160 protein-coding genes (1 of these 160 cut by a window edge) are annotated in these 197,317 nt (G+C 48.2%); 77 read left to right on the top strand and 83 right to left on the bottom strand.

Going from position 1 to position 197,317, the window contains the following annotated elements; genetic code table 11:
• Together KS4_RS16615 and queC are read right to left on the bottom strand one after the other, a co-directional pair.
• Positions 1-2,459: the 5' portion of an autotransporter outer membrane beta-barrel domain-containing protein gene (locus KS4_RS16615; protein WP_145080846.1), read on the bottom strand. 1,186 nt of this gene lie to the left of the window's left edge; 2,459 of the gene's 3,645 nt are visible here — the first part of the coding sequence; it begins with the start codon at positions 2,457-2,459; its stop codon lies off the left edge, out of view.
• A gap of 236 nt (positions 2,460-2,695) precedes the next feature.
• A complete protein-coding gene (queC, locus tag KS4_RS16620) occupies positions 2,696-3,445 on the bottom strand; it encodes a 7-cyano-7-deazaguanine synthase QueC (RefSeq protein ID WP_145081791.1) in 750 nt (249 codons plus the stop codon).
• A gap of 322 nt (positions 3,446-3,767) precedes the next feature.
• Here queC and egtB point away from each other — a divergent pair, with 322 nt between their 5' ends.
• The 3 genes from egtB (at position 3,768) to KS4_RS16635 (ending at position 6,894) form a co-directional block, all read left to right on the top strand.
• Complete coding sequence (egtB, locus tag KS4_RS16625) at positions 3,768-5,153, top strand: ergothioneine biosynthesis protein EgtB (protein WP_200761381.1); 1,386 nt, start codon at positions 3,768-3,770, stop codon at positions 5,151-5,153.
• Positions 5,154-5,174: 21 nt separating this feature from the next.
• Entirely contained in the window at positions 5,175-6,173 is a 999-nt protein-coding gene (gene egtD / locus KS4_RS16630) for an L-histidine N(alpha)-methyltransferase (protein ID WP_145080848.1), read from the top strand.
• A gap of 262 nt (positions 6,174-6,435) precedes the next feature.
• On the top strand, positions 6,436-6,894 hold the full coding sequence (locus KS4_RS16635; RefSeq protein WP_145080851.1) for an FHA domain-containing protein: 459 nt from the start codon (positions 6,436-6,438) through the stop codon (positions 6,892-6,894).
• A gap of 4 nt (positions 6,895-6,898) precedes the next feature.
• Here the strand turns inward: KS4_RS16635 and KS4_RS16640 are convergent, their stop codons facing one another.
• A complete protein-coding gene (locus tag KS4_RS16640) occupies positions 6,899-8,272 on the bottom strand; it encodes an FKBP-type peptidyl-prolyl cis-trans isomerase (RefSeq protein ID WP_145080854.1) in 1,374 nt (457 codons plus the stop codon).
• 214 nt (positions 8,273-8,486) lie between these two features.
• On the opposite strand from KS4_RS16640, the gene KS4_RS16645 reads away from it, so the two are divergent.
• Positions 8,487-8,978 carry a cytochrome c oxidase assembly factor Coa1 family protein gene (locus KS4_RS16645; RefSeq protein WP_145080859.1) on the top strand — a complete coding sequence of 164 codons (492 nt, stop codon included), beginning with the start codon at positions 8,487-8,489 and terminating at the stop codon, positions 8,976-8,978.
• A 53-nt stretch (positions 8,979-9,031) separates the two neighbouring features.
• Here the strand turns inward: KS4_RS16645 and KS4_RS16650 are convergent, their stop codons facing one another.
• Positions 9,032-10,954: a transketolase C-terminal domain-containing protein gene (locus tag KS4_RS16650; protein WP_145080862.1), complete on the bottom strand. Its 1,923-nt coding sequence runs from the start codon at positions 10,952-10,954 to the stop codon at positions 9,032-9,034.
• Positions 10,955-11,006: 52 nt separating this feature from the next.
• Between KS4_RS16650 and KS4_RS17780 the strand changes: the two genes are divergently transcribed.
• The gene (locus tag KS4_RS17780) at positions 11,007-11,180 is read left to right on the top strand and encodes a hypothetical protein (protein WP_200761382.1); all 174 of its coding nucleotides are present in this window, start codon (positions 11,007-11,009) and stop codon (positions 11,178-11,180) included.
• Positions 11,181-11,567: 387 nt separating this feature from the next.
• A complete protein-coding gene (locus tag KS4_RS16655; protein ID WP_145080865.1) occupies positions 11,568-11,765 on the top strand; it encodes a hypothetical protein in 198 nt (65 codons plus the stop codon).
• Between the two features lie 222 nt (positions 11,766-11,987).
• Here the strand turns inward: KS4_RS16655 and KS4_RS16660 are convergent, their stop codons facing one another.
• The 4 genes from KS4_RS16660 to ribD all read right to left on the bottom strand — a co-directional run bounded on the left by KS4_RS16660 (position 11,988) and on the right by ribD (position 17,813).
• Positions 11,988-13,949 carry a methyl-accepting chemotaxis protein gene (locus KS4_RS16660; RefSeq protein WP_145080868.1) on the bottom strand — a complete coding sequence of 654 codons (1,962 nt, stop codon included), beginning with the start codon at positions 13,947-13,949 and terminating at the stop codon, positions 11,988-11,990.
• 680 nt (positions 13,950-14,629) lie between these two features.
• Positions 14,630-15,868 carry an anhydro-N-acetylmuramic acid kinase gene (locus KS4_RS16665; protein WP_145080871.1) on the bottom strand — a complete coding sequence of 413 codons (1,239 nt, stop codon included), beginning with the start codon at positions 15,866-15,868 and terminating at the stop codon, positions 14,630-14,632.
• A gap of 71 nt (positions 15,869-15,939) precedes the next feature.
• Positions 15,940-16,611, bottom strand: a complete 672-nt coding sequence (locus tag KS4_RS16670; RefSeq protein ID WP_145080874.1) for a CatB-related O-acetyltransferase — start codon at positions 16,609-16,611, stop codon at positions 15,940-15,942.
• A gap of 44 nt (positions 16,612-16,655) precedes the next feature.
• Complete coding sequence (gene ribD, locus KS4_RS16675; protein ID WP_145080877.1) at positions 16,656-17,813, bottom strand: bifunctional diaminohydroxyphosphoribosylaminopyrimidine deaminase/5-amino-6-(5-phosphoribosylamino)uracil reductase RibD; 1,158 nt, start codon at positions 17,811-17,813, stop codon at positions 16,656-16,658.
• A 214-nt stretch (positions 17,814-18,027) separates the two neighbouring features.
• Here ribD and KS4_RS16680 point away from each other — a divergent pair, with 214 nt between their 5' ends.
• The 3 genes from KS4_RS16680 to KS4_RS16690 all read left to right on the top strand — a co-directional run bounded on the left by KS4_RS16680 (position 18,028) and on the right by KS4_RS16690 (position 20,851).
• Entirely contained in the window at positions 18,028-18,879 is an 852-nt protein-coding gene (locus KS4_RS16680; protein ID WP_145080880.1) for an AsmA family protein, read from the top strand.
• Between the two features lie 170 nt (positions 18,880-19,049).
• Positions 19,050-19,793 carry an SDR family oxidoreductase gene (locus KS4_RS16685; protein ID WP_145080883.1) on the top strand — a complete coding sequence of 248 codons (744 nt, stop codon included), beginning with the start codon at positions 19,050-19,052 and terminating at the stop codon, positions 19,791-19,793.
• Positions 19,794-19,801: 8 nt separating this feature from the next.
• A complete protein-coding gene (locus KS4_RS16690) occupies positions 19,802-20,851 on the top strand; it encodes a bifunctional transcriptional activator/DNA repair enzyme AdaA (RefSeq protein WP_145080886.1) in 1,050 nt (349 codons plus the stop codon).
• Positions 20,852-21,197: 346 nt separating this feature from the next.
• On the opposite strand, the gene KS4_RS16695 is transcribed toward KS4_RS16690, so the two are convergent.
• Both KS4_RS16695 and KS4_RS16700 read right to left on the bottom strand, forming a co-directional pair.
• The gene (locus KS4_RS16695) at positions 21,198-22,703 is read right to left on the bottom strand and encodes a hypothetical protein (protein WP_145080890.1); all 1,506 of its coding nucleotides are present in this window, start codon (positions 22,701-22,703) and stop codon (positions 21,198-21,200) included.
• A gap of 381 nt (positions 22,704-23,084) precedes the next feature.
• Positions 23,085-25,052 (bottom strand): NfeD family protein, encoded by a 1,968-nt coding sequence (locus KS4_RS16700; RefSeq protein WP_145080893.1) that lies wholly within the window; start codon positions 25,050-25,052, stop codon positions 23,085-23,087.
• 1,055 nt (positions 25,053-26,107) lie between these two features.
• Between KS4_RS16700 and KS4_RS16705 the strand changes: the two genes are divergently transcribed.
• Positions 26,108-26,896 (top strand): ThuA domain-containing protein, encoded by a 789-nt coding sequence (locus tag KS4_RS16705; RefSeq protein WP_145080896.1) that lies wholly within the window; start codon positions 26,108-26,110, stop codon positions 26,894-26,896.
• 206 nt (positions 26,897-27,102) lie between these two features.
• Positions 27,103-27,510, top strand: coding sequence for a VOC family protein (locus KS4_RS16710; RefSeq protein ID WP_145080899.1), 408 nt, complete (start codon positions 27,103-27,105; stop codon positions 27,508-27,510).
• A gap of 97 nt (positions 27,511-27,607) precedes the next feature.
• Here the strand turns inward: KS4_RS16710 and KS4_RS16715 are convergent, their stop codons facing one another.
• The 7 genes from KS4_RS16715 to KS4_RS16745 all read right to left on the bottom strand — a co-directional run bounded on the left by KS4_RS16715 (position 27,608) and on the right by KS4_RS16745 (position 34,244).
• A complete protein-coding gene (locus tag KS4_RS16715; protein ID WP_145080902.1) occupies positions 27,608-28,645 on the bottom strand; it encodes a MerR family transcriptional regulator in 1,038 nt (345 codons plus the stop codon).
• An 804-nt stretch (positions 28,646-29,449) separates the two neighbouring features.
• Positions 29,450-29,701 carry a hypothetical protein gene (locus KS4_RS16720; RefSeq protein WP_145080905.1) on the bottom strand — a complete coding sequence of 84 codons (252 nt, stop codon included), beginning with the start codon at positions 29,699-29,701 and terminating at the stop codon, positions 29,450-29,452.
• A 581-nt stretch (positions 29,702-30,282) separates the two neighbouring features.
• Positions 30,283-30,969 carry a choice-of-anchor K domain-containing protein gene (locus KS4_RS16725; RefSeq protein WP_145080907.1) on the bottom strand — a complete coding sequence of 229 codons (687 nt, stop codon included), beginning with the start codon at positions 30,967-30,969 and terminating at the stop codon, positions 30,283-30,285.
• Between the two features lie 349 nt (positions 30,970-31,318).
• Positions 31,319-32,062 carry a choice-of-anchor K domain-containing protein gene (locus KS4_RS16730; RefSeq protein WP_145080910.1) on the bottom strand — a complete coding sequence of 248 codons (744 nt, stop codon included), beginning with the start codon at positions 32,060-32,062 and terminating at the stop codon, positions 31,319-31,321.
• A 73-nt stretch (positions 32,063-32,135) separates the two neighbouring features.
• Complete coding sequence (locus tag KS4_RS16735) at positions 32,136-32,609, bottom strand: choice-of-anchor K domain-containing protein (protein WP_145080913.1); 474 nt, start codon at positions 32,607-32,609, stop codon at positions 32,136-32,138.
• Between the two features lie 274 nt (positions 32,610-32,883).
• Positions 32,884-33,438 carry a hypothetical protein gene (locus tag KS4_RS16740; protein ID WP_145080916.1) on the bottom strand — a complete coding sequence of 185 codons (555 nt, stop codon included), beginning with the start codon at positions 33,436-33,438 and terminating at the stop codon, positions 32,884-32,886.
• A 158-nt stretch (positions 33,439-33,596) separates the two neighbouring features.
• Entirely contained in the window at positions 33,597-34,244 is a 648-nt protein-coding gene (locus tag KS4_RS16745; protein WP_145080919.1) for a choice-of-anchor K domain-containing protein, read from the bottom strand.
• A gap of 147 nt (positions 34,245-34,391) precedes the next feature.
• On the opposite strand from KS4_RS16745, the gene KS4_RS18050 reads away from it, so the two are divergent.
• Positions 34,392-34,514, top strand: a complete 123-nt coding sequence (locus KS4_RS18050) for a hypothetical protein (RefSeq protein WP_261341878.1) — start codon at positions 34,392-34,394, stop codon at positions 34,512-34,514.
• A gap of 420 nt (positions 34,515-34,934) precedes the next feature.
• On the opposite strand, the gene KS4_RS16750 is transcribed toward KS4_RS18050, so the two are convergent.
• Positions 34,935-35,618 (bottom strand): hypothetical protein, encoded by a 684-nt coding sequence (locus KS4_RS16750; protein WP_145080922.1) that lies wholly within the window; start codon positions 35,616-35,618, stop codon positions 34,935-34,937.
• 533 nt (positions 35,619-36,151) lie between these two features.
• Here KS4_RS16750 and typA point away from each other — a divergent pair.
• Both typA and KS4_RS16760 read left to right on the top strand, forming a co-directional pair.
• Entirely contained in the window at positions 36,152-38,047 is a 1,896-nt protein-coding gene (gene typA, locus KS4_RS16755) for a translational GTPase TypA (RefSeq protein ID WP_145080925.1), read from the top strand.
• Between the two features lie 644 nt (positions 38,048-38,691).
• The gene (locus KS4_RS16760; RefSeq protein ID WP_145080928.1) at positions 38,692-39,066 is read left to right on the top strand and encodes an STAS domain-containing protein; all 375 of its coding nucleotides are present in this window, start codon (positions 38,692-38,694) and stop codon (positions 39,064-39,066) included.
• A gap of 199 nt (positions 39,067-39,265) precedes the next feature.
• On the opposite strand, the gene KS4_RS16765 is transcribed toward KS4_RS16760, so the two are convergent.
• The 12 genes from KS4_RS16765 to KS4_RS16820 form a co-directional block, all read right to left on the bottom strand.
• On the bottom strand, positions 39,266-40,192 hold the full coding sequence (locus KS4_RS16765) for a hypothetical protein (RefSeq protein ID WP_145080931.1): 927 nt from the start codon (positions 40,190-40,192) through the stop codon (positions 39,266-39,268).
• Between the two features lie 285 nt (positions 40,193-40,477).
• A complete protein-coding gene (locus KS4_RS16770; protein WP_145080937.1) occupies positions 40,478-41,839 on the bottom strand; it encodes an MFS transporter in 1,362 nt (453 codons plus the stop codon).
• Complete coding sequence (locus KS4_RS16775) at positions 41,836-42,498, bottom strand: cysteine hydrolase family protein (protein ID WP_145080940.1); 663 nt, start codon at positions 42,496-42,498, stop codon at positions 41,836-41,838. Before KS4_RS16775 ends, KS4_RS16770 begins: the two co-directional genes overlap by 4 nt.
• Positions 42,495-43,307, bottom strand: coding sequence for a prepilin-type N-terminal cleavage/methylation domain-containing protein (locus tag KS4_RS16780; protein ID WP_145080942.1), 813 nt, complete (start codon positions 43,305-43,307; stop codon positions 42,495-42,497). The genes KS4_RS16775 and KS4_RS16780 overlap by 4 nt, the downstream gene beginning before the upstream one ends.
• 455 nt (positions 43,308-43,762) lie before the next feature.
• Positions 43,763-44,563 (bottom strand): GIY-YIG nuclease family protein, encoded by an 801-nt coding sequence (locus tag KS4_RS16785; RefSeq protein WP_145080945.1) that lies wholly within the window; start codon positions 44,561-44,563, stop codon positions 43,763-43,765.
• Positions 44,564-44,923: 360 nt separating this feature from the next.
• Entirely contained in the window at positions 44,924-46,828 is a 1,905-nt protein-coding gene (locus tag KS4_RS16790) for a UDP-N-acetylmuramoyl-tripeptide--D-alanyl-D-alanine ligase (RefSeq protein ID WP_145080948.1), read from the bottom strand.
• A gap of 530 nt (positions 46,829-47,358) precedes the next feature.
• Positions 47,359-47,679: a hypothetical protein gene (locus KS4_RS16795; RefSeq protein ID WP_145080951.1), complete on the bottom strand. Its 321-nt coding sequence runs from the start codon at positions 47,677-47,679 to the stop codon at positions 47,359-47,361.
• A 347-nt stretch (positions 47,680-48,026) separates the two neighbouring features.
• Positions 48,027-48,575: a carboxymuconolactone decarboxylase family protein gene (locus KS4_RS16800; RefSeq protein ID WP_200761383.1), complete on the bottom strand. Its 549-nt coding sequence runs from the start codon at positions 48,573-48,575 to the stop codon at positions 48,027-48,029.
• 356 nt (positions 48,576-48,931) lie between these two features.
• Positions 48,932-49,789 carry a PEP-CTERM sorting domain-containing protein gene (locus tag KS4_RS16805; RefSeq protein ID WP_145080954.1) on the bottom strand — a complete coding sequence of 286 codons (858 nt, stop codon included), beginning with the start codon at positions 49,787-49,789 and terminating at the stop codon, positions 48,932-48,934.
• Positions 49,790-49,999: 210 nt separating this feature from the next.
• Complete coding sequence (locus KS4_RS17785; protein WP_200761384.1) at positions 50,000-51,847, bottom strand: Mur ligase family protein; 1,848 nt, start codon at positions 51,845-51,847, stop codon at positions 50,000-50,002.
• A 211-nt stretch (positions 51,848-52,058) separates the two neighbouring features.
• Positions 52,059-54,191, bottom strand: a complete 2,133-nt coding sequence (locus KS4_RS16815; RefSeq protein ID WP_145080957.1) for a glycoside hydrolase family 2 protein — start codon at positions 54,189-54,191, stop codon at positions 52,059-52,061.
• A 484-nt stretch (positions 54,192-54,675) separates the two neighbouring features.
• Positions 54,676-55,605, bottom strand: a complete 930-nt coding sequence (locus tag KS4_RS16820; protein ID WP_145080960.1) for a menaquinone biosynthesis family protein — start codon at positions 55,603-55,605, stop codon at positions 54,676-54,678.
• Positions 55,606-55,748: 143 nt separating this feature from the next.
• Here KS4_RS16820 and miaE point away from each other — a divergent pair, with 143 nt between their 5' ends.
• Complete coding sequence (gene miaE, locus KS4_RS16825; RefSeq protein WP_200761385.1) at positions 55,749-56,390, top strand: tRNA isopentenyl-2-thiomethyl-A-37 hydroxylase MiaE; 642 nt, start codon at positions 55,749-55,751, stop codon at positions 56,388-56,390.
• A gap of 153 nt (positions 56,391-56,543) precedes the next feature.
• Here miaE and KS4_RS16830 read toward each other — a convergent pair whose 3' ends face one another.
• Together KS4_RS16830 and KS4_RS16835 are read right to left on the bottom strand one after the other, a co-directional pair.
• The gene (locus KS4_RS16830; protein WP_145080966.1) at positions 56,544-57,122 is read right to left on the bottom strand and encodes a response regulator; all 579 of its coding nucleotides are present in this window, start codon (positions 57,120-57,122) and stop codon (positions 56,544-56,546) included.
• 471 nt (positions 57,123-57,593) lie between these two features.
• The gene (locus KS4_RS16835; RefSeq protein WP_145080969.1) at positions 57,594-58,835 is read right to left on the bottom strand and encodes a molybdopterin molybdotransferase MoeA; all 1,242 of its coding nucleotides are present in this window, start codon (positions 58,833-58,835) and stop codon (positions 57,594-57,596) included.
• Between the two features lie 128 nt (positions 58,836-58,963).
• On the opposite strand from KS4_RS16835, the gene KS4_RS16840 reads away from it, so the two are divergent.
• Positions 58,964-59,653 carry an HAD family hydrolase gene (locus KS4_RS16840; RefSeq protein ID WP_145080972.1) on the top strand — a complete coding sequence of 230 codons (690 nt, stop codon included), beginning with the start codon at positions 58,964-58,966 and terminating at the stop codon, positions 59,651-59,653.
• A gap of 42 nt (positions 59,654-59,695) precedes the next feature.
• Entirely contained in the window at positions 59,696-61,084 is a 1,389-nt protein-coding gene (gene glmM / locus KS4_RS16845; RefSeq protein WP_145080975.1) for a phosphoglucosamine mutase, read from the top strand.
• Between the two features lie 51 nt (positions 61,085-61,135).
• Here the strand turns inward: glmM and KS4_RS16850 are convergent, their stop codons facing one another.
• The 6 genes from KS4_RS16850 to KS4_RS16875 form a co-directional block, all read right to left on the bottom strand.
• Positions 61,136-61,645 carry a hypothetical protein gene (locus tag KS4_RS16850; RefSeq protein ID WP_145080977.1) on the bottom strand — a complete coding sequence of 170 codons (510 nt, stop codon included), beginning with the start codon at positions 61,643-61,645 and terminating at the stop codon, positions 61,136-61,138.
• 136 nt (positions 61,646-61,781) lie between these two features.
• Complete coding sequence (locus tag KS4_RS16855; protein WP_145080980.1) at positions 61,782-62,051, bottom strand: hypothetical protein; 270 nt, start codon at positions 62,049-62,051, stop codon at positions 61,782-61,784.
• Positions 62,052-62,061: 10 nt separating this feature from the next.
• On the bottom strand, positions 62,062-62,688 hold the full coding sequence (locus KS4_RS16860; RefSeq protein ID WP_145080983.1) for a hypothetical protein: 627 nt from the start codon (positions 62,686-62,688) through the stop codon (positions 62,062-62,064).
• A gap of 52 nt (positions 62,689-62,740) precedes the next feature.
• The gene (locus KS4_RS16865) at positions 62,741-63,868 is read right to left on the bottom strand and encodes an SU10 major capsid protein (protein WP_145080986.1); all 1,128 of its coding nucleotides are present in this window, start codon (positions 63,866-63,868) and stop codon (positions 62,741-62,743) included.
• Positions 63,869-63,879: 11 nt separating this feature from the next.
• Positions 63,880-64,383 carry a hypothetical protein gene (locus KS4_RS16870; RefSeq protein WP_145080988.1) on the bottom strand — a complete coding sequence of 168 codons (504 nt, stop codon included), beginning with the start codon at positions 64,381-64,383 and terminating at the stop codon, positions 63,880-63,882.
• A gap of 12 nt (positions 64,384-64,395) precedes the next feature.
• Positions 64,396-65,790, bottom strand: coding sequence for a phage portal protein (locus KS4_RS16875; protein WP_145080990.1), 1,395 nt, complete (start codon positions 65,788-65,790; stop codon positions 64,396-64,398).
• A gap of 265 nt (positions 65,791-66,055) precedes the next feature.
• Between KS4_RS16875 and KS4_RS16880 the strand changes: the two genes are divergently transcribed.
• Positions 66,056-67,651 (top strand): sigma-54-dependent Fis family transcriptional regulator, encoded by a 1,596-nt coding sequence (locus KS4_RS16880; RefSeq protein ID WP_145080993.1) that lies wholly within the window; start codon positions 66,056-66,058, stop codon positions 67,649-67,651.
• 31 nt (positions 67,652-67,682) lie between these two features.
• Here KS4_RS16880 and KS4_RS16885 read toward each other — a convergent pair whose 3' ends face one another.
• A complete protein-coding gene (locus KS4_RS16885) occupies positions 67,683-69,200 on the bottom strand; it encodes a leucyl aminopeptidase family protein (protein ID WP_200761386.1) in 1,518 nt (505 codons plus the stop codon).
• A 430-nt stretch (positions 69,201-69,630) separates the two neighbouring features.
• Here KS4_RS16885 and KS4_RS16890 point away from each other — a divergent pair, with 430 nt between their 5' ends.
• The 10 genes from KS4_RS16890 (at position 69,631) to KS4_RS16935 (ending at position 79,764) form a co-directional block, all read left to right on the top strand.
• On the top strand, positions 69,631-70,749 hold the full coding sequence (locus KS4_RS16890; RefSeq protein ID WP_145080999.1) for a hypothetical protein: 1,119 nt from the start codon (positions 69,631-69,633) through the stop codon (positions 70,747-70,749).
• A 269-nt stretch (positions 70,750-71,018) separates the two neighbouring features.
• Positions 71,019-71,522: a hypothetical protein gene (locus KS4_RS16895; RefSeq protein ID WP_145081002.1), complete on the top strand. Its 504-nt coding sequence runs from the start codon at positions 71,019-71,021 to the stop codon at positions 71,520-71,522.
• A 55-nt stretch (positions 71,523-71,577) separates the two neighbouring features.
• A complete protein-coding gene (locus KS4_RS16900) occupies positions 71,578-72,009 on the top strand; it encodes an RrF2 family transcriptional regulator (RefSeq protein ID WP_200761387.1) in 432 nt (143 codons plus the stop codon).
• A 301-nt stretch (positions 72,010-72,310) separates the two neighbouring features.
• The gene (locus tag KS4_RS16905; RefSeq protein WP_145081008.1) at positions 72,311-72,844 is read left to right on the top strand and encodes a chemotaxis protein CheW; all 534 of its coding nucleotides are present in this window, start codon (positions 72,311-72,313) and stop codon (positions 72,842-72,844) included.
• 114 nt (positions 72,845-72,958) lie between these two features.
• Entirely contained in the window at positions 72,959-73,780 is an 822-nt protein-coding gene (locus tag KS4_RS16910) for a CheR family methyltransferase (RefSeq protein WP_200761388.1), read from the top strand.
• Positions 73,781-73,799: 19 nt separating this feature from the next.
• Positions 73,800-76,067, top strand: a complete 2,268-nt coding sequence (locus tag KS4_RS16915) for a chemotaxis protein CheA (protein WP_145081014.1) — start codon at positions 73,800-73,802, stop codon at positions 76,065-76,067.
• Between the two features lie 16 nt (positions 76,068-76,083).
• Complete coding sequence (locus KS4_RS16920; protein ID WP_200761389.1) at positions 76,084-76,563, top strand: chemotaxis protein CheX; 480 nt, start codon at positions 76,084-76,086, stop codon at positions 76,561-76,563.
• Between the two features lie 61 nt (positions 76,564-76,624).
• Positions 76,625-76,993: a response regulator gene (locus KS4_RS16925; protein WP_145081020.1), complete on the top strand. Its 369-nt coding sequence runs from the start codon at positions 76,625-76,627 to the stop codon at positions 76,991-76,993.
• Between the two features lie 147 nt (positions 76,994-77,140).
• On the top strand, positions 77,141-78,583 hold the full coding sequence (locus KS4_RS16930; RefSeq protein WP_145081023.1) for a DUF342 domain-containing protein: 1,443 nt from the start codon (positions 77,141-77,143) through the stop codon (positions 78,581-78,583).
• Between the two features lie 50 nt (positions 78,584-78,633).
• Positions 78,634-79,764, top strand: coding sequence for a protein-glutamate methylesterase/protein-glutamine glutaminase (locus KS4_RS16935; RefSeq protein ID WP_145081026.1), 1,131 nt, complete (start codon positions 78,634-78,636; stop codon positions 79,762-79,764).
• Between the two features lie 63 nt (positions 79,765-79,827).
• On the opposite strand, the gene KS4_RS16940 is transcribed toward KS4_RS16935, so the two are convergent.
• The gene (locus tag KS4_RS16940; RefSeq protein ID WP_200761390.1) at positions 79,828-80,649 is read right to left on the bottom strand and encodes a sugar phosphate isomerase/epimerase family protein; all 822 of its coding nucleotides are present in this window, start codon (positions 80,647-80,649) and stop codon (positions 79,828-79,830) included.
• 202 nt (positions 80,650-80,851) lie between these two features.
• On the opposite strand from KS4_RS16940, the gene KS4_RS16945 reads away from it, so the two are divergent.
• The 4 genes from KS4_RS16945 to KS4_RS16960 all read left to right on the top strand — a co-directional run bounded on the left by KS4_RS16945 (position 80,852) and on the right by KS4_RS16960 (position 85,903).
• Positions 80,852-82,435 carry a DUF1800 domain-containing protein gene (locus KS4_RS16945; RefSeq protein ID WP_145081032.1) on the top strand — a complete coding sequence of 528 codons (1,584 nt, stop codon included), beginning with the start codon at positions 80,852-80,854 and terminating at the stop codon, positions 82,433-82,435.
• A gap of 71 nt (positions 82,436-82,506) precedes the next feature.
• Positions 82,507-83,805, top strand: coding sequence for a DUF1501 domain-containing protein (locus KS4_RS16950; protein WP_200761391.1), 1,299 nt, complete (start codon positions 82,507-82,509; stop codon positions 83,803-83,805).
• 139 nt (positions 83,806-83,944) lie between these two features.
• A complete protein-coding gene (locus tag KS4_RS16955) occupies positions 83,945-84,826 on the top strand; it encodes an acetolactate decarboxylase (protein ID WP_145081035.1) in 882 nt (293 codons plus the stop codon).
• Positions 84,827-84,874: 48 nt separating this feature from the next.
• On the top strand, positions 84,875-85,903 hold the full coding sequence (locus KS4_RS16960) for a paraquat-inducible protein A (RefSeq protein WP_145081038.1): 1,029 nt from the start codon (positions 84,875-84,877) through the stop codon (positions 85,901-85,903).
• A gap of 153 nt (positions 85,904-86,056) precedes the next feature.
• Here KS4_RS16960 and KS4_RS16965 read toward each other — a convergent pair whose 3' ends face one another.
• Both KS4_RS16965 and KS4_RS17790 read right to left on the bottom strand, forming a co-directional pair.
• A complete protein-coding gene (locus KS4_RS16965) occupies positions 86,057-86,806 on the bottom strand; it encodes an acetolactate decarboxylase (RefSeq protein ID WP_145081041.1) in 750 nt (249 codons plus the stop codon).
• A 284-nt stretch (positions 86,807-87,090) separates the two neighbouring features.
• Positions 87,091-87,252, bottom strand: coding sequence for a hypothetical protein (locus tag KS4_RS17790; RefSeq protein WP_200761392.1), 162 nt, complete (start codon positions 87,250-87,252; stop codon positions 87,091-87,093).
• A gap of 383 nt (positions 87,253-87,635) precedes the next feature.
• On the opposite strand from KS4_RS17790, the gene KS4_RS16970 reads away from it, so the two are divergent.
• Positions 87,636-88,508 (top strand): hypothetical protein, encoded by an 873-nt coding sequence (locus KS4_RS16970; protein ID WP_145081044.1) that lies wholly within the window; start codon positions 87,636-87,638, stop codon positions 88,506-88,508.
• On the opposite strand, the gene KS4_RS16975 is transcribed toward KS4_RS16970, so the two are convergent.
• Together KS4_RS16975 and KS4_RS16980 are read right to left on the bottom strand one after the other, a co-directional pair.
• Positions 88,505-90,505, bottom strand: a complete 2,001-nt coding sequence (locus KS4_RS16975) for an ATP-dependent nuclease (RefSeq protein WP_145081047.1) — start codon at positions 90,503-90,505, stop codon at positions 88,505-88,507. The genes KS4_RS16970 and KS4_RS16975 overlap by 4 nt on opposite strands.
• A 93-nt stretch (positions 90,506-90,598) precedes the next feature.
• Positions 90,599-91,939 carry a ParB/RepB/Spo0J family partition protein gene (locus KS4_RS16980; protein ID WP_145081050.1) on the bottom strand — a complete coding sequence of 447 codons (1,341 nt, stop codon included), beginning with the start codon at positions 91,937-91,939 and terminating at the stop codon, positions 90,599-90,601.
• Between the two features lie 1,271 nt (positions 91,940-93,210).
• On the opposite strand from KS4_RS16980, the gene KS4_RS18075 reads away from it, so the two are divergent.
• Positions 93,211-94,272 carry a sensor histidine kinase gene (locus KS4_RS18075; protein WP_145081052.1) on the top strand — a complete coding sequence of 354 codons (1,062 nt, stop codon included), beginning with the start codon at positions 93,211-93,213 and terminating at the stop codon, positions 94,270-94,272.
• 1,089 nt (positions 94,273-95,361) lie between these two features.
• Positions 95,362-97,245, top strand: a complete 1,884-nt coding sequence (locus KS4_RS16990; protein WP_145081055.1) for an alkyl/aryl-sulfatase — start codon at positions 95,362-95,364, stop codon at positions 97,243-97,245.
• Between the two features lie 119 nt (positions 97,246-97,364).
• Here the strand turns inward: KS4_RS16990 and KS4_RS16995 are convergent, their stop codons facing one another.
• Entirely contained in the window at positions 97,365-97,904 is a 540-nt protein-coding gene (locus tag KS4_RS16995; protein WP_145081058.1) for a hypothetical protein, read from the bottom strand.
• 432 nt (positions 97,905-98,336) lie between these two features.
• On the opposite strand from KS4_RS16995, the gene KS4_RS17000 reads away from it, so the two are divergent.
• Together KS4_RS17000 and KS4_RS17005 are read left to right on the top strand one after the other, a co-directional pair.
• Entirely contained in the window at positions 98,337-98,759 is a 423-nt protein-coding gene (locus tag KS4_RS17000) for a MarR family winged helix-turn-helix transcriptional regulator (protein WP_200761393.1), read from the top strand.
• Between the two features lie 84 nt (positions 98,760-98,843).
• Complete coding sequence (locus tag KS4_RS17005) at positions 98,844-99,263, top strand: DUF1330 domain-containing protein (RefSeq protein ID WP_145081064.1); 420 nt, start codon at positions 98,844-98,846, stop codon at positions 99,261-99,263.
• Positions 99,264-99,349: 86 nt separating this feature from the next.
• Here KS4_RS17005 and KS4_RS17010 read toward each other — a convergent pair whose 3' ends face one another.
• The 3 genes from KS4_RS17010 to KS4_RS17020 form a co-directional block, all read right to left on the bottom strand.
• Entirely contained in the window at positions 99,350-99,775 is a 426-nt protein-coding gene (locus tag KS4_RS17010) for a LamG-like jellyroll fold domain-containing protein (RefSeq protein WP_145081067.1), read from the bottom strand.
• Positions 99,776-99,874: 99 nt separating this feature from the next.
• On the bottom strand, positions 99,875-100,294 hold the full coding sequence (locus tag KS4_RS17015) for a hypothetical protein (RefSeq protein WP_145081070.1): 420 nt from the start codon (positions 100,292-100,294) through the stop codon (positions 99,875-99,877).
• Between the two features lie 551 nt (positions 100,295-100,845).
• On the bottom strand, positions 100,846-101,919 hold the full coding sequence (locus KS4_RS17020) for a threonine aldolase family protein (RefSeq protein WP_145081073.1): 1,074 nt from the start codon (positions 101,917-101,919) through the stop codon (positions 100,846-100,848).
• Positions 101,920-102,393: 474 nt separating this feature from the next.
• Here KS4_RS17020 and KS4_RS17025 point away from each other — a divergent pair, with 474 nt between their 5' ends.
• Together KS4_RS17025 and KS4_RS17030 are read left to right on the top strand one after the other, a co-directional pair.
• A complete protein-coding gene (locus tag KS4_RS17025; RefSeq protein WP_145081076.1) occupies positions 102,394-105,072 on the top strand; it encodes an alpha-amylase family protein in 2,679 nt (892 codons plus the stop codon).
• A 285-nt stretch (positions 105,073-105,357) separates the two neighbouring features.
• A complete protein-coding gene (locus KS4_RS17030) occupies positions 105,358-107,121 on the top strand; it encodes a peptide ABC transporter substrate-binding protein (RefSeq protein WP_200761394.1) in 1,764 nt (587 codons plus the stop codon).
• Between the two features lie 97 nt (positions 107,122-107,218).
• On the opposite strand, the gene KS4_RS17035 is transcribed toward KS4_RS17030, so the two are convergent.
• Positions 107,219-108,541 carry a nucleotide sugar dehydrogenase gene (locus tag KS4_RS17035; RefSeq protein WP_145081082.1) on the bottom strand — a complete coding sequence of 441 codons (1,323 nt, stop codon included), beginning with the start codon at positions 108,539-108,541 and terminating at the stop codon, positions 107,219-107,221.
• 305 nt (positions 108,542-108,846) lie between these two features.
• On the opposite strand from KS4_RS17035, the gene KS4_RS17040 reads away from it, so the two are divergent.
• The 3 genes from KS4_RS17040 (at position 108,847) to KS4_RS17050 (ending at position 112,631) form a co-directional block, all read left to right on the top strand.
• Positions 108,847-109,989: a glycosyltransferase family 4 protein gene (locus KS4_RS17040; protein WP_200761395.1), complete on the top strand. Its 1,143-nt coding sequence runs from the start codon at positions 108,847-108,849 to the stop codon at positions 109,987-109,989.
• A gap of 153 nt (positions 109,990-110,142) precedes the next feature.
• The gene (locus tag KS4_RS17045; RefSeq protein WP_145081088.1) at positions 110,143-111,909 is read left to right on the top strand and encodes a peptide ABC transporter substrate-binding protein; all 1,767 of its coding nucleotides are present in this window, start codon (positions 110,143-110,145) and stop codon (positions 111,907-111,909) included.
• A 140-nt stretch (positions 111,910-112,049) separates the two neighbouring features.
• Positions 112,050-112,631 carry a DJ-1/PfpI family protein gene (locus tag KS4_RS17050; RefSeq protein WP_145081091.1) on the top strand — a complete coding sequence of 194 codons (582 nt, stop codon included), beginning with the start codon at positions 112,050-112,052 and terminating at the stop codon, positions 112,629-112,631.
• 79 nt (positions 112,632-112,710) lie between these two features.
• Here the strand turns inward: KS4_RS17050 and KS4_RS17055 are convergent, their stop codons facing one another.
• The 4 genes from KS4_RS17055 to KS4_RS17070 form a co-directional block, all read right to left on the bottom strand.
• The gene (locus KS4_RS17055) at positions 112,711-113,364 is read right to left on the bottom strand and encodes an HAD family hydrolase (protein WP_145081094.1); all 654 of its coding nucleotides are present in this window, start codon (positions 113,362-113,364) and stop codon (positions 112,711-112,713) included.
• 43 nt (positions 113,365-113,407) lie between these two features.
• Complete coding sequence (locus tag KS4_RS17060; RefSeq protein ID WP_145081097.1) at positions 113,408-115,657, bottom strand: amylo-alpha-1,6-glucosidase; 2,250 nt, start codon at positions 115,655-115,657, stop codon at positions 113,408-113,410.
• 252 nt (positions 115,658-115,909) lie between these two features.
• Complete coding sequence (locus KS4_RS17065; RefSeq protein WP_145081101.1) at positions 115,910-116,836, bottom strand: ABC transporter permease; 927 nt, start codon at positions 116,834-116,836, stop codon at positions 115,910-115,912.
• Between the two features lie 93 nt (positions 116,837-116,929).
• Positions 116,930-117,589 carry a hypothetical protein gene (locus KS4_RS17070; RefSeq protein WP_145081104.1) on the bottom strand — a complete coding sequence of 220 codons (660 nt, stop codon included), beginning with the start codon at positions 117,587-117,589 and terminating at the stop codon, positions 116,930-116,932.
• 148 nt (positions 117,590-117,737) lie between these two features.
• On the opposite strand from KS4_RS17070, the gene KS4_RS17075 reads away from it, so the two are divergent.
• The 11 genes from KS4_RS17075 to KS4_RS17125 all read left to right on the top strand — a co-directional run bounded on the left by KS4_RS17075 (position 117,738) and on the right by KS4_RS17125 (position 129,919).
• Positions 117,738-118,163: a hypothetical protein gene (locus KS4_RS17075; protein ID WP_145081107.1), complete on the top strand. Its 426-nt coding sequence runs from the start codon at positions 117,738-117,740 to the stop codon at positions 118,161-118,163.
• Between the two features lie 262 nt (positions 118,164-118,425).
• Positions 118,426-120,327, top strand: a complete 1,902-nt coding sequence (locus KS4_RS17080) for a hypothetical protein (RefSeq protein ID WP_145081110.1) — start codon at positions 118,426-118,428, stop codon at positions 120,325-120,327.
• A gap of 240 nt (positions 120,328-120,567) precedes the next feature.
• Positions 120,568-121,197: a hypothetical protein gene (locus KS4_RS17085; protein ID WP_145081113.1), complete on the top strand. Its 630-nt coding sequence runs from the start codon at positions 120,568-120,570 to the stop codon at positions 121,195-121,197.
• A 445-nt stretch (positions 121,198-121,642) separates the two neighbouring features.
• Positions 121,643-122,809 carry a GNAT family N-acetyltransferase gene (locus tag KS4_RS17090; protein WP_145081116.1) on the top strand — a complete coding sequence of 389 codons (1,167 nt, stop codon included), beginning with the start codon at positions 121,643-121,645 and terminating at the stop codon, positions 122,807-122,809.
• A 250-nt stretch (positions 122,810-123,059) separates the two neighbouring features.
• A complete protein-coding gene (locus KS4_RS17095; RefSeq protein WP_145081119.1) occupies positions 123,060-123,545 on the top strand; it encodes a hypothetical protein in 486 nt (161 codons plus the stop codon).
• Between the two features lie 398 nt (positions 123,546-123,943).
• A complete protein-coding gene (locus KS4_RS17100) occupies positions 123,944-124,663 on the top strand; it encodes an adenylyl-sulfate kinase (protein ID WP_200761396.1) in 720 nt (239 codons plus the stop codon).
• Between the two features lie 119 nt (positions 124,664-124,782).
• Positions 124,783-125,526, top strand: coding sequence for a ParB N-terminal domain-containing protein (locus tag KS4_RS17105; RefSeq protein ID WP_200761397.1), 744 nt, complete (start codon positions 124,783-124,785; stop codon positions 125,524-125,526).
• Positions 125,527-125,617: 91 nt separating this feature from the next.
• A complete protein-coding gene (locus KS4_RS17110; protein WP_145081127.1) occupies positions 125,618-126,505 on the top strand; it encodes a hypothetical protein in 888 nt (295 codons plus the stop codon).
• A gap of 57 nt (positions 126,506-126,562) precedes the next feature.
• Positions 126,563-127,015 carry a hypothetical protein gene (locus KS4_RS17115; protein ID WP_145081130.1) on the top strand — a complete coding sequence of 151 codons (453 nt, stop codon included), beginning with the start codon at positions 126,563-126,565 and terminating at the stop codon, positions 127,013-127,015.
• A 61-nt stretch (positions 127,016-127,076) separates the two neighbouring features.
• Positions 127,077-128,774 (top strand): hypothetical protein, encoded by a 1,698-nt coding sequence (locus tag KS4_RS17120; RefSeq protein ID WP_145081133.1) that lies wholly within the window; start codon positions 127,077-127,079, stop codon positions 128,772-128,774.
• Between the two features lie 197 nt (positions 128,775-128,971).
• On the top strand, positions 128,972-129,919 hold the full coding sequence (locus KS4_RS17125; protein WP_261341895.1) for a DMT family transporter: 948 nt from the start codon (positions 128,972-128,974) through the stop codon (positions 129,917-129,919).
• 22 nt (positions 129,920-129,941) lie between these two features.
• Here KS4_RS17125 and KS4_RS17130 read toward each other — a convergent pair whose 3' ends face one another.
• The 4 genes from KS4_RS17130 to KS4_RS17145 form a co-directional block, all read right to left on the bottom strand.
• Complete coding sequence (locus KS4_RS17130) at positions 129,942-130,247, bottom strand: MTH1187 family thiamine-binding protein (RefSeq protein ID WP_145081139.1); 306 nt, start codon at positions 130,245-130,247, stop codon at positions 129,942-129,944.
• Between the two features lie 109 nt (positions 130,248-130,356).
• Positions 130,357-131,316, bottom strand: coding sequence for a hypothetical protein (locus tag KS4_RS17135; RefSeq protein WP_145081142.1), 960 nt, complete (start codon positions 131,314-131,316; stop codon positions 130,357-130,359).
• A gap of 302 nt (positions 131,317-131,618) precedes the next feature.
• On the bottom strand, positions 131,619-132,824 hold the full coding sequence (locus KS4_RS17140) for an HD-GYP domain-containing protein (protein WP_200761398.1): 1,206 nt from the start codon (positions 132,822-132,824) through the stop codon (positions 131,619-131,621).
• A 398-nt stretch (positions 132,825-133,222) separates the two neighbouring features.
• Positions 133,223-133,756 (bottom strand): peptide chain release factor family protein, encoded by a 534-nt coding sequence (locus KS4_RS17145; RefSeq protein WP_145081148.1) that lies wholly within the window; start codon positions 133,754-133,756, stop codon positions 133,223-133,225.
• 305 nt (positions 133,757-134,061) lie between these two features.
• Here KS4_RS17145 and KS4_RS17150 point away from each other — a divergent pair, with 305 nt between their 5' ends.
• From KS4_RS17150 to KS4_RS17185, 8 genes are all read left to right on the top strand, one after another.
• Complete coding sequence (locus KS4_RS17150) at positions 134,062-134,925, top strand: CPBP family glutamic-type intramembrane protease (RefSeq protein ID WP_200761399.1); 864 nt, start codon at positions 134,062-134,064, stop codon at positions 134,923-134,925.
• Between the two features lie 232 nt (positions 134,926-135,157).
• Positions 135,158-137,965: a hypothetical protein gene (locus KS4_RS17155; RefSeq protein WP_145081153.1), complete on the top strand. Its 2,808-nt coding sequence runs from the start codon at positions 135,158-135,160 to the stop codon at positions 137,963-137,965.
• A 235-nt stretch (positions 137,966-138,200) separates the two neighbouring features.
• Positions 138,201-138,434 carry a hypothetical protein gene (locus KS4_RS17160; RefSeq protein WP_145081156.1) on the top strand — a complete coding sequence of 78 codons (234 nt, stop codon included), beginning with the start codon at positions 138,201-138,203 and terminating at the stop codon, positions 138,432-138,434.
• 204 nt (positions 138,435-138,638) lie between these two features.
• Positions 138,639-139,631 carry a DnaJ C-terminal domain-containing protein gene (locus tag KS4_RS17165; protein WP_145081158.1) on the top strand — a complete coding sequence of 331 codons (993 nt, stop codon included), beginning with the start codon at positions 138,639-138,641 and terminating at the stop codon, positions 139,629-139,631.
• 110 nt (positions 139,632-139,741) lie between these two features.
• Positions 139,742-142,351: an ATP-dependent chaperone ClpB gene (gene clpB / locus KS4_RS17170; RefSeq protein WP_145081160.1), complete on the top strand. Its 2,610-nt coding sequence runs from the start codon at positions 139,742-139,744 to the stop codon at positions 142,349-142,351.
• 178 nt (positions 142,352-142,529) lie between these two features.
• Positions 142,530-143,285 carry a hypothetical protein gene (locus tag KS4_RS17175; protein WP_145081163.1) on the top strand — a complete coding sequence of 252 codons (756 nt, stop codon included), beginning with the start codon at positions 142,530-142,532 and terminating at the stop codon, positions 143,283-143,285.
• Between the two features lie 390 nt (positions 143,286-143,675).
• A complete protein-coding gene (locus KS4_RS17180; protein WP_234698827.1) occupies positions 143,676-144,653 on the top strand; it encodes a prepilin-type N-terminal cleavage/methylation domain-containing protein in 978 nt (325 codons plus the stop codon).
• Between the two features lie 216 nt (positions 144,654-144,869).
• Entirely contained in the window at positions 144,870-145,838 is a 969-nt protein-coding gene (locus KS4_RS17185) for a type II secretion system protein (RefSeq protein ID WP_200761400.1), read from the top strand.
• A 69-nt stretch (positions 145,839-145,907) separates the two neighbouring features.
• On the opposite strand, the gene KS4_RS17190 is transcribed toward KS4_RS17185, so the two are convergent.
• A complete protein-coding gene (locus KS4_RS17190) occupies positions 145,908-147,260 on the bottom strand; it encodes an AAA family ATPase (RefSeq protein ID WP_145081171.1) in 1,353 nt (450 codons plus the stop codon).
• 367 nt (positions 147,261-147,627) lie between these two features.
• Between KS4_RS17190 and KS4_RS17195 the strand changes: the two genes are divergently transcribed.
• On the top strand, positions 147,628-148,281 hold the full coding sequence (locus KS4_RS17195) for a Maf family protein (protein WP_145081174.1): 654 nt from the start codon (positions 147,628-147,630) through the stop codon (positions 148,279-148,281).
• Positions 148,282-148,321: 40 nt separating this feature from the next.
• Positions 148,322-149,383 (top strand): tetraacyldisaccharide 4'-kinase, encoded by a 1,062-nt coding sequence (lpxK, locus tag KS4_RS17200; RefSeq protein ID WP_145081176.1) that lies wholly within the window; start codon positions 148,322-148,324, stop codon positions 149,381-149,383.
• A gap of 75 nt (positions 149,384-149,458) precedes the next feature.
• Here lpxK and KS4_RS17205 read toward each other — a convergent pair whose 3' ends face one another.
• Both KS4_RS17205 and KS4_RS17210 read right to left on the bottom strand, forming a co-directional pair.
• A complete protein-coding gene (locus KS4_RS17205) occupies positions 149,459-151,363 on the bottom strand; it encodes a transporter substrate-binding domain-containing protein (RefSeq protein WP_200761401.1) in 1,905 nt (634 codons plus the stop codon).
• Between the two features lie 218 nt (positions 151,364-151,581).
• Positions 151,582-153,555, bottom strand: coding sequence for a PAS domain S-box protein (locus KS4_RS17210; RefSeq protein WP_145081182.1), 1,974 nt, complete (start codon positions 153,553-153,555; stop codon positions 151,582-151,584).
• 468 nt (positions 153,556-154,023) lie between these two features.
• Between KS4_RS17210 and KS4_RS17215 the strand changes: the two genes are divergently transcribed.
• Positions 154,024-155,118, top strand: a complete 1,095-nt coding sequence (locus tag KS4_RS17215; RefSeq protein WP_145081185.1) for a 3-isopropylmalate dehydrogenase — start codon at positions 154,024-154,026, stop codon at positions 155,116-155,118.
• Positions 155,119-155,198: 80 nt separating this feature from the next.
• Here the strand turns inward: KS4_RS17215 and KS4_RS17220 are convergent, their stop codons facing one another.
• Positions 155,199-156,431 (bottom strand): carbohydrate porin, encoded by a 1,233-nt coding sequence (locus KS4_RS17220; protein WP_145081188.1) that lies wholly within the window; start codon positions 156,429-156,431, stop codon positions 155,199-155,201.
• Positions 156,432-156,808: 377 nt separating this feature from the next.
• On the opposite strand from KS4_RS17220, the gene KS4_RS17225 reads away from it, so the two are divergent.
• Positions 156,809-157,423 (top strand): TetR/AcrR family transcriptional regulator, encoded by a 615-nt coding sequence (locus KS4_RS17225; protein ID WP_145081191.1) that lies wholly within the window; start codon positions 156,809-156,811, stop codon positions 157,421-157,423.
• On the opposite strand, the gene KS4_RS17230 is transcribed toward KS4_RS17225, so the two are convergent.
• From KS4_RS17230 to nrdR, 9 genes are all read right to left on the bottom strand, one after another.
• The gene (locus KS4_RS17230; protein ID WP_200761402.1) at positions 157,424-158,161 is read right to left on the bottom strand and encodes an adenine nucleotide alpha hydrolase; all 738 of its coding nucleotides are present in this window, start codon (positions 158,159-158,161) and stop codon (positions 157,424-157,426) included.
• Between the two features lie 80 nt (positions 158,162-158,241).
• Positions 158,242-159,861, bottom strand: a complete 1,620-nt coding sequence (locus KS4_RS17235; protein ID WP_200761403.1) for a flotillin family protein — start codon at positions 159,859-159,861, stop codon at positions 158,242-158,244.
• 108 nt (positions 159,862-159,969) lie between these two features.
• The gene (locus KS4_RS17240) at positions 159,970-160,608 is read right to left on the bottom strand and encodes a hypothetical protein (protein WP_145081197.1); all 639 of its coding nucleotides are present in this window, start codon (positions 160,606-160,608) and stop codon (positions 159,970-159,972) included.
• Between the two features lie 287 nt (positions 160,609-160,895).
• The gene (locus KS4_RS17960; RefSeq protein ID WP_234698828.1) at positions 160,896-161,711 is read right to left on the bottom strand and encodes a type II secretion system protein; all 816 of its coding nucleotides are present in this window, start codon (positions 161,709-161,711) and stop codon (positions 160,896-160,898) included.
• Positions 161,712-162,170: 459 nt separating this feature from the next.
• The gene (locus tag KS4_RS17250) at positions 162,171-163,040 is read right to left on the bottom strand and encodes a type II secretion system protein (protein WP_234698829.1); all 870 of its coding nucleotides are present in this window, start codon (positions 163,038-163,040) and stop codon (positions 162,171-162,173) included.
• Positions 163,041-163,603: 563 nt separating this feature from the next.
• The gene (locus KS4_RS17255; protein WP_234698830.1) at positions 163,604-164,500 is read right to left on the bottom strand and encodes a type II secretion system protein; all 897 of its coding nucleotides are present in this window, start codon (positions 164,498-164,500) and stop codon (positions 163,604-163,606) included.
• A 619-nt stretch (positions 164,501-165,119) separates the two neighbouring features.
• Positions 165,120-166,067, bottom strand: coding sequence for a prepilin-type N-terminal cleavage/methylation domain-containing protein (locus KS4_RS17965; RefSeq protein ID WP_234698831.1), 948 nt, complete (start codon positions 166,065-166,067; stop codon positions 165,120-165,122).
• A gap of 786 nt (positions 166,068-166,853) precedes the next feature.
• Positions 166,854-167,288: a CBS domain-containing protein gene (locus KS4_RS17265; protein WP_145081210.1), complete on the bottom strand. Its 435-nt coding sequence runs from the start codon at positions 167,286-167,288 to the stop codon at positions 166,854-166,856.
• Between the two features lie 356 nt (positions 167,289-167,644).
• Complete coding sequence (gene nrdR / locus KS4_RS17270; protein WP_145081816.1) at positions 167,645-168,142, bottom strand: transcriptional regulator NrdR; 498 nt, start codon at positions 168,140-168,142, stop codon at positions 167,645-167,647.
• A gap of 209 nt (positions 168,143-168,351) precedes the next feature.
• On the opposite strand from nrdR, the gene KS4_RS17275 reads away from it, so the two are divergent.
• From KS4_RS17275 to KS4_RS17305, 7 genes are all read left to right on the top strand, one after another.
• A complete protein-coding gene (locus KS4_RS17275; protein WP_145081214.1) occupies positions 168,352-169,227 on the top strand; it encodes a TIGR00282 family metallophosphoesterase in 876 nt (291 codons plus the stop codon).
• Positions 169,228-169,348: 121 nt separating this feature from the next.
• Positions 169,349-169,630, top strand: a complete 282-nt coding sequence (locus KS4_RS17280) for a hypothetical protein (RefSeq protein ID WP_145081217.1) — start codon at positions 169,349-169,351, stop codon at positions 169,628-169,630.
• A gap of 663 nt (positions 169,631-170,293) precedes the next feature.
• The gene (locus KS4_RS17285; RefSeq protein ID WP_145081220.1) at positions 170,294-171,418 is read left to right on the top strand and encodes a GGDEF domain-containing protein; all 1,125 of its coding nucleotides are present in this window, start codon (positions 170,294-170,296) and stop codon (positions 171,416-171,418) included.
• Positions 171,419-171,945: 527 nt separating this feature from the next.
• Positions 171,946-173,244, top strand: a complete 1,299-nt coding sequence (locus KS4_RS17290; protein ID WP_145081223.1) for a matrixin family metalloprotease — start codon at positions 171,946-171,948, stop codon at positions 173,242-173,244.
• A gap of 294 nt (positions 173,245-173,538) precedes the next feature.
• Entirely contained in the window at positions 173,539-177,132 is a 3,594-nt protein-coding gene (locus tag KS4_RS17295) for a redoxin domain-containing protein (RefSeq protein WP_145081226.1), read from the top strand.
• Positions 177,133-177,658: 526 nt separating this feature from the next.
• The gene (lpdA, locus tag KS4_RS17300; RefSeq protein WP_145081229.1) at positions 177,659-179,167 is read left to right on the top strand and encodes a dihydrolipoyl dehydrogenase; all 1,509 of its coding nucleotides are present in this window, start codon (positions 177,659-177,661) and stop codon (positions 179,165-179,167) included.
• Positions 179,168-179,374: 207 nt separating this feature from the next.
• A complete protein-coding gene (locus tag KS4_RS17305; protein ID WP_145081232.1) occupies positions 179,375-179,896 on the top strand; it encodes a peroxiredoxin family protein in 522 nt (173 codons plus the stop codon).
• A 54-nt stretch (positions 179,897-179,950) separates the two neighbouring features.
• Here the strand turns inward: KS4_RS17305 and KS4_RS17310 are convergent, their stop codons facing one another.
• Both KS4_RS17310 and KS4_RS17315 read right to left on the bottom strand, forming a co-directional pair.
• On the bottom strand, positions 179,951-180,412 hold the full coding sequence (locus tag KS4_RS17310) for an SRPBCC family protein (protein ID WP_145081235.1): 462 nt from the start codon (positions 180,410-180,412) through the stop codon (positions 179,951-179,953).
• 122 nt (positions 180,413-180,534) lie between these two features.
• Positions 180,535-180,900 (bottom strand): ArsR/SmtB family transcription factor, encoded by a 366-nt coding sequence (locus tag KS4_RS17315; RefSeq protein ID WP_145081238.1) that lies wholly within the window; start codon positions 180,898-180,900, stop codon positions 180,535-180,537.
• 385 nt (positions 180,901-181,285) lie between these two features.
• Here KS4_RS17315 and KS4_RS17320 point away from each other — a divergent pair, with 385 nt between their 5' ends.
• A complete protein-coding gene (locus KS4_RS17320) occupies positions 181,286-181,633 on the top strand; it encodes a hypothetical protein (RefSeq protein WP_145081241.1) in 348 nt (115 codons plus the stop codon).
• Positions 181,634-181,935: 302 nt separating this feature from the next.
• On the opposite strand, the gene KS4_RS17325 is transcribed toward KS4_RS17320, so the two are convergent.
• Positions 181,936-183,732 carry a cation:proton antiporter gene (locus KS4_RS17325; RefSeq protein ID WP_145081244.1) on the bottom strand — a complete coding sequence of 599 codons (1,797 nt, stop codon included), beginning with the start codon at positions 183,730-183,732 and terminating at the stop codon, positions 181,936-181,938.
• A 237-nt stretch (positions 183,733-183,969) separates the two neighbouring features.
• On the opposite strand from KS4_RS17325, the gene KS4_RS17330 reads away from it, so the two are divergent.
• A complete protein-coding gene (locus KS4_RS17330; protein WP_145081247.1) occupies positions 183,970-184,575 on the top strand; it encodes a thioredoxin family protein in 606 nt (201 codons plus the stop codon).
• Positions 184,576-184,695: 120 nt separating this feature from the next.
• On the opposite strand, the gene KS4_RS17335 is transcribed toward KS4_RS17330, so the two are convergent.
• Together KS4_RS17335 and KS4_RS17340 are read right to left on the bottom strand one after the other, a co-directional pair.
• Positions 184,696-185,094 (bottom strand): antibiotic biosynthesis monooxygenase family protein, encoded by a 399-nt coding sequence (locus tag KS4_RS17335; RefSeq protein ID WP_145081249.1) that lies wholly within the window; start codon positions 185,092-185,094, stop codon positions 184,696-184,698.
• A 653-nt stretch (positions 185,095-185,747) separates the two neighbouring features.
• Positions 185,748-187,097: an ATP-dependent 6-phosphofructokinase gene (locus KS4_RS17340; RefSeq protein WP_145081252.1), complete on the bottom strand. Its 1,350-nt coding sequence runs from the start codon at positions 187,095-187,097 to the stop codon at positions 185,748-185,750.
• Positions 187,098-187,270: 173 nt separating this feature from the next.
• Between KS4_RS17340 and KS4_RS17345 the strand changes: the two genes are divergently transcribed.
• Positions 187,271-188,035 (top strand): sulfite exporter TauE/SafE family protein, encoded by a 765-nt coding sequence (locus KS4_RS17345; protein ID WP_200761404.1) that lies wholly within the window; start codon positions 187,271-187,273, stop codon positions 188,033-188,035.
• A gap of 15 nt (positions 188,036-188,050) precedes the next feature.
• Positions 188,051-189,301 (top strand): tRNA-queuosine alpha-mannosyltransferase domain-containing protein, encoded by a 1,251-nt coding sequence (locus KS4_RS17350; RefSeq protein ID WP_145081258.1) that lies wholly within the window; start codon positions 188,051-188,053, stop codon positions 189,299-189,301.
• Between the two features lie 3 nt (positions 189,302-189,304).
• Here KS4_RS17350 and KS4_RS17355 read toward each other — a convergent pair whose 3' ends face one another.
• Both KS4_RS17355 and KS4_RS17360 read right to left on the bottom strand, forming a co-directional pair.
• A complete protein-coding gene (locus tag KS4_RS17355) occupies positions 189,305-189,889 on the bottom strand; it encodes a hypothetical protein (RefSeq protein WP_145081261.1) in 585 nt (194 codons plus the stop codon).
• Between the two features lie 29 nt (positions 189,890-189,918).
• Positions 189,919-190,365, bottom strand: a complete 447-nt coding sequence (locus KS4_RS17360; protein ID WP_200761405.1) for an ankyrin repeat domain-containing protein — start codon at positions 190,363-190,365, stop codon at positions 189,919-189,921.
• A gap of 401 nt (positions 190,366-190,766) precedes the next feature.
• On the opposite strand from KS4_RS17360, the gene KS4_RS17365 reads away from it, so the two are divergent.
• Positions 190,767-192,626: a glycosyltransferase gene (locus KS4_RS17365; protein WP_145081267.1), complete on the top strand. Its 1,860-nt coding sequence runs from the start codon at positions 190,767-190,769 to the stop codon at positions 192,624-192,626.
• A 9-nt stretch (positions 192,627-192,635) separates the two neighbouring features.
• Here KS4_RS17365 and KS4_RS17370 read toward each other — a convergent pair whose 3' ends face one another.
• From KS4_RS17370 to KS4_RS17395, 6 genes are all read right to left on the bottom strand, one after another.
• Positions 192,636-193,004 (bottom strand): hypothetical protein, encoded by a 369-nt coding sequence (locus KS4_RS17370; protein ID WP_145081270.1) that lies wholly within the window; start codon positions 193,002-193,004, stop codon positions 192,636-192,638.
• Positions 193,005-193,027: 23 nt separating this feature from the next.
• On the bottom strand, positions 193,028-194,137 hold the full coding sequence (gene fic / locus KS4_RS17375) for a protein adenylyltransferase Fic (protein ID WP_145081819.1): 1,110 nt from the start codon (positions 194,135-194,137) through the stop codon (positions 193,028-193,030).
• 309 nt (positions 194,138-194,446) lie between these two features.
• Positions 194,447-194,809, bottom strand: coding sequence for a nucleotide pyrophosphohydrolase (locus tag KS4_RS17380; protein WP_145081273.1), 363 nt, complete (start codon positions 194,807-194,809; stop codon positions 194,447-194,449).
• A gap of 49 nt (positions 194,810-194,858) precedes the next feature.
• Positions 194,859-195,230: a hypothetical protein gene (locus tag KS4_RS17385; protein ID WP_145081276.1), complete on the bottom strand. Its 372-nt coding sequence runs from the start codon at positions 195,228-195,230 to the stop codon at positions 194,859-194,861.
• Between the two features lie 6 nt (positions 195,231-195,236).
• Positions 195,237-195,542 (bottom strand): hypothetical protein, encoded by a 306-nt coding sequence (locus tag KS4_RS17390; protein ID WP_145081279.1) that lies wholly within the window; start codon positions 195,540-195,542, stop codon positions 195,237-195,239.
• 58 nt (positions 195,543-195,600) lie between these two features.
• A complete protein-coding gene (locus tag KS4_RS17395) occupies positions 195,601-196,917 on the bottom strand; it encodes a putative sugar nucleotidyl transferase (RefSeq protein WP_145081282.1) in 1,317 nt (438 codons plus the stop codon).
• Positions 196,918-197,317 lie beyond the last annotated feature (400 nt).

Below are 197,317 nucleotides of genomic sequence, written 5' to 3' on the forward strand. Positions count from 1 at the left end.
GGTGATGCGTCATAGATTTCGTAGTCAATTAAAGCACTGTCTTTAATTGCGATGATTGCACCGTTGTCAGTGATCACATTTTCGGCATCAAGAATGGTGTATATTTTTTGTTCGAGGATTGCTTCGCCTTGCTGGGTGATAAGGCGTGAGCCGTCGGCAAGATTGATCGATTGTGCGGTGACGGTTGCATCATCGGTTAATTCAAAAATCATGCCTGCATTTGATGCTAGGTTCAAGGCTCCTGAGATCTCAACACCGCCATCAACCTTCAAGTAGCCGGTGTACACGTCAAGCTGGTCGACGGCTGCTTTTTTAGATAATTTCCAAGTGTTGGTTTCATGAATTGAGCTGATGATTGCAGCTTGTTTCTGTACAGCGTCCAAATCATCAAAGCCAACAATGAGTGAGACTGCGCTATTGACCTTGATATGCTCAATATTGTGCAGCGTATCGTTGTATGTCCCGTAGCCTTCGAGTGTCAGAATATCTGCCTCACCAACATCCTGACTGCCTAGATCAATATCACCAATGACGACTGCGCCATCCTTCAGTGTTAGTCGATCGTTGCCTGTGTGCGAGTTGATGGCATAATTGAAATTACCGTCGGTTGTTGTAGCTGCGATTGTTCCTGAGACAACGGTATCCAGAGTGCCATAAGAAGCAATGCCAATTGCTGCATCTTTTCCATGAACACGTATCGCACCACTGATTTCACCGATTGAGAAATCACCGCTACTGACAATACCTGCAGCAGCACCGAAAACATTTTCAGTGGCACCGGGTAATTCCAAACTATTTCCGCTATTGCTGTAACCATTTGCCTGCACACTGATCACACCTGAAACATTACCAATTATGAGGTGATCTTCTGATAGAATGCCGTATGCTTTTCGGTTAGCACCGACAACGATTTGACCATCAATATTGCCGACCGTTACAGACCCGCTGTCATCGTTATCATTTTCGCTTTGTAACAGGATGCCATAAGCTTCACTATTCAAGCCTTCAGCGATAGCGATTAGTGTTGCGTCCTCTGTGATATTATTGAGGTTGATCGTTCCATCATCTTTACTTGAGTATATTGCAGCGGATATCGCAACTGGTTCAGCAGTCGTGAGTGTTGCTGTTACTTGTGTAACTGGAGGAGTTTCCTCTGCTGCGCTAAATGTCAGCGTGTATTCAGATAATCCGATGGATGCATTGCCGTCGATTGTCATGATGCTTCCGTCAACCCCTATCGATCCAATTGAAATACTGTTCCCTGTACCGTTATAGACCACGGTACCGCCGCCACCGATGATGATGACGCCGCCACCTGTCCACGGAGGCAAAACGATGCCGGAATCTTCTTTGGGCTGGCCTGCGGCGTATGCAGAGATTGTGCCTGTAATATCGCCGTCAACAGTCAGGTTACCGTTGCTATGTAACCCATAAGCCCGGCTTGGATTGTCTCCGATCGGTGTGCCTAAATCGCCGCTGATTGCTTTGATCGTACCCCTGATACCAACTGTGTCATCGGAACCATTATCTTTGCCAATTTGCAAATCAGAATTAGAAGTATAGATTCCTCGCGCAGCGTAACCTGCACCGCTGACTGATTCGATAATACCTGAGATATCGCCGATTGATTGCGCCTTGTAGGAACTCAGCCCGTGTGCAGAGCCGGAACTTCGTGTAGCGATGGTGCCTGTGATATTGCCAACCGTCAGAACTTCGCCTGAACTCACTCCTGTTGCACCAATACCGCTGTCATCAACAATGATGGATCCTGAGATATCGCCAAGAATGAGATTATCGCTTGCGGATAAGCCACGACCATGGTGGCCGGTCTTCACATAAATTTGCCCAGCTACATCACCGATTATCATGGTGTCTTTAGCATAGATGCCGTTGCCAACCCCATATTCTACATCAGCAGATACGACAATAGTCGCATCTTGTGTGATATCACCCATCACGATATCGCCGTTTGAGAAGATGCCGGCTGCGCGGATCTTATTATTTTGGTGGCTATTAACGCCTTTGATGATGGCTGTTATCTTCGCTGAAACATCACCTGCAATACTGACGTCTTTGCTGCAATAAATACCCATCGAATCGTAGTAAGAGTAGGATCCATAAGATGGTGGATATTGCGTTTCACTGGTTCCTGATTCAGTATAGATTTCGCCGAGAATAGCGTTGGCATTGACAATGCCGAGGCTTTGAATGCCATATGCATCACCGCGGCCGGTGTTTTTCGCATACATGAAGGATTCGTTCGTGAATGTCGCGTTGACACCATCGGAATCGAATGAGCCACATGCTAATGCATTTGTCGTTGAATCCTCGATGATGTGCTGTTTGATCTCTGCGTTGTATGGTGCGGCATTAATGGATTGGCATAATCCCAGACCAGTCGACATCACAGTAAACGCACTCAAAAGAGTAGCTGTGCTATAGCGGCAGATATTATTCATGTATTGCTCCACGGATCGTTATGAATGGCAGGGATAAAGACCTGCGCATACAAGTCGGTTCATACTTAAAGCATGTTGTGACGGAAATAAATTTGAGCCCCGAATTGCATTGCGTGGCAATTGGATCACAGGCTAAAGAATGTTGAATATGCTACTTGATGTGCATGTCTATTGCGACTCTGACCGCTAATAGCCTGAGGTTTAAATACAGCACTTAAATTCGTATATAAACCAAACTACTGCCAATGGATCTCTGCGTTGCCGGCATCATCGAGCGTCATTCTTGGGGCGGCATCTGCGTAAACTGTTGGGTCTGGAACACCTGCCTGCATGAATGCTTCGCGGCGTTCGATACAGGTGCCGCAAGCGCCGCAGTGAATGCTACCGCCTTGATAACACGACCAGGTGAGTTCGTAGGGGACACCAAGTTCTTGGCCGATCTTCACAATTTCACCTTTTGTTTTATCAACGAAAGGGCGTATTAGTTTCACGATGTGCCAATCCGCAAGTTCAATCGCTTTTGCACATGCATCTGCAAACTCCGGACGGCAATCAGGATATATGGCATGATCGCCTGCGTGAGCGGCATAGGCGATATAAGTTGCTTGATTAGAAATCGCCCAACCGGCAGCAAGTGAGAGAATGATCATGTTACGGTTTGGAACAACCGTTTGCTTCATTGATTCTTCTTCGTAATGGCCAAGCGGCACATCAATATCGGGCTGTGTTAAAGAAGAACCCTGCATGAGATCATTCATGCAATGAAGGTCGATGGTTTTATGATGCTGGATACCCAAGTGTTGTAAGATTCTTTCTGCATAATCAAGTTCAACTTTATGTCGTTGCCCATAATCGATGGATAGTGTGAGCGTATCATGCCCCTCTGCTTGCAAGTAATACAGGAGAGTGGTTGAATCGAGACCGCCCGAAAAAGTCAGGACTGTTTTCGGACGTGCTGTTATTTGAGTTTGGTTTGGCGTGGACATCATACTTACCTCAATACATCATCAAATTTGCACGAACAAGCCATTTTAGAGTCTCGCGAGTCCAGCCACAAATATGCCATACAAAACACATAGGCTGGTAAACCTGTAGTGATGTCACAAAAGACAAGGTTTAATCCGATTAGATTAACCATGCAAACACAAAAACCGATTGTGATCTTAGCCATACATAGCAAACAGCCAATACTGCTGCATAAGATCGGTAGCATGGATTCAGATAATATCCTGAAACACCTCAACCAATGACGATGTTCTAGTCACGGTGTCAATGGATCTATATGGCCAGTCGATCAGGGGATACTTCGTGCCAAAAGAAAAAGGGCTTCATACACAAACTGCTAAAAATTACCTCGCGGGTAACATACATGATCAACTCGTGCAGGCATATGAATCCGTACGTGAGCAGACGAATAGGCTATACCTTTGTTTGGAACCGGAAGATTGCGTGGTGCAAACTATGCAATGCGTCAGTCCGATTAAATGGCACGCTGCACATACCAGTTGGTTTTTCGAACAGTTTTTACTTTTGCCTTATCTAAAAAACTATATTGCTTATAACGAGCAATACTTGTTTCTATTCAACTCATATTACAACGCTATCGGTCCTCAGCACTGCCAAGCCAGCCGGGGCTACCTATCACGCCCAACAGTCAATGAGGTAACTGCTTATCGTGGTCATGTTGATAACTATATAAAAAAATTAATTAAGACTGCATCAAAGAATAATATTGCTGAAATTCTCAGTCTGCTCATTGTCGGAATTAATCACGAACAACAACATCAAGAGCTTATCTTGACCGACATTAAGCACATTTTTTCAAGTAACCCACTCTTACCTGCATTTCCTGATATCAAAGGCACAGATACCAAAACTTTAGAATCACAACAGGACACACAGTGGATCAGAATTACGGACGGCGTATATAAAATTGGGCACAGCCATCCGAGCGCATTACGACAAGATGCAATCACCAAAACATCAGATCAAACGAATAAACTTAATAATCAAAGCATTAGGGCAATGCTAAATCGTGGATTTTGTTTTGATAATGAAAAACCTCGTCACAAGGTATACCTTCACGACGCGAGCATAGCCAGCCGATTAGTTACGAACGGAGAATACCTCGCATTCGTAGAGGCGGACGGATATGAGAACCCTGAATATTGGTTATCTTTAGGCTGGCAGTGGGTTCAAGCTGAAAAATATGAAAAGCCTTTATATTGGTTCAAAGAGAATGATCGATGGTATCAGTACACACTCATGGGTAAGCGTGAGTTAGACATCAACGAACCTGTTTGCCACGTAAACTATTTTGAGGCTGATGCATTTGCACGTTGGGCTGGCTATCGACTGCCAAGAGAAGAAGAATGGGAACTAGTCTGTGATAACATGCCTATAGAAGGCAACTTTCTCGAAAACCGCACTTATCACCCAAGCAAAAATATGGCCAACCATATGTACGGCAACTTGTGGGAATGGACATCTAGCCCATACGCACCCTATCCCGGTTATCAACCTGCAGATGGCGCATTGGGTGAGTACAACGGTAAATTCATGTGCAATCAAATGGTCTTACGTGGCGGATCATGCGCAACACCACGTGATCATATCCGTAAGACATACCGAAATTTCTGGGCATTAGAAACGCGCTGGCAATTCACTGGAATTCGTCTAGCCAAAGATCATTAATTGTAACTGGAATCGATTTGTATGCTACGAGTAATTAACTACGATCATCAATCAAGCGATCCTCTTGAAACATTAAAACATGGGCTAAACGCTGAGCAGAAATACTTGCCATGCGAATACCTTTATGATCATACTGGCTCGAAATTATTCGATGAGATTTGCCATTTACCTGAGTATTATCCAACAAGAACCGAAATCGGCATACTTCAGGATAACCTACCCTCAATCGCTGACGAACTTGGTCCAGATACAATGATCGCAGAACTCGGCAGTGGTAGCAGCAATAAGACTGAATTTCTACTCATGGGTTTGATCAACCCAAGTATGTACATCCCAATCGACATCTCAAGAAACCACCTAATCGAGTCATCATTGCGCATTAAGCGTGACTTTCCTAATATTGAGGTCGTGCCAATTTGTGCAGATTTTCATAGAAACATTAAGTTACCAATCCCTACCCGACATGTTGGAAAAACAGTCTTCTTTTTCCCGGGATCAACGATCGGAAATCTTCAGCCTCATGAGGCTACAAGTTTTCTTAACAGAATTTCAAGTATTGGTGGCAAAGATTGTGGTCTACTCATTGGCGTCGACCTTCACAAAGACAAACAAACACTTATCAATGCCTACAATGATAAGCAAGGAATCACAGCTCAATTCAATCTAAATATTCTCTCGCACATCAACAGCATGACAGGCAGCAACTTCAAACCAAATCAGTTCAAGCATAAAGCAATTTGGAATGAGCAATTGGGTCGCATCGAAATGCACTTGATCAGTCAATGTAAACAGATAATTAATTTTCCAGGTAGCAATATCACGCTAGAAAAACACGAAACAATCCGAACAGAATATTCCTACAAGTATTCACTCGATCAGTTTGCAGATACTGCAAGCGCATTCAACGTTCAGCACGTCTGGACGGATCGCAACAATCTATTCAGTATTCAATATCTCACGAGTAAAAATCTACACTTACAAATGCAATACTCCCCGCAACAAATGCGTAAAGTATCTTAACTTCGAGATTCCAATCTCATTTACAGATAATTCATTGACGAAGTAGGTAGACATACTAATCGACTACGAACAACTAGGGCTTGCATGCTTTTCATTCTAAATACAAAATAAGCATCTCGGCTTAGCTAATAAATGAATGATCTCACTATCTTTCACATAATTTCGATCGTATCTCTAATCTATCAATAGAGTAACATCTGATACGTTTTCATATAAACAAAACTATACGTCAGCGCGATCGACACCATTTAAGGAGTTTGCAATGCCGAAGATCGTTATATTGTCCGGAATGAATATGGGGGACTGGTATAGTCTGACCGAAAGTTCATTAATCTTTGGTCGAGATGAAAGCCTTCTTGCCGAAATCAATGACTGCTTCGTGTCATTCAGGCACCTTAAGATCTCATTTGATCCACGTGATTCCGAATACTATATCTCAGATATGGGTAGCCGCAATGGTTTGATTATTAATGGACACCAGATCAAACATACTAAAAAACTGATCAAAAACGATCTGGTACAGATCGGTTACACCCTGATGATCTATACACATGAAAATCTCGATGAATACCGTGCTGTTGAGCGATTTACTGCACAAATGCGGGCACGATATCTCTCTCTCATCGATCAGCTTACGAGTAAGCGAGATCGTCTGTTAGAACAGCTCAACAATGGCACACACTCACAAAATGCCATTACGATTGCTGATAACCAATACTAATAAATCATGACCCATCTTCTGGCTTCTTCGATAAATCCCTCAATGTGATCACATATTCTAAATTCGCATTCTCTGGAATCAGCGGCTTGAATCCTTTTTCACCATACCCCAAATACGAGGGTATCCACACACGCCGCGTCTCATCTTTGGCCATGCCTGTCACCGCTAAATCTAAACCACGAATCACTGATCGATCCCCAATCACGAATACTAAAGGCTGATAGCCTCCCCCACGATCACTACTCATAAACGGCTCGTCTTCTCCGACAACTCGCGCAATAAACGCTAATTCCACTTTATCTCCCGGCTTCGTCACCCGGCCAACCCCCTGCCTTAACACATCAATATCAATACCCGGCTTAGCACTGATTAAGTGCACCTCACACATTAGAGTATTATCAATCGGTTCGTCATCCTCACGCTCAATTAACGTATCTCCCCTCATCACCTCGGGCGGCAGCACTAGCGTACGACGTTCTCCTGGATACATGCCATTGATCGCCTCATCAAAACCACGCGATGCGTCCCCCGACCACAACACAAATCCCACCGGCTTCTCTGCCTCAGAAGCTCCTACCGGCACGCCACCTGGAAGCCATGCGCGATACGCGATCTCCACCCAATCCCCTGCCTTTGCAGGTTCCCTATCCTCATCTCCTTTCACATCTATCCAGTATTTCACACCCGATGGTAAAACAACAAAGGCTGCATCATCTGCAGCCTCCTCACCTTCATCTATCTTTTGATTAGCCTGATCACTTCCCGGATCATCATCCGGTCCATCCCGATCAGTCGCCGCCATATAACCAATGAGCCGACCCGGCGAAGCTAACGCTACAGACTCAACACTCCGCTTACCCCATGACACATTCCCCTCCGTTCTTTCTTCAAGATCATTTGAATTCGGCGTCTCTGCATCAGGCCTTGAAGGCGCTTGTTCTGCTGGAACGACGATCTCCTCTTCAATGATTATTTCCTCGTACGTGTCGTTCGGTTCATTTAAATATTGATTAATTATCTGCTGACCATCAAACATCGAATACCAAACAATAAAACCAATAACTGCAAGCAACAATAAAAACGCAATCACACGTGCTGGCGAGAGCTTTCGTTTCTTTCCACGCGCATCATGTATCGCCGTCTGCAATTGCTGTTTGGCAAAACTCTCACCCTGATCAACCTTATTCATCAGGTTATCGTATCGTTGCTCGTCCTTCTCTGAACCCTTTCGCGTTGGCGCACCATAAAATCCTTCACCTGATGCTCGCTGCACCACATAAAAGATACGCTTCTCTTCATCACGGATCGCGCGGCCAACATCCTCGTCCCTCACCTTCACCGGCTTACCTGAAAACGGACTATTCACAACGATCGGCATATCGCACCCTCGTTTATCTACTTACAAACGCTCTCGCGTTATTAATCTTGATCTAAATGCATAATCGACTATACAGACAGTCTAGTATGCTTTTTTACGCCAATCCTACCCCTCATCAACCAATATTGTACCAACCAAATCGTGTCAGTGACCACAATCATCGTTATCATATCGCTATCGATTCGCCCGTATCTTGATTCAAACGAGAAACCGCATGTTCGCCCGTCATAAACAAAAACCTCAGCAGCACCCCGATCCCAAATTACGCACCATGCAGGCCGACGCCACCCTTGATTGGTGGCGGCGAAACTTCAAGTGGGTTCTCATCATGGGGCCCGGCTTCTTCACTCTCGCACTCATCATCGGCGGAATCATAGGTATCTATGCCACCAATCACTCGCCACTCTACACCTCCGCATGGCAGCAAGTTCAAACCAATCCACAAGTCATCGCCGCTCTTGGTCAACCCCTTGACGCCGGCTTCCTCGCCCAAAGCCAGGAGAACCCAACCACCGGCCAAATGATCTTCAACATCTCCGGCCCAAATGGTGACGCAACCGTTCAACACAATGCAAAACGCGATAACCCGCAATCCGACAACTGGACCACCACGTCGCTACTCGTCTATACCCGAACAAATCTTGGCGATCAAACCATTGCGATTATTCAGCCCACCGAACCAACTGACTCACCTACCGAACAATAAAAAAAGCTCTCTGCATTCACAGAGAGCTTGTCAATTCCACATCTAACAATCTATTAGCCGAGTAGTTTCTTCACACTCGCTTTAATACCTTCCGGACACAGCCCTTGATGCTGCATCTGTTCCCACAAACCGCCACAGCCTTCTTTGGTTGAACCGAGATGTGCATACTTCGGGGTCAAGCCGCGTTCAAGCAACCACGACCCCATTTTTGAACCAAGACCTGTATCTTTATTAAACGATTCAGCAACCAGCACAAATCCGCTCTTGCCGATTTTTTCAAGCATTTCGTCATCAACCACATTCAACGTTGGCTTATTGATCAAACCTACATCAATACCCTCAGCCTTGAGCTGCTCAACAGCATCCAACGCCCGGTACAACGTCTCACCAAACGAAACGATATACCCAGCCGTCCCTTCACGGATCACTTCATCCTTGCCCGGCTGGAACTTGTAACCATTCTCCGGTGCAAAGTAATCCTTCCCGTCTTCGGTCAAGATGTCCGGACATGCCGACCGTGTCGAGAACACAAATCGCAGCCCCGCATCATCAAACACCGTCTCAAGCAGTGAACGCATCTGATGCTGATCAGCCGGGAAGTAAAGCCGCGTATTGTCGCCTTCTTCTAGGCCATTCGCCGCAAACATGTTGTTGATGCCAAAGTGACACGTATTGTCCGCCATGTCATCAACACCCGCATGTGAGAAGTGGGCCAACACGTTTGACTTATTCAAGCGCGCCATCGTGATCTCACTGATCACCATCTCCAAAAACGCTGAGAACGTCCCGAAGATTCCCTGCTTACCTTCTTCCATCCCGAACCCAGCACAAGCTGAGTAATTACCACGCTCCATAATGCCCGAAGCTTCAAACACCTCTGGATGACGCTCTCGGATATGGTTCAGCCCACATGACCCCTCAAGGTCTGAGTCAATGCAGCGAACTTTCGCCACACGATCCTCACGCGTCATCTTGTCTAAGATATCCGAGACAACTTTGCCAAAAACATTACGGTTCGAACCCTTTGAATCACCATTCGAACCGCGGTACGTCGTTCCATCCTTCAGCTTATCAATACCTTTAAGATACTCAGCCGCCTCACCATGACCACGTTCCTCAAGATACGCGATCGCAAGATCAACCTTGATCACATCGTGACCATGCGGCGAATTCTCCAGCCCCTTAATCTTCGGCGCCATCGGCCGCTTATTAATCAGCGCCACAGGCCCCGGCGTATTCACCGCATCACACATCCGTCCATACAGATCATCCAGATCCTCACCATGCCCCTCAAGCACCTTCACACCATGCCCTTCAAGCGTTTTCTTCACGCAATATCCCGGCAAGTACTTCGACGGATGACCCGCAATCGTCACGTCATTGTCATCCACAATCACCTTGACATTCAAACCCTTCGCCACCGCAAAACGTGCAGCCTCCGCATCGTTCCCCTCTTGTTGCGAACCGTCCGACCCAAAGCAGAAAACCGCCTTCTCCGGATTCGCCATCGCCACACCATTCACATACGGCCACATATGCCCCAACCTGCCCGAACTAAACCCAACACCCGGCGTATACCCCAGCTCCGGATGCCCCGGCAAGTGTGAATTCGCTTCACGATACTCCGCCAACTTCTCCGCCGGCATAAACCCGTTCAGCACGCTCATCAAGTATTGAATCGCAACACGGTGACCCGCCTCGTCGAAATACTTGTCCACCACCCGATTCGTCCCACGCATAAACCCATCAGCAATCAATACCTCAGGCACGATATCGTATGGCCCGCCCGTATGTCCGCCTAGACCTTTCGCAGCACCTGTTGCCGTAAAAAAGATAATCGCGTCACGACATAACGCAATATTGTTTTCCAACTGTGTTTTCTGCTCGGCCGTCAACCTCGGTTGCCCCGGATCTAGCTCCATCGGCACAAACGCATTCAAATCAATCGGAAACGGCTTCGTTGCTGCTGAACTCATCATTAAGTCCTTTGATTTCGATCTTTCAGGATCTGCTAAAACATCTTGCTTCATGATTTTGAACCGTCTCAATTGGATCATTCAGCCGCAGAAACCTGCCATCGCTCATATCCAACGTACTGACCCACAAGCCAACGGTTCAAATTCTTCCGCAAAACGCACTAAAAACTCACCCACACATCTTGGCGACGTCACACGCTTCAAGGTCTGCCCCCGCGAACCTTGAAGCGTACGCCTGCACATTATTCACACTTTACCCGCCAAGCCAAACCACATCCCCCCTTCCCCAGCCTTCTCCCAACAATATCCCCCTCAATCAACCACATCACCCATTAAATCGTCAAAATCGCTCAATTCTCCCCTTTTTCCCCATCCCCCCACCACTTCAACGATCACATCACCCCCACCAGCCTCGACCGATAACTTTTTCACGTCCGAGAACATCACCCTCGACCATCCCCTAAGTCCACTCCAGTTACATCCTCAAGTTTTCCCATTTTTATGTCCGATTCGTACTTAGCTGGAAGCGCCATATTTATCTCACGCTCAAGGACGAGCATCAACCAGATTCGCCAATCTGAATCGATGTGTAACGCGCAAGGAGCGACCGACCATGAGCAAAGAACAAATGATCCAGGCTATCCGCAACCGCAACCGCACCGCAAAGCCTGAATACCTCGGCCACTTCGACGAGCAAGACCTCCAGCAATACCTCGCACGACTCACCTCCATACACGGCCGACGTGGCCGCGAATCTCGCTGGGTACGCAACACCACCTCCCCAGCCGTCATCACCCGCATCGCTCAATAACCCACCTCCCCTGTTTGGATTCACTTCCAGACAACATCAAACATAACCAACAAAAAACTGCGACCCATCGGCCGCAGTTTTTCTATATCAATAATAAGAAAACTTAAACCCATCCTCCACCACCTCAATCTACTGCCTGATTATGCCAGTCGAATAACTGCAACCTGATAAATCACCGGGGGTTCAGGGGAAGGAAGCGGAGCAAAGGGAGGGGGGGGGAAATCACCCCGCAATTCTGAAGCCTGAAATCACTTCCATCATTCCTTCCGCCCGCTTCGCCAGGTTATGGCCCGCCGTCGCAGCCTGCTCCGTCGCGTCTTGCGACTGCTTCGTCACACTACTAATCGATTCCACCGCCTGCGCAATCTGCTCACTCGCAAGCGCTTGCTGCTGACTCGCCGTTGCGATCCCCTCAACCTTCTTCGCAACCATATCTGCCGACGCAACAATCTCTTCCAGATAATCGCCAGCTTCGCTCACATGCTCCACACCCACCTGCACATGCTCACAACTACGATTCATCAACTCAACAGCATCCGCCGTCTCACTCTGCATCGTCTTGATCGATAGCGCGATCTCATTGGTTGCCTTCGTCGTCCGGTCCGCCAAACTCCTCACCTCATCCGCAACCACCGCAAACCCCCTCCCGTACTCACCCGCCCTCGCCGCTTCAATCGCAGCATTCAGCGCCAATAAATTCGTCTGATCCGCGATCTCATTAATAAACGTCAGAATCTCACTGATCTGTTGGCCGCGCTCACCCAACTGGTTCACGCTTTCCGCCCCATGCTTCACCCGTTCTGATACCTCATTAATATCATCAATTGTCTGCTTCACAGCCGCACCACCCTGATTCGCAACCTCGCCCGAGCGGATCGCCTCCTGTGTCGCATCATGGCTTTGCGTCGCCACCTCATCCACCGAGACCGACAATTCCTCAACCGCACTTGCCGTCTGTTCGATCTGCGACGCCTGCTCGCGCATCCCATCCGCAATATGATCACTTGTCTCCGCAACCTCCTCAGCAGCAAGCGCAACTTCCTGCGCACTCTCACCCACCTTTGAAATCACATCACTCACACGATCCGCAAACGTGTTATAACTCCTCTGCAGATGACCGATCTCATCCTTCTTACTCACCTCAAACCTGAACCGCATATCGCCATCCGCCATCCGCTCCATCGCCCCCGCCACCTCATCAATCGGCCGCTTCACCATCACACGCAAAAACCATCCCGTCGCCGCAATACTCACCAACAACGTCAGCGCACAAATCAACATCGTCGCATACTGAATCTGCTTACGAATCGCCATGTACTCACTACGATCCTTCACCACCTCCAACACACCTACAATCTCACCCTGATAATCACGGATCACTGTCGTGAACACCGCCGTTGGGTTCCCCTCATACTCAATATGATAAATATGCTCTTCACCATCCAGCGCCACCGCCAGATTTTCTCCGTCAAGCAAATCCACTTCGCCCATTGTCGATGCAAACACCTCAAGCACCCCGCCCGCCTTCCCCGCTTCGCCTTGCCGCATATACATCACATAATCAACCCCGCCTTCTTCTTTTAGCTCGTCAAAAAACTGCTGATCAATCGACATCCCAAACTCAACCGTCCCAACATGACCTCCCGCCACATCAAACATCGGCACAACACCACGTATCCCTAACCCCGCAACACCTTTCTCCAACCCGCTCACCGGCCGCTTTGTCTCATTCGCCATCACCACCGTCTTGCGGAAACCCGACAGATCATCCCCATATTTTTTCTGCTTATGCACCCGCAAAAAACTTTCCGCCGGCGGCAAGTGAAACTGAAACTGCCTCACCCCATATACTTCCTTCATCTTCCCAAACCCCTCACCATACATTCCCCATAACCCCGCGCGATCTTTCGCCGCAAACATCCGCCTCGCCTCAGCGTTCCCAGCCACAACCTCCGCCAACGACACTGCCATACGCTCTTCAGCACCAATCGCGCCCAGCACCTTCAACCCGTTCTCATGCAATTCGTTCTGCTCAGCCACCGTAATAAAGTGATCCAACCGATCCAACGTGAACCACGTCAACACCACACCGCTCAATAGCAAAATCCCCCCAATACCCAACAACAATTTCATCCGCACCGACATACAATTAAACCGCATACAACGCTTCTTGGGTTTGCCCACGTTTCGACTCCTCCGTCTGATCTACAAATTAAGTTTCATGCATCAACACGATGACATACATTCATAACAACCGCAGCATAAGCCCCGCTTACATGCAGCTTCTCATTTCTTCTTTTCAGTGATTACAATTCAGCCGCTGCCCTGGCAACCAAATCTATTAAGACCTGCCCCGCCCCCTACAGCCACTTTTCTATATAAGACATGCCGCCTCATACAAATCAGCTTACCCTATACAGATCTATGTCAACGTCAAACATTCGTTCAAACTGTCAACTTGCCTTTTTTCGGGTCTTCCCCACCATCACTTAAACTTGGAATCACTTTAAACAAAAAACACTTCATATTGACCAACAAAGCAACATATTCCCTCGGAAAACCTTTAATCATATAGCTTTACAGCTCTCATTCATGCCGCACTGTTTTCATCCTAGTTTTATCAATTACCATCTAATCGGCGCATACACATCCCCAGCATTTCCTCTTAAAAACAAGCGAAATACAATCAAACAATGATCACCCTACCTATCACTTTTTTGTCAGAATGATTCTTCTCAAGCCTGCCATCGCCGGTGACAGCGTATTTGAAACACACTCTCTCAGAATCTCCCCACTGGCAGAGCGTATACCAATCTCATATCAAAAAATGTCCGTCATTAGGCCTTAATCAAATCTACTCAAAACTATCTATTCGACGGATAGGCCCAAGCCCCCGCCAGCTCCGGCCGATCTGCCCCTGTCACCTTCTCTAACGTCGCCGCTATCCCATCCTCACTCATCGCGCCCAGCACCGCAAACCCCATCGCCTCACGCGCATCTGCCGGGATCCCCACCTCATCACTCGTTTTAACACAATACCGCCCCTCACCACGCGTCTCCGCAATCGCTTTGATCCGCTCCACCAAATAACAGTTCTTCGCCCCGCCCCCACCTAAAATCACTTCAACCTTCTCATCTCCCTGACCTCCCGCTTCGTAACTTCCAGAAGCATCCGAATCTAACAGACTCTGCACCACCACATGCGCCACCGCCTCTGTCGCCGTCGCCACCTTATCCGCATCACTCATCTCTGCCGGCCACATCCCCATCAGCTTCTCAAAGAAAGCTTCATCAAAATCTTCACGCCCAAGTGTCGTCTTTCCCTCAACCTTCAGCCCAAACGCATCCTCCTGTAATTTCTCCCATAACCAGTCACTCGCCTGACCCGACCGCGCCACCTCACCATCCTTGTCATACCCCTTCCCCATCAGCCGACTAATCACCCCGTCTATCAACAGATTAGATGGGCCACGATCCCCGCCGCTAATCCCCTTCATCACCTCTTCTGCATGATCCCCCTTTGGGATCGTCGTAAAGTTACAAATCCCGCCCTGATTAATCACATGCTTCCTCATTCCCAATTCACCGAACAAGAACCAGTCTGCCGCAGGCGTAATCGGCGCACCTTCACCACCCGCTATCAAATCCCCCTGCCGCAGGTCATAACACACCTTCACCCCACACAACCTCACCACCGGCCACGGATCAAATAACTGCCAACTCAATTTCCCAACCTCATCCTCCGGTGCATGCCAGATCGTCTGACCATGACACACCGCAAAATCCAACTTCTCACCCTTCGGTAAATACTGCTCACACACCTCACTCACCGCGCCCGCATACAACTCCCCTAACCGCCTCGCCGCACGCATATACTCAATCGCATCATGCGCCCGCCCCGTCGCCAACTCAGCCAGCACATCCGCCAGCTCTCCCAAATCTCGGCTCATCATCCCCATATACTCCGCCCGCATCCACATCCCTTCTCCTACCACGCGCACCAACGCCGCATCCAACCCGTCTAAACTCGTCCCTGTCATACAACCAACGATATATCTGACTTTATCACTCATCCCCGCAGGATACATCCCCCCCGCGCTCATGTCACCCCCCTTTTCGCATCGCTCCTCAAAACCGTATTTCCCACCCAACAACCGTACGAATTTCGCACCCCCTACATGCCACTCAGCTTTTTCAATGCTTCAACATCACCCCCACGAATCACCTCGACATTCGCTTCAATCTTCTCAATCGGCCAATCCCACCACTTCACCTCCCCCAACACCTCAATCACCTCATCCGAAAATCGTTTACGAATCACCTTCGCCGGATTCCCCCCCACAATCGTATACGGCTCGATATCCTTCACCACCAACGATCGCGTTCCAATGATCGCACCATCACCAATCTTAACACCAGGCATCACCACCGCATCCATCCCCAGCCAAACATCATGACCAATCACAGTATCACCCCGATCCACACCACGCGCAAACATCGCATCAATATCCTCCGCCGTCGTCTCCTCCGTCATCATAAAATTCATAAATGGATACGTCGAAATCCCATCCATCTTGTGATTCGCCGATTGCGTCACAATCTTCACTCCATGCGCGATCTGCACAAACTTCCCAATCACCACCTTCTCACAGCTCATCGGAAACAAATACGGCAACAACAGCCGGCAATAATCCGTCACATCCCTCTCAAACGTATGCATATAACTAAACTCGCCCACCTCCAACCGTGGATGATCAATCACCTGCTTCAGATAAACAATATCCTCAACCACCATACCATCAGGCATCACCATCGGATGCTTCTTCGTCGAATCCAGTAACGTCATCTCATCACCTCCTACTTCTTTTCACCACCCCAACCATAACGCGCTCACAACACACGATGCTCCGGCCCATTCGGATGGATCACCCGATAATCAATCAAAACGTCATCCATAATCTGCTTCACATTATCCAGCTGCAATTGATGCGTATCACAAATATGATGCAAATTATGCCCATGCACCGCGCTCATCGCATCCTGATCCCCCGCAATCCGCGGCGACACAAACACCAACACCTGATCCACCAACTCATCCGCAAACAGCGACCCCGTCAGATTCGCACCACCCTCACACAGAATATTCGTCATCCCATAATCCTTCACAAGCAGCCGCATAAACGCGCACATATCCAGCCGACCATCCTCCCGTCTTGTCACCGGCACAACCTTCGCACCAAACGACTCAATATCCTTCACCCGCTCTCGCTCCTCCCCCGCAACCTTCCCGCACGCCGCAATCAAAACCTCAGGCCCATCCTCCTTCAACAACTTACAATTCAGCGGCAACCGCAAATTCGGATCAATCACAATCCGTCTCGCAACACGTTTCACAACCACACCCCGCGCCGTCAGCACCGGATCATCCATCTCCACCGTCCGCACACCCACCATCACCCCATCAAACCGCCCCCTGATCCGATGCACAATCTCCCGCGACCGATCGCAACTAATCCACTTACTGTCTCCCGTCGTCGTTGCCGTCTTCCCATCCACCGTCTGCGCCCACTTACACATCACCCAAGGCAAACCGCTTTCCACCCGCTTCACAAACGCCTCATTCAACTTCAGCGCCTGCTCCTCGCACACACCTACCGTCACCTCAATTCCTGCCTTCACCAGCTTCTCAATCCCCGCACCGCTCACCTCCTCATACGGATCCTCCATCGCCACCACAACTCTCCCAAGCCCCGCCTCGATCACCGCATCCGCGCACGGCCCCTGTTTCCCATGATGACAGCATGGCTCCAAATTCACGTACATCGTCAACCCCTTCACATCCACACCCTTCTCATGCGCATCCTTAATCGCCTCAACCTCCGCATGCGCATCCCCATATTTTTGGTGATACCCCGACCCTACAACACTGTTATCCCGCACAATCACAGCCCCCACCATCGGATTCGGCTCAACATATCCCCGCCCCTGCATCGCCAAATCCAACGCATGCCGCATAAACGTCACATCTCTCGGCTGCAATCTGCTCATAACCCTGTTTTCCCTTATCCATCTCGATTCAAAAAATATACATCCCCATTACAAAATCGTATAGCATACGCTCGCCGATGCAATTTTAGGCCGCCAATCATTTTTCAACCGACAATATATTTGGTTTACTTCATGATTGACCGCACAACGCACACCCTCATCAATAACCATATAACCAATCGCACCATACAAATCCATTATCCGGAGCCTGAATATGAAATGGATCATCCGTAGCGTCATCGCACTGCTTATCGTCGTCCTCATCATCGTCTCTATCCTCTACATCTACATCGATACCATCGCACGTCGCGGCATCGAGTACGCCGCAAACTATGCCACCGGCACAAAATCCACTCTCGCCGCCGCAAACGTCGGTATCCTCAAAGGCTCACTCACACTCACCGAACTCAAAATCTACAACCCCCCATCCTTCGGCGACACAACCTTCTTCGACCTCAAAAACGGCAAGACCGCCGTCGAACTCTCAACCCTCCGCCAAGACACCGTCGTCATCCCTCTCCTCGAACTCAACGACCTCAATCTCAACATCATCTCAAACAAAGGTAGCACCAACTACCAACCCATCTTTGACCACATGTCTAAACTCCAGGAAGACGCCAAAAAATCCGAGCAGGGCGACACAGGCTCACAAAAAGGCTTCGTTATCAACGAAATCCTCATCACCGACATCAAAGTCAACGTCGACTACGAGGGACAAAACTACCCCGTTAAAATCCCCAAAATACAACTCAAAGACATCGGCTCCGGCACAGATTCCGGCGTCGTCCTCTCACAAGTCACCGGCATCATCATCGAAGCCATCATGAAGTCCGTCATTGAAAACGCACCCGAGGTTCTACCCAAGCTCATGCTCAACGGCTTACAAAACGGCGTCAACGGCATCGGCGACATCGGCTCATACTCCTCCGAAACACTTGGCAACATCATCGGCAATATCCCCGGCGGACAAGAACTCAACGAAGCCATCAAAGGCAGCGGTAAATCCCTCGAAGAAGGCTTCGGCAACCTCTTCGGCGGCTCAAAAGAAGAAGCCGGCTCAAAGTAACCCTCGCCTATTCTTCTGTTAGACAACTCAACAAACCCGCGTACACCTACGCGGGTTTTTTCATACCAACACCCGCTTCAAAAACCTCAATTCCATGCCCGTTTTTCGGCGACCCATCCCGACCACCCCCCATAACATATCCACAGAAACGCAACCCAAGGAGATACAACATGCAATTTACGAACAAAACCATCCTCATCACCGGCTCAAACCGCGGGCTCGGCCGCGCCCTCCTCAATCAGCTTCTAAAACGCAACGTCAACAAAATCTACGCCTGCGCCCGCAACCTCAACACCCTCGACAACATCACCCATCCCAAAGTTCACAAACTCCAGCTCGACATCACCAATCCAGACCACATCCAAGCCGCCGCACAAACCGCACCCGACACCAACATCCTCATCAACAACGCAGGCATCGCCGCCTATGAAAACCCGCTCACCACCAATAACCTCGACCTCATCCATCGCGATTTCAATACCAACCTCTTCAGCACCCTCAACATGATGCGTGCCTTCACCCCCATCCTCCAACAAAACACGCCCGCCGCCATCATCAACATCGTCTCCATCGCCGCCTTCGTCAACTTCCCATTTCTCGGCGGATACGCCGCCTCAAAAGCCGCACTCTTCTCACTCACCCAAGGCATCCGCATCCAGCTCGCCAACACCGACATCGCCGTCCACACCGTCAATCCCGGCCCAATCGATACCGATATGACCCAAAACATCGATATGCAAAAAACCAGTCCCACCGATGCCGCCAATGCTATACTGAGCGCATTGATCGCTGACCAACCCGACATCTTCCCAGACCCCACCAGTCAGCACATGTTCAATCAATGGCAACAAAACTACCTTGATCTCGAACAAGCCGTCCTCGACATGACCACCTCGCCTGCGAACCATCAGTAATCAACGCCATGTTCCCAAAATCCAAACAATCCGAACTCTATACCGCCCTCGTCAACAAAGACCCCAACTACGAAGGCATCTTCTTCGCAGGCATCAAGACCACCAACATCTTCTGCCGCCCCACCTGCCCCGCGCGCAAACCCAATCCCGAAAACTGTGAGTACTTCAAAACGCCGCAAGACGCGCTCCTCGCAGGCTACCGCCCCTGCAAACGCTGCCACCCTCTCTCACTCCCCTCACAAACCTCCTCGCTCATCAAAAAACTCATCGACGCCGTCGAAGCCGAACCCGAAAAACGCTGGAAAGATCGTGATTTCCACGCACTCGGCGCCGACCCCTCAACTGTCCGCCGCCACTTTAAAAAACGTTTTGGCATGACCTTTGTCGCATACGCACGCGCCCGCCGTATGGGCCTCGCACTCTCAAACATCCGCACCGGTAAACCCATTATCCAGTCCCAGCTCGCCGCCGGCTACGAATCCGCCTCAGGTTTCCGCGACGCCTTCTCACGCATCATGGGCACGCCACCCTCAAAAAACAAACAGCAAACTCATCTAAGCGCTGATTGGATTGATACGCCGCTAGGCCCAATGATTGCCATTGCTGACGACTCCCACCTCCACCTCCTCGAATTCGTCGACCGTCGCGGCCTCGAACGTGAAGTCGAACGCCTCCGCCTTAAACGCAACGCCGTCATCATCCCCAACCAAACCGCCATCACTAAATCTATCGCAAAAGAACTCACCCAGTACTTCCAAGGCAAACTCAAAACCTTCAAAACCCCCACCATCTACCTCGGCTCCCCCTTCCAGCAACAAGTCTGGGACACACTCCGCACCATCCCCTACGGCTCAACCTGGTCTTACTCACAACTTGCCTATCAACTGAATAGACCTACCGCAGCCCGCGCCGTCGCCCGCGCCAACGGCACCAACCAACTCGCCATCATCATTCCTTGCCACCGCATCATCAACAAAGACGGCAACCTCGGCGGCTACGCCGGCGGCATCCCCCGCAAACAGCAACTCCTCAACCTCGAATCAAAATCCGTTGAATAAGAACTAAATCACGCGCAGACAAACAGCATGTCAACACAAGCACTCAGCTATCCCTGCGCCCATTCTAAAAATGAATTGAATTTAGCTATGCAGAACAATGACCCCAAATACAATTCGCCACACATGCATTACATACCCCCATTCAATCTAGTAAATATCACATCGCTTTTGCGCGCTAAACGAAACAAGACCAATAATTTGAAAAGCCAGTCCCCAAATAATGCTTATCCAGCAGAAACACAAAAAGACACAACAAAATAATCTTCTCACCGCAACCAGGCCAACCACTCACCCCGCTTCATACGTGCATGCAACTCATACGCATCACTCCAGATCCTCTCCTCAATCAATCCGCCTCGCTCACTTTCTCGGGCAGGATCATTTCCTGCTCTTCTTCCTTATCCTCTTTAACTTTCTTTTCCTCACCATTATCCTTTTTCCCTTGCCCCTCAATCTTTTCCACCTCATCTTCCATTCGCTCCACCCTGCCCACATACCCCGGCAACATCACCCGTGAATCACCCACCGCATAATAAATCGCCCCAAGCCGTAACGACAACAACGCTTCACCTATCTCATAGATAGACACGCCATCATCTCCTCCCTCAATCGCGCGCACACCCCGCACTTCCAATTTTCGAACAATCCCCCGTACCTCCCAAAGCAGTCGCGGCAAGATCCGTTTATACGCGCCCCGTTCATCCAGCCGCATTGCTAATCTTAGCAGCGGCGCATACGTTCCTATTCCCGGACGTCCCACGCCACGCTTACCAACCCGCTTACCCGTCTTCGCATCATAATACTTCCGTAAGCTCTTCAGATCCCCCATGCAAAAATCCAGCACCCCCTTCGCCACTTCCCGAACCGTCAACCCGCACCGCTCCGCAACACTCACCACATTATTAATCTGCTCAACACCCCCCGGTGAAAAAATCGGCCCCGGCAGCGGGTCCATCAACGTCACAATCTCCGGCTGCACCAGCGAGTGAATCAGCCCCCCCTCACTTCGTGCATCCAACATCAATCCTCGCGACCGCCTCGCCACATCCAACAACATCTCATCACTCACCGCATTCGCCACCGTCCAAACAAAATCCGGATCGTAATCAATCGTGTAAGAGTTCGTCGCCCCAGCCCCTGTCTGCAAATTAATATAGTTCCGAATCATCCACACACCCTGATCCACATATGCATGTGCCGCATATCCCCGCAGCACACGTACCGCCAAATTTTTATCCTCCTGCCGTTTAAACACAAACCCGCCCATCCAAAGCCCCTCCGCCACCCGTAACGCCTCTGTCGTCCCCGTCGCATCAATCGGCTCAACCGACGCATTCAACCTTCCCCATCGTTCCCACCGCTTTTCGTTAATTTCTATTGTGCGCTTAGTCGGGTACCGCCACGCTACAAAATCCATCTCTCTACCCTCACCAAAACCCTCCACCGCATCACCACTCACAATCAGATGCTCAACCACCATCTTTCGAAGCGCCAAATACATTGCCTCATTCTCCGCCACCGCCGCATACTGCAACAGCATCCCAACATCCACCCCATACACCCATCCCCCATCTCCCCCCATCCCGTTCCCACTACCACCCTCATTCCCCTCAGCACCGACATCGACCCGTGCGATAAACGCGCCATCCTTATCCTTCTCCAACAGTTCCATCACCCGTCCTGCCATCGCCTGTTCATACCCAGTCGCCATCCGCAATTCCGGCTCGCCCGGCCGCATCATCGCACTCACCCATAACGCCCCCATCACCAACAACACACACACCACCACAACCTTCGCCCTCATCGAAAGCTCATTGATCTTCCAAACCCATTTGCGCAGTTTCTCGTTCATGCCCATCATTCTACCAATCACAAGACCAAAATAATCATCTCAAACACATAACAAAATGCTCACACGACAACACCTCTCACACGCTTTCATCTTGTGCGCGCATCCTGCACACACTTCATTTTTTCCGTTCTTTTCTCTCCAAAACCGTCTCGAAACGCGCCGAATTTTTGATTCTTGAACCGTTTCTAACCAAACACTTTTTTCGATCGCTTTCCCTGACTCATCGCGCGAGATCAGCAGTACCAGTAACTTATCAATTATTTTCGTCGACTGACCAAACAGAACGCGCGCACAAATTCAAACACACGTGCGCACAAAACCCATCAATTTACTACTCATAACCACCTAATCACGTCAACTATTTCCCAGTTCATCGCCAACTCAGCTGCGCACTTCTTCAACCACAATAATGTTCCCGCTCACCTCGACAACGCGCACCTCAATCCCGATTTCGATCCATTCACCGCGCGTTACCACATCCACTTTCGCCCCATCAAAGTCCGCCGTACCCGCAGGCCGCAAATCCGTATCTGCTGTGCCCACAGCACCTTCTGATATCTCTCCCTCGCCCAATACTTCCGCGCCAGAAACATCCGACCATCTTTTCGCTTCCTCATCTCGGCCCAAACCCATCCCAACCTCACTCCCGTCAACCAACAACATATCATCCTCCAACACCAAACGATTCAAAAATGGAATCTTCCCGAAATATCTGGTAATAAAGTACATACAAACAACGCTCACAAACGTCCCACCCAAAATACTCAACGTCGAACCCATCACACGCCCCCACTGATATGACGGCGGAAGCGGCACAGGCCCAAACGACGGCCCACCACCACTCGGTACAACCGACAAAACCAAACCCGCGAACATCATCAGAATTCCAAGAATTCCGAGCAGGCCAAAGGTTGGCGTAAATGCAATCTCGATAACGAGTAATACAAATCCAATGAAGAACATGACGATGTGCCACACGTCGGCAAAACCTGCGATGAGCGGAGCGCCGAGCAGAATGATCAGCGCCAGTACTGCGACCGCACCGGCAATACCGATGCCGGGGGTTTGAAATTCCATGTATGCGCCAACAAGCAGCGCGATGACAAGAAAACCACGGATGAGCGGGTTGGTCAAAAATGCGGCAGCGCCTTCACTCCATGTCTGCGGAATAACAATGAGACTATGCGCTGAATAGTACTGTTCTAGCTCTTGATTCGTTGCAATGGTTGCTTTTGATATGCCAATGTCTTGCGCGCGGGTTTGATTGAGTGTGAAGAGTGTGTTGCCGGGATGGACGAGGCCGTTGGGGAGCATGGCGCCACTGGGGAGAACGGAAACCGGCTCCCATGTGCCTTTGAGTTGCGGTTGATTGATGGGTGCGATTTCGTAAGTCACAGCGCCGACGGCGTACGGATCGTCTTTATATAAGGTGGTATCGAAGTCATCGCCATTCACCATCCATGCGTAGTCAGCTTGATTGACGAGATGCCGCTCGCCGGTTTTGGGGTTTTGGATGTAAAAGACCTCAACGCCAAGAACGCACATGGCGTGGAATGGGGCATAGTCCAGACCTGCTTCGCGGGCATTGTCGCGGAACTCTTCGAGGAGGGGCGAAAGCGCTTTTGCGCGTTCGGTGGGCGAGAGTTCGGCGCCGGGTTGGATTGGCGCGCTGTCGCCGATGGTTGAGGCGGGTGACATGACGATTTCATCGCAGGCCGAGGCAAGGAGGATGCCTGCGGAGTAGGCTTTGTTGTTGACCCATGCGATGGTTTCTACGGGGACTTTGACGGGGTCTTTGATGAATTTGGCGATTTCGAGTGCGGCGGGGAGTTCGCCACCAAAGGTGTTGAATTCGAAGACGATGAGCGAGGCGCCTGAGTCAACGGCTCTTTGGACACGTCGTTCCATCGAGGTTTTGACGAAGCTGTAGATTTCGGTTTCAACGGGGATAACGGCGATGGTTGAGCCGGAGGGTTTGGTGGCGGCGAGTGATGGATTATTCGGTGTGAAGTTGGTTGGCGAGCTGCTGATGGCGGACCCGAAGTTGGGGTTGTTGCTGCCATCGATTTCTGGATCGGCATCGGTGCTAGGTTTGTCTGAAAGATCAGCTGACGCGTTCGTTTCTGAGGAGGAGGCAGGGGAGGATGGTCCGTTGGTCCAGTCGAAGATGAGCGGCTGATTTTTATCGGTTTGCTTAGCGTTATCGGCAGACTCGTTGGATGTTTGGGGTGGTGATTGCGGAGGGGTACTAGAGGATTGCTGCGCTTGAATAGAAGGGAAAAGAAGAAGCGTGATCAAGAGCAAGGTGATGATGTAGAACAATCCGCTGTAGCATGCTTGCTTTTTCATAGACCCATTATAGATCGGGATAAACGGGCTGCATCATCATATTTAAGGATCTGGTCGTTTATGTGTGCGAATTTGGGCTTTGGATCGGATGCTTTACGCTGTGAGAGGTAAACGGCGTATATGATGCATCGGCTTCTGACCCCATGACCGACGGTCATGGGCTTGGAGGAAGCGTATTCGAGAAATTACTAAGCTGAGTGAATGGGCGCAATAGAAAAGACAGCAAACGAAAAAGAAACACGTTTGCTGTCTTATCTATCATCTGACCCGAAAGACGCGGCTGAATTTAGAGCGGTATGAAAATTGCGTGTTGAGCATGCCCACCGCCCTGTAACTTAATCCACCCAACCCCCGGAACCCCGGAGGCCCCGGACACCCCGGAAAGGCTTGCCCACTGCTAAGTCTCTGCCTCAAAATCCCGCGGAAGGGATCTTGTACCAAATCCCGGAGATTTGGTACAAAGCGAGGCGGAAAGGGTTGGTGGTGGTTGGGGTGAAGTTCATTAAGGAGGTGGGCAGGGATGACCGGAGCCATCCCTTGCTCACACAACAAACGCAACGCTCTAAATTGTCAGGCATTGGTGCGAGGCACCGATGCGTTTGAAAGCATGAGAGGGGGTAAGGTTTGCGTCTCATGTTTGCCCAGAAGCCCGTGGTGATCTGATGTGCGGCAGGGGGACACTTACTGTTGCGGGTTGGCAGGATTTGGAGTGGTCACTCGTGGCCTGCGGCTCTCGCGGCAAGGAAAGTATCACGCAAGTCGCACTGTAGAAACGCATTAGGTGATGCAGTGGATTGTGTGCTTTCATGAAATAGGACGGAACAAAGGTCGTTCTATTTCACGTGTGCTATAAAAAAAGTAAAAAATATGGAAAAAGGTGAGAAAGTAGGGTTGAAGCGTGATTGAATGTCATTAAGATGCCGTGTTTTACGTCATGTTTAAGTGTTTTGTTCAAGTACAGTTAAAAACTGAGCTGATATGAAATGCGGCAGCGGACAAGTGGTTTGAATATTAATATGTAACAATCAACAAGATTGGGATTTGGAGTAAATACGATGAGCAAGAAGCCGATTCGTGTGACGGTGTGGCATGAGCATGTGCATGAAAAAACGAACAAGACCGTGGCTGAGATTTATCCGGATGGGATGCATGCGGAGATGAAGGCTGCGATTGAAGAATATTTGGGTGAAGATGTTGTTGTGAGAACAGCTTTACTAGAAGAGGCGGAGCATGGCCTGACAGACGAGGTGCTGGCTGAGACGGATGTGATGACGTGGTGGGGACATTGTGCTCACGACCAAGTGGATGACGCGATTGTCGAGAAGGTGCATAAGCGTGTGTTAGAGGGTATGGGCTTAGTGGTGCTGCACTCGGGGCATTATGCGAAGATCTTCAAGAAATTGATGGGTACGAGTTGCTCACTTCGTTGGCGTGAAGCGGCGGAGAAAGAGCGATTGTGGTGCGTGGATGGCGGTCATCCGATTGCGGATGGTTTGGAGGGTGAATTCTTCGAATTGCCTGAAACTGAGATGTATGGTGAGTATTTTGATATTCCGACGCCTGAAGAGACGGTGTTTATCTCTTGGTTTGAGGGTGGCGAAATCTTCAGGTCATGCTGCACATGGACGCGTGGTAAGGGTAAGGTCGTTTACTTCCGGCCGGGACATGAGACGTTCCCGATTTACTACAACAAGGATGTACGCCGCGTGTTGGCAAACAGCGTAAAGTATGTCGCGCCTCGATCGAGTGCTCCTGTGCGTGTGTTTGATGCACCGTGCATTGCAGAGCCTTTGGAAGAGATCAAGGGCGATCACGAAGTGGATCAGTCGTTGCACGAACACTAAAGAAAATGCTTAGTTAAACGATGAAACAGCTGCGGATCTGATTGATTCGCAGCTGTTTTTCTTTATAAATATGAAGAATGCGGTTAGTTTGAGAGCGCTTTGCGTAAATACCCACTTGTTGACCATAAGGTCGTTTACGATTAATTGAGGTATTGTGAGCAATTGTGTGTTTGAGCATATTCATTTTGACGCGTGTGAGGTAATCGATGATTAGACAGTTAGCACATTTGTGTATTCACTCAAAAGATTTGGCGAAGACGGAATGGTTTTACTGCGGGGTGCTTGGGCTGAAGAAGAAATTTACGTTTGAAAAAGATGGGGAAGAATTTGGGTTTTATATTGAATTGGGGGAACGCACATTTATTGAGGTGTTTCAAGGGGAAGTGGCTGGGGAGGGAAATATTAGACATATGGCGATTGAAGTGGATGATATGGAAGCGGTGCGGACGAGTTTAGCTGAAGCAGGCATTGAGGTGGGCGAGAAATCGTTTGGGGCGGATCACGCGTGGCAGATGTGGGTGAAAGATCCGGATGGCAATGCGATAGAGTTTCATGAATATACGGCGAAGGCGATGCAGTTAACAGGCGGCGTATGCAGCGTCGATTGGACGTAGTGATATCGAAAACAAAAACAAACCGCGTCCATTTTCATGGGCGCGGCAGTTCTTCCACTTCCTACAATTCTATTTTGTGTCGTTGTGCTATTGCTGATTAGTGCAGCATCGCTTCTTCATTGAGCGCGTCTTGAAGAGCGCGGCGAGCACGATCACTTTTTTGTTCCATTTTCTGAAGCTGTGACTTCATGGATTTAAGCTGCTTGCGGAGCGAATCATTTTCGTTCTGGAGCTTATTGGGTTGCTGACTTTTCTGCTCGATTTGCGTGAGTTCTTCAAGGGTGGTTTGTGCGGTAATTTCCTGTATCGGCATGCCGGCGAACTCGTGATTTTGATTATCGAGAAAACTGGTGTCTTCCATCGCGGCTTCGGCGAATTCAGAGTAGTCTGTCTGCATTTCTGTTGGCACAGCGGTTGTGGAAGCTGGGGCCGCGACGGCAGCGGCCGGTGCGGATGAGCTGGTGAATGCTACGGTGCCAATGGAGGCGAGTGCAATCACGGCTGCGGCAGACCACGCGAGGTAGCACATCTGACGCATGCGGTAGGTGTGATTGTGAAGGATGGCGATCTTTTCGTTCGCTTCGTCGGCTTGTCTTTGAGCTAGAAGCACGCTGGCGCCGGCAAGTTTCTGGAAGCGGCGGGCTTGGGCTTCGGGTGAGAGATCATCCTTTTCTTCCTGATCATTGAGCAGGTGAGAAGGTTTGAGGAAGCCGGGCTTACCCATAGGCCAACGCTCGGCTTCGGTTTGATTTTCTGATATCTCGTTCCAATCTTCATCCTCATCGGGCGTGCCAACTTCGTCGGATGGGAGTGGAGAGTAATTTTGGCCGCCTAGCACTTGCGCGTTTGGGCGAGCGGGTTCTAATTCGATGGGCTCTTGTAAATCTTGTGGTTGTTTATGAGCAGCTTTCATGCGCGGCGTGTCGTGCTGCTCGATTGGTGCGCCATTGCGTTCGAGGACGAGTCCCATGCCGGGCTGATCTTCGGTGCCTTGTTCGAAGTAGACTTTAACTTCGCGGCGTCCTTCGTTTTGTTGCCATTCGACGGCATTCGCAGAGATACGTCTGCGTACGGTAGTGGCGCTGACGCCGAGTGCGGTTGCTGCTTCTTCGACTGATAACCATTTGCTGAGCATCGGACCCCTCATCTTCCAAGAATAACTGGGTGAGCTGAAACAAGGCCAAACGTGTCAGAGAGAAACGAAAGCGAGGCACGTTGGGCGAACTTAGTGTCATGCAGGCGAGGTGCGTGGATAAGAACGATGAGAAGTAACAGGTAGCCGCGCATGACTGTTTACGTTGTCAGGAGTTTTTTCGTCTGGATGAGGGGATCGCTGAAAGGTGGAGAGGGTAAACCAAATAAAGTTTCTGTGATAGATAAGGAAATGATCGTGTTGTGCGGTTTAGGTAAGAGGAGAGGGGGAGAGGGAATAAAAAAAACGAGCCCTCAGCCGAAGCCGAGGACTCGAGGGGGGGGATCAAATTTGGTGGCGACTGCTGAGGTTACTTAATTGGTAACGGAGTCGCATATAACGCCTTAGGGGTTATCCCTCAAGACAGGTAACATGATAGTGTATCTGAAAATAAAATCAACTCCATGAGTCGGAAAAAGGAAATATTTTCTTTTGATTCAACATACAGGCAAGTCGTGGAACTGTGGGAAATTGAACATGGGAGCTGGGATGCAGATTGTTTTCTTGAGATAGCCAATATTTGCTTGTGTCTTAAATACTTGCGTTTGGGGGTGATATAAGCATAAACCGGTTAACCAGTTTGTCATCGTATGGTATGTCTAATGTTCAACTAGACGAAAGAACCTCAGATTGTAATTTTTACGTTAAAACGAGTTATCCCCAATGTAAATTGTGAGAACGATGTCATGAGAAGAATCGAGACAAGAATTTAACTGAGAATCGTTTCTCGCATTTTAATATATCCAACTAAACCACAAGTTTATTGTTGATAGGCTTGCTGGAATGCTGGGAAACTCGTCTTACTTCGAGAAGGATGTCTTCAAGGTGATGGATTTCCTGAGCGAGTTTTTCCTGCTCTTGGGCGTAGGTTTGTGTTTGGATTTGTTTATTTTCGGGGTGAAGCGCGTGATCAAGCCAAATGTTGTTGCGCGGTGTGATGGGTGTGGTCGTATCGAACGTGTCACCCGAATCATCATGCTCACGGTTTGAAAAAGTCATGGCAATGCCCCTTCTGACTTTTTTGAATGCGATACATCTGAACAAGAAGCAAAGCTGACGGAGGGTGGTGAGATGCGTCCTGTTGGTAACGAAAAACCAGCATCGCCAAGAAAGCAATGCTGGTTAGGAGGGATTTGGTGCTAGTCTGTTCTACTGCCTGTGACACCAACACCAAACAAACAAGGAGACGCCAAAATTCGAGGCCATGACTTCGTGGATTTTGTGACTGCGTTGTCGCTATTCGTCACAAGGTTCAACCACTTGCGAGCTAGGGCAATCTCAACCTGTTGAGTTCGGGAGGAGCGTGTGCTTTGTGGGTTCTGTGTATCTGTTTTCAGTGTTGTGATGGTTACGCTTACGTTGCGTTTCCCTTTGATTCACATGGAATATTAGGTGTGCGACCCTACGATTTCTAGCAATATCACGTAATTTTATTTGTATTTACAGTTTAATTTACGGTACTTTTGTGCCTTTCGTCTATTTTATATTCGCTTACCAAACGCAATAAAACAGACGCGTCGCAAAGTGAATTACGACGCGTCTACTACATTATTTATTCATTTCGGCACGGCTTATAGAAACTATGACTTCTTGGGTTTACGATCTCGCCTGGAGACAACTATCGCGATAAGACCTGTTGCAGCCAGCACAATTGTGCCCGGCTCGGGGATCACAATGAAGCGGCCTAGCAGTGAGAAGTTGGTATTGGATGAGGTCGTGCCAGTGACGATTGTCTTTGTGATCGGTTTGTTTGCCTCTTTCAAACCCAAAAGTTCGACTGTGTAGGTTTGATCATTGATGGTGAACGTTTCGTTTGCGAATGATTTTTCGGGAAGTGAAAACGTGTCGCTTGTTTTGCCAGACCCATTCTGGAAATTGAGATCGAAAGTGAGTTCTTTCGATTCTTTCTCAGGTGAAAGAAAATCGAAAAACAGGCTCATTTGTATAACGGACGGGGTGGTGCCATCGGTATTGGTACCGTTCCAATGATTAAAGGATGCCAGTTCAAATGCTTCGCCGGGATCAACATTGAAAGGGTCGTAGCCGTATTGCGCCTGGAACGTATCCTCGATTCTATAAAGCGGATATGAGTTCACACCAAGACGTAAGCCGTGGTTGCTACCGAAGCGTGAGTAATAGGCATTGGGGTTATCATCGGCTTTGATGTCGATCGTGGTTTCTTTGACTGTGCCTGTAATCGTTGAGGCAGCTAGTGGGAAGGCTGCGCATAGTGCTGTCGTGCAGGCCAATATGACTGTTGGTTTCATGATATATTCCTGGATTCAAATTCGATCATGTCATTCATTTGAACGCTAAGAAATGTCGAGGGGATATCGAAATAGAATTGGGGTTATACCTGTAAGAAGCCTATGGCTGTATGGGATATATCGATTCTGCGGGCAATATTTGTGATGGGCTAACTATCTATTAGGCTTTGCCAATAACATTCGTTGGTACTGATTCGAAAAGAAGGTGCATACCAACAGAAACAGCCACTGAAAGGTCAGTGGCCGTAGAACGCGGAGTCATTGTCTGATTGATCATTGCATCCAGATGAATGAATGCGTGATTAAGAATTCAGCTGCCGATTGCGCGGCTGATTGTAGATTTTGCATTCTAAGTTGTGCGTTTTGTGCGTGTGTTTCTATTTCGCTTCAGTGCAAGTGCGGCTAAGGAAGCAAGGGCAAGTGTGCCGGCGGCTGGTGTTGGAACCGTTGCGGGGATCTCGACGAATTGAGCCAAGATATTTGAGTTACTATTTGAGTAGAGACCGCCGGTGATAAAGTCGGCGTTGATCGCGTTTGGATTGTTACCAAAGCCAAGGAGTTGAAGCGCGTAGGTTACGCCATTGTATGTGAAAGTTTGATCAGAGATCGCGGTGTCTGGGATGCTATAAACATCGGACTCACCTTCAGCGCCAGCATTGAAGTCGAGGTTGAATGTGAAGGTTTGCGGGCCAAGAGAAGCATTATCGCCAGAGAAATTGAGATTCACATTGTACGCGATGGAATCTGGCGCGGTATCAGCAACGGTTTTTCCGTTCCAGTGCGTGATGCCACCCACACTAAACGCTTCTGATGCATCAGTTTCGATTGGGTTATAACCAGCAAGTGTTTGGAGCGTATCTTCGATGGTGTATCCGGGCGACGGATTTTGGCCGAGGCGTATGAGACGATTGTTGTATTCTTCTTTATAGGTTGCATCGGGATTCAGATCGTCATTGATGCTGATTGTGTTGGTGGACACTCGTCCGGTGAACATTGCTGCGGATGCGTTTGATGTTATAAATATTGGCACACCGATAATGAGTGTGGCAATAAAAGCAAAAAATCTTTTTTTATGAATGCGTGCGAATGCCATTGTTTGTACTCCTGAATGACAATGTGTGACAGACGAGTTGTTATGTGAGATGTCGCGGTTTGAGCGTTTGGGATTAATGTGGGCGTTGAACTGCGATGAGGCCGAGAATCGTGAAAGGTTCGGCGAGGGGAGCTGAGGTCACGTCTTTGGGGTTGGTAATGTCGATGAACTCGGCAAAGAGTTTTTCAGTGTTGTGTGTGGCTTTATGCATTTGCGTTGAACGTGTGAGGTTGAGTGGGTCATTGCCGAAGCCGAGAAGGCGAACGGCATAGGTGTGAGTTTCGAGTTGAAAGGAACACCGAGACACATCGTTGTGTGTGATGTAAATGGTATCTCTACCGTGATGGTTATTCTTTGACTCGAGCGCAAAAGTAAAGACGCGCCTGTCTAGATTGGGGTGGTCGAACTGGAGCGTCACGGTCAGGTCGATGGCTTCACGATCAGCGGGGTTGTGGTAATGGCTGATACGACCGATCTCGAATACTGACGCTTTGGTATTTAAAGAACTCATGTCTGCAGTCAGTGTGGTCATGGTTGGAAATTTCATGTTGCAGTGGTCATGAGAGGCGGTTATGGGTGTTGATGGTTTTAGTCGCCAGTTTAAAGAGTGTCTGACCGCATCACGTGCTTGGTTTGTGATGGGTTGCGCCTCTGACACTGCACGGGTTTTTACTGGTTTTTCTTGGGGGAATACTAGGGTGAATGCGGAGGCATTTCCATCGTCCAAACGATTAAATCTGTTGAAATTTGAAGAAATATGATTCAATTTAGCCCCAGGATCATTGTTTACGAATCGGTCTTGACTGTTTGTCACAAACGGGTCAAACAGGTTTAAAGGCGATATTGAGCGGAAGATCAAACCATGCCTGTGATTGTGGGAATTGATGTTTCATTAATGAGATAGCATTGCGAGAAGTGATCGCATGGCTGGGCAATATAAAAACTTGATAAGTCACGTTATTAACCGTCATGGTCTGGGTGAACTGATGAGGGCGATTGGAAGCAAGTGAATTGAGAAGATCTTTAAGTGGAATTGATTCGTTGAGGTAAATTTTATCAGGACGATCAAAGTAAAGGTTTATTTTTACGCTTAGCTGACTGAATTGGTCATCTCGCGATGATTGGTTACAGCGGATGGATAGAGATCCGAGTTGAACTGCAGTTTTTGGAGTCAGTTTTACAGATTGAAGCGATGATGACGTTTGCACAATAGTTGCATGACTTGTAATGCGCTTATGAGAATCGATAAAAAATTGATTACTGTTGTTTGTTTGCCAATTGACCTGCTCAAATCGGTTTGACGGTGATGTGATGATGTTGATTTCCGCAAGCCCGCGACATGTTGTATTGCTTGTAAATCCAAGCACTGTAAGCATAAAGAGGCTCATCAAAAAAGCTACGGGAATGAAGAACACAAATTGTTTAGTGAATAGCTTTTTCATGGTAAAAAAAGACGTCGTTGAAAAGGATCAATGACGTCTTGTCTCGTGTTAGCGTTCGTTGACTACACAGGAAAACAAAGATAACGCGTTGATCAGGATCTTCGCCGCTTAAGAAAGAGTAGAGCTAATGCTGAGATAGCCATGCTTCCAGTTGCGGGGAGTGGTACTGTTGCGGGGATGAGTTGAAAATGAAGGTTGCTTGTCATCACACGGTTGTTGTTTGTGATGAGCGAAAGTGAGTAGATGTCGGGGCCATTGGTTTTAAACCCAAGCATTTGCAGCTGATATTCGATACCATCAATACTGACGATTTGCTCTGCGATATCATCAGCGATAAGCACTGCTTGTGTACCATCACTGTTATCCTGCAATTGAAAATCAAAAGTAAATGTTTCTGCAATGCCAGGAATTGTGATAGCGGTTTCGAATGATTCGATCATGGAACCATCTTCAATATTACCTGCGTAAAAGTAGAATTTAGCGGCTTTGAATGGATCGGTAAGCTCGGTTCCTGGTCGGATGTATGAGCCATTAATACGGACGACTGTAGGAGGGCTGTACCAGTTGTTAGGCCTACCTGTATAGAGTATTTCACCGACACCTGTATGGGGCGCTTCGCTCCATATTGCGTTTTCAGGTTGTTCATCGGGCACATTAAAATAAGAGTTTGTGTAGCCAGAACGTGTCACGGGCACGGTTGCAGCAATCAGCTTTGAGCATGGCATTGCGCTGATGAACACAAAAGTGATCAGTGGAACCAGCGAAAGAAGAATCCAGTCGCAGCGTGATTGATTTATAGCAACAGGTGCGTTTTGCATCTTTGGGCTAACCCTTGATTTGTTTAGTTACCGATACTTGCGCTCAGCACGCTCACCGAATGGATTCACGTGCGAGCAATTCAAGATCTGACGGTTAAGCCAGATCTTGAAAATCAACCTCGACAGGAGATTGATGCGGGGGTGTTGTTATCCGACCCCCACCTTCAAGGTGGGGTTAAACTCAATCCGTAGCCAGAAGTGCCTGAGTGGGGTTTCGTTATTATGAGCCGCAGATGAAGATGGCATCTCGCCGGCTCTTGGCTGTAATCACTGTTTAATCAATCATTACAAGCTTTTTATTTGTTATTATTTTGATTCTCTCACTGTTTAACTGATACTCGGGATCAGGAAGTGGGAATGCTGTCGATCACTTATGTGGTACGCCAATATTAGGGGATATGCCCTACTCATTTCAACATTACACTTAAAAAATATTGCTTGATCCCAATTTTGTATTGCGGCATTTGTGACAATTATTCTCGATTTTGTAATTAATAAGACTTTGTCTATTAAAACAATCATTAAAAAAACCACAGCAATGCTGTGGCTTCAACGATTCTATATGTGACTTTCATGTAATAACAATCTGTAGCACATTGACACAAACAATGATCATCGGCGACGCTTGAGAGCAGCCAATCCCATAAGGCCGAGCGTAATCGAAGCAGTCGCTGGGGTTGGAATGGGGGGTGTTGGCACCACCTTTTTCATTTGAAAGTAAATATCCCCAGAGTTTGTACGGTTGTTCGATGTACAGGTTGATGAACTGATTGTGTTGCCATTATCTTTAGAGAAGCCAAGCATCTGCATTTGATATTCGTTGTTACCGATTTTGATCACGGGATCCGCAATGCTATCAATGACACTCAGCTTGATTGAGTTGTTGTAATCATTGAGTTTGAGGCCAAAACTAAATTTTTGACTTGAGCCAGGCATTTGAAGTGTAAAGTCGATGTACTTATGCGCGGTACCGTTATAGACGGTTGGCCCTGCGAAAGTGTAATATTCCATACCCTTAAAGGGGCTGCTGGTTAATCGACTTATTTCTGAGTAAGAGAAGTATTCCGCATTGTTGCGAATAACATGGGGTGCTGTTGATGACCAGCTATCACCGGTATAGAGAATCTTCCCCACACTGGTGTGGTTTGTGACATACCCCTCTGCATTCCAAGGCTGACCGCTTGATGGCAGTTCAATACCTGCTTTAGCCCAGCCAGAGTAAAAGGCTGCATTGGCTTGTGTTATGCAGATCAAACACGACGCAGTCAATAAAGTGAATGTACGCCTTACGCTCATATATCTATCTCTCCCTATTGAACAGTTAGACCGGTATCCCAGCAGCTTGCACGATCCATTGATCGTCATCACGGCAAGCAGATAGCGTTCGCAAACCTCTCCAAGATTTACGCAGCAGCACAACGCCGCCAATTTATGATGTCGTCTCTGTTTCCCTGAATTAGACTATTGCTACATCTCCCGCCATATCCGCCCCCAGTTTGGCAATAGATCCAATCTAAGAATGGCATATACGTACCCAATTGACCACAAGATGGCTGCGACAATTTGCAATCTATACGCTGCGATTTCTAATCGCACCGGTCAGGCAGGCTAGCTGATAACGAATATAGCGACTAGGGTATTCGAGCTGTAGGCATTTTGGCAACCCCGTCCAATAACCTCTTGCATCCTCACCAAAGTCTAATCTTCACCCTGATTTCTGCATTGATCACCAAACAGCTATAATCCCTCTTCCTCACTCACATGTGGGCCATTATGCCTGTGGCACGACCTGCCCCACAGCCCACTAAACCCTACAGACAAGATCATCCATGAAACAGCTTTATCTCAGAAATATCGCGGTCATCGCTCACGTCGACCACGGAAAAACCACCCTCACAGACCAGATGCTCTACCAATCGGGCATGTTCCGTACCGAAGATCTGGACAAACTGGCAGGCGGTCAGCACAACCTCATCATGGATACAGGCGATCTTGAGCGAGAACGTGGCATCACCATTACCTCCAAAAACTGCTCGGTTCGATATGACGGATCTGATGGGAATGAGTACAAAATCAACCTGATCGACACGCCGGGCCACGCCGACTTTGGCGGCGAGGTCGAACGTGTCCTAAAAATGGCAGATGGCTGTCTGCTCGTCGTCGATTCCTTCGAGGGCCCGATGCCTCAGACGCGTTTTGTGCTCGAAAAGGCCTTAAGCCACGGCCTCAAGCCGGTTGTCGTCATTAATAAAATCGACAAACCCAACGCTCGCCCCGATGACGTGATCAACGAAGTCTTTGACCTGCTCAGCGATCTTGAAGCTCCGGATGATTGTCTCGACTTCCCGGTCGTGTTTGCCTCGGCAAAGGATGGCTGGGCGACGACCAATGGCGATCGTCTCGGCGAAGATCATCCACGTGATGTCCGCGAACTGTTCGAAACGATCATCCATGAGGTTCGTCCACCTGCTGTGAGCGCCATGGAGGGAATCGAAGACGAGCCATTACAGATGATGGTGACCACGATCATCTATTCAGAATACGTTGGCCGTATCGCGGTTGGGCGTGTTGAAGCGGGCACGATCAAGTCAGGCACACCTGTTACCGTGGTGAAACGTGTTGACAGCGAACATAAAAACCAACGTGTTTTACAGGTTCAGCAGTTCGAAGGCCTCACACGAACTGACGTTGAAAACGCAATTGCTGGCGATATCTGTGCGGTTACCGGCCTCGATGGCATCGACATCGGCGACACCATTGCCTGTGCAGAAAACCCACTCGCCCTTGATGCGGTCATGATCGATGAGCCGACGCTCACGATGACCTTCCGTGTGAACGATTCGCCGTTCGCGGGGCAGGACGGCAAGTTTGTAACCTCGCGTCAGGTCTGGGATCGCTTGCAGCGTGAATTGCAATCAAATGTTGCCTTGCGTGTTGAGCCGGGCGATTCACCAGAGCAGTTCCAAGTATCGGGCCGCGGCCTCATGCACTTGGGTGTCCTCGTTGAAACGATGCGCCGTGAAGGTTATGAGCTTTCAGTTGGTAAGCCCCGCGTGATCTATAAGAAGATCAATGACAAAGTGCACGAGCCGATCGAGCAGCTCGTCGTCGATTGCCCCAGCGAGTGCCAATCAGACGTGATGAGTCTGGTCGCCAATCGCCGAGCTGAAATCATTAAGATGGACCCGAAACCGGGTGCGGGCGATTACATTCATATCGAATTTACCATCCCTGCTCGCGGCTTGATTGGCTTACGAACCCGTATGCTAACCGCCACGCAAGGCCGTGCAATCATGCACCACACACTGCTCAAGTACGAGCCTCTCCGCGGCGAAGTCCCCAAACGCCCGCTTGGCGTCATGGTCGCTACCGACACCGGCCAGGTCACACCCTATTCGCTCGACCGCCTCTTTGATCGTGGCAACTTCTTCGTTCAGCCCGGCGATAAAATCTACGAAGGCCAAATCGTCGGCGAGCACTGCAAGGACAACGACATCACCGTTAACCTTGTCATCAATAAGAAGCATTCAAACGTCCGCGCCGCAGGCTCTGACGATGAAACAAAGGTGAAACCCGCCCGTATTCTCAGCCTTGAAGCCTCGATGGAATACATCGAGGAAGATGAGCTTGTCGAGGTCACACCAGAGCACGTACGCATGCGTAAGTACCTGTTGAGCGAATCAATTAGGCGCCGTGAAGCTCGCAAAGGCAAAGCCTCCAAATAACCGGCTTCACACACCCTTATTCCGCTTTTCACATCGCTGTGACAGGCCTGCGAAATAAGGTTGTCATCGCAATTCGGTTTATGTTATAATCGAGCTTGTAACGATGGTTACCCCTAGCTGATGGGTCACTCAGCCTAAAACAGATCAACCACCCCCACCCGACTCCTTGGCCATTGGCCAAGGGGTTTTTTTGTGGCCTCAAAGCCATAGCTCATACTCACTCAAACGCACGCTAGTACGCTCATCCAACCTCATTCTGCCGAGAATGCGCCGCCGTATCTGCTCACATGTCGCGTCCGCTTTCCAACCTCACACACCAATCGCTTATCACCCCCCCTATTCACCCTAACGTCTCAGATCGTGTTCAGTGTGTATGACATGAAGGGAATGTACAGATTGCACCCCCCAATTAGACCTTGTTTTCGTACTGATTTGCCATCGTGATAGTGGTACTCAGGCATTTAGATGGAAATAATAGTTTGTAGCTGGGAGTATTAAGCACAACTCGCCCACAGGCCAAATCACTCAAATAGGCTCCTCACCACACAATCACGCTTTCCGCTACAATCGGCCGCCCCAACCTCGGCCACTCTGCACACGCACGTTACGCTTACTCTGCACAGTATCTTTCACGGAGCATTCGCATGGGAGACAAACTTGTACTACCACAATTATCGCGGCTGGACGTCACGGACGAATCTCGCTTCTACCGAATCGCTTTCCGAGAAGGCAAGGTCGATGGCACAGCCGTGCGCGAACTCTATGAAGTGACCATGCAACTCGTCGATCACGATAATTCCATCCGTATGCTCGTTGATCTCACCGGCGTCCACTTCCTTCCATCGGGCGGACTTGGCATGCTCGTCACCATCCGCAAACGCTTTCTCTCAATCGGCGGCCAGCTCCACATACTCGTCCCCGACGAGCAAGTAAAAGAAGTCTTCGCCGTCACCAACCTCGACAAACTCCTCCACCTATATGGCAACGACCACGAAGCAGTCAACGCATTCAAACATTAAGGCAAAATCACAGACATTGAGAGCCACTTGCATCATGACATGCCACTTACTCGATCAGAGTAATCGGCAGCAAGACGATGTTATTCACGATTATTACGAAATGACTCACCGATCACCGCACAGATAATCACGCAAAACCCTCTAAACGAAAAAGACCCACATCATGCGGGTCTTTTTTGATATCAAGTTGTCCAACAATTTATTGCTCAAACGAAGCTTCGATAATTTGCCGTAGCAGTTTCTGCTCAAGAAATTCATCTTGGCCAAATGTCTCCCAGTAATTCGCCGGAATTCCGCGGCGTCTCAACTCTATCGGCACCTCATTCAACATCGCGAACACATCATCCACTAACCGACCATTCAAGTACCGCAATGTGTTGACCTGCCGTTGCAAATCAACTTTCACATACAAATAATAAACGTCATCTTTTAAATCCAAAATAGACTGCGGTACAGACAACTTCGGATTCGCAATCTGCCTGATCGTTTTTGGCGAAGCAAACCGCTCAGGAGCCATCAAACTCCCGTTTGGCCCACGTCGCACACCACCCTGCCCCTTTTCAACCTGCAAGCCAAGAGCATAAACACCACCCTTAGATGCATCCGAGTTCATCTGCCCATCAACCTCATCCGGAGTGATATCTTCGGGCAGCTTAAACTCCTCAACCGGCACAGGCCCCGGCTGGAAATCCAATTCATACACCGCATCATTCGCTTCCGGGAAAAGATCTTCTCGTCGGTTCGGCTGATACCGTGGCTGCTTCGCCAATTCAAACCTCAACAACTTGCCCGTCGTCACCCGCACCGTCACCACACGCTGTACCGCATCCAATGACGAAGCCCCAACCTGCTCCCATGTCGAGTTCACCCCTGTATACCACGGCTCAAGCAACGTCGGCGAAGCTTGCGGCTTCGTCGAGATAATCCCATAACGATAATTCTGTTCATCCAACTGGAACAGATCTTCTTCCAGCACCAACCGCGCCGCTTCATAAACCCGTTTATATTCCTTCGCATCAATCTCAAAAGGATTCGCCGACTTCTGTTCAAGCACCTGCGCACCGCTACACCCAAACATCCCCGCCACCACACCTACAATCATCATCAATGCAAAGCATCTTCTCATCTGGATCCATCCATTCAGTCACACTTCATCTAAGATCTCAAACATACACAGCACACTTCCAGAACGTATTCACTTGAAGTCACACGCCAATCACCTGCTGACCCGAGCTGAAAATCATCGCTCACATATAATCTGCATGTAACGACCTTTCGGCCAGCGCGATACACCTCATCTGATTACACACTAAAATCGTCAAAATCCGTGCTCTGCATCCATTCAAGTGTAACAGATCCCCCCCATCCTCGCCCCATATTTCACCACCCCCTGTTTCCCCTTAGCACTCGCTTACCCCGCCGTCCGAACGGCTTCCGCCTTCTCCTCGAACGATTTCTCATAACTTGCGGTATTCGCCAACTCCGGCCGAATCCCCTCTCTTCTCGCCTCATACATCGCATGCACCACCGACAACATAATCACCCCCGCACCACCCGCCAATGCCCATCGCAGCGACCCATGCGCAACCATCAGCATCCCCACCAGCGGCGCGACCAGCCGCAACACACCATTCATCGCCGTCTGCAACGACATATATCGGCTCGTATCCGCCCCAGGCGACGCAAACTGATGAATCCCCGTCTGCCACCACAGCACATACGACCCGCCCATCGCACTCCCACGCAGCATCCGCGCCATCACCACCAACCCCAATGCAACGCCACCATCACCCGGCAACAATATCGCCACTCCCAGCAACACCGCATCCATTCCCCACAACAACCGAATACACGACCAACCCTTCCATACATTCACCTTATCTAACCACGCGCCCATCGGCGCCACCACTACACACTGCACACACGCCGGCAACACATGCAAAAACATCGCCGCCATCAAATACCCCATCCCCAAATGCCCCGTCAGCACCTTCGGCACCCACGACACATACAACAAACCGCCAAATCCAAACATCATGCATCCCAGCAAATAGCGGTGCAACCGTTTATCTCGACCAATCGTCCGCCACGGCGTCACCCCCTCACCTTCATCGCGCACCACTTCACGCTCACCTCGCCCATCCCGCGGCACACCAATCTTCCAAAACATCAACAAACTCAACACCACCATCCCAACACCCACCCACAACAACACATCAATCGCACCCAACACATCACCCCCATTTTTCGTCACCACATCCAAAACCCACGCACTGCCAAACACACTCCCTACAAACACCACCGACGTCACCGCCCTGATCCGCCCCATCAACGTACTACGCACTTCCGCCGGATAGCACTCACGTACAATCGCCGTCACCGCCGGCCGCGTCATCAATTCAAACACCATCGCCACACCCAATAGCGACAAAAACACCAACGACTGATCCGTCAACGTCATCATCCCCACACACACTGCATAGATCAGCCCCGGCACCACAACAAACGGCTTCTTTCGCCGCCTCGCCATCAACCAACCAATCCACAAGCTCGCAAACATCCCCACACTCGACAGCGCCAAATTCACTCCCAATTTCCAAGGCTCAGCCGCCATCGACTTCAGCGCCATCACCGGCGCATTCGCCATAATCCCATCCGTCACCGCCATCGCGACCGCCCATCCCATTTGCCATCGATACCGCCCCACCACTTCCCTACTAAGCCCCAGCCCCTTCAATCGGAAATCAAACGCACGCGTAACCGATCCAATCACTTCACCGCTCCCATCTGCATTTCCTCAAAAAACGCATCCACTCCCATCCACCTCACACCCATCTCACGCAACTTCTCTTTCGTCTCCCGCATCGATTCCTCCGTACTCCGCGGCGACGGCAACGTCACATCCTCCAACACCACAACCTCCTGCCCCAATCTCACCAAACCCTCAGCCGTCACCCGCAAACAAATATCAAACGACGCACCCATCACCACCCAACACTTCGCATCAATCCGCTCGATCAATCGAGCCAAACCCTGATGGTGTGCAAACGCATCAAAATACCGCTTCGAAATCTTCTCATCCCGGCAACCCTCGCACGGCCTACCCACCACAAATCGCCTCCCACCAACCCATTCATCAACCCGTTCCGCGCTTACCCCCATCGGCATGTGACATAAATCCCCACCTTCTTGTATAACCTCCCCATCCTCACACGCTTGCATCGTCGTCAAACACGTCGTCACCAACTCCGCAGCACCCACCTTCTCCGCCCAATCCAATACCCGCCCCAACCCTCTCTCAATCACCTTCGCTTTACCCATCAGTTCCAAAGCCAACTCGCCCCCCTCACGCTCAACCAGCCGCCGCGTATCAACATCAAACACCGCATACCCACTCCCCCCCAACCGTTCACTCAACCCGTCAATACTCATGGCAAATCCTCGTCATACGGATGGAACTGCTCATTGGTCGTCTGATCCTCATCAAGATCAATATCACCAATCGAATGCTCTTTTAACATCTCATATTGAATACTGTGGTTATATGACCATACCTCATCAATATAAGGCGTCTGCTTCGCAACATGCCCATCGGCAAACGCGATATTCCCAGCCCCTTGATGCCGACCATGAAATGACGGATACCCTTCCGATGGACTATTCACCCATGCCGTTGCCTCAATCTCATCCTCGGTTGTATTCTTGACAAACCGACCCGCATCACCAAACAGCACCAACTCCGTAGGCCTTTTAATCATCACCACTCTCGACCGCTCAGGAACACGCAACATATCCTCAGGCTCACCCGCTACAAGGTTGTACCCAATCCCAAGTGCCCCAAATTTCTCCTCCCAGTTATCCTCCCATGCAGGACACGCCCGAATATCACTGTTCGGCATCGTCCCATACAAAAAACCCTCCTCAGGCTTGAAATCATCTGTATTCCGATACCACGTCCCACACCACATCTTATAAGCACTCGTCGTACTCGCCGCACTGTAATCACGCCCCGGCAAAACCTGCCCATCGTGATCTACCGCATACACATTCCACACCACCAGATACTGTCGTAAGTTCGACGCACATTGTATCCCCTTCGCCGTCTGCCTCGCCGCACTCAGCGCCGGCAACAAAATCCCAATCAGCAGCGCAATAATCGAGATCACAACTAAAAGTTCTATTAACGTAAAACCTAATCGGCAAATACCATGCTCTGCCTGATCCTCTGCCTTCATTGTCATAACCTGACTCCCAGAAAATATCCTCAACGATCACCGAATATACACGTGCATATTCATTCCCGAACTCAACATCACCAAACCAACAACCTACCTCTCCCATTAACAACAGGCAGGCTCGATATCAATACTTGTCATATTGAACAGCAGTACTTGAAACTCACTCTCAATATAATAATCCCATGTTTATATTGCGAGTGATTTCTATTTATGCACACCCTGATCCTTATCCCCCTCACCCCACTGCGCGCATAAACTCCCCTCTCACCTAATAGACAGACGGAGCCATTGGCCAATCGTTTCATAATGACTCGCCTAATTATCAGTTAGACTCAACAAACACTTTCAAACCCAGTACCTCTCCATCGCCGTACTCGCCACAGCATACGGTGCACCTAAAAAGCGTTTTTCACATAACGACCTACTGGTCAACGCTGAAGGTATTAACGCAAAACGCTCTAATTGAAATTCAAACCAAATGCGCGGCTACCCAGCTTCTTCTTTATCAATCCTTCATGCCGCAACACCTCATCCTTTGTCGCACTCGGCTCAAGCACACGTAAAATCGTAAACTGAAAATGATTACACGCCTCTTTATCTTCTTTCAATAACGCTTTCAATCCCTTATTTCCTCTACTTCCATTCTTCGCATACGACCGCCATCTTCCCCAAATCCCTCCTACCCCGTACGCACACCCAACATACTGCTCACCCGTCCGTTTATCTAAAATCAAATACACCCCAGCTATCGACGACAACATCCGATGCCATTCACGATTCGCGTTCGGATGCTTTACCAAATCCACCAACTCATCGTACTGCAACACAAAATCATAATGCCCAGGAAAATCCATCACATATCCCCGCGGCAAAATCTCACTCACCTCCTTGTTCCCTGCCCGATCTAGCCGCTGCGCCCAGCTACGCGTCCCTTCCCAACACACCACCAATCGCTCCTTCAGTTGTTCAAACCCACCCACTTCACGCGTCTTATATCGATACCCACCATCCGATTTATCCCTGCCACCCAAAACCTCCCAGACACCAACAAACCGAGCATATTTCCCCCGTTCAGCAATAAAACCAACAAAATGCTTCACACCCTTAAAAATATCCCCTCTCTGCACATCCTGATATTCATGGAACTGTCCCTCTCGATACAACTGCCACAAATCCTCACCATTTGTTCGATGTCGCAGCACCCGCACCGCTTTCAAATCATCAAACATCTCAAACTGCTTCAAAGCCAAAAGCTTCACAATTGACCTCCCAGCATCATAAAATGTCTTTATTGTAGGGCGTTTTGCGGGGTTATTCATGTGCAGACCAATGAGTCGGCTACATGAAACCAAGGTATTTAATCGATCCTTCCCTGCTATTATGCATTGGCAAGATCAATACGTATTCACACAAACAACTCGATCCCCTCACTGCTGTTATGCGTTAACAAGTCTACGCGTATTTATGCAAACGACTCTAGACCCAAAAGTACAAATCAAATACACGAACGCGCACCATACCGCCTACCCATTTTAGCTAGACAGATATCATCATACTTTTTCTAATCAATCTAACGATTAGTTAGTTGTACAGACTGGAATGGCCACACAACATCTGTATTATTCAAAATTTCTTTCAAACTCCACCATCAAATTACCTAACCGCATCGCATTCGATCCCTTGAGCAAAATCGTCTGCCCCGCCGCAATCCCCCTCGCAACAACCGCAACCCCCGGATTCTTCGGCCACTCAGGATACAAATGCACTTTGTGACGCAGCCCCGCCTCCTCTTTCAATCCAGCCGCCGCCTCACACATCCGCGGCCCGACAAAAACCGCAACCGTCAACACTCCGCGCTGCAGCATATCACCCACCCGCGCCGCCGCCGCATCATGCTCCGCCGCCTCATGCTCACCTAATTCCAGCATGTCGCCCAGCACCACCGTGCACGGCTGCTTCACAGATGTCTTCACCCCACTCGCATAACTCCCTGCCCCGCTCAGCAACGTATTCCCATCATCCAAATCATCGGATGAATGGATCGCACCCACGACCTCATACCCTTCATCACCCCCGGTCGCCAAACCTTCCAGCACATCCAACGCCGCCCGCAATGAATCCGGGTTCGCGTTGTAAGCATCGTGAATCACAGTCGTTAAAGTCTCTTCAAAAACGCGTGGCTCAAGCCGACCCGGAGTCGGCGTAATGGCCAAAAACCCAAGATTCAGCTGAATGTCATCCACACCCATCCATTTCGCAACCGCGATCGCGGCCAACAGATTCACCGCATTGTGATACCCAATCAGCGGCACATTAATCGGGCCAAGCAATTTTTGACCTGGGAGCATCACATCAAAACTCATGCCGTCTGCGTATTGAACAAAACGCTCAATGTGCAGGGATGCGTCGGATGTCTGATCGCCGACACTGCCGCCACCATAGGTGATGCGGTGATGATTGCGGGGCGGGCTCGCGTACGGCGCAATGCGTTTCGCGGCTTCACGTTCTAACACAATGACACCACCCGGTTTAAGATGCGCAAGCAGTGATGCTTCTTCTTTGGCAACCCCATTAAGGTTGCCGAAAAATTCTAAATGCTCACGGCCGATGCTTGTTAAAACGATTGCGTCCGGCTCGATCAAGCGGCCGAGCACATCAACTTCCCCCGGATGATTCGTCCCGACTTCAACAACCGTGAAATCGTGTTCGGGCAATGCTGCGAGCAACGTCAGCGGTACGCCGATGTGGTTGTTAAATGACTTAGGTGATTGTGTACCAACGAGTTGGTGCAATCGCCAAAGGTCGGGGCGTTCTTCATCTACTGCAGGTGTGTTGTGTTTCGGTGGTGTCACCTCACCTGTGTTGGCGGGTGAGCGGTCGAGCGAGACCATGCGGCCGTGCATGAGCGTGTGGATGAGATGACGGGTCGACGTTTTACCATTCGAACCCGCGACTGCGATAATTTTATTGTTACAGTCGCAGAGTACATCCCGCCAGGCACGGGCCAATTCTTGCAGCGCAAGTAATGTATTTTCAACGATTAAGATGCCGATGTGATGGCCGTGATTTTTGGGAGAATCCGATTCTTCGACAGCGAAACTTGGAAATTGATAGAGTACAGAACTGTCTGATTCAGGCTGCTTAATCTGGGGCTGATCGCTATCAGCGCCAACTGAAAAAGAATGAGGCTGCGGTGTAAATGGCTCAGATGGTGCGATCTCGTCTGCGGGGGATGCGATCGCATCGCTGCTGACAAAATCTTCTAAATGGCTAACATCACTTGTGTTATCGACAATTAGAAGTGACGCACCGGCATCGATAGCTTGCTGGAGGAAGGCGTGGCCGTCATGGTTTTCGCCTTTGAGCGCGAGATAAGCCTGTCCAGGTTGAAGAGTGCGCGTGTCGATAGAAAGCCCGCGGATCTGTGTGGTGGGGTTTGAGGGACGGCGCAACCATTTGCCTTGAGTAACCATGGCAAGGTTGGGGAGCGACCAGAAAACTTCGCCTGCGCGCTGAGGGTTCATGTATCCAACTTCCTCTATCTCTATAACTGTCGACAGCTAAATATTTTAACACAAGTCCCCACCCATGTAATTGGCAGCGATTGTCGGGTTGAGTCGGTGCTCATGTGCCGATGCTGTACCCTCTAATAGAGGTTTCGCAGAACCTTGTTCATTGTAAGTGAAGGTAAATGCGATAGGGCGGCCGCAACTTGTTTTTTATCGGCTTATAGGGGACTGATTCTAGAGTCTGCACGGCATGTGTTTAGGGCGAAAGTGCATTCATATGACGGGTTACTGCGACTGTGTTGCTGCGGCGCGTCGGGTTTAGGCGCACAAAAACGTAAAACTACAGACTTTCCTGTAGGTGTTTTGGGTCGGTTTTGGCTCAAAACAGATGCGCTTTTGTGAGTTTGGGTCAGTAATAGGCGAGAAATGATAAGAAACGCGCGAGCGAGAATTGGCTATTTTCGCGTTTGTGCGCGCCCCCTAAATTATTTTGTGTTTGGTATGGAATTTGCAATGCGGAGCTTGAGAAGCATGAGAAGCATGAGTCAATCGCGATGCGATCCAATCAAATTTCCATTCAACATACGAACGAGAACACTGACGGCAAGATTGAAAAGTATGCCTAATAGAACCCAGAAGAAAATAAGTAAGGGCAACAGTGAGATGATTGCAGCATAGTTATTAGTCATGTCAACGAGCCACTTGGCAATCGATTCGCACAGATTATTAATAGGCGTTTTGATTAGCAAACGGGCACTACTTGATGGTGCTGAGAGATACGCCAGCATCTGAAAAAGAGAGAAGAGTAATCCAGTCAAAAATCCGGGCCAATAAAAGCGTTTATATCGAATCAATTGGCCTAGCATATTCATATCCACAAAAATCTGTTTTAATCAGATATATGGTTGCGGCATCGATTGTATTTGTTTTTGAAGTAAACACAAAGCAGCCCGCGGGGTTGACTGTCGCGGGCTGCTGCTCTAGGGATTCTCAGTTTTAGTATTAATATTTATTAATGACTAACTAATGGTTCGTTAGTGACTGTGACATTGTGTTTATTTTTTTGGCACATCGTATTTAATTCGCGTTTACGTTGAGAAAGCAACATGCATGTCAATGCTTATTGAATGATTGTGTCACACCCCGTCACCGCCGGTGGCGGGCTTGAAAGGATTGTTGCCAACGACGTGCGCACACATCCTTTGAATCGAAGTTAGACATTAACAGGTTTTGACCAGTCCCAATCTTTTTTGGGTAACTCATCAAGGGTAGTATGAGTGATGGCGTTGGTGTAGTTACTCATGAGTTTGACAGCTAAAGCGAGGACCACGTCGAGTAGGTTTTGGTTGGTGAAGCCTGCGTCGAGAAAGTTTTGGGTGGCTTTATCGCCGGCGTGGCCGCGATTGTCGAGGAGTGCGCGAGTCAGGGTGCGAAGGGCTTCGATTTGTTTGTCGTCAGTGGGTGTGTTATCGCGTAATGCGTTAATGATATTTTCTGGCATCTTTTCCTGAGCCATGAGGTAAGAATGCCAGGGGACGCAGTAATGACAGTTGTTTTCGAAGTTTGCGGTCATCATGACGACTTGTTGATGAAGCGGCGAGAGTGAGGATTTGGAGAGTAATTCCCAGATGGATTTGTAGCCTGCGAGGAGTTGAGGGGATTCGGCCATGACGGCGTGAAGGTTGGGGATGAAGCCATCGGGGAGCCAATCTTGGGAGTCGGCTGGGGCGGATTGTTTGGTGTGATATGTAAATTCAGGCATGATAAAAACTCCGTAAGCTGCCAGGAGGTTGGTAAGGTTACGATTGATCATGTTATGCATGTTCGCTACTGGATATGACAACCGGGTGAGTGGGGTGAAGTATTCCGTGGTTTATGTTGTATTTTTCGAGATTCATTTTGAGTGTTATGTAGGCGGGTCAAGATTTGGGTGTGATTAACGTTTAGGTTCCAAACACCCAGCCACCGGCGGTGGCTGGCTTGTGAGTGATTGGTGGCATTGGGGTTGTGTTTATGTTTTTGTGATGTGACTATCGCGGCAGGTCTGAGGATGTGCGCAAGAAAAAGCCGCGTGAAAAAGATCGACGCGGCTACTTGTGTTATTGGGGAATGGGATGACTATTTATTTTTGCGCGAGAGGAAGAGGAGCGATCCGAGGGAAAGGAGCGCGAATGAGGCGGGTTCGGGGATGAGGGTAATGGTGCCAGTGCTGGTGGTGCCGTCAAAGGTCACTTCGATGCGTTTGAAGTCGATCTCGAACGCTGAGCCGTCGGCGAGGTTGCCGGAGAGGATGCCGGTGGTTGGGGCAATGTCGCCGAGTGATATTGCGACGCCGTCTATCTTAAAGTTAGACCCATCGAGTGTGATGGATGAGATGAAGTCGGTTGAGAGGAACGCGTCGTTGCTGATGCCGATGGTTCCGCCTGAGATGGTGATTGATGCACCTTGGAAAGCAACGATTTCTCTGGAAATTGATCCGCCGTAGATGAATGCGGTAGAGTCTTGGCCGGCTTCGAAATCTTCGCCGACGGTGCCACCGAACATGCTGAAGAGGCTGTCGCCGCGGACGTTAACATCGTCGGCAACGACGCCGCCGGTGAGGTTGAAGGTTGCGAAATCATGGCTGTAGAGGTCGTCTTCGACGATGCCGCCATTCATGGTGATGGTACTGTCATCCCAGGCATCGACGTCTTGCTCGATGGTTCCGCCGTTGATGATGATGGTGGAGTTGCCAACGGCGAGTACACTGGTGTCAACGCCTTGAGGGCTGTCATCGCCGATGACGGCACCGGCATCGATAGTGAGGTGTGTGGGGCCGTTCGGGGCATTGGTATCGTTATCGACGACGATGGATTCGGTGGTGGTGGTGTTGAAGGTATGGATTCCGCCGTCTTCGTAGACGATGGTCGCAAAGGTTGATGTGGTACAGGTTAAGGCAGCGCATAGCGATGCCACGGAAATGGTTGAACGTTTCATCTTTTCTCCTCGTACGTGAAACCGGCTTGATCGCAATTGATCATGAAAGGGCTGGTCTCGTGAATCTGTGCACAGTTTAACGGATGATTTGGGATATCATTGCAAGAAAGGTAAAAAAAATAATGCGTATGAGGGATGTAAAAATGGGCAAAATCAAATGAAATTGCCTGAAAGTATGCTGGCGCAAAAGGTTATCGCAGGTGAATGGGATCATTCGGGTGCTGAATCGTAGAAACGTGTGGCCCAATTTTTCAGTGCATTTTTCGCGTATTCACGGTCATCGAAGTGGATTTTGACGGTGCCTTTGGGTGCAGGTGTGGCGGTTTTGAGGAGATCGGGATCGGTGACGTCTTGAGTGCGAAGGATCTGATAAGTCTCGTGACCCTTACCGGCGATGAGGACGACGTCTTCGGGATTGGCGAGGAGGATGGCTTTGTGGATGGCTTTGGCGCGATCGGGTTCGATGATGCCTCCGCCCTCTCCTATTGCAGTTTCTGATGTGAAGGCTTGAATACGGTCTTCGATGGGGGCTTTGGGGCTTAGTTGTGGGATTGGTATGCCGGGGATGACGTCTTCGATGATGGCGATAGGGTCTTCGGTGCGCGGGTTGTCGGATGTGATGACGACGATGTCTGAGTATTCGGAGGCAACTGAGGCCATGCGTGGACGTTTGGTTTTGTCACGGTCGCCGCCGCAGCCGAAGACGGTGATGACGCGGCCGAGGGCGAGTGGGCGAACGGCGAGAAGTGCGTTTTCGAGTGAGTCGTCAGTATGAGAGTAGTCGACGAGAACTGTGGGGTATGGGAGCTCGGTGGGGAGTTCGGTGGGGTCTTCGGGCTGAGCAGTGAAGGGGTCTAGTGCGAGGTGAGCGGGGTTGAATTCGAGTGCGGCGAGGTCGTATTGGGAGGGATTGATGAAGACTTGTTCGAGTCGCCCGGGGATGCCGGGGGTTGATTCGAGAGCGCGACGGATTTGTCTGGGTTTGGTTTTGCCGGGCAGGTTGAGGACGTGAAGGGCGGCGAGGGCTTGGATGGCGTTGAGCGCGTTGTGGCGACCAATGAGCGGGAGTCGGGCTGAGGTTGAACCCCATGGGCCGGTGTAACGGGCGGATGATCCGTCGATGGAGAGTGAGGTGATGTTGACGTGGCAGACCTGGTGGTGGGTGTGGGGCGCGGTTTGAAAATCGGGGTTTGTCGTGGTTAGAAGCTGTTTGGCTGTGCAGGACTGGGCCATGCGGCGGGCGAAAGTGTCGTCGGCGTTGATGATGGCCCATGCGTTATCGGAAAGTGATTCGAAGAGAATGGCTTTTGCGGCGGCGTATGAGTTCATATCGGGGTGGAAGTCGAGATGATCGCCGGAAAGGTTGGTGAAGATGGCGGCATCAAACTGGAGGTTGTGGGTACGGCGTTGATGGAGAGCGTGTGAGGAGACTTCCATGATGGCATGTGTGCAGTTGTTGTCGACCATCTGAGCAAGGATTCGGTGAAGCTCGATTGAGCCGGGGGTGGTGAGTTCGGTGGGCTGGATACCGGAGCCGGTGTCGATGTGAACGGTGCCAATGAGGCCTGTTTTGTGGTTGAAGGATTGGAGGAGGTGTTGGGTGATGAAGGCGGTTGTGGTTTTGCCGTTGGTGCCGGTGATGCCGAGGAGTTTGAGTTTTGAAGCGGGGTGATCGAAGAAGTTGTCGGCGAGCTGGCCGACGAAAGCTTGGTCGATTTTGGTGTTGGGTGGTGTGGTGAGGAGGGTGATGGATGATGGGATGGCGGGGCGGCCGATGGGCTCGGTGAGATGGGAGTCGTAGGTTGGGATGTCTTGATCGTGGACGTCGATGATGGCGATGGCGCCGAGAAGGACGGCGTCTTGGATGAAAGATCGGGCGTAGCCGGAGGGGTTGCCGATAATGGAGGCGCCATCGTGTACCCATGAGCGGACGATGAAGAGTGAGCCGGGGGTGACTTGGCGGGAATCGTCTGTGATGTTTGTAATAGGAAGATCGAGTGAACCTTGGATGAGAGTCAGGTCGATGTCGGCAATGATGTCACGGAGTTGTTTGGTCATGGTGGGCATCTGTGGTGTGATAATAGGCGTCCGAGGCGGGCTCGCGATGTTACGGGCTTATAGAGTTATCGTGCAGATGCGTGTTTGACGGCCAATTGGGGGGGTAAGGTCTGGATATAAAGTGAGCGACGATCTGGAGGTCGATCGTCGCCCGTACTCGTACTGATTGAATCATGTAGGGGGGAGGTTTGTCCGGCGTCTTGGCTGTGAGTTATTCAGGGAAAGAATGGAAATCGGTCATTGAGGGGTCGTAGACGATTTCGGCGGTCCTGATTTCGAGAGAGCCGAGGTCGTTTTGCCCTTCGAGTTTGATGACGTTGGTGCCTTCCTGGAGGGTGATCGAATCCCAGATGAAGCGGAAGTCTTTAGAGGTTTTTGTGCCAAGGGATTTGCCGTTAACGATGAGGTTGACGGAGTTGCAGTTGGAGTAGACCTTGATGGGGATCTGCTTGGCGGGTGCTGGGGTGTATTCTTTTTGAGTGAGGTGCAAGACTGGCTCATCGCTCCAGTTGGCTTTGTACCAGAAGTATGCGTCTTTTTTGGTGGAGCGATCGTGGGTGACGAGTCCCTTGTCGTTGATGCCGGGCTGCTCGCCCTCTTTGCGGCCATCGACGGCGAAGTCGAACATGTTCCAGACGAATGTACCCCAGATTTTTTCGCGTTTCTGGAAGTCAAGCCAGTAGTACTCGTGCATGAGGCTTTGATATTCCATGGGGTGGATGGGGCCGCCGGCGGATCGCATGGCGGGGTCGTATTCGAAGTGTTGTGTGTTAGCTCCTCCGCCGTATTCGCTGACGGAGTAGTAGCGATCGTAACTTTTCTCGAAATTACGCATGTGGCTGGTGATGCCTTTGTAAACACCTTTTTTACCGTGCTGTTTGCTTGAGCCATACCAACCGTCATAAACGTTGACGCCGATAGTGTCGGTGTTGTTATGGAAGGCTGATTTCATCATTTCGCCGGCGAAGAGTGCTTGTGCGGAGAAGCGTGTTTCGTCGAGTTTTTCGATTTCTCTGCCGAGCGCTTCGAGGGTTGGCATGGTGTTTTTGTTCTTGCCGCGAAGTGTGAGTTCGTTGGCGATGCTCCAGCAGACGATGGATGGGTGGTTGTAGTTTTGGTAGACCATTTCGCGGAGCTGCTGAACGGCGTTGTCGGTGTACTCTTGGGTTGTGCCGACTTTGTTGACTTGTGGGAGTTCGGCCCAGACGAGGAAACCGCGTTCATCCATGAGACGGTATGTGTTTCGAGCGTGTGGGTAGTGAGCGGCGCGGATGCCGTTGGCGCCCATTTCCTGAATGATGTCGAGGTCGAGGTTCCGCATTTCATCGGTGACGGCGGGGCCGACATCTTTACGGTGCTGGTGGTAGCAGATGCCGTTGATGCGTGTTTTTTTGTTATTGATGAAGAGACCACGTTTTGGGTCGAATTTAACGGAGCGGATGCCGAAGGATTCGGTTTGCGTATCGAGAACCTGCTTGGTTTTCGCATCAAGGATTTCGACCTTGGCGGTGTAGAGGTATGGGTTTTGAAAGCCATCCCAGATTTCAGGTGTCTTAACGCTGAGCGTGCGGTTGGACGGTTTAACGGTTTTCGGATTGAGTTGGATTGATGATTGCGATTGAGCGACTTGGTTGTTGTCGGCGTCAAAGACTGTGGCTTGGAGGATGACATTTTGTGATTTGGAGGTTGTGTTGTTGAGGCGGGCCTGCACGCGAACGGCGGCTTTGGATTTTGTGATTGATGGGGTGGTGATGAAAACGCCGGTGGAGCCGAAGAATGTCTGCTCGATGTGGATGGGGTTACGGACGAGCAGTTCGACTTCGCGGTAGATGCCGCCGTACATGGTGAAGTCGGCGGAGATGGGGCCGATGAGTTCGGAGTATGAGTTGTCTACTTTGACAGCAAGTAGGTTCTGGCCGTTGAAGTTGATTGAGTCAGTGATGTCGTAGGAGAAGGCTGAGTAGCCGCCACGGTGTTCACCGATGTGCTTGCCGTTGATGTAGACGTTGGCCACTTGATTGGCGGCGTTGAACTTGAGGATGAGGCGTTGGCCGACCATGTCTTTGGTGATGGGCAGATCGTAGCGATACCAGCTGACGCCACGGAAGTAATCGTCGCCGCCGTCTTGGCCGTCGAGGCCGTTCCATGTGTGGGGGATTGAGACGGTTTGCCATTTTGAGTCGTCGAATTTGGGATTCGAGGCATTGTCCTCTGCATGGTTTTTGAGGAAACGCCAACCTTCGGAAAGTGTCATGGCGTGTTGCTGTGGTGCTGCGGCGGTCACAGATGCGATGCAACACAGAGCGGAGAAGAGAAACAGGCCAAGTAAGTTAATTGATTTCATATTTGAATGATCTCGTTATTTCACAGTAAAAATCATGTCTTTCATGTTCATCATTAATGAGGTGATGAGGTGATGTAAAGGAAATTCCGACTTTTTGGGAAACTAGACATTACAACCAGTTTTTGCGCTATTACAAATTAATGATTGATAGCGCACAAAGAAGATTGTTTCGTTTATAAGTCTTTACTGTAAAGATATTAAAAAATATGAAAACCAATCGGCTGATCATTTCAATTTGAGATCATTTTTAGTGGTATTTCGGACATACTCGCGTTGAGTTCTGCATGCTATTTCTGCGTGTGTGAGTTGATAGATGGATCAATGAAGAGCGTGTACGTATCGAAATACCGAGGGGCAGAAAATGCTTTGCCTGATCGTGATATTGGCTCGATATCAATGCCATCGCGCCCACGAGATCTGTGTTATAGATGCATGGCGGCAGCGTATGAGATGGTGTGAGATCCCGATCGTTGGGATGCTGTTATTAGATTTGATCGGCGGGTTCTGCGAAGTCGACTGGGCCGCAATCTGGGATGAGACCGGCGTCGATACCTTCTTGGATGAATTGGGAGACGGCTTTGCGGCCGCGCTCGCCATAGTCGATGGTCCAGTCGTTGACGTACATGCCGACGAACTCGTCTGCGAGGTCGGCGCCCATGTCACGAGCGTAGTTGAGTGCGAAATCGACAGATTGCTGACGGTTATCCAGGGCATACTGAATGCTGTTCAGCAGAATGCGTGTGATGACGGGGGCTTCTTCGATGAGGTCTCTGCGAATGGCGTTCGCGCCGAGAGGGAGTGGGAGGTTGCGTGAGTCGGTCCACCACTTGCCAAGATCGACGATGAGCTTGAGTTGTTGGTTTTGGTAGGTGATTTGACCTTCATGGATGATGAGGCCTGCGTCGAACTTGCCTTCGGCGACGGCGGGGATGATTTCGTCGAACATGACGTTTTCAAATTTGATGTCGTCTTTGGTGAGGCCGTGCTCGGCGAGGAGGAGCTGGAGGGCGAGCCAAGCGGAGGTGCGCTCGCCGGGGATGGCGAGTGTTTTGCCTTTGAGGTCTTGGATATCGAATGAATCGCGAGCGACGACCATTGGGCCGTAGCCATCTCCCATGGAGGATCCGCAGGAGGTCATGATGTATTTATCAGCGACGTATGGGTATTGGTGTATCGAGAAGGCGGTGATTTCGAGTTCGCCTTTTTCGGAGCGAACGTTGAGGGATTGGATGTCCTCGAGGACGTGTATGAAATCGTAGTTGGCGGTGTCGATTTTTGGGGTGTAGGGCTGGCCGTCGGGGCCGATGAAGTTGGCGAGTGGATACCACATGAAGGCGTCATCGGGATCGGGGGAGTGGCCGATGTGGAGTGTTTTTCGATCGAGTGCGTTTGCTGTTTTAGTGTTCTCGCTCATAGGGGTGATTGTAACAAGGGGAGGGATATTTGGGGAGCGAGCGGCGATATGGCTGAACATCTTAAAGAGATGAAGTGGTGCGATTTGATTGCGATACAATGAAGATGAGGATGATTTTACGGATAGTCATGAGGAGATGCGTGATGAGTTTGGTGAGTCAGATGGGTGAGGAAGAGATGCCGTTGCGGAGCGAGACGCCGATAGATTGGGCGGAGCGGATGATGAGCGGGGATAAGTTGGCGTTATTGAATGATCATGCGCACCTGGAAAAGAAGGCGGGGTTAAATGCGATGGAGATGTTGAACAGGTGGCCGGAGCCTGAGCCGCCGGAGGCGTGGGTGCAATTGATGTGCGGTGTGGCGAAGGATGAAGTAGAGCATTTAGCGATTGTTTGCAGGATTCTGCATAAGCGCGGCGGGGCTTTGAGCAAGAGTCATCGCAATCCGTATGCGAAGGGATTAAGGGAATTGATTCGTAAGGGGGCAGAAACAAGTCAAACAGGGTTGGTGGATCGATTGATGGTGAGTGCGCTGATAGAGCTAAGGAGTTGTGAGCGGTTTGCGGTGCTGGGCGAGCATGCGGGTGATGACAAGGAATTGGGTAAGCTTTATCGGGGGCTATGGGCGAGTGAGCATGGGCATTACAAGACGTTTTTGAATATGTGTTATAAGGTGCCGGGGATATCTAAGCGCGAAGTAGATGAGCGGTGGGACTGGTTTTTAGATCAAGAGGCAGCCTTACTTGGTAAACAAGGACGATATGCGGGGATGCATTCAGGTCTATAAGACACGTATGAAAAAACCGAGTGGTGCTGTTTGGGAAGCACCACTCGGCTGGTTGATGTCTTTTAATTCGTGATTGGTTAATCGAACGTGCATCACGTTTTCAATGTCACGTCACTTTATGTCTATCTAATCATTTGAAAGACTAAGTGTTGATTAGTAGACGAGTGAGACAGCATCTTCGATAGCTTCAACAACCTGACGAACATGGAATGGCTTCTTGAGGTAGCCATCAAAACCATTCTGCAGGAGATGTTGGGCTTGTCCGTCGGTTAATTTGCCAGACATTGCGACCACTTTGGTGAGTTGCAGATCTGGGTTTGATTTGACGAACTTAAGGATTTCTTCGCCTTTCAGATCGCTGAGGTGCATATTGAGGAGCATGACGTGTGGTCGTGCTTTTTCACATGCGATGCCTGCGGCGAATCCTGAATGTGCGGTGTGAACTTCATAATTGGCTTGTTCAGCGAGTACTTTTTCAAGTACCTCGACGATTTCTGAATCGTCATCGACGATGAGCACACGGGTCTGGCCGGACTGGAGTCCGTCGAGAGGGATATTGTGTGCTTTCATGAATTTGATCAACGAACTAAGTGGGATTCGACGGTCTTTCGAGCCGGGGATGCGATATCCCTGGAGCTGTCCTGAGTCGAACCATTTGCTGACTGTGCGTGGTGCTACGTTGCAAATTTTTGCCACTTCGCCGGTCGTTAATATGTCTTTCTGTCTGGGCATACCTTGTCAACCTTTCTCCGGTAGGTCCTCCATCAGACGTGTTTCGTACTCCTAGAAACTTTCACGAACGCCTGACAGAAAAATCATCGGCAGGTTGAGGGGACGGATTAACCGTTATGTTAGGAAATTGCGCACATAATCGTCAGGAGCGATATGTTTGCTCGCTATTGACGTAGACGGCATGGGACGCACAGATGGGTGGTCCGAGAAAATCGCGCCTGCTGCTACAGGGCTAACTGATTGTTAGGTGACGCACAATCCTCACAATTGCTTCGCCGTTGGCCTTGCGTAGAGCAAGAATAGAGATGCTGGCGAAAGGTCACTGCCGGGGAGGTTTGTGCCTGACAAGGTATGGAGAAAGAAGCAGGCAAGAACGCTCTAATGGCTACTTGATAAGTCGGATATTGTGGTTCCATGACAACAATGTCACGACAGCGGATGTTTATCGGACAAGTGTGGTGCGAGGCGTGTTCATGCGATTGGCAGGAATGGGAGGGGCGAGCCGGGAGGGATGGATTGTTGTTGTAGCGGGACGCGTATGATGCCATCAGCGAGTGCGGTGTGTACGATGTCGCCCGATGTGTGCCAAGGTATGAGTTGGATTTGGTCTCGGGTGTCGCCAATGAATTTGACTGCTCTGAACATTTCACGCTTGGGATTCGGCGTGATGGATTCTGTAGACCAAACACGCTGCCACGGGAGAGGTGATGGATTGCTTTGCAGATGGTTCAGGATTGGGATTGCGATTAGATGGAATGCGGCGAGTGCTGAAACGGGGTTACCTGGAAGACAAAGAACGGGAGGATGAGCGTGAGGATCGGTGTTATGAAAGAGGGCTGTTGGCTTACCTGGCTGAACGGCGAGTCCTTGAAAAACTGGATTATAGCCCAGCTTTTCAAGGATTTGAGCGATGTGGTCATGCTTGCCAACAGAAATACTGCCTGCAGTGATGATGAGGTCAGAAGTATGAGAAGCCTTTAGTATTGCTTCAGTCATCACCTCTGTATGATCGGGCAGATGCTCTTGATGTGAGAGATGGCAAGCTTGCGTGCTGATTAACGACGCGAGCATGGGAAGATTTGCGTTACGAATATGCATAGGTTGCAGGACGGCCGTTTCGGTGTCAGGCGACTGAACTTCGTTGCCTGTGGTAAATATGGAGATACGAGGCTGCTTTGCTGTGCGTAGCGAAGCATGACCCACGGAAGCCGCGATTGCGAGATGATGCGGCGATAGCTGGATATTGGGAGGAATGATTTGCTGGCCACTTGTTGCGTCGGCTGCTCTTTGATGAATATTCTGAAAAGGCGTGATGGACTCAGTGTGAAACTGAACCGAATCGTGGTGTACTGTCGCGGATTCAATTGGTATGACCGCATCATATGTGGCAGGGACAGCGGCACCAGTTGCAATTGAAATGACTCCGCTGGAGAGGTTGATGTGCTTTGAAGGCATTTCGCCGGCAGGTAAATCGGTCAGAACGGTGTATGGGTGATTGGGCTTATAGTCGGCTGAATGGATGGCAAAGCCGTCCATAGTCGCACGGTTAAATGGCGGCAGATCACGATCAGCGTGAATAGGCTCCCGTAAAATACGGTGCAAAGAGGTACACAGCGATGTTGTTTGAGTAGGCCGCGCAGAAAGTGTCTGCTGAATGAGAGAGATGACCCAATCGTAGCTCAGCAATGATTTGCCAGATGGTGTTGTGTTCATGCCTGCATGATAGTTTCGCTGACTTGTGAGGTGAAGGCGTATATTCCTTACATTGGCTGCACAATTTTTCTGCCTGGCCGGGTTTCTTGTTTTGCTGAGTGCGAACGAAGCGTCTAAACTTATGGGCTATGAAAGCGATTGTATTTGATTTTGATGGCGTTGTGTTTGATTCCGAACCGGTGCATTTCCAGGCTTTTTTGATGGTTAGCAAAGGGTTAGGGATCGAATTTGATTACCAGAAATACCTACAAGATTTCATCGGTTTCGATGACCGCGATGCGTTTCGAGTCATGCTGGACATGATCGGATACCAAGGTGATCGAGCTGAGAAGGTAGCGGAGCTATGCGAACAGAAGCAAGTTGCTTTTGAAACATTGGTTAAGGCTGGCGTCGCTAAACCCATTGACGGTGTGATGAATTTTGTTGAACAATTACAAAAAGCGGACGTTCCATTCGCGGTTGCGAGCGGAGCTACACGTTTGGATATTGAATTGATGCTCGACAGCATTGGAATGCGTGATGCGTTTGATGTAATTGTTACTGCAGATGATGTAGCAGCGTCAAAACCACATCCAGAGACTTATGAAAAAGCTGTCGTCAAACTTGCAGAAATGTACCCTACTAAATTATTGGCTACTGACAATTGTATCGCAATTGAAGATACCGCAACAGGTATCAAATCAGCAAGATCAGCGGGATTGCAAGTTCTGGGCATCACGACTAGTAATGAACCTGATCTACTACGTGAAGCGCATCGGGTGATTGATTGTTTTGATGAAATCAATCCAGAGATTTTAAAATCTTGGTTTGTCGACTAATCTTTAGTTAGTCATTTTTAATTTATAGAAGGGATATTCAAAATGGGCGCGAGTGAAGCACCATTGATGCTTAGTGTGAGTGGGATGCGAGGCTGGGTTGGTCAGTCACTGACACCTGAAGTTGTAGCGAGATACGGTGCAGCGTTCGGGAGTTGGTTAAAAGAATCGTTGAAGAGTGAAACCAAACACCCGCACGTTGTGATTGGCCGTGATTCAAGACCATCAGGTGAAATGTTTGAAAATGCAGCAACTGCCGGTCTGACGAGCGTTGGATGCAAAGTCACTAAAATAGGAATTGCGTCAACGCCAGGTGTTGCAATTATGGGCAAACATCTGCAAGCAGATGGTGGTGTTGTCGTGACCGCTAGCCACAATCCAATTATTTGGAACGGTTTCAAAGCGCTTAGACACGATGGTGTTGCACCACCAGCGGATCAGGCAGCAATCATCATTCAGCGTTTTCAAGAGAATGACGTTCAGTATGTTGGCGTGGATGAATTACAGCCCGTGAGCATTAACCACAGTGCTGCGGAAGTACACGTTGAAAAAGTACTTGAGCATGTTGATATTGATGCTATCAAAAAAGCGGGGCTTCATGCTGTCGTAGACTCAGTACACGGCGCGGGTGGCCTTGAAGCCAAACTGCTACTAGATAAATTGAATGTCAAAATCACACATTTGTACGCTGAACCAACAGGTATTTTCCCACATATACCGGAACCAACCAAAGAAAATCTGTCTGAACTCGCCAGCGTGGTCAAAGAAGTGAATGCAGACATTGGCTTCGCACAAGATCCTGATGCAGATCGTTTAGCAGTGATTGACAATAACGGTAAATATATTGGGGAAGAGTACACGCTTGCGCTATGTGCTAAACATGTATTAAGTAATGGTGACGCAACAGCAGCAAACCTATCAACGAGCCGCATGCTTGATGATATCGCTGCAGCAGCAGGAGCCAAGGTATATCGTTCCGCTGTAGGTGAGGCAAACGTTGCTTCTGTAATGAAAGATCAAGATGCGATTGTTGGCGGAGAAGGCAATGGTGGCATTATCTGGTCAAAAGTGATTCATGTTCGCGATTCTCTGGTTGGCATGGCTTTACTATGTGAAATGCTTGCCCACCAAAATACGACACTAGATAAGATTGCTGAATCAATACCGGCATACTCTATTGTCAAAGATAAAATTAATCTTGAGCTTGGCATGGCAGATAAGATCAAGCCGACAATGCTTGAAGTCTTTCATGACCAGAGGATTGACACGCAAGATGGCGTTAGAGTCGATTGGCCTGATAAGTGGGTACACGCACGTACAAGTAATACTGAGCCAATCATGCGTATCATTGCTGAAGCCAAGAACGAGAAGGAAGCCATTGACTTAATCAATCAGGTAAGAGATGCGCTTGGCTTCAATCGTTATCCCGAATAATTATCTCATAATTTTGATTAAAAAAAGGAGCTTATCAATAAGCTCCTTTTTTTAGTGCGGTAGTATTTGCATTTCAGAACTAAAACGCTTGCCTGTATGAGGTGAATATACAACACGCAAAACAGCCCCCTGCTGAGCGATTTGCTGATCATGCATTTTTAATTGAAAAAGATAGCCTCGAGATATCGGATCGTAATGCTGCCTTTGTGATTCTAGTGTCAGCAATTCTGCATTCCATGTATACAACTGCGTGCCTGCTCCGCCGCTTGTTGAACTAACTGCCTCAAGTAACTCAAAAGCAAACATCCCAGCACCTTTTACAGAATCGCCCATCTCGTCAAATAGCTCAACGCGCGTTTCCAAAACAATCTGATTCTCTGATTTCCGAAAACGGGTCGATGGATATATGCGAATGGCAACTGGCTTAGATTGCCAAACAAAACTTTCATCTGAACGATTATCTAATGCTGTATTAGTATTGTCTGTACCTTTATTCACACAACCTAAAGACATCAATATCAATATAGCAAGGCACGAGTATTTAGCTGAAGCGATGTTCATGATCACAAAATAATCCTATTATGAATTCAGATCAAGCGTGGTGCAATATTCAGTCGAAATAAAACAATTTTCGTGCAATACGTCGTATATTCCAATCAACACATGACGCGTTATCCAACAATGACTATCAACTGAGCTAATTGCCTTTATCTGACAATAATTCTGAAACGCTGCTTAGTGAACGACATAATTGCTGTTGTGTATGATCAAATTTAACGAGAGCTTCAGTATTTTTTTCCAATAAATCCACCAGAATGTTGATCTCTGTTTTTTGATCCACAATTTGCCGGTGTGTTTGCGACAACATTTTCGCATAATCTCGCGAAAGATATCTTTCCCAAATCCAAAGCACTCCCATTAATCCAGCCACACCAAATTGTACGAGATACTTTACGATCTCAGACATGTTAGTATCCCTATGTGCGCGTTAGTTGAGCTGTACTTCCAGACATAACAGGTAAACCATCCGAACGATTCGTCGTATGGATGATATCCAACGCCTTTAACACCTGTTGCTGATAATACAAACATTTTTCATACAGCGTTTTATATCTCTCTGTTTGAGACAGCAATAGATTCTGAAATATCTTTTCCAATGCGATGTAAGCAATTATTCTTTTGAATTTAATAATATTCTCTGTATCCGTTGATATCATGAGATTATCAAAATCCTCAGACTTTATTTGCAGTAGACATCGTAATTCTTCGTGAGCTAAAGCTATCTGTGGTTCATATGTTATCACACTAAATTTTGTATCCAAATCATAACGAACCTCTATTGGATCATCTTCAATACGACTTCGTAAGAATGACAATCTTATCCGGTGATCATCAACAACTTCAATAATCTCGAGAGGAACAAGTCCTAATGTTACAACACTACCGATACCAATGTTCCTTGCTGAGAAATCAACTGCCTGCGTATAAATATTATTATTTGAAAAAGAGCAAGGCGTATCTTTGACCAGTATTTGTGGTGTGATCATCGTATCAATAAATAAACTTGGCTCATATACAAGTAAATCTCTATCTTTTAAGTACATTGTCGTATCCTAAAAAGGGTGAGGCATAAAAGCCTCACCCTATAAGTATCGTTTAATCAATCGCCAAATTTGTCAATAATCCATGTGCATTTTCGTTGCGTAACTCAAGTGTATACTCCCCAATCAATTGGCCACTTTCATAATCGCCTTGTGATGCCAATGGTTTATAGTGAAAGCTTCGGCCACTCATTGGTACCACAGCAACTCTTGATGAATCCAACATCAAAGCTGAATTCCGTGGCACCCATCTTGACATGATGACACGGCAAATACCAAAATCGGATTCATAAACACCGACATAATCTGAAAACTTCGTTTCATTCGCGCCATAACCACGACCTTCGCTAACAAAGCGATTGATCATCCGCTTCTGAAAACCGTTTACAACAATGGTATCCACATTACCCGCAGATTGTTCCCAGATTACCCTTAACGCTTCATTCAGGCGGCTTTCTGTCAATTGGCTATCTTCGACATCAAACACATTTGTTTTCAATGCTGGAATAATACCCTGCATGGTACGCCTAATCGTACTACTACCTTGTGGCGATGCTTGAGCTGCGATCCCATTAATCACACTATTTTCCAAGTCACGCATCATTTCACGCAAACGCTCTTGTTTTTGATAATCAAGTTCATCCGTAATGCCAACGGTATTACATGCAAGATGCGATCCTGAAACTTCTACGGCAGCAGTAAAAATTTGCGTAAAGTTTGTTTTTCTTATACGGTTAACATTCAATGAACTTGGAGCATCTTCACCTTCAAGAGCGGCGCTACCAATTTTCAGAAGCTTTGTATTCTGGACGTATGGGGCAGATAAAGAGCCGCCATATCCACGCGCAACAGTGATTGTTGATGATGATTTATTCTGTACCATCATCACTTCTTGACTGTCTTGCGCTCGCAGCAAATCACCTATTCGAAATACCTGAACATCCTCGACATCAATTTGGGTCGCACTATCATTTACCGCTGTTGATATCTTCGTCGAGTATGACCGTAGTTCATCTTCCAGCCATTCATGAATGGTACTCGTTGCGACTTGTTTCGAATCGCCTAAATAATTTAGTAGTGCGGTTTCGTAAGGACTAACGATCGAAACAACATCCGAAATATCTTCTGCAATTTCCGGGAGCTGAGCCCCTGCAGAAAAAGTTGCTTTACCTGTAAATGCCATGATTATCTCCATTAAATTTTTGTTCGTTTAATACGCAAATAGCGTAAAAGATCACTCCGACGGCCTGTCTGTATCGCTTCTGTCGCAGCATTTGATACATCTCTATCTGTGTCTATTTGATCGCTAGGAGCCATCATCCTTGCCACTGAACCCTGACTGCTTTTAAATAGATATGGCTTTGATTCTTTTAAATCATTAACCACCATTTCAATATCTGGATCGTCCATAGATTCAACAGAAACTTCAGTGAGTAATCTTGCTGCCTCAATATCAACTGCACGTTCATCCATCAGTAATGCATCAATTCGTTGCCGACGTTCCAGATGAGATACCGTCTTCCGCGTATCCTCTAATTCTCCATTTAACTGCTCCACCTTCTGAGCCATATCTTCCAATGATTTCTCGGCTGCCTGAGCCCGCTTGCGATATCTAATCGCCTCTGTTACTGCTATTTTTTTTTCTTCTGTCTTAGTTTCTTGGTCTTGTGTTTCAGTCTTTATATCCATATCTTTCATCTTTCTTATTTATTACTTAGCTGCAATCTGATCAATCTCGCTGTAGCCTAATTCTGCCAATACCTGCTTCTGAGCCACACCTATTTTCAACTTTCGCTCCGCATTAATCAGACTTTGTGTTTCACCTGTTGGCATAGGTTCTGGCCAATCAATTCGCACTAACCTCTCTGCCGAATTTGTTTTGAATACACCCAAAACATGTGCTGTTTCTAAGATCAAACGACACATCCGAATCAACCCATCGCCGTAGTTCACGCGCTTTTTTTCAGTTTTAGCTAACAAGCCCATCATCACAATACGCAATGCATTTTCACTGGTTAGATTACCGATTCGATCACGTACCAAACCTGTCACCAAGGGACTAATCCCGCTGGCCTTATCCATAGCTTCTCGAATCTCTGCAATATGAGCGTCTTCAGATGGTGAATGACTATCACCACCGAATTCTTCGATCGATGCACCTTCGTTATTTGTTGACCACATCTGGCCTGGACCGACTGGGCGATCAATAAACCCATCGATTCCCTTACCCAAATACATCTTGAAAGCTTGAAATGTTACGCGATTGGCTCGATCAGACAATCTTGTATTCAGTTCATCCTGCAAGTTTATTAACGGCTCAACCTCGCTCAACCCCTCGTAGTAGTATGGCTGAGTTAAATTTTGTATATGAACAATTGGGATCTCACCAATAATGTTTATCTGAGATTCAATTACATTGCTATGCTTTTGATTTTTAGAATTTTTTGCATAAACACATTTTTCTGGTGTCCAAACATATGTATGCGTAACATCACTACGATCTTTATTTGCGAGCGGAATCATTCGCCACAAACGCTTCTTACATTGTCCCGCGTTTGAGGTACCTTGCTTCCAATGAATGATGTACCCATTGAGCTTTCGATAATCATGGGCATTTAACACTGGCACAGCTCTGGAGGCTTCAACAACCTCAAGCAAAATGCGCTTACCTGAATCAGCGTGCACTAAAACATCAACGTATCCATAAATCGCACCCAGTAATGCCAAATTCTGATAAAATCCCATACCACCATTTGCTTTAATAACATCTCGTAGAAATGCTTCTATCTCATTCGCCCTCTGTGGATCGGAGGCGAGGCTTTGTATCGTGACAGGTTTTGAGAACATGAAATCAACCATGGCATGCACACGCCACGCAATATCGTTCTCAATGACAATCTCTTTACACTCCCCGGAATCATTTCGCCTTAGCAGACGATCCGGCAGTCCAGACTTCTGATTTCCATCACCATATCTATTTCGATAGTAGCCCCATAACTTCCTATAGAATGGCAACTTCTCAACTTGATATTCATCAATATAAGACTGAAGATCAACGATTCCTAAACCTGCAGCTACACTTTGATTTTCGCTGTCTTTTGCCATCACATTCCTCTCGCCTGACTTTGGATCCTCAATTCACACTTCAGAAAGCGTTTTATTAACTTGCGAGAAGCGCTTTTGTGCGCATTTTTCTAGCAACATCCCCTGTACCTTCTTTTATATCTGTCAAACAGACCTTGATTTATGTGATTTGTCTCTTTTAGCATCTAATGTTTGGTTTTAGTTAGTGTTTTGCGCACGGATTTTCTATAGATAACGACCTGCATTCGCTTGATTTATCTCCAATTGATGTTTTAATAGTCAATCTATGAGTAGCAATGACCAAGAATTAGTCACATTGACTGAAATCACTCAAATTTTAAGTGATGGACTAGAATTGAAGCAGGTTTTCCAGCGAGCTATCGCGTTACTCTCCGATAGGCTGCACATACATCGAGCCTCACTTGTTCTATTAGACAACTCGACAAACCAGCTAAATATCTTCGCTTCGGTCGGCTTAACGGCTGAAGAACAACGTCGAGGACAATACGCTGTCGGAGAAGGTGTCACCGGGCAGGTACTCGCAAGCGGCCAAATCGCCATCATTCAAGATATTTCCAAACACCCAGACTTCCTCGACAGAACCGGCAGCCGCACAAACAGTACCAACTCAGACGAAATCATCTCATTCATCTGCTTACCTATAAAAGATGGCAACGACTATGTCGGTACGATGAGTATTGATATTCCCTACCAAACAGAGAAGATACTCGAACAAACGACACAGCTACTGAATGTAATCGCTGGAATGTTCTCACAGACGATCCGCATACACCACCTTGTTCAACTCGAAAAAGAACAATGGGCAACCGAAAACAAACAGCTACGCGATAGCCTTCACAGTAAATACAGGTTTGGCAATATCATCGGCTCCAGCCCAGCGATGCTAGATGTACTCGCAACAATTGGACAAGTTTCATCATCACGCGCAACTGTTCTCCTTCTCGGTGAAACCGGCTGCGGCAAAGAGCTAATCGCCAAAGCAATTCATTACAACTCACCACGTAAAGACGAACCCTTGATCCGCGTTAATTGTGGCGCACTATCACCACAACTCTTAGAATCCGAATTGTACGGCCATATCAAAGGTGCATTCACCGGAGCGGTACGTGACAAAATTGGCCGCTTCGAGGCTGCAAACGGTGGCACAATCTTTCTTGATGAAATTGGCACACTCGACGCTCAGATGCAAGTCAAACTCCTGCGTGTACTACAAGAACGCGAACTAGAAAAAGTAGGTGACCACAAAACCATCAAGATCGATGTTCGCGTCATAGCCGCAACGAATCTGGATCTAGAAGAAGAAGTACGCAAAGGCAATTTCCGTGAAGATCTTTATTACCGCCTCAATGTCGTTACCGTCAGTCTCCCTCCTCTACGTAACAGACGTGATGATATACCAAAACTCATTGACCACTTCCTCGATACCTACAACAAAGAGAACAATCGTAATCTCTCCCGTATGAATCGTGATGTCCTGAACACATTACTACGATACCCATGGCCTGGAAACGTACGTGAACTTGAGAATGCTATCGAACGAGCGACTGTTCTTTCTTCCAGTGATGAATTCACACTCGAATTACTACCGCTACAAATACGAATGTACGCACAGCAAACTCGAGGCGAAAGCTCAAACGAATCTGTAGAAGCACTTGCCTCTAAACTCGCAGAGCTAGGTATCAAACAATACAGTATTTATGAAGGCCAAATTTACGACTTAGTTGTCCATGAGGTCGAGAAACAACTTATCCGTGAAGCCCTCGGATACAATGATGGGACCAAAACGCGCACCGCGGATTTTCTTGGCATCAATCGCAATACACTCAACAAAAAAGTCAAAGACTTTAACATCACCAATTAAAAAGGCCGCATGATGCAGCCTCATTGTTTGCTTAATTATTTGCAAGATACTCTGTCACCAAGCGAACTCCCCACCCCGATGGGCCTTTGGGATACAACGCCGTATCACTATCAAATGAAGCCACCCCTGCGATATCAATATGCATCCACGGCATTTTAGGCATCAATTTCGGGGCATCTTTCCCTACAAAATGCGATAAAAACGCGGCCCCCTGAATTGGATGCGCCTCACGATTTGCAGAATTGACTAAATCTGCGTGTGTTCCAGACATCTGCTTACGATGCTCATCCCAAAGCGGCAATCGCCAAATTTTCTCACCAGTTTTCTGCGAAGCCTTCTGCATCGATGCCATTATTTTGTCATCAGTCGCAAATACGCCAGCACAATATGACCCCAATGCGACAACCACACCGCCCGTTAACGTTGCCATATCAATGACACTTTTTGGTTTATATGTCTTCGTCCCATAGGCCAAGGCATCTGCTAAAACCAATCGCCCTTCAGCATCAGTATTCGTGACCTCACATGTTACGCCATTGGTGAACTTAATTATGTCATCAACACGGTATGCTTCCGAGTCAATCATATTCTCTGCAGCAGCAATCAAACCGACAACCCGCTGCTTCAGTTTCAAATTCGCTACAGCCTCCATAATCCCAATCACCGTCATCCCGCCGCATTTGTCATACTTCATTCCCTTGCCGCCATCTGGCTTAAGCGAATATCCACCTGTATCAAACGTTATTGATTTTCCAACCAACAAGATTGGGTCTGCCTTCGCATCTGAACCCTTCCACTCCAAAGCAATGATCGCTGGCTTAGATTCACTACCTGCTCCCACAGCTAACAATCCCCCCATACCCAATTGCTTTGCCTTCGCAGCATTGATCACGGTACATTTCAGCCCCAATTTTTTCGCGGTTGATCGGCAGTACCTTTCAATATAAGGTACGTTCGCAACGTTCGGCGGTGTAGCTGCCAAACGTCTCGCTGTTGATACACCATCATTCATCGCAATCGCTCGATCTAACCCACCTCTGCACCCCTTCTCCATACTCACAACCAACGACTTTAACGCAGCGTTCTTCTTTTCTGACCCACTCACAGCACCTTTAAACTCCAAAAACTCGAAGGATGCAATCCCCATCCCATCCCCGACAGCCTCTCCAAACTCAGCAGGCTTCAAACTACCCTTCATCGAATCAATACCAAATACCATCAACTTGGAGACATTCGCGGAATCTACAGCTCGATATAGCGCCTTGGATGCGATACGAAGCTGATTACCATTCATCACATCAACCTTGCCTAAGCCAACGACAAACAATCTCTCTGCGCCGCTTTCAGGATACAACACCGCAACATCACCAACCCGACCATTAAACTCATCTCTCTTAATATAACCAGACAACACACCACCTAATTGCTGGTCTAACTGTTTATATTCAGCCGGTAATCTCGTGGTCTTTTCGCTTAAGAATATCGCCACAGCACTCGACAGCCGCCCAGTCGTTTTAATATCTGCAGCAGATTTAATTCTTCGATACATCCTCATACCTCATTCTTATATATAGATTACGGAGCTTTTCACTGCACATCCTCGCAGCGTGCATTAACACGATCACCAACCGCCAGATACCACCTGCATCATATATATCTCGTCTATTCCATTACCCCCAATCAAATCATTTCAATGCGTTACACCCCGAAATATCTCAACCTACCTACATATTTCTCTTGCGAATCACTTCTCCACCAGCGATACTCATTTGTTCCTCTGCAGGCCAACGCAGCACCTACCACTTTGATAAAAGTCACAAAAACACTTAAACTCAATTAAAATAATGATTTGCATCAACGCTGTAGGCAAAATCATTTGACAACCCCCCCTGCCAAATGATAGTCTGCAAGGGTAAACCAAAACTGGATTTACATTCACGATGCCCTCCTCCTTCAGTAGATTTTCGGAGAGTTTAAGAATGAGACGACTTCGTCCATTGGTTGGGGCCATGGCCATAACTGCAGCCGGGTTCTTTGGGTCTCTACCCACCCCGACTCTCGCACAAAGCGATCAGCCTGCCCCACGTATCATCCAAAGTATTCAAACCGCCGACGCACCTATGCCTGCCGACGGCTTGCAAGCTATCAATGCTTTCAACGATTACTGGGTTATGCAACTCGCCAGCGGCGATGAAGCCCAGATCGCAAAAGCACGTAAAGAGCTCAAGCAGATTGTCTCTCCATCTGGTTCTTCGAAAGAATTCGTCAAACAATTCAACCACAACCTTTTGGCGAAACTCGCTCAGGTCATTCAAAAACCAAATATTCCCAGCGATTCTAGCGCAGATGAAAAAGCGCAGATTGAGAATAACTTTCTTCTCACACGCATCAACGCCATGATCGTGCTCGTCAACACCGAAGGTGCTGGTATTGAACCTGTCCTTGCCATCGGACTCAATGACGAAAATCCTGGCGTACGATATTGGGCCTCAAAAGCTGTCTCAAAGATCGCACAGTACAAACGTCTGACCAAAGAAGAGCAGGCACCAGTACTTAAACTCTTAGAACAGGCACTTGGACGCGAAACACAGTCCGCAGCTCTCACAGAGCAACTTGCCGCACTCAGTAATATGAATGTCGGTACCGCTCGTGGAATCCTCCTAAATGTCCTCACAGCTCGTGTTGGCGTTCATGCAAAAGATATTTACGCATCCTACAGCCCTGAGCAAAAAGCTCTGCAGGAAATGTTCACCAAGCTCATTGCTGATATTGCACGTAACGGCATCGACTCTGATCAAATCAAATCATTTACCAGTGTCGCCTTCCGTTATATGACTCTAGCAACCGATCAACTCCTCACTGATACGGCATTCACAAATGAAACTATTGCGGATAAACGTACAATTATCCGCCTAGGCGATCGAATCATGCGATTTGCTCATGAGAATATCGATCCCGGTGCCCGTTCACCTGAGAAAATCGATAACGCTCTCAGTCTTGGCGACTGGGCATTCATCAAGACCAAGGTCAATGATTGGAATAAGATTCTCACAAAATCTCCATTTAATATTCCTGAAGATGAACTCCAAACCAAGTAAAGCCATCAGCCACCGCAATTAAAAAGAAAAAGCTGCACGATTTGTGCAGCTTTTTCTTTTGCCCTATGTTCATACAAGGCCTAATCGCTTCAAACAATGACCATGCCATTTGAACGTGTGCACAATATAAGGGAATCCCTTTATTAAATATAGTGAATACTCTATTTTAACGCCCGATAATACCCTCCCTATTTAGCCCTCAAGTCAATCTTTTGACCTTGTCGATACCAATAACACCCAAGGGGCGGGTCCCGGAGCGTTAGACATTGGTGTCTGATTCAACGGAAAATGTAGCAGCACAGGTTCAGTCCCCCGAAGCACAGCCTGTACCGCCACCCAGTGGTGCATCCGACTATCGCATGCATTGCCGCCGGGTGAGTTCTTTATTTGGAAATACGGTATTAAGCGGCGCGATCTTTAGGATCGGACAGTCAGGCCAACTTTTGTGGGCCAGCGATTCAGCACGCGTTGTCCTTGGAATTCTTAACGCTTTCCATCACAACGCCCAGAACCAAAAGCTGAATCAACTCTGGCAACAATACTTATGGTCGCCAATAGATAAAAACGCATTGAAACCTCAGGTTCACATCATCCGTGACCCCAACTGGTTATGCTCTGCATCAGTCTATTGGCACCCTAAACACCCCACCGGCCTGACCGTTTCACTTTGGAATATCAAATCTGCTAGCCATCCAGGCCAAACATTGCAGGTTGATCCAATGTGGATTTCCATCCTCAGGAAGCTGAATTGCGATCTGACTTTTAAGTCATAACACCTCAGATCACACCTCAGTCATGCACCGTTCTATCTGGAAGGTCGGTGCTCCGATGAAACTCAGTAAAACCTCTGCGCATGCAGCACTCGCAATCGCGTTCTTGGCAAACCAAACAACACAAGGCCCTACTCAGGCCCGAACCGTTGCTGAACACCTCGGTGTTCCAACGGATTCAGCACTGAAAATCCTTCAGGCTCTTTCGAGACATCGTCTGATCAAGAGCCAACTCGGCCGTAGTGGTGGATACCTCCTCCATCGTCCCGCCGAAAGCATTAGCCTTCTCGAAATCGTTGAGGCTATTGACGGACCAATCGCTGGCGAAATGCCCATCAGCCAGCACACGGGCAAGCTTGATTACTCAATGAACATCCTCCAGAGCGCATGCCAAAATGCTGCTCAACAACTCCGCGATACGCTCTGCAAATACACTGTTGCAGATCTCGTCGTTGCAGAGGAGCAACCCACTTTCGCTGTTGCTGGCTAAACCTCAGTATAAACTTAAAACAACACTCAAAGTGCACCAACCGGTGCACTTTTTTTATCACCCCATATCTCAAATATCGGACTTGAACCCCCATAACATGCTTGAACAGCATAATTATCACACAAACATCGCTGTTATTTTTCCAGCATCAGGTGGTTCCCCTAAAGAGAGTCGCTTCTCTCTCCGATCCTGTAATCCAGAGCAGGTCGTGGAATGAATCCATTCACGTCTGCATGAGCACCTTAAGCTCAATAACGATCCAGTTTCTGGGGCAATACGTGTTCCATTGGAGGCTTGAAATATGTCTATTGAAAATACTGATAATACATCCGTTGCCGCTGATCATGGTGAAGCGATCACCACCTCAGAAGGCGAACTCCTTCAACTCGTCAGTTTCGTTGTTGGCGATGAAGAATTTGCAGTCCCCATCCTCAGTGTTCAGGAAATCAACCGCATGATGCAGATCACGCGCGTTCCTCAAAGTCCTGAATACGTTGAGGGTGTCATCAACCTGCGTGGCAAAATCATCCCTGTTATCGATCTCCGTAAGCGATTCGACATGGGTGAACTCAAAGATACCGCAGATGCACGTATCATTGTCATCGAAGTTGCAAACCGCGTCATCGGCTTCACCGTCGATCGTGTCAATGAAGTTCTTCGCATCAACTCTGATATTGTTGAGCCACCCCCATCTATCTGCAGCAGCATTGACACTGACTACATCCAAGGTGTAGGCAAGCTTGATGATCGTCTGCTTATCATGCTTAACCTCGAAAAATTGTTCGCTGGTTACGACGTTGATGAACTTGCGAAGGTTACAAAAGCCGCTGCATAAACCGCAATCAGAACATCAAAGCTCTCCGTAAGGGGAGCTTTGATTCCTTTTCATATCTTGATTGAAAGCGATTCGATGACGCCTACATCTCTAACATCTGCAAGCAAAATCAAAATGTCCGATGCACAATTCGATCAATTGCGCAAAGTCATCTATCAACGTGCAGGCATCCATTTTCTTGACTCAAAAAAATATGTTCTAGAAAGTCGACTTTCACGTCGCGTTGAAGAACTCGAATTCGACAACTTCGATCAATACATCATGTACCTGACCACTGGCCCATACCAGATGGACGAGTTTCAGGAGATGTTCAACCGCATCACGATCAACGAAACCAGTTTCTTCCGCAATGAGCCCCAGCTTCTATACTTCGAGCAAGAAATTCTCCCAAAGCTCATTGAAGCACGTCAGGCAAAGAAAACTCTGCGTATCTGGTCAAGCGCCTCATCCACAGGTGAAGAGGCCTATACGCTAGCCATCCAACTAACACGATCATTGGGCGTACGTGCACTCGATTGGAAAATCGAAATCCTTGGCACAGATATCAGTGAAAAAGTATTACTACAAGCCCAAGAAGCAAAATACCCGCATTACTCAGTTCGAACGCTCAGCCCAATGATTTTACAGCGGTACTTCAAACAGGACGGTAACTTTTACCATCTCGATCCCGCAATCAAATCAATGTGCCGTTTTGAAAAACTCAATCTCAAAGATCGACTCTCAGCAAAACGTTTCGGAACTTTTGATGTGATCTTCTGCCGCAATGTATTGATCTACTTTGACGATGACATGCGAAAATCTGTCATTAACATGTTCCACGATCAACTCGCCAAAGACGGTTGCCTATTCATTGGCCACTCGGAATCACTCAGAAACTTAAACGTGAAATTTGAACAGATCGCCGCACCTCAAGCATTCGCCTACACAAAGCTCTGAGGTATACAGGAGTACGACAATGTCTCTCGATGATATGGACCAAAGCCTGCTTCAGGACTTCCTAACCGAAGCTGGCGAATTAATTGAACAACTCGACAGCGATCTCGTTCAGCTTGAAAACGTCTCACCCGACGAATCTTCTGACCTCTGTAACAGCTGTTTTCGTGCGCTTCATACAATTAAAGGTGCCGCCAGTTTTTTAGGCCTCACCGCAGTTACAACTTTCGCGCACGCTGCCGAAGACTGCCTCAATTGTCTTCGTAAAGGCGAAATCCAAATCACACCAGATGTGATGGATGCGCTGCTTCGTAGTGCTGATATCGTCCGCGACCAAATCGAATCGCTTTCAAACGGCGAGGACCCCTCCGATGGTCCGCAAGATCTTATCGATCTTCTGCACAAACTCGCCTCTGGCACCACAAGTGATTCAAACGAAGAAGAACAAACTGCAGCCACACAGCCGATTAACAATGATTTACCCGGCGAAACACTTGATCTACCAGCTCAAAAAGTTGATCTGATCGAATTTATGGTCATTGATCTTCAAGATTATTCAAAACAGCTTGATGAGGTGTTCGAGAAAATCGGTAACGACGGCACACGTCATGACGCTGCCGAAATCCTCACTGAAATCGCAGATAACCTGATCAAGACCGCCGACTTCTTCGAATTAGATGCATTATGTAAGGTCGTCAAACTGCTTGACCGAATTGCATCAACTATCGACGAATGTCCACACAATCTACTTGATGAAGTCATCATTCGTCTGAATGCTGCCAAGTTCCTCATCGATGATCAAACCGAAATGCTCGGTAAAAACAGAGCCCTCCATTGGCCTCTCGATACTTTCGTCGAACGTACCGAGCAACTCTGTAATCATCAACCACTTGATCCCGATATCACAGGCAAGCACAACAACGACATCCAGCAGTTACTCATACTTGATCAGGTCATAGAAGAAAATGCATCAGCCAATGCAACACCTGAGCAACAAACAATCGCTAAACCTGAGAATGGTGCGGCAGCATCATCTTCGAATGATTCAACTGTAAAAACAGATACTCAGGCAGCCACGAAGAAAACAGTTGAACAAACGATACGTGTTGAAGTCAGCCGTCTCGAATCATTACTCAACCTCGTTGGGCAGCTTGTTCTAAACAAAAATCGAGTCCTCGCACTTACACGCAACTTACGTGATTCCGATACCAGCCACGATTTGAATGAAGAATTTGTCGGCGCAGCAGGCGAACTCGATCGTCTCATGGGTGAGTTACAAGTCAGTGTCATGCGTACCCGTATGCAGCCGCTTGCCAAACTCTTCGACCGTTACCCACGCGTGATCCGTGATATCGCTCGTATGACTGACAAAAAGATCAATCTGCAAATTGAAGGCAAGGAAACAGAGGTCGACAAGAGTGTTCTCGAACAACTCGCAGACCCCCTCGTCCATATTCTTCGAAATTCCGCAGATCATGGCGTTGAGTCCCCTGAAGCCCGTCTCGCAGTGAGTAAAGCTGAAATCGGAACGATCACACTTTCCGCCGAACATCAAGGTTCACACGTCCGCGTCGCAATCAAAGATGACGGCAAGGGTCTCGACCGTGAAGTCATCGGCAACAAAGCCATCGAACGCGGACTCACAACACAAGAGCAACTCGCTCAACTCACTGACTCCGATGTTTTCCGCTTCATCTTCGAAGCCGGCTTCTCTACCGCCGAGCAAGTCTCCGATCTCTCAGGTCGTGGCGTCGGCATGGATGTAGTCCGTACAAACATCAACAAGCTCAACGGCAGCATCAACATTCAATCCAAAAAAGGTCGTGGAACGACCATTGAAATCCTCATCCCGCTTACCGTCGCCATCATGCCCGCCATGGTTGTCGGCGTAGGCAACCACACATACTCCGTTCCACTACAAAGCATTCTCGAAATCGTCCGACCTACCGAAGAAGCCGTCTATTCAATCAACGGTCAGCAGGTCATGCGACTTCGTGACTCCGTCCTGCCTCTTATCAACATGAGGCACCGACTTAACGAAACTGAAACAGATAACGGTGACCGCTTTGCAGTCGTCGTTGCCGTTGGCGGCCAGACCGCCGGACTCGTCGTCGATCGTCTCATCGGTCAACAAGAAATCGTCATCAAACCTCTGGACGACACCTACACAGAGGGTGGTCCCTTCAGTGGCGCTACCATCCAGGAAGATGGTGAAGTTTGCCTCATCCTCGATGTCATCGAACTTCTTAAACACTCAGCGAACCTGGGACAGGAAAAGGCCGCGGCCTGATACTAGGAGATTCCGTATGAATCAGAACTACATTATCCCTTTTATGAAATCTGTGCAGAACGTCTTTGAGACGATGCTTCAGCTACCTGTACAGATTAAAGAACCAACACTGAAAAATGAAGATGAACCTTCCTTCGATGTCTCTGGCATCATCGGTATGTCTGGCGATGTTGACGGCACCGTCGTCTTAAGCTTCCCAACAACGACCGCTGAACGCATCGTTTCCATCTTCACCGGTATGGACATGACTTCTGAAAGTGAAGATTTTGCCGACGCCGTTGGTGAGCTCGTCAATATGGTATCCGGTGGTGCAAAAGCACAATTCACCGACAAAACCGTATCAATTTCTTGCCCTTCCGTCGTCATCGGTAGTAACCATCAAATCTTCGGCCAAAAGGATCTCACATGCATCCTGATCCCTTGCGAATCAGATTGCGGCGAGTTCTGCGTCGAAGTCGGTATACGCAACCTCGTAGCAGCTGAAGCAACTGCCTAATACTTGATTAGCAATACAACACAGAAAACAACATACATCAACTGGATGTGGAGTGAATAGAATGAAAGTCTTACTCGTAGACGATTCAAAAACCATGAGAAATATCCAAAAGGGTATTTTGACACAGCTCGGTTACGGCGAAATCGAGGAGGCCGTAGATGGTCTCGACGCCCTCTCTAAAGTCGGTGCCTTCGAGCCGGATCTACTTCTCGTCGACTGGAACATGCCTAACATGGATGGCCTGAGCTTCGTCAAAAAGTACCGCAGCATGGGTAAAACCTGCCCGATTATCATGGTCACAACTGAAGCCGAAAAAATGCGCGTCGTTGAAGCCATCAAGGCCGGTGTCAACAACTATGTCGTAAAACCGTTCACACCCGATGTTCTATCAGAACGTATCAAGGAAACCCTGGCTCGAACAGCTGCCTAATCTTTGATTAGGCGCTTTCGGCTCAATACAGGATTAGTGTTAAACGCGTTCATGTATAAATAATCTACAATCGCAAATTCCGCTTTTCTAGAATTTATACATCTCGATCCAAGGATCAACGCAATACACTTCTAAAGTACACTAAAAATGTCTGAAGCGCCGGAACAAAACATCATCCGAGCGATCACATCTCCGGATAAAACCTCCGCAGAACTTGTGCTACAAGAAAAAGCGGATCGTTCGCTGATCAATGAACCTCTCTGCCTCACAGCTCTCATGGAGGCAGGTATCGAGATCAACGATGAAGTCTCGAAAGCGCTTCAGAATTTCCTTAAAAAAGCTAAAGCTTCTCGCGACAAGGAAGTTAAACACACCATCGCTACCGCACAGCTACCCGTGCATGGTATCGATGGCACCGTTAACTGGATTCAGAAAGATGATGAGGCCGCCGAAGGTAAAGCCTCTCATTACAGCCGCTCTGCATTTGTGATGGTTCGTAAGAACGACATTCTTGGCACAATGGTTGATGCGCAAAAAGGTACCGATGGCCGCGATGTCACCGGTAAAACCATACCCGCCAAAGAACCTCTTCAATGCAATGTCGAAATCGATCCTTCCATACGCGTTGATAAAGATGGTAACCTTGTAGCGCAGCTCGATGGTGTCCTACTAACATCACATAAATTCGCCAAAATCGATCAACTTCTCGTTATCGACGACAACGTTGATTTCTCCACCGGCAATATTGATTTCACCGGCGACATTGAAATCATGCGCGACATACGTGACCGCTTTCACGTCAAAGCCTCCGGCAGTATCACAGTTCAAGGCTTTGTCGAAGATGCAACAATCGAATGCGGCAACTCACTAAAAATCACAAAGGGTTACGCCGGTCGCACACGCGCCGACACCATCGTTCTCGGCAATCTCTCAACCAAGTACCTCGACAATGTCAACGCTGAAGTTGGTCAAAATCTGCTCATCGATAAAGAGGCTATCAACTCAACGCTTATCGTTACAGGTGAAATTAAATCTCCCCTCGCCAGCTTCATTGGTTGCAATATTCAAGTCAGCAAAGCCGTCCACGTCAGCAACCTCGGCTCCGCTGGCAACGTCAAAACAACCGTTGTCCTCGGCAGCGTACCACGACTTCAAACCCTCGCGAATGAACTGAACGATATCATCGATCAGTTTAATTCTCACATCAATCAACTCAATCAGAAAATCGATCAGTTCAATCAAGCCTCTCAACAAAACAAGCTCAGCCCTAAAGATGCTGAAAAACATACCGAATACATGTTCAGTGTGCAGCACATCAACAAGACGCTGGAAAAGGCGGAACCCACTCTCACTAACCTCAACGCTCGCATCGACGACAATCGTAAAGTAAACGTACAAGTCGACCACGCCATTTATCCAAATGTCAGCTTCGTCACCGATGACATCTCATACACGATCAACGATCTCATCAAAGGCCCCGTATCTATCTTTGAAGACACAAACAAACAACTGGTATTCCAACGATCTGGCGCCAAGCCAAAACCGCTTTCCGATATATCCACAGTAAGAACACTCAAATCCCCTTCCTGAACACACGATATATACGCTAAGACACAACTGATTTAGAAAAATTAAACGCCATGAAAAAAATCAAAGTTCTAGTTGTTGATGACTCCGCCTTTATGCGTCGCGCAATCTCCGGCATGTTCGAAGACGAATCCGACATGCAAGTTATTAAGATCGCACGCAACGGCAAAGAGGCCGTCGAATACGCAAAAGAATTCCAACCAGATATCATCACACTCGATATCGAAATGCCCGAAATGGACGGCCTCACCGCTCTTCGCCGCATCATGAGACAGTCACCAACAAACGTCATCATGATCAGCTCTCTCACCACTGAAGGCTCAGTCGCATCTCTCCAAGCACTCCGTCTCGGAGCCGCCGATGTTCTCGCAAAAGACCACGCAACGTTCTCAACCAATATTCAGAATATCAAAGGCAAACTCCTCGAACTTTGCCGCGCCCTCGCGAAAAATAATCGGTTTAGGAAATCATCAACAACCACCTCCACCGCAAAACCACTTACTTCCGCCCGCGCCAGGCTCTTAGCCGCGATGGATAGTAAAAAGGACATCACAGATCTTCCTCTCAAAATCCCTGCCTATACTAGCTCGCAATTCGACATCATCTGTATCGGCTCCAGTACCGGCGGCCCCCCTGCCCTCGAATCAATACTTACTCAACTCCCCGAAGACTTTAAAACCCCAATCGTCATCGCTCAGCACATGCCTCGACTCTTCACCGAATCTATGGCTGTACGCCTCAACGATATCTGCGCAATCAACGTCAAGCATATCGATGACGGCATGAACATCGAGCCCGGCAACGTCTACATCGCGCCCGGTGCCAAACACACACATATCAAGAAAGCTGGCCTAACACGTCGCTACTTCCGTGTTAATGACGAACCCACATCCGCTGTCTACAAACCATCCGTCGACGCACTCTTCCAATCCGTCGCCCAAACCCTCGGCTCACGCGCTCTCGCTATCGTCCTCACCGGCATCGGCGAAGACGGCAAGATCGGCGCTCTAGAGCTCCACAACAAGGGCAGTAAAATCATCGCGCAGTACCCCGACTCTTGCGTTGTTTATGGCATGCCAAAAGCCGTCACCAACGAAAAAATCATTGACGCATCACTCTCCCCAGACAATATCGGGCAGTGCCTCAAAAACACACTTCATAACCAACAGCGCAAAGCCAGTTAACCAACCATTAAATAATAAAAAGGCGAGCATTCATCTGCTCGCCTTTTTTCATACCTCATATCTTCAAAGCATGGATTCGATCAACGTTTTTGCTTTCTTAATGTCCTCCACCCGCGACTCGCCCGCCTCTCGTTCAATCACATACTCACCTCCAAACCCATGCTCCTTCAGTACACCCACAAACGCATCCCAATCCACCTCACCAGTACCCACACATTCCTCACTCCCCCATGTCCCTACCGTCTTCGTCGCATTCGCATCTTTAACATGCACCTGTTTAACACGGCCAATCAATTTTCTCAGCGATTCAATCGGGTCACCCTTTCCATACAAAATCATATTCGCCGGATCAAAATTAATCCCCACATCTTCACGATTCAAATAATCTAAAAACGCATTCAAATCCTCTGCTGTCTCTTGACCCGTCTCAAACAACGTCACACTCCCCGCCGCCTTAAAAATATCTGCCACGGTATTAATCCGTTCACACAATTTTCCAAACACCGGATCATTCTGATCATGTGGTATGAACCCAGCATGAAATGTCATCACCTCAATCCCCTCAGCTTTCGCAATCGCCGCAACCTTCTCTGCCATCACCCGGTTATCCTCCCAATGCTCATCAACTGCCAACCCGCCCGTTGCCGCAATCGTTTCAAGCGTGCTGTAATCCTCACCCTTCGGCCCATACATCCCTGACACAATCTCAATCCCCGACGCTTTCAACCGATCAAACACACCCACCCAAGCTGCCGGTTCCTCAACAATCGGCGTCAGCCCCAACTGCACCTTCTTCAAACCCACCGCCTCCAAAGCATCCATTAACTCATCCGCATTGTTTGGCCGTAATGACCAACTACACACACCCATAGCAGAAGCACTCATAATCATTTCCTATCAATCTAATTGACTATCAAATCTCATTACGATGACACCACTGCCCCGTGATTATAACCATCCAATCACCTAAAAAAAATCGCTATCACGACTTTCTCTGCCAACCATACAAATTTCTTGTGATTCGCCCCCTGCTTTCATTATCATAAGGATTCATCAATTCATACCACCCTACCGCCGTACTGTTATCATGAAACACACGACCATTATCCTCGCCCTGCTTGCGATTCTCTCAATCACTTTCTCAGCATACGCCGCCCCACCCCGCCGCAAGCCTCAGCCCAAGCTCGACATGACCCTCACTGACGCCCAAGCCTATCATGTCCTATCGCGCCTCACTTTCAACGCAACCCCCACAGACCATCAAGCCCTCACTTCACAATCTTATAACGATTGGCTCGAATCCCAACTCAATCCATCATCAATCCCCAATTTAACCTCCCAATCTTACACTCAGAAAAACTTCCCAGCACTCTATCTATCAATTAGTGATGCGATCCGCACTTACAACCCGCCTTATGATAAAAACAAAGAACGAATCGACGAACAAAAAAAACGTAACCGTCTCCGTAACAACATCAACAAACAACTCCGCGCCTTCGTCATCTACAACGCAGTCAACTCTCCACGTCAGTTCGAGGAAGTTATTCTCGATTTTTGGCGCAACCACTTCACCGTCGATCAAAACAAAAATTTCCTCCCCTATCTCGCACCCGATTTTGAAAACACACTTCGAAAGCATGCTTTCGGACGATTCGATCAACTACTGCTCGCCACCGCTCAACACCCCGCTATGCTCCTCTATCTCGACAACAATATTTCACAAAAACCATTCACCGATCGCGAACAACGCATCGTCTCCGCAGCCGACCGTAGACGTACCCCAAAATCTCAATCTATTCAACAATTAGAGAGACAACGCGGCCTCAATGAAAACTACGCCCGTGAACTCATGGAGCTTCACACACTCGGCGTCGACAACGGCTACTCACAGCATGACGTCACCGAACTCGCCCGCGCCCTCACAGGCTGGACTGCCGCATGGATCAATGATGGCAAATACACCAATCAATCCAACCAAAACGCCACATATCAATTTTACTTCAATGAAAACGCCCACGACTTCAACCGCAAGAACATCCTCAACCTCCGTTTCTCCGGAAAATCCGGCATAAAAGAAGGCCTCGAAGTCATCACTAAACTTGCCCGTCACCGCAATACCGCCAACTTCATCGCCTACAAACTCTGTCGTTACTTCATCTCCGATACCCCACCCCCCGAAATCGTCAAAGCCGCCGCCAATACTTTCGTCCGAACCAAAGGCAACCTCACCGCTGTCTACCGCACAATACTCACGTCACAGCAATTCCTTAACCCGCAAAACCACCGCACCAAATTCCGTACACCCTTCGAGTTCACAATCGCCGCACTCCGTGCGACTAATGCAACCATCTCCCGCTATGATGCGATTGTCTATGCAATGGATAGAATGGGACAAAGTCTCTATCGCTGCCCCGACCCCACAGGCTACTACGATCAATCCGAAGCGTGGCTCGACCCCGGTGTCATGATCTACCGCTGGCAGTTCGCCCAAAACCTTGCGAATAACCGTATCAAAGGCGTCCGCGCCTCGTCCCTCTCTCCCAGCAACATCACCTCCATTCTCAACCCCGATACACTCAGCCCTGAGCTCAAAAAACTTTTACAACTCAACCCCTCCCCTGCCAACTATACAGCCCTCATCCTTGGCTCACCTGAATTCCAAATGCAATAAATCTCTCTCATTCCCATCATGCTTCACACACTTTTTGTATCATCGACCCAACCCCACAAATGAGTATGACCATGAGCACCACAAGACGACAATTCATCAAATCATCCGCCATCCTCACCGCTGCAGCAGCGGGTTCAATTTCCCCATGGTCAACCATCAAAGCCTTTTCGCAATCCACACCCCTCGCGCAAGCGCACGGCTGCAAAAAAACACCCACCCTCATCACCCTATACCTCCGCGGCGGCTCCGACCCTATCAACACCATCATCCCTTACGCTGATTCACTCTACCCAAAACTTCGACCTACCATCGCAGTCCCCACACACAATAAAAACAACAAGCCGCAAATCATCCCCATCAGCAACCATTTCGGTTTCCACCCTGCTGCCGCACCACTCGCCGAACTTTACAAACAAAATCTCCTCGCACCAATACTCTGCACAGGCTCCACCCACCCCACTCGTTCTCACTTCGACGCGCAAGATTTCATGGAGCGTGCCGCACCCGGCATCAAAACAATCACCGAAGGTTGGCTCAACCGTTTCCTTCAGCTCTCACAATCTTCTAACGACCACCCACTTCGCGCACTTTGCATGCAACCCATCCTCCCTCGCTCACTCCGCGGCCAATACCCCGTTGTTGCAGTCCCGGATTACGCCGCAGCCTCCGCCATCACCCAATTCCAATCACTATACACCTGCAAGGAAGGCGCATCCGCAGCCAACCTAAACGCAGCCAAACCCATCACCGCTGAACAAAATCGTCAGCGCATCATCCAAACCGGCCAACAGGCCATCCAACGCGTTCATCTCCTTGATACCCTCATCAAAAATTACAAGCCCCAAACCACATACCCCAACTCAAACCTCGGCTCACAACTCCGCGACCTTGCCGCTGTCATTAAAACAGATCAAAACCTCCAAATCGCCGCCATCGACTATAACGGCTGGGATCATCACACCTATCAAGGCGCCGCCACCGGTAACTTCTCTCGCATGCTCCAAAACGTCTCTAACTCTCTATTAGCCTTCTCCAAAGACCTTGGGCCGCACATCAACAACACCGTCATCCTCGTCATGACCGAATTCGGCAGAACCGTCAAAGAAAACGGAAACAACGGTACCGACCACGGCCACGGCGGCTACATGCTCGCTCTCGGTGGGCCCATCGCCGGTGGACAAATCCTCGGCAAATGGACAGGTCTCGATCAACGCGCCCTCTACCAATCACGCGATCTCCCCGTCCACACCGATTTCCGCGACGTCTTCTCCGCCGTCCTCAAAGGCCTCTTCCAATTCGATACCGACAAACACGACTTCTTCCCCAAATACAACGCAAACCCCCAACTCCTCAAACTATTCACCGCATAGACCTTATAACCATACGTCCGCCCCTACACACAACCCCCAGCACTCACTCCAAACCTTCCCCTTGACCGATCATCACCTGTAGCAACTTTACCCATGAGTCTTTCGCAGCTCATCGTTATTCATTGTCACAGGCGTTATCATGAAACCATATATTCAAATCCACGCTGCCCTCCTTCTTATTGTCCTTTTAATTCTCACCGCCTGTGAGCGTAAGTCCTCTCAAACCAGCACCGCCACTCAAATCAACACAATCCACTCGCTCTATACCGCACAATACGATGGCATCATCACCAGCGCCGAGCTCTCATCCTATGGCAATTTTGGCCTTGGCTCCTTCACCGGACTCGACGGTGAACTGATCATGCTCGACGGCATCCTTTACAAAGCTGATGAAAACGGCAAGCCTACCATCGCATCGCCATCAATCACCATTCCATTCGCAACCGTCACATTCTTTGCCTCTGAAACGGATATTCCTATCAATCAATCCCAACAGCTCGTTGACGTAAACGACATGCTCGTTCTAGATCGTCATATGTGCGAAAACAAACCCTACGCCATCAAAATCAAAGGCAGATTTAACTACATACACTACCGCTCATGGCCCAAACAAAACCCACCCTATATCGGCCTCAACTCTCTCGCCAATATTGAAAAACGCTACCTCGCCAAAGATATTGATGCAACCCTTATCGGCTTCTATTTCCCACAATGGTTCGGCCACGTCAACACCATCTCATTCCACTATCACTTCATCTCCGACGACCACACCATTGCCGGCCACGTCCTCGATACAAACATCCATAACGCCATCGTCCAAGTCGATCCCATCGATAAACTCGATATCATCTTCACACAATCCAAAACCTCACCCTCACAACCTACCAACGAGTATCCCTCCGCAGCTCCAAACACCATCGTAACCCCTCGCCCCCGTGATGTTCGTGAAGGCAACAACAACCCAAATCACAATAAACCAAATCCTCAAATCCCAAACAATCCCAGCAATCCAAATCGATAAATGCAACTTAATCTAATTAGTGATTAGCTATATAACATCCCTTTAACCGTGAACACGAACCTCACAACATTACACAGCGCGCTTCCACGATACACGCCTCTGATCACAACACTCTGGCTCATCTCTTTTTCTTGTAACGTCGCAGCGCTTCTCACTCCCTTTCTACGTATTAACCTCGCGCTCTCCCCCACTCGAATCTACTCCCTCCCTCACACCGTCCAGCTCATGTGGGAAGCCAAACTCTATCTCGTCGCTGCACTCATCGTCGGTTTCTCCATCATCTTCCCCTTCATCAAACTCGCACTCATCGCCATCACCTGGCTTCACATCACCTCTCCCCACAAACGACAAAAAACCATCGCCATTCTCGAAACCCTCGGCAAATGGTCCATGCTCGACATCTTCATCGTCTGCATCCTTCTCGTCCTCACCACCAACCAAGTCGTCATCTCCTCAGCTATACGCTTCGGTGTTTATCTCTTCCTCATCGCCATCACACTCTCCATGATCACCTCCCTCATCATCCAAACCATCTCACGTCCCATCGACACACCAAATCGCAAACGTAACGACACCTCCCCCGTCTGTATTGCTACAAAATCTTCAAAACTCTCCTTCCTCTATGCATCACTTTGGCTCCTCGCCCTCATCGCATTACTCACCGCCATCGGCTTTCCCTACTTCCGCATCCAAGGCTTCTTCTTCAACCAGCACGCCTACTCCATCTTCCGCACCACCACCACACTCTTCAAAGCCGGCGCCCCCATCTTTGCCGCCTTCCTTTTCCTCGTCCTCATCATCACCCCTTTCCTCCACCTTATTTTCAACCTCCTACTCTATCTCGGCGACCTCACCCCAAAACGCCGACACCTCCTCCACCTCATCACCCACGCCCTCACCTCATGGTCAATGCTCGACGTCTTCGCACTCGCCCTTCTCATCTTTCTCCTCGAGGGCCATTCTCTCATCAAAACCGCGATCCGCCCCGGGCTCATTCTCCTCGTCATCGCTGTCATCCTCCTCACCATCATTTCTCATCTACTCGCATCGCTCCAATCCAAACACACCAAGATCTAACCTCACCTCCTTACCCAATAGAAAAACCCCACGAGTTTTCACTCGCAGGGCCATAACATTCTTCCTATCTGGTTATTAGAGCAATCTGCGTGAGTATCTGGCCATTCGATGATTCTGCAATCGTTCCAGATACCTCCGCTCAACGCTCCGGAATTAGCGAGGCGATACCAGCGGAGGTTTCACATTACCCGTCATGATATACATGTCAGGCAACTCCATCATCTCAACCTTACCGGTACGCAACTTCGCATCAACCAGGTGACCGCCATGACGCGCATCGTCCTGAATGAAATGGAACGTGTAACGCTTAAAGTTCAACTCGCCCATGAATGGCGGATAGTAGAACCCAACCAGCGTACCCTTCACATTATCATTCTCATATACATGCTCGTTCTTCACCGCCTGATCGTATGGCACATAATTCTGTGTCAACGTCAAACAACGATAACGAACCGTATCAAACGTTCCCGTAAACTTGATCGCATTCACATGCTCAGGATTAATCACCTGATCATCCAAAAGCTTCTCAAAGTCCGAATACGTCATCGTATTCGATACGGGCCAGCTCTTCTGTGAACTGAAATGCGTAACCGTCGCAAACGGTGTCTGTACCGTCGGTGCCGGCTTCGTCAGCTCATCTCCAACACATGACTGGTATAGCTCACCATCTAACATGATCAGCTCACCATTCAAGTTTTCCGCCACGCCTATACCAAAGTCCCCATACGACTGCAGCTCCGCTACCGTCATCTGTCCTTGGTAAGCCCCAATCTCAAGCGCTTGTGCCGTGCCAATCTGATTGACCGACCCAACCTTTTGAGTTTTGACCTTTGACGTCGTTTCACATCCGACGCCAACCGCGACTACTGTCGCAATCGTAAATAATGATAAAGTTCTTTTCATGGTGCATGTCCCCTGCTAGGAAGAATAGCGTGTTACTAACCGAAACAGTCTTGCCATGCCCAATTATCTTCGGCACCAAAACCTCGCATATCAACCCAAGCAGGGTAAAATCTCCTCCACTCCTCCTATCCCCCTCATTATCAAGACTGATTTTTCATCCCATATTTTACATCTAACCATTAGTTAGCCTGATAATATCTATCCCCTGATTAGTCCAAACATATAAAAAGCGGCTTGCCTCTCAGCAAACCGCTCAATGACTTCTTAATCCGTTATTCAGACCTCTACTCCAAATAATCCACCGAATAATCCGGCGTACTCACATCATAATTCTGCCGGCTACCAACATCATCACCATAAATCAGACGCCGCTTCTCTACACGATAACAACCACCCAACATCATCCCGCCCATCACCAACATTAAAATCACTAACGTTCGCATCATGAACCTTTCATTCCTATAACCCAACACCTAGAGCAATTTGCGTGATTATTTAGAGAGCTTGAGTTGAAGTCCGAAGCAGCCAACTCACTAAATACCTGCATTACTTTGTAATCGACCCACTGGCCAACACGGAAAGTATTTACGAAACGCTCTATCCTCAATCTCATGCCGCGCATTCTACCACACCCTCCCTCACATCCAACCTTGTCACCATTGTCGCACACCAAATCCCACCCAATTGTCCATCACACGACTAAGGTTTTCTACCACACCATCCAGAACAATAACACACCACACCCCACATAGCCGACATCTATACAATCCAATCTCATTAACGCGCCCCTCTCAACGCCCACTTCCCCTATCCTCAGCGAGTCTCGCCTATGCACACAACACCCGACATCGCAAAGCTCGGCTCACGCCCCCCCTTATCCCTCATCGATGCCCGTCTCCAACTTCACCACGCCGCACAAATCCTCCAAGCCGCAGCCGACGCACTCCTCACCAACCAACCCGATGACTCTCACGCAGCCCTCAACTTCCATGCCGACTCCGCCGCCCTCTCTACCCAACCCCTCCCCAATGATTACACCCTCAGCCTCATCCTTCCCACCCCACTACTCATGCTCACCGATGCATCACAAAACATCATCACCGAAACCCCACTTCTCGGACTCACCATCGCCGACGCCCTCGACTGGACAGCTCGGCAACTCGAACACTTCCTCCCTTCACATCCCACCCCACCCGATATCCAACTACGCCTCCGCAACTACGAACTCCCCTTCCATCATGTCCTCGAAGACGAACCCTTTCGCCTCAAGTACCCACATCACTTCGATGAAGTCGCCCGCTACTTCTCCTTCGCTCACCGCCTACTCGATCTCTTCACTCGCAACCTCCCCAACACCTCACCCATTCACGTTTGGCCACACCACTTCGACATCGCCACGCTCATCTACCTCGACCCCGACATGCCCCCGCAAAAATCTAGAACCATCGGCCTCGGCCTCTCCCCCGGCGACAAACATATCCCCGCTCCTTACCTCTACATCACGCCTTACCCCACCAACAACATTAATCCCAATACACTACCCACCCCGCCCCACCACACCGCATGGGCCTCCACTTTCCTCGGCCTCACCATCCCCGCAACCGAAATCCTCGCCATCCCCCACGAACATCGCATCCCCACCCTCATCGAAACCCTCACCCAATCCACCATCCTAACCCGCCAACTCCTCTCCAACACTTAGCGATCATCAACATCTACAGCCACCGTCTTCGTTTTACCAATCCCTTTCATTAGCAACTGTACACCCTTCTCATATCCTGCCTCACATATATCTAGCCCCTCATTCTTACTCAGCACAAAATCAAACACCGCTTTCGCCAACAACTTCGCCTGATCTGACATATCATCCCAACTCCCCGTCAACCGCACTGCCTTCTTGCAAAATTTCACCTTATCCTTCACTGTCCCCGAACTCGCCTGATACGGATTCGCAATCCCGCTCGGCTTCGCCTTCGTCACATCCTCAAACAAACTCTCTAAATACGCCCCAAATTTCTTCGCATCCTTATCCCCCGGCATACCTTGATATTCAACCTCATTGATCTCAGCAGTCGCAATCCCATCTTCCAATCCCGAATACTCATCCAGCACACCCTTGATAACACTCGCCGATAGCAAACACTCCATCTCGCGTGATTCAATTTTGTAATAACGATCCCCCAACGATGCTTTCAACTTTTCATGCCGCTCATCCTTCCCATAATCACTATCCGACACCAACATCAACTCACCGCACAAATTTTTTGGCTGCATACACTCATCTTCACGATCCGAACAATCAAAAAAGTGCGTTATGTTCCCGCCACCATACTCTACAAACGCATAATGAATATCCTGCACAAACTTCTGCTTAATCAATCCCTCATCCAACAACTTCCCCTGCAAGCACGCCAGATACTTTCCGATATAAAGTCGATCCGTAATTCCCTCCACCCAAATCGTGCAATTCGATAGAAACACCGATGAATTGCGCACCCCAAGCTCATTCAGTAACGAAAAATCTTCATTACTGACATTCCGAATCTCAAACTTCGCTTCCTTCTCATCACCTACTTCGTTTTCATTCAGCACCTTACGCAATTTGTAAACCGAAATCCGATCATGATCCAAAGTCATATCCAGAAAATGATGCGAATGCGTCGTCACAAAAACTTGCCGCGTACCATTGCATGGAATCGTACTAATCGAATCAATAAACTGCCTTAGCATCCCCGGATGCATATAAAGCTCCGGCTCTTCAATAAACAACAAAAGATCACGATCACGATGTAAAAACATCGGCAAGGTCATAATAATGATGTGCTGTATTCCATCTCCAAGCTGATGAATTGGGTATTCTTGTTCATCCCCAATTTTTATATACAAGCCACTTTTTTTATCACTAACGCCTGAAAATCTACTTATGCCTGCGGGCCTTCTTGTTATCAATTCCACAGGTTCAGAATTAAAAAACTGCTTTGACAAATATTGTTGGAAATCTCTTACAGCGTTTCTTTCTTTCAAAGAACTATGTTGATACTGAAAAATTGTCTCATTCACATTCAACCCACTGAATATCTCATTATTTTCTGCGCGATTTGAATCTGCATTGCCTACACTAGATCGATTCTGTAAACGCCCCTGATTTTTAAAATAATCATCAACAGTGGTACTAGTGTATCCACTCCCACGAAAACCTCTGAGAGTTGGAATATAAACAGGGTATAAGTTTTCTAGCTTACGGGTGATTTCACTATATTCTTTATTTAACCCATTCCTATCTGAATGTTTCGAAAAATACTTATCTATATAGGCATTCAGAGCACTCATTGACCCATGCATTCCTGATTTTTTTAATCCAGTGTCACAAATAGATACTAATTTGTGAACATCACTGTGCTTACCCTTATCTTCTAATCTTGATTTGATTGCTTCCTTAACAATGTTCAAATTTTGCTGAAATATTACTGTAAAGATAGAGTTTTCATAGGTTAAACTGCTTGAATTAAATAATGCTCTCAAGAGGCGGCTTTTGCCACAATTGTTGGGGCCAATCAAAACATTTATCAAGGATAAATTTTGTAAATCATCCGCAATTTGTCCCGTACTTGCCCCATAATAGTTATTTAAAGTAGACGGTACCTTAATCACTTCATACAAGTGGCATATTTTTGCAATTGAATTACCAGTATTTTTCATAGCTATATCGTCTTGTGATATAGCGCAAAGTCAATGATTTTTTAGACTCCAACCGTATATCTAACTGATAGTTAGAGTTGTGTTGTAATTTCCTCACTCAAACTTCACGCCCATCCGTCCAATCAGATCATCAAACTGATCCAGCGAATAGAACTCAATACTCAGCGTACCGCTTCCCTTCTTGCGGCCAGGCCGAATCTTAATCTTCGTCGATAATTGCTCCGCCAGATGCTTCTCGAGATCCGCCATCTGCGCCGCCTTCCGCACCTTTGCCTCATCATCCCCAGCCTCTTTTTCCTTCGCATCCCCATCACCGCCCTGCCCTCGCGCCAACTTGCGAACCTCCATCTCCATCCGCCGTACCGACCACGCTTCCGCCACAGCCTTCTTCGCCATCGCCAACTGAATCCCCTCATCCTCAATCCCCGCCAGCGCCCGCGCCTGCCCCATCGACAAATCGCCTCGACGCAACATCGCTCGCACATCATCACATAACTTCAGTAACCGCAAATGGTTAGTAACTGTTGCCCGTTCCACACCCACGCGTTCCGCCACATCAGAATGGCTCAAACTAAACACCTCAGCCAGCCGTTTAAAAGCCTCCGCCCGCTCGATCGGGTTTAAATCCTCACGTTGCAGATTCTCAACCAGCGCCCACTCCGCCAACTGCTCATCATCCAGCTCCCGCACAAAGCCCGGCATCACATCCAGACCCGCCAACTGGGCCGCACGCCAACGACGCTCACCCGCCACCAGTTCAAATCGATGCCCTTCTTCATCAGCCTCTTCCATCGCCCGCACGATGATTGGCTGCATCAATCCGTCCTTCTTAATTGATTCCGATAACGCACCAAGCGCACGCTCATCAAATTCCTGTCGCGGCTGGTATCGGTTCGGCACAATCTCACTCACAGCCAAATACCGCAACCCCATATCCCCCCCTTTTTCACCAACATTTTGCTGAGGCCCAACCGGCTCTTCATCGTCTGACGCCACTTCAACCAATTTCCTCACAACCTCTTCTTTAACCGCCTCAACCACCTTCTCGCCCTTACCAGCCGCGATATTCTCGGCCGCACCCTCCGCCTCAATAATTTCATTCGCACTCACCATCTTCACTACCCCAACCTCAACCACTGGCGCACTCTCCGCAACCTTCTCCGCAACATCACCCCCCTGCTTCGTTTTCTCTTCTTTGGCCGCAACACTCTTCACCTCTTGCGTTGGCAACTCTTGCGCTCCACGTGAAACTTTCTCTCCCCCATCTTCCTCCACGCCCCCCTGCTTTACTTCAACAGCCAAAGCCACATCATCGTTCTGTATCTCGGATGTCTTTTCTTCTGTAGGATCAACCGGCGGCTTCACATCCACTGGCTTTGCCATCAAACTACTCAAACCCCGCCCTAAACGTGATGCTCGCTTCTTAGCCGCCATATTCTGATACTCCAATTCCGCAGCCGAAGCTGCTTTTGTTCTTTGAATTATTTCCCATTCCCCGCTAGCTATCCCCAGTTTTTTCTCAAATCAGCCTCTATCTAAATTCGATTTAAGCTAAATTCGCCCCTTAATCCTCCCCAAAAATACAACCTCAATAGTGTACCGAGCACCCATCCACCTCAACAAGTAAATCTCTTGACCACCTCATTATCCACACAAATCACGTAAGTCACCTTGTCGATACCCCATTTTGCTCTCATTTAGCACATTCAAATTGCTATCTGAAAACAATAACAACCCATTTTACATCCATAACCTTAACCGCCAATGAGGATGTTTCACGTGGAGCGCATCACAACAATGCTCTTGAAAATCCACCCAGGGCCCGATAAACATCATTCACTCGCCACTGACCCGCGATCGCGCACCCTTGACCTGCGCTCACCCATGCCAACCTTACCTATTTCCTCATCCCGTATACCCTCAATTCTTACCGATTCCTCAACCTCTTCATGCGCAAAATACTATTTGATAACTCAACCTGTTCCACGTGAAACATCTTTCTTACATCCACTTCGTCTCAATTGCGCCTTAATCACGCCGCTTTTTTGACACGCCAATACTTTAATCTTTCTGACCTTCTCGCTACGATCAGCTTTTTTTGGCTATTTCCCTCTTCTCACAATACCCCACCGACTCCTTCTCATCCGATTCATCACGCTATCACTCACTAATCCCAATACCGCCAGAGGGCAGGGCACTCATTGCATTTCGAAAATTTCATCGCTCAACCACACAATATCTCCGTATCTGGAAGCACGCAGCCGTGAGATAAAAATAAATCATCCTCCCAAACATTTACATTGAGTATCGCCCTCGCGCTCCACGTGAAGCGCGATCTCCCCCCCCTACCACTCAATCGAATACCACCCAACCAGATCGCTTAGCCAATCAACCGCATGATTCAATCGCACACTGCATATGCCTATACGCTTTCATACTGCCTTTGGCCATATCGCCCGATAATCCTCTTGTTACCAGTATTGATTGGCTAACTTCACAGAAACCCCGATAAACACAGCCTTAATTGAGCACCACGAGCCTATTGAAAAACCCGAGATTACATCCAAATACATTCAGGATCTCCCTATTCCTTGCCGATACAAGCGTTAGATCCGTCATATTTGTACCCCACCCAGTGATGGCCAACCATCACGACGATTCTGGTGGTCAAACCAAATATCTTCGCCCATACGACGTATGTAGCCATGGCAAAGCCAAAGCAATCCAATCCCAACCATTCAGAACGTGACACGAAGTCAGCTCGTGGCCAAGCCATTTCACAACAGCCACAACCACCTGTCCCGCAGCCAGATCAGATCGAAGAACTCCTAAACCATTTACAGGACATGGAATCGCGTATCTCTGAGTTGCAGCAAGGGTTATCGCATTCACACCGACTCACAACGCTTGGCACAATCACGTCGATTATTGCTCATGAATTTAATAATCTGCTGACGCCGATCATGTCATACTCTCAGCTGGCGATAAAGAATCCTGAGGATTTAACGCTATCGCAGAAGGCGAATGTGAAATCGTACGAGGCAGCATCGCGGGCAGCACATATCGTGCGATCGATGCTGAATTTCGCGAGACAGGAAGACAGTGCAAATCATATCTCCTGTTTTAACAGTGTGTTAGATGAGACGCTAGCATGTTTAGCCAGGCAGCCCGAGAAGGATAATATCCAGTTCAAGCGGCCAAAGGCGGATCGTGATGTGCAGATTTTGATCAATCCGACACATCTGCATCAGGTTTTGATGAACCTTATCCTCAATGCTCGCAAGGTTTTACTGGCGACTGGCGGGATGATTCAGGTGAATACGCAGGTGATTGGGTCGGATGTGATTATTGAGATTGCGGATACGGGGCCGGGGATTCCGGAAGAGATTATGGGGTCGTTGTTTGATCCATTTGTGACACGATCAACTTCAACTGAGCAGAGCGATTCATGTGAAACCTCAGGGGTTGAATCAGATAGCTGTGATGTCGGATCGTGTGCGCGTGAGAGTGCTAAGCTTGAGAGCGCGGATGAGTTAAAGCGATATGGGCCTGTTGAATCAGGACAAAAAACGGGCGCACAGCATGATGAAGGGCAGGGGGGTGAGGTTGGAAAAGATTGCGCGAAGCATCAGCGAGGAACGGGGTTAGGTTTATATATTTGCAAGCAGTTGATCGAGCAGGCTGGTGGGAAAATTGCGGTGACTTCTGAGCCGGGACATGGCGCGACATTCACGATTCGACTCCCTCAAGCGATTGACTTGATCTAAGAGATTGCTGATCGCAACACCTTTCTTTTCTTAATGGTTTTTAACTTATTGATGCGTATAGACTGAAATGTGCCTGTGTGCGCATCGCGTTTTTGCGCACAATCATTTCACGAAACGCGCATCAAAATGCCTGCTTATGGCGGGTTTTTATGTTTTATGTTCTTGCCAATACGTCAGTTACGCTATTAAAAACCTGAACAACGAAAAGAGCCTGAAATCATCAAAGAAAACGAATAAATCAAAAAGTTTGATCTGTTTTGTGAGAGAAATCTCAAAAAACTGGGCCACTTTTCAGGTTATGAAAATTTTGTGCGCGCTATTCTAATCATCGATTAGACAGCTGGTAATAACTACGTTCATATTTGGTAGACATGCGTGATCCTCATACAGAACATATAGCCCACCTTGCATGGTTATTCATGTGTTGAGCAGCAAGTCGATTGCGTAAGACAAAGGTACTTCACTGATTCTTGACTGCTGCTGTTCCCAGGCAAGACTTATGGGTATTTATGCAAACCGCTCAAGGAAAGTGAGAGTGAGCACGGAAATAGAAATGGGAGCAAGCATAAGAACATGCGAGTGAAGTCATGTGAGACGCAATTTTGAGCAAAAGTGAAAACGTCAATGTGCTGTGAAATGGGAACGTGGGTTAGAACACAAACAGAACATGAGTGTGTTGTGAAATGAGAATGTGGGTGAAACCGAAACGCGTATGCGAGGCAAATTGAGAGTTAGACAGAGGCGGCGAATGAGATCGCAGCTATGAGAACGCAAATGCTGATATGTCGAACTTACTGCGAAAGTGTGCGCGATCACGGTTAGTGCAGATGGGAAAGCTGAAGGAGCAGAGGAAAGGTATTGGAATTCAGAGGGAGAAGGAGAGAGAGAATAGAGAGGGGGGGGGAATAAGGGGGGGAGATTAATGCCCTCCCCTGCTACGGTTTGGCGCCGACAAATCGCTTGGTTCTGTGTAACACACCGTTATCCCGATTCGAAAGTCAGTGCAATACGTATCTATGGGGTCATTGATCGGGTCGATCATGATTAATACTGTTTTCGCGGCTGAAAGCAGATAAGGCTGTTTATCCCATGACTAATCAATCCAGCGTTATTGTGGTGTTATCGTTTTTAGTCGTTTCGCTGCTTGTGATCACGATCGATGCGGTCAGCGAGAAGGCGGGCGGCGACATGGTGCGTGATGGATCAATCACAACTGTTGAGGTCAAAGGCGAGTTGCCACCGATTGTGGTTGATGAGGATTTTAATTATGCGTATACGAAGTCTTCGCCATTGATACCTAAGCCGCTAACGAAACATTTGCGGAAAATGGATCAAGCGGTTTATGAGGTAGTAAAAGGGAAGGCTTATACAGCGGTGGGGTATGGTTTATGTTCGACGACTATGATTATTGGTGATCGTGGTTTGATCATCATTGATCCGGGTGAGAATAATGAGCAGGCTGAGGCAACGTTGAAGGCGTTTCGCAAGATCTCGGAGAAGCCGATCAGTGCAGTTGTGTATACGCATCGCCATCCGGATCATCCGTTTGGGGTTAAAGGATTAGGTGTGACGGATGAGGATGTGAAATCGGGGAAAGTGAAGATTGTTGCGCAAAAGGATTTCATACCGAACCTGATCAACGATGCTTCGGTGGTCGGGGCGATATTGACGGTACGGACGGGATATTCAGGTGGTAATGCGCTGCCTAAGGATGCAACGGGGATGATTGGGTCTGGGTTAGGGCCCACATTTTTGGCGGGACATTTATCGCTGATTGAGCCGAACGTGCTGGTTGATGAGGAGGAGGATATCACGATTGATGGCGTGCCGATTCATTTTATGCATGCGTATGGTGATGCGGAAGATGAATTGGCGATGTGGTTCCCATCGATGAAATTGCTACATGGGGCGGAAACGATCCAGGGGACAACGTTTCCCAATATTTATTCGATACGCGGGACGAAGTATCGTGATCCGGTGAAGTGGTATAACGGGATTAAGAAGCTGTTGAAGTATGCGCCCGAGGCGGAGTATTACACGGCATCGCATATGCGGCCTTGGATTGGGAATGCGTACATTGTTGAGCGTTTGACGAATTATCACGATGCGATTCAGTATGTGCATGATCAGACTGTTCGTTATATGAACAAGGGCTATATTCCGGATGAGATTGTGGAGGTGGTGAAGCTGCCCGATCATCTTGCGAATGATCCGTGGCTCGCGGAGTTTTATGGCACGGTGAATCATTCAGCCCGGAATATTTACAACGGGTATTTAGGATTTTTTGAAGGTGATCCGAAGGTGTTTGCGAGCCCGGGTTTTGTTGCGTTGGCGGAGTTATATGTAGATGCGATGGGCGGCCGAGCGAAGATTTTGGCTGATGCGAAAAAGGCGATCGCGGACAAGCAATATGGCTGGGCGATGGAAATTCTGACGTATCCGATCCGTATTGATCATGGTGATATGGACGCGCGGAAGCTGAAGGCGGAGGCGATGCGTCAATGGGCGTATGAGCAGGAAAATACGAATTGGCGAACGCATGCTTTGTCTGGTGCGATGGAATTGGAGGGGAAGATGGATACGAAGCAGTTTTGGCAGTTTGCTTCGCCGGACATTATCAAGGTGCTGCCTGCGTCTTCGACGATCAACACGCTGCGCGTGCGGTTGATGGCTGAGAAAACGCAAAACAAAGATATCACGATGGGTTTTGATTTCACAGATACCGGCGAGCAGTGCGGTCTGCAGATACGCCGCGGTGTGGCGGTGTTCCACCCGGACATGCCAAGTGAGGTTGATGTGAAATTAGTGTCGACAAAGGATGTTCTGGATAGCATTGTGCTGAAGCAGATGACGATGAAGGACGCGATTGATGAGCATAAGATCAAAGTGGAGGGTTCAAGGGAGCTGATGGAGGAATTTTTCAGTTATTTTGAACCGCCATCGACCGACAACATCAATATTGTTGTCAGATGATTTTATATCGCGATTGATGATGAATATTGTAAAGCGTGAGTGAGCGGGAAGTTGGAGATTGTGGAGGCAAGGATTAGCGTATGAAATAGGTGAGCCTAACATACGAGTGAAATTGGTGATTATTTCGTTGGTATGGTGGATGTGGTTGGTGTGCTTGCGGAGGTTGATGTTTTTGAGGCTGATGTTTTATCCGTTGATGTGGCCTGCTTGAGCGACTTGCCTTTGAGTTTTTTCATATTGTATTCGAGTTGCTCATTGATGGTGACCTTGCCATCGCCGTTTTTGTCGGCAGGATTTTTCTTCTTGTTCTTTTTCTTCTGAGCTTCAGTTAAATTATTGCTTTTGGAAGGAATCTCGACAGAGATGCGATTGCCGGCTTTTTCAGCTTTTGAAGCAGACTTAGTTTCGCTTTTTGAAGTGGTTTCTTTCGCAGAATCTTGAGCATTTGGCTTGTTGTACGGGCCGGATTCGGTCGACTGCTGGGATTGGGTGTATTGATCATTGTCCTTCCAGCGACTATCGGTAGATTTTTCGTCGGTTGCTTGGGCGGACGAACCGTTTTCGTTAACGGGAGCCTGCTGCTTGATCGTTTTGTTCTCGAGATGGGTGTGAATATTGGCTGCTGCTGAGCCAAGTCCTGCACCGGTTACATTAGCCATGAGATAACCTTTCATTAAATGATTAATGAATGTGAATAAATGGCCCATGGAAAGGCCGACATGGCGTGGTGCGGTGGTTGGAGCCCTCGTGACTCTAAGGACAAGCCTTAGTGCCAATACCACCTATATCGTGATTTTGGGTTTGAAAACTTGATGCGAAGTTGGCGGGGGCGCGGTAATACCATCGTTTTCTGGCGGCAATGGCTTTGATTATCGACACTTCGAAATGATCGTGATCATGCTGCATGAGCAAGCGAGTTCGTGTGATGATTGAAAATGACTGAACGTTTCAATAGGGGGGCAGGGGGGGGGACGAGATTGACTTGGTTTGAGGCGTGCGGGAAGATTACAATTCTTGCGTGGCTCTTTTGCTTGATTTATACTTGTGTAATCAAGTATTATTCAACGATAGACGATGTAGGATATATGACAATGGCGAAAGATTCTGTGAGTGCGATGATTGTGATTCAGAATGCACTGCTCGCTTCGGCGATGTCGAAGCGGGTGGGGAATCATCTTTGTGTGCATGGTTTGAGCGTGTCGGATTATTTGGTGATGCATTATCTGAATGGTTCGCCGCATGGCGCGGTACCTCGGATTGAATTGGCGGAGCATTTGGGGATGAGCGCGTCAGGTGTGACGCGGATGATTGCGCCGATGGAGCGAAACAACATCATTGAAAAAGAGGCAAACCCGCGAGACGCGCGGCAGAGCCTGGTGCGGCTGTCGGAAACAGGAAGGCAGCTCTTTAAAGATGCGCACAAGAGTTTCGAATATATCGCTGAGGAAATGGTCAAGCATTTGAGTGAAAATCAGCGCATGCGGTTAATCGAGTTGATGTCGCGGATGATGTAGATTGAATGAATGGGGCGAGAAGTAGGTCAAGCGTATTGTCGAGCATTATGGATGTAGAGATAGAAAAGAATAAAGGAGATCGCGATGTCTGAGGTTTATACCATGCCGACACAGGATTCGGGTGCGGCATTATTTAAGCGCGGGATTGAGGGTGAGCTGGTGATGCTAAATATGTTGCGATTTCGTGAGGTGGCTGATTATTCGCAGACACCTAAACTTGACCCGGGTAAGGAGATTCCGGGGCGTGAGGCGTTTGAACTATATATAGAGCAAGCGCGGCCATTGGTTGAAGCGTGCGGCGGCGAGATTCTGTTTATTGGTGAGGGCGGTTCGTTCTTTATTGGGCCGGAAGATGAGCATTGGGAATTGATTATGCTGATTAAGCAACGGTCGCTGACGGATTTTATGTCGTTTGCGACGAATGAAGCTTATCAAACGGTGTTGGGTCATCGGATTGCGGCGGTGGCGGATTCGAGGTTGCTGCCGATGGAGCCACGGAAATAAAAAAAAACACGGCTGCCAATCGAGAAGATGGCAGCCGCGCTATGGTTACGTTGAATTTATATCGTGCGAGATACACGCGTCTTGGTTTATTTACGCCGAGCCAATAAAGCGCCTAAGCCAAGAAGCAGCAGAGAAGCTGAAGCTGGTTCGGGGACGACGTTGCCGAGGAGATCTTGGGTAGCGAGCGCTTCGTCACTGATGCGGACATCGTCGAGATAGCCGTTGAAGCCGTCGGCTCCACCGTTGAAGAAACCGCGGCCGAGAACCCATGTTGCGACGCTGTTTGCGAGTGCGCCGCCGGCGTGTGTGTGGATGAGTGTGTATGTGGAATCGTCAGCTGATTTGAGGAAAATCTTGTTTGTTGAGCCATCACCAACGAGTGCGAGGCTGTACCATTGGTCGAGTTCGATGTCATCGCCAACACCGAAGTGAGTGTTGCCGGTTTGATTGGGATCGGTGATGTGAAAATTGTTATTGGAATCGTATGAATAGAAGTGAATTTTCTTATCCATACCGATGCCGAGCCAGAATGTACCGAGTGGTCCATCCCCACTGTCGCCGGGATCACGGTCATGGCTGATGAGTGCTTGGAAGCCGGTGTTTTCTGTTTGTTAGAAAGAGACTTCAAAGGTGTAGCTGGATGCGCCGTTCATTGTTGAGCGGATGTTGCCGGTATTGACTTCATAGAGGTCGCGGAGGCCGCCGCCGGAGGCGTTCCATGAGAAGTTGTTTGCTTGTCCGGTTTGCGGGGTGACGTTGTATCCGACATCACTTGAGAATGAGCCGTTTTGTGCAAACTGAAATAAGGCGTTGTTATTGCCAGAGAGGTCGGCGATGTATTCGGTGCCGCCTGGTCCTGGTGCAGAGGAAGATTCGAGAATTTTACCATCAGTAGGAGCGATGACAGAACCGTCTGAAAGCAGTGTTGCGCTTTCGAAATCCCAATGCGCAACAGTCGCAGCAAATGCAGAACCGGTTAAAAGTGTCGTTGCGCCGATTGCGGCGAGACCTGTAAAAGAACGCTTGATCATTTCCATTACCTCCATAAGTGAATCTTGATGTTTCGAGAGTTCGTCAGAAAGTCGAATTGCTGATACTAAAATGTAACTTGAAAAATAATGATTGCTATGGCCAAAAAACATGACATGATGTCAATAATACAACATGCGACCGAACCTGCATCACGTCATAATCCTTTTAATACAAATGTTTTATTTTATATAACCCTACAAACATGCTGCCATGGTTGTGGGGTTTAAGATATGAACATAAAAACCTATGACCAAAACGCTTGGGTTATTAAGTACTCAATACGGACTTGAAGTCGTTAGGGTAATGCGCAGTTACGAGCGGGAATAGGTTATAAGTGATGGCTATGGAGAGGGGACACATGAAGTTAATCTTCACCGAGGAACTAGCGGATTATTCACATGAGATGTTCGTTTGATGTGATATATATGTTTTAAGAAAAGCGATAAATTGGCGCGTGAAATTTCCATCAAAGGATGGATTCCGGAAATGAAGTCTGCTTGTGATGAGGCGTGGTTGCGTACGCTGATCTTTGGTTTGACTGAATCTTTTGTTAGCCGCCGAGGCGATGTTTGGTTGCGGTTTTTAAGTCGGTGATAAAGCGATCGATATCGGATTGTTCGGTGTCCCAGCTAGTCATGAGCCGGTATTGGCGGGGTTCGAGGAAGTCATAGAAAAGCCAACCTTGATCGAAGAGTGCTTGAGCTTCATCGGGCCAAAGTTCGATGAAGACGGCATTGGCTTGCCGGGGCCGAAGGATGGTGATGTTATGATTGGTGAGTTGAGATTCGAGGAGGCCGGCCATGTGATTGGCGTGGTGAGCGGCGCGGAGAGCGGCCTTGTTTTCGAGCAGGCCGAGCCATTGAGCGGCAAGATAACGGGATTTGGATATGAGATGACCGGCTTGTTTGCGAAGGTACTCGGGTTTTAGTGGGTTGTGGTTAAGGTAGTTATGTCGTCCAAAGTCGAGAAAGACGGCGGCTTCTGTGGCGAGAGCGCCAGCTTTGGTTCCGCCTAGGGAGATGGCGTCGGGTTGAAGAATTTTGATGAGGGCAGGGGGCTCGATTTCGAGTGCAGCGATGGCGTTGAAAAAACGAGCACCATCAAGATGAACGAGCAAGCTGTGCGCGTCGGCTAACTGACGGATGGTTTCGAGCTCGGGGATGGAGTAGAGGGTGCCAAGTTCAGTGGGGAGTGTGATGGAAATGATTTTAGATTGTGTGGCGTGAATGCCATGCGCGCGTTGAAGATGGGTGTGGGCGTGTTCGAGATTGATTTTGGCATCAGAGCCGGAGGTTGGGAGAAGTTTGATGTGAGCGAGATGCTCTGGGGCGGCGCACTCGTCGGTATATAGGTGAGAGAATTCGTGACAGATCACAGCGTCCCATGGGTCGGAAAGTGTGGCGAGGCAGAGTGTATTGGCGGCGGTGCCGGTGGGGACGAAATGGACTTGATCGGTGGAGTTGGCGGCTCGGCCGAGGAAATTGAGGATGGTTTGCTTGGCAAGCTCGGTGGTCGGGTCATCGGCGTAAGCGGGGGCATGGGCGGTATTGGTTTGTGTGAGATGGCTGATGACCTCCGGGAGGATGGGCGCGTGATTGTCGGAAGCAAACTGGCGACTGGTCATGGCTGGAACTCCTGGGTGCGGATCATTTTAGAGCGTTTTGCGTCAATACTCACTTGTTGACCAGAAGGTCGATTACGATTTAATGAGGCATCGTAAGCTATACTGCGGTTTACTTACTTAGGCAAGACCTGTGAATAATCACGCAAGCAGTTCAATAGGATGCGAGCTGGGTTGATGTGGACTGGATGATAGATGATAGATCGGCAAAATGTGGGTGTTTCTATATAAGCTGGAAATGTTGTAACGTTTTACCGTTTTTGATTTATGCTAACCTGTATTAGGGTAATTTTATACTTATTTTTAGCGCTTAAACGGTTTAATAAAATGTTAAATAGTATATGATCGCATCACGTATCATTTCTTATTTGGTTTGTGATCACAGATCTTCGCGTGATTATAGCTAGCGCAGTTGATGTCATTCAGATTCATTCTATTTCACTCATATGTTGTTCAAACATAAGGAGAGATGATTCAATGGGCACTTTCATCACATCAGGTATCAGGCATAGACAATTCATAGGAACAGCTTTAACCGCTTCGGCGATCCTTGGGCTTGGCGCTTCAGCGATGGGGTACGACGACGCGTCAGCGCCGACGATATTGCAATGGTTCGATGGGTCGTATCACTCGATGGAGACACGAGCGAGCGATATTTTCATGGCGGGGTATGGGAATGTATGGGTGCCGCCGCCGGGACGGGCAGATTCGGGGAACCAGTCGGTTGGATACGATCAATATAATCGATTTGATCTGGGGTCAGCGGGCAACTCGACGTTGTATGGCACGGAAACAGGTTTGAAAACGTTGGCAAGCACGCTGGACAAGATCAATACGAATCTACATCTGGATCTTGTCTGGAATCATGATGGTTTTTCCGATCGCGGAACAAGTGGGTTCCCAGAGTCGGGTGGGTATCCTGGGTTCTGGCTGGGATCTGGGAGTAATGATGGAGATTTTCATAGCCCATACGCAACGGGCGATCTTGATGGTCGGTTGTCAGGCCTGATCGATATTGATCAGACGACTAATCATCAGTTTGTAAGAAATCCTGTCTCGGGCTTTAACAACGTACCAGCTGGGACAACACCGTTTTATGGCAAGCTGGCGAACGTGCCGACGGAAGCGAATCGCCGATTCTATATGGATCAGAGTTTATCATCGATGACGTACTATGAACCGAGAACGGGTCAGACGTTTACCTATCATCGATATAACACTGCGAACACGCTTGCAGGTGATCCGGTGCAAGAAAATGCGCTTGGGTACTTAATGCGCAATACAAGGTGGCTGGTCGAGGAGATCGGCGCTGATGGATTTAGGATTGATGCGGCGAAGCATTTTCCAGGCTGGGTTTTGGATTACTACGATGCTTCGGTTTATCGCGCGAACCCAAGATTATTGCTTGATGGCTCGAGGCAAGACGTGTTCAGTTATGTTGAGGTGTTTGATTCCAATGCGAGCTATCTGCAAACCTTTGTTCGTAAAGACATCAACCCGAGTAATCCGGGCACAGCGGGGGGTAATCGCGATGCGCTGGATTTTGCATGCTTCAATGCGATGAAGACGAATCTTTCTGGTAATGGGTATCAAAACAACTGGTACAACATGGTGTATGCCAGCATGGATTATCAGGATGATAATATATTGAATGGCTCGTCGGGTGTGAAGTTTGTCACGAATCACGATGAGCATGGGGCATATTTGAGTAATGTTGCTCATGCTTATGTGCTGATGCAGCCGGGAAATGCAACGGTCTATTTTAATGCGAAAGAGTTTGGTGATAATCGTGATTTTCCGAAAGACGGACGCGGCGATGCGCTAGGCGGTGTCTGGGGAAGTACGATCACGACTTTAACCAATATTCGCAACACGCATGGGCGTGGTGATTATCGTGAACGATGGATGTCTAAAGAACTGCATGCCTATGAACGATCCGGATCAGCAATCGTTATGCTCAGCAACCGAACAGACGGCGGTTATGATTCGCGCACATTGCGTGTTGATTTTTCGCCCAATACACGTCTGACTGAGTTGACAGGGAATCACAGTAAAGATGGCGCGGTATCCGAAGTCGTGTCGGTGTTCCAAGGCAATGACGGGAACTCGTACGTAGATGTGAAGTTTTTACGCAATAACAACAATGATCAAGGCTACTTAATTTATGGCTTGGCTAAGCCGCGATCATCACTGGGTGTTGAATTAACGAATGTTTCGCAGGTATTAGCTGGCGGAAACACGGACACTTCAAGTTATGCGAATGCAACCAAACGATTGGCAGACTTGCATGTGATCACAGGCAACTCGTTTGACGCTTCGTTGTCAACACAAAAGGCTTTCCTTGCCAACGGTTATCATGATCATGATGCTGATGGTGACCAGGCGATCATTAAGATTGATGGTGGTATTGATCTGAATGGAAACAGTGTTGTCGATAACGTAGCTCCAAACACAACATCTTATGGCTTTGAAAACTTCACAGGCGCAAACAATCCCGGATACTCTGCAACCAATAATAATGGTTACTATATGCAGACCATTGACGCTACAAGTTTGTCTGAAGGTGAACACTATCTAACGATTAGAGCTTACCGTCATAATGCGAATACTAGCGCACCGGAAGTATTTGAAGATTTCAAAAAGGCTATCTATATTGATCGGCTACCTCCCGATTCAGCAGTTGATTCGTTTAACGCGATCACAACAAGTGCGAATCAGAATCGCCGAGCGGTCCTCAAATCGAATGACAAGACTGCGAACAATATGCATCTGCTCGTTGATATTGGCTCGAATTACACTGACGCGGAAATTCTTGCAATGATCAACGGCAGCACCCAAGCAAGCAAAGTTGATCGTGACCAATGGCAAATGGATATCAATAGTGTGATTAGTGGTAACCATGCGTTTACGGTCGTGACGTACGAGATAACAGGGAACTACAATATCCAACGATTCTCGGGCTTGTTGGTTTCGACCTCGATGGGCGCAGGCTTAGGCGATCTTGATGCGGACGGCGATGTTGATACGGACGACGAGAGTTTACTAGATACTCTGCTGGCTGCGAATAACAAACAGTTCAACGCTGCGGCTGACATGAACGGCGATGGCTTGATCGACGCTACAGACGAAAGCTTGTTTGATAGTCTGAACCCTTGATTGCCTTGAAATAAAGTGATGCTTCATCGTCTTCACAATCAATAATGACTCTGCGGACTGGTGTGATCGTGTTCTGTAGCCAGATCGCTAATGTAAGTCATTGAACAACTGAATCTCCCAATGGAACCAGATACCTTGTGATTGCTTGCAGTCACAAGGTTTTTATTTTCTTCGATGAGGAGTTACAGAGATGTTTTGTATACAAAACGTGGCAGAGAAGGGGGAATGGCCGATACATTAAGTGAATGACTCATAATTCAATCTGAAGACGATAGGAGCTTGATGATGCTCAAACAATATATCGCTGGTTTTATGCTGATTGCGGGCATGTTGGTGATGGTGGGTTGCGGGAGCGGCAGGCCGGAGGCGGATCTAGTTTATATCTCGGGAAGTGGCCATAACACAATGGACCCGCAGCGGATGTCGTGGCTGCACGATTTCCGTGTGGCGCGATGTTTGTATGAACCAATGCTGCGGTATGACTTCAAGAATGGCGAGTTTATGGCGGGAGTGGCGAAATCGTGGGAGATGTCAGCCGATGGCCTGAGATATACATTCAATATTCGTGAAGACGCGAAATGGTCAAATGGGGAGCCGGTACGGGCGGAAGATTTTTACTGGGCTTGGATGCGAGTGTGCATGCCTGATCAGGCGGCTGATTATTCGGAATTCTTCTACCCGATCAAAGGGGTGCAAGCATTTTATCAATGGCGACTGGATCAACTGAGCGATTTTGTGAAGCAGTATCCCAAGGGTGATCAAGCTGCTGCCGATGCGATGTATGAACGAACAAAAAAGCAGTTTAAAGAAACGGTTGGAATCACAACGCCAAATGAACAGACCGTAGTGGTTGAGTTAGAGCGACCAACACCATACTTTTTACAGTTGGTGGCCTTTACGACATACACGCCAACACATCATCAATCGGTAATGGCGAATATGCGTGTGAATGCTGAGACGGGTGCGATTACGTTGGATGCAACATACTGGTCGGATCCGAAACGATTAGTGACGAATGGGCCATATGTTTTGGTGAAGCGGCAGTTCAAGCAATATCTATATATGAAGGCAAATGATCAGTATTGGAATCGGGCGGCGATGAAGAACGATTCGGTGCTGGAGCGGATCATTGAGAACCCGGAGACAGCATTGCGGGTGTATGGGGATTCAAGAGAAGGGATTGATTTGTGGCCTGACGTACCTGCAAGCGGCGCGATCGGCGAGCTGCTGATTAACGCATCAAAAGAAGGTAAACGAAATGATGTGCATGTAATCGAATCAGCAGGGACCTATTTCTACAATTTCAGTTGCAGCAATGAACGAACGCAAGCTGGGGCTCCAAATCCATTACGTGATGCGCGGGTCAGAAAGGCAATGGCCATGTCGATTGACCGACAATACATTGTTGATCGTGTGACACGTGTGGGGCAACCGATTGCCAGAACGTTTGTACCGCCGAATACGATCGTGGGCTATACCCCACCGGTAGAGGATGGGATTACATTTGATCCGGAGCCGGCAAAATCGCTGCTGGATGAAGCTGGGTATCCAGGTGGTGACGGATTTCCAACGCTAACATTGCTATTTAACACAGGGAATATGCATGAATTTCCGGCACAGGCAATCGTGAAAATGTGGGAGACTCACCTTGGTATCAATGTGAATCTGCAGGGTGTTGAAACAAAGGTGTTTGGCGATCGACTTAAGAAGCATGACTTCGATATTTCCAGGGCAGGGTGGTACGGCGATTACCCTGATCCAACCACATTTCTAAACAAAATGGCGGCGCATTCGAATAATAATGATGCCGACTGGCAAGATCAGCAGTACAACGCATTGCTGGAGAAGGCCGCAAATGAACTTGATCCGCCAAAGCGAATGAAGATTCTGGAAGAGGCAGAAGGACTGATGCTCGAATCCGCCCCAATGGCGCTTATCTATCAATATAACCATTTACGGTTATACAATGCGGAACGTGTTAAGGGATTGGCCGAGCAAGATAATGCGTGGAATAAGTTCTATATGGAATTCATCAGCGTCGAAAAATAATACTGACGTGTTTTGATATGACATTAAATATAAGTACAGATAGAAAAACTGCAGCGATCTAAACCGCTGCAGTTTGTTTGTTGATGACGCTAGTTTGTTATGCACTGACGATGTTGTCGTACTTGTCTGTGAACTGACGCATGGCTCCGCGAGTATCGATAATGAGCTTCGCATTCTTGGCGACAAACTCGTAGTCGTATGCGGCATGGTTCGTTGCGATGAGAATGGCATCGTAACCAGCAAGTGATTCGGCGGAGAGTTCTACTGATTGTTTATTAACGTTGGGGTAATGACGCATTTTGTGAGTAGCTGGAACGTGAGGGTCGTTATAATCAACTGTTGCGCCAAGGTCTTCGAGCTGCTCAATGAGTTCGAATGAAGGTGATTCACGCACATCATCGACATCGGGCTTGTACGCGAGGCCGAGGATGAGGATTTTCGATGTTTTGAGCGCTTTACCATGATCGTTGAGCGCGAGCATTGTCCGCTGAACAACGAATGATGGCATTTCATGGTTGACCTGACCGGCAAGCTCAATAAAGCGTGTTGTTTTACCAACTTCTTTAGCTTTCCATGTGAGATAGAACGGATCAATCGGGATGCAGTGGCCTCCGAGTCCGGGGCCTGGGTAGAAAGCCTGGAAGCCAAATGGCTTGGTTGCAGCCGCGTCGATCACTTCCCAGACATCAATATCCATCGCGGTCAGAATGATCTTCATCTCATTCACAAGTGCGATGTTTACTGAGCGATAAACGTTTTCGAGGATCTTAGCTGATTCAGCAACTTCTGCTGAGGAAACGGGGATGATGTCAGAGATCGCATATTTATAGAGTTCCACCGCAAGATCGGTTGATTCCTTATCAAGGCCGCCGACGAGCTTAGGAATGGTTTGCGTGTTGTGTGACTTGCGGCCTGGGTCTTCGCGCTCAGGTGAGTATGCGAGATAGAATTCGCCATGCTTCAAGCCAGTTTCTTCGAGAATGGGGAGCATAACGTCGCGGGTCGTGCCGGGATAGGTCGTCGACTCAAGAACGATGAGTTGATCAGGGCGCAATGTTTTTGCGACCAACCGTGTGGTGTCCTCAACGTATGAGAGGTCCGGATCCATATGCTTGCCCAGCGGGGTTGGAACACACAGTAAAAGTGCGTCAGCTTCGCCCATCCGTGACATGTCAGCGGTTGAATCGAACGTTTGGCCGTTAGAACCAGCTGTGAGCATGTCTGAAACAAGGTTTTCGCCAAGATGCTTCAGATAGTTCTCGCCTCGGTTGAGCATTTCAATCTTGGCAGGGTCAACATCAAAGCCTAAAACGGAAAAGCCAGCATCATAAAAGGCACGAAGGAGCGGAAGTCCGACGTACCCGAGGCCAACAATACCGATACGGGCTGATTTCTGCGTTATTGCGTCGTTTAGATTCATATTGCTCTTGTTTCCGTGTCTCGCGTGGAGGGCGCCTAGGTTCTCTATGGCTTGATTAATCGGCTAATATGTAATTGATTTCCATTTCGATTGCAATTATTTGCATATTGTAAGGCAATGTGAATGGTTTGTGAGGTGAAGGTAAAGTCTGTTTCAACATGATCTAAGGTGATTTCGCAGATGTTTGGTATTCTGTAAGATCTGATTCAACGATATATAGAGCAGATACATCAAGAATGCTGCATGTTGACGTGAATGACAGGTTCGCTGCACCGGCTGCTTGTGGAGGAATAATGACCGAGTCGATGGATAAGACAACACGCGTTTTGATCGTGCAGCCTGCACTTCCGAAATATCGCATCCCTGTGTTCAAAGAGCTTGCTACGCGTGTTGGTATCGATCTGACTGTACTTCATGCGACCGAATCTGATCTGAAAAGTGAACAGGCTGAAAGCTTCAAAGACATCAAAACAAGTGATAAGAAGATCAACTCACCAGTTGGCCAACTATTCTGGAACCACGATCACCTCAAATATGCAAGCAAAAAGCATACCGATGTCTACATTATCGTCGGAAACATGCGATACCTCTCGTTGATCCCAACAGTAATCAAAGCAAGACTCAGCGGCGTAAGAGTCGTATTCTGGACACATGGATGCTCCAAACAAAAGAGTAGACTCAGAAGCGCATTACGCGAGAGTATCTATCGCTTAGCTCATAGTATCGTGTTTTATACCGACACTGTTCGCAAGCAATTTGAAGACGCTGGCTGGAATCCAAAAAACTTGTTTGTCGCACCAAACAGTATTGATCTTTCACCGATCGACAAGGAAATTCAGCATTGGAAAAACCGTCCTGAAGCGTTAGAAGCTTTTGCAAAAGATAATCAACTCGAAGGCAAACGTAATATCATTTTTGTTTCACGTTTCTCACCTAAGAATCGATTAGACCTTTTATTCAAAGCCGTTGAACGACTCGTCCGCGAGGGTATGCACGACCTGAAAGTGATCTTGATTGGTGGCGGTGATGACGTTCGTCAAACACTCGAAGAGCAAGCTGCAAATCTCAAAATCCAAAACAATATCATCTTCACTGGTCCAATTTATGAGGAAACTGAGATCGCAAAATGGATGCTTAACGCCCAAATTTTCTGCTATCCAAGCAACATGGGACTGAGCGTACAACATGCTATCGCGTATAAGCTGCCTGTCATCACATCCAATGAACCCCGCCTACATGGCCCGGAAATTGAATTGATCACAGACAACCATACCGGCCTGCTCTACGAGAACGGCTCCGCAGATGATCTTTATCAAAAACTACGCTTACTACTCGAAGATGAAAACAAGCGTAAGCAACTCGCGGATCAAGCATACCATCGCCTCACACATGAATACGGCATCTCAAACATGGTCGATGGACTCGTCTCATGCATTCGCGGCAAATAAACCGTCATTCGCATCTATTTCCATACCCCACCTACCTTTACAGCTAAATTCTTTTAGAACGTTTCGGCTCAATTAGTGCAATCTTCTATCATTTTCACTCAAGTTTTTATATATTGAATCACTGAATCAATTGGTTTAGGTTTGGAGCTAAATATGATCTTGAAAAACGCCCTTGCGGCTGCGTGCGCAGCAGCGATCTCTATCTCTCTCATCGGCTGTGGCTCGAACACGCCCGAAGCAGATGTCACATACCTCTCGACACTCTCTCACAGCTATCTCGACCCGCAACGCATGTCTTGGCTACACGATCTGCGTGTTGCAAAAAACATGTACGAACCTCTGGTGAAATACAACTTCATTTCTCACAAAATCGAACCGGCTGTCGCTGATAAATGGTCACTCTCCGAAGACGGAAAAACCTACACCTTCCACATCCGTGAAAACGCTCAATGGTCCAACGGCGACAAAATCACAGCCGACGATTTTGTCTACGCGTGGCGTCGCGCAATGTTACCCGACCAAGCTGCTTCCTATGCTGAGCTCTTCTTCCCAATCAAAGGCGCACACGAATTCTTCACATGGCGTGCTGATCAAACCAAACAGTTCATCAAAGACAACCCCTCCGGCAGTCAGGAAAAAGCCGACGCGCTCTGGATACAAACTCAAGATCAATTCAATAACAATGTTGGCGTTAAAGCGATCGATCCAAGCACCATAAGCATCGAACTTGAGCAGCCAACACCTTACTTCCTCGAACTTGCCGCGTTCATGACCTACTCACCCGTCCATAAAAAATCGGTTGAAGCCGTCACATCCATCAACGCAGATACCGCAATGGTCATTACCGATTCTACCTATTGGTCAGACTCATCGCGCGTCATTCACAACGGCCCATACCAACTCAAAGATCGTAAGTTCAAACGCTCCATCCTCATGACAGCCAATCCACACTACTGGAACAAGGCTGCGATGAAGAACAACTCTCTACTCGAACGTATCATCGAGAACCCCGAAACTGCGCTTCGAACTTTCGAAGATTCACGAGAAAACATCGACCTGTGGCCAGATGTCCCAACCTCTGGCTCACTTGGCGAAATGCTCATCGAAGGCTATGAAACCGGCTCTCGCAAAGAAGTCCATATCATGCCCGCCGCCGCAACATACTTCTACAACTTCAATACGATTGCTGAAAAAACATCGTCCGGCGAACCCAACCCACTGCGTGACGCTCGCGTTCGCCGCGCACTCTCCATGGCCATCGACCGCGATTACATCGTCAATCGTGTCACACGCATGAAAGAACCCGCCGCCACAACCTTCATCCCCGTAAGCGTGATCGGTGGCTACAACCCACCAACCAACATCGGCCTCAAACTCAATATCGAAGAGGCCCAAAAGCTACTCGCAGAAGCCGGCTTCCCCAACGGCAAAGATTTCCCAACCCTCACACTCCTCTATAACACCGGTTCATTCCATGATAAACCTGCACAAGCCGTTGTAAAAATGTGGGAGGATAACCTCGGCATTAACATCAACCTCCAAGGCCTTGAACCTAAAGTTTTCGGCGATCGTCTGCGTCGTAAAGATTTTGAAATTGCACGAGCCTCATGGTTTGGTGATTACCCCGACCCCACCACATTCCTCAACAAACTCGCCATCACATCCAACAACAACGACACCGGCTGGAGCAACGCTGAGTACAACGAATTACTCCAACAAGCATCTCTCGAACGCGATCCCGCCAAACGGATGCAACTACTCCAAGCTGCCGAAAACGAGCTCGTCAAGGACGCTCCCATGGCCCTGCTCTTCCACTTCGTTCAAATCCGTCTTTTCGACGACACGAAAGTCAAAGGCTTCGCCGAACAGGACAACCCTTGGAATCATTTTGATTTCTATAAAGTCTCAGTGGAACGCTGACTTACACACGATTAGACCAACCATACAAGCCGCTTACCCAAGCGGCTTTTTAATTGACATAATGCTCACACTAGACCCGTACATCCCACTGTCATACGATATTATTGTTGCCGAAACATCGAACACATGGAGAAATAAAAATGTCAGCCAAAAATATTCTCATCCTCGCCGGCGACTTCGTCGAGGATTACGAAATCATGGTTCCCTACCAAATGCTTGTTATGGTCGGGCATAATGTACACGTCGTTTGCCCGGATAAGAAAAAAGGCCAAACCATCCGCACTGCCATCCACGACTTTGAGGGTGATCAAACTTACACCGAAAAGCCCGGCCACAACTTCGCACTCAATGCATCCTTTAAAGATATCAAGCCCGAAAACTATGACGGCCTCGTCATCTCAGGCGGCCGCGCACCCGAATACATCCGTCTTAATGATCGTGTACTCGAAATCGTCCGTCATTTCGCCAACACCAACAAACCCATCGCCGCAGTCTGCCATGGCATCCAAGTCCTGACTGCCGCTGATGTCGTGCGTGATTTCACACTCACCGCCTACCCTGCTGTAAAACCTGAAATCGAACTCGCCGGCGGTAAATACATCGACATCGCAATGGATGCCGCCCACGTCGATCGCAATCTCGTGACCTCACCTGCATGGCCCGGACACCCCGCCTTCATTCGTGAATTCCTCAATCTACTCGGAACAACCATAACATGCTAAAGAATCAATATACGTAAATATAAAAGCCGCTTACATCATGAGTGTAAACGGCTTTATGTTTAATCACTATTCTAATCAATCACCACAACACATCGGGTAAGTGCACTGCTACAAGACCGCTTGCCACCCAATCCGCACCTGCACCTCTAAGCGCTGATTCGTTAAATGTAGTCGTCAATCCCAGCACGCGGCAACCCGCCGCCTTACCAGCCTCAACCCCCGCTACCGCATCCTCAACAACTAGACAATCCTCGTACTTTTCACTCAATCCGTCCGCTGCAATAACAAAACATTCCGGATCTGGCTTATGCCGAGTAACATCCGACCCTGTGACAACTACATCAAAATCTTCCCATAACAAACCGATCTGATTCAGATTATCCTTCACCTTAATCGTGTCCGCTGAACTCGCAACGGCAGTTTTGATCCCTCGCGCCTTAACCTCTTCAATAAATTCTTTAACCCCCGGATAAGCCTCTAAGCGATCTGCGATCACCTGACTATAATTTTGGTAAGTCAGTACTTTATCCCCTTCCACATCCAACTCAATACCATACTTCTCAGCAACACCACCTAAAAAGCGAGCCTCACCCGTTCCCGTAAAAGGCACAAAATCCAACGGCTTCACCTCCGTATCATATTTCTCACGAAACATCATACGCGCCGCCTCAATAATAAAGGGCTCGCTATCACATAACACCCCATCCATATCAAATATGATCGCTTTTATCATCGAATATCCTCACCCATAGGATCGTACAAAATCTATCTAATGGTTACTTACCCCGCTCAATCATCATCAACACACGAAGTACTTCACTAATCGACCAAGCCTGCGCCCAACATCCTACCGCACGATGTGAGTATGCCGCCTTCGCATCTTCAATCGGCTGCGCCTCGAAAATTTCGTGCAGCTGCCCCACCCCACGACCAAGCACACGCTCGCATAACGGCTCTATCACGGCAAACGCTTCCTTACGAGATTTCTTGCTGAATTTACCAACACGCAACACACCCTCTGCAAACGCACCAATCGGCCACGGCCAGATCGTCCCCTGATGATAAGCTTTGTCACGATTAAATTGATCCCCCGTGTAATACCGCTCAAACTGCGGATTATCCTCGCTAAGTGTTCGCATCCCAACCGGCGTCAACAATTTCTCCCGCGCCATCTCTAAGACGCGCTTAGCCTTGGCCTGAGGCAGTGGCGAATGTGGCAATGAAATCGCAAACACCATGTTCGGCCGAATCGCGCTATCCTTATGCACATGACCATTATCACCCACATGTACACAATCAAACAGGCAGCCCAAATCTTCCCGCCAAAACAAATCAATAAAACTCTTCTTCACAAGCCCCGCTAATTTACCATACTCCGTTGCATGCTCAGGCATCTTCGCATCACGCAACGCTTCCTTCAGGCTCATCAGCGCGTTATACCACAACGCATTAATCTCCACAGGTTTCCCATACCGCGGCGTAAACGCAATCCCATCACGCTTCGCATCCATCCATGTCAACTGCGATTCCGGATCACCTGCATGGATCAAACCATCCTCTTCCATGTGAATGTGATAGTCCGTCCCCACACGATACGCCTCAATAATCTTCACACACGCCTCAGCCAGCCACTCACGCCAACTCGCCTTGTCACCCGACAACTTCACATACTGCACCGCCGCATGAACAAACCACAACGATCCATCCACCGTGTTATAGTGCGCCGCCTTGTCGTCATAATCATCAAACAGATTTGGCACCAAGCCGTTCTGAATAAACCGCGCGAATGTCCGCAGCGCACCCTTCGCTTCTTCATACCGCCCCGTTGTCAGCATCAACCCCGGCAGCGCAATAAACGTATCCCGCCCCCAATCTGCAAACCACGGAAACCCCGCCAATATCGTCGACAATCTTTCATCACCCACCCAACGATCAACCACAAAATCGTCTGATGCAATCGCAAAATTATTCGCCAACTGCCTAATCAGCGCTTTGTCCCCAACAATACTCTCACCCTTCTTCCCATCATGCGCCAGTTTATTGGCAATCTTCTCCAAATGAACCAACCGCTCAACATTCTCTCGTTCTGGCTCGGCCGCTTGCTCACCCAGCGCAATCGTCACCGTCACCTCATACGCACTCTCACGGTCAACCGCTTTCTGCATCCGCGCCTGATCCAACTCCACCGTAAACATCCCCGGAATAAAATAATCTTCCTGATCACCTAGTCCGCGATCACGCTCAACACGGTAATAAACGTTGTACCACCAGTCCTGCGCCTCGCCGAACCATCCCTCACTCGCACTCAATGTCGCCGCCGTATCGCCGCGCCACACCCGCAGCACTTTCCCATCGCCTGCAACTCGAGGCTGCTCCGGATCATCATGCCTGAGCAATTCATGAAAATCTCGAATCAACATCATTGGCGCCAACTGCAATACCCCGCCCTTAAACTCTTCTGCATCAAACCCCCACATCCGATACGTCAGAGTCGCCGCCTGTTTCTTCCAATGCAGGTTAATTCGACGCTCAAATCCAACATTATTCCACTCGTACACCCATCCAACATCCAGACCGCGCTCAAACGATTTGAGCATATGCAGCCCCTGCGGCGCATAAACCGTTGCTTCCCCTTGTTCATCGCGAAACTCGCAAGTCGAAAACTCCAAAGACTGCATCGCTTCATTCTCTTTCAGCAAATCCAGCCGCTCGACCATCTGCCCCACCAATAGCTCTCGACCCACCGGCGGATGCTTGCACGCACACAATAGCCCATGATATCGCCGCGTATTGCTCCCAATCACCGTCCCGCTGCAAAACGCCCCCGTACCATTGCTCAGTAGCCACTCTTCCTCAACCATCTCGCGCACACCACCCGCCTCATCAAACTTGTGTGTGACCCACGCCTGTTCCGCCTCTATCATCGTTTCGCTCATCTTGTGACTCGCTTTTTGTCGCCAATCTGTTGCTTCAACACCTGCACCATCACCCAGATGCACCACATCCAAAACTGCCCAGCTTATCATCTTATCGGCAAGCACCCAGCTTTCTTACAATCTCAAAGCCAATTTCACGGAAATTAAATACCAAAATTTCTTTTTCATCTCTCCCACCCCTTTTTCAAACTTCGCCCGTTCAATTTCAACCTGCATCTAACACCAAAACTACCTGCAAAAACAAATGATCCGCGTCGTAGATAAATTTCGAGCGAACACCAAACAGATGTTAAGAAAAAATCGCAGAATGGAGGAGGAGATGCGGAGGGAACGAAAAGATGACTATGACAGATCAATCCGAGGGTCGACCCACGCATACGCAATATCCACCACTAAATTAAACAGCACCAACATGCTCGCATACGTTAAAACCACTGCCAGTATCAAGAACTGATCCTTGTTCAACACAGCATTGACAAAATGCTCACCCATTCCAGGAATATTAAACACTTTCTCAATCACAAAGCTACCCGTCATCACGCTCGCCGTCGCCGGCCCCAGATAACTCACCACCGGCAAATACGCCACCTTCAGCGCATGCTTGAATAACGCCTTGTTCCGACTCAGCCCCTTTGCCCGCGCCGTCCGCACAAAATCACTGCTCATCACATCCGCAAGTCCCAACCTTACCAGCCGCGCAATATACGCACTCGGCATCAGCCCCAGCGTTATCGCAGGCAAAATCACCTGATCGATTCGCCCCCATCCCCCGGTCGGAAACCACTGCAACATCGTTGCAAACACCACCAAAAACAAACTCCCCACCACAAAGTTCGGCAAACTCACACCAACCAACGTCAACGCCATACTACTAAAATCCAAAAACGTCCCCGGCTTCAACGCACCAATCACCCCGGCCATCGTCCCCAAAAACACCGCCACAACCATCGCCGCCGCACCAACCTGCACACTCACCGGCAAGCTCCCACCAATGATGTCACTCACCTTCTGATCCTGATAAAACAAACTCGGCCCAAAATCACCCTTCGTAAACACATTCTTCAAATACGTCGTCCCAAAATTCCACGGATTATCCAGGTTGTACTGACGCTTCATCGCCTCAACCACCTCCGGAGGCGGCCTTTTCCCACTTTCCGCATTCTCCAACGGGTTCCCCGGGATCACCCACACCAACACAAACGTCACCAAAAAAACCACCGACACAATCACCGGCAACTGCAATAACCTGTATACAATCAAACGAAGCATAAGCACCCATCATCTATAGATATACGAATAGCCACCTCCCGAACCAAAACCATTCTACTCTCGCCTCTCTAACCTCACCACCTTTATCTCAACCTACAACCGTTCCTCACCCTGCTCATCCGCATCTTCCTCTCGTTCTTCTTCAGCTTTCTCCTTTTTCATCTCATCTTCACCCTTCACTTTCAACAACCCCAAACAACGTTCATTCAGACTCTCAAACCGCGCCGCATATTTCTTCAACTTATCTCTGCGAGCATCGTTCACCTCAATATTCGCCAGCCCCGCGCAAAGCGCCGCAATATACTCCGTTGCCTTCGCCTGACTCAGCACCATCACCAGCTCACTCTTCTGAATCTTCCCTCCTAAAATCGTCTTCCGTGTTCGCCCCTCAATCCAATTCCGCGCCCACTGCTCAACCTCAGGCAAACCATTCCGGTCCATCAGCACACCATTCGACTTCAACCGTCCGCTAATATCGCCCAGCCATCCATTTATATCCTTCGCCGCCTCCTGAACATCCTCCAGTAGATCCCCCACCTCCCCGTCATAATCCCTCACCCACGTCACCAATCCCACCTTCGATTCCTGCCCCGCCAAACCAACCAGCAAGCTATACCCATTGGTCAACGATCCGGCCCGCTGCGATCCCGCAATCGGCTCCTTCCTAAATGGGTTCCAACACCCCCCCGCCAACGCGCACACCACCAATAACACCCCAATCAACACCGCATTTTGAGACTGTCTATTCTGCATTTGCATATATCAATCTTCGTACATCCCCCCATCCTGACACCAACATTCCTAATCCCCTGCCCACTTTCATATCACACCTCCCCGCCTATTATCCCGCATCACCCGCTTCCACCTTTTTTTAATCCTCCTCATTCAAAGGAGATACATCATGAATACCCCAAACAGAAAATCCCCATTCGCCACCCTTGCAGCCATCCTCCTCGCCCCGCTGTTCCTCTTCTCTCTCTCATGCTCCTCAGACGCGACCAAACAAACCCGCTCAGATACCGTCACGCAACCCTCCTCAGATGAAAACCAAATGAACAACGATCAGTCTAATGGCGAACAAAATTTCTCTGAAACCCAAGGCGAACGCGACGTCGTCCCCAACAACTACGCCTATGAATCCCAACCACCTGCCATCCCCGATGCCGACACTTCTAACGCGCCTCCATACGAAGGCAGCAAAGAACCCGTCCCCGATGAGTTCCCCTACAACGACTATGAACCACAATCACCAGACAACACAAACAGCAACTCAGAACCATACCAAGGCGAACGCGAAATCGTCCCCGAAGACTACCCCTACCAATAACATTCAACATCTTGAAATCTAAAAAATTCACGCCAATCCCAGCCTGCGCTGGGATTTTTCATAGACCCCTTCCTTCCCCATTCCCGACCCTTGATCCTCACATAAAACATCCTATGTAATGATTCGCAAAACCAGAGTGTGAACCCTCGACAGCCAACTCACGTAGATACTTCAGCATTTCTTCATTGACTACTGGCGCGTCGCGTAAACTTTGAAGCCCGCCGTTCTAAACATCAACTCTCCTCTTCCGGAGGTTTCTCACATGCATTGGATCATCTTCAACGCCCTGCTTACCCTCCTCCCCCTCACCTTCCTCCTCCTCGCCCTTCGCGGCAAACCCATCGACCAACACCCCGTCTGCCGCAAATGCCGCTACGACCTCACCGGCCTTAAACCCCCACTCACCACCTGCCCCGAATGTGGCTCCTCCCTCACTTCACCTTCCAAATCCATCCGCATCGGCAACCGCCGCAAAAAACCCGCCCCCATCACCATCGCCGCCTCCTTCCTCTTCCTCACCACACTCTTCACCGGCTTCCTCACCTTCGCTCACTTCAAACCCATCAACCTCAACCAATACAAACCCGTTTGGCTCCTCACCCTCGAACTCAAACACCACACCCTCTCCACCAACCCCACTCGCGTCTGGGATCAGCTCGACCGCATCCACAGCAATGCCCCACTCACCACTTCCCAAGGCAACGCCGCCGCCTCCGCCATCCTTACTTTCCTCGAAGCCAATCCTGATCACCGCTACCTCAGCGGCGGCTGGTCATGCCTATACATGCTCGAAGACCTCACCGAACGCCAACACGTCACCGATGACAACTGGAACCGCATACAAAAAAACCAACTCAAGCTTATTAAAAGCTCTAACCAAGATATCGCCAACTACGCAGCCGCATGGCTCTGGCGACTCGGTTACCGACACCACTCACCGAAAATCGAAAAACAAATACTCGAAAAGTTCCACCAACTCCCTCTAAGTGAGCAAACCCCGGACAACCGGCCCATCCCTTACCGCCGCATCTCTCCTGAAACCGAACGTGTAGCCCTCCAAACAACCCTCGAAATCTTCCAAGGCAAATACCCCAACGCCGCCATCAATGACCACTACAAAACCCTCCTAATCACCGGCCCCCTTGATCACAACGGTTACCTCCAGGACTTCGGCCAACAAATCGCTCAACACGCTTTTAAATACACCATCGACACACAACCAACCACAGAACTCAACACTCCCCTCAATATTCAAGTCAAAGCCATCCCCATCGGCAACCAAATATCTAAACACAAAGTACAAATCAAAGTCACAAAACTCACCCTTCTTAGCGAAGACAACACCGCACTACTACTCACAATCACTAAAAGTACTCACAACCAATACTTCTTTCACGCATCACAATCCTTTAACCCAACCCCCATTTGGTCTGACATCCAACCCAACAAACCCTACCGCATCAAAGCCGAACTCCTTGCTCGTATCCATATCGACAGCCAATCCAACGAACCCTCCATCATCGATGAAACTAGCCCCACCATCACACTCACCGCCACCTCCAATCCCTTCACCTTCACCCCAGCAACCATAAAAACAATCAAACTCACGAATAACAAAGCCATGACCGATGCCCTCCAAAAAAGCATCTTCACCACACGCCTCTCAAGACCCCGCCCCGGATTCAAACGTCACAATGAACTCTGGGCCATCTACACCGATCAAACCCACAACGTCAAAAACATGCTCGTTCAGCGCCCTGATATGGCCAAACATTTAGTTTATGCCTACGACCGCAACAAGCAATTACTCTCGCTCCGATACTTCTTCCAATCAGACACGCCCAATGATCGCACCACCTTCTGTTACAAAGCTTCCATTCGCATCGGCGACAACACCTACCCCTTCGGCCATTGCGTCTACTCCAACACCAAACGTAGCCTCACACACCTTCAACTCCATGATTCACCCTTCATCGCCACAAACCCCGATGACCTCAACCACACCACTTGCGATATCATCCTCACGCCCGATCCCCAACACGCTCAAGCCAACACCCAACTCACCGAAATCCTCGCCGCCCCCATCACCATCCCCAACATCAAACTCCGCTTCCTCCACCAAACCGCCGAAGAATATTGGCAAGACAACATCCCATCAAAATAACTCCAAGAACGGTGGCCGACTTAATCTTCACAATCAAGCCGGCCGCTTTTCTTGAGATCACCGACGACAGGGATTATTCAAACTAAGTTGTTCAGGGTAACCCGTTTTTAATAATGGTTGTCCCTTAATTTTCCTCTCTTTTATCCGGTTTTTTTATTTATATACTCGGTTAATGCTGGTACTATTTTGTCACATTTTACTTGTTAGTCATTTTTATAAATATTTCTTTTGGAGTTACACATGTTTCGCAAACTATCTACATGCTCGCTCGCATTCGCACTCGCAGCTTCTGTACAAGCAGCTCAAGTAACATCATCTCAGTCCGAAGATTTCACAGCTCAACATACTGTCGCTGCTGCTTACTACGTTCAACCATTCACCGATGGCAATTCAATCCGAGATACAAATGTTGATACCAAAGTGACCTTTGAGCAATTCAACCCAAATGCCGGCCAACTCCAACAAGTTGTTATCAAATTCCTTGATACCAATTTTGACGGATCTGCTATGTGGTCGCATAACGAACACGCCGCCCATGGAACCATCAGCGAAGCAACTATCAAACTCGGCCCCCTCTCTAAAAAAATTGAATCCAACCTATACTTTGACGATGTTAATACACCCATCCCAGAGCACGTCTACGTTTACAATGTAAACAAGACCGGCGTACTCGCCCAAAAAACAATCAATGTCAAAAATAACTCCAGCATGTTTGTAGGCACAGGTACCATCGATGCAAACGTTAATCTAAGATTATTTATCATTGGCGGCCCAATCAATTTCGGTAAAGTCGCCCTGTTCTTCAATATGTACAACACCGCTGAGTATACCGGAACAATCTCCGTAGATTACATCTACGAAACACCATAATATGTAATTACCATATTCTCTAAATTGCTAAAGCAGCCAACGTATTCGTAGGCTGCTTTTTAACTTTTTCCTCAAACTACCACACCCTTGTAATCGTGCGCGCATTTCTCATCTTCTTCATTTTCTTTGTTCCAAACATCCTGTTTCTCACCACTTTCCTCCCTGTTCCAAACCAAAACGCTCTGTTTCAAACCCAAACCGGCCCTATTCTAAATAGGTGGTTTGTACGCTTATGCGCGACAACCTCCAACCTCAAACGCGCCATATTTCATCACAACTTTTAAGTTTCACGCCCGCAATAACCCCACGACATATCACAACTTAAAAATTCTATCTGTGCGCACAAACATCAAACAGCGCGCACAAACGTGCTGCTAGCCCCACAGGTTAAACACGCTGAATCATCAAAACTTCAGCCAAAACCAACCTCATTGGGAACATCAAAATGTGCGACAATATCCCCCCCACATTGGACAACGCAAAACCCTCATCTCACGGAGTTCAATCACCGCTAGCACATCGTTTTATAACAGGAGGGGGATGGGACATCCGCGCACAAATGCGCATCCGTGAAGGCAGTATGTGCGACTATCATGCGCTTAGCCGCTTCCACTATCGCTCAGCCCGCCCCGGTGCTCCCACCCGCGTCCTCGTTCTCGAACATGTCGCGCACAACAATGATTCAACCCACACACAAACGCTCGCAAAACCCAATCAATCCTTAAACAACAACACGACATATCTTCCAGCCGTGACCGGCCGCACGCACGACGACTCGTTGCACACAACCAACCAACCCTTAGAGCCTTTTGCTTCAATCACTGACACACAAAAACAGGCGCACCCGGCAGCAGCCGCGCGCCACAAATCCTTGTCAGACCATGACCTGACGGTCAAAGAAAACGCAAACCCGCAAAACGCTCTTCATAAACATCAACGTGATGCAACCATCGTCGGCGTGCTCGTCGAGTCACTCCCCGCACTCTCCTGCAGCCTCCGCGACTACGCGCTTAATAGCCGATTCGGCTCACCCCTCACACTCCGGCAGCGCGCAAAACTGCTCAACGCCGAAGTCCGCTGCATCTCCCGTGTCGTCATCCACCCCCAATACCGCGGCCTCTCTCTCGCAGTTCACCTCGTCCAGCACGCATTAACCACTGCCACAACTCGCTTTACAGAATCACTCGCTGCCATGGGGCAGGTCAATCCCTTCTTCGAAAAGGCCGGAATGACCGCCTATTCGCGCCCTCAACACGCCAGAGATGCTCGTCTAACTGCTGCTTTGGCAAGCATTAACATCAATCAGTCTGACTTGGTCCGCATCGCACACGCTGCTGCTCTCATCGCAGGCTTGCCCAACGCGCAATACCTCTGGATCTATGCCGAGCTTAAGCGTTGGGCCAGTAATTACTTACGTGATCGTAAACATCAAAAAACCGCACCTCATAAGGCTCCCCATGACTCTAAGATCCTTCATGATCTCCTCGATCTCGCTCGCAAGCGTCTCTTCTTTAAGCCTTTATATTACCTGCACTTAAACAACTCGGACTGGCCTTCAGGCTACCACGCTGCGGGGACAGATTGTGGATCAAATCTGGACATCCGCGCGTAACTATCTACAACCCCTCAGTCACACTCAAATCTGAGTCAAAAAAACTTGAATTTCATTCAATCAAGTGAAACCTATTTTTATCTAACCTATTGATAATTCATAAATTGCAACCTTCGTGACAGCAGTATGTCAGCGATGGCACTACGAGTGTACGAATCTGAATATTGCCTGATTGACGGTGACAGATTCATGTTGTTGAATACAAACATATACCTAACTTTTTACGAACATTTCTGTGAGGCAATGTAACATGGTACAGGTACGAGGTAGTCTTAAAGGTTTAAGTGAAGAGAATTTACGTATCAATATGGTGAGCCATTCTGAAGAGCTTTTGGATCGGTCGACGCATCTGCCGACAGCTGATCGGGTGTTACTGGAACAGGTGCTGCGGTATGGGTTTACAGCACATGAAATCGGCCGTTTGTCAGGCATTACGTCGAGTTCTGTGTTGCGCCGCGTTAGAAAATTGAGCGGCCGCTTGCGCGATCCGATGTATCGATTTGTGACGGAGAAGGAAGTTCTGATCCCACGGGATCTTAAGGTGACGGCGCGGCTGATCTTTGTAGAAGGTCGAAGTATGCGCGTCGCATCTGAAAAGCAGGGAGTCACGATGCATCACACACGCAAGCGCGTGCAGCAATTACGGATGCTTAAAGAAGCTCACGAACAAATGAACGGTTTAGGTGAAACGCTCAAACGTGAGCGCACCCGCGGGCGGTCGCGTAAACGATCATAATTCCCCTATCTTTAACTATCTAATCATTAGTTCGTTACGCGAACTATAGCCAGTTAGTTACTTTTGATTGTTTATGAAAACATGAATACAAAAAGTGGGGGGGGGGAAGATGGAGATCTGTCAACGGAGGCAGAAGCATAACGTCGCGGAGTGCAGATGGACGGTTGAAAGATAAAGGATGAATAAGGACGGCGTACACAAATGAGGGGAAGCGGATAATGAAAAGTATACGTGTGAATAAAGGATCGGGAGGCTGAAAAGTGGGTCGTAAAAGAAGGAAGTAATAAATAAGAAGAAGGGGGATGGGGCAGGGGGGGGTGAATAAGGCTATGGCGTTGTTGCTACGTGTGACTGTTTGATGAAATGAGTACGGCAGATTCTTCAAGGAGATGAAAGCGATGGGACAGTGTGAATGTGTGACCGTTAAAAAAAGTGTAAAGACGATGGCGGCGGCGAGTGAGCACGTGCTACAGGTCGCGTGCATGTTTGGGTTGGGCGTGGATGAAGAGCGGGAGGAAGTGATTGTGCCACGGACGGAGGTGCCAGTGCCTGATGGGGCGGTGGTGTATGTGACGGGCGCGAGTGGGAGTGGGAAATCGACTATTTTAAGGTTGATAAAATCACAATTACAGTCAGACGCGTCAATGCATTTGATTGATTTTGATGCGATGGAGATTGAGAACGGGGTGGAGCGGAGTTTAGTCGATGGGTTTGATGATGATGCGCCACTGAAAGACGTTTTGCGGTGGTTGAGTATTGCGGGATTGAATGACGCGTTTGTGATGTTGAGGAAGCCACGCGAATTGTCGGATGGCCAGCGATACCGTCTGAAGCTTGCTAAAGCGATTGGTGAATCGGAGCAGGTGCTGAGTCAGGGGAAAAAGGTTGTTGTGTTTGCGGATGAGTTTGGAGCAACGCTGGATCGTGTGACAGCGAAAGTTATTGCAAAGAATGTACAGCGGTGGGTTAGAAGTCATGTAGAAGATAGTGAAGAGGGATCCGTAACGATGATTGTGGCGACAACACATGAGGATTTAATGGAAGCGTTGGAGCCGAGCGTTTTGGTGGAGAAGGGATTGGGGGGTGAGGTTGCGGTTTATAGTCGAGGAGGGGAGTGATTAAGAACTTGAAGATCGGTGGGTTGTCAACCCTCGGTTATTGGAATGATGAGCGGCTTAACATTGGTTGGATCGTAAACAATATTGGTTGGCAATAAAATTGAAAATGAGGATTAATGATGGACAAGCATCGAAGGATACGTCTTGCGCGGTTGGTGGCGCACCCGCTGAATAGCAATGTAATGGATGGTGAGAAATTCGAGAAGTTAAAGGGACATATGGATCGAACGGGGAAGTATCCGCCGATTATTGTCAGGGTCTTAAATGATCGCAGGCTTGGATGTAAACACCCCAGCACCGGTGGTACTGGGCTTGTTAAAGATGTTTCTATTGAGGGGTTAGATAATGGTGTATTGTGCGATGAGTTTGGGGCGGAAATGGAAGTTACAGCTGACGATCTGGCGGGTGAACCGGGGAGGATTGATGGGCGAACATATGAGATTTTGGATGGGCATCATCGCGTGGAGGCGATACGGGCACTGGGATGGAAGTCAGCTGCGTGCGTGGTGTGGGATGTGGATGATGATGAGGCGCTAACGTTATTGGCAACACTCAATCGTCTGAGTGGTGAAGATGATGTTTTGAAACGTGGGCAGTTAGTGAAATCAATTGCGGAACGGATGGGGGAGGGTGCTGATCTTCGCGGAAAATTAGCGGCGCTATTACCGGAGAATCGTGAGGGCGTTAGCAAGTTGTTGGAAGTGGCGGAAGAGAGAGTAAGAATGCGACGGCCGATGGCGTTGGGGGAGATGCCGAGAGCGGTTCATTTCTTTTTGAAGGCTGAGGATAAGCGTCAGTTAGAAAAGCGACTTAAAGAGATTGGCGGATCGAGAGAAGCTGCTCTGATGTCGTTGATTTGCTGATTCCTTCCTATGGCAATCTGAACACATTTTAGACAACACAAATTGCACACATTGCGTTCGAGATTATCAATTAAATTTCTGGAGAGATTCTATGAAGAATGTTTATGTATGGTTTGAGGTCAATACAACTAGTGAAAACTATCTTTCAGACTATAAACAACACGCACTAAATTGGGCAAAAATCGGCACACCAATTGTTACAGGTAAGAAAAATACGGTAGTAGAAGTTATCACCGACATCATGAACACTACCGGGCTGAAAGTTATTCCTGGTATTAAATTAACAGAATTTTTCAGATCGGCTTTCGACGAAAATCCAAATATTACCTGTGATGATCCTCGCATTTGGGATGAAATACGTCATGTATCATCTCAACTCAAACAATTAACAAACAGCAATGATATTGTGTTTGAGAATGAAGGCATGAATACATTTTTGTATCGGTATTACAACATGTCACCAACGGAATACAATGATGAATCATCTGAAAACTTCTTTAATTATCGCGACCTATACAACATTAACTTTGACATACTTGAAGGATCCGTGGCTACACGAAATTGGGATCATAATGTTTGGTTATGGACGGGTGTTTCCGGAAGCAACGATCCTAAGTACACAAAGAGTTTAAGTACAAGCTACGCGATCACAAAATCACTGATTAATGGTTTTAATCATCATGGAAATGATTCGTCTAAATGTCGCTTAATTAAATTAGGGAAAGCTGCATACTCAGGTTCACCCAATAGTACTTTCAGTGCGCTTAATGATGTAATTAACAAAAAACATGATGAAGATGCACTCACTATTATTTATCTTGATGATAGCACTTCAAGCCAATGGGATTTAGATCAAGTCGTAACAGCGATTAGTCATGCAGAAGGTGATGTCATTCTTTACCCGGGTTCTAGTGACATTGGAAATCATGAACAAGTTTGGGATGCAATTAAAAACGAGTTAGTTCGATCAGTTGATTGATGAACCAATGTTTGTGGTTCGTTACTTAACGGTAGCAAACCACATTGGAGGTATACCATGACAAAACGTATAGGCAAAATGAAACGGCGGGAATTGATTGAGGATTTGGTTGATGCAAAGCATGATTTGAAAGCGTTGGGTAAGCGGTATGGATTAGCGGTGGATGAGTTGGCAACGTGGGCGGGGGAACAGGAGAATGCGCGGACACTTGGTGGGCTTTGTTTTTTGGCGGATATGCAGACGCAGCTCATGTTGTCGCGGTACCGGTTGCTGGCGGCAGATCGTTTGGTGAGATTGGCAACTGATGAAGGGGAAGGCAGTTCAAGTGAAGTGTCACGTAAGGCGTGTGTGGATTTGCTCAAGATGGACTTGAAGCGCGCAGATGGGAATGGTACGGGCCGTGATGCGGAAGAGGTTTGTCGTGATAAAAAAAATGCGCCTAACCATGAATTAGGGTTTTTCGATTTGGATGGAATGAGACAGATGCTGTATGGATCCCCCCCCTGTTAAAAATAATGGGTATTGTCAAGATTCAAGTGAGTGTGGTTTGTATTTCTGATTTGAGAGGGTGATGATGAGCAAATTAGCGATTGAAAAAATTCGGGAGTGGGGACGATTGGGCCAATTGTATGCGGTGCGGCCTCGGGATGAGGATGAATTGCATTTATTTGTGAAGGTGGTTTTGGGATTGAATGTGCCACGGGAAGCGCGGTACGAGGGGAATGATGGCGCTTTTGAATATGTGAAATGGGCATATTTTGAAGGATCCCCTCCTATCCCCCCCACTGAAAGAGAAGTGCTCGGGGCTGATGCTGAAGAAGATGCAAGCGAAGCGGGAAATCATGGCTGTAGCAAACACCCCAGCACCGGCGGTGCTGGGCTTGATTATGATGTTGATAAAAATGCGCCTAATGATGTGTTAGATGATATGGCGTTGCGCACAGGCTCAGGGATGAGATCGGAAGATAAGGCTAACGAACAGGGGGGGGACTGTGTGGTGTGGGCGAATCGGGGTGGTGGGAAGACGATGTTGGGTGCGGTGGTAACGTTGTTGGATCTGATGTTTAAGCCGGGGATACAGGTGCGGATTTTAGGTGGGTCGCTGGAACAGTCGGGAAGAATGTATGAGCACTTGTTAGGGCTGTTGGAGCGGCCGATGCTGAAGGGGATTGTGAAGGGGGAGCCGACACAAAGGAAAATTGAGTTGGTGAATGGGAGCCGGGTTGAGATTTTGGCGCAAAGTCAACGGTCAGTGCGCGGTGTGCGGGTACATAAGTTAAGGTGCGATGAGGTGGAGGAATTTGATAAGGATGTGTGGGAGGCGGCGCAGTTGGTGACTCGGAGCGGGTGGTGCGGTGATGTGTGGGTGAAAGGTAGGGTAGAAGCGTTATCGACGATGCATCGAGCGGGAGGTTTGATGGGCCGATTGGTGAGTCAGGGGTGGCAGGTGTTTCGATGGAATGCGATTGATGTGATGCAGCGGTGTGATAGAGAATGTGAAGGATGCGTGCTGGCTGATGATTGTGGGGGCAAGGGGAAAAAGGGGGAAGGGTTTGTAGGGGTTGATGATCTGGTGGATCAGTGGCGGCGGACGAGCTTGGGGACGTGGGAGAGTGAAATGATGTGCAGGAAGCCGCGATTGGATGAGATGGTTTATCCGATGTTTGAGCGAGGAAGGCATGTCACTCGGAAGTTAGAGATTGAAAAAATACGAGGTGAACATGCGCTGAGCCGGTATGTGATTGGGGGAATGGATTTTGGAATACGGAGTTTGGCAGTTGTGCTGACGGCGGAGGTTTATGAGTTAGAAGATGGTAAGCAGGTTGTGCATGTGGTCGATGAAGTATTGGTGGGTGGGATGCGATTGGAGAAAGTTGTGAAGAAATGGGAAGAAGGCCGGGCTAATCGAGAGATAGATTGGCCGCGATGGATGGGAGTAGACCCGGCAGGTGTGGCGCGGAATATGCAAACGGGGCTGAGTGATGTGGCGGTGCTGGAGGAAGCGGGGTATGTGGTGCGCACGGGGCGGGTGCGGATGAGAGAGGGGATCGAACTGGTGAGGAAGATGTTGGATAAAGAGGAGTTGTATGTGCACCCACGATGTGTGGGGTTGATCGAGGCGATGGAGGGTTATCATTTTGACAGACGGCATGTAGGGAGTGAGGAGCCAGTGAAGGATGGGAGTGATCATGCGTGCGATGCGATGCGGTATATGCTGCAAAATTTGGTGATGGGGAAGGGGAAGAAGGTGGCGGTGGGGCGGTATTGAGGGGCATGAGGGAGATGTAGAAGAATAAATAGGTCAGATGGTGCGTTAAAAGGATGACAAAGTGAGATTAAGGAGGGGATGCGATGATGGTCTATTGGTGTGAGTGGGGGGGATGGTCTAAAATGAGCAGGCTGTGATTTTGTACAAATGGGGTGTGTGGGTAGATATGAAGTTAAAGGTCTCGCATGCATTATTTGATGTTTTTGTTTGTTTGTGTGGTGTGGGGGACGAGTTTCATACTGATGAAGTATGCGAGCGTTGTTTTTGGGGCGATGACCGTGGGCGGGGGAAGGGTCATGGGCGGTGCTATCTTTTTGGGATTGATGTTGGGGACGGTTGGGTTGCTGCGTAAACGAAGGCAACGGGGTGTGAGGTTTGGTGTGGTTGCGAAGAAGCGTGTTCGGTTTATGTGGCGACGGCATGGTTTGGGATTGCTTGTGCCGGCGTTTATTGGTTTGGGTTATCCGTTTGCGATGCAGCCGTACTTGATTGGGAAGTATGAGAACAGTTCATTCTTCGGGATGATGATGTGTTTGGTGCCTGTTTTGACGATTTTGGCGAGCGTGGTGATGCTGGGTGTGTGGCCACGCGTGAGAGAGATTGTGGGTGTGGTTGGTGGTGGGGTTGGGATTTGGATGTTGTTTGGTGATGCGGTGGAGCGAGATATTACGGCGATTGATTTTGTGTTGGCAGTGAGTGTGCCGGCGTGTTATGCGGTGAGCAATACGTATGTGAAGAAGAAGTTGGGCGAATTGCCGCCGGCGATACTGGGGGCTTGGGCATTGGGTTTGGCGGCAATTGTGGTCTTGCCGATGGGATTGGTGAGCGAGAGTGTGGTGAGGGATGTGAGCTGGTTACAGATAAGCTGGGCGGTGATGTGTATTTTGATTTTGGGTGTAGTGGGTAGTGGGATTGCGATGTGGATGATGTATGAGATGGTGCAGAAGCGGGGGCCGCTGTTTGCGGGGATGGTGACGTATATGGTGTGCGGCTTTGCGGTGATGTGGGGATGGGTGGATGGTGAGGTGGTAACGAGTGGGCAGCTCATTGCACTGGGTGTGATTTGGTTGATGGTGGCGCTGGTGCAGTGGCCTTCGCGAAAGTCCCGCCCCCAAGAGTTGCCTGTTATCAGTTCGAATGTGTAAACGGTCACTGAATTCTGATGAGCTATTGATTTTGTAACTTTTCTGTGACGGAGTCGATCTTGTCTTGCATGGATTGCGGGCGGTCGATGCGCGTGCCTAGTTTGATTGTGGTGTTGATGCGGGGTGCGCCCATGTCGTGGATGGTTTGATGACATTCTTTGACGGCGGCCATGACGGTATCCCATGGACCTTCGACGTTTGTGCCGTAGGCGTGCATGGAGTGGGAGAGGTTGTGTTTTTCGAAAATGCGTTGGGCCTGGGTGACGTATTTTGAGACAGAGATGCCGACCCCCATGGGTACGATGCAGATGTCGATGATGACGTTCATGATTTGGCTCCTTTTTGTGTGATATGAATTGTAGGTGAGAGATGGGCATTGAAAAAGCCTGAAGTGATATGCTTCAGGCTTGCTGTTTTTAGGTGTTGGCATGGTGAGGTTAGCTGCGCGGTCTTTTTCGGGAAATGAGAAGGAGCGGAAGGGTGAGTAGTGCAAGGGAGGTGGGCTCGGGAACTGGGACGATGTTGATGATTGCGTTTGGACTGAAAAAGCTGTTTGTGTGGTCGTTGACGGATGAGAGGTTGTAACTGAAAGGTGTGCCGTCGGCGAGGATGCCGGAGAAGATGACGTCGCGATCATTGATGACGGCTGGTGCGGTGAGTGTGCTGGTGAGATTGCTGAGGATGGCTGATGCGTTGGAAAGGTTGTCGAGTAGGATTTCGTTGATGGTGAAATTTGAGCCGATGAAATTGAGGATGCCGGTGTCTTGGGCGATGATTCTGTTGATGGTGCCGCCGGAGATGTTGACGATGCCGCCCCATGATGCGGTGAGGCTGTCGGTAATTTCGCCGCCGGTGATGTTGATGGTGCCAGCAACCGAGGTGGCTTCTGTGATGACGGCGATATCGCTGATGTTGAGTGTACTGGTGTCGTAGGCAGTAATTTCAGTTGTTGTTCCACCTGAGAGATTCACGGTTGAGCTGCCGTTGGCATTAAGTCTTTCAACGATTGCGTTTCCAGAAACATTGAAGGTGCTGTGGTTGAGTGGGTTAGCGGTTGCACGAACGATCCCGCCGGTGACGTTAACGACGCTTGTGTCATGGGATTGGAAGGAGTTGAGGATTTCACCGCTGAACAAGTTAACGGTGCTGGTGCCAAAAGAATCGGCAAAGCTATTGAGAGTGCCACCGTTGATGTTGACGGTACTTTCACCAAGTGAGTAGAAGTTGAAATTAGTTGAGCCGGTGCCGGTGAGGTTGAGGGTGTCGCCGCTGATGATCTTATTAGGCGGGGTTTGAGATGCGTCGCTAATGTTATATATGGTCGCGTGCGTGCTTAAGTTAGCTGATAGTGATAGAACGATGGCGCTGAGTGCGCACCATGATTTTACGGTTTTCATATTTATCTCCTCCCTCTGATATACAGAGATGATTATTGAACAACTACTATGCGAGGTAACTTACAGGATTTATTGAAAACAACAAAGCGCCTTCTGCTAAATATCTTCATTTAAATGATTTACATCAATTAAATGGTGAAAATATTTTATATGTGGCCATTTGGGGTGCATTTGTGATGGAAACAAAAAACCCGCGCTTAAAAAAGCGGCGGGCTTGTTAATCAATGAATGAAAACTGTCTAACTGTTCATTAGATTAATTCTGATTTTTATTACGCGCGTTTACGGCGGATAAGTGGTGGGTTACCAAGCACCGGCGAGGGCTTGAGGTTGAGCGAGTGAGGGGCGAGGGAAGTTGAGGTCGGCGGTGTCGTGGCCTTCCGCTTCTGAGATAAAGAGAGAGTTGGGTTGGCTGGCGAGATCGATTTGGGGACCAACTGGCGGGTCTTCGTCATTGGGGTCAATGGTTGCGGGGTTGGGGATGATCTGAATGATGGGCCGACAGGGAGTTTCGATGTTGTGATCGATGACGACGGCGTGACGATCGTCTGAGAGTTTGACGACTGAGCCGGGGGCATAAGGGGGGACAACGTCGAGAAGCGCGGCGAGGATTTGCGGATCGAAGCGTTCGGAGAATGGGGCTGAGGTGATGGTGCGGAGTGCGAAAACGGAGGGTTGTTGTGGGAGTCCTTGCGGGTTGCGGAGTCGATCGAATTGTTCGGCAACGGCGACAAGTCGCGCAAAGACGTGAATGTTTTTACCATCGAGGATGGGGATGTCTTTACCGGCGTAGCCTGAGCCGTCGAAACGTTGATGGTGATTGAGAACGACGGTCGCGGCGGAGGGGTCGATTTGGCCGCGAACCATGCGGAACCCGATGGCGGGGTGTTCTTGGAATGCGAGATCGGATTCGTCGTTTGTTTTTTGGTATTTGTCGAGTGTTTCCTGGGCGAGTTGAGTGAGGCCGATGTCGTGGAGCATGGCGCCGAGGCCGAGATTGGTGACGGTTTTGGCGCGGGCGGGATTGATGTGCTTACGTTCTTTGACGAGGTAGGTCTCGAGCCTGAGCGCGAGTAGGAGAGAGACGTAGGTTGTGGCGGAGGAGTGGCGGAGTAGGTCGTTAGGTGAATCGGTGAGGTCGCCGAGGAAGAGTGAGGAGGTGGGGTTTGAGATGATGGAGTCGACGAGTTCGGCAACGTTAACGAGATAGGTGTTGTAGTTCATCTTTGCAGCAGCCTGGGTTTGGAGCTGCTCGAAGGTGTCGGTGATTGCGGTGACAACTTCCTGTTGGGCTTGAAGTTTCGAGTTATCGATGAACTTATCGAGGAAGTCGAGGGCGGGGTAGCGTACCCAGAGAGATTTAACGCCTGAGTCAGAGAGCTTTCGAATAATCGATTCTGAGAGCTTAAAACCGGCTTTAAGCAGGGCTCTGGTGGGGACTTGTGGGTTTTGAACGGGCAGCGCGAGGGCCATACCTTCGCGAGCCTCGTGTAAATCAATACGGAGCATAGAGATTCTCCAACCTCTTAAGAGCGCCTTGGGATGATTGAAATCTCGAGAATCTGCTGCGGATGCGGCATGAATCGAGCAACCAATCGTCCTGCTGACGGCTCTGCTATTAAACGGGTACTCACTGCACAGGCTACGCAAAACGAAAGTAGGTGTGCATCCCATTCCCTATCTAAAAGTTCGGAAGTTATGCGGTCCTACTTAAAGACGAAGCGATATGTAGGCAGGTTGTGGGGGGAACATATCAGGACAAAAAGGCGCAGATGATATAGTCGTTACAGATGGGTGAACGAGCGTACCGATTTATGAGAATACTGTTAGGTAAGTGTTGTATGAACGTGTAGTTACGGATGTGATAATTATATCTTGTTTTCGATATGCTGGGTGTGGACGTGTTGCTAGCGAAGCGGGTGTTGGCCGGCTTGCTGCCTGCGGCGATTGATCGATTCAAAAGCGCGGGGGGCATCCTTGATGAACTTGATGAGTTGAGAGGTGGAGAGATTCAGAATGGTTGCGGCGGCGGCGGGGTTAAAATCGGCAGCGTGGAGGATATCAAGCGATTCTGCCAAGAGGGCTGGAAAGTCGGCGTGCTTCGGGTTACAAGCGATACGCTTAGATTTGCAACGTGATTGCCAAAGAGTGGAGGGGGTGTAATCCGCCAAATGATCGACGCTCACTGCAGTACGATGATCGATTGCGAGATTGATTCTGAGGCGAAAGAGGGCCATTTTCTGATTTTCGGCCTGCGAACGGCGCTCAGACGCTTGGGCGTTGATATGGGAAGGTTTATGGGTGATGCGGATGGCGGTTTCGACTTTATTGCGGTGCTGCCCGCCTGGGCCGGAGGCGCGGGTGCGTTCGATGGTGCAAGATTTGAGTAGTTCCTCGGAAGGAAGGGTTGCGGGGTGAGGAGATGGAGTTGATGTGGTCATGAGAGCATGATAGCAAAAACGGATCTGTAATCGCATTCTATGGGTTTGTTTTAACAGGATGAAAAATAGTTCGTTAGGATTAGAAAAGTGAACTTGTGGGATGGATATGGGGTAATTATGTTGATTGAGGAAAGTTGATGTGGGTGTGGGACGACATATGGTTTGGTGAGGTCTTTTTGAGAGGGGAATGGTGGTGAGGGTGTGAGGTTGAACAGTTCTATATATAGATGATGTGGGGGATTGGAAGCTGGTGCATATTGAGCGAGCAGGATGAGAACAAAGATGTAAAACCCGAGGGGCATCTAATGAAACTAGATGCGATCATGACGGGGAGTGATTGGGCACCGCGGCTGATCCCGTTTGTGTTTTACGTTGCGATGCTAATGGTGATTGATGCGGGTGTGAGTTATGGGGGACTGTGGCTGTACCCATTTTTGTATGTGCTGCAATGCGGGCTGGTGGTTTGGTTGTTGTGGCGATATCGGAAACAGATTCCAGAGATGAATTGGAAGTTTCACTGGTTAGCGGTGCCAACAGGTTTGGGGCTGACGTGGGCATGGGTGGAACTGGGGGATTACATGACGGGATTGGGCTCGTGGTTTGATTTTACGAAATTACAGGTTGAGCATCCGTTTGCGAAAATGAAGATGCAGATGGATGAGGGTGGAAGAGATTGGTTGGTGGGGCTGTATTACAGTTCGATTGTGCTGAGATTAGTGGGGATGTCGGTGGTTGTGCCAATGTTTGAGGAATTGTTTACACGGTCGTTGTGTTTGAGGGCGTTGCATAGCCCAAAGAGCACGTGGTTGGGGTTAAAGCAGTTGGCGCATGACATGCCGATGATTGGCGATCGGTATATGTTGACGGAGAGTGGGAAGCAGGCGGCGTTGCAGCCGCCGGCGTTTACGGAGGAGTTTAAGCGGACGGCGCTGGGGGATGTGAGCGCTTTTGCGATTTTGGCAACGACGGTGGTGTTTATGTTGTCGCATGTGATGCGTGATTGGCCGGGGTGTATTGCGTGTGGTGTGGTTTGGTGTTTATTGATTGCGATGACGAACAGGAAGGGGAAGAAGCAGTATGGGCTAGGGCCGGTGATCTGGTCACATGGGATCACGAATGCGGCACTTTGGTGGTATGTGATTGAAACGGGGCGATGGGAATATCTTTAAGTGGGCTAGGCTGGTATTGAATGAGCATTCAGGAACGCTGCACGTAAGTGCGGCGTTTTTTTATTCGTGGTGGAGAAACACAAAATAGAGGAAAGCGATGAACAATATTCAAGAGATGGGGGTTAAATAGCGTTAAACTGGGCAATTAACAGCAAAATAAGGGTTTTTTTCGGACATTGTAGGGGTTGATGGGGTTTCGGGGAGAAGCGATTGAGCTTACAATTTATGTGTCATGGAGGACAACCGCACACAAGAAGCTTTGGATGAGCTGGCTGATCTGTTTTTAACGGGCATATCTAAGCCTGCTACTGAGTCGACTGATGAAGGTCGTTCGGTGGAAGATCATTATTCAGTTGTTGATCAGGAAAAGCATGGGACTGGCGATGAGTTGTCATCGACTGGTTCTGTTGTGCGCGATGAGCTGAAGGAAGCTGAGAAAACGATGTCGGTTGAAGAGCAAATAGAAGAGCAGGTTGAGGTTGAGACTACGAGTGGCGATAGCGGTGTGCCGCAGCCACGCTATGGTGCAGGCAAAAGTGGGATGGTGAAATTACGTGCGAAACCGGCGGTGAAGCGTGGGGAATCGATGGTACAGATGGGTGTGAGTGCGCCGCGGCCACGAACTGATGCTGTGGGGGGTGATGAGCAGGTGGAAACGGAACGGCAAGAGGGGCATGAAGGTGTGAACCGGATGTCTCAATTGGTAGCTGGAGTTGCGCCAGTGAGCGGGAATGAGCGTCGTGAGGTTGTGTTGGGGCGTATTGGTGGTGAGGAAACGCTGGAAGACGCGATTGAGGAAGCGTTGGATAAAAATATGGGTGAGGGTGAGGATGTTTATGATGAGGAGGGGGTGGTTGAGCAGGCCAATATAGCGGTCGAGGAAAAAGGTGGTGAGGATGAAGGGGTGATGAGTTTTGAGCTGGCGGGCGATGATAGCGGGCTGATGGATCTGAATGATGCATCGGTGGTTGAAGAGGATTTGGCGCACAAGCAAGCCCAGCTAGATGAGCTGCATGAGGAATTGCTGCGTGCGGATGAACAGGCGGGATTATTAGAGGGGGTTATTAAGGGAGGGGAAACCGTGATGGCAAATGATGAAGTCGCACTGGATCAGGACGTGGTGGAAGAGGTTGTTGATGACGTGGAACTGGTTGTGGTAGATGAGGGAGTCATTGAGGTGGTGAGTGGTGAAGTTGGGGATGAGGTTGTGCTGGCAGAGCGGGTTGATGCGACCTGGGAGGACGAGGGGGAGATTGCAGAGAGTCAAGAAGTTGAGAGGGGAAGTGCTGTTGAAGGCGGAGCTTATGTTGAGGCGGTCTATTTGGGGAACTTGCCGGGTGTGAGCGGGCCATGGCTGACACAGTATGCACAACTGGTGGCACAGGAAGAGGGTGCGGTGGTGGTGCTGCATGTGGATAGTGGTCAGATTGATGTGGAATTGGTTGAGCCGATTGATGTAAGAAGGCGGGGAATCGTGGCGAGAGAGCCGCGTCGGGTAAGGGCGATTGAGACTGAGGGTATGGATTTGGTGGGTGTGTTGGATGAATTGGTAAGCATGGGGCAGCCGGTACGGACGGTGCTGGTGCATTTGGATGAGGGTGTGGATGAAAAGGCTTTTGAACGGGGTGCGATGATTGATGATGTGACGGTGTGCTGTGGTGCGGATGATATGGCGGTGATGAGTGTGATCCAGAAATTGCGAAAGCTGGGTGATGCAGATCGTCTGAAGGTGAAGGATAAGCAGGTGGGGTTGATGATTATGGGCGGGGATGAGGAGCATAGCCGCAGTGCGGCAGCGAAGATCAGTGCGCAGATGGCGGGTGAGATGGGGTTTGATGTGCAGCTGGCGGGGTGGCAAAAACAGATGATTCCTGTGAGTGTAAGCCAATTGGGATCGTATTTGGATACGGAAGGGCAGTGGGAAAACTTGAGAGAGTTCTTGATGGGGTTGGGTTTGCCAGCGGCGATGGAGCGCGAAGTGGAGACAATCGAAGTTTCGAAAGAGCAACCATATGACGGTCATTATGCTGAGGCTGGGCCGATTGAGCAGTTGGTGATGGATGAAGTGAATGGCGGGGTGGAAGAATTAGTTGAAGAGAAGGTGGTGGAGGAAGTTTCAACGGTACCGATTGTTGCACAGAAGCAGGAACTGGAAGATGAACGGGAAGATGGGGAACTGAGTAATGCTGAGGCTGCGGCAATGTTTGCGGCTGAGGTAAAGGCAGAACTTGCAGGATTCGATACTGAGGATGAAGCAGGAGATGTGGCGGTCGTTGAGATTGATGGTGGTGAACCGATTTCAGATCCTGTTTCAGAAATTGATGAACAGGGTTTAGAGGTGGGACAAAATACGGTTTCAGCAGATCTGGACATTGAGCAATTTGTTGATGATGGGGACGAATTACCCGGGCGGGATATTGCGGAAGATGTTCCGGCGCCACGATTTGAACGGGAAACTGAAACCGTGTTCAACCATGTCCGCGATGAAGTGATTGAACAACCTCGTGAGCAGCGTGTACGCGAATCTTCAGCGATGAAAATTGATCAGGTAGCTGAAGTTATGTTAGATGATAAGGGCGATGCTGATTCGTTTACATTGACTGAGTTGGTGATGGGTACGGATGGTATTTTGGCTGGGGGAACGGCGCTCGAGGCATATTGCCCGAAGAAGCCAGAGGTTGAATTGGCGGTGGATGAGTATGGTGGTATGCACCTACTTGGGATGCACGACTCGACGAAGGGGGTTCAGGTTTCACGAAAAGAGCAGCAACGTGCAATAGATGAAGCGGAATTGCAGCAAGTTGTGATGGATTTATTGGCGGTAAAGCAGTGGGCAGATGAACATCAGGATCTACTGTCCATGACACAGCGGCAATTGCGTTTTTCGTGGGATGAACCGATGCAATTACACCTGTTTACGGATCGGGCTGATTTAGCGACAAAGCTGATCGCAAGGTTTGATGGGGATTTGAAGGTGCATCTACTGAAACTGATTGAGGTTGGTGAAGATTCAACGGTATTCTGTACGCCGCTGAATTGATTTGCGGGGAATATGATAAGAATAAAATGAAAGGCCGCTTTTATAGGCGGCTTTTTTTATGGGCGGATCAAATGAAAAGTTGTGCTATAAATTCAATCATCTAAGCGGGTTAGAGTCGATGTGCTAAATGGAGCGGTGGATGATTGGGAGTATGGGAAGGAAAAGGTGAAGGGGAGTGGGTGAAATGGTGTGAATCAGTAATGTTTCCGGTGGTCTTGCTCAGTGGTTGTGCGACATGTTGGCTGGGCTGCAGTTGTGGTTGGGTTGTGCGATGCGTGATGTGTTGGAATTATTGTTATTGGGCGGGTTTATGATTGTAATGCTGGGCGCGGTGCATGCGCATCAACGCCGAGCAAAGGAAGCGAAAGCGGGAGTGGTGAGATGCCCGCGATGTGGGGAACTGATGGGTAAGCTGTTGGCGAGAAAACGGAAACGCTGCCGCGAATGTGGTGGAGCAATGAGGGGATAAGAAAATGCCAATTTGGCAGGTTTTTTCGTATCGGTTGCCTGCAAATGATTGTGTTACGGGGAACTAAGGCTGTTATGGCTTGTTCTGAGTGGTTTTAGTGGTTTTGAGAGCGTGATTTTCTGGCGCGCTGTTTGCTAATCTTCTGTTGCTGACTGTCTGTGCTGCGAGGTTGCTGCGCGAGTAGTGAGTGAATGAGGTACATGCATGAGCGTGAAATACAAAGACTACTATGAGACTCTGGGTGTTAGTCGCGATTCGAGCGCTGATGAAATTAAGCGCGCGTTTCGAAAGCTCGCTCAGAAGTTTCATCCGGATATGAATAAAGAGGCTGGGGCGGAGGATCGATTTAAGGAAATAAACGAGGCATACGAAGTGCTGGGCGATGCTGATAAGCGTCGGCGATACGATGCGCTTGGTGCGAATTGGAAAGCAGGTCAGGATTTTCGGGCTCCGCCTGGGTTTGAAGGACATGAGAATGTTCACTTTGGCGGTGACATGGGAGGTGGTTTTAGTTCAGGTGGTATCAACGATTTCTTCGAATCGCTCTTTGGATCACGCGGCAGACAAAGCAGTGGTGCAAGTGGATTTGAAGAGATGTTCCGTGGCGCGTCTGGTCATAGTGGATTTGGAGGGATGGGCGGTGGTGCGCGGACGATGCGCGGACAGGATGTTGAGAGTGAATTGGCGGTAACTCTTGAAGAAGTGTTTCATGGCGGGAGTCGGCGTGTGAGTTTACAGATGCCGAACGGTGGAACGAAAACAATAGAGGTGAAAATCCCGAAGGGGATTACCGATGGCAAAACCATCCGCTTGAAGGGGCAAGGGGGGCCATCGCCGAGCGGCGGTGAATCGGGCGATTTGCTCTTGAAGCTGCGGATCATGCCACATCGTGAGTATGGGGTTGACAATCATCAATTAACCAAAGAGCTAAGACTTCGGCCTGATGAAGCTGCTCTAGGTGGAAGGTTTGATGTCAAGGTGATGGAAGGGGATGTGACTGTGCGCGTACATGAAGGTGCACAAAATGGTCAGAAAATGCGGCTCAAAGGTAAAGGGTTACCTACAGGCAAGGGAGACGCGCGTGGTGATTTGATACTAACAATTCAGGTGGTGATACCGCGAGAGTTAGATGAATCGCAGAAAGAAGCATTTAAATCTTTAGGCGAAGCATTACAAGATTTTAATCCGCGTGAGTAAGAATTAGTGAATTCGTTTTATCGTTCGATCTGTACATTTATTTGTAACGTTTCTTATAATCAATGTATTTATATATTCCAGGATGGCAGCGTAGAGAAAGGGCAGCGTCAATGGATATTAATAAGCTGACACAGAAGAGTCAGGAAGCGATACAGGCAGCACAAACAGAAGCGACACGGCATGGCCATGTTGAGACGGACGTCATTCATTTATTGGCAGCGCTTGTGAAACAAGAAGGTGGCTTGATACCAAGATTGTTTGAACGTCTTGGTGTTGATCAACGCCGACTAATTGATGATATTGAAGGGGCTATCAATCGCAAGCCTAAGGTTAGTGGGCCCGGAATTGAACCTGGCAAGGTTGCTGTTTCTCAACGGTTAACTCAATTATTTGATAAAGCAGAGCAGGAAGCGAATCGACTAAAAGATGAGTATGTTTCGACTGAGCATTTATTGCTGGCTGTTCTTGATGAAAAAAACAGTGAGGAAGCGGGCTTACTTGCTAAACATAATGTAAATCGGGATGTGTTTTTAGCAGCGTTAACACAAGTACGAGGCAATCAGCGTGTTACTAGCGCAACACCTGAAGGCACATATGAAGCACTTGATCGGTATGGGCGTGATTTGGTTGCGGCAGCCAAGGAAGGGAAAATGGATCCCGTCATTGGTCGAGATGATGAGATACGTCGCACGATTCGAATTTTGTCACGAAAGACGAAAAACAATCCTGTATTAATTGGTGAACCGGGAGTAGGAAAGACGGCAATTGTTGAGGGTTTGGCGCAGCGGATTGTTCGCGGCGATGTACCTGAAGGTTTGAAGAATAAAACAATCTTTTCGCTAGATCTTGGTGCGCTTGTCGCTGGTGCGAAATATCGCGGCGAATTTGAGGAACGATTGAAAGCTGTCCTTAATGAGATCAAAGAAGCGGCGGGACAGATACTACTGTTTATTGATGAACTACATACGATTGTGGGCGCGGGAAAAACAGAAGGCGCAATGGATGCGGGGAATTTATTGAAACCAATGCTTGCTCGGGGAGAATTGCATTGTATTGGGGCGACAACACTAAACGAGTATCGCCAATATATTGAAAAGGATGCGGCGTTGGAGCGAAGATTCCAACCGGTGGTGGTTGATCCACCTACTGTTGAAGACACTGTGTCGATTCTGCGAGGTCTACGCGAAAGATTTGAAGTACATCATGGGGTTCGAATTCAGGACAATGCGCTGGTTAGTGCCGCGACATTGAGTAACCGTTACATCACAGATCGATTCTTGCCGGATAAGGCGATAGATTTGGTTGATGAGGCATGTGCGATGATTCGGACTGAAATAGATTCCATGCCTGCAGAACTAGACGCGATTACTCGACGTGTGATGCAGCTTGAAATCGAAGAAGCTGCCCTTAAAAAGGAAAAAGACTCAGCTTCTAAGTCTCGGTTAGATAATCTGCGTAAAGAGCTTGCTGATGCTAAACATCAGGCGGAGACCTTACGTGCGCAATGGGAAGCCGAGAAGGGCAGTGCAGATCGACTAAAAGATTTGCGAGAACAAATCGATACGATCAAGATCCAGATACAGCAGGCTGAGCAGGCCTATGATTTAGATAAAGCTGCGGAGCTGAAATATGGCCAACTACCGGAGCTTGAAAGGGCGTTAGCCGAACTGGAAAAACATGAGGATAATGAAACGGTAGATCAAGACGTTCTTGTTCGGGAAGAGGTTACTGAAGAAGAAATTGCTGAGATTGTCAGTAACTGGACCGGTGTTCCAGTATCAAGACTTGTTGAAACCGAGCGACAAAAATTGTTGCATTTAGACAAAGAATTACACAAGCGAGTGGTTGGTCAGGGCGAAGCAGTACAGCTTGTGGCTGATGCTGTGATTCGAGCGAGATCGGGTATAAAAGATCCTAAGCGACCAATAGGTTCGTTTATATTTCTTGGACCAACAGGTGTTGGCAAGACGGAATTAGCAAGAGCATTAGCAGAGTCACTTTTTGACAGTGAGGACAACATTGTTCGCATTGATATGAGTGAGTATATGGAGAAATTTGCGGTTTCTCGTCTGATTGGTGCGCCTCCGGGATATGTTGGTTATGAAGAAGGCGGCCAATTAACAGAGGCTGTTAGACGAAAACCTTATAGCGTGGTTTTGTTTGATGAAATCGAAAAAGCGCACCCGGATGTGTTTAATGTGCTTTTACAGATACTTGATGATGGTCGCGTTACGGACTCACAAGGACGAACTGTTAATTTTAAGAATTGTGTCATTATCATGACAAGTAATATTGGGGCGAACTATTTGCTGGACGATGCTGGAAGTGGTAGCGGCGAAATTAGTGATCATGCTAAAAACAGTGTTATGGCAGAAATGAGATCGCATTTCAGACCTGAATTTCTAAATCGTGTTGACGATATCGTAATGTTCAAGCCATTGACGCTTACAGAGATTAGTAACATCGTTGATCTTTTAATCCGCGATATACGAGAGCGATTAATGGAAAGACATATTACGTTAACACTAACAGATGACGCGAAAAAATATGTTGCGGAGATGGGCTTTGATCCTGTTTATGGTGCTAGGCCACTCAAACGTTATTTGCAGCACGAAGTTGAAACGAGACTTGGCCGCGCATTGATTGCTGGTGATGCTTCTGATGGGAATGAGATAATTATTGATGCTAATTCTGATGAGCTAGTTATCGATATCAAGTAAATACTGTATCTATATAATCTATATACTGAGGGGAGCATAAGATCGCTCCCTTTTTGGTTAGTCTATTTGATCTAGCTGTAAAATTTAGAAATTGCTTCATCGCAGATTACATATCGCCGATAACTTGGGTGTCTAATTAATTTGACTAGCTGTATATTTGGTGATGGGAGAAGCAATAATGAAAATATTTTTTATATCTGCCGCGATCAGTATGATGGGTACAGGTATAGTAATAGGTGCTGAATACTCGAACGATTTTTCGGGTATATCGACAACTTCATATACATCAAATCCTGATTTGAATAGTTTCTCAAACCGCTTTGATTCATGGGGTGTATATGGTTCGGGTGAAGGGTCTTCAAGGCTCACCGATGAAACGGCTACAGGTGGCAGCGAGGGTGTTGTTGATGCAGCTGTTGAAGGTCAGTTTTTTGGCTTGGTTGATACATACAATCCAGAACACAAGGCTGATGTGAGTATCACTTTTGAAATTAATTTGGATCGTGCGGAGTATTATCAGGTCTCGATTGATATGGGTGCGTACGGGCTTTTTGAAGATACTGACTCTGATCACATCTTGTGGACATATCGGTTTGGTAATGGCGAAGAGAAAGTGATTTTTAATCTAAAGCCATCTACCGAACATACGGTTCAATATCAATTTGCTTCTGGAAGTGTTGTTGAGTCTGACAGGCCATTAGTTTTCAAGCAAGCTGATGTGTACCACAATACAAGTCTCAGCAATGGACTATCTACATACCGTTCTAACTTTGATGGTGAAGAAGGTACGCTATATATCACCATGAAGGGAAGAATTGATGGTTCAAAAGAAGCGTATGTTTTTGACAATCTTAAGGTCGCAAGTTTTATCCCTGAGCCTGGCAGTTTTCTGCTGATACTAGTGGGCCTACTTGGTGTATCAAAAAGAGACTAATCGATATTTGCGAAATAATTCATTTTCTTAAATGTATTGATATATATTTTTGATCCTTAAAATTAACTAAATTTAAGCATTGATGGGATGGAAGCGTTTTACTTATTTTGTTAACATGCGTTCATTCAGTCGAAACAATGTTCGGGATAGGCAGTAAGTAAGCCTATCTTTTTTATTGAACAATTGTCGCGTTATTTACAAATGCAAGTCGACTGACTCATATCTCCGGCACATGGGCTTGAAAAGCTGATTGAGATGTTGGAATTTAGCTTATAAGCATAATCAACCATTCAGCGTTTTGATAATGGATATTAAACCCGTCGACTCTTGGGAAGACGATGTGTGTACGTTTGCATACAAGTTGTACGGGCAAACTGGTGAGACGTAATGATGAAAGATTTAAGAAAAGCAAGAGAAAGATTTGGTTTTACGCTGATCGAATTGCTTGTTGTCATTTCGATTATTGCATTGCTTATCGGCATCTTGCTTCCGGCATTGGGAGCAGCACGCCAAACAGCACAGAAGGCGGTTTGTCTTGCAAACCTGCGCAGCTCTGGTCAAGGCTTGGCGATTTATGGCTCGAGCAATCGTGACTGGACGCCGGGCCCTAACACAAGTGGATTCCACTTGAATGACGGCAGTTTCGATGATGGCGAAGATAATGGCTCTACTGCCCCCATTCAGAACTTTGACTGGATTTCTCCCACGATGGGTGAATCAATTGGTTTGTCCGATGATGCGGCGACCCGCATGGAAGACATCTTTACTAACAGCTTCCGCTGCCCAGCCAACGATTCGACATACGACTCGCAGTATGGTTCGGGGATCACGCCACCAAACGGAGTGACAGACCTGCTTATCAACAGCTACTCAGCGATTAACCAATTCATGTTAATCAAGAGCAATGCTGGGGATAACAAAGTTTACACTGCTTGGTGGGTGGAAGATGTCGTCGAGATCCCGGATAACTTTGACAGTCGTCAAGATTTGGTTGGTAATGCGTCCTCAAAGGTTTGGACGCTTGATGGCGCTCGGTATCTTGATAACAACAAAGGCACTGTGACATTCAACGCTCACCCACGTCAATATAGTGGCGGCAACTACGGCACCTGGGGTCCCGCTTTAGGGAATGTTGTAAGAACAGGTAATCCTTACAAACTCACAACGGAGCAGGATAAACAGAACGCGGAGCGTTTATCTTACCGTCACAACGGCAGTCTTAATGCCAGCTTCTTTGATGGTCATGCGGAATCTATGGATCAAACGGAAGCTCAACGTGTTGAGCACTACTTCCCAAGCGGCTCAGTCGTACGCGATGCTGCTGCACTTAATGACGACTCTGTTGAAAACGGAATGCGTATCAACTAAACCTGTTTAGTTAGCAGGGTCGGTATATGTTAGGTGAAACAATACTGATTTAAAACGGAATAATCTCTCACCAGGCTCGAACGTCATGTTCGGGCTTTTTTTTGGTCATCATTTCGTGTAAAATTGTCAGGTACGGCGCATTTTATTATTCATGCGCATCAGCAACTGGTGAGTAGATTAGACATCTCCAAATGCCCAATGGGCGAAGGAAAAACAATGAGAGATTCCAGCAACCTGGTTCCAGGTGGTGAAAGCTTCAAGCGCGCATTTACGCTGATCGAATTGCTCGTGGTCATTTCAATTATTGCTTTATTGATCGGCATTCTATTACCCGCACTGGGGGCAGCTCGAAAGACAGCGCAAAGTGCTGCATGTCTTTCAAATCTTCGTAGCTCTGGCCAAGGTGTTGCGATTTACGCCACGGACAATCGTGATTGGTTGCCAGGCCCTAATTCAAGTGGTGCTCACCTCAACGATAATACTTACGACAATGGTGAAGAAAACGGCTCAAGCGCAGCACTGCAAAACTTTGACTGGATTTCTCCTGCAATGGGATCATTAATTGGTCTTTCAGATGACGCGGACGAAAGATTGAAGGATATTTTCCTGAATAACTTCCGTTGCCCAAGTAATGATGTCACATATGACTTCCAGTTCGGTGGAGGCACAGCCGGTGATCTAGTAACTAATAGTTACTCTGCCATGACACCTTTTATGGCATCTAGAGAGTTTTTCGTCGACCAAGGCAGGTCATGGGTGTTAGCTGTCGTTGACATGCCTGATCAGTACGATGCAAGATTAGACTTAGTCGGCAGCGCTACTGAAAAAGTTTGGGCGATGGATGGATCAAGATACGTAGATGCTTCTAACGGTGAAATTTCATTCAACGCATTTCCCAAGCAGAAAGATGGTGGTAATTTCGCTAGTTGGGGTCCTGGCTTATCACGTTTAGTGCGTAATGGTAATCCATATAAACGTGAAAACGAAACGCAGATTAAAAATTCCGAAATACATGCTTACCGTCACAATGGCGCATTAAATGCATCATTTCTTGATGGACACGCATCCAGCATGCAGGTTGAGGAATCCCAAAAAATTCATCATTATTTTCCAGGTGGATCAATTGTCAAAAACACATCACAATTGCTAGATCAAGATGTTGAAAATGGAGATATTATTCGGTAATCACTATAAAACAAGCACAATAAAAAAGACCGCTTAATTGCGGTCTTTTTTATTGTATTAATGTTTAATTCAAACCGTCGCAGGTGCTGCGACTTGATCGTAGAGTGCGACATTGTTGAGTTCACCATATGGGTTGGTTTCAACAATATCGTTGTGGGGATCTTGTTTCCACTCACCATCAAAAACGAGTCGATAGCGGTAGCGACCGGGTGGTACTTTCACAACTGCTTGCCAAATGCCGAGATTCTTATCACGAGACATTGGCGTTTGCGATGGATTCCAATCGTTAAAATCTGCAGCAATTGCAACATTACCTGCAATGTCACCTGGCTGTACAAAAAGAAGCCCACGGGATGTAGAACGAACGCCATAAATCCGTGCGAGTTTTGCTTTTAATCGATCTTGATTTGAATCTTGGCTTGGCTGGCTATAATCCGGCTCAGGGATCGGAGCAACACGCGGTACAATTTGCTCTGCTTCCATATCCGGGTCTTTGTTTAGTTTACCTGTGATCGCATTGGTACGAGCAGTCAACGCTTTCGCACGTTCAACTAATTCAGCAGCGCGACTAAGCGCGGGATTACTTGATGGGGCAGCGGTAATTGGATCGGCAAAAGCTTCCCCCCGCTCGGTGACAAAGACATCAGTTCGAGGTTTGGGTGGGTTTTCAAGAAGCCATGCCGCAAGTCTTTCGAAGTCCTGCATGCCACGAGATGCCGCATCGTACTCAGTAATCGGCTGTCCAAAAGAGGCAGCCTCCTTGAGCTTGCTGTTGAAGTTGATGACGACAGGTAATAACTGATCATCAAACTGCTTCTTCAACTCAGATAAAATCTCGCGAGCCAATTTGGTACGAACATCGTACATCGTTGCGAGCACTTTGAAGCGAACTTGATGGCCAGCTCTACGTGCAAGCATTTGGATGGTTTGTTCCTGCTTAATCGACCCTTGCATCGCAAAGTAGCCGGTTTCAACGGGAATCAATACCTCATCAGCAGCACGTAGTGCATTAAATGTCAACAAACCGATTGAAGGTGGACAGTCAATGATGCAGAATTCGTATTTATCCTGCACGGTTGAAAGTACTTGAACCAAACGTCTGTCGCGGTCATGTGCGGATGCTAGTTGTTGTTCAATACCAGCGAGAGCCATCGTGCTCGGCGCTAAATCGAAGTTTCTAGCGATCTGCCACACCACGTCTGCAAATGCGATTGAGCCGTCCATGCCTGCTCGAAGAATGTCGGGCATGCCCCGATCAATCTGAGCATCTGGAACAGCCAACCCTAAAGCACAATGTGACTGCGGGTCCATGTCGACAAGCAAAGTGCGACGTCCCTTAGCTGCTAATGTTGCAGCAAGGTTAATCGAACAAGTCGTCTTCCCACAGCCACCCTTTTGATTAATGATTGCGATTGTACGCACAACTCAGCCCTTTCGTCCCTGAAAACGACTGGCTGGCTCCAGCATGATTACCCCTGGTCAAATCTGGACCCAAACTGCGGATTGCAGTTACTTGAGCGTCATCAGACGATCATCTGAGCACACAAATAAAGTGACTGGAACATCCAGTCTCTAAAGCAGTTATCGGGACATGCCCAAAAAAAACCTTAAAAGTTGATGAAGAAATGCAGGAATTCACATTCCGTATTCATTTCTTAACCTAAATTAACATATTTTATCGCCCTTTATAGTATTCTTGCTATCAATTCAACGCGGACACTACGAACTCATATGCGCGTACATCGTTCACTTCTAGCCCTACAAGCGTCAGCCGATTACAATCCAGTACATGAATTTCCATGCTGATACACAAACACGTCTCATTCTCGCAAGCCGATCACCTCGCCGAGCAGAATTACTTCGCGATGCTGGTTTGAGTATCGAACAGATCGAATCGCCCTTTGTAGATCCGCTGCAACCGAATCTGGCGGAATTCGATACAGCCATCGAACTTGCCGCAGCCTTAGCGATGGAAAAAGCGAAAGCTTTGGCCCCTGAGATTGAGGGCAAGGCTGTGATCATCGCTGCAGATACGATATGTGTAGATACTGAAAACCAGTTGATCGGCACACCCTGTAGCCGAGACGATGCATCAGACATGATCAAAACTTTTCGCAGCGCTATTCATTACGTCGTGACCGGAGCAGTCGTATTAGCGGTTGATGCGGAACAGCAAAACGACGATGGTGATTATGCTCGCCCAATCGCGATGACACCTTTTGCAGACGAAGCGATTGTCATGCTCGGGCATATAGAGGATGCAGAGATTGAACGCTACCTCGACCTAGATACATGGAAAGGCAAGGCAGGTGGCTACAACCTTACTGAACGTCAAGCGGCCGGTTGGCCGATTGTTGTTAACGGTGACCCAACCACGGTAGTTGGACTTCCAATTGAGAAAACGATGCTTGCACTAAAGAAGTACAATATCAAACCCATTTAGACACTCACATTCCTCACGGTTATTCGTAAAATACAACGATATGAAAGAGCAAGACATCATCAAAATTATGTCAGGCGAAGATCAATCATTCGTTGGCAAAGGGATGCGATGTGTAATGCGCTCTATAGAGCCTATCTATAGCATGGCAATGACATGCCGCAACAAAATGTTCGATCATGGCATTCGGCAACAACATGATCTTGGACGACCAACAATCTCGATTGGCAATATTACAACGGGCGGCACAGGCAAAACACCATTTGTTACGATGCTCGCCGAACATCTAATTAAGCTTGGGCATCGACCTGCAATCCTCATGCGCGGCTACCACAGTGATGATTCCGGCTCAGATGAAGCAATGGTCTACCGTAACATACTAGGTAACAAAGTCGTCGTAGAAGCCAACCCCTCACGCATCAAGGGAGCAAAAACAGTCCTGCTCAATCATCCCGAAACATCCGTATTCATTCTTGATGACGGATTTCAGCATCGAACCGCTTCACGTCAGCTTGATATTGTATTAATTGACGCAACACAACCATTTGGGCATAAACACGTCATACCCCGAGGCTTGCTTCGAGAATCTATAAGTTCACTTAAGCGTGCTGATTTGATTGTGCTTACCAGATCTGATCAGGTACAAAATCAAGAGATTAAATATATCAATCAAACGCTCACCCAAATTACAGATCAACAATCATTCATAAAAACGAAGCACGCTTGGACTCATTTTTTGAACAATGATGATCAGATCGTACCACTTAATCAAGTTTCTACTTTGAATGTTTTAGCTATCACGGGCATTGGTAATCCCAATGCGTTTCGGTCGACTTTGGAGCGGCACGTAAAAAGTATCATTCATTTCAAAGCAATGCCTGATCACCATCAATATACCAACGACGATGTGTCTACAATACTCGCACAAGCAAAATCGAATTCATCTGATGCTTTAATAATGACTGAAAAAGATTACGTAAAATTTAAACCACTTATTGCAGATCATAATAACACGATGGTGAAAATTCTTCGTCCCAATCTAGCAATTCAATTTCTTGAAAATAAAAACATTTTCTATAATCATGTTGGTAATATTTTTCAGTAATATGTCATGCAGCATCACATTTCCTTACCTAATCTGAAAAACAACCTAAGGTATAGATTGAGAATGATTGTGTGTCTACAACATATGTTCGTCTGATATTAATTTCACTTTAAATTTACAATCTAAACCATCTTCAAAATATTCGATATGACATTCACCTTGAAGCTCGAATTCAATGATCCCCCTAACTAACTTAGTTCCAAAACCAGTATTTGGCACTTCATGAATCAATGGGCCACAGCTCTCTTTCCATTCAATTAACAACCATTGTTCATTTTCTATTCTGCACTCTATATTCAATCGCCCCTCAATTCTCGATAAAGAGCCGTATTTTACCGCATTCGTTGCTAACTCATGAATAACCATACTAAGCGGTGAACATGTTCTTGTTGGAACATTTATGCTATCACTATTAATATTGATTCGATCTGTATTTTCATGAACATACGGCATCAAAACCAATCTTATAAGCTGCGTAACACACATCGAACGCCATTGTGTGCTGGCAAGTACCTCGTGTGTTCTTGCCATTGTGTAGACACGATCGGCCAGTGACTTTTTATAGTTATGAATCCCTTTCTCTTCATTAGTACGATCTATTAATGATAGCACTTCTGAAAGATTGTTCTTAACGCGATGATCTAACTCACGTAACAGACTTTGTTGGGCTCGTAATTCATGTTTATGCTCTGATACATCTACTATTACACTTAAAAAACAATCTAGACTCCTTTGTTCAGTATGTTTTACCCAGATCGTTGTAAAAAATTCAGACAAATGGCCATCTTTACATATATAGGATTTATCGTGTTGAACAAATGGTACGTCGCCATTAATTAAATTGTTGACTTGCTCATTAACCTCAAACATATCTTCGGCGTTACCAAATATCTGCCACGGTAAGCCTCGCATGTCTTGATCATCGTAACCTGTCATTTTGCTAAAACATCGATTATAAGCAAGAATTTCTTTATTAAAATCAGAAATGACAATACCACAAACATTACAATCTAGTCCGTCTATCAAGTTTTGATAATTATTGCTTATCCCCTGGCTATCTTCAGTATGAACTACATTTGATATTCGATACTTTTTCCGTAAATGTGTTATATAGATTATTACGGAAACAGTACATAGCAATCCTATATTACTTATAACACCTGATCGTAAATCAAAATCATGTAAAGTAAAAGATTCGCTATCACCAAGCCAACGCGCATTAATCGCATGCTTAGAATCTTCCGGAATATCACTCATCGTTTGCTGCACTAATTCAAATAGAACATCCCAATCTTTACGAATGGCAATTCTAGAATCGATACTTGTTGGCAAAACGGCTAACTGTACAAGTTTATCTACATCAAGATCAACTTGATTTTGCAGATAAATCGTACATCCCAGAACAACATCTAACTCTTGATTATCCAAACGCACCATAGATTCACTCAAGGTATCAAAAAAAAGATATTTCCATTGAGGAAACAATTTGCTAGCACGTTTATGCGTCAAACTATTTCTTAATACGCCGATGCGCATTTTATTCATTTTTAATAAATCAAATTCATCAGAATCAAACTGCTGCTTTAAACCAACTACATTAATATGATCTTTATAGTATGGCTCTGTAAAATTTAAATATGCTATACGATCATCTACACGACTTATATTGACCGTCATATCAACTTCATGATTTTTTGCAGATTGCAGTACATCTTGCCAAGAATCTTGAACAACAAAATCGAATTGAATACCCAATCGTTGAGAAATCAAGTCGAGATATTCTGCAGACAAACCTCGATAATGTCCATCCTTATCAAGGTAACTAATTGGCGGCCATCCCGGTGTCAAACCAACACGAACACGATAATCAATCGATGCAAGCCAATCAGCTTGCTCTTGTGTTAACACCGTTTTCTGATAATTAATTTCCCCACACCCACCTATACAAATAATCAAAAGCAACACAATACAACGAATCAAAACTCTGCCTCTCCTAATCCTCCGACCCATCACTCACAAAGTGAAATACGTCTCCAAGATGCACATCAAACAACAGACTCAACCTGCATCATCTCAATAATTCGATATGAATACTCCGAAACTATCGTACCATGATCATACTTAAAACAACAGCTATCAAAACTGATCTCTCAATCAAATATTAGTAAATTATGATGATAATTTCGCCACAACCACCATCAATGTTTCGCAGTCAAATGATCATGTATTAGTTTAATCGTGATATTACACACTAGCCCTTCCACCGGATATATAATCTCTAGTTTTCCCTGTAATTCATACTCAATTAAGCCACGCATTAATTTCGTACCCAGCCCCATTTTTGTTGGAGCAGATACCTCAGGACCTCCAATTTCAGTCCAACGAATTCGTAGTAAACTCTTTTTCTCATCAAACCACCACTCAAGCTTGATTCTACCATCGTAATTAGACAGCGCCCCATACTTCGCTGCATTCGCTGAAAGCTCATTCAATGTCATACACAACGGTGAACACGTTCGACTAGGTAGTACAAGATGATCCCCAAGAATTTCAATTCTCTCCGCACCCTCGCGGCAATGTGCTCCCAAAACCAATCCAACCAACTTATGTAAATCAACACCTTCCCATTTTGACGCCGCCAAAGCTTCGTGCGTTTTTGCCATCGCTCTAACACGACTCAAAAATGACTCTCTAAATACTTCTAATGAAGTTGAGCGATTTAAAGTATGCTCAGCTAACGCTAGCACCTCTGCAAGATTATTTTTCACACGATGATCCAATTCTTGCATCATCGTTTTTTGCCTAATCTCCGTTCGTTTACGCTCTGTAATATCTTGAATTAAGGCGATCGTCTGAGATAAAACACCATCCGCCCGTCGTAATGCTCTTACCGACGTAATCGCATAAATCACGCGGCCATCTCGACATGTATACCGCTTATCAATCGTTATTCCATCCATATGACCGTCGACTATCTTCGAAAACGCCCTAATACTATCTTTCAAATCATCCGGATATGTGATTGCTGTCCAAGACGTTTGTTTCAACTGTTCCGCCGTATACCCCGTCATTCGACATAGTTCATCGTTTACCTCAAGAAACCTCCCTTCACCATCCGTCATCGCCATGCCCACAATCCCCAGTTCAAAATACCGCCTGAAATGCTCTTCGCTTTCACGAAGCGCAATCTCTGTCAATTTGTGCTCTTCTAACTCACGTCGCAACTCTTCGGTTCTGGCCTGCACCTTCTGTCTCAACAAACGGTTCCACATCAACACCGCAACAACAACAATAATCAGCCCAACAATGACACCTACGACAATCAATAGAAGCTGGGGCCAAATATAATACCCCTCCGTTTGTAGATTCACCCACTTACGTTCTATATCATCTCGATCTGCATCTGAAATCGCATTCAACCCCTTATTCAAAATGACATTCAGCGTTCGTAAATCTCTACGAGAACCGATTCGGATGTTGTATTCCAGCGGGGTACGACCCACCACCCGTAACTTCGGCAACACCAGTTCATCTATGTAATACGAACTAGAAGCTAAATCACCGACAAACACGTCATACTTATGAAATGCCACTCCTTCCAAACCACTTTTGTCATCAATCACGCCGATTATTTCTAATTCCGGATAACGACTTCGCAGATAATCACTGATCGCCGAACCGCGCACTGAAGCAATCCGCCGCCCTTTCAAATCCTCTAACCGTAAATCTTCCCGCATCTCACTCGTACCAATAATCACCACCTGCACAGTAAAATAGCTGTCCGTAAACAACAGATATCTTGCCCGTTGCGGATTCTCATTGATCGTAGATATAACATCGATTTCCCTTGCCTTTGCCGCCTCCAACACCTCCGACCATGTGTCATAAAACACATGCTCAAAATTGAGCCCCGTTACCTCAGAAATACGATCTATATAATCCCGCCCAATCCCAACCTCTTCGCCACGATCATTAAAAAAGATAAATGGCGGCCAATCTGGCGCGCAACCAATGCGTATCACTGGATGATCTCGTATCCAGGCTTCTTGCTCCGCTGTCAATACAACGGGCCGTGTCTCTACCTCCTCCTCACCAAAAACTGCCCCATGACACAGCAATACCACCGCAGCAATACTTACAACCATTACCCAAATAGCGCGATATCTAAACATCAAGTCGCCTAACACACTCGTTCACTCTGCAAACATCCAACTGAATCACACATCCATATATATATATGCCTGCTTCTATTCACAACCCCCTCTCACCCATCCTCACCACCCTTTGCATCGACAATATCATCCCCATCCAAACAATACCCCGACTAAACATCACACCAACCAAGATATAAAGCAAGCATTAATCGATTACCTCCTCAATCCTGCTCGCCATCATAGATCATCAACTATTCACTGTCATCAGTCTTTTTATATCCCAATACTGCATCTAGCTCATCCCCAAATCCCCCACAATCTCACCCCGTACACGTATACCTCTGACTTGTTTTAGCACCCCATTCGCCTAATTTTGCCCCAACCCCCTCTAACCTGATATAAATGTTGTTCTGTAAGAGTAAACCAACCCAAACATCGCCCAAACTGTGCGATATCGGTCATACATAATTAACCGGAGACCAAACCATGACACTCAACCTCGCCATCGTCGGCGGTGACGGCACTGGCCCAGAAGTTGTCGCTGAAGGACTCAGAGTCCTTAAAGCTGTTTCTGAACTCGAAAACTTCAACTACACCACCAAAGATTTCGACTTCGGCGGCGAACGCTACATGAAAACTGGCGAAGTCCTCTCCGATGCCGACATCGAAGAACTCAAAAACTACGACGCTATCTTCCTCGGCGCCGTCGGCCACCCCGACGTCAAACCAGGCATCCTCGAAAAAGGATTGCTCCTCAAGATGCGCTTCGACCTCGATCAATACATCAACCTTCGCCCAGTTAAACTCTACGAAGGCATCGAAACACCACTCGCCAACAAAACACCCAAAGACATCGACTTCGTCTGCGTTCGCGAAAACACCGAAGATCTCTACTGTGGTAACGGCGGCACAGCTCGTAAAAATACACCACACGAAATCTCAACTCAGGAAATGATCGCTACACGCTTCGGCGCAGAACGCTGCCTCCGCTACGCTTTCGATCTCGCTCGATCCCGTAAAGCAGCCGGCTACCCCGGCATCCTCACACTCGTTCACAAAACCAATGTTCTCACCTTCTGTGGCGATACATGGTTCCGTGCATTCAACGAAATCGGCGAAGCCGACTACCCAGACATTGAGCGCGACTACCACCACGTCGACGCATGCTGTATGTACATGGCCACCAAACCCGAAATCTACGACGTCGTCGTCGTACCCAACATGTTCGGCGACATCATCACCGACCTCGGCGCAGCAATCGCCGGCGGCATGGGCATCGCATCATCAGGCAACATCAACCCTGACAAAGACAACAATAACCCATCCATGTTCGAACCCGTACACGGCTCATCCCCCGACATCGCTGGCCAAAACAAAGCCAACCCGCTTGCTGCCATCGACTCACTCGCCATCCTCCTCCAAGAGTCTGGCCGCAAAAAAGACAACACAACCCTCATCAAAGCTGGCGAGCGCATCGCAAAAGCCGTCCAATCCGTCACGCACAACTTCACCGGCAAGCGTCTCGATCGCTCCGGATACTCAACCACTGAAATCGGCGACATGGTCATTGCCGCACTCTAACTCTTCGTTAGACTACAAACATCAAACAAAAAGCCCATGCAAAAACGCATGGGCTTTTTCCATAGAAATATCCCGTTCAACTAAAAACTAAATTCAGCCCGCAATGTAGTCACCAATGCGTCCTTTCCCTCTTCGCCACCCGGATTCGCGATCCACTGGACGTCTGGCTTCAAACTCATCCAATCCCATAACACCGCTTTATAAAAAACCTCTGCCGCAAACTCTCCATCCCCCTCAAGTCCTGCATCATCACTAAACCCCACCCACGTACCCATCACACCACATACATCCTCACCCCGCCCTTCAATCAACCCCTGATATACAAAGCCCATACCAATATGCTGATCAATCTCCGCCACTGCATCATCCGCATAACCAAACATCCCAAACATACTCAACCCCTCATCACCACCAATTTCCTCCCGGTATAGCGCCTGATCAAATACCGCATACATTCCATCAGTCCCTTCCTCTACTCCTTGACCATCCAACCTCTGAACATCTCCTGTAAACCGCCACACCCCAACGCCAAACCTTCCCTCCAATCCATTTCGCAACTTCCAGTTCATCCCGCCCTCTGCAATCAAATACAAATCCCCCTGCCCATCAATAAAACTGCTCGGCCCGCGCAATCCCGTCCTGATACCCTGCATATTCGAACCATCAAAAATCCCCACACTCATATATACAGGATTATCTTCCGTTGCCCGCATATACACCGACCCACCAAAAGCTGTCTCAGGATACGTCGGCAACCCCAGCGTCGTTGGGCTAAACCCCGCAGATGAATTCACAAACTCTCCCCCATAGTCAACAAACCCAAAATCCGCATTCACATCTATCTTCCCCATCTTCATCGCAAATCGGCCCAACTCATCCAGCTCCTGCTCCCACCATACCTCACTAATCTGTGCTCTGTTATCGCCGAAATCAATATTCGAAAACGCCTGTGCATCTCCTGTTAAGACCTCGCTGCCATCGTCCCCACTAATGGACTGCATCAACACGTACGCATTTGCTCCTTTTAGCCCGAACATCTTCTCAAGGTCTATCCCCACACCCACATCCACCAATGACCGTAGCGCATCAGCACTAGTACTCACCCCACCCATCAAATTCATCGAATAATCAATTGTGACACCCACCTCTACCTCCACCCCTCGATCCGCCAGAGCTTCTCGCTCCATCACCACCCAATCCCAAATAGGTACCGAAATCACCGCCTCCTCTGTCACCTGTCCCTGAACATCCCCATTTCCCATACTCAGCCCTGCCAGCAACCCCAACACACCGAAAACTGTTTTGTGATACATCGAAATCTCCAAATAGTATTATTTTGATATATCAACTTCTTTTATTTGATTTGTCAAATTTCTATCGCAAAATGTAAACCTATCACAGCTCAGAATGCCAGAATCCTTTGATTCTTCCCTTTAATTCAATCCACTCCTTAACCCCCAATCAATCAGTTCATGCTCTTGACGAGCATTCACTACCAAAGGTGTACACCTGGGCTGACGCCGACGACTCAATCAAAACAGAATTCATAAAATCCTAACTCGCTTATAAATGATGACTTATATTTTTAGTTAAGATTGTGCCTACTTAGCATAAAACTTTATATGAGACTGTCGACCGATCGATCGATCGAATCTATAATGCACGGAGACCGAATTTCAGGAGAATTGCCATGACTGACAGCAAAAGCAAAACCGTTGATACACAAACAAAGATCATTGAGGCCGCGCTCGACATCCTCACTACTCAAGGACATACCGCCCTCACTAGCGGCTCACTCACTAATGCTCTAAATATCAGCAAAGGCACCCTCTTCCATCACTTCCAAGACATGGACGCCATCCTACTTGGCGTACTCGAGCATCTCGTCAACGAGATCAATCAACAAGTCCAAGGCCGCGATCATAAAGACCTATGGGCATTCATTGATGCAAACATCCAAATCACATACGAAGCTCTCGAAAAATACCAAGGCGTCTTCGCCACACTCATGTACTTCATCGCTCAAGCACCACACAAACCTGATTTTCAATCACGTCTCAGAAACCACATGGATACCGAACTAAACAAATGGAAAGCGTCATTCTTCAAGCACATGCCCACCACCATCACTGAGAAAGAAAAAGATCACATTGTGCGCATGATCGACATGCACTTCGGCGGCGCATGCATCCATCATTTTATTTATAACGATCCCAAGCATTACCGCGAGATCTCAGAAGAATTCCTCGACATCATTGCTTCGTACCTTGATCACAACAAGCCGCAGAAACATAACTCTCAATAACTACACCGCAATCAAATCACAATACCAAAACCCCATTTTACTTGGCTCTTCATCCCTACCACCACACAAAGAATCATCATCTCCCTCTCCCTCTGGCTTGTGATACTCACGATAAACCTTCTCACCAATCTCGATCCGTACCCCTTTTTTCATATGCGGCCCGTCATAGACAAACGAATGAAATTCCCCATGCTCCCCGCACGCATCAACTCCCTCAGGTAGCTCTGCAAAAAACCCCGCGTCCATCTCCCGACCCACCCATGCCTCACCCATCGCCTCATCACTCACACAACTCGTCACACCCTTGAATCCCTGCTCAACAAATCGTCCTGCAAGCATCTTTGTATCAAGTTTCCAAAGTGGGAATAGTCCTTCAAAACCCGCACTTCTTAGCTTTTGCTCACGATACGCCCGCAAATCCTCCAGAAATATATCACCAAATATCGACACACCCACGCCCTGCGCCCTGAGTCCCATCATCGCCTCATTCATCCCGCGCTCATACGCCGCCATCGTCGGCTCGTCACTCAGCTTCACCTTCACTAAAGGCAAACCAATCGCCGCCGCCTGCTCATCAAGCAAAGCTTCCCTCACACCATGCATACTCACCCGCCCATGCGTCTCGTTCAACGTTGTTAATAGCGACACCACCTCAACCTCTCCCCGCCTCATCACGTCAAAAAGCGCCAGCGAACTATCCTTACCACCGCTCCAGTTCATCACCGCTTTCATCTTCATAAGCCGTCCCATCATCCAATCAATATAAAAAGGCGCCCATTTGGACGCCTTTCAATTTTATCAAGCTTTCGACAATGGTCTTAACTCTCTTCATCCGCAACCGGCACAGCTTCAAACGTCGTACGCCCTGCATCCGATGACTTCGTATCCGCAACCTGACCAAGCACCTTCGGCAAGTCAATCCCTGCCTGCTGAGCTAACTCATGCATCGGCGGCAACGCGCCCATCAAGCCCCGCAAAAATGAGCCCGTCGAGCCCGTTGGCACCGTCTCACCATCGCCCGATCCGCCACCACTACCAGAATCCCAAACCGTAATCTTATCGATCTTGAGATTCTGAATCGCCTTAACCTGTTCAGCAACAAGCTCTGGCAATTTCTCAATAATCAGCAGCGACGGCGCCAAATCTTTACGGTCACCACAAACTTCAATCAGCCTGTTATAACCCTCAGCCTTCGCTTCAAGTACCTTCTGCATACCCTCAGCCTCAGCCTGATACTTCGCCAAAATCGCGTCCGCCTCACCCTTCGCAATCCTGCGTTGACGTTCAGCTTCCGCCTCAGCCTGGATCTCAATCTTACGCTGTTCAATCATCTGCTGCGCAACTTCTTCCTTCTCAAGCCGCGCCAATTCCTGCTGCTTCTCTGCCTCAAGAACATCTTTCGCAGCATTCGCTGTCGCAACCTCACCGCGGCGTTTCGCCTCCGCTTTGCGCTCCTCAAGTGTTGCCTTGTAATCCGCAATTTCCGCCTGCGATTTATTCTCACCTTCAACCGCACTGGCTTCGAGTGTCGCAACCTCAATACGCTGCTTGGATTCCGCAGCTTTTTTACCTTGCACCGCCTTCGCGTTCTGCTCCGCAACAGCGATCTGTTTCGCACGCTCAGCATTCGCCTCGCCCGCAATACCATCCGCTTCAAGCGAAGCAACCTTAATACGCTGATCACGCTCCGCTTGTTTCTGCCCCATATTCGATTGCGCGACCTGCTCAGCAACTAACACCTGCTTCTCACGATTCGCACTCGCTTCACCAATCGCACCGCCCTTATCAGCTTCCGCAACCTCGACCTTCGCCGTATTGATCGCTTCAGCCGCAGCCCTGCGGCCAATCGCGTCGATATACCCCGATTCATCAGTAATATCGCGAATATTCACGTTGATCACTTCAAGACCAACCTTCATCAGCTCGCTGTTCACGTTCTGATTAACCAACCCTAAGAATTTTTCACGGTCTTGGTTAATCTCTTCAATCGTCAGCGTCGCAATCACCAAACGCATCTGCCCAAGAATAATATCCCGCGCCTGTGTCGCGATATCAATCTCTGTCAGCCCCAGCAAACGCTCAGCAGCATTATTCATAATGTCCGCTTCTGTCGAGATACCAATCGTAAACGTCGATGGCACATTCACGCGGATATTCTTCTTAGATAGCGCGTTCGTCAGATCAATTTCAATCGTCATTGGCTCAAGATTTAGATACGCATAATCCTGAATCAATGGCAAGATCAATGCGCCACCACCATGCAAACACTTCGCTGTTCGCTCTCCTCCCACACTACCATAAACCACTAACACTTTATTAGACGGACACCGTTTATACCTTGTCGCCGCATACATCGCGATAAACAAAAACACCGCAACCGCAACACCGATCACCGCAAAGACCAGCCCTTCGCCAGCCGCTAACATCATCATTCCCATCATACGCTCCTTTATAGTTTCTATTTCATCTGCGCAGCCATGCCGCGCGCCCGGATATTCTTACCAATTTCTTGGCTATTGACGTTCTAAAATTCTTCAACACACAAACTAACCTTGCCCAACGGCCTCATGACATGGCTTCACCCAAAACACCTCATCATCCCCCACCTCAATTACCTCAACCATATCAAATGCATTCAACTCCGTTTCCCCCTTCGTCATCGCCTTCATCACCTTGCGGCGTCCCGATATCGATATTTCAATCTGCCCCATCCCCTTCGCACCTCCCGGAATCGTCAAATACACCTTCGCTGTTCGCCCAATCCCCGTCTTCACATCATACTCATTCGTGCCCTCTAGCCGCTTCACATACATAATCCCCACCGTTGATAGCAGCATCATTGCCATACCAAACCCCACCGACACCAACAAACTCATTGGCCCAGACAATCCAAACGAGATTCTTGCAGCCAACCCCATCCAACCTGTCCCCATAAAAAACGCCGTTATCGACAGCAACGAAAACACATTAAATGACTCCCCTGTGTCCATCGCATCAATGTCGTGTGCATCTAGTGCATCACCACCAATTAAATCCGTGTCAGTATCCCCACCCAACATCATCATTGCCATGCGGATTCCAAACAGAATCGTTGCAAACATCGCAATCGAAAAATAGATCATCGCATCAGTACCTGTCCCCAATGCACCATCCCAGCCCACAAAATCCAAAATAAATTCTCGCATTGCCTGTCCTTCAATTAGCCTGTGATGCGTCTATATACAATCGCCTACAAAGCGAGTTACACAAAATACTTCGAAAGCTATCCGAAATTACCGCCCCCCATTATCCCCGTCAAGATCAATCTCTCCCCTGTTCCCACCCTCGCACCATCCATCATCATTATCCACAGTTCTGCGTATCATTTGCTCCACATTCATCGCTATAGCCCTCTTCCAATAAATAAACAAGGGCCTGAGATATCGCAATCTCAGACCCTTGGATGCTTAAAACTTCGCAAATTATTTCGCTATTAATAAATATCCCATTTATTGCCTTCAGAAGCATTCAAATGGTCATGCCACCCCAATTCCGCAGAACTAAATGCATCAATCGTTTGATCAGACTTCGTAGCGACTGACTCACCGTGTCCATCTACAAAACCGACATTAATACCAAATGAACTATGACGTGCATGAAGCGATTTCGTGTAAGTCGTAGCGAACGATGATGGCAATGTTCCGCTACCTTCAACTGTTGTCAATGAATGACTATCCGCGAACAGCACTGTTTCTGTACCGTTTCTGACTTCACTCTGACGCCTCGAATACTGATATCGCTCAGGTTCACTTCTAAGCCGACTTCCCGTTTCAAGACCTGCCCCATTAAACTCATTCTGATATGTCAATGTCGCCAACCAGTTCGCATTGATTCCGTAATGCGATCGCTTCCACTTAACACTATCTAGCTCATCCAATGGTGCTCGACTAATATCATTACTTCCATCTAAACCTTCACCAAATCGTGGACAAACAAACAAATCTCTATTCGCACCATGACTCTTAGTCAACAACGATGTCCACCACGCCATCCCCGGATCCACCGTTTGCCAACCATTTCTACCGTCATTCGGCTTCTCTTGGTGAAGCGTGTTCGTATTGATAAAGAACGAATCATTATCCGTTGAATACGCAAAATGCACCGTCAGTAACTGCCGCACATTGCTTAGACAGCTTATATCCTGAGCCGCTTTTCTTGCTGCACCTAATGCAGGCAATAAAATGCCAATTAACAATGCGATGATTGATATGACTACTAATAATTCAATTAATGTAAATGCTTTTTTCATATGACATCTCATAAATTACAATCCTCTCTTATGTGTACCTGCTATGACACAGCCAACATCCTGAATAGGCGCTGCTCGACAAATACATATGTTTTTTAGTACAGACACTAGGTAGGCTTAAAGAACTACATCACTTCAAGAACGATAGAATTGTAAGATGAACCACCTCAATTAAGAATAACTAGATTGCAACACTTCATTGCGCAAAACAATTAAAATGTGCATTATCGAACACACAATCTCTATTAATCGGCAATATTGACTGTAAATTTAACATAATCGATCACACCCAAATACAACTCTCCACGACCAAAGAACAACACTGCCCAACTTGCATCATGCATCCCAATTAAAATAGGGCTCCCACAGATAACATCACTGCGTTATCTGTGGGAGCCTCATCCGTATATGCTCGACAATTAATCCACCACACCCAATCTCCCTTTTCCGTCTAACTATCTAATAGATATTCCATTTGTTACCCTCTGTTGCACTCCCCGAATGATGCCACCCCAACGCGTCTTCAGCCCATGGGCTACTCCCCCAACTGTTCGGTCCCTTTCTTGCCCATGTCGTCTCACACTGCACTGTCCCCGCATGACCATCAACATATGCTACATTCACAACCGTCGATGTATGTCTTGCATGTGGCCCACCATTATTTACACTCGTCCCAGCAGGATACATCGTTCCCCAGCCATTAAAGTAATCCTCATTCTCATAACGTTCACGCCAGGCATCCGCAAACAACAACGTATCCGCCGGATTACGAATTTCAACCTGTCGTCTCGTCGTACGCAAACGATCAGCATCATTACTGTAATGGCTCCCACCCGTAACCTTTCCTGTCTTCAACTCACCCCAAAAACGTGTCCCTAACCATGTATTATTAAAACCATAATGAGTTCGCTTCCAACGATAATCATTTAATGCATCCATCGGCGCATTAATAATCGAATCGTGTGCATCCAAGCCCTGATCAAAACTTGGACAGATCAACATATCCCGTGTGCCACCATAATTTTTGCACAATAACGCTGGCCAGTATCCCGCCTTATCTGAAATCGTCCCCCATAACCACGCATGACTCTCAGGTTGTACAAGCTGATGATTGCTCATAATAATAATGAACGAATCATTATCCGCAGAATATGCTGCATGAGAAATATTCATCTGCCTCAGATTACTCAAACACATCACATCTCTTGCTGTATTCCTCGCCGCACCAAGTGCCGGCAGCAAAATTCCAATTAGTAAAGCTATTATTGAAATCACTACTAAAAGCTCAATTAATGTAAATGCAGTAATACGATTCGTGGCGATTCTCATCATATACCCCGTTCTTGTATTAAATAAAATATGTCTAAATAGCCTACAATAATCACTTGATATGATTGAACATCAAAAATCTAAATAATTGATAGCATTTCAAATAACCAATCTCTCGTTGATTGGCTTATCATCGTTTAGTAATACAGTTCATATTACATATTATTAATACAAACAAAATATCTCAAAAACAAATAACCATTGCAGTTCACACACTCGCCCAACCTGACCCTGCAACATATGACCAATATTCAATGATCACAATCAAAACAATTAACCTAGCCATCAGATCAATCATTTTTTCGTGATATATAGCAATCATTCTGCTCATGGAAACCAGAAACCTAACAATAGCTTCAATACATTGATAAACACTAATATTAAATTTAGAAATCTATGCCCCCTTAATTCTAGAATTTCTCAGCTCAATTTTATATTCTCAATCGCAATTATTTCAATACACAACACAAACGCTTTACAAACGACCATTGTAAATCACACGCCTTTACACCAAATAAAAAAGGCCAGCTCTCGCTGACCTTTCTATGGGCACTTTGGTATTTCTAACGCCATTCACCCCAAAGCGTAACTTTGTATTCTCCGCCGTTGCGCCAAATATTAAAATCATCTTCCCACCAGTCACCAAATGCGCTGATGTCATAAGCGCTCTTGAAACGTGTATCTGGAATATTATCGTAAGTTCCATCAATTTCCCATTTACTCGCAACAGATTCACCATGACCATCCGCAAATGCGGCATTTGCCGAATTTCCGCTATGACGTGGGTGTACATGTGTACGATCAATATTCGGCGGATTCCATGAATCTCGAATGCGTGCACGACCTACACTCGTTCCATTGACTTCCATCTCATAACTTGAATAACCATCTGCAAAAGCAACCGTTTTTGTTGGATTTCTGACCATAACATCACGCGGTGTTTGCACCGTATGCGCATTCTCATCTTCCCAAAAATATGGCTCAACGACAGCCCATGCGGTACTTCTTTCTTGCCCTCCAGCATATCGCTGCAATGACCCCAAGTGCATGTAGTTCATACCATATTGAGCGGTATACCAACGATCATCGACTGGATTACTGATATCCGTAATCTCTAAAAATTCTGCGTTTATCGCGTCAAATGATGGACAATCATAAAATTCAACGGAACTAATAATCCCGCCCGACGCCAACATTCCAGGCCAATACCTTGGCTCTGTATGACTTGGCCATGGATTAGCATACGGTAAATGATATCCATCATAGCTAATCATATACGCAGCCATCGCCGTTCCAATCTGGCGAACATTACTCAAACATTTAATCGACATCGCCGTCTGTCTTGCAGCACCCAACGCGGGCAGCAAAATACCAATTAACAACGCTATTATCGAAATGACTACGAGCAATTCAATTAGCGTAAACGCCTTTACACCATAACGAATACATGATTTTTTCACAGCAATAACCTCCATCAGTAATGATGTGAATATTTTCCAACTGTAATTTTGTTTACTCTACAAAATCCAATATCTACATAGATTTAAAGATTTGATATGCGCGCAGACAGTTGCACGTTTAATTAATATGTTCCCGAAAGTATCAAACCTCTGCCCAAACAAACATCTCTAAACTAATCAGACTCGATTTGCCTATAAACTACAAAGACTTATATATGATCAACTGCCTGACATTAATCACACACTCAAACCAAAAAGTGTGGCTGCCAACTATCGATGTTCATTGTTCTAAAACTTACCAAAACAAAACACACCCTATTATAAAACCAAATTCGTAACAATTACAATAGTCGAGAGCGATTCTTATACAGTTTTTTTATTTTTCACTATTCTGTGAGTTGTGGTGTAAATCCGAGATTCGTACGGACTTACGCACAAAGTTAATATCCCAACTCCCGCTATAAAACACATACCTTTGCTATACATCGAAAATATAACAACTTGTAGATGTAAAGATAGCTCCATCCTCTTCAAGACGATTCTCGCATAACTTCTTAAAAGAATAAGCCAGCTTTCGCCAGCTCATTCTTGCTAGTCTGTTTCATATTCAGACCTATTGCTATTCAATATCCCATTTACTTGAACCTATATAATATGGATTACCTTTCCACAGATCATTGACCCATTTATCCGTCAAACCATTCTCTGTGTATGCCGATGTCAGATATGACTCAGGAATATTAGTCGCAGGATCCGCCTCAAACTCAGTTGCCTCGGCTGAACCGTGCCCGTCTCCCCATGCAACATTGACCGTCGCATTACCATGACGTGCATCAGCTTCTTGATGCGGATTTGAGGTTGGTGTCGGATTCCATGAATCACGAACAATACAACGGCCTTCCTCCTCACCAGCCAATCTAGCATCCGGCGAGTATGCGTCTGTAAACGCAATAGTCTCTGTCGGATTCTTGAAGTCAGAATCTCTCGCCGACATCAAATCATAACCTGTACCGTTATCATTGATTTTAGAGGGGTCTTCACCTAACGCCCGCTGTGTACTTCCTAAGTTCATGTAATTATAACCATATTCTGTCGTCTGCCATCGATCATCATGCTCAGCATCTTTCGACATATCTGTAATTTCTTTGTAGTAATCGTTTGTTGTATCGAATGACGGGCAATCATGAAAATCAGGGCTTGCTAAATAATTGCGAGCTGCAAGAATCCCCGGCCACCAACGTGTTGGATGCTGTAACGGATTACTTGGATTAAGTGGTGAATCACGGGGGATACTCCAAGGACTTGCAGCCGCCGGAACATAAAAACTCTTATGATCAATGGTATAGGTATATGATGCTAAGCCAATTTGCCTAATATTGCTAAGGCACTTAACTGATTGCGCGGTCCTTCTCGCCGCACCCAATGCTGGTAATAAGATACCAATTAATAATGCTATTATTGAGATTACAACTAACAACTCAATTAGCGTAAACGCTTCCATACTAGTACGAATACATATTTTTTTCACAGCAATAACCTCCATCAGTAATGATGTGAATATACTCAACTGCGATTTTGCTTACTCTACAAAATCCAAGTTCTACATTGATTTATAAATTTGATATGCGCGCAGGCAGTTGCACGTTTAATATTCCCGAAAACACCAAACTACCAACAGAACCAAACATAATTTTACGAATCAGACTGGTTTTTGCCTCTAAACTACAAATACATACATAAGATCAATTGTCTGATATTGTTCATATACACTAGAACCAAAAAATATGTTTCTCACGATCAATATTCCTTGTTCTAGAATTTACTAAAACAAACCACAATCTATTATTAAACTAAGTTTGCAATAATTACAATAGTCACGGGCGTTTCTTATATAGTTTTTTTTATTTTCACAACACAATGATTTGTTAAATAAATCCGATATTTATATTGACTTATACATCTATAAAATCACGCTAAACTCTTTTTTTTATTAATCATTAATCTATTCACTTCATATATAACTACTTGCAGATATAAAGATACCACCATCCCTTTCGAGGTGATTTTCGCATAATTGTTTAAAAAAATTAGCCGGCTTTCGCCAGCTCATTCTTGACAGTCTGCTTCGCATTCAGGCTTTTTTGCTATTCAATATCCCAAAAACTCTGCTTCTCTCCATCCACACCACTGACGAAGTGGCGATAATCCTTCAATCGTGTCGATCCATGACCATCTGCCTCATGATGCTGCCTCGTGCTCAGCACATTCTATGAATCTACGCCAATGCGTATTTAATAAAAAAACCCACCTCTTTCGAGGCAGGCTCATTACGTATCTATCCTTTGCACACAAATCACGTTCCATACAAATATTCATGCAAATAATGTATTGTTCGTTTATGACCTGTTAAATCCCACGCATTCAGGTCACCAATCGAAATCAACCCATGCAGCCGACCTTCATCATCAATCACAGGCAAGTGACGCACACGCCGCTTCATACAGATCCCACGCGCCTCTTCCAAATCCATATCAGGCTTGCAGCAAATCACCTCACCCGTCATCACATCCCCCACACTCACATCCTCAGCCTTAACACCCTTCACCACAACGCGACGCAGCACATCACGTTCCGTAAAGATACCCACAACCTTATCACCCTCTTCAACAACAAGCGCCCCAATCGCTTTGTCATTCATCTTCACTGACGCTTCCATCACAGTCGTCTGTGAACTTACCTTCATCACCTCACCACCCTTGTCCGCTAGAATGTGCCCAACAGTAGCCATCACATATCTCCTTACAATGCGCAATAATCAAATCAATCAACACGCCACCTGGCCAATACAACAACCATCCAAAGTCGCAGATTATTGCTTCGTTAAATATTAGCGCTCAAACATAGACATGAAACCACAATACAGTCCTTCCCCCAATCACCATTCCCCTGTATATCTACAGACTTCACCCAATAATTTACCATTCATTCGCCTTGAACCGAACCTTTTTTCATCCCCTGTATTTTCCCTCACACACCCATCTCTCCTTAAGCGCTTAGAACAGCTAACTAAAGATTTTAAAACCCTATGATATGATTAGTGTGCCTCCCACCAGCCCTTCTAATCATCCGCTACACCCATTCAACCTAAAACAGCAACGTCCCTTCACTCTCATCCTCGTCCCCCGGCCGCATCTGCTTTATGTCCTCTGCCTCAGCAATCAGATCATCCAAATCCTTAAACTGCATATACACACTCGCAAACCGCAAGTACGCAACCCCATCAATCCGCTTCAGCTTCTCAGCCAAAATCTTCCCGATCTCTAAACTCTCTACCTCACGCTCACCACGATTCAGTAGCTGCTCTTCCATCTCCTCAACCGTCTTCGTCAAAACCTCCGTCGGCACGGGCCGCTTATAACACGCCCTCTGCAAACCCGTCAGCAACTTGCTCCGCTCAAACGGCACCCGGCTCATATCCTTCTTGATCACCGTCAGCCGTGTCGTCTCTTCAATCCGCTCACGACTACTAAACCGCTTACCACACCGCTTGCACTCCCGTCGCCGGCGCACAACCTTACCGCCCTCGCTCTCGCGCGAGTCAATCACCTTATCATCATTATCATGGCAATACGGGCACCTCATACCCTCTAGCTTACAGTCCTCCTTCTCTTTCGTCACCCCAATCCCACACCAACACCCCCCACAACCTACCCCCAAACCACTCCAATCACTACAACCCTTACATCCACCCTCAAATCCAAGCCCTATAACCATTTACATTCACCCCCTTTATAACCTCATCCCCACTTTCCATTCGACAATAACCCCCTCTTCCCGCTATCCTCTATCCCATGCGAATCATAATCCTCGGTGACATCGTCGGAACCCCTGGCCGCCAGGCCGTCACGCAAGCCATACCCATACTCCGCGAGCAATACACCCCCGACCTCCTCATCGCCAACGCCGAAAACGCTTCCAACGGCACAGGCCTCACACCCGACCTCTACAAAAAACTCGTCCGTGCAGGCATCGACGCCTTCACCCTCGGCGACCACGTCTACAAAAAAAACCACATCATCCCCATCCTCCAAAGCGAATCCAACATCATTCGCCCCGCAAACCTCTCCCACAAAGCCCTCGGCAACCGCTTTATGCGATTAACTCCCGGTGATCCTTCTCAAAATCTTCCAGCGATCTACGTCTTCACCGTCCTCGGCCGCATCTTCATGTCACTCCCCGCCTCCGATCCATTCGAGTGCTGTGACAACCTCATCGCCGACATCAAAAAGCACGACCCCACCGCAATTATCATCACTGAAGTCCACGCCGAAGCCTCTTCCGAAAAAGTCGCCCTTGGCTGGTATCTCAACGGGCGCGTCTCCTGCGTCTTCGGCACACACACCCATATCCCCACAGCCGACGCTCGCATCCTCCCCCCAACACTCTCCGACGGCTCCATCTCAGATCGACCCTCACCATCAGGCGGCACCGCCTACATCACCGACCTCGGCATGTGCGGCCCCACCGGCTCCGTACTCGGCCGCCGCGTCGACCGTGTCCTCACCCACATGACCACCAACATGCCCGCCCCATTCGACGTCGCAACCATCTCCCCCGTCACCGCCGGCATCCTACTCGACATCAACCCAAAAACCGGCCTCGCCACCTCTATCCAGCGCATAGAGCTTCCTGCTGACACCAATTCCCCCCCATTCACCGCTCATTAATACATCACACAATCCATCTTATGAAATAACGTTCGATCTATTCAAACCGTATCTCCAATAACTTGAAGTTAATCCCATTCAATCTCACCACCCCCAATACTCCGCCAAGACAAAAACAATCATGTTCTTTGTCATCGCAACCTTTCTCACCTTCGTGTTGATCACCGTCATACACACGATTCTCTTCGTCCTGCCAGCAGGTGTTATTGTCCTCCTCCCCATCAACTACCCGATCACCTGGTTCCTGGATCTCTTGTACTCTTCAAATATTGGTGAACACGCATTCATCCCCATGATCATCGTCTTCTGTATTTACTGGCTCCTCATCAGCTTCTGCATCACCAGCTTCAACTATTTAATCATCAAGAAAAAAACCAATCTCTTCAACGACCCATCGCAGTAAAACACACATCACTCAACCCATCACCCTCCCAGATCTCCCTCTCCATATTCGTTTACTTACATAGTCAAGAACACGCGCACTCACAAATTAAAATCTATTTGTGCTAACCATCAATTAGTCACACTTTCCAATCAGCCCCGCGGCGCAAATCCCATGTCAATGTAGATCGAATTCAAAAAAATTCTGCGAGCGCGCACAAACACGAAAATCGCCAATTCGCGCTCGCGTGTTTCTCGTTATTTCTCACAATTTCTATATCCAAACTCACCCAAACGAATCTGTTTTGAACCAAAACCGACCCAAACGGCCTACAGGAAAATCATTAATTTCGGGATTCTGTGCGCCAAAACCCGCCGCGCCACTGCAATCCATTCTCATCCCCTGTCCCCCCTGTTCGTGTCATCCATTTTTCAAACCCACCCCTGACTTGCAGCGCATCGAAACCCAACAGTCATTTTCATATCACTCCCCTCTGTCCGCTTCGCTCAATTTCCAAACCCACCCCGCACACCGAAGCCAACCCCCACTACACATACCACCCATGAAATTCACCAACCTCACCTACCTGCTCACCCGCGCTAAACCCTTCAGGCGCAACACATAACCGAAATTATTCTCATATCTGTTCATCATTCGCACCAAACATATCCGATCCTTCACAACGTGACGACGCCATCCCCCCCGCCAACGCCCTCATCTGATCCATCCCCAGCAGATGCGACACCTCCCGACAGCTTTCGCTTCGACGAGGATCTCTGCCATGTAAACCGCTCTGCTCCAAAGGTTTGGAACGATGCATCACTGCGCAACAAGGTGACACTGATCATCATTGTCTCCGCCACCGCCGGGGCTGGCATCGGCATTCTTGAGATGAAATTCGGCCACCTAACCTGGCCTCTCTTTCTCGCATTAGCATTTGTCATTTCAGGACTTATCGCCTTTGCCCGTACATGGGTTGTCTCTCCAGCCGACCAACTCATCACCAATATCCTCGATATCTGTACCAACACCTCCCCCCGCACCATTAAACGTCTACCAACCGAACGCCGCGATGAGATCGGCCAAATAGCCCGTATCACCCAACGCCTTGCCGTGTCAGCAGTTAAAGATGCACAAGAGATCGCGCATCTCCGCCGCACACTCACCCAGCGCATTGAACACGCCACCCGACGCGCGTGTTCGCAGCTCGAAAACCTCGCCAGCCGCGATCCACTCACCGAGCTAGGCAACCGGCGCGCTCTCGATGAGCAACTCGACGCGTTATATGCCGCCGCCAAAGCAACCCGAACCGACCTGCTTGCGGTCATGATCGATATGGACAACTTCAAGCAGATAAACGACTTACTGGGTCATGATGCGGGTGATGAGTTGCTTGTTCTGCTTGCAAACATTCTCCGCGGCTCGATCCGACATGACGATTTGCCTGTCCGACTCGGCGGCGATGAGTTCCTGATCCTCCTCCCGGGTTGCCCGCTCTACCGTGCGCAACAACTCGCGGATAACACACGAAAATTATTCGTGCGGCAAGCGAAGATGTCGTTCAGTGATTCGAAGTTACGTGCGACGCCTAACTTATCGATAGGCATTGCTTCGATGAATCACGATAAGGCGGAGCATGGCGATGCGCTACTAAAAATCGCGGATGGACGGCTATACAAATCAAAACACTCGGGCAAAGGTGTAACGACTATGCCAACGAATACTCAGCCGCACATGACGGATGATCAAGTCAGTAATTCAAAACGTTTTGGAAATGATGATCAAGAAAACAATCGGCGCGTGGGTTAATGAGGTTGGCATTGATCGTAAACGCGCAAGTGAATTCGGTCTTATTGTAATTGTTTTGATTTAATTTGATCTGATGTGCAGATCAAGCGGGTGTGGTGCGCGTCATGGAAGAAGAAGTATTGTTTTTGAAGGCTTTTTGCCGATACATGTCTTTGATGAAAGTTTTGGATTGAGATGGGTGTGGGATACGCTTTATATAGATTGATATTGATACGGTTTTTTTACGTAACTGATTTTGCCTAGTTTAACTATTACAAAATTATGCTAAGCATTGTTTGTTTCATATCATAGTTGTGTATAATTGATCGTAAATAGATTGAGAGTGAATGTGTGAGAGGCGGGGATCGTCTGTTACAGATGTATATTAATTCGGAAATAGGCGTTGCATTTAATCGTGTGATTAATGCTTGTCGATGATTCGCGTAAAAACTATTTTTTTTCATTTCCTACCAATGATTGTTTTTACCGAGGGCATTGCACAACGGCGCTGAAGTGAGTTGAGAGACTTTTTTTTACGGGGTTTTAACATGAATATTGCAACTTTAAGCAAGCGGTGCTGTTATTTAGCCGCATTTTCTGTCGTTACAGGCGGGTTATCCATGGGCGCAGATCATATCGCGTTTGATGGTTTGGCGCCTTGGACAAAGACGATGACGGATGGGAATGTGTCGACGATAGGCACGCCGATCACGTTGACTTGGTCGATTGTTCCTGACAACACCACAACGGACGTCGATCAGGGCAACTTGTCTTATAGCAGTCAGTTGATTTCGACATTGGATGATGTTTATAAGGTTTCCTATGTCGACAAGCTGAAGCCGATCAGTGAGCGATCGTGGTTCTCGTTGTTCAGTAACGCGTTTGATCGTTGGGGTCAGGTATCGGGCTTATCGTTTGAATACCTGAATTACGATGATGGTGCGCGACATGGTGGTTGGGAGAGTGGCGGTCAGTTTAAAACGAACGATGGTAAATTAGGTGTTCGGGCTGACATGCGTATCGCGGGTGCACGGATTGACGGGCCATATAATACTTTGGCGTACAACTATTACCCTGAATACGGTGGTGATATGTTGATCGACCTTGATGATACGGATTGGGAAGATGACGCGTACTTTGAGAATGTGATTATTCACGAGATGGGTCATGGGTTTGGCTTGCCACACTTGCTCTCGGAAAGCTCGAACATGCTGATGGAGCCGTATTTGGACACATCGATCCACGGGCCACAGTTCGATGACATTCTGATGATGCAGCGTTTATATGGTGACCGTTACGAGAAGGGTCTCGGTAACGAGACGATGGCGAATGCGACGGATCTTGGCACGCTAACGGGCGACACGACTTACAAGTATGGTTCGGATGCTCGTAAATCTGAGATTGAATTTGGGGATATTGATTTCCTTTCAATTGATGATGATTCGGATGTAGATGTGTTCAAGTTCACGCTCGATGAGATGACGAAGATTACGTTTAAGCTTTCGGCTGTTGGAATGACTTATGATCGTAGTGCGCAACCAAAATTTGATGGTGATGTGGTTGCTGAATATGAATTTGACGCAAAGAAGCTGAGCGATTTAGCGCTTGAGATTATTGATGAAGAGGGCGATCGTGTAGCTTTGCTTGACCGTTATGGTTTGGGCGGCATTGAGCGTTTGTATAACAAGCGTTTGGCGGAAGGGGACTACTTCCTGCGTGTCATGGGAGCAAACGACAACGCTCAGTTCTATGAGTTGTCATTGCAAACAGTGTTCATTCCTGAGCCAAGTACATTAGTTGCGATGGGTGGGTTGATGTTGTTGGCGAGACGTCGCCGCGGTGCATGAACACGGTGATGTGAATGTTAGAGCTAGTTGTATCATGATTTGGAACATCCGAGTCGTCAAAACAAGCAGCTAACCTATGTAAAGATGATTTTTACGAAACGACCTATTGGATAACGCTCCAGGTCATTTCGCAAAACGCTTTGAAAATGAAGAAACGCTCTCTGTTGAGGGCGTTTTTTTTATTGTTGTTGCAAACTTTAGAAGTGAGCAGCGTCTTAATAGATGAGGGCGGGAGGTATTTGCGCTTGATGTGAGCGCATAGTACAGAGGACAGACCTTCGGGATGCATAGAAAATGAGAACAGTAATCGCAACGATCGGGCTGATATTGATGGCGATGGTGGGGTTGGGCTGCAAGGGGCAGTTGATTGATTTTGGGTTGGATCAGACGCCGCCGGAGGAGAAGATCGTGGTGAACACGATGGCGGAGTGGCGTGTTGCACCGCAGCGGACGGGGAATGTGTATACGACGGCGCATGCGGTTGAGAATCGGGTGGATAAGGTTGTGTTCCGTGTGAATCAGACGGGTTCGCGTGTTGCGTGGGAACTGCCGCTGGGTCAGGTGATCGATATCAATCAGTATCCGATTTTGACGTTGAAGTACCGGTCGAGTTCGCCGGGGTTTTATGATGTGTGGTCGCTGTATGGGAATAATGTTGGGTCGACGGACTATAAGAAGGGTTTTTATATTTTCAATGCGATGGATCTGATTGCGGATGGCGAGGTGCATACATTGTCGCGCGACCTGCGTGAGCTTCATGATGATGGGTTTATTGACATGTTGGTGGTGGGGTACAGGAACAACTCGGTATCGCCGGCGGATTTGGAGATTTTTGAGTTGTCGCTGAGTCCTGCGACGGTGGAGCAGGGCGCATCGTTCCCGATTCCAGCGTATGTTGCGGATGATATGGTTGAGGTGAAGATTGTTGATTCGCAAGGGATGCCAATTGAGGGTGCGCGGGTGACGGTGGATGTGGCGCTGGCGAATTTTGCGCAGTATGCGTATACGGGAAAGGATGGTATCGCGAAGGTGGCGGCGTACTCATTGGGTATGCGTGAGAAGGCAAAACACACATTGCAGATTCAGAAGGGAGAGTATGTTGATGCGTTTGTGAAAGATGTGAGGACGATCGAGGTTGGTGATGATGGGTTGCAGACGGTGATGCTGGTGAGGAGCGGGAATCTGTCGTTCGATGTGATGGACAAGGCAACGGGTGAGGAGCTGAGCGATGTGTCGGTGCATGTTGAGGTTTTGTATGAGGATGATGTGCCGAAGCTGCCTTATGAGTTGAAACAGGACTGGTTTTACATGACGGTTGTGCCTGAACAGGATCATCATGAGATTGCGTTCCCTGTGCCGAGTGAGTTTGTGAAGGAAGCTCGGGTGTACTTGTATGATGACAGATACAACACGGTGCCGCATAACGGTCGTGATGTGTATCACAATAAAGTTGAAGGCGGGTATAAGCCGTATGCTGTGCTGAGTGAAGCGGAATTGCATCCGGGGATGGTTGTTGTGGATGGCAAGACCACGAATGGCGGACATGTGACAGTTGAGCTGGATGGTGGATCGTGTATTGAAGGCGTGGTGACGGACTGGGAGGGGAATCCGGTTGAGGGTGCACGGGTGAGTTTGTACAACGGTTTTTGCCCGTGGTATCCGAGGACGGTGACGGATCAGGATGGTTATTATCGTTTATATGGTTTGGATAAGAGTGAGCCAGATTATCGCGTGATCAATATTTCGCATGATGATTTTGCACCGACGTATGTTGATTTGCGTGAGATGAAGGTGGAGGAGATTACTGCTGAAAAATATGATGTAGCGTTGGGTAAGGCGCATACGGTGCGGGGGATTGTCTTGGATGACGAGGGGATGCCGATGGTTGGCGCGAAGGTGGAGCTAGATAACTGGTCGAAGATTGAGCCTACGAAAGATAACCAAAAGCATCATATTTGCGGGACGTCGATTGGGGTTTTGAACTTCAAGACGAAGACGGATGAGAACGGTGGGTTTGAATTTAATAATGTTTCGGAGGATGAATATTTCAGGTTTGGTGTGCATCATTCGGATTATCAATCGATTGCACCGATTTTGAAGGCGCAGGATGAGGCGTATGTGCTGACGCTTTATTCAGATCTGAAGATTACTGGTGAGGTGATTGAGAAGGGAACGGGGAAAGCGATTACAGATTACAAAGTTGGCAAAGGGATCGGCTGGGAAGGCCATGACCGGATGCACTGGCAGTTCCGTGATCGTGGGATTAAGAAGGATGGGCATGAGTTTAAGGTTGTTTACAGGGATACGTATCCGAAAATGGGGATCAAGATAGAAGCGCCGGGATACAAGCCGGGTCAATCACGGATCGTGAAGGATGGGGAACATGGCGTGCATGTGGTCATTGAATTGGAGAAGGGTGATATGTTCAGTGGCAAAGTAGTGGATTGGCATGGCGAAGCGGTGAAGGATGTGTCAGTGATTCGTGTTGATAAGGGAACGCAGGCGCATTTGGGTAAACCGAGCTTTAATCATGACAAGATGAGCGTGAAGACGGACGAGGCTGGGCGATTTGCGTTCACGGATACGGGTGAGGATTTTGCGGTGTTTGCAACGAGTAATGCGGGGTATGCGATCGCAAAGATGGATGAGGTGAAAGCTGGGCAGGGTAAAGAGATTCGTTTGAATCCGTGGGCTGAAGCGAAGGTGAAGGTGTTGATGGATGGGAAGCCGCTGATTGGGCATTTGGTTTCATTTGATATGAATGCGAACTATACGGATCACGATCAAAGATCGTATACGTCGATACGTAATGGGGTATTGGAAACAACAGATGAACAGGGTTACGTTGAATTTAAAGCGTTGCCTACGGGGAAGGGAAAGATTCGATGCTTTGCGAAGCAAGATGAGGGTGACAATTCGCTGAACATGATGTTTGAGATGCAAGTGGAATTGAAGGCGGGGATGAATGAGTTTGATTTTGCTTATTCGGGTAGCAGAGCGATTGGTCGGATCACGCATCCGGATTTGGATGAGTTGCCGGAGGCGTGGCAAAATGGGCCGATGAATCATGTGATAATCCGCTCCAAGGTGAATGAGGAAGGGCTGCAGCCGCCGCTGCCTAAGGGTTGGGAAGATATGGAGCAGGATGAGCGGACGAAATGGTGGGAAGCATTCCAGAAATCGGATGCTCATAAGGCATGGGAAGCGAAGCGGAAAGCTGCATATCAGGATGTGGTGAGCAGGCAGGTGAAGCTGGAAAAGGATGGGCGCTTTGAGGTGTACGGTTTACCTGCGGATGCATACATCCTACAGGTCAGTATTTATGAGCAAAAAGAGGGTAATCGGTACGAGCAGGCGGCGTCGTTGCATGCTCAGTTTGAAATCAAGGAAGATGGTGGAGATCGGATTGATCTTGGTGAATTTGAAGTGCAAGTCATGCAGCATGTTGAGTTAATGCAGAAAGCACCTGAATTTGAGGTAGCGGATCTGCGTGATCCAGAGAAAGTGATCCGACTTGAGGATTACAGGGGGAAATGGCTGTTGTTGGATTTCTGGGCGACGTGGTGCGGACCTTGCGTGGCGGAGACGCCGAATGTGAAGGCGGCTTACGAAGCGCTGAAGGATGAAGGGGTTGGGTTTGAGGTGCTGGCGTTGTCGCTGGATGCGAAACGTGAGCAGCCGCTGAAGTATGTTGAGAAACATGAGTTGCCATACGCTCAAGGGTTCCTGGGGGATTGGAATAAGGACACGGTCACGAAGAAATACAGCGTGCAGGGTATACCGGCGATGTTTTTGATTGATCCTGAAGGACGGATTGTTGCGAAGGACTTGCGCGGGCCTGAAATGGTGGATGTCATCCGAGAAAAAATGAAAGCGGATGAAAAATGATGACAAGACAGACGTCTTATAGATAGAGCGAGTGAATAACAAGCTCAGGTTGAGGCAGGGAGGGGTAGATGGGGGGGGATGGGGGGATGGTTGACGAACTTCTTTCTCTTCTATGCATGTGTGACCGGTGGGTCTTTCGCCGGTCACCTTTTTTATGTCTGTAACGCGAAATGAGTGGGTATTGAACTGTGGCGAGAAGTGACAAGTGGTTGCTGGGAGGAATGCGCGATGGGTCTCTGATAGTAAAATGTAGATTTCATCTAGCGGAACGGAATCGGTGGGAAGAGGAAGGGGAGCGAATAATCCGCTAGAATGCGCAGCTTACACGATAAAAGGCAAGCGGAGGATGTGTGGCGCTAACGCGTTCTGAGGCTTGTGACACTATTTCGGTTTGCGTCAATATTTCTTCGATCGTGCATACGGGTTCGGCAGTAGGTCGCTGCAATATGCCTATTGTCACGGAACGACCTTCTGGTCTACGAGGAAATAGCATCGCAAAACGCATTAGACAGGAAGTATCAAGATCATGGCTGAAACCAAATCATACGATCTGATTGTTATTGGGGGCGGGCCTGGTGGTTATACCGGAGCGATTCGTGCGGCTCAGTTGGGCAAGAAAGTGGCGATCGTGGAGCGGGACAAACTGGGCGGGACATGCTTGAACTGGGGTTGTATCCCGACAAAGGCATTGCTAGCTGGTGCCGAGTTGTATCACAAGCTAACCCATGAGCGGGAAGAATTCGGGATCTCGGCTGAGAACATTTCGTTTGACTGGTCGAAGGTGATTGCTCGGTCACGTAAGGTGGCGGGCAATCTGAATGCGGGTGTTGGGTTCTTGATGAAGAAGAACAAGATCGATCATTATGATGGTCATGCGCTGATCTCGAAGGCAGCTGCTGGCAGCCCGAAGACGGTTGAAGTTTATGATTTGAATGATGCGGAGCCGACGGGTGAGGTTGGTACGAACGGGGTTGAGAAGTTTAAGTTTGGCGGCGAGGCAAAGGTTGTCTTAAATGCACCGAAGGTGATGGTGGCGACGGGTGCAAGCCCGCGGCCTATGCCGGGTAGTGCGTTTGATGGGGACAAGATTATTTCTTCGAAAGAAGCAATGCTGCTTGAAGAACGTCCTGAGAAACTGCTGATTGTGGGTTCGGGAGCGATCGGGATGGAGTTTGCGTATGTCTACAATGCATATGGGACCGAGGTGACGATCGTTGAGATGCTGGATCGGTTGGTGCCGATTGAGGATACGGATGTGTCGAAGGCGATGCTGAAGGCTTATAAGAAGCTGGGCATCAAGGTGATGACGAAAAATATTGTGAAGTCTGTTGAGAAGACAGACAAAGGGATCAAAGCGCTGATTAGTGCGGTTGATGATGAGAGCAAGACGCAGGAGCTAGAGGCGGATAAGGTTCTGGTTGCGATCGGCGTTCAGGGACGGTTTGATGGGCTGTTTGATGAGTCGATCACGATCGAGATTGATCGTGGGCACATCAAGACGGCTACGGATTACAAGTTGGCGGGCGCGACGTATGAGACGAATGTGCCTGGGATTTATGCGATTGGTGATGTGATTGGGCCTCCGTGGTTGGCACACGTCGCTGGTGAGGAAGCGGTGTTGGCGGTTGAGCGGATGTATGGGCATGACGCGCCGGACGTGAATTACAATGCGATTCCGGGTTGCACGTATTGTTCGCCGCAGATTGCATCGGTTGGTTTTACGGAGCAGTACTGTAAGGAAAATGACATTGCGTACACGACTGCGAAGTTCCCGTTCCAGGTATCGGGTAAGGCGCAGGCGCTTAATGAGACGCAGGGCTTTATCAAGTTGATTGTGGGTGAAGAGCATCAGGAAGTGCTGGGCGCTCATATGGTGGGTGAGGGCGTGACGGAGATGATTGCGGAGATGGGTTTGGCGATCACGCTTGAAGCGACGGCTGAAGAAATTGTCGCGACGATGCATGCTCACCCGACACTGAGCGAAGCGGTGCATGAATCGGCGCTTGGCATTAACAACCGCATGATCAATTTTTAATGATCGTCAAAGCACCCACGCGTAGAGCGTTTGGGCTTGAATCAAACCGTTGATTAGGTATTACAGACCGCATACTTTGGTGTGCGGTTTTTTTATGTTACGGTGAAACAATATCTACGAACGGCGAGATCTCTTCCAAACACCCTGCCACTGGCGGTGGCAGGCTTGAGAAGATTGCTCCTGATTATTAATGTGATACGTATAATAATGAGTATGAAATATCTTGGCTGGATAATGTTGATTGTGTTGGTGGCGTTTGCGGGCTGTGCGCGGCAAGCGCCGGGGTTTAGCGCGCCAATGCTCAGGGCAGGGGAGGTGGATCGGGAGGGACGGTTGGTGAACGATGATGAATTTGTGCTGTCTGAAAACAGAGGGAAGTATGTGTTGGTATTTTTCTGGATGGCGGATTCGCATTTATGCCGCGTTCAGGCGGGATGGGTGCAACGGGCGTGGGAACGGTTTGGGGGACGTGATGATTTTACAGTGATCGGGTTGTCGCTGGATGATAATCCGAGTGAGACGATTAGATTTACAGAGGCTGCGGGGATGAGCTTTCCGCAAGCGTATTTAGGGAAATGGGAGTTTGATCAGGTGAGGCCGGCGTATGGGACTCGGGGCGTGCCGGCGGTATTTTTGGTGAACCCTGAGGGGAAGATTGTGGGGGTGAATCTTCGTGATGGTGAGATATTAGATGTGGTGACAGAGCAGTTGAAGGTTGGGAAAAAATAAGCCGCGACGGATGTTGATCCGATCGCGGCGTGCTGCTGATTGTGATGTGGGTATTTATTGGTCGAGTAATAGTTCGAGCGATTTAAAACAACCTTGCCAACCCTTCATATGATCGTCGCGTGTGGCTTCGTCGGGTAAGCCGACATGTGTGAAGGTCATGTGAGTTTTTTTGCCGCCATCAGAAGGTGTTAGTTGGATGGTGATATGCGTGTTCTTCGCAAGATTGGGTTTGTTTTTCCATGACCATGTAAAGACGATTTTCTGATTATCGATAAGTTCAATAAATTCGCCGACAGCGATATGGTCTTCGCCTGTCTCGTCGTCGTGCATGGTCAGATCAAATTGGCCGCCAACTTTTGGATCGATTTTGCAAGCAGTACAGGTCATCTTTTCGTGATTGGGTGCGAACCATTGTTGGCGGATTTTGGGATCCATCCAAGCTTGATAAATTTGTTGCGAGGTTGCGTTGAAGGTACGTTTGATTTCAAGTGAATGTGTATGGTTTATTGTTGTCATGATATGCTCCAGTAGCACAACAACAACACTTCAATGTTGCGTGCAATGATAAAATTGGTTTTATATTAATAAAATTAAATTAACGATCGATACTTTGCCTATTATTTAATTAGTTTGTTAGATCATGATTGATTCTCGCAGTCATTGTTTTGATCTGGATTATTTTGCTGTTCGAGTAATTGCTCGAGTGAATCGAATTGCGCTTCCCAGAAGATTCGGTATGCCTCGACCCAATCGGCGGCGGATTTTAGGGGTGAGGCGTGAAGGACGCACCGGCGGACACGGCCTTCACGCTGCTGTTCGATGAGGCCGGCCTTTTCGAGCACGCGGAGGTGTTTGGATATGGCGGGGAGCGACATCTCATGAGGCTCTGCCAATTCACTGACAGAGCAGTCACCGTGTGACAAACACGAGATGATGCTTCTGCGGGTTGGGTCCGCGAGTGCGGCAAATGTTCGATCAAGTTGGCTGCTTGTTGCTGTCACCATTGATCTGATCCTTTAGGGTCGGTGTGAGGTTGCTATGAGTCGTTGCATACTCACATGTTTTTTGAAGCAATTATTTAACCATATGGTTAAATATAAGTCAAGCTATTTAATTATCGTGGTTTATGCTTAAAGAGGTGAAGATTTGATCTCGATAAACAGCAAGTTGAATCCCGTTATTCGGAATTTTAAATCCAATGCTTGAAACATGCACAGTTATTCGGACAATATAGTCCGTATAACTGTCCCACGTTGAAGCCAACTCTCTCAATCAGTGGCCTCAAGATTCAGGGTGCTAACTAATCAAATGTTAGTTGCCTGTTCGCAAAACTCGTATTCATTGCCCAAGAGTTGAAGCTGACGTGACGTAAGGACGAGGTGTGGAAATATGAATGTTGCGATTCCGATGTCATCAGGTCGCTTCGCGGGGTGCATTAAGGATGCTGACCGTCTTGTTATCTATCGCGTGAATAGACAAAGTAAGGCGGTATGTACGATTAACATCGTACGGACGAATGATCCGGCGTGCTTGAGTTGCAATGATTTGCTTAAGAAGTTTTCAGTTAACGAGGTTATCCTTCAAAAATCTCATTGTGAGAAATGCTTGCATGAGTTTGATGATCAGATCAATTTGATCACTACTAATGCAACGGGATACCCGGAGCAGATCGTAACACGATACCTGTATCATCCTGAGCAATTTGACCAACTTGAGGTGACATGCACGGCGGGGTGATTAATCAAAAGGAATGGGATGAAAGAGAAGCTGACGTCTTAAAGATGTCGGCTTTTTCTATCCCCACTCCCCCCCCCTGTTTCGTATCTCTTAACTTTCAATCCGTCCTTGAATTGACGCGCGAATCTGCGTGTCTTGGAGCCCTCGGAGGATTCATACCGTGATATGGCTGTTTAGTATTAAGTGTGGTTGTAATAATTAAACGTGGATCGTACAAACGCCCTGCCACCGGCGGTGGCAGGCTTGAAAGTTGTTACAAAAAAAAATGATAAGAGGAGATAGTGGTGGGGGGTGGGGGATGATTAGGCGGTGAAATCGAGGCCCATTTCTTGTTTGACCTGATCAGCGAGCTCTTTGCCAACAGCGGTTTCTTCATCAATCACGCGGTTTGAGCCGGCGTTTTCGAGTTCGCTGACATAGACGTGGTAGCGGGCGCGAGCGATGATGCGAAGATCGGGTGAGAGATGCCGAGCGGTGCGGATGACGGTGGCAGCGGCGCGGTGATCGGGAAGCGTGATGACGAGGAGTTTCGCTTTATGAACGGCAGCGTGTTCGAGGACTTCGTGGGAAGAGGCATCGCCGATCTGTGAGAGCATGCCTTGGGATTCGACTTTGAGAGCGGTCATTGGGTTGAGGTCGAGGACGATCACGCGTTCTTCGATAGCGCGCATGAGATCAGCAACTTCCTGCCCAGCGGGGCCGAAGCCGACGATCATGACGTGATCGGCGAGTGTATCGGATTCGCCGCCTCGGAGGTTTTTGCTTGGTGTGCGTATCAATCGATGCTTACGTAACTGAAATTCGATCCATCGGCCGGTGGGATTGGCGATGGAGATGAAATATGGGGTAATGAAGAAGGTGAGGATGGAAACGGAGACGATGAGATTGAAGAGGTTTTCGCTGATGAGTGCGTTGTCGGGTGAAGAGCCGCGTGCGGTGATGGCGAGGACGAAGGAGAACTCGCCGACTTGAGCGAGGCAGAGGCCGGTGGCGATAGCGTGACGATGTTGAACGTTCATGATGCGTTCAACGAGCCAAATGATGAGGATTTTGAGGAGGACAATGCCAGCGGTAACACCGATGAGCAGGAGCAGATGTTCGACGATCCAGCTCATGTTTGCGAGCATGCCGATGGAGGCGAAGAAAAGTGTGACGAAGAGAGTTTTAATGGGACCGACATCGGAGCGGATTTGTGTCGCGAGAGAGGATTCGCCGAGAACAACGCCGGCGACAAAAGCACCAAGTGCGGGCGAGAGTTCGAGTTGATGTGCGAGCCAAGCAGAACCCGCGGCGACAACAAGCGCAAAGAGAATGGGGAGCTCTCGAGTGTTGGAAATGGTGCGCATCGTGACGATGCGCGGGAGCACTTTCTTACTGAGCAGGAGGAAGATGCCGATGAGCAGACCTGCAGCTAGGAGTTGGAAAGTGATTTCGCCAAGGATTTGAACAATGTGGGTGTCGGTGTGGATAGGTGCGTTGCTTGTGGTTTCCGTAAGAGGAGCGGAGAGTTGCTGATTGCTTGCCGGAGCTTGGATAACGGTGTACTGATCAGAGGGAACGGCCTTGGGATAGGCGTTGATGGTACCAAGAGCGGTCACAAGGATGACGAGTGGAACAACCGCGATATCTTGCGATAGGAGGATGCCGAGCGAGAGCCGACCGGGAACGGAATCGACTTCAGCGCGGTCAGATAGGGTACGAAGCACGCAAGCAGTAGAGGACATGGCAACCATAGCCCCCACAGCAATCGAGGCTGCAATGCCGGTATTGAAGCAAAAAGCGATGATTGCGGCGACAATGGTTGTAATCGTAATCTGAAGGGCACCACCGATAAAAGCGGTTTTGCCGAGTTGTTTGAGGCGCGTCCAAGAAAATTCGAGGCCGATGGAGAAGAGGAGGAGGGCAACACCTAGTTCAGCGACACCTTCGACGGTGTCGGTCTGCATAACGGTGTTGAGCGAATGTGGGCCGAGTATGGTGCCAGCGAGGAGGTACCCGACGATGGCAGATTGGCGCAGTCTGACAGCGATGCCGCCGAAGATCATGGCGGCGGAGAGGAGAAGGAGTATGTTGAACAGGCTTGGCCAGAATGAGCCCATGTGTACCTTTCGTGGGGTAATCTGGTAAAAGTTGCGTGTATGCGCGCACCATAAAATAAAGGCGCAGTTTCATTAGATTTATCGGCCAATCGGGCCAAACAGACCAACGTGATTTCCGAATTACGGGATGAAAAGCGGTTATCTGCGGGTTGTTGTTAAAAATCTTTGAACTGGGAGCTTGCAAAAGAAATATCACGCTATGATTGTGTGACGAAGAAACCTATAGGAGATGCTGATATGGCTTTAACGCCTTCAACAATGCAGAGTTTGGGGAGTGTGGCACCAGAATTTGAGTTGCTCGATGTTGAGAGCAACGAGATGGTGGGGTTGGATGAGTATGGTGATGCCAAAGGGTATTTGGTCATGTTTATCTGCAATCATTGTCCGTATGTGAAGCATGTAGCGGACGAGATTTCGAGGCTTGGGCGCGAATATATGGATAAAGGGATTGCAGTATTTGCGATCAGTTCGAATGATGCTGACAGCTATCCGGAAGATTCACCAGAGAAGATGAAGCAAGAAGCTGAACAGCGCGGGTATGTGTTCCCGTATTTGCACGATGCTGATCAATTGGTTGCTAAAGCATACACAGCAGCTTGTACGCCAGATTTCTTCTTATATGACGCAGGTAAAAAGTTGGTTTATCGAGGCCAATTGGATGACACGCGGCCAACACGGATTCAATCAGGTGTGTACGAGCAAGATAACGCAGCGAATGGCCATGATCTGCGGCAAGCTCTTGATCAATTGCTAAATGATCAAGTTGTGACTGTCGAGCAGAAACCTTCAATGGGTTGTAACATCAAATGGAAAACCGGTAACGAACCGCAATATTCCGGTTAACACAAGCCTATATATCAATATAAAAAACCGTCAGCAGATGCTGGCGGTTTTGCGTTAGGTGCTGAGTTGGAGTTAACAGTTGAAAGCAGTCATGGCTCTCTAGTTATTGCCCAGCAAACCTTACCCCTCGAGTCCACTGACCATGCGTTGGTCAGTTGATTCTGTATTTTTCGTGTCAAGAAACTCAGAAGGTATTTTTTTACCATCTACATATGAACGTTCGACTTTACAGACTTGCACACGGTACCAATCGTACCATTTGGATTTACCCATCTGTTGTGCAATCCAGTGTTCGGTATGTTCACGCCAAGCACGAATTGATTGTTTATCACGCCAATAGCTGATGGTAATACCGAAGCCATTTTCTTGGCGCACTGTTTCAATACCGACGAATCCCGGTTGTTTTTTTGCTAATTCTGTCAGGCGGCGATTCGCTTGCTGATAGCCATTCTCAACCGATGTTGTCCGCATCGAAGTAAAAATAACTGCGTAATAAGGCAATTGCTGGGTTATATGCATTTCATTATCCCGTGTGATTCACAAGTGTCATCCTACACCCGAGCACAACATGGCATAATGCTTACTGCCTCAAACAAAACGATATAGATAATCAAAGAATCTCAAGAACAGATGTTATATATAAATATTAAAATACTTGGTGCAAATTTTCAATCATTATTTTTTTATTACGTCAAAAATAACAACAGGTTAACCATTCCACACGTTATATAATCTAACTTTAGATTAGACTTAATTCAGAAATACTCTTTATTCATTAGGTGTTTTATAACTCATTATTTTACCAATAAAATTCAACAACTAACTTACAATGAACCTGAAAATACAGCGTATATCAAATATAGCTCCATATTTCTACACAATAAGAAATCTCTTAATTCTAATGCGATACATTCACGTATACCCTTTTTGTTTTACCGCTTCACGTCGTTTACCTTCGCCTTGGATATGGATCTAAAAAAAGGATGATAAAAAACCCATCATATTAAATCATGGGCTTGTCAATGCGTGAATTAGATGTTTGGATATAAGAGCGTTTTGCGTGATTATTCATGTATTGAGCAGCAGGTCGGTCGCATAAAATGAAGGTACTTCACCGATCCTTTACTGCTGTTATTCACAGGCAAGGCCTATGGGTATTCATGCGAACTGCTCTAGTGCAGCGCGCAATCTTCGGCTGGCTCCCAACGGGGTTGACCTGTTGCTTCTATGACTGACAACCAAAGGTCCCCGAATGGGTTGACTTGCTGCCTTATTGAGACGGCCGCTTGCGTCGGAACATGCACAAACTTTCCATGCCATTTTCCGATGACCATTTCTGTACGTCCTGACATTGCGGCGTGTGCGGCATAGGCGGCCAATCGGAAACACAGAACAGAATCATGAGGAGTCGCGGGGCAGCCACGGATCATGTACGAAGGATCGATATACTTCACAGTGATAGGCTTGTTCAACGATTTAAAGTGGTTGGTAATTTTTTCTTTGAGGAATAAACCGGGATCACCTAATCGTTGATTGCCAGATTTGTCTGTACCTGCAGAAGCAGAACAGTATTTTTGCCCCGCGCCTTCTGCAACGACGATGACTGCATGATCACGGCGTTGAAGCCGTTTTTCTAGTGCTTCCAGAATGCTGTTTTCGCCTTCAAGTGGGAAATCCACTTCAGGGATTAACACGAAGTTTGCATCATTCACTGCAAGCGCTGCGTAGGCTGCGATAAAACCGGAGTGACGCCCCATAAGCTTAATGATGCCGATACCGTTTTGTGCGGATCTGGCTTCAGTGTGAGCTGCTTTGATTGCTTCGACTGCTTTGGTGAAAGCAGTCTGGAAGCCGAATGATTGTTCAACAAAGCGCACATCATTATCAATGGTTTTTGGGATGCCGATGACGGAGATTGGCTTGCCCATTTCACGGGCTTTCTGTGACAATGCTAAGGCGCCACGTTGGGTTCCGTCGCCGCCGATTGCGAAGAGTACGTTAATGCCTCTATCCATTAGATAGTTGACCATTACTTCGGTATCTTGTGGGCCACGTGATGAGCCGAGTATTGTTCCGCCGTCATGATGGATATCTTTTACCACTTGCGGGGTTAATTGAAGCGGCGTGTGTCCGAATGCGGGATTAAGCCCTTCATAACCATAGCGAAAGCCCTGGATATTGGTCACGTTGTATCGATGGTGCAACACCATGACAAGACCGCGGATCACATCATTGAGACCGGGGCAGAGGCCGCCACATGTGACGATACCCGCTTTAACTTTTTTGGGCTTCCAAAAAAGTTTCGCGCGTGGGCCTGCTATTTCAAAAGAAGGCACACGTTCATGATCCATCACAGCATATTCGGTCAGTGAAGAAAGATGATCGTGATAGAGCATTCGATCATGCACGCCGATACCCGGCTTGAAGGCTGCACGTTTGACAAGCCAGTCCGAGATGGGAGAATCAAATTTGCACGGCCCAAGGGTCTGGACTTTGAGGTGTTCGGCTTGGATATGTGACATGGTTGGTCTCTTTCGTTGACTGTCGAGCTTTGGGCGACACCAAGGGTGAAGTAAAATTCGCCTTGTTGCAACAAAAACTCTGTCCCGCACCCTGTCCATGACGATGGAATGATCTATTGTATGTGACAAACGTGTCATGATCTTCGTCACATGCTTGTGAGGTATTATAACTGGTGACGGATACTTTATTGATTCAACTTTTCGTGATTGGTGGCGCTCTATTTGGTGGGTGTGTGCTGCAATCCGCGGTCGGGTTCGGCATGGGCATGTTTGCGGTCCCGATCATGAATCTTGCTGGTGTCGCGTTGCCTGACTGTATTGCCCTGGTTGTCGGCATCCAATCCGTTCAGCTCTCCTATTCGATCTACAAACACCCGGGCGAAGTGACTTGGCGCGAAACGCTGCCCCTTTTTTATATCCGCATGCTTACCATCCCGATTGGCGCTGTTTTGCTCTTTTTTATGCAGAAGTACGAACCGAGCTCGATCAAGCAAATGATCGGCCTGCTCCTGCTTACTGCCATCATTATCCAATTCGCGTTCCGCCCCAAGCCGCACGCTAAACTTGGCTTAGGCTGGACAATGCTCGCGGGCAGCACCAGCGGTGTGATGGGCGGGTTAGTTGGTATGGCGGGGCCGCCGCTAGTCCTTTATGTCCATGCTCATGATTGGAATGCTAAGAAATCGCGTGTTTTTCTTTGGATCGCATTCCTGCAAAATACACCCATCATTATGCTCTCGCTTTACCTGTCATTTGGTACCAGCGTTTTGCTGTATTTCGTGTTGGGTGTCGCCATGTTCCTGCTTGGCCTACCCGCGACTAAAGTCGGGCATTGGATCGGCGGTAAACTTTCAAACCGTCGGCTAAAAATCGCAGCGCTCACGATCTTAGTCATCATCGCACTCTCAGCCATCATCACACCTTTGGTCTCAAGCTGATATCATCAATCTTAGATGAAACCTTCCATACTTTTTCTGCAACCCTACCATGCTGGCTCGCATCAATCGTTCCTTCAGGAATGGATGCTCAACTCTCGCCACAACATCATCGCACTCACCCTCCCTGGCTATGCATGGAAATGGCGCATCCGTCACGCTGGGATCACGTTCGCCAATCACATTACGCGAATCCTGAATCATCTGCCCATCGCTTCTGATACGCAGGTTAAATGCATCTCGAATTTCAGTTCATCATCTGATACGTCAAGCCGCAGGATTACAGAACACACGCTGAGCAAACAAAACCTTGAACACATCGGGCAGGGCGGCCACATCTTCAGCACATCGATGATGAATCTGGCTGATTTTCGAGCCACCGCTCCCGCGCTCATCGCACAACGCCCGATGTCGCAATACTTCCACGAAAACCAGTTCGCCTATCCGCTACGCAGCAAGCACGGCGGCGATGTTCACTTCGGCATCTCACAAATCATCAGCGCCCACACCGCCCTTCAATCCACTGGCCACGTCATTTTTAACTCGACGTTCAATCGCGACACCCTCCTGAACGGCTTTCATTCACTCAACGCAAAAGCTGGGAAACTTAAACACGTTGATTGGGATTTCATGGCCGACCACATCCAACAGCACGCCATGACGATCCCTCCAGGCATCAATTACCAGAACATCCAGAAAGCGATTCAACCGACACCGCATTCCAGCAACAAGAACACCATTCATCTCGCATGGGCTGGCCGCTGGGAACACGATAAACGCCCCGATTTATTCTTTGAGGCAATCAAAAAACTTCAGCATAAAAATCTCCCCTTCAAAATCTCAGTTCTCGGCGAATCCTTCTCTCAAGTTCCTGATTGCTTCCAGAAAGCTAAAACCTCCTTCGCCGACAACATCGTTCACTGGGGCTACCAACCAACAGCGGCCGACTATTTCCACGCGCTCTCACAAGCTGATCTATTCATCTCAACCGCTGATCATGAATTTTTCGGCCTCGCTGTCGCTGAAGCCGCCGCGGCAGGTTGCGGGCTCCTTTTACCCCGCGCACTGGCCTACCCCGAAATTTGGGGCGCAGTAGAAGGTAAAGGTGTCACTTTTTACGATACCCCCGAATCCTTGCCACATATCCTGCAAGAAACGAGTGAACGATTTTCATCGACATCAAAAGAGAGCTTTATCACTCAGTCATCCGCAGCAGATTTCGATTGGCTGAACATCGCTCACAGGCTCGATCGCTGCTTCGAAGCATAACACCTACTTATGCTTCATGTATTCAAACCGCATCAGCACATGAATATCCTGCTTATCGCTAGGCTCATTCGTTTCATCAATCAGTATCTCGAAGTTTGGCAATGTCTCTTCAGAAAACTTCAAATATCTGAATTTCGTCATCTTCTCAAACAATTCCAACCACTTTCCAGCCTGCACCTTCTCACGATCAGTAATCCATGTACGATTCTGTAATAACGGTGCTGTCGCCAACCATTCATCAAGGACTGAAGATTCAAAATACAACGAGACTGTGACATGCATATGGACATATGGGCCGCTACGAGAAAACCCACCACTTCTGCAATCTCTTGGTATCTCTAAACCCTGTACCTTATTAAGCTCATATAACAAAGAATAACTAAGCTTGCCCGGCCGCTCTACCGGTTCAGGCAACTGAACCACCGGATGGGGTTCCCTCACAGGTCTAATTGTTACTTTTCGCTTTGGGATAGCAATATGAGTATAAACAGAAGCAACTGCAATGGTTAAACAAATTGCAAGCACCATACTCACAACCACATAGAGAGCGATCTTACGCAAACCTTCCTGTCTCTGTTCTAACCTCATCTATGGCCCCGAAATTCTCCCCCCCACGCCTAAACCTTCTCATATTGCTCAATCAACTTCAAAAATGGCTCATACTCCTCATGGCCCGCCTTGATCATCGCCTCCACCATCTCGCGCGGCGTTGCCCCGTCTGCCTTCTGCGCTCTCACCTCTGCCCCCGCCTTAAGCAGCATCTCCGCAATCGCCAACTGATTCTCCGTCACCGCCACATGCAGCGCTGTCGCCCGCGCCTTCGTCGGCCCTGCCGCAAATCGCGTTCGACCATTCACATTCGAACCCACCTCGATCAACACCTCAACCACATCCGCTTTCCCTAACCGCACCGCATGATGCAACGGCAACCACAATTCCTCACCCCATGGCCGCTCATAAGCCATATGACGATGTACCGCCGTCGAATGTTGCTCAGCTAACGCCCTGATCCCGTCTAAATCCCCCGCCTCAATCAAATCCATAAAACTTACTGCATCACTCATCGCTGATTTCCCTTTCTTCAATCTCATTCTATCACGACCATTCAAACACCGCGATGCAGCACAACCGCCCATCACATTCATGAGCTTTTTATAAATCCTCTGATCACAGAATAAAAACCCCCACATTATCGGCTATCACAATCAACGATTCACCTCATAAGACCTATCTCACCGATATCCCATAAGTGATCACCTTATAACCACTTGGATCACATGAGTCTGCCTCAACAACACATCCACTCAAACTAAAAGCATTCGGCAGATTCACACTATCCGTAATTTACAATGGCGCGTACAATCGTGGTGTTTACAGTTGTACCAGCCAACTCCCCCTCCAGGGTGCAACCAAAGAGTTGACGTTTCCTGCCGATATCCGTTCGACTCACAGGACTTTTTTCAGCATGGCTAAGACCGAAATCACCTCAAACGAATCTCTCAAGCCTACACATAAACCACGCGCCTCAAAATCGCGTCGTGCAGAACCACTGCTCATGGAAATCTCATGGGAAGTCTGCAACCAGCTCGGCGGTATCTACACCGTCCTACGATCCAAAACCCCCTCCATGGTCACACGCTGGTCAAACCGCTACTGCCTCATCGGCCCATACAATCACGACAAAGCTCAAGTCGAATTTGAACCCGCACCACTCGTCGGCCCCATCGGTCAAACCGTCAAACAACTCCGCGACATGGGCATCGGCGCACACTACGGCCGCTGGCTCGTCTCAGGTCGACCTAACGTCGTCCTCCTCGAATCCGACAAAGCCTACCAATACCTCGATAAAATCAAGTACCGCCTCTACGCCGATCACGGCATCTCCACAGACAACACCGCCGAACCTCTCGTCGATCAAGTCCTCACCTTCGCCGAAGTCGTCCGCATCTTCCTCCAAACACTCGCAGAAAAAGAATCGCACCGCCGCGATCTCATCGCTCACTGCCATGAATGGATGGCCGGCCCCGTCATCCCCATGCTCCGTCACGAAAATTGGCCCGGCGCACTCGTCTTCACCACCCACGCCACCATCCTCGGCCGCTACCTCGCCATGAACGATCATCAATTCTATGATCACCTCTCATTTTTCGATGACGATGAAGAAGCCAAACACTTCAACATCCAAGCGCAACACCAACTCGAACGCGCAGCCGCCCACGGCTCACACGTCTTCACAACCGTCTCCGACGTCACCGCCGAAGAATGCACCCATCTCCTCGGCCGCACCCCCGATGTTCTCCTACCCAACGGACTCAACATCAATCGCTTCGCCGCGCTCCACGAATTCCAAAACCTCCATCAAGACTATAAGAAGCGCATCCATCAATTCACCATGGGTCACTTCTTCCCCTCCTACACCTTCGACCTCGACAACACACTCTACTTCTACACCTCCGGCCGATACGAGTACCGCAACAAGGGCATGGATCTCACCATCGAAGCCCTCGCCCGCCTCAATCACCGTCTCAAAGAAGCCGGCTCACCCGTCAACGTCATCTTCTTCCTCATCACACGCGCCCCCATCCACTCCATCAACGTCCACACACTCCAATCCCGCGCCATGCTCGAAGAGTTCCGCACCACCGCCGACCACATCAAAGAAGAGATCGGCGACCGCCTCTTCGAAGCCGCCGCACAAGGTCACATCCCCGACTTCAACACCCTCACCGAAGATTACTTCCGCCTCCGTCTTCGCCGCGCCATCCACGCATGGAAAAGCGAAGCACTCCCATCCGTCGTCACCCACGACCTCATCGAAGATCATTCCGACGACGTCCTCTGCCAACTCCGCTCATGCAACCTGGTCAACCATCAGCACGACCCAGTTAAATTCATCTACCACCCCGACTTCATCAACGCCACCAACCCGCTCTTCGGCATCGACTACGATCAATTCGTACGCGGCTGCCATCTCGGCGTCTTCCCCTCCTACTACGAACCTTGGGGCTATACACCGCTCGAATCCATCGCACTCGGCGTCCCCGCCATCACCTCCGACCTCTCAGGCTTCGGCTCATACCTTGCGCAACTCCTACCAGACCACGACGAAAAAGGTATCGGCGTCGTCTCCCGTCGCTATCACGATTTTGAGTATGCCGCCAACCAGCTCGCCGACATGATGTTTAAGTATTGCCAACTCTCTCGCCGTGAACGCATCAGCCTCCGCAACACCGTCGAATCATTCAGCGAGCACTTCGATTGGCATAACTTAGGCCGCCGCTACCACGAAGCCCACGAACTCGCCCTCGACCGCTTCCACGCATAACCTAAAATACTATGCAATGAGAGTTGCGTATATTGCGTAAGCCGTAGTTGCAATGATAAACAACATGATTGCAATAATGCTAGCCTTTGATTCAGATGTTTCGATGGGTTGCCAATCAAACATCTTTAAATACGCATCATCTTCATTGAGATAAAAAATGAATGCGCGTTGAATATCGACAATACTCTCTTCGCAATGATATTGCTGCTCGCCCTCGCGATATTCAATCGTCGTACCTGCCGCTTGCATAAACGATTCTTCATTTTTGCTCAGAATAACATAATCACATTTCTTTTCGTTCATGCCAGCAAGTGCTTCAATCACCTCAGCCTCAATTGCCTGCTCACTCACAACCTGATCTTCACATTCTAATATCACGATAGATGCTCCATTCTTTTTACTCAAGCATACTTCTCAAACCCATGTTCATCCGCACACAACAGCCGTAAAAACTTTGGATGAATAAACAATTTGTCACGACCAATCGTTCGCTCTTCTAAAATCCCGATATCACACAAGCTTTTCAAATACACCGAAGCAGTCTGCCGCTTTGCGATCTTCGACTCCACCAAATCACTGATCCGGCAATACGGCTGCTGAAACAGCACATCATTCAACTCATGCGAATAAATCTTCGGCAAACTATCTCGTAGATAGTGTTTCGTTTCTAACATCAAATCTGCAATCGCCTCGATCTTCGCGCACGTCCACATCGCCGTGTCCGTAACCGCATTCACCATAAACAAAATCCAAGGCTGCCAATTCCCCTCCTCCGTCACACCGCGAATCCGATCATAATAAATCCGCTTCAGATCCACGATATAGCGGCTCAAATACAACACCGGTATCTCAAGCAACCGCTCTTTCAACAAAAACAAAATGTTCAGGATTCGCCCCGTTCGACCATTCCCATCATCAAACGGATGGATCGCCTCAAACTGGTAATGCCCCACCGCCAATCTAACCAACGGATCGACTTCCTTAAAATTGTTCATGAACTGTTCCCAGTTCGCCAACTTCTGTCGCAACACCCCTTCCCCCTCCGGCGGCGTATACACCACTTCCTTCGATGCCGTATTCCTGATATGCACACCCGGATTTTGCCGCAGCGTAATCTTCTCATCACGCAAAATCTGACACATCTCCAGCGCCATCTTCGCCGTCAGCGGCCGCCTCCGTATCTCACGATAACCATGCTGCAACGCCGTCCGATACCGATACGCTTCCTTCGTCTCCGGATCCGTATCGCGCTCGCTTTGAAGCGCCGCCAACTTAAACAGCTCATCCGACGTCGTCACAATATTCTCAATTTCCGAGCTGCCCTGCGCCTCCAAGAGCGGGATCGTATTGATCAAAACCGTCTGATTCGGGATCCGTTTCCCCGCCTGCTTCAGTTCCGCCAATGCCGCATGCGCACGGATACACGCCTTCAAAATCTCCCGGTTCTCCAGCTCCACCCCCGCCGGCGGCAAAAGCGGCAAATCGTTATAAGGCCGATCCTTACGATACATCACCTGACCATCTCCATCTAACGCGTTATGCAAAATTACTTCCTCGTCATCCAGTCGATCATAAGGTTGATTGATCTGGGCAATATTCACGCAAATAGGCTAAAACCCAGCAAACATCTAAAACATGTTTACATTTTTAATATTTATCGACACATTCACAGCATATGTACACAGCATCAGTACGTCAATCACTTCGATCCACACACGTAATTACCGCGCCCCCCATCTCACAACACCGCCTTCTCAATTATATAACCACTTGATTAAGCTATACTTAAGATAAGATCATCTTTCCGTCCCACCTCACAACTACCGTTCCCACTTTGCTTTCCAATCCTCATCCGCCGGGAACCGCTTCTCATTCTTCGCCAGCTTCGCGAAATACGCCTCCGCCAGATCAATCCCCGCCACGTTCGCCAGCTCCATGCAGTACATCAGCACATCCGCCAATTCCTCAGCCACCTCCGCCTTCACCTCATCCCGCTGCATCGCCTCATCCGCCTGCGCCTCACTGAGCCACTGAAAATGCTCCATGATCTCAGCCGCCTCGATCGCGATACTCATCGCCAGATGTTTAGGCCGGTGATACTTCTCCCAGTCCCGCGCCTTCGCAAACGCAAGCACCGCCTCCTTCATCTCACCCACCGTCGTCTCCGCATCACACTTCTTCATCGCTCACTCCTTCCCCCCCCTGTTTTATCATCAATCTACTGACAGAAATCTATTTGTCAGGCTTCCGGGGGGTCATTGTCGCTCGGAACCGTGTATTCTGAAAAATCCCGCCATTCTCAAACACTTCTTGGGTCACTTTAAACACCTGCCCCGCGATCTCAATCATCGTCCCGCGACCATAATATTTCATTTTCACTTCAGTCTTCCCACCAGCATCTGTCACCCCTTCATCCCCCTCCGGAGCAAACGGCCACCACCATCCCGGCTCCGCATAACTCACCTCCACCGCCACATTCTTAATTGGCTGCCGCGTCTTCTGCTGTCGCACATCCACCTCCATCATCTGATACCCCGAACAACCTACCCCCCCTATTAGAGCCACGACTCCCAACATCAACATTCCAAATAAATTCATTTTCATATCCATTCACTCCTTTTCATCTTCCTCATCATCCAACCCATACCCTCGCTCTTCCAACACATCCCCCATCACCTGCCTCCGCTTATGAATCACCACCCAAACAATCGCCACCGCGCCAATCAATAACCCCCAACTCACAAGCATCAACCAACCAGCACCACTGCCAACACCGCTCACCCGCAAGATCGCCAACACAAAAAACAACCCCATAGCCAGCGCAAGCCAACCCCGTGTCCGCCGAGTCACCTCTCGCCGAACATCCTTTCGCTCATCCCATTCCAATTCATCCAGTACGTCTCTCGGATTCCGCATAACCACCTTTTTAATGCATACATCTCATGCTGTCATCTTCCCTTCCCCCCTCGCTCATTCATCCCCCATGATTCGCCTTCTCGAAAATCTCACGAAGCAACTTCTCCTCCGCACCCGTCAACATCACCCCGCGCCGCTCCATCATCAGCTTCGCCGTCATCACAAACTTATCCCATTCATATGCACTACGCACCATCCCGTCAGGCCCATCCGTGTAAAAACCAAACGGCTTTGCATACTTCGGCGTAAAGTGCGACCCCGCAAACATACACCCACTCCCCAAAACAGCACCCGTATTCACACGCGTTCCAATCCCCGTCCTCACAAAGTCCCCAACAATCGGCCCCTGGAACTGCCTCCCACTATCCTCAACCTCCAACTCTTCTCTCAACCTGATCCGCACTTTCCCATACGTGTTCTTCAAGTTACTGACGTTCGTATTCGCCCCAAGATTCACCCATTCCCCAATCATCGCCATTCCCAAGAATCCATCATGCACCTTATTCGAGTAACCCTGCATCACCACACCACTAATCTCACCACCAACCTTACACCATGGCCCGATCACCGTGTTCCTGCGAATACTCGTATGTGACACCAACACCGAATTCGGCCCAACATAGCACGGCCCCTGCAACACCGTCAGCGGATTAATCTCCGCACCCTCATCAATCACCACCGGCCCATACGTCGCGTCAACCACCGTATAAGGCAGCAACTTCGCACTACTCGCAACACGCATCTCATGACTACCATGAGCCGTGATATTTACGTGATCCGATTCCTTAATCACCGGCAACTCGATCGCCGCCAAATCCAACAACAACGCATCCGGCATCTCATCCAACGCATGCCACGGCCTCTCCAACAATGTCCGCACATCACTCCCACCAATCATCCGCACACTCGCCCCACCATGCGGATACGGAAACCCGCCACTCAAAAATCGGCTCACCACCTCGCCTTTCCCCTTCATCGCAATCACATCACCACTCCGCCGATCCACCAGCGCACCGCAACCGATCCCATTAAAGTTTTCCAACCCCGTGGACATGAACTCCTTCACCGTGTCAATATCCTGCACCGCATTCCACCGCCCATTCACAGCCATCCACACCTCTTCCCCATCATCCCCCCCACCAACCAATTCATTGACCACCACACCGTCCCCCCAATCATCCCCCTTCACCCGCTCAGTCATCACTTCATACAATCCATCCTTCACCCAAACACCACTCACTTTCGTACCAAGCGTTCGCTCGATCCGTTCGCGTATCGTGATCGCTCCCGTGCGCATCTCAAAGATTGCACGCCGATCCGCCAAAGGCCCAAATTCGCCTTTTCCATCATCAAATATATATAGTTTCTGACCCACTGTTCCTGTATCCTCAATCTGCGCAGCCCCACGCTGCTATCCTGTCATTCCCACATCACACGTCCCCCATCTCCCCACCCAGCCTTCATCTTACCCACGTAATCCTTATATCGTACCCCAACCCACCCTACTCAATCCAACCTTGCTCCTCATTCTCATTTCTAACCGACACCACTCAAAATCCGACCGATAACCGCCGCAATATCATGTCAACCCCTTTCTAAGATCAGCCCCACGTTGACAGACACCCCTGCTACCAATACCTTGAAACGTCTGGGAACGAATCCGACCGCTTTTTTGCCTGCTCTTAGACTCAGGTAAGCCCTTTCTAGCGGATACAATCAGTTCCCAAATACCAACCGAAGTACCTTAGTTTGACATAAACGAGAGCGACACGCCC

Source organism: Poriferisphaera corsica (assembly GCF_007747445.1).
Taxonomy (GTDB): domain Bacteria; phylum Planctomycetota; class Phycisphaerae; order Phycisphaerales; family Phycisphaeraceae; genus Poriferisphaera; species Poriferisphaera corsica.

Bases quoted from the DNA above. Each gene is read 5' to 3' on its own strand.
- KS4_RS17960 (WP_234698828.1), bottom strand. From the start codon at position 161,711: ATGAAAAAAGCATTTACATTAATTGAATTATTAGTAGTCATATCAATC.
- KS4_RS16840 (WP_145080972.1), top strand. From the start codon at position 58,964: ATGAAAGCGATTGTATTTGATTTTGATGGCGTTGTGTTTGATTCCGAA.
- KS4_RS17175 (WP_145081163.1), top strand. From the start codon at position 142,530: ATGAAAATATTTTTTATATCTGCCGCGATCAGTATGATGGGTACAGGT.
- KS4_RS17320 (WP_145081241.1), top strand. From the start codon at position 181,286: ATGAATGTTGCGATTCCGATGTCATCAGGTCGCTTCGCGGGGTGCATT.
- queC (WP_145081791.1), bottom strand. From the start codon at position 3,445: ATGTCCACGCCAAACCAAACTCAAATAACAGCACGTCCGAAAACAGTC.
- KS4_RS17120 (WP_145081133.1), top strand. From the start codon at position 127,077: ATGATGAGCAAATTAGCGATTGAAAAAATTCGGGAGTGGGGACGATTG.
- KS4_RS17030 (WP_200761394.1), top strand. From the start codon at position 105,358: ATGCTCAAACAATATATCGCTGGTTTTATGCTGATTGCGGGCATGTTG.
- KS4_RS16915 (WP_145081014.1), top strand. From the start codon at position 73,800: ATGTCTCTCGATGATATGGACCAAAGCCTGCTTCAGGACTTCCTAACC.
- KS4_RS17355 (WP_145081261.1), bottom strand. From the start codon at position 189,889: ATGAGGTTAGAACAGAGACAGGAAGGTTTGCGTAAGATCGCTCTCTAT.
- KS4_RS17005 (WP_145081064.1), top strand. From the start codon at position 98,844: ATGTCTGAGGTTTATACCATGCCGACACAGGATTCGGGTGCGGCATTA.
- nrdR (WP_145081816.1), bottom strand. From the start codon at position 168,142: ATGAGGTGCCCGTATTGCCATGATAATGATGATAAGGTGATTGACTCG.
- KS4_RS16790 (WP_145080948.1), bottom strand. From the start codon at position 46,828: ATGAACCCTCAGCGCGCAGGCGAAGTTTTCTGGTCGCTCCCCAACCTT.
- KS4_RS16750 (WP_145080922.1), bottom strand. From the start codon at position 35,618: ATGAGCGTAAGGCGTACATTCACTTTATTGACTGCGTCGTGTTTGATC.
- KS4_RS16670 (WP_145080874.1), bottom strand. From the start codon at position 16,611: ATGACGTTACTGGATTCGACGAAGAAGCATCCGATGGTGATGCCTGAT.
- KS4_RS17165 (WP_145081158.1), top strand. From the start codon at position 138,639: ATGAGCGTGAAATACAAAGACTACTATGAGACTCTGGGTGTTAGTCGC.
- KS4_RS17090 (WP_145081116.1), top strand. From the start codon at position 121,643: ATGTGCGACAATATCCCCCCCACATTGGACAACGCAAAACCCTCATCT.
- KS4_RS16665 (WP_145080871.1), bottom strand. From the start codon at position 15,868: ATGAGCGCGGGGGGGATGTATCCTGCGGGGATGAGTGATAAAGTCAGA.
- KS4_RS16815 (WP_145080957.1), bottom strand. From the start codon at position 54,191: ATGAAATCAATTAACTTACTTGGCCTGTTTCTCTTCTCCGCTCTGTGT.
- KS4_RS17155 (WP_145081153.1), top strand. From the start codon at position 135,158: ATGGAGGACAACCGCACACAAGAAGCTTTGGATGAGCTGGCTGATCTG.
- KS4_RS17010 (WP_145081067.1), bottom strand. From the start codon at position 99,775: ATGGATAAGAAAATTCACTTCTATTCATACGATTCCAATAACAATTTT.
- KS4_RS16935 (WP_145081026.1), top strand. From the start codon at position 78,634: ATGAAAAAAATCAAAGTTCTAGTTGTTGATGACTCCGCCTTTATGCGT.
- KS4_RS17135 (WP_145081142.1), bottom strand. From the start codon at position 131,316: ATGAAAACCGTAAAATCATGGTGCGCACTCAGCGCCATCGTTCTATCA.
- KS4_RS16850 (WP_145080977.1), bottom strand. From the start codon at position 61,645: ATGAACATCGCTTCAGCTAAATACTCGTGCCTTGCTATATTGATATTG.
- KS4_RS16900 (WP_200761387.1), top strand. From the start codon at position 71,578: ATGAAACTCAGTAAAACCTCTGCGCATGCAGCACTCGCAATCGCGTTC.
- KS4_RS16700 (WP_145080893.1), bottom strand. From the start codon at position 25,052: ATGAAAAAGCAAGCATGCTACAGCGGATTGTTCTACATCATCACCTTG.
- KS4_RS16920 (WP_200761389.1), top strand. From the start codon at position 76,084: ATGAATCAGAACTACATTATCCCTTTTATGAAATCTGTGCAGAACGTC.
- KS4_RS17130 (WP_145081139.1), bottom strand. From the start codon at position 130,247: ATGAACGTCATCATCGACATCTGCATCGTACCCATGGGGGTCGGCATC.
- KS4_RS17115 (WP_145081130.1), top strand. From the start codon at position 126,563: ATGACAAAACGTATAGGCAAAATGAAACGGCGGGAATTGATTGAGGAT.
- KS4_RS16925 (WP_145081020.1), top strand. From the start codon at position 76,625: ATGAAAGTCTTACTCGTAGACGATTCAAAAACCATGAGAAATATCCAA.
- KS4_RS17095 (WP_145081119.1), top strand. From the start codon at position 123,060: ATGGTACAGGTACGAGGTAGTCTTAAAGGTTTAAGTGAAGAGAATTTA.
- KS4_RS16830 (WP_145080966.1), bottom strand. From the start codon at position 57,122: ATGCCCAGACAGAAAGACATATTAACGACCGGCGAAGTGGCAAAAATT.
- KS4_RS17140 (WP_200761398.1), bottom strand. From the start codon at position 132,824: ATGCTCCGTATTGATTTACACGAGGCTCGCGAAGGTATGGCCCTCGCG.
- KS4_RS16855 (WP_145080980.1), bottom strand. From the start codon at position 62,051: ATGTCTGAGATCGTAAAGTATCTCGTACAATTTGGTGTGGCTGGATTA.
- KS4_RS16690 (WP_145080886.1), top strand. From the start codon at position 19,802: ATGTTCCCAAAATCCAAACAATCCGAACTCTATACCGCCCTCGTCAAC.
- glmM (WP_145080975.1), top strand. From the start codon at position 59,696: ATGGGCGCGAGTGAAGCACCATTGATGCTTAGTGTGAGTGGGATGCGA.
- KS4_RS17075 (WP_145081107.1), top strand. From the start codon at position 117,738: ATGAATACCCCAAACAGAAAATCCCCATTCGCCACCCTTGCAGCCATC.
- KS4_RS16730 (WP_145080910.1), bottom strand. From the start codon at position 32,062: ATGGCATTCGCACGCATTCATAAAAAAAGATTTTTTGCTTTTATTGCC.
- KS4_RS17305 (WP_145081232.1), top strand. From the start codon at position 179,375: ATGAGTATGAAATATCTTGGCTGGATAATGTTGATTGTGTTGGTGGCG.
- KS4_RS16875 (WP_145080990.1), bottom strand. From the start codon at position 65,790: ATGGCAAAAGACAGCGAAAATCAAAGTGTAGCTGCAGGTTTAGGAATC.
- KS4_RS17125 (WP_261341895.1), top strand. From the start codon at position 128,972: ATGTTTTTGTTTGTTTGTGTGGTGTGGGGGACGAGTTTCATACTGATG.
- KS4_RS16885 (WP_200761386.1), bottom strand. From the start codon at position 69,200: ATGTATCGAAGAATTAAATCTGCTGCAGATATTAAAACGACTGGGCGG.
- KS4_RS17035 (WP_145081082.1), bottom strand. From the start codon at position 108,541: ATGAATCTAAACGACGCAATAACGCAGAAATCAGCCCGTATCGGTATT.
- KS4_RS16890 (WP_145080999.1), top strand. From the start codon at position 69,631: ATGAGACGACTTCGTCCATTGGTTGGGGCCATGGCCATAACTGCAGCC.
- KS4_RS17100 (WP_200761396.1), top strand. From the start codon at position 123,944: ATGGGACAGTGTGAATGTGTGACCGTTAAAAAAAGTGTAAAGACGATG.
- KS4_RS16995 (WP_145081058.1), bottom strand. From the start codon at position 97,904: ATGGCTAATGTAACCGGTGCAGGACTTGGCTCAGCAGCAGCCAATATT.
- KS4_RS17025 (WP_145081076.1), top strand. From the start codon at position 102,394: ATGGGCACTTTCATCACATCAGGTATCAGGCATAGACAATTCATAGGA.
- KS4_RS16710 (WP_145080899.1), top strand. From the start codon at position 27,103: ATGATTAGACAGTTAGCACATTTGTGTATTCACTCAAAAGATTTGGCG.
- KS4_RS16645 (WP_145080859.1), top strand. From the start codon at position 8,487: ATGTTCGCCCGTCATAAACAAAAACCTCAGCAGCACCCCGATCCCAAA.
- KS4_RS16865 (WP_145080986.1), bottom strand. From the start codon at position 63,868: ATGGCATTTACAGGTAAAGCAACTTTTTCTGCAGGGGCTCAGCTCCCG.
- typA (WP_145080925.1), top strand. From the start codon at position 36,152: ATGAAACAGCTTTATCTCAGAAATATCGCGGTCATCGCTCACGTCGAC.
- KS4_RS17790 (WP_200761392.1), bottom strand. From the start codon at position 87,252: ATGATGCGAACGTTAGTGATTTTAATGTTGGTGATGGGCGGGATGATG.
- KS4_RS16795 (WP_145080951.1), bottom strand. From the start codon at position 47,679: ATGCTAGGCCAATTGATTCGATATAAACGCTTTTATTGGCCCGGATTT.
- miaE (WP_200761385.1), top strand. From the start codon at position 55,749: ATGAGTTTGGTGAGTCAGATGGGTGAGGAAGAGATGCCGTTGCGGAGC.
- KS4_RS17080 (WP_145081110.1), top strand. From the start codon at position 118,426: ATGCATTGGATCATCTTCAACGCCCTGCTTACCCTCCTCCCCCTCACC.
- KS4_RS16945 (WP_145081032.1), top strand. From the start codon at position 80,852: ATGAAACACACGACCATTATCCTCGCCCTGCTTGCGATTCTCTCAATC.
- KS4_RS17365 (WP_145081267.1), top strand. From the start codon at position 190,767: ATGGCTAAGACCGAAATCACCTCAAACGAATCTCTCAAGCCTACACAT.
- KS4_RS16905 (WP_145081008.1), top strand. From the start codon at position 72,311: ATGTCTATTGAAAATACTGATAATACATCCGTTGCCGCTGATCATGGT.
- KS4_RS16880 (WP_145080993.1), top strand. From the start codon at position 66,056: ATGAGTAGCAATGACCAAGAATTAGTCACATTGACTGAAATCACTCAA.
- KS4_RS17050 (WP_145081091.1), top strand. From the start codon at position 112,050: ATGTCAGCCAAAAATATTCTCATCCTCGCCGGCGACTTCGTCGAGGAT.
- KS4_RS16655 (WP_145080865.1), top strand. From the start codon at position 11,568: ATGAGCAAAGAACAAATGATCCAGGCTATCCGCAACCGCAACCGCACC.
- KS4_RS17210 (WP_145081182.1), bottom strand. From the start codon at position 153,555: ATGTTTAGATATCGCGCTATTTGGGTAATGGTTGTAAGTATTGCTGCG.
- KS4_RS17150 (WP_200761399.1), top strand. From the start codon at position 134,062: ATGAAACTAGATGCGATCATGACGGGGAGTGATTGGGCACCGCGGCTG.
- KS4_RS17780 (WP_200761382.1), top strand. From the start codon at position 11,007: ATGATTTTGAACCGTCTCAATTGGATCATTCAGCCGCAGAAACCTGCC.
- KS4_RS17085 (WP_145081113.1), top strand. From the start codon at position 120,568: ATGTTTCGCAAACTATCTACATGCTCGCTCGCATTCGCACTCGCAGCT.
- KS4_RS16975 (WP_145081047.1), bottom strand. From the start codon at position 90,505: ATGAAAAATACTGGTAATTCAATTGCAAAAATATGCCACTTGTATGAA.
- KS4_RS17785 (WP_200761384.1), bottom strand. From the start codon at position 51,847: ATGACCAAACAACTCCGTGACATCATTGCCGACATCGACCTGACTCTC.
- KS4_RS17060 (WP_145081097.1), bottom strand. From the start codon at position 115,657: ATGATAAGCTGGGCAGTTTTGGATGTGGTGCATCTGGGTGATGGTGCA.
- KS4_RS17310 (WP_145081235.1), bottom strand. From the start codon at position 180,412: ATGACAACAATAAACCATACACATTCACTTGAAATCAAACGTACCTTC.
- KS4_RS17215 (WP_145081185.1), top strand. From the start codon at position 154,024: ATGACACTCAACCTCGCCATCGTCGGCGGTGACGGCACTGGCCCAGAA.
- KS4_RS17065 (WP_145081101.1), bottom strand. From the start codon at position 116,836: ATGCTTCGTTTGATTGTATACAGGTTATTGCAGTTGCCGGTGATTGTG.
- lpdA (WP_145081229.1), top strand. From the start codon at position 177,659: ATGGCTGAAACCAAATCATACGATCTGATTGTTATTGGGGGCGGGCCT.
- KS4_RS16800 (WP_200761383.1), bottom strand. From the start codon at position 48,575: ATGCCTGAATTTACATATCACACCAAACAATCCGCCCCAGCCGACTCC.
- KS4_RS16980 (WP_145081050.1), bottom strand. From the start codon at position 91,939: ATGGCGGCTAAGAAGCGAGCATCACGTTTAGGGCGGGGTTTGAGTAGT.
- KS4_RS17045 (WP_145081088.1), top strand. From the start codon at position 110,143: ATGATCTTGAAAAACGCCCTTGCGGCTGCGTGCGCAGCAGCGATCTCT.
- KS4_RS17160 (WP_145081156.1), top strand. From the start codon at position 138,201: ATGTTGGCTGGGCTGCAGTTGTGGTTGGGTTGTGCGATGCGTGATGTG.
- KS4_RS16640 (WP_145080854.1), bottom strand. From the start codon at position 8,272: ATGCCGATCGTTGTGAATAGTCCGTTTTCAGGTAAGCCGGTGAAGGTG.
- KS4_RS17220 (WP_145081188.1), bottom strand. From the start codon at position 156,431: ATGTATCACAAAACAGTTTTCGGTGTGTTGGGGTTGCTGGCAGGGCTG.
- KS4_RS18075 (WP_145081052.1), top strand. From the start codon at position 93,211: ATGGCAAAGCCAAAGCAATCCAATCCCAACCATTCAGAACGTGACACG.
- KS4_RS17295 (WP_145081226.1), top strand. From the start codon at position 173,539: ATGAGAACAGTAATCGCAACGATCGGGCTGATATTGATGGCGATGGTG.
- KS4_RS16780 (WP_145080942.1), bottom strand. From the start codon at position 43,307: ATGACAATGAAGGCAGAGGATCAGGCAGAGCATGGTATTTGCCGATTA.
- KS4_RS16695 (WP_145080890.1), bottom strand. From the start codon at position 22,703: ATGAACGAGAAACTGCGCAAATGGGTTTGGAAGATCAATGAGCTTTCG.
- KS4_RS16760 (WP_145080928.1), top strand. From the start codon at position 38,692: ATGGGAGACAAACTTGTACTACCACAATTATCGCGGCTGGACGTCACG.
- KS4_RS17235 (WP_200761403.1), bottom strand. From the start codon at position 159,861: ATGGGAATGATGATGTTAGCGGCTGGCGAAGGGCTGGTCTTTGCGGTG.
- KS4_RS17070 (WP_145081104.1), bottom strand. From the start codon at position 117,589: ATGCAGAATAGACAGTCTCAAAATGCGGTGTTGATTGGGGTGTTATTG.
- KS4_RS17230 (WP_200761402.1), bottom strand. From the start codon at position 158,161: ATGAAGATGAAAGCGGTGATGAACTGGAGCGGTGGTAAGGATAGTTCG.
- KS4_RS16635 (WP_145080851.1), top strand. From the start codon at position 6,436: ATGCCGAAGATCGTTATATTGTCCGGAATGAATATGGGGGACTGGTAT.
- KS4_RS17360 (WP_200761405.1), bottom strand. From the start codon at position 190,365: ATGAGTGATGCAGTAAGTTTTATGGATTTGATTGAGGCGGGGGATTTA.
- egtD (WP_145080848.1), top strand. From the start codon at position 5,175: ATGCTACGAGTAATTAACTACGATCATCAATCAAGCGATCCTCTTGAA.
- KS4_RS16965 (WP_145081041.1), bottom strand. From the start codon at position 86,806: ATGAAAAGAACTTTATCATTATTTACGATTGCGACAGTAGTCGCGGTT.
- KS4_RS16765 (WP_145080931.1), bottom strand. From the start codon at position 40,192: ATGAGAAGATGCTTTGCATTGATGATGATTGTAGGTGTGGTGGCGGGG.
- KS4_RS17350 (WP_145081258.1), top strand. From the start codon at position 188,051: ATGAAACCTTCCATACTTTTTCTGCAACCCTACCATGCTGGCTCGCAT.
- KS4_RS17290 (WP_145081223.1), top strand. From the start codon at position 171,946: ATGAATATTGCAACTTTAAGCAAGCGGTGCTGTTATTTAGCCGCATTT.
- KS4_RS16775 (WP_145080940.1), bottom strand. From the start codon at position 42,498: ATGAGTATTGACGGGTTGAGTGAACGGTTGGGGGGGAGTGGGTATGCG.
- KS4_RS16705 (WP_145080896.1), top strand. From the start codon at position 26,108: ATGAGCAAGAAGCCGATTCGTGTGACGGTGTGGCATGAGCATGTGCAT.
- KS4_RS17185 (WP_200761400.1), top strand. From the start codon at position 144,870: ATGAGAGATTCCAGCAACCTGGTTCCAGGTGGTGAAAGCTTCAAGCGC.
- KS4_RS17275 (WP_145081214.1), top strand. From the start codon at position 168,352: ATGCGAATCATAATCCTCGGTGACATCGTCGGAACCCCTGGCCGCCAG.
- KS4_RS17240 (WP_145081197.1), bottom strand. From the start codon at position 160,608: ATGCGAGAATTTATTTTGGATTTTGTGGGCTGGGATGGTGCATTGGGG.
- KS4_RS17315 (WP_145081238.1), bottom strand. From the start codon at position 180,900: ATGGTGACAGCAACAAGCAGCCAACTTGATCGAACATTTGCCGCACTC.
- KS4_RS16720 (WP_145080905.1), bottom strand. From the start codon at position 29,701: ATGACTTTTTCAAACCGTGAGCATGATGATTCGGGTGACACGTTCGAT.
- KS4_RS17225 (WP_145081191.1), top strand. From the start codon at position 156,809: ATGACTGACAGCAAAAGCAAAACCGTTGATACACAAACAAAGATCATT.
- KS4_RS16715 (WP_145080902.1), bottom strand. From the start codon at position 28,645: ATGCTCAGCAAATGGTTATCAGTCGAAGAAGCAGCAACCGCACTCGGC.
- KS4_RS17280 (WP_145081217.1), top strand. From the start codon at position 169,349: ATGTTCTTTGTCATCGCAACCTTTCTCACCTTCGTGTTGATCACCGTC.
- KS4_RS17015 (WP_145081070.1), bottom strand. From the start codon at position 100,294: ATGATCAAGCGTTCTTTTACAGGTCTCGCCGCAATCGGCGCAACGACA.
- KS4_RS16680 (WP_145080880.1), top strand. From the start codon at position 18,028: ATGAAATGGATCATCCGTAGCGTCATCGCACTGCTTATCGTCGTCCTC.
- KS4_RS16955 (WP_145081035.1), top strand. From the start codon at position 83,945: ATGAAACCATATATTCAAATCCACGCTGCCCTCCTTCTTATTGTCCTT.
- KS4_RS16930 (WP_145081023.1), top strand. From the start codon at position 77,141: ATGTCTGAAGCGCCGGAACAAAACATCATCCGAGCGATCACATCTCCG.
- KS4_RS16970 (WP_145081044.1), top strand. From the start codon at position 87,636: ATGCACACAACACCCGACATCGCAAAGCTCGGCTCACGCCCCCCCTTA.
- KS4_RS16820 (WP_145080960.1), bottom strand. From the start codon at position 55,605: ATGAGCGAGAACACTAAAACAGCAAACGCACTCGATCGAAAAACACTC.
- KS4_RS17180 (WP_234698827.1), top strand. From the start codon at position 143,676: ATGAAAGATTTAAGAAAAGCAAGAGAAAGATTTGGTTTTACGCTGATC.
- KS4_RS17330 (WP_145081247.1), top strand. From the start codon at position 183,970: ATGGCTTTAACGCCTTCAACAATGCAGAGTTTGGGGAGTGTGGCACCA.
- KS4_RS17105 (WP_200761397.1), top strand. From the start codon at position 124,783: ATGGACAAGCATCGAAGGATACGTCTTGCGCGGTTGGTGGCGCACCCG.
- lpxK (WP_145081176.1), top strand. From the start codon at position 148,322: ATGAAAGAGCAAGACATCATCAAAATTATGTCAGGCGAAGATCAATCA.
- KS4_RS17145 (WP_145081148.1), bottom strand. From the start codon at position 133,756: ATGACCACATCAACTCCATCTCCTCACCCCGCAACCCTTCCTTCCGAG.
- KS4_RS16805 (WP_145080954.1), bottom strand. From the start codon at position 49,789: ATGAAACGTTCAACCATTTCCGTGGCATCGCTATGCGCTGCCTTAACC.
- KS4_RS16650 (WP_145080862.1), bottom strand. From the start codon at position 10,954: ATGAGTTCAGCAGCAACGAAGCCGTTTCCGATTGATTTGAATGCGTTT.
- KS4_RS17325 (WP_145081244.1), bottom strand. From the start codon at position 183,732: ATGGGCTCATTCTGGCCAAGCCTGTTCAACATACTCCTTCTCCTCTCC.
- KS4_RS17340 (WP_145081252.1), bottom strand. From the start codon at position 187,097: ATGTCACATATCCAAGCCGAACACCTCAAAGTCCAGACCCTTGGGCCG.
- KS4_RS17390 (WP_145081279.1), bottom strand. From the start codon at position 195,542: ATGCGGAATCCGAGAGACGTACTGGATGAATTGGAATGGGATGAGCGA.
- KS4_RS16860 (WP_145080983.1), bottom strand. From the start codon at position 62,688: ATGTACTTAAAAGATAGAGATTTACTTGTATATGAGCCAAGTTTATTT.
- KS4_RS17110 (WP_145081127.1), top strand. From the start codon at position 125,618: ATGAAGAATGTTTATGTATGGTTTGAGGTCAATACAACTAGTGAAAAC.
- KS4_RS17250 (WP_234698829.1), bottom strand. From the start codon at position 163,040: ATGAGAATCGCCACGAATCGTATTACTGCATTTACATTAATTGAGCTT.
- KS4_RS16870 (WP_145080988.1), bottom strand. From the start codon at position 64,383: ATGAAAGATATGGATATAAAGACTGAAACACAAGACCAAGAAACTAAG.
- KS4_RS17055 (WP_145081094.1), bottom strand. From the start codon at position 113,364: ATGATAAAAGCGATCATATTTGATATGGATGGGGTGTTATGTGATAGC.
- KS4_RS16990 (WP_145081055.1), top strand. From the start codon at position 95,362: ATGACTAATCAATCCAGCGTTATTGTGGTGTTATCGTTTTTAGTCGTT.
- KS4_RS17040 (WP_200761395.1), top strand. From the start codon at position 108,847: ATGGATAAGACAACACGCGTTTTGATCGTGCAGCCTGCACTTCCGAAA.
- KS4_RS17380 (WP_145081273.1), bottom strand. From the start codon at position 194,809: ATGAAGAAGTGTGATGCGGAGACGACGGTGGGTGAGATGAAGGAGGCG.
- KS4_RS17020 (WP_145081073.1), bottom strand. From the start codon at position 101,919: ATGACCAGTCGCCAGTTTGCTTCCGACAATCACGCGCCCATCCTCCCG.
- KS4_RS16835 (WP_145080969.1), bottom strand. From the start codon at position 58,835: ATGAACACAACACCATCTGGCAAATCATTGCTGAGCTACGATTGGGTC.
- KS4_RS16685 (WP_145080883.1), top strand. From the start codon at position 19,050: ATGCAATTTACGAACAAAACCATCCTCATCACCGGCTCAAACCGCGGG.
- KS4_RS16940 (WP_200761390.1), bottom strand. From the start codon at position 80,649: ATGAGTGCTTCTGCTATGGGTGTGTGTAGTTGGTCATTACGGCCAAAC.
- KS4_RS17265 (WP_145081210.1), bottom strand. From the start codon at position 167,288: ATGGCTACTGTTGGGCACATTCTAGCGGACAAGGGTGGTGAGGTGATG.
- KS4_RS17195 (WP_145081174.1), top strand. From the start codon at position 147,628: ATGAATTTCCATGCTGATACACAAACACGTCTCATTCTCGCAAGCCGA.
- KS4_RS16910 (WP_200761388.1), top strand. From the start codon at position 72,959: ATGTCCGATGCACAATTCGATCAATTGCGCAAAGTCATCTATCAACGT.
- KS4_RS17000 (WP_200761393.1), top strand. From the start codon at position 98,337: ATGGCGAAAGATTCTGTGAGTGCGATGATTGTGATTCAGAATGCACTG.
- clpB (WP_145081160.1), top strand. From the start codon at position 139,742: ATGGATATTAATAAGCTGACACAGAAGAGTCAGGAAGCGATACAGGCA.
- KS4_RS17335 (WP_145081249.1), bottom strand. From the start codon at position 185,094: ATGCATATAACCCAGCAATTGCCTTATTACGCAGTTATTTTTACTTCG.
- ribD (WP_145080877.1), bottom strand. From the start codon at position 17,813: ATGAGCAGATTGCAGCCGAGAGATGTGACGTTTATGCGGCATGCGTTG.
- KS4_RS16740 (WP_145080916.1), bottom strand. From the start codon at position 33,438: ATGCTTACAGTGCTTGGATTTACAAGCAATACAACATGTCGCGGGCTT.
- fic (WP_145081819.1), bottom strand. From the start codon at position 194,137: ATGTATCGTAAGGATCGGCCTTATAACGATTTGCCGCTTTTGCCGCCG.
- KS4_RS16725 (WP_145080907.1), bottom strand. From the start codon at position 30,969: ATGAAACCAACAGTCATATTGGCCTGCACGACAGCACTATGCGCAGCC.
- KS4_RS16950 (WP_200761391.1), top strand. From the start codon at position 82,507: ATGAGCACCACAAGACGACAATTCATCAAATCATCCGCCATCCTCACC.
- KS4_RS17385 (WP_145081276.1), bottom strand. From the start codon at position 195,230: ATGAAAATGAATTTATTTGGAATGTTGATGTTGGGAGTCGTGGCTCTA.
- KS4_RS16735 (WP_145080913.1), bottom strand. From the start codon at position 32,609: ATGAAATTTCCAACCATGACCACACTGACTGCAGACATGAGTTCTTTA.